The sequence below is a fragment of the Bacillus sp. MAG717A genome (assembly GCF_036884855.1).
Taxonomy (GTDB): domain Bacteria; phylum Bacillota; class Bacilli; order Bacillales; family Bacillaceae; genus Bacillus; species Bacillus safensis.
In genome coordinates this window covers 2,586,817-2,817,502 of the sequence record NZ_CP145733.1, presented here as the reverse complement: position 1 = coordinate 2,817,502, position 230,686 = coordinate 2,586,817, and the positions used below count along the sequence as shown (strand labels likewise).

The following is a 230,686-nucleotide window of genomic DNA, read 5'->3' as shown; positions in this document are numbered from 1 at the left end:
CAAGATAGCCTTCAGCGTAAGATTTAAGGTGTTGAAGAATGATTGCAGAGATTTCCTGCGGTGTATAGTTCTTGCCTTCAACTTCTACTTTATAATCTGTACCCATATGTCTTTTAACAGACATGATCGTGTTCGGGTTTGTAATTGATTGACGTTTTGCTACTTCACCAACTTGGCGCTCTCCATTTTTAAAAGCGACAACAGATGGTGTTGTACGTGCTCCTTCAGCGTTAGCAATGACTTTTGGCTCGCCGCCTTCAAGTACTGCAACACATGAGTTTGTTGTTCCTAAGTCAATCCCAATGATTTTACTCATATTCGATGACCTCCCATTATGTAGTTATTGATTTACTTTTACCATTGATGGACGAATAACTCGGTCTTTGAGTTTATAGCCCTTTTGCAATTCTTCTACAACGATATTTGAATCGTAGTTTTCATCTTCAACTTGCATGACAGCTTGATGAAGGTTTGGATCGAACTCTTTGCCGACAGCTTCAATTGGTTCAACGCCTTCATTTTTCAACGCTTCTACCAGCTGGCGGTAAACCATTTGCATTCCTTCTAACAAACTTTTCGTCTGCTCATTGTCTGGATCAATTCCAAGCGCTCTTTCAAAGTTATCAAGAGCTGGGAGAAGATCACTAACAACATGTTGAGAACGATATTTTTGCACGGTCTCCACTTCAGTTCGAGCACGGCGTTTATAGTTTTCAAAATCTGCTTGAACACGCAGAATTTTGTTTTCTTTTTCATCTAGAAGCTGCTGCAATTCATCGATTTTTTCTTGGAAGGCAGACTGTTCATCATGTGTTACTTCCTCAGTATCTGCTTGAACTGCTTCTTCTTGTGCTTCAACCTCTGCTTCTTGCTCAGGTGTCTGTTTTTCTTCTGACATTGTGTTCACCTCCCTCAAAAGATTCAAAAATACGAAGGGGCTGTGCCCCTATCTTTTATCACCCTACTCATCATACAAATTGGAAAGTGCGTTTGACAAGTCTTTTGATACATGATGCAAGAGACTAACAACCCTGCCATAATCCATACGGGTTGGACCGATGACAGCAATGGAGCCGAGTGATTTTTGATCAATCGAATAAGTGGCTGTGATTAAGCTGCAATTCTCCATCGCTTCCAAATTGTTTTCTGAACCGATTTTAATGGTGATTCCTTGCTGATTTGGATGAAACAGCTGCATGACATCATTCTTTTGCTCAATAAGCATCATGAGTGAACGAATGCGGTCAATGTCATGAAACTCTGGCTGATTCAACATATTAATCTTCCCGCCAAAGAAAAGTTTTGATTCATTTTGAGTCGATGTAAATGTATTGCCGAGTGCATCTAAAATATGATCATAATCTTTTAAATGCGTGCGAAGAAGCATCACAACTTCTTTATACATTCTGTCCTTCAGCTGATCCATCGGGACTCCGGCTAGGCGGCTGTTTAAAATATTCATCAGCTTCTCAATATCGGAGACATCGAGATGCTCAGAGAAGGTAATGGTTTTGTTTTCAACATGTCCGCTGTCTGTAATCATGATTGCCACTGCTTTGTTTGGCTGAACAGGGACAAGCTGAATTTGCTTTAATCGATTTTCACTTAGCTTTGGTCCAAGCACAATCGATGTATAGTTTGTGAGATCTGATAAAATTTCCGCCGATTTTTGAACTGTCTTTTCCAGCTCAAAAATTTTCTCCTGAAAGGCCGACTGGATGAGCACAAGCTCTTTAGACGACAGTTTTCGCGGAGAGAGCAAATGATCTACATAATAACGATATCCTTTTTCGGAAGGAATTCTTCCTGATGAAGAATGGGTCTTTTCAATAAAACCAAGTTCCTCCAAATCAGCCATTTCGTTTCTAATCGTCGCAGAGCTGAACGTAATGTCTTCTTTTTTAGAAAGAGTCCTTGATCCAACTGGCTGCGCCGAACGAATAAAGTCATTAATGATGACTTGCAGAATCAAAAGCTGACGATTTGTTAACATCATCATCACCCCTGTTAGCACTCTCTTTCAACGAGTGCTAATTGTATAAACAAAATTACCAAACTCAAATTAAAATGTCAATTATAACTCACCGAGAAACGCTTGAAATACTTCATTCCCTAACAATTTTCCTTTTCTTGTTAAACGGATCCCTATGTCATCTTTTACAATGAGGCCTTTTTCTTCTAATTCTTCAAGAACAGTGGGAAAAAGTGCTTCTGGTGCAGTACCATATTTTGTTTGGAAATCAGCGCTTTTCACTCCTTCGATCTTTCGAAGACCTAAAAACATTTCTTCTTCTATTTGCTCTGCTTTTGTGACCTGATGTGTTTCCTTATACGGGAACCCTGTTTGGTCGATCAGCTCCAAATAATGTTTCACCGGCCCTGCGTTCACATTTCGGACGCCATCTACATACCCGTGTGCGCCTGCACCAAAACCGAAGTAATCTTCATTGCTCCAATAGGTCAGGTTATGCTGGCTTTCAAAGCCAGGTTTGGCGTAATTGCTAATTTCGTACTGCTTTAATCCCTGGCGCTCCATTTCATCCATCACAAGCTCATACATTTCAGCCTCACGTTCTTGCGGCGGTAAATGAAGTTTTCCTTTTTGCATTAAGTTGTAAAAAACGGTTTTCGGCTCGACGATGAGTGAGTAAACCGAATAATGCTCTGCCCCCAGCGAGAAAGCTGTCTCAAGTGAATTCATCACATGATGCTTTTCTTGATGCGGCAAGCCAAACATGAGATCGAGGCTAATATTGTCAAATCCAACCGCTCTAGCTCGCTCAAAGGACGTAAGGACATCCTTTTTTTGATGAACTCGTCCGATTTTTTTGAGCAAATCGTCTTCAAAGGTTTGAACGCCAAAACTCAGCCGATTCACGCCAGCTGCTTTTAGCACATGCAGCTTCTCGAGTGATAATTCATCTGGGTTCGCTTCCACTGCAAATTCAATCAGGTTTTTTGTCGGCTTTAATACACGGTGAATGCTGTTCATGAGCTTGTCTAGCTGGCTGACAGTCAGTGATGTCGGGGTTCCCCCGCCAATAAAAATCGTCTTGAGTTCCTGCTCGCCCTTTTTTTCGATCGTATGCTGCATCTCTTTTTCAAGAGCCGCTAAGTATTCATCGACTGGCTGCGTTTTAATGAAAAATTTATTGAAATCACAATAGTGGCAAATGTGCTCACAAAATGGAATGTGAATGTATGCTGCTTTCATTTGATGACACCTTCTTTACAGGTAAAGAGCCGCAGTTTATCGCTGCGGCGCCTTTGTTTGTTATCGACTATAAACGTCAAGGCAGACATTGTAAAGCAAGCAGCCTTGAGGATGTTATTTTTTCGGTGTGCTGTCGTCCATCTTCAGCACGGCCATAAATGCTTCTTGCGGGACTTCAACAGAGCCCACTTGCTTCATGCGCTTTTTCCCTTCTTTTTGCTTCTCAAGAAGCTTTCTTTTCCGGGAAATGTCTCCACCATAACATTTGGCAAGTACGTTTTTACGCATTGCTTTAATGGTGGAACGAGCAACAATTTTTTGACCGATTGCTGCTTGAACTGGCACTTCAAAATGCTGGCGTGGAATTAGTTCTTTTAGCTTTTCTACGATGATCTTGCCTCGTTCATATGCATAATCGCGGTGTACGATAAAGGAAAGGGCATCGATTTTTTCGCCATTCAGCATGATATCCATCTTCACGAGTGTCGATGGACGATAGCCAATCAGCTCATAATCAAAGGACGCGTAGCCTTTTGTGTTGGACTTTAGCTGATCAAAGAATTCGTATACGATCTCTGCCAAAGGAATTTCGTACACAATGCTCACGCGGTTCGCATCAAGATACTGCATATCGATGAAATTCCCGCGCTTTCCTTGGCAAAGCTCCATCACAGAGCCTACATAATCGTTTGGCACCATCATTGTTGCTTTTACATATGGTTCTTCAATTCGCTCAATCTTTTGCGGATCAGGCAGATTGGACGGGTTATCTACGACGATTTTTTCTCCGTCTGTCATATATACATCATAAATAACACTTGGCGCTGTCGTAATCAGATCAATTTTAAATTCACGTTCAATCCGTTCTTGGATGATTTCCATATGAAGCATTCCAAGGAAGCCGCAGCGGAAACCGAAGCCAAGTGCTTGGGATGTCTCTGCCTCATATTGAAGTGAAGAATCATTTAATTCAAGCTTTTCTAACGCTTCACGTAAGTCATTGTATTTCGCTGTATCAATCGGATAAAGTCCGCAGTATACCATTGGGTTTAGCTTTCTGTATCCTGGCAGTGCTTCTTTCGCAGGGTTTTCCGCACTTGTGATCGTATCCCCTACACGTGTATCACCGACATTTTTAATTGCAGCTGTTAAGTAGCCAACATCTCCAACGGTGAGTTCATCTGTTGGCATGGCTTTTGGTGTGAATACGCCGACTTCAAGGACTTCAAATTCTTTCCCCGTCGCCATCATTTTAATTTTCTGACCAGGTCTGACGGTTCCTTCAACAATTCGTATGTACGCAATAACGCCGCGATACGCATCGTAAAGAGAATCAAAAATAAGGGCTTGAAGTGGTGCTTCTGGATCTCCAGCAGGTGCCGGCACCTTTTCAACGATTTGTTCTAAAATATCCTCGATTCCAATACCCGCCTTAGCAGAGGTGAGAACAGCTTCAGATGCATCCAACCCGATGACATCTTCAATTTCTTCTCTTACACGCTCAGGCTCTGCACTCGGCAGATCGATTTTATTGATAATCGGAAGAATTTCTAAGTTGTTATCAAGAGCTAAATAAACGTTCGCAAGTGTCTGTGCTTCAATTCCTTGTGCTGCATCTACTACGAGAATCGCACCCTCACAGGCAGCTAGGCTTCGAGATACCTCATAGGTGAAGTCGACATGCCCTGGTGTATCAATCAGGTGCATAATATATTCTTCTCCATCCTTCGCCTTATACTTCAGCTGGACAGAGTTTAATTTAATCGTTATGCCGCGTTCACGCTCTAAATCCATGGAATCAAGTAATTGTTCTTTCATTTCCCGTTGAGTAATCGCCGCTGTTTTTTCTAAAATACGGTCCGCCAATGTGGATTTCCCATGGTCAATATGGGCGATAATGGAGAAATTTCGAATTCTTGATTGCCGCTCTAATCGTTTTTCTTTATCTGTCACAATCTATCACTCCTACTATAAAACGCGGGTTGCGCTAGGTTAGATTATATCAATAGGGCTGTAAAGATTCAATCGAAATCAAGAAAAGCCGCTTATCGGTCAGCGGCTTTGATTAAAAGGGTGATATCTCATGAAATTCATTTATTTCCCATTCACCCAATCATAAAGAGAACGGGCTGCATGTGTCATACCATCAGACAGGGCTTTTCCTGCCTTGGAGAAGGCATTAAATCCTTCTATTTCCTCCAGCTGCTTTTGTTTTTCGGCAAGATCCTTTTCTGTAACAGCCGTTCCTAAGATAGAAGCTTCCTTTTCTTCATCGTCGTTCATTTGAATGGAGAAAGCTCCTTTTAATTGCGGATCATGGTAGCCCTTCATTTGCAGCATGCCATTATTCGCTTGCTGCATTCCTAAAAAGACACCAAACAGCAAGACCAATCCTAAAATAATGGTTTTTCCAATAAATGAGCCCATACCCGTCACCACCTTAAGAGCGTTTTTTCTCATCCGTTGCTTTGCCGTCCACCTTTTCCGCGTCCCAGAAAATGTCGCTGAATACATCAGCTGCCGCATTGGATGCATTTCTTAATTCTTCCATATTATTATCCACTCCGCCAAATTCTAAAAGAAGGGCTTTGTCGGATAAATCTTGATTATAGATTCCATTATCGCCAATTTCTCCTTTGGCAAACACACCGACACTAAGACCTTTATATTTTTTCTCCATCAAATGGTGGAACTCTGTCGCAAGCTTTAAGTTTTTCTCATAGCTTTGATTCTTCTTCCCTACAACAAACGCAATTCTCGCATATTTCTTCCCTTTGATTTCGACAGTCGTATCTTTCTTTCTTCTTGAGTCCCGGTGAATATCAATTAAATAATCGAGGTCATCATTTTTGGCCAAGGCTTCTTTCACGACCAATCTTGATTCATTATAAGACTGCGGATACTTTAATCCTTTTTTCAACAGTCTTTTTTCTATTTCCGTTTTGTCGACTGTATTGCCGATACCTTGCTGATCAAGTGCCTTTCCAAACATGTCGCCGACAAGCGTGACATTCACTTTTGAGTGCCGTGCATTATTTGGATTCGTTTCTCCTTTTAAGAATGGTAAATATGATTCCGTGTTATGTGTGTGATAAATGTACACAGCTTTTCGTTTTCCTGTTGACCGGTCAGGTTCTTTGGCAGGCTTTTTCGGTGTATCATCATCGAGCTTGTCCAGCTCAGCCAAATTTGCTTCTTTTTCATCTTGGATCACTTCACTCGGAGGCGGCGATTCCATTGGCATGTTGGTATAGTCTGTTCCTTCACCCGCTAAGATGATTTTTGTATCAAAATGTTCAAAACCTGGGAGTTCTCTTCCTAGGAAACTGCGCGGGTCTTCTAAATTAATACTGGTTGCAAGCTTCAGTGACAGCCCAGAGAAATGAAATCCTCTTTGAGCTTCTGGAACTGCTGAGGCGAAATATTGGTTTTCCATGCCCATTAATGTGGCAAAAAATGCGCCAGAGAGCTCATCTGCTACACCATATAACGAGGCTTGCGGTCTCAGCTCAGGTTTTAAAGATGTTAAAGCCCCTGACATTACAAACACCACAACAAGAGAGGCAATAAATAAGAAAATGCTTTTGACTACTTTCGTTCCATTAATCGCAACGACCAACTGTCGAGGACGGCGGGGTCTTTTTTTCATCATTTACTCCCTCCAGCACGCTTTCTAGTAATTACACTATGAGCGAGCTAGAGAAAGTAGAACCGATTAATGATTATATGAACCCATGTTATCTTGAGTGATTTTTTGATGAAGCGCTGTGTTTAATCCGTTGGCAAGTACGTTTGCCATATCATCAATGAATGTATCGACTTCTTTAGGCGTGACCATTAAATTTTGCCCGAGCGGCGCAAGCACTTCATGGATCAGCTGCCTTTTCTCTTCTTCAGGAAGGGTTCCTACGATGCCTAAGAATGATTGACGTGTTTCCTCATCTGGCAAGTCTTCTTCGTTGAGCACTTTTTTCTTCCCGAATGTCAAACCAGCCGGCACAAGAGAGCGGGATGGTCTATCATCTTTTAGTTCTCTACCAAAATGCTTTAAGACATAATCAATTGTGTCACTAGCAATCGTTACTGCATCCACAACTGTCGGAACGCCAATCGCAATTACTGGAATGCCCAATGTTTCTTTGCTTAATTCTTTTCGCTTATTCCCTACACCAGAACCGGGATGGATACCTGTATCAGAAATTTGAATGGTTGTATTCACTCGTTCCACCGCACGAGCAGCAAGGGCGTCAACCGCAATGACAAAATCAGGCTTAGACCGCTCAATCACACCTTGGATAATGTCACTTGTTTCAATACCAGTCAGTCCCATCACACCTGGCGACAAAGAGGAAACCGGGCGATAGCCTTCCTGAACATTTTCCGGCTGTAATTCAAAGAGATGACGGGTCACAAGCAGGTTTTCGACTGTGAGAGGACCTAGTGCATCTGGCGTGACATTCCAGTTTCCCAGTCCTACTACAAGGCAGCTCGCATCTGCCTGAATGCCTCTGTCTTTTAAAAAATGAGCAAAATGACGGGCAAAGACTTGGACGACTTTTTCTTGCATCTCAGAGTCTTTCTCCCGAATGCCTTGCGCTTCAAACGTCAAGTATGTCCCTGCCTTTTTGCCGGTCAGCTCCTCCCCTTCTTTCGTGATTTCTACAGTACGGATGCGGATGCCTTGCTCATCCTTTTCTTTTTCGACGATCCCTTGGATCCCGTCCTTTTTGACGACATTCGGATCGTTCTCTTGTTCTAGTATCTCTTTTGTTTCAACAGCCAGGTCTGTCCGGATTTGATAAACGCTTAAATCGAGTTTCTGTTTCTCCATAAAAAGACTCCTTCCACCAAGTAATTAACAGTAGTCTTTCCATCTCTTTAAAGAAACATTCGAGCACGTCATCAATGAAAAATACTTTACATTTATATTGCATTCTAAAGGTGTGTTTGATAGAATACAATTTGTTCTATTGTGAAGATTTAACCTTAAGACAATTGTGTTTAGGTTGTATCTTAGGAGGTGAAACACATGCCAAATATTAAATCAGCGATCAAACGTACAAAAACGAATAACGAACGCCGTGCACATAACGTAACAATCAAGTCTGCGATGCGTACTGCGATTAAACAAGTTGAAGTTTCTGTAGCTAACAACGATGCTGAGCAAGCAAAAGCTGCTCTTGCTTCTGCTGCAAAACGCATTGACAAAGCCGTTAAAACTGGTCTTGTACACAAAAACGCAGCTGCGCGTTACAAATCAAGACTTGCTAAACAAGTAAACGGACTTTCTGCATAATGCTTGCAACGCCTCAGTGATGAGGCACCTGTTTAACTGTACGTCCGTCCTGACCGGCCGAGCCTAAGGACAGACTGGCAATTATACATCTAAACAAAAACGACCCTCTTTTTAGAAGGTCGTTTTTTTATGTTCAAGCGCCTAACAATCGAAGCAGGAACAATTCTAACAGCAGCTGCTTGTCCTTTTTACCCGTTTTCATTTCATAATCAATCGTTGAAAGCTCTTTGACGATCTGCTTGAGCTCTTCTTCTGAAAACAGTCTTGCCTGATCCATAGCAAGTTTGACCCGGAATGGATGGACTTTTAGATTTGAAGCGATTTGTTTTTGTCCATATCCTTGCTGAGCGAAGTACTTCGTCTGCAAAATCAATCGAAATTGAGTTGAAATGAGTGCTAATATTTTAATGGGTTCCTCATTTTGCTTCAGCAGGTCATAAAACATCTGCATGGCCTCAGAGCGGCGTCTGTTTACAATTTGATTAATCAGCTCGAAAATATTTTGCTCTAAGCTTCTTGCAACGAGCTGATTGACATCCGCTAACTCAATTCCCTCCCGCTCTCCAATATATGTACTTAGCTTCCGAACCTCTTGGAATAGAGAAGATAGACTTCCGCCGCATAGCATCACAAGCTGCTCAGCCGCTTCAGATGTAATCATCTTTCCTTCTGTCTTCACCAGTGTGATGGTGAAATCAGTTGTTTCTTTTGGGTTTAATTCTTTCGCCTCAACAACAGCAGCTTTCTTTTTTAGCAATTTGGTGATTTTTTTACGCTCATCCAGCTTTTCATATGGTGCTAATAACACGAGAATGGTATAGGGCGCTGGCTTTTCTAAATAAGCTTCTAATACAGAAAGCTCATGCTCGATCTTTTCCTTTTTCTTCTCAGCTGTAAGAAAATAAGGATTCTTGATCACGACGAGACGTCGTTCTCCCATAAACGGAAATGTTTCTGCATCCGTCACAGCCTGTTCAAGCGGCACCTCTTCCATATCGAAGATGGAGTAATTAAAATCTTTCGTTTCCTCGTCTACTACAGCTTGTCTCAATTTAGCGGCGGTTTCTTGCAGTAAATATGTTTCTTTCCCATATAAGCAATAAACGGGATGGATATCCCCTCGTTTTAAATTGTTCCATACATCAAAGACCATCAATTGAATCCCTCTCTTTCACTTCCTCCTCTATCCTAAAGTGTGTGAAGACATTAGTAAAGAGGAAGCTGAAAGTGCCGCCTCCTCATTTATAGTAAACGTCCGGCGCAGGCTCCCGGGTCAGCCTGCTGTCAGACGATATTCATAAAATGATCATGAAAATGGAAAACGGTTACTTTACCTTCTAGCAATTCCAAATGAGTTCAAGTATACTAAAATTAGCCAGGAGGGATGAAAATGAATGAATTTGAAAAAAATGTTCAAAGCAAGCGGAATGATGTGACCGACTCAGCCGTTGGTTTTATCGTCACATTCGGATTTTTCGCCTCAATGTTTATTTTGGCAACTATTATACACCTCGTTGGATCTTAACTTCATGAAGGTTACATGACTGCCGTTTTGGCAGTTTTTTTATTGAGTTTGTAAGATATCATATGGAGGGTGAGTGTAAAACGTTCCTTCCTCATCGAGAAATTCATACGTCACGCTCCCGTCGGTATCTGTACGATACACCTTCATTTGGTGGTCCTTTAATTTTTTCAAGACTTCCTGATGTGGATGCTGATAACGATTGCGTTCACCTGCTGAAATGAGTGCATGTGAGGCCTTGAGATGCTGAAGCCATGCTTCGCTTGTTGACCCTTTACTCCCGTGATGTCCAACCTTTAAGATATCTGCCCGCAGATGAGGAAAGGCTTCTATAATGTCTCGCTCTCCTTCTTGTTCAAGGTCTCCAGTGAGCATAAACCGCTTCCCGCCTAGAGTAAATGTCAAAACAAGTGAATCATTATTCTTAGTTGTCACACGATCACGAGACGGATGAAGAACGTCAAATATTTGCTCTCCAATCTGAAGCTGATCTCCTCTCTCTAATTCATCAATCATAATCCCTTGATCAGCTGCTTCTTTTAACAGCTCCGCTTCCTCTGGACTCCGTGCAAAGCCTTTTGGTATAGCCAGCCGCTTTACTTTATTTCGCTTGATTAAACGAACCGCTTCTCCCATATGGTCTTGATCCGCATGCGTCAGAATAAGGACATCAAGTTTCGCTATACCTTTAGAATGTAAAAACGGGATCAGCGTTTGATCACCGATCGTAGACACTTTTCGTCTTTTTTTCCACGGTTCTTCTTCAAAAGAAAGCCTGCCTCCCGTGTCCACAAGCAGGTGCCCCTTTCGATAGGGCAGCTGAATAAACAAACTATCCCCCTGTCCTACATCCAGCATCGTCACTTCCCCTTTTTCGAAAAAATTCGGGGTGAAATAGTGTGTACTCAAGACACCAATGAGAAAAAGGAGCGGCACAGCATAGGACTTCACAGAAGTTTTGCACTCCATCATAACTAACAGAACAATTAAGGCACTCACCTCAAGAACAATATGCCACCAAGTTGACTTCATAAAAATCAAATTGAATCCATCAAAATCAGCCATATAGGCTGACAATTGATGACTAAGCTGGATCACCGAATCAAGAAGTTGAAACAATGTTTGTCCAAGCGGAAGATAAATGATCATCAAAAGAAAAAAGAGTAAGGATAGCGGCATGACGATCGTTGTATAAAAAGGAACAAATATCATGTTCAAAGGAACGCTCAGTAAAGAGAATTGATGAAAATGATATAAAAGAACAGGGAGCGAAGCTAGCTGTGCAATAAAGGAAATCAGGAATAATTGCATGACCGAACTTTTTGCTTTTGATAAAATCCTAGTCGATAACAAAATAAAAAACGTCACCACGAAGGAAAGCTGAAATCCAATATCAAATAAATAAAGAGGATGAATTGCTAATAAGAGTAAAAACGTTGCACTTAATACCACAGCAGAAGGCTGTTTCAATTCTTTTGGCAGACTAGTCATCACTAAATAGATTCCTGCCATGAGACAAGCTCTTAAAACAGATGGTGCAGCACCTGTCAAACAAGCATAAACAGGAAGAAAGCATAATAGAAGAATACGCGCTGTCTCTCTTGTCACACCCACACGAAGGAGGCACCAAAATAAACACACAAGAAGCGTTTGCACATGCAATCCTGAGATCGCTAGTAAATGAATAATACCGAGCATTTGATAATCTCTTAATGTGTCAGGTTCTATCAACTCACGATCGCCAAAAATAAGTGCCTGTACAATGCCAACAGAGTGTTTTGGCACATGGTCCTCTAAAAATTTCAAACCCTTTTGCCTCATCGCTTGAAGATAGTAGGAAGAACCGCCTTTTTTTGTACAGTTTTTGATCGACTGTGGCAGGAAAATAGCTGCAATGCCTTTTGTTTTTAAAAATTGATCGTATTGAAATCCGTTAGGAATGGTTGCGTGTTTTGCTGGGCGAACATCACCAGTCATGTGACAGCTCATACCAGGTTCTACCTCTTTTAATGCCTCCTTTTCACGCTCTGTTTGAATTGTATAAAAAGTGGCTAGTCGTTCATGGTCTGTCGATACAGTCGCTGAAAAACGATTGCCATCTGTTTTCGGAATGCTTTCAATCACAACGGAACCAGATAGGAATTTTTCTTGTATGAGTTGATCCGTTTCAAGAGACTCATGAACCATAAAAATGAGTATATAGACAGCACCGCATAGGCTGACCATTAAAAAGAGCTGAGGCATTTTTTTCAGCAGGCTGAGAAGTAATAAGATGAGAAGTAAAAGAAGGAAATACATATGAAGATGATATGCAGCCAGAGCAATTCCAACAGCTGCTGAAATTGCTCCAAACGGCAAATATTTAAACATAGGAAGTAAATAATTGATTCGCCTTCTCATGCATATCGCGAATCTCTGTTTCGCTAAGTCCTGATTCACTCAGCTTCCCAATTAAATCTGCAACAAAGGCCAATTTTTCTTGATTTTTTAAGTCGATGATCATTTCATCTAATTCAACTTGCTCTGTTTGAACACCCGCCTGCTCGAATAAATCAACGGCATATGGATGATTTTTATAATCCTTTGCATAGTACACTGTCCGTATGCCCGCTTGAATGATGGCTTTACAGCACTGTAAACAAGGAAAATGTGTGACATATATTTCAGCATCAGCTGTAGGTGCACCAAATTTGGCACATTGTAAAATAGCATTCATTTCCGCATGGATCGTGCGAACACAGTGATGATCAATGACATAGCATCCTACATCCGCACAATGAACATCACCGGCAATGGAGCCATTATACCCCCCTGCAATGATGCGCTTGTCCCTTACAATGGTCGCCCCAACAGCTAACCGCTCACAGGTGCTTCGTAAAGCAAGCAAATGGCTTTGTGCCATAAAATATTGATTCCATGAAATTCTTTCCACGAGCTGATCCCTCCAGAATGATGGTTGATATTAAGTGTACATGCCTTTCTTCTATACCGTCAATTCTACTTCACGGTCAATTGACTTTTCAGCCGTTCAATCGTCTTTTCCCCAAAACCTGAAATGTTCCGCAAGTCTTCAATTTGTTGAAAATCTCCGTGTTCCTCTCTATACGTAATAATAGCTTCGGCTTTAGCTGGTCCTATGCCGTTAATTGTTTGCAATTCGGCTGCATCGGCCTGATTGACATTTACACCCTCACTCTTTTCAACGTCCGTTGATGCGTCAGCTGATGCTGTTTGCGTCTCTCTTTCTGCTTCCCCCTGCTTTCGAACATAAATCATCATACTATCCTCTAATTTTGCTGCTTGGTTGATTTCAATCGAATCTGCTTTGCTAGTAAAGCCTCCTGCCCTTCGAATCGCTTCTTCTACCCGAGCATCAGATTGAAACGTATAAACACCTGGCTTTCTTACAGCTCCTTTGACTTCTACAAAAATCGTCGATGGCTCTTTTTCTGTCTTTTCTTGTTTGTCTTCTAATGTGACTTGTATGTCTTTATTCCCCTTCAATACATTTGCTTCTCTGCTGCCCTCCCCTTTTCCAGTGAAAAAGAAGAAACTGGTGATCATCACAACCATGAGCCCAGCTGCAATATAAAGACTGTATTTTTTTAATGGAATGAGTCGTTTCACTTACTCACGCTTCTTTCAATCATATTTTTCTACTGCTCGACATACTGTTTAGAAGATAACAGATCCTATGCGTCTAAGGAGGGAGAACGTTTGAATATAGGGTTAATCGGTACAGGAAACATGGGTACCATACTTACTGAGGCATTTATTGAATCAAAGGCAGTCAATCCCTCATCGATCACCATTACAAACCGAACCATTGAAAAAGCGTTCAATATAAAAAAGAACCATCCAGAGCTTGAAGTAACGAAACAGCTTTCAGGGGCTGTCACGAATAAAGATTTCATTTTTGTTTGTGTCAAACCACTTGATATTTATCCACTTTTAAAGGAGCTGAGCCCTCTTTTAACGGAGCAGCAAACCATTGTCATCATTACAAGTCCGGTTCATCCTGAACAGCTTCAGGATATCGTTCCTTGTCAAACAGCCAGGCTGATTCCAAGCATTACAAACCGCGCATTATCAGGCGCATCACTTTTAACTTTTGGTTCATCATGCAATGCCGTGACGAAAACAGCGTTAAGGCAGTTAGCTTCGTGCATTTCAACACCAATCGAGATCCACCATTCGATTACAAGAGCGGCTTCCGATATTGTCAGCTGCGGACCTGCTTTTATCAGTTTTCTCGTTCAGAAAATGATTGAAGCGGCTGTAGAAGAAACGGATATTTCTAAAGAAGAAGCCACCACCTTATCAGAAGATATGCTTGTTGGACTTGGCCGTTTGATTGAAAAAAGAGTCTATACCCTTCCGACACTCCAAGACAAAGTATGTGTGAAAGGCGGCGTAACTGGTGAAGGCATTAAAGCACTTGAAGCAGGTGTGCAAGATATGTTTCACCGTCTCTTTCAAAACACTCATGAAAAATTCGATGAAGACCTTGAAGCAGTTGCGCATCAATATCCACCAAGTGTGTTCACTGATGATCGCAGAAATTAATCACCTTTGCAACAAGCGAAAAAAGGGTTTTAAAAAACCATCGTTCTATTAAACGATGGTTTTTGGTTTCTTAGCTGAGATAAAATATCTTTCGGTGAATTCACCGGGAGCTTCATTTGTAAAATCAGCGGTCACTTCTATTTGTTCAAAACCAGCGGACTCAAGGAACGCTGCATATGTTTCAAATGGAAATGTGCGCTGTTCATGCGTCTCATCATAACGCTGATACATGTCTCCATCTTTTACAAAAAAGCTTAAATCATGAATGACCGAATACATGTCATCCCCTTTATCGCTCTGCCAAATATAGCTAATCTCTTCATCTTGATCTGCAAAAGTCGATCCCGGGAATACCTCTTCCATTTTATAAGGCGTATGAACATCAAAAAGTAAAACCCCATCTTCCTCTAAAAGCTGAAACATGTTTTTAAAGGTTTTTTTGACGTCATTTTCGTTTTTTAAGTAATTCAAGGAATCACAGCAAATAACGGCTGCCTGGAAGGCTTGCTCAAAGCCCGTAACCTCTCTCATATCTTGATGTAGAAATTGAATCGACTGCTTTTTCGCCTGGGCTTTTTGCTGCGCGAAGGCCAGCATTTCTTCACTGAGGTCAATTCCTGTGACCTTGTGGCCCTTTTCAGCTAACCGAAGAGAAATCTCTCCAGTTCCACAGCCTACATCGATGATGGCAGCATTCGGATTAATATACTGCTGGATCCACTGAACCCATTCATCATAAGGTGCATGTGTCATGAGCTCGTCATACACACCTGCAAACCCTTGATAAATCATGAGTTAATGCCAAGTGAAAGCGTTTCTCTCGGCGCATCTCCCCAAAGCTTTTCTAGATTGTAATATCCTCTTTCTTCTTTGTGGAACACATGGGCAATGACATCACCTAGGTCAATCAATACCCATCTTGCTTCATCAAAGCCTTCCATCTTCTTTACTTCAATTCCGCTTTCCTCTGCAAGATGTTTTACTTCTCTTGCAATGGCTTGCACTTGTTTATCAGAATTCCCGTGACAAATGAGAAAATAATCTGCAACAAGTGAGATTCCTTGCATATTAAGGGCAATAATATCCTCAGCCCGTTTATCATCGCATGCTCCTGCTGCGACGTTTAAAATTGATGATGAATCCATCCAAAATTCCTCCTTAGTTGTTCTTATGCACAAGCGAGTTGTAAGTAGCAAGCGTATCTGGAAAGACTGGCTGATTCTTTTTCATTAGAAAACTGATGGTGTTTTTTAATGATTGGATCAGTGCACGATCTAGATCATGTTCTGCTAACTCCCTTACTTCTTCGACCCCAGGGAAATGTCGTCCTGGTTCTATATAATCTGCGACATAAATGACTTTTTCAAGTAAAGTCATGTCTGGTCTGCCGGAAGTATGAAATTCAATGGCTGTTAACACATCTTGATCGTCAATTCCAGCTTCTTTTTTGACCAAATAGGCACCGACCGGAGCGTGCCAAAGCTCTGGCGAATATTCAAGCAATAAAGGGTTCATCTGTTCTTTTTGGATAATCCCCTTCATTTCTTCCTTTGGTCTAAATTTCGCATAATCATGAAAAATAGCGGCGATCTCTGCTTTTTTCACATCTGCACCGAACCGTTCCGCTAATGAAATGGCTGTTTCCATGACTCCAAGTGTATGTGTATATCTATGCTCTGTTAACTGCTCTTTGACACAATTCAATGCTTCTTCACGATTCATATAAATGATGCTCCTTTATATAACGCTCAACAGCTTTCGGAATCAAATAATCGACAGGTTTTCCCTGCTCTATTCGCTGCCTAATCAATGTCGATGATACATCAAAAGCTGGAACATCTGCAAATAAAAGAGGATATGCCGTACTTCCAACGTAACCCGGTCTTTTCATCCCAATAAAGGTGATCATTTGAAGCAAGTCATCGATCCGATGCCATTTTGGCAAATACTCGACCATGTCCGCTCCTATCATAAAAAAGAACTGATCTTCTGGATGACGCTTCTTTAGCAGATTCACTGTATCTACGGTATAAGACGGACCCTCTCGCTCCATTTCAATGAGCTCGAGCCGAAAATACGGATTTGACTGAATCGCCGCCTCCACCATGTTTATCCGGTGATGACTATCTGCTCGTTTCCGTCCTGTTTTATGAGGAGGCATATGGTTTGGGATAAACCAAATTTCATCAAGCCCTACTTGAATCCGCACCTCACTTGCCATCAGTAAATGCCCATTATGGGGAGGATCAAACGTACCGCCGAACAACCCTATTTTTTTCATATCGCATCCACCTTTACGGCAGCTTAATTTGTTTATTTTCCTTAGATTCTTTGTAAAGGACAATCACATTTCCGATCGTTTGAACGAGTTCTGCCTTTGCACCTTTTACAAGTGCTTTCGCAACTTCTGTTTTGTCCTCGTCACAATTTTGCAATACGCTGACCTTTAACAGTTCTCTTGCTTCAAGCGCCTCGGAAATTTGCTTGACCATATTGTTATTTACCCCGCCTTTTCCAACTTGAAAAATAGGTGATAAATGATGTGCTTGTGCACGTAAAAAACGTTTTTGCTTACCTTTTAACATGGTGTTCCTCCTAATTTCTCTATGACAATTGACTTCATTTTTCCGGCGTCAGGCGTCATTCCTGTCCACAGTTCAAAGGCTCTTACTGCTTGTCCAACAAACATGCCAACCCCATCCACTGTTTTCAAGCCTAAACCTGCTGCTTCACATAGCAGTTTTGTTTCTATTGGATTATACACAATATCACAAACGACCGCTGTTTTTTTTGCGTTCGCTAAAGAAATCGGGGTTTCTTCAACATTTGGATACATGCCGATCGAGGTCGTATGGATGATGACATCATATTCCCCAAGCCGCTCTTCTGCTGTATTTAATGTGATTGCTTGAGATGTGATTTTCCCCTCTGCACTTTCAATTAAAGCTTCAGCTTTTTCAATGGTGCGGTTCGTAATATCAAAGCACTTCGGTGCATACTGAGCAATTGTCGTATAAATCGCTCTTGCCGCTCCGCCAGCACCAATCAAGAGAAATGACAGCTCTGATAACGGCTGATCCAGGGCTTCAAGCAACGAATGAAGAAAGCCTTCTCCATCTGTATTGTACCCAACGAGCTGATCCCCTTCGAGCCGCACCGTATTGACGGCACCAAGGCGTTCAGCTGTGACATCAATTTTGTCAAGATACTTCATGATTTCTACCTTGTGCGGAACAGTGACGTTAATGCCGTTGATTCCTAACGCTTTTATGCCGCTAATCGCATCTTTCAGGTCATCATTTTCTACTTGAAAGCCATGATAATGTCCATCAATTCCAGCATCCTTTAATGCTGCATTATGAATATCCGGAGACATTGAGTGGCCAACAGGGTTTCCGATTACTCCGTATAAAGGTTTCAAGGTCTCTCCCCCTTTGAACATTTAAATTAACGAACGTCTCATAAACACATGTACGCCTTTTGGCGCATAGACTTTGATTTGCTTGTCCGCATCATTTGCAGTGACCCAGCCTAAACCTGAAAAGACGATGTCCATTTTTGGCTGATCAATGGTAAAGGTATGCGGAACGAGCGGCGGGAAATCTTCCATTCCCTCTTTTGATGGCGGTGACAGCAGTTCTCCTGCATGTTTTTCATATAAATCATCTGCGTTCTCCAGCTTTGTACGGTGAATGTTCAGCTCATTTGGCATATAGCAGACAAATGATGTTCTGCCGCCTTTTACGTAATCAAATCGAGCCAGTCCGCCAAAATAAAGCGTTTGTGATTCATTTAATTGGAACGTTCTTGGTTTCAATTCTTTTTTCGGCGTTAAAATCTTCAAGTCATTTTTACTGACATAGTGCGCCATTTGATGGCGGTTGATGATGCCCGGTGTATCAAATAATGCAGACCCGTCATCAAGCGGAATTTCAATCGCATCAAGTGTAGTACCTGGATATTGGGAGGTAGTAATGACATTCTCTTCTCCAGATACTTCTTTGATGATTCGATTGATAAATGTTGATTTCCCAACATTCGTACAGCCGACAACATAGACATTTCTTCCCGCGCGGTAATGATCAATCGCTTCCATCACCTCAGGTACGCCCTGGCCTCTGCTTGCACTAATTAAGAAAACATCGATAGGGTTTAATCCGTTTTCCTTTGCTTCCCGTTTCATCCAATGAATCAGACGATCTTTTTTCACGGATTTCGGTAAAATATCCACTTTGTTGCCGACAAGTAAAATCGGATTACCACCGACAATACGGCTCAGTCCATTGATCCAGCTTCCGTTAAAGTCAAAAATATCAACGACCTTCACAATGAGAGAATCTGTCTCTCCAATGCTGTGCAATATATTTAAAAAGTCGTCTTCTGTTAAAGAAACATCTTGAATTTCATTGTAGTTCTTTAACCTAAAACAGCGCTGACAGATCACATCTTCTTTCAATAGAGATGCTGCCGGCGCATATCCTAATTGATCTTTATCTTCCGTCTGAATGGCTACACCGCAGCCAATACAAACAACCTTTTCCATTATTACTCTTCCTCCCACTGAATGTGGCCCTTACGCTTTAAGGCACCTAAAATTCTGCGTTCAATCTGCCTGTTAAACTTTGTGAAAAATCCGTCCGAGGCAGCAACAGGAACGACCAAAATCGTATGGAAGCCATGACGATTCCCGCCAAGAACATCTGTCATGAGCTGATCTCCAATGACAACCACATCTTCTTTTTTCAATTGCATATCAGCAACTGCCTTGTTAAAGGCTCTTCCCATAGGCTTTCTCGCTTTATAAATAAACGGGATATGAACCGGTTCAGAAAAAAGCTTGACCCTTTTTTCATTATTGTTCGATACAATCGTCACTTGTATCCCGTGATCTTTCATTTCTTGAAACCATTCAATTAACCGCGGTGTCGCACTTGGACGGTCCCATTCTACTAGTGTGTTATCTAGATCGGTAATAATTCCTTTTACATTTCGTTCTTTTAATTTTTGCGGTGAAATGTGGAAAATACTTTTCACAAATTCATCCGGTAAGAAATACTTCTTTAGCACAATTTGCACCCTTTCTTCCATTGGTTTTCAGCGATTGTGTCGAATCAAATCACAATTTGTCTGTCTATCGAATACAATGAAAAAGTTTTCGACATATGATGAGGACCTTCAACAGGTGTGGATAATTTTACACACATTATCCACCTATATTTCATCACGCTTTCATTCAATTATAAACACTCTACCCACAAGTTATCCACTTACCCATGTGGATAACAGAACGATTGTTCTTGTTTCCCATTCATGGTAGATTAAAGGTACTTCAAAGACAGTCGATCAACCTATGATGATATGTCTTTTCCTCAAATTTTATGCCAACTTTTTCAGGGGAGGTGTTTTTCCCATCATATGGGTTTCTAGTATGAAAAAGCTGTCAGATGATTTACTTATAGAATCGTATTATAAAGCAAATGAAATGAACTTAAATCGCGACTTCATTGAATTAATTGAGACAGAAATGAAAAGACGTTCGCTCGGGCATATGCTCTCTGTTTCCTCTTAATTCCATATCACAGGAACCATGCCTCCCGAGCACTCTCCTTTTTTAAACTCAGGTGACTGATATTATATCACTTGCGCTATAGGCTTACTACTATTTTCCGTAAAAAACACCCCTTCTGATAAAAGAAGAGGTGTCTTAATGACAAGGCTGTTCATTCCAAAACCATAGCCCTCCGCCTACGACTAAAATGACCACAAGGAACACAACAAGAAAAGCGTAACCGATTCCTGCTCCTTGTGCTGGATAAGGCGAACACGCAGGGTAAGGATAAGGACATCCCCACATATCAGTTACCTCCTTCTAGGAAGATATACTGTTAGACTATGCTGGATGGATGGTCTTGTTTAGGCAGATGGCCATCATTTAAAAATGTTTGATGACATCACGCTCTTTGATTTCGTTATAAATAATTCTGGCCCCTTTTGGTGTCATATGATTGCCAGAAGGGTCGATCAAGCCTGAATGAATCAGGGCATGATCACTATCTTCACCAGCTTCTCGGATGAAAGCTTTCCAGTTGTCGACAAGCGGCACCTGCTCATCCTTCGCTACTTCTCTCGTGATGTCATTATAAGAGTTTTGCCAAGCTCTTGCCCCGCCTCTCCCGGCAAAATAAGATGACTTATATCTAGAATAATAATACAAGCCCTTTTTCCCGCCTTCTACAACAGGGACACAGGTCATGAGAATCGGGGTAATGCCTTCTTTTCTACTTTCAGAAATGAAGTAGGTTAAATTTTCTTTAAACCGTTTTTTCGTCACTCTGGGGTGTTTCCCGTCTAAAATCGCCGCATCATTCGTACCGAACATGATGAGGACGTAAGTTGGTTTCTGTTTTAAAATATCCTGCTCAAAGCGAAGTTTCGCGTCTTCAGTCGTCTGCCCGCCAATGCCTGCATTCTTCACTTGAATTTGGCCGCGCTCGACGTTTTTCATGAGATTCACCCATTTTTCAGATGTTGGATAATCTCGAAAGTCCCAGTTTGATCCTCTTGTATTGCTGTCACCAAATGCAATGACGCTTTCTTGTACTGGCTTTGAGCACCCAGCAGCAACACATAATAGGATAAAAAGGAAAACATATTTCTTCACAACATTCACCTCCAAAAGCCCTCTTCATATAGTAAACGACAAGACTTTTGGTTTCAATGAATGACTGTTTTTGACGAATGCTGCCTATTGCAGCTGAACAGGCATATATGCTTTGTCATGGTGCAGTAGTTCACTTATTTTTACAAATTCATAGCCCCTCTTCTTCAACTCAGGAATCACTTGTTTCAATGCTTCTACCGTTTGCTTGCGATTTCCCCCGCCATCATGTAGAAGGATGATATCGCCGCCTTGAATATGATCAATAATTCGGCTTGCAATTATACGTGCGCCCGGTCTTGACCAGTCCTTCGGATCTTGCGTAAATGACCACATGACCACATCGTACCCTTGCTTTGACAGAATGCGGAATGATTTCATTGTTAAACGTCCACCAGGAGGGCGAAATAATAAGGGACCGCCAGGCTGGAGTGAAGCGATATGAGCCGCTGATTCTTTTAATTCCTGCTTGATCTCCTTTGACGACAACAGGTCAAAATACGTATGATTCATCGTATGATTGCCGAGTTCATTCCCTTCGTCCACAATCCGTTCTGCGATCATCGGATTTGCATGGATTCGGCTCCCTATCACAAAAAAGCTCGCATTCACTTGATGCTTTTTCAGCACATCCAATATTTGATTTGTATACACTGGATGAGGTCCATCATCAAAGGTGATCGCAATCTTTTTCCGTTCCGCTCTCACATCCCAAAAGGCACGTCCCGTTTTTTCAAGATCGACTCGTTTTAATGTCCGTGCCTCTACTTTATTAGGAATAAAAGCACATAGCAGCCATATACACATCAAGATATGCAGCCCTCTCATTCGACCGCCTCCTCCACCGAGCATCATTACCGATAAATTGCCCGCTTTCTCATCAATTCATGCAAGCTTCATGGTGATATCCTCTTCTTTTTCAAATAAAAAAAGCCGGCCATATTGGCCCGCTCTTTGTTTCACGTTTGGTTTCTCTCTTCAACTGTCGAACGTTGCTTAGAATTCATACAGACACTCTCCTTCTTGGATTTGATTTTGAGCCCATAATAATTTCTGATAATACTGGTTGGACTTTTTGTATTGTTGAGAGGCTTCTAAGGCTGTCGCAATTTCTAGTGAGATATCCTCTATATAAGAGTATAGGCTAAGTTTTTCCAAATAATCAATGGTTTTTTGCAGTTGGTCTTCATTGATTTCCTGAACATATAAAGCATCCAGATACTCAAACATATGACAGAACAGCTGGTCTTCATGCTTCTTTGCGGCCAATTTCCCAGCTTCTAATATGCGCAGGGCATCCGCCTGTTCATTCTGTCTAAAAAGCAGCTTCGCCAGCGTATAGAGCGTATGCGGAAGCGTTGGGAGCAGCTCTTTGCGGGCAAGATCAGCGGATTCCGTTAAATATCGTTCCGCTTCCTCTCTATAGCCAAGCTCGCCATAACATTTTCCTAAATTATAGAGCGCTGAACTGTATATGCGCGGGTGATCAATTTGAGATGCGAGCTGTTTTGCCTTTTTTAAATGAGGCAGTGCCCGGTCTTTTCGTTTTAAATCTTGATAATTTCCTGAGATGACAAAGAGACATTGAATGATGCGAATGGTATACGCATCATGCTGATCGTATATTTCCAGCGCCTTTAAAATATGGTGCATGGAGACATGAGTTTGTTTCATTATATAGTAGGCTTCTGCCACTTTAAAATGAAACTCTGCCTGCTCAATATCATCAAATACCATGGACAGCTGCTTTTCTGCGACTCGATAATATTTGACGGCTTCTAAATATTCTTTTTGACTAAATTCATGCATGCCACGAAAAAATGCATGGTAATAATGCAGCATATCAGATAACTCATGATTGGAGTTTTCGATTTTATCGACTAGATTAGATACTGAGAAAGGTTGATATTTTGAAGGGTGTATATAGTCAAGCATGATTTGGTGCCGAAAACACATGAGCTGATAATAAATCAGTAAATGCTGGTCCTCTTCCATCTGTTCAATTTCCGCTTCAACTTCCGCTTTCAAGATTTCCGCATCTGGAACACTGAACTGCCGTATCATTCGATACCATTCATTAATTTTCATACCTACATGTGAAGATAGAACCTTCCCCATGTTCCGAAATTACCCCTTCCTTTTCGGTCTAATATTACATATTTTAGCACGCTTCTTGACCGCCAAGCACCGCAAAGAAACCGCAAACATAAAAAAGAGACGAACAGAAGCACGATTTTTTTGAAAAAGATGATTTTTTCATCGTACAGACACAGACAATCCCTCCTTCACATACATTTGAGGATATAGGCAGCGGCCTAAACATGGTGGAGGTGAAAATCGTGGCAGGAGTATTTACAGCGATGGGATTGATGGTCAAAGAATTGGTGTTTTTAGTGTCCTATGTCAAAAACAATGCCTTTCCACAGCCCCTTTCGGGAGATGATGAAAAAAAATACTTAGCCCTCATGGCACAGGGCGATGAACACGCAAGAAACATGCTAATTGAACATAACCTTCGGCTCGTCGCCCATATTGTAAAGAAATTTGAAAATACCGGGGAAGACGCTGAAGACCTCATCTCCATCGGGACGATCGGACTCATTAAAGCCATCGAAAGCTATTCCTCTGGAAAAGGAACAAAGCTGGCAACGTATGCGGCACGGTGTATTGAAAATGAAATTCTCATGCACTTACGCGCGCTCAAAAAAACGAAAAAAGACGTCTCCTTGCATGATCCCATCGGTCAGGATAAAGAAGGCAACGAAATTTCATTAATTGATGTCTTAAAATCCGAAAATGAAGATGTGATCGATACCATTCAGCTCAACATGGAGCTTGAAAAAGTAAAGGAGTATATCGACATTCTGGACGGCCGAGAAAAAGAAGTCATCGTCGGCCGGTTCGGCCTTGATTTAAAGAAAGAAAAAACGCAGCGGGAAATAGCCAAAGAGCTTGGCATATCGCGGAGCTATGTATCCCGTATTGAGAAACGGGCGTTGATGAAGATGTTTCATGAGTTTTACCGCGCGGAGAAGGAGAAACGGAAGCGGGAGAAGGGGAAGTGAAAATAAATTTCCTTAACTTCTAACAAAAAACAGACCTCACTAGGTCTGTTTTTTATTTCGGCAATAAGCTACTGTCTCGCTGCATTTCATTTCATAATAGCTGCCGTCTTAGCCCTCAAGAACAAAATAGCAAGATTTTGGTCATGGTCATGAACTAAGACATGAAGGAAATCAATTCATCATGCCCCACTATTTAGAGAGCTACAGGAAATGATGACAAAGCGATTTGCATATAAGTATTGTATTCAGCATTTATGCTTAAAAAATTTAAATACGAAAAAATAAAATATAATGATTCATGTATTCTTGCAAATCAATTTTAAATGTTGTTATTTGATACCTGTCAGAAAGCTTAGTATAATCAATATAGGAACAAATATTCGGGGTTAGTAATTGTAGATAAACTACCACTTACCAAAAAGAACAACTTGCTGCAAGAGACGCTATAAACGTAACAGTTTCCAAGGGCTATGTTACGAAAACAAGGTTAATAGTATGATTGGTTCTAAACTGACACCAGATCATGTACATTGTGTCGTTTAATTCAACAAGAAAATCTTTAAGAGATAGCAGTAATTAAACAAACAATTAAACTTTGGAGTGATGATAATGAATAAGTTTTTTGAGTACAACTGGCAGGTGAGAGACGAATGGATTAATTGGTGTAATCAACTAACAACAGAAGAGTTGCTACAAGACCGCATAGGTGGAGTAGGGAGTATTTTATACACTCTTTTTCACATTATGGATGTTGAATATAGTTGGATTCGTGGTATTCAGGGTAAAGAAGACGTGGTATTAGATTTTGATGATTACAAGACTATGGCTAAAGTAAAAACGCTCTCAACTACTTTACGATATGAAATAGTCGAATTTTTAAAATCTCATTTAGATGAAAAACAAGATCGAATGGTATCAGTTCCTTGGGATGAAGATGAATACACTAAAAATGAAATATTACATCATATAATTACCCACGAAATTCACCATATTGGTCAACTTTCTGTTTGGGCAAGAGAAAAAGAATTAACACCTGTATCTGCTAATTTTATCGGTAGAAAGTTAAAATCAGTACATTCTTATGAAAAGTAAGGTCAGTTAAAGATCCATTCATTTATCCCACTATGTTGTTTCCTTTTAAAAAGTGCTCAAATAATCGCTGACCTTCCTCTTCAATTTGATCATCTTCAATTGGATATTCCCCAATGAATAAGCCTAAATGGTCGTATTCCTCATAACTCTTTAAGAGATTCAACTCGTAACTTTTCTGATCAAAAAACAATAACCATCTTCCTGTTTCTAAACTCTTAAAAAAGACGCCTTCATAATCATAACCTTGTTCATAATATCCTACATGTAAATGCATACCCTCATCTAAACTATGTATTCTTTCATTTGTACACACTTTCACCTTACTCCCCTACCTTTTCACATCATGCTGAAAATGAATATTCCTCAACTCGACCCATTCAACAAGATCAGATACCTTTTTTGCCGTCACAAAATGTTGAACGATTTCAAACGCCTGATTACGATCAACATAGCTGCATGATGGCACATACAATGGTGATCCTGCTATGAAATGCTCGATCGTTTCGATCTTTTTTACCTTTTGAAAAGGGACTAAAAAATCTGGATATCTGATGATAAAGAATCCATACGGTTCAGTATAAAAGAAAACTAGACTTTCGCATTCCCAATCTTCCTCTATCTCAATGGAAGATTCCCCGTTACCTTGTTTCCAATACCCTTCCCCCTCCTGAAAGAAGATCCTTTTCATGAATTCTTCTCCCGGATTTTCTACTGGAGCTCCTGTAGGTCCGTAGTATAAAAACATCGATATCGCTCCTTCATGCCTATTTAACCAATTGTTCTATCTCCCTCAAAATCATAAAAAGCTTGTGTTTGTTGGTTTAATTTTAGCATGTGATATAGCTTTGGGTTTAGCTTTTGAAAGGTTTGAGTGCTGACCCATTTTACTTCTTCAATATCCTGATCCGGATCTAGAATGTTCATCTCTCCCCCGATCATTTCCGCAAAGAACGTAATGATCAGCGCATGATGCTTTTTATCTTGAAAGAATGCTTCTCGAACCGAATGAAGTTCATTTACTTTGACAACATACCCTGTCTCTTCTTTCACTTCACGGATGACAGCCTGCTGCAGGTGTTCACCTTTTTCCACAGCACCGCCCGGAAGTTCCCAATATCCCTTTACATTCTTGACCGTTAATAGATTTTCTTCCTCGTCATAAATAATAGCTGAAACCACGTCTACTCGTTTCAAATGAATCCCCCTTAACATTCTCCATTCACATCAATAGTCGAATAGATGGCATGAACTGTTCATTTTATACACTCTTATTGTACTGTATCCTTCATACCGATTGGAGGTCATTGCTTGTGGATGATCATCATGTTACTTATTGTCCTCACACGATTTACGGGGAATTTCGTTTCTCTTTTGAGACAAATCAAAGCACCAAACGAGAAAATCATCAAACTGTTAGAACATAAAAAAAATAAAACCTCACGCAACTAGCAGGAGGTTTTTTCCATAGGAGAAATCTTACCGTTTTTCATCAAACAACATATATTTAATTCGCCGAATATAATGGAGCGCAATATGACCGAGACATAAAATGAGCCCAATCATTGCAAGAATATAGATGGGCAGCATCAAACCAGGTACATAGTTTATAACAAATCCCAAACTAAACGCTGTCAGCATATATATGCTGATCAATCTCATCAATACCATTCGAAGCCCTCCCTTTCTAAAACACTTTAACATATTTTCCCTTTATTTTCATAATTGGCTTTAAAAAAGATGCGAATCCATTAAGACTCGCATCTTTTTTACGTATTCAATTCACCTTTTTCGCCCGTGCTTCCTTCCACTGCTCAAGCTCCGATACTGTTAGTAACTGATATCCTTGCTTCGTCAATTCATTGATGATCGTGACAGCCGCGTTTGCAGAGGTGTCATAGATGTCGTGCATTAAGACGATTTCTCCGCTAGACGCATGTGTAAGAATGTAGTTTGCGACGTATTGGCTGTTGCGATATTTCCAGTCTTCAGGATCAACGTCCCAAAGCGTGACTTTCATGTTGACAGCTTCGTTGATCTGTCCGTTTGTTCCACCATATGGCGGTCTAAAGTGAGTCGGTGTGAATCCGCTAGCTTTTTCAATAATTTGCTGCGTATCTTCTACTTGTTTGATGGCTTGTTTTAATGGCAATCTTGTGAGTAAAGGGTGGTTATAGGAATGATTTCCGATTTCATTTCCACCTTTTCTGATTTCACCTAGCATATCGGGATAATATTGAACCCTGCTTCCTAATACAAAAAATGTCGCATGTCCTTTGTTTTCTTTTAAAGCTGTTAAGATTTTTGAAGTCGTTGATGGATTTGGTCCATCATCAAATGTAAGGGCAATGGCTTTTTGATGTGGGTTAAATACTCGCTGTTTTGGCAGTTTTACGATCTTTCTTTTTGCGATCGGTTCTTTTTTCTCGTTTTTGTTCTTTTCTTTATTGATGTATTCTGGCTTTAACATTCCTTTAAGCAGTGTTTTCTTAATCGCCAGCACTTGAGGGCCCTTCTTGTCTGGTGCAATTTGCCCCGCTGGGAAGTAGAATTCAATAAAACGATCTTTGATGGCAAAATACTGATAATGCTCTGCCTCAGGAGATGTTCCTTGTTTAAGCAAATGCTTGTTTTCAGCAAGAGAGCGATCTTTTTTCAACTCCTCAAATGTCATTTGAGACAATTTTTGCAGATTTTGTTTCTTTGATAAAAATAGATCATCTATTGATAAAAACTGCTGTTTCTTGAAATCAAAATTGAATATCTTCGTTTCATGACTGCCTTTTACTCCGCCTTTTAATTCATATGTATTGAATTTGATCGCAGCAGTTTGTTTGGCATAGTGAGTAATCTCGTAATCTATGTTTAATTCGTATCGATGATCTTCATCGACATCATTTGCTTCACTAAATGATGTTTTGAATTTATCGAGCGCTGTTTCTGCAAATCTTTTCATCTCTTGATCTAGCTTTTTTTGATGAAACACAGGATAGTTCACAGCATATCTCAAGTATCTCCCGTCATTCACGAGGGTCACAATTTCAACTTCTTTATAGCTCGCATCTGGTGCTACCTTCTTCTTCTCTGTCCCGCTTGCCTGCTGATTATGATAAAACGCGGCGATTCCGATGATCATCGCAAGTCCGCATAGGACGAGACTGACTTTCCATTTAATTGACACAAAAATTCTCCTCTCGTGATGCCGTCATGCCTGAATGACGTGTGTTTGTAGGATAGACTTTGCATGCCCCCTTTTTAGTTTGCAAATCACAAAACCGTCACATTTTCGACACATTTTTAGAGAGGAATAAAAAAGGACTGATTTCTCAGTCCTTTGATTATTTTTGCATATATAGTTGAAATAATTTCGTTTCTTCATCAATGGAACGCGCTCGATCAAATGCCGCTCTCACTGTCTTTGTATTGTTCATGAGCTCGTACATCATGGTCAGCACAAAGATAAAAGCTGCATTCCCATCAATGTAATCGTCCGGCGCCGAATAAGATGTAGCTCCTGCCTCTAAAAAAGCATCTGCTAGATTTTTCTCTCCTAGTGTGCAGCCTGTAGATATGACATGAACTCCTTCTAAGGAAGCATACCGCTTGATTTCATCCGCTCCAAAAGCAGTATCCCTAGGCTCTTCATCTTCGTATACATCTTCCCCTAATTCAGGCATGATAAATGCTCCTTCTTCACCATGAAACGATAAAAGAAGGTAATCTATTTCTCCTCTATTTCTACCAGATAACACATGAATCAGGTCATTTGGTCTTCCGATCCAATGCATATCGACTTTCGCGCCGAAGTTTTCAAGTGCTGCACGCAGTGCAAAAGATTCCAGCTCACTATTGGGTCCTGCTGCTAACGTAATGCGCATGGCCTGTTGATTCACTTCTATCTCCTCCAGTCTTATGATAAAAATAAAACCATTTTTTCCTCATCTGCATATGTATCAGCCCATTTTAACGCTTTTTCTTCGACAGCGTACGACTCAAATCCAACGGAGCGATAGAGGCGCTTTGCTGAGTGATTAGTTGTCACCACTGATAAATACACTTGCTCGATGTCCTGCTGTTCTTGCGCAAAGGAAAGAGCTTTCGTCATTAAAGCATTGCCTACTCCCATTCCGCGGGCATCAGCTTTTACATACATCGCAGTCAAATTCGCTCGGTGCTTTAACTTCTGCAAGGTTTCTTGGATGAGCGTGACTGCTCCCACAAGCTGCCCTTGATGAAAAGCGCCAAAAGTCCACATAGATTGAGTCGAAGCAAAACGCGCTTTATATTTGTCCTTTGTATTGATTTGCTCTTCCTCATAGCTCATCGCAAAACCTTCTGGATTTAATCGCAGCGCTTCTAGTCTGAGTGCTGCATATTCTTCAGCATCATCTGGGGTTAATAATCGAGTATTCAGAAAATCGCCTCCAAAGAATGATGGATAATTCCAATTTTATCTTGAATGGAGATTTTGATCAAAGAATATTGGGCTCTCTGAATCGCTTCCCCACCTGTAAAACAAGGTATTTCCGATCATCTTTACGTGTTTTATTCTAGCAAAAACGATTCTTTTTTCACTTATCTTCTCACTTTTTTTATATTAATCTATAACTAATTCATGAAAAAAATGAAAAAAAAGGATTGCGATGAACTAATAGATACCTTAAGATATAATAGTAATAAAAATACAAAAAAGGGAGGAATTTGATATGACGGAAACAAAAAACGAAATCAAACTACATGTTCTTTTTGGTGCTTTAGCAGTAGGATTCCTTATGCTAGCTCTTTTTTCCTTCTCGCTACAAATGCTGCCCGTTGCTGATCTAGCAAAAGAATTTGGTATTCCAGGCAGTGTTGCAGCTGTTGTTCTGAACGTGGTTGAAGCGGGCGGGGCTGTTACAACAATTGTCTCCATTTTAACTGCTGTTGGATCAGGTGGTCTTTCTCTCATTGCAGCGGCTGGTAAAGAGACAATTCGTCAGTACCTTAAAAACGAAATTAAGAAAAAAGGCCGTAAAGCTGTTATTGCTTGGTAATTCAATTTTATGACCCAATAGAAGGAGACTTTGTTCTCCTTCTATTTAAATTTTTATGCAGGTGAGAAGATGTTATATCCGTTATTATCACTACTTCTATCAATTAGAATGAAACAACAATATTCAAATCTAGCTCAGTTTATCATACGCAGGGTTCCATTTTTTAAATCGTTTTCATCTAAACAGTACATATTATTTTCTTGTATCCTAGATACTTTATTCGGCTGCCTGATTGTATTCGTTATTTCTTCTTATCTTTACTCCCCGGTCTATCAAATAGAATGGGATAGTGCTTTTGTGATATTTTTGTTCCTTTTCTCTATTGTCAAAGGAATTGAATCTTATAGAAGAACGCATATTCTTCCTTTTGAAGAGTTGATACAGCTTGCACCTGTTTCCTCGAGACGCCTTTTTCAAACGCTTTTATTTTCAGAGTTGGTTTGGCTTCTATTTACAAGCTTGAGTACTTATTTGATCTATTTCCTTTTTCAATATTTCATTGCTCAAACACATGACTGGATATTCTGGTTGAAGCATCTCAATGTTATATTGACAGGCTTCTTACTTTTTATCGTCAGTAATAAGATATTTGGTGCTTACATCTATAACATTGTCGTAAAAAAAATTGGGATTGTTCGTGTTCTTTTTTTCGCCAGCATCTCTTTACTCTTCTTCTTATTCGGAAGGGTTCTAATATCAAACATTATTTTCCCTTTTTATCACACTTTCCGACAACTTTTTCAATCAATTTCTTCGCTTGCAGAAGATGCGTTTTGGATGACACTTTCAAACAACTTGATGTCTTTATATCAGAATAATCTTCAACAAATCCATCATGCTTTATTTTCACAGGATTCGGTATTTCTACAATTTCTTGCGCTTTTTACTTCACCTGTCACATTTTTCGTCGTGATATTAGCTGCAACACTCGTTATGAAGCTCCCTGTTCGCTGGATTCCGACTGGAAAAGAGCATGATCAAAGCTCAAAACATTTTAGAGATTTATTTTATTGGTACTTTCAAGCACTTGATAAAATTCAGAGCTCGCTGTTTCAAAAGAATATGCTGATTCAAAAAGATCTTAAGGTGCTAAAAGAAAAAAGATGGCTGCTGTCTAAAGAGTTTTTTAATTATATGTTCATGTCATATGAAGCCTTCTTCTATGTCGGGGTTATGACCGCTTTGATCTCGATTATTGATCATCATACCTTGCAAGTTCAGCTATTATTCACATTAAATGTGATGATTTTAGCTAATCAAACATATGAAATGAGAATGCTGACCCCTTCTATATTTTCTTTAAGTGCTGAAAAAAAGAATATTTGGCTTTATGGACTTTCTCAAACATCTCTTATGCAGTTTTTCTTATCAAAAATCCAGTTATTTTATTGTTTATTTTCCATACCATCACTCTTTCTATTGTTCATTAATCTAACAATCATTAGTGTATATCAACTTTTTGATGTTCAGATGCTTATTCAATTGGTGGCATTGGGAGTTGGCTTTTTCATTTTTCCATTGATTCAGCTGTATTTGTTTCCATTCATAACAAAATTTAATTTTATTCACGAGCATGAAATAGGGACAACCAATGAAGAAATAGATGTTATCGATAAAGGACAGGCCTTTGCTAGGAATTTTCTCGTGTTGCCTTTCATGTACTATATGATTTTGACCTCTTTTCTACCTATTTTGCAGCATTCTACAAGTCTCGTTAGCGTTCTGTTTGCTTTGTATTTTGTGATTGTTTCCGTGATTTGCTGGGTATTATGCCGCAAGACCATCTATAAAGGGATTGAATATGTTGAAAAAAATAAAATATTTTTTATCGGAGAATAGACTGATTCTACGCCTCGGTTACCTCTACGCTGCTATCTTTATTGCAGCAGTGCTAATTGGAAGCCTTCTTCCTTATGATCAGATTCCTTATCTTAAAAAGGATGAAGAGATGTTTTTTCTATCTATTTTCTTAAACAATTTACAAGTTGGAATGGCGATATTAGGCATCGGAGCTTTTACAGGTGGGATCATGTCTGCAGGCATTCTTTTTTACAACGGCTACATTATTGGCAAACTCGTTCAGTATCTGATTGTCAATCACGAAGCGCAGCAGCTATTCACAGGACTCCTGCCTCATGCTTTTGTAGAAGTTCTTGGATTAATTCTGTTTTCAATCGTCAGCTCTTTTCCTTTTATTTATCTTTATCGATTTATAAAAGGAGAAGCAATTGAATTAAAAAAACTGATCCTAACTGTGCTTCAATTGATTTTTGCAGCAGCCGTTCTTTTATTCATAGCATCTCTTTTAGAGCAATACGTTAGCCATGTACATCTACCATAGAAGAAAGGGGAATGTGGTTCCATGGAGCTACTTCTACGACCTAAGCAATTTTTCAATCAGAATCAATCGATTAAAACCATTATAGGTCTTGTCTTACTATCATTATTTGTGTCGACTGTCTTTTTAACATTTTTTATTATTGATTTGTTAGTAGATGAACCTTTATCCACTGGGAAACAACTTGCCAGCATTGTTTTTATCTTTTTGCTGACAATTCCGCTTTATTTCATTTTAAATTTTCTCAGTACTGTTCTAACTTCTATTTATATGTATTTTTTTCATAAAGCTTTTATTTTACGCAAAATGTATCTTGTTATTTTGGTTTATAATGCATTTCTTTTATTAGTGAATAGTGCAGCGATCTATTGTGTGATGGTGTTACAATTAGATCACTATTTTCTCTTGATTCAAATAGTTTCCTTCTTATTCAACTTATATCTTTTACGCATCCTTTATGATGGAATTATTTACTATGCTGAAGGATCAAAAAAAGCTGCCTTAGCAACTGTGATCTTGTATATGCTGGTGACGACTGCGTTTGTTATTGGAGGATTCATCAATGGCTAATCTTCAAGTGTCTCAGCTATCTTTTCACTATGAAACAACAGAAAAGACTTCTCCCCTTCTCGATCATGTGTCATTTGATCTGAAAGAAAGTGATCGAGCTTGTATTATTGGAAAGAACGGCAGCGGTAAATCGACACTTTTAAAGATCATCGCAGGTCTGCTTCCTTCAGCATCCGAAACGATTTTACTTAACGGGCAGCATCACCCTGGAACCGCTCAATATAAAAGTCTGGTAGCGTACATTCCAGATAAACCTTTAGTCTATGATGCGCTCACTGGTTTGGAGCATATGGAGCTTATCCAGTCTTTATGGAATATGAAAAAGTCGGAAAAGGTTTTATACAAAGAGACCTTTCTATCGCTTTGTGATGCATTTGATTTAACTCATGCCCTAAAAATGCCTGTCAAACAGTATTCATTGGGCATGAGATATAAACTTTTTTTTAATAGTATGGTGGCAAGATCACCAGAGCTGATTATTCTTGATGAGCCTTTTACCTCTCTTGATGAAGCCTCTCAAATACAATCGATTTCTTTATTAAAAAAAGAATTCTCACATCGATGTGTTTTATTTACAAGTCATCAGCGCTACCTTTATTCAGAATTAGGAAATCGTTTCTTCAAGCTCGATCAAGGACAATTAAATGAAATGGAACGTTAGACATACAAAAGGCATCCTATAAAAGGATGCCCCTTCATTACCACTTACAGCGCTTCACCGGACGGCAGCAAGGGTTTTTGATATCACTGCCGCAATCATATTCTTCTACAATATACTCGTTGTGAGTCGATTCAGTGACCGGATAGTAGTTTTCTATTCTTTTAATGTTTTTATTGACGTTTGTGATATGCGTTGGATGAATTTTTCTGATCGTTTGTTCATTCGTTCTTGTGTTGACAATTTGACGTGTAGGGAAAACAACCGTTTCTTCTCGGCGAGGTCCAAAGAAGAAATCATCTAATCGATTTCGGCTCATCTTAACACCCCTTCAAGTTGTCTTTCACTTACACTCTATCGTATGTTAGAGTTATCTTTCGTGATTAGATGCATGTCTATTTTTAAAGAAATCCACTTTCTATCTAGTTTTCTCTTTATTTACAAAAGGACAATTTTAACATATTATACAAATGATACATTGAGAAGATAGGACATCCATGAAAACAACACATAAGCTCTTTTTATTCACTGCATTTTTTCTACTCATCATCAAATAAGAGGTGAACGATATGATCAACACGACACAGCCATTCGAACGAAACAAGCTAGACATTGCACTAGAACTAACTCAATTACATCTGAATCAATATCAAACCAATCATCCTGATCAGCTGAGTGAAATTTACGCGAAATATTACGCGCTGCTTGAAGTGCTGGATTTGTCATCCTATGATCAATTAATTGATTTACTGCCAGATGAGCTCAAACAGACGCTTGAGTAAAAAAACCATCTATCCACATGGGATAGATGGTTTTCTTTATTTTATACACGTGCAGCCATATCCGTTTCGATTTGCTCTAAGCTTCTTCCTTTTGTCTCGACTAGCACAAAACGGGTGAATAACAGCCCGATTAAGCAGATGACTCCGAATGAGGAGAAAATGACCCCAAAGCTGAATTGATCAGCCAAAATAGGGAAAACGAGTCCAACTGCTAACGATCCGGTCCAGTTAAAGGCAGAAGAGATACCTGCTCCGATGCCTCTGACAGAAAGCGGGAAGATTTCGCCAATGATGATCCAAGTGATCGGTGCCCACGAGAAGGCATAGCACAAAATAAAGCAGCAAAGTGAAATCAATGTCACCCAGTTTAAAATTCCTTCACTGACGCCAAGTGCACCTAATGCGGCTGGAGCAAAGAAAGAAAGGGCCATGCCCGATCCCCCTACAGTGAGAATCGTTCGGCGGTCGAAGCGGTCGACAAATTGTAAAAAGATCACGGTCGTGACGACAAAAATGACACCGACAATGACTGTAAAACCTGCGGCAACCTGCGGCGCAAGACCTACATTCCGAGCGATACTCGTTGCATAATAGACAATGGAGTTCGCGCCTTGAATTTGCTGAAGGGTCGCCATTCCAACCCCAATGAAAAGAGCCATTCTGAATTTCTTTTGAAACAATTCACGAATACCCGAGCGTTCTTCTTTGGCGACTTCTAAAATTTCCTGCATTTCTGATTCGATTTCTTCACGGGAAGAACGCAGTGATCCTAATACCTCTCGTGCTTTATGAGCCATTCCGTGTTTAATCAAATATCTCGGAGATTCAGGAAGCTTCAGCATGCCAATATAAAGCACGATCGCAAATAAAGCGGCACTTCCCAGCATCCAGCGCCAGCTGTCTGGGATGGGTTCAAACACAAACGCGACAATATAGCTGAGCAAGAGTCCAGTTACAATCATGAGCTGATTGAGTCCAGATAATTTCCCGCGGATTTTAGCAGGAGCGATTTCAGACATGTAAGCCGGAACCAATGATGAGGCTGTTCCTACTGCTGTCCCTAAAAAGATACGAGCGATGGTGAGTGAAATCTCTTCTGGTGCGACAGCTGATCCGATAGCCCCGACAAAAAAGATAACGGATGAGACCAAAATGAGTTTTCTGCGGCCAAATTTATCCCCTAAGAGACCGCTTAAGATGGAGCCAATGATGGCCCCGCCCATTAATGAAGAGACAACAATTCCAAGCCATAATGGGCTGAGCTGAAATTCTTCCTGAATATGTCCTTCTGCCCCTGCAATAATACCAATATCATACCCAAATAAGATGCCTGCAAAGGACCCGAAAAAGAAGATAAATTTGCTTGACACTTTTTTCTCCAAGTGGATGACCCCCTCACTTAATTAACCGCTTTCATTTCTCCCTGTGCTTCCACTGTAAACAGTAGAAGACCTTTCACCCTTCTTCTATAAAACCACATATTCTGCATTGACAAGCTTTGCAAATTGAACAATTTGATCAACCGTTAAATTGAGAGACACGACTGTATGATGGCCTCCGCCTTGCTTAATCCATGCTTTGACGCCATCCTGAAAATTCGGTTTGATTTTCCACAATACACGCGCAACTGGTAAATGTGGTGCAGCTTCCTCCGGCTCAAAGGCTTCGACTTCTTGTATCAGCCATTTGAAATGTGTTCCAAAATCCGCTATGGAAACAACAACACCTTCGCCTGCTTTTCCATCAAATACAAGACGTGCTGGATCTTCCCGGTTTCCAATCCCAAGTGGAGACACGACAATGACGGGTTTTGTATGGGCGAGCGCTGGATCTACTTCCAGCATATGAGATTGCAGCACCGCTTCCTGTCCAGACGTCATTTCATATGTGTAGTCCTCCATAAAACCAGTGGATTGATGATGGCTCATCACTTTTAATAAGCGGTCCAGTGCGGCCGTTTTCCAATCGCCTTCCCCAGCAAAGCCGTATCCCTTTGCCATCAGCCGCTGTACCGCAAGTCCAGGCAGCTGCTTCATCCCATGTAAATCTTCAAAGTTTGTTGTAAAGGCATGATAGCCGCCTTCATCTAAGAAACGTTTGATGGCGATCTCATATCGCGCCTGCACCTTGACACTTTTTTCCCATTCTTCAACTGAATACGTTCCATAATTCACATCATATTGCGTTAAATACTCAGCAAATAATGCATCTACCTCTTCTTCCTCTACTGCATTTACATATTCGACGAGATCGCCTATTCCAAAGTAATCAACGGTCCATCCTAATTGAATCTGCGCTTCGATTTTATCGCCTTCTGTCACGGCCACATGCCGCATGTTGTCACCAAACCGGGCTACTTTGATGTGAAAGCTCTCATGATAGGCAGCCGCAACGTCCATCCAATCAGCAATTTGCTGCTGCACTTCAGGCTTTGACCAATGACCGGTCACAATTTGGTTTTGTTTATTTAAACGTGCATTGATATAGCCATATTCTCTATCTCCATGTGCGGATTGATGAAGATTCATATAGTCCATGTCGATCGTGTCCCACGGGATCTTTTCATAATATTGTGTGACAAGATGCAAAAGAGGCTTTTGCAAAAGATTGGTCCCGCGTATCCACATTTTCGCTGGTGAAAATGTATGCATCCACGTCATCACACCAATGACTTCATCGCGATAATTGACCTCTTTCATAAGCTTTGTGATTTGATCGGCGCTGACAGCCAGTTCCTGCAAAATCACTGGATAAGGAAGTAAACCGCTTTCATTTAAGGTATCTGTCATCTTTTGTGCATTTTCTTTTACTTTGTGCAGTGCTTCATCACCATATAGATGCTGTGACCCAACGATAAACCAAAATTCTTTTTTCTGACTTGTTAACATAGATATCCCTCTTTTCTTTATCTTGAAGGTTTTTGTCCGTAATACGCATGCTTTCCATGTTTTCTTAAGTAATGTTTATCTAAAATTCGCTGCGGCAATGGCTCCGCAAATTCGTTCAATTGCTTGGCAAAAAGGTTCATTTTGGCAACTTCATCTAAAATCACACTGTTTGTGACCGCACTTTTTGCATCCTTCCCCCATGTAAACGGACCATGCCCTTGAAGCAATACACCCGGCACCGCCATGACATCTAGGTTTCTTTTCTCAAACGTTTCGATGATCAGCCGGCCGGTCTCTACCTCATAACCGCGATTGACTTCTTCTTCTGTCAGAAAACGAGCGCACGGAACGGCGCCGTAAAATGTATCGGCATGTGTTGTGCCCATTGCTGGTAAATCAAGACCTGCCTGCGCCCAAACAGTTGCCCACATAGAATGGCTATGTGAAATGCCCCCTATTTCCTCAAAGTGTTTGTAAAGAACTGCATGTGTAGCTGTATCTGACGAAGGACTGAATTCTCCTTCCACCACTTCACCGTCAAAGTTCACCACGACCATATCTTTTGCTGATAGCTGGTCATACGCTATGCCGCTCGGCTTAATCACAAACAAACCACTGTCACGATCACATGCACTGACATTGCCCCATGTAAATTTCACAAGTCCGTATTTTGGCAAATCTAAATTTGCTTGATACACTTCTTCTTTTAAGCGATCTAGCATACCGTCGTCACTCCTTTCTTTGGCAGCAGATGCGCTACTGCCGCTTCTTCAATCGGAAGCCCCTTTTGATAGCGCTTTAAAAATTCATCAAAGCCTTTGACATCGAGTGGATCGGGCTCCATGAGTTCTTCTGATGTATGGGCAAATACTCGTTGGGTAAGAAATTCAGCCAATGTTTGCTGCTGATGATGGACCATATATGAAGCAAGGACCGCCATCCCAAACGCACCACCTTCTCCCGCTGTTGAAACGACTGATACAGGTGTATTCAGCGCTGCGGCAACCATTTTTTGTCCAACGAGCGGTGTTTTAAATAATCCCCCATGCCCTAGTAAGCGGTCAATCACTACATGTTCCTGTTCCTTTAACCGGTCCATGCCTATTTTCATAGCACCAAAAGCGGAGAACAAATGGGTGCGCATGAAATTAGCGAGGTTAAAGCGGCTTTCAGGAGACCTGACAAAAAGAGGTCTTCCTTCTGGCAGTCTCGTAATATTTTCACCAGAGTAATAGCCATAGCTTAAGAGACCGCCGCCATCTCGATCTGCTTCTAAAGATTGCTGCAATAACGATTCGTATAACCTTTCTGACTCCACTTGCATGCCTAGTGCTTCAAATGCCTCTCTGAATATATTCATCCAAGCGTTTAGGTCACTTGTACAGTTATTCGCATGAACCATGGCAACTGGCAGTCCATCCGGTGTCGTGACAAGATCCACTTCTGGATACATACCTTTTAGATCCTGCTCCAGGACAATCATGGCAAAAACCGATGTCCCAACAGAAATATTCCCAGTCCGTCTTTCTACACTGTTTGTTGCCACCATTCCCGTTCCAGCGTCACCTTCCGGCGGGCAAAATGGAATGCCTGGCTGCAAATGTTTTCCTTGATCCAAAATGGCTGCTCCTGCTGCCGTTAACACGCCTGCCTCTTCGCCTGCTAAATAGACACGCGGGAGAAGGTGGCGAAGCTTCCACGGGTAGCCTTTTTCTGCAATCAATGCTTCAAATTGCTGGAGCATTTCTTCATTGTAGTCCTTCGTTTCGTCATCAATTGGAAACATCCCTGACGCATCGCCAATACCAATGGCCTGCTTTCCGGTTAACAGCCAGTGAATATATCCAGACAAAGTGGTCATATATTCTAATCGGGATAGATGTTTTTCCTCTTCTAATACCGCTTGATACAAATGGGCAATGCTCCATCTTTCTGGAATATGAAATTGAAATACATCTGTCAGCTTTTGACTCGCCTCGATGGTCGTTGCATTCCGCCATGTTCGGAACGGAACGAGAACCTCTCCTGTATGATCACATGCCACATAACCATGCATCATCGCTGATACCCCGATTGAGCCAATGGTTTGAATGGTCACACCATACTTTTGCTCGGCCTGTTCTTTCATCTCTCGATAGGCCACTTGCAGACCTGTAATGATATCAATTAAGTTGTACGTCCAAATTCCATCCTGGAGAAAACTTTCCCATTCATATGCACCTTGTGCAATTGGCTGAAATTCCTCATCTATTAAAATCGCTTTAATTCGTGTTGAACCAAATTCAATGCCTAAAGATGTCCGTCCTTCTTTCAAGGCTTTGGCCGTCTCTTTATGATTCAATCTACGTTCACCCCCATTTTGATAGCGGTTTCAATTTTGTTTTTCTAGATTCATTGATTCTCTGGTACAATCACAATATAATATTTGTACGTACATATGTCAATAATAAATATAGTTGTACATACATAATGTGACAAAAACCTGCATTTTTTCTGGAGGGGTCATGACTGAAAAGGAAAGCGCCTGTTTTTGATTCGACAACCATGTTAAAATATGTCCATACAATTTCTTCTCAATCCGAGTAGATGATCAACTGAGAAAGAAGTGAAACGATGAAAAAGAAGTACCAGATCATTATTGATGATATAAAAAGCAAAATACTCACAGGGGATTATCGGATCGGGGAGCGCATTCCAACCGAATCAAGCCTGCAAGACATGTATCAAGTAAGCAGACATACAGTTCGAAAAGCCATTTTGGAATTGTCCAGCGAAGGATTTTTGCGCAGCGAAAAAGGTTCAGGCACATTTGTGACCAATCAATATCAAACAAAACCTGCGGGACATGCACATATGAAAACGATTGGGGTCATTACAACATACATATCCGATTACATTTTCCCTTCTATCATTCGAGGCATTGAAAGCCGATTAAACGAAGAGAACTATTCCTTGTTACTGGCAAGTACAAATAACGATGTTGAGCAGGAGAAAAAAGCGCTGGAGATGATGCTGTCTTTTGGGGTGGACGGACTTATTGTCGAGCCGACGAAAAGCAATTTATATAATCCAAACATTTCGTACTACTTATCCTTTAAAGAACAGGATGTACCGCTCATTATGATCAATGCCTATTATGAGCAGCTAGAGGTTCCTTTTCTCTGTTTAGATGATGTAAAATCCAGCTATTTAGCCACAAAAGAGCTGATCACCTCAGGCCATCAGCAAATTGGACTTATTTCAAAAACAGATGATTTACAGGGAAAATATCGAATGAAGGGCTATATTCAAGCGCTAGGTGAAGCGAAGCTTAATTTCCTGCCTGAGCATGTGCTCTTTTTCGATACAGAATCGAAGCAGCATTTGGGAGAGCAAATTCACACATTCCTGATGGCGCACCAGCATGAGCTGACTGCTCTTGTTTGCTATAACGATGAGGTGGGTTTAGAAGTAGCCAATGTATGCAGCGAAATCGGGCTGTCCATTCCAGATGATCTCTCGATTATTGGACAGGATAATTCGTATATTGCCCAGAAAAATGCCCATGTGAAGCTGACAACACTGACCCATCCACAGGAGCAAATGGGCCGTGATGCAGCAGACTGGATGATTAAAAAAGTACAAGGGAAAAAGAATCTCCCTGATCAAACGTTTTACGAGCCTGAATTGGTTCCAGGTGAAACGATCAAACGAATAAAATGAGCCCTTGCCTCAGGTGGCTCATTTTATTTAAGATTCCAGCATATCCATCAGATCATACGCTATACGATCGGGAGAGTCTTGCGTGATTCGATTACGGTAGTTGGATAAAACGACCACGCCTGCTTTGGAATGCGGGCGGAAGCCCATAAAGCTGGAGAATCCCGACGTCGCCCCATTATGGCAAATGAGTCCTGTGTCATCGATGACCCAGCCGAGTCCCATTGACATGTTCCTGCCCATATCCCGTCTTGGTTCATGCGTGAGTTTCCAAAAAGAATCCGCATCTGCGTGTAGATGGGCCGAGAGAAATGACAATAAATCTGTGATGGTCGAGCGAATAGCGCCAGCTCCTTGATAGTCAAGCATATGAAGCGGCGGAACCTCTTTACCATTTTCTCGATGACCTAAGATCATCTTTGATTTTATATCATCCTTGATAGCAATAAAGGTACTTGATAGATGAAGCTCATCCACGATATATTCCATCAATAGCTGTTCATATGTTTTGTGACGAGACCAGCCCATGATTAAACCAAGCAGCCCCACACCCACATTGGAATAACGAGATGGAAAGCTTTTTGGCTGATTCCACTTTTTCGAGTTTAACAGTTTCATTAATTCATCGAGTGAATATTGACAGAACATATCTCTTCTCACTTTAGGAAGGAAGCATAGCTGCAAATCTCTAAGAAGACGATGCGGAGGAAGTCCAGACGTATGAGTTGCCAGCTGCTCTATTTGAATGGGATGATTCTTTCGAATATGAGGACAATACAGTGAAATCGAATCATCGAGTTTTATCTGCCCTTTTTGCAACATGCTTGACAATATACTTGTCGTAAAGACTTTTGAAATCGAGCCAATCTCAAAAATGACATCCTCTGGCTCCACTCGCTTTTGTATAGGGTGATCCCCGAAATGAAAGACATGTGTTTCCCCTTGATGAATCAATCCGATCACAAGCAGTGCGTCCTTCTTTTTCTCTGTATAAGAGGAAGCGATTCTCTGTACTTCTTGTTTGAGCGTCATTCATTCTCATCCTTTCTCTTCGTTTTGATGTGGGATCAATTGATCAAGCTTTTCATAAATCGATGTCAATGTGGAGATCTCATCGAAGGATAATGCTGAATAATATTTTTCAATAATCGCAAGCTCTACCTTTCTCATATTCTCTAGGTACGTTATGGCCTTCTCAGAAAGTTCAACATGCAATTCCCTCCGATTATGCGGGTTAATGCTGCGGCAAATCCATTCTTTTTTTTCAAGCGTGTTTAACAATTGACTCACTGCACTTTGAGTGATACCTAATTGCTGGGCAATTTGAATAGGAGAACTTCCCCCTTTCTGCTCAATAAAATTCAGTACAATATGCTGCTTATCGGTTAACTCATCTACAAATAATTCTTCAAACTCTAATCGGAGCTTTTGATGGATGCGAGCTTCGATATTGTTTAGCTCTTGGATCATAGCTGTTTTGGATATCACTTTTATCACCTTCATAATTAATATACCTTAATTATGAAGCAAACTTTATATTAAATCAACAAAAATCCCCATCTTTTAGAAAGATAGGGAATTTGCCTATTACGCTTCTTCTTTAGGGGTAGGTACTGCGCATACGCCATTTGCACATGCCGCTTCAAATGAAGTGGCAGCCGTTTTCTCAGCTTGAGCTGCTTCCTCTTTCCAAGCTGTTTCAAGTGCACGCAGGAACGTATCGGCTGGCTGTGCACCTGCAACTGAATACTTGTCATTGATCAAGAAAAACGGAACAGCATTGATACCAAGCTGTCTCGCTTCTTGTTCGTCTTTTCGGACATGATCGGCAAATGCTTCGCCGCCCAAAACTTGCTGTACTTCCTTCTCATCAAGACCAGCTTTTTCTGCAATGTCTAAAAGAGTTTGACGGTCACCAACATGCTTTCCATCTGTAAAATACGCTTGAAACAGCTCTCCCATGACGAAATCACCTTTCCCCTTTTGACCAGCATATTGCGCCAATCGATGAGCATCAAAAGTGTTTGTCAACACGAGCGGATCGAATTGAAAATCGATTCCTTTCTCTTTACCAGCCTGCTTCACCTGCTCATTCATCGCCATGGCCTGGCTGCGGCTCATACCATATTTTTTGACAAGCATATCGTGAACGTCATGATCGACATCAACAGGTGCGTGCGGATCAAGCTCAAAGCTTTTAAACTCTATCTCTACCTGTTTCTTCTCTGGAAATTGTTCTAGCGCTGTTTCCAGCTGTTTTTTTCCTATATAACAAAAAGGACAGGCGATATCTGACCAAATTTGTACTTTCATCTTCATCTTCCTTCCGTGCTGCACTTTTTCTTCAACGATGTAACAATTATAGTTACATCAATTAGATGATGTCAAGATTCTGATCTTGATTTAAATGAAAAAGCCTCTCCTTTTAAGAAAGGAAAGGCTTTGAAAATACCTATTCTAAATTTGCATGGTGTCCGTACATTTTATGTGTGTCAAGCTCTTTTATTTCCATTAACCTTAAAATGACCGCATCGTATGTCAGAAGAAGCGACTGCTCAAATAGTGAGCCCATTGGCTGAATGGTATGATGGTTTCCTTCCTGTTGATCCTTCGGTGCACCTGACAATAAGATGAATTCATCCGATAGATCAGCTAAAGGTGACTCAGCAGAAAGCGTGAACGCTGCCACTTTTCCGCCAATTGCTTTTGCCTTTTTTGCAAGGACAAGTAAAGACTCTGTACGGCCAGATCCGCTCCCGACAATCAAAAGATCCTCTTCTGTAAAGGAAGGCGTATTCGTTTCTCCAATTACATATGCCTTGACGCCAATATGCGTAAGTCTCATCGCAAACGATTTTCCCATCAAGCCAGATCTGCCTGCACCTGTCACAAAGACTTTTTGTGCAGATAAAATACTTGTGACCAGGCACTCTGCTTGTTCGTCTTGAATGGCAGACGAATGATCAGAAAGCTCATTTAAAATGGCTTTCACATAGTCGCTGGTCTTCATGATTGTGCGATCAGCTGCTTCATTTGTGCAGCCACTTCTGCTTTATTGTCTTGGCTTGCGATACCGCCGCCGACAATGATTAAATCAGGGTTTAATTTCACGACTTCAGGTAACGTATCAAGCTTAATTCCACCTGCAATCGCTGTTTTCGCTTGCTTGACAACTTCTTTAATCGTCATAAGATCAGCAAATGAATTTTGACCAACCGCTTGCAGGTCATAGCCTGTATGCACACAAATATAATCGACTCCAAGCGCATCCAGCTCTTTTGCACGGCCTGCGATATCTTTGATGCCAATCATATCAACTAAAATTTGTTTTCCTCTTGCTTTCGCTTCTTTCACCGCTCCTTGAATGGACATGTCTTCTGCCGCTGCAAGAATGGTGACGATATCTGCTCCAGCTTCAGATGCCTGCTGCACTTCATAGCCGGCAGCATCCATAATTTTTAGATCAGCGAGTACATGTAAATTCGGAAAAGCCTTCTTGACTTCTTTTACAGCACGAAGCCCTTCGTTAATTACAACAGGTGTCCCAATTTCGACCACATCAATGGATGCTTCTACTTCTTTGATCAGCTCAATTGCCTCTGGTATATTCACTAAATCTAATGCTAATTGTAATTTCATCAACTTTCACTCCCGTTTTTCATCTCATCTTCAAGAGCTCCGCGGATGATGCATCTTGAACGATGAAATGAGTATAACAACAGGAATGACGCAATGTAAGTACGCACTTTTTTTTTACATACTATACTTTTCCGCATATGGTTACAAAAAAGATACTGTCTTTTGGCCAGTATCTCAGGGTAAAGACAAAGGGCTAAATAAAGTAATTTTAGCCCTTTGTCTACAATCGGTAGTCTTTCTATTTATCATCTTTTAAGAAATTGCTGTCGAGATATTGTTTTCCCCAATCATACATCGCCTCTAAAATCGGCATTAAGCTTTCTCCTAGTTCTGTGAGAGAATACTCAACCTTTGGCGGGACGACAGGATAAACCTCCCGGTGCACAATGTGATCTTCCTCTAATTCTCTTAGCTGATTGACAAGCATTCTTTGCGTAATCCCTGGCATTAACGACTTTAACTCACCAAAACGTTTTGTCCCTTCTCTGCCAAGGTGCCATAAAATCAGCATTTTCCACTTACCGCCGATTATATTCAGCGTCAGCTCTTTTTCGCAGTTAAACACTTTATTTTCCATTCGTGATGACAACGACATACACTCCTTTAATAACAAACCACTTAGGTTTTATCATAACTGCAACAAAATGGATTGTCGAACATATGGTCTTCGTTATTGATTTTGTTTTTTAACAAAAGCCATCACAGCCTCTGTCATTTTTTGTGCTTCTTTTGGCGCTCTGTCTGATCCAAACCATTTATTCAGGTCACTGTGGCTCAGCGTATGCACCCGAAAAACAAACCGAGAGCCTTTATCATGATTCAGTTTTTCTGCAAATCGGTACACCTCAGGATTTTCCCAGCCCGTGACCAAATAAACAGGCAGTACATTCTTTTGATTCATATAAGTGACAGGTGATGCCTTTGTCCAATTCTCCTTTTGTTTGCCAAAGACTTTTTTATACGATGGGATGGCTTGTATAAATTGATTGAGGTTTAACGGCCCGTCTAGAACAACAATGGAATTGATCGTTTTTGGCGACAGCCCTACACGTTTTAAGTAGGTCGAATCTGTGGCAACCAGCGCCGTCAAATGACCGCCCGCTGAGTGACCCATGACATTGATTTTGGATGAATCGATTTGATATTCATCCGCATGATCCTTCACCCATTTAATGGCGTTTGCCGTATCATCTGCCATCTGCTCATAGTTTGCATCAGGGTGAAGCCTGTAATTCATTGAAACAAACACATACCCTTGACCTGTAAAATAATCAGCTTTAGAAGCGACTCTATTCTTATCGCCGCCCGTCCAGCCGCCGCCATGGAGATAGATCATCACTGGATGCTTCTTCTTTTTATCTTCATCTTTGCCCTTCGGCATATACATATCGAGTGTTTGCTGTTTATTTTGTGTGTCTGCATAATGGATATTGGTTGTCGGCTTAGGCTGGTTGAAACGGAACACAAAGAATGCGCATACCAATAAACCAGCGATGACTGCTGCAAATAAGAGCCATTTCAAGATTCGATTCAATGTCATTGCACCTTTCTGTGTTGGGATGGGGAAGCATAAGTAGCAGATATGTAGATAAACTAGCACCATTCAATTCGATACTAGATTCATATGGGATGTGCAAGAGCAAAACAATTGATCAAGTCGTCATATTCATTATACTCTTTAAAGTAGTGAATTTCATTGATTTGCTTTAGATAGTTGATATCGAAATCAGGGATTTGATTCTGGATTTTTCCATCTAAAATCCATGTCATTGTTTGTCCTCCAAGACGTTATTGTATAAATGCAATGATTCGTTTTCTTGTTTCTTCATGGTATTGAACGTAGGAATGCAATAAAGGATACGATTCAAGGATATGTTGAAACGATTTGATTTGAGGGGATTGCTCTCCAAATGACTGACGTAACACGTTTAACTGTTTTTTCGGTATTCGTTTATGATCAACCACATAACTCAAACTGCCTGCAACAAGTGAAAAAAATAAATAAAAATCATCTGAGGGCATACCAGTTTCTTCTTCAAAAGAGACGATATCATCTGGATAAGCGGAATCTAATAAGTATTGATAACGCTGCTTTAAATCATCGAATAAATCTTGTTTATCACGGCTGATTTTCATGGATTTTTCCCCTTTCTCTCATTGTCTTTAAATTATCAAATTCTTCAAGTAGTACATTGTACAAGTTCCATATCCCACGAGGATGATAGCTACATTCGATCCATCTTTCTAAACTACTAAATATCACATTCACTCTCCTAACGAATCGTGTCACGGAGTTTGTAAATATTCTTCAAATGAAATAAAGTCAGCTTTTTTTCGAAATTGGCTTAAAATATTCTGATCTCCTGTAAAAATAACATCTGTCGAATCAAAAAAACCCATTTCAAACACGGCTTGAGGGATAGCTGGTGTATAATTCACGTTCCAATACCGGTCATTATCTTCAATTTGAGGAATTGAACTGATATTCAAATGATCTACATGTCGAGGCAATGCGGTCAAAACAGCGAAAATAAAAGAATAACAATAATCATTTAAGAATTTTTTGAAATGTTCACCCTTTAGAAATAAAAAATCCGTATAATCCGGCATTACTTCTGAATGGAATTCATTTTGCCGATCATGAAGCATTGTGAGTGTCACATCGCTTATGACCCAGTTATACTCTTCTACGTTTAAATTGATTTTCTTTATTAATTCATTTGCTTCGAATAAATCTTCGGCTAATACGATTCTCATATACTTTCTCCATCTCATGAAATGATAAATTTTAAAAATAGTGTACATCCCCATAAATATGTGTTACCTTCTTCAGTAAAAATCCTCACTCTAAGTCGGAATAATTAGATTGAAATCGAGAGAAATATTCATTGGATAATTTCTCTTGATTAAATAACAGTTCTAACCAATTTGCTAAAACAGGATGATCCAATGGTTTCCATTCTTCATCTAATAAAATATTTTGGAGACAATCTTTTTTTAATACCAACCCTATGATACAAATTTCCATATCTCTATCTGCCCAAATCGCCCACTGCAAAGAATGAGATAACCAGACAACTATATTCGAATTCGTGATTATATTATCCGCTATGGAACCTTTCGGGTGCATCCATAGTGCATTTACATAATCCTCACCTGAAATGTTCACACTCGCTTTCAGCCAATTGTAATAACCAAACTCCTTTAAATAGTAATCAACTGGATCTGGTTTAAGGACTGCGGTCAAAAATTCTCCATCATGTGTTAAATTGGATAACTCCTTGATTGTAGGTAAGATATCATCACTTAATGCCCAATCAAACTCTTGAAATAAAAAACAATCAAAATTCTTACGGAAGACATGTTGTGGAAGACCTTTATTTTGATCAAATACATGCTCCACTAAATTCTGATAGAACTTGAATTCTTTTTCTGAATGAATAAACAAGTGCTCAGGCTGGTTCAAGGAAAAGCCCCCTTCTCATGTGATGTCACTATTACTTTCTAAAAATAACCCATATATCATCATCTTATCAAAATATCTCCTTTTATATATAAAAAAGCATCCTAAACGGATGCTTCAATCAAATGATATTTTTTCAAAATACGATAGGTAATTTCTTTTGCTTCTAGTCCAGTGCCTTCGATATTTGTGGCGAAGATGTAGGTTTTGTTTTCATGTTTGATGAAGCCTACGTACCAGCCAATGCCTGAGCCGGAGCCTGTTTTTCCGTATAGGGTGGCATGTTTCTCTTCTTCTTGTATCATCATTCGTTTGACCGTTCTCATGACAGATAGGTCAAATGGGAGACTTTCTTCATATAGCTGTTTGAGGAAATGGACTTGTTCTACTGGAGAAATGCGCAACGAACTGCTTAACCAAAATTGATCGATTCCGCCAGATATGTCTTCATTGCCATATTGTATGGCTTTCACCCAATGGCTCATGCGTTCTTCCCCGATGTCACGCGCCATGGCTTGATAGTACCAGACGACTGAATCTCTCATGCCAGAGCCCAGTGTATGATCCTTATTCCAGTTATCAATTTCTCTTTTTACTCCGTCCCAATATTTAATGTCATATTCATCTCTCACCGCGCCGGTTTGGAGGCCGATGAGGGCATTTGCCACTTTAAATGTTGATTGTGGGGCAAAGCGCTTGTTCGCTCTTTTTTTGTTATATACCCATGGCGATTTTTCTTTTACTTCTTGTATCACAAATGTGCCTTCCCTGTCTTTCAAGAATTCATCTACTGACCAGGCTGGTGATGTTCCCTCACTTGATGACGGCTGACCGATACAAAGTGCCATCAGCATAATGGAGGAAACCAGCCATTTCATATGCTTTTTCTTCAAAAAAATCGCTCCTTTTCCCATGATTTGTATCAATTGTAGCATGCCTGAGCGATGGGACATAAGGTACGCTTGTCCTCTTTTCTACCAAATAAAAAAAGCCGGTTTCATCCGGCTTTTTGATCATATTAGCTTTCTTTTTTCTCTTCGATAGCCTGCTTCGCGATTTTTGAAATCGTCATATCATCCATTGGCGGGTTATGGAGCCCAGCCCGAATATCTCGATAGTAACGCTGAAGCGGACAGCCAAGGCTCAAGCTTTTTGCACCGACTAAACGCATGGCTTTATCGACCACCTGCAGACTATGATTGACGACTGTATGCTTCACTGCACCGAATTCATTGATTAACAGCTCTCTTTTCTCAGGCTGTTCATACAATGTTGTCGTTGAATAGATGACATGGCGTGCTTGCTTTAGTAGTAAATCAATTTCGCCAATCAGTGTTTGGACATTCGGCAGGTCACTAATCGTTCCGCTAATACTGTTCGGTGAATGGGTAATGGCATACTGAACAGCATAATCTCTTGCCGCTTGCGCAATCCCTAAATAGCAGGAAGGAATATGGGCGATCCAAGGGTTTAACGTACCGCCTCGAGGTCCTTTTTGCACTTCAACAAGCATGTCATCTGGGACTTCCACTTGGTCTAGGATTAAATCATGGCTTTCTGTTCCTCTCATGCCGACAACATCCCATGTTTCTTCTATAGAAACACCTTCTGTATCACGGTGAATTAAGAAGAATCCCATCGCTTCTTTTTCTTCAATCCATACACCGACTAAAAAGTATGTGAGAGCTGGTGACATCGTTGTGAAAATTTTACGTCCATTGATCACCCAGCGATCACCTGATTTAATCGCTGTTGTTCCAGGCTTGCCGCCTCTTGTTGGGCTGCCTGTCTGCGCCTCACTCACAGCGCGGTTGACAAGGGCGCCCTTCTTCACTTCTTCCGCAAAGAATTGCAGCTGATTCTCATTCCATAGTTTCTTTTCATAAATTTCACCTACAACTCCTTGGTGCCAGCCGATCGATAAGGCAGTTGCTCCGTCCATGCTCCCAAGCGTTTCTTGAAATAGAACCATATCTGTTACAGATTGACCTCCGCCTCCATATTCAGTAGGAAGAGACAGGGTTGTATATCCCATGTTTACTAATGATTCAATATTCTTTTTAGGAAAATAAGCGCCTTCATCATGTTTTTTTGCGTTTTGTTCAATCGTTTCACGAAGAGATTCCAGCTGATTGAGCCATGTTTTTTGAAAATCGGTATCGACAAATAATGCTTTAGACAAAACGTATCCAACTCCTCTGTTTCTCACAATCTATGATATCTCATTTATCCAATCGGAATGAATAAAACACACTTTACTTATAGGATTTAATGTGTTAAATTTTATCAATATTAAGTACATCTGTCAAAGGAACGTGATGCTTTTATGATCTCAGCTACTAATCTACATAAATCTTATGGGCAGACCCATGTGTTAAAAGGCATTGATTTTTCCGTACAAGAAGGTGAAGTGGTTGCCATTATTGGACCGAGCGGATCAGGAAAAACAACACTTCTTCGCAGTTTAAACAGCCTCGATATTCCAGACAAAGGAGAGCTGACTGTTGGAGAAGCCACGATTCAATTTGAACAATATCATAAAAAAGATCTTTTAAAACTAAGGCAGCAATCTTCCATGGTATTTCAGCATTATCACTTGTTTCAAAATAAACGAGCACTTGAAAATATTACAGAGGGATTGATTGTGTCCCAAAACATGTCTAAGAAAGAAGCAGAAAAGGTTGGAGAGCAATTTTTAACGCGGATTGGACTGCTACATAAAAAGGATGCATTTCCGAGTGAATTATCAGGCGGTCAGCAGCAGCGGATTGGAATTGCCCGCGCTCTTGCGATGAATCCTGCGGTGCTTTTGTTTGATGAACCAACGTCCGCACTGGACCCAGAGATGGTTGGAGAAATCCTTGAAATGATCAAAGATATTGCAAGCCAAGGAATGACGATGGTCATTGTGACACATGAAATTTCCTTTGCAAAGGACGTAGCGGATACGGTGATCTTTATGGCAGATGGGGAAATTGTTGAAAAAGGCTCACCAGAAGACGTCCTGATAAAGCCACAGCATGAACGAACGAAACAATTTTTATCCAGAATCCATCGCGGAATGTGGCAAGAATCGGAGGAAGACATATGAAGCAAAAGACAGCATTCATGACAGCTGGTGTCCTCCTATTTCTCCTCGCTCTGATTGGCTGCAGCAGTGTAAAAACAACAACAGATGATGGGAAACAAATTGTGAAAGTCGCACTGAGCGCAGAGGTCAATCCACCCTTTTTAGCGACAAATGACCGAAACGAACCAATTGGCTATAACATTGATTATTTAAATGAAGTAGAAAAAAGACTTCCGCACATACATTTTGATTACATCTTTGGCGAGGAAGAATCCAATTTAATTGGTGTTGGCGCAGGGAAATTTGAAATGGCAGCTAATTGGTTTTTCAGTAACCCTGAACGTGAAAAGCGGTTTCTTTACCCTAAAGTTCCGTACGGCTATTCGATGACAGGTTTAATTGTGGATGAATCAAACCAAGATATTCAATCACTTGACGATATGACATCTAAAAAGCTGGCTCCTGTCAGTCCTAGCGGCGGATTGCGTTCCATATTAAATCAATATAATGAAGAACATGATCCAGATATTTCGCTGACAACCATTGAAAGCCCTTCAAATGAACTCAACTTAAAGCGCGTTGAAAGCGGACGGTCCGATGCGGTCTTTATGAATATTTCGACCTTTGATACCATTCAACAGCATCTGAACCTGAAGGTCAAAGTGGGCGGGATCGTGTCAAAGGAGCCTATCTATCTTGTCTTACAGCCAAGCCAGAAACAGCTTACAGCAGATTTGGACCGGGTTACACAAGAGATGATTGATGATGGAACATTGCCTAAGCTTGCGAAAAAGTGGTTTGGGGTTGATTTCTTTCAAGATATTGACTACATCTCAGAGCAAGGCTATCAATATGAAGAAAGGAAGGAAGCGTCATGACGTTTACAGCTGGAGATTGGCTGCGGATCTTTTTACAGGTGCTTGAACGCCTGCCACTCACTTTTCTCATTATTGTAGTGTCATTGTTTTTCGCTATCATAATAGGACTTTTATTTGCATGCATTCGTATTAAGCAAATCCCAGTGCTGAAGCAATTGGCTGTTGTCTATTTATCTTTTACACGAAGTACGCCATTAATTGTTCAGTTATTCTTAATTTATTTTGGACTGCCTCAGCTTTTACTTGTGGCAGGAATTCAAATCAACCATTGGGATCGTGTGTTATTTGTGATGATGACGTTCTCTTTACATACGGGCGCTTATTTATCTGAAGTTTTTCGCAGTGCGTATTCATCAGTTGGAAAAGATCAGCTTGAAGCCGCCTACATTGTTGGGATGACAGATACACAGGCCTTGATCAGGATCATTATCCCACAGGCCTTTCTCATTGCCCTTCCAAACCTCGGAAATTACACCATTGATCTTGTGAAAGACACGGCGATTGCCTTTACGATCGGGCTCATCGATATTATGGGACAGGTGAAGATTATCTTAGGAAATAACTATGGAATCGGCATGTTTGAAGTGTATGTAATCATTGCGATTGTGTACTGGCTCATTTGTATGAGCATTGAACTAGTCACCATGCTGCTTGAAAAGAAATTTGTAAAAGGCCGCACCAGCCTGTCACGTTAAGGAGGCGATTTAGATGCAAACCATTGATATTCCATTTGCGATTGACCAAGTACCTCATATTCTAAAAGGCGTTCCTTTCACCTTATTAATTGCACTAGTTTCTATGGCTGTGAGTCTTGTGATCGGATCTGTTTTTGCTTTCATTCGTCTCTTTCGCATCCCTGTTCTCAGGCAGCTGGTCACGCTCTACGTCTCCTTTTTTAGAGGAACGCCTCTTATTGTTCAACTGTTCGCTTTCTTTTATGGGCTTCCTTTTGTTCTAAGTAGCATGAGCGTCTTCGGGCTAACCTTTCACCCGGATATGGTCTCCCCACTAGCTGTTGCCCTCATTACCTTCAGCCTGCATTCAGCCGCCCATTTAACAGAGGTGGTCCGAAGTGCACTTCTCGCAGTAGACAAAGGGCAGCTTGAAGCGGCAAAAATTGTAGGCATGACAACAAGGCAGGCGATGCTGCGTATTATTTTGCCGCAGGCATTTGTTGTGGCCTTACCGAACCTAGGCAATCAGCTCGTCCAGCTATTAAAAGCGACATCTCTTTCGTTTACAATTGGAGTACTCGAAATCATGGGTATTTCCCGGATCATCGCAAATGACGGCTATCAGTTTTTAGAAACTTATCTCGTCTCTGCTTTGATCTATTGGCTGCTAAGCATTTTCTTTGAATTAGCTTTTACATTATTAGAGAAACGTGTCAGCGTGTACGGAAGAACTCTCGGACGTTAAAAAGTCGATCAGGCACAAAAACCTGATCGACTTTTTTATTCACCTTTTTTTGGGGTGTTAAACAGTTCTTTTGGTGCGGGTTTGAGCTTTGGTGCTGAGCCGAATACGACAGGTGCAGAAATATATCTGAACTCTCCTTTTCCATCCATGCTGCGGCCATGTGCCCATCTGCCTTCCTTGCTTTCTTCCCCTCTTGAGAAGTTAAACAAATCATAGGATACTTGCTGTTTTTCTAGTGAACGAGGGAAGGTGGTTGGTACGACGACATCCCCTTCCCGCTCTTCTAATTCCTTAATTGCCGCAAGCCACATATTTTGATGATATGTATCACGAGCAATGAGGAAGGAAAGCATATCCTTGACACCGCGGTCATCTGTCATTTCGTAAAGCCTTGTGACCTGAAGTCTCCCCTGTGATTCTGCATTTAAATTGGCTCTGAAATCTGCCATTAAATTTCCGCTTGCAATGATATACTTGGCATTCCACGGATACCCTTGACTATCCGCTGCCATCGCCCCTAAGCCGGCAACAATTGCATGCTGCGGGTTCATTCCGCCCATAACAGCCGCAAGTGCTGGATCGCTTTGATACGCCTGTTCCTGTTCTTTTACCGGTGCTTTATCAAGCAAACGTGCGATCATCGTCGCTAGCATTTCGACATGGCCGATTTCCTCTGTCCCAATATCAAATAATAAATCCCTATATTTTTGGTCTGCCCGGCAATTAAAGCCTTGAAATAAATATTGCATCATCACACTGATTTCACCATATTGACCGCCTAACACTTCTTGCAGCTTTTTCGCGTAAAGCGGATCAGGCTTTGAGGGCTTTGCTTCATATTGCAATTCTTTGATGTGATAAAACATGATGTCATCTCCCTTATCAAAAACATCTTTTCACTTATCACTATTCGACCGCAGCTCCCTTTATGAAAATGATCTGATTACATAAAAAAAGAGAATGGCTTATGCCATCCTCTTTGTTATCTTACTTATTCAGCACTGACTAAAATTTTCACTTGATCTTTTTCATTGATTAATGCATGGAAGCCATCCTCAATCACATCGTCCAGCTTGATTTTTTTCGTGACGAGTGTGTCTGCAGAGAAATAGCCTTTTCTCATTAAGTTTAATACAGATGGGAATACGTCTCTATAGCCGATAATTCCTTTTACTGTACGTTCTTTAATGACAATGTCATTCGGCATAATTTCTGCGCCTTTTTCCCAAATACTCACAATGACTGTTTCGCCTGAAATTCTAGTTGATTGGATTGCTTGCTTCAATACAACAGGTACACCTGTCACTTCAAAAGAAACATCGACGCCACCGTTTGTACGGCGTGCGATTTCTTGAACAACATCTTCATACTGAGAAGGATCCACAATGATCGCTCCGAGCTCTTTTGCTTTCTCTTGGCGTTCTTTTGATAGTTCAACTGCATAAATATCAGTAGCACCAGCTGCTTTTAATGCTTCAATGACAAGTAAACCAATTGGTCCGCAGCCAAACACAGCCGCTGTATCCCCAGCTTGTACTTTACTAGAACGTACCGCATATAAAGCAACTGCAGAAGGCTCAACAAGCGCGCCTTGCTCATATGAGATTTCGTCTGGTAATAAATGAAGTAATTCTTCATCAACTGATACATATTCAGAGAATCCACCGCCGCCTCCGGCAAGTCCTAAAAAGCCCATGTTTTCATCTAAGTTATAAGCACCTTGATGCCCGTGAGTTGCAAAAATAGGTTCAACAACCACTCGATCGCCTACTTTGTAATTGCTCACGCCTTCTCCTACTTCAACAACTTCCCCAGAGAACTCGTGTCCCAGCGTAACTGGTGCTTTTTCTTTTGTAAGTGGATGAGGTTCATTCACAGGAATGAAGATCGGTCCGCCTAAATATTCATGTAAATCACTACCACAAATGCCGCACCATTTTACTTTCAGTTTCACTTTACCTGGAGCAACTGTTGGTTCGTCAATTTCCTCTAGTCGAATGTCCTTTTGATCGTGCCAGCGTAGTGCTTTCATTTGTAAGACTCCTTTTCTCATCAATTTAATTAACTTACTTAAATAATGATAACATAATTTTTTTAATTTTCTAAGTAGGATGCACTATTTTTTTGGCAGTCAATGGACGAAAGATGACAAAACATAGCAATAGACAGATAAGAAGCATACATATACACCCAATGATGACGGAGATTCTGATTGAAAAAGCATGAGCGAGCCCGCCGAATATTCCTGTTATGGCTATTGTCAAAATGGCTTCAATGAAAGCATAAAAGCTGGCTATCCTTCCCATCACCTCTACTGGGATATTTGTTTGATAGAACGTCATAAAACCTGTATTTGCAAAAGCTAAAAAGAAGGCTAATATAAAAAAACCACCGGCTGCTACAAATAGTGTGCTGGAAAATGCATAAATAAGATAGCCAAACGCCACAAACAAACTGCCGACTCCAAGCATCAGCGAAACTGACAGCCTTTCGACAATGACCGAATTAAGACTTGCCCCTGCGATGATGCCTGCTCCAGCTATACTAACAAGAAGGCCATATTGAGTATCAGTCAGCATCAGTACTTCTTTTGCAAAGGCTGTTTCAAGTGAGTCAATGGCCGTAGGAAGGACCGATATCGCCGCACTAAATAATAAATATACCGCTATGATCTGGCGTGACGTCAGACTAAATCGCAGAACCAGCTTTGCATCCTCTTTTAACATTGAAAGGGAAAACCCCTTTTGGCCAGCATCTGTTTTGAGCAAATTCGGTAAACACATCGTTAACAGAGCAGATATCAAAAGGCAGCTCGCATTTACATAAATTGAAAGAACAGGCGTCCCGATTAAAAAAAGCAGACCTGCTGCTGCGGGTCCAAGTAAAAATCCACCGGATTGTAATAAAGAGCGAATGGCATTAAACCGTTTTCGGTTATCGGCCGGGATGAGTCCTGTCATATACACCATCGACGCTGGATGAAACATCGCTTGTGCCATCTGTATGAAAAACACCATGACATACAGGATGAGCAAATGTCCTGAAAATAAGGCAAAAGGGATGCATGCAATGAGCAAAGCACGGGTAATATCTAAACTGATCATCACATTCCGCTGATTCAGCCTGTCAATCAAACTGCCAGACCAGCTATTTGTCAAAAGAGAAGCTGCCGGTCTTAGCAAATAAACTGCTGTTACAGCAAGTACAGAGCCCGTTTCTTGAAAAATAAGAAGATGGAGGGCAATCATATAAATCCATTCTCCTATGTTTGCGATCCCGATGGCTCCAAGCAAAATACTCATATCCCGCCAATGTTTTGTCATCATTGTCCCCCCTATTTGTCATAAAAAAAATCCCGCCCCCAAGACATTTCTGTCTTGAGGACGGGATTTACTCCGCGTTGCCACCTCAGTTCATTCATCTGTTGCCAGATGAACCTTAGCGGGTGATCATTCACCCTTCTCTGTAACGGGAGAAATTCGCTGCACCACCATCCGAGAGAATCCGGTGCAGAGCTAAGAGGCTTGGTTCCATCATGCTTCCCAGCTCCTTCTCAGCTTCACGGAGTTCTCTGTGTGGGGCAGCTATGATGTACTCTTCTCTATTTGCGCTGTGTCTTTTTTTCATCACGATCTTCAGCTGAATTGTTACATATTGTACTGCGCCTCGAGCAAAGCGTCAATGTTTTTTTCATGTTAATCCGCATAAATCATTTTTCTAGTCATGCCGCCATCAACAACCAAATCTGTGCCGGTCACAAATTGATTGTCTTCATCTGTTAAATAAAAACAAGCTTTCACAATATCCTTTGGCGTGCCGACTCGATTGGAAAGATGCTGCTGATGGTCAATTTCTCGAAGACTTTTCTCATCCTTCGTTTCAATCCACCCAGGGGAAATGCTATTCACCGTAATGTGATCCTGACTAAAAGAAACCGCCAAGGCATGAGTAAGCGCGGAAATCCCGCCTTTTGATGCAGCATAAGCTTCCGTATGAGGCTCTGACATGGTCGCACGGGTGGATGAAATGTTCACAATGGAACCGCCTTTTGGATTCTCTTTCATATAACGTGCTGCTTCTCTAGCACATAAGAAAGTCCCTCTTACGTTTGTATGCAGGACATGATCCCACTCATCGACTGTTAACTCATAAGGCGATGCTGTGCACATGACGCCTGCATTATTGATGAGAATATCAATCGTTTTGCAGCGCTCCGCTGCAAACGACATTAAGCGCTGGATATCCTTCTCCTGTTTCACATCCGTTTTGATGAAATAAACTTCATAGGACTCTTTTCTCAGCTGCTCCTCCAAACGCTTCCCCTTCTCTTCATCTATATCCGCAAGCACCACACATGCTCCTTCTTTTGCATAGCCAGAGGCGATTGATTCACCAATTCCATTGGCTGCGCCTGTGATGATGACGGTTTTTCCTTTAAAATTAAGCATTTGATTGATTCCTTTCTCCATGAGATGTTGTCGTCTATCATACCATTTTGAGGAGTAGGCATGAATAAAAAACCCCTTTATTACAATTGAGAGCAATAGAGGATTTTTTCAAAACTAAAGGGATGAAGAAAAGTGATTAATAGGATCTGATATTTTTCAAACCAATCACCATAAAAGCAATCGTAAAAGCTGCTAAAACTGTTATGTCTAATAATAAGATTGATTGGTTGACCGTACCGCTCATGATCTCACCAAAACCAGACATCATCCACGTTTGCGGTATAGCCAAAGAGATCTTCTTCATAATGTCTGGAACGATATCTAAAGGCCAATAAATACCACCCAGCATGCACGATCCTACAATGACAATTGCACTAAATACTTCAGCTTGCTTTTTTGTATGAGATAAGGTGGCGATCATAAAGCCTAAACTCACAACAAGTCCTATAACAAATGATCCGAACACTAAAATAAAAAACAGGTTGCCTAAGTATACATGAAAGAACACAGATAAGACGGTCAAAAGAACACCTAATTGTATCCACCCAAGGAGGAAATAAGCCATAAAATAGCCCAGAAGCACATATATTTTATGAATTGGACTAGAAAGCAACCTTTGCCATGTATAATCTTTATACTCCAAATGTATAGATGACACAGAGCTTGAAATCGCAAACATCATAAACATAATGGTAAACCCAAGCGGTATCAAATTTGGCTGCTGGCTTGCTTGACCATCTTGATTTTTTTCAACCAATGAAATGGTGCCAGATCCATTTAACTTGTGCAATGCATTGGTGAGAGAAACACTTTTCTGCTCTTTCACACCCTGATTGATTTGATAAATGATGGCTGCTGTCTCTTTTAAATAGGGAGATAAGACTGCATATTCCTCAGTTTTCTTATAAACTGTCACATCAAAAATCTCTTTATTTTCTTTTAGATGGGACTTTAATTGGTTTGCCACTTTCACAGATGCAACTACCTTTTCTTCAGATACTAAATCTTTTGCGTCGCTTTCAGTCGTCTTTACCCAAAGAAATTTGGTGTTTTTTTCAAGAATATGAAAAATCTCTTGATCCAGTTTACCTTGACTGGACTCTAGAATAAAAGCAACTGTCGGTTTCTTTGTATCAGATGCGGTACTTCCAAAGATAAAACTAAATACCATTGGCATAACAAATAAAAAAATGAGAGTCAATGGGGACTTTAATGTTTCTTTTAGCTTTAACGTGATAATGGCTAATATTTTATGCATAACGATGCTTCCTTTCAAAAGACATTCTTAATAAAGCAATGATGAAGAAAGCTAGTCCCATCCCACAACTAAGTAATAATCCGTTTTGAATTTCACTAAAATCAGCACCTGCCATACTTTTCAAAAACATTTGAAGTGCAAGAGAATTAGGTAAAAAATAGCTGATATCAATCACCCATTGTGGGAATAAGTATAAGGGCACCATACTCCCACCTAAAGCAGCTAACACTTGAGTTCCTAAAATCCCCACACTGTTAAACGTTTTTTCTCTATTGATAAAAGAACCAATTAGCACCCCGAAACCTGCAGCATTTAATATAAAACTACATCCGATCATAACAACAGTAAAAGGCTCTCCCCAGTTCACCTTAAAGACAAAACTAGTAAATAAAATAATGACTGCGAGTTGAATTATACTCATCAAAACAATACCCAATAACTTTCCAACGATGTAACTAGTATTGCTTAATTTAGATACAATCAACCTTTTATAAACATCTTCCTCTTTTTCCTCTATCATACTGCCAACTAGAAAAACAACAGTCATTAATAAAAAAAGCACACCCATCCCGCCTGCGTAGTATTGGAAGGATGTAATCGGCTGGCTGTTGATATGAATATTTCTCTCGTTCACTAGGTCTTTTTTCAGTTGATCAGACACGATCTCCACTTCTTTACCTTGATTCAACGGCAACAGAATACGATTCATATGATAATTTTGAAAGAATTGCAAAATCACATTTTCCAGAACCATTTCCTGTAAGTTTGAATTAGGTCCTTTCAAAATATTCAATTGCACATGATCGTGATTCAATATGCTTTTTTCAAAATTCGGCTTGATGATTATACCCATTGTAATGTCCCTACTATTTAAATCTTTCTCTAGTTGATTTTTCGAGGTGACCTTCACATCAAATATGTCACTGAGTTCACTCTTAGACAATGTTGAAAGAAACATTTTACTTGTAGCGGACTTATCTTGATCTGTTATTCCCACTCGAAATGAATTGATCCTGATTTCACTATCTTTCTTCATGTTATCTCCAAATGCTGCACCTAAAATAGCAATTAATATGATAGGCATAAAAAAAAGTGTAAAAAAGCTTTTCTTATCCCTAAAAAACAATAATAGATCTTTCAGTACAACCCAAATGCTCATATGCTCACCTCCAAACAGCCTAATCCCTCAATTTTTTACTAGTTAAATATAAAAATACATTTTCTAGGTTTGGTTCTACGATTTCTGCTGAAATAATTTGAACATTTAATGCAGTCACACCTTGAATGAGACGACTTAATAGCTGTTGAGGATGTTGATCAAATATTTTAATTTGATTTCCGTGAATCACGATTTCCTTTAACGGATCTTCATCATTTATGTATTGACACACTCGATCTATTTCGCTCTGTCCATGTTCACGTTTAATAGTAAAAATAATTTCCCTTTGATTGCCGACAAGCTCACTTAATTCATGTTGATCTCCCATTGCAATGATCGATCCGTGGTCCAAAATAGCCATTCTTTCGCATAAATATTCGACTTCTTCCATGTAATGACTAGTATATATAATTGTCATCCCTTCACTATTTAACATTTTTACTGTTTCTAGTATGTGATTTCTTGATTGTGGATCTATACCTACAGTCGGTTCATCCATGATTAATAGTTTCGGTTGATGCAAAATCGAGCATCCGATATTCACTCTTCTTTTCATTCCTCCAGAGAATACTTTCACTTTGTCATTTGCTCTATCTTCAAGACCAATTAACTTAAGTGTTTCTTGTACTCTGCTTTTTAACTCCTTTCCTTTCAGTCCGTACATTCTCCCCCAAAATATTAAATTTTCTTTTGCTGTCAAATGTAAATATAAAGCGATTTCTTGCGGGACAATACCAATCATTTGCTGGGCCTTTTTTGTTTCTTTATTTAAATCTAAACCCCCAATCGTTACAGTACCGCTTGTTGCGCGGATAAGCCCTGTCAAGATGCCAATTAATGTGGTTTTTCCAGCACCATTCGGTCCCAACAGACCAAATGATTCTCCTTTTTTTAAGTGAAAGGTTACCCCTTTTAATACCTGTTGATCCTCATAATTTTTCTTAATGTCATGTACTTTTAGCACCCTATCTCTCTCCTCTAAACTGTATATCGTTCTCTTACATAAAATCCAAAAATATTTACCATCCAATCAAATCATAATATATGATATAAAATTCTACTATATATCAATATTTCCAATATGTTCATTTTAACATGTTATGTAATGAAGAAGAATAGTACGTACTTTTATAGGTTTAAAAAGCAAAAAAACTTACAAGATATTCTTGTAAGTTCTGTAATCAATCTATGCGGATCAAATACTAATTTCAGTCATATTGCAGCAAAAGCGGGGTGTCACCCCTCACAAATATTTGATCCTTCTTTTTCCAGAAAGTTCAATCGACATTTTTACCCTTTCCTGAAAAGAGCAATCCAGTCATCTACCTCTATTGATTCTATTTGATCCTCTGTCATTTTTAATCTATAATATTGCTTTATTTTCTCGTTAGCATCTAACAAGTATTTTGTAACGATCTCTTCTTCCTTTAAAGTTTTCGTTGTTCGCTTGACCCATTCTTGAAAAGGGTAACGTTTTTTTCGTTCCATTGATTTTACTTCTTTTATTCCCTCTTTTAAAAACAATTCCCGCCATTGTTCTGTCGATAGACAGGAGACATGACTTGGGTCTCTCAATCGTTCTAGCTCATTGATAAATAGTGCAAGCTCTTCATCATTTGGCGAAATATTATCAATAAAGAAAAACAGACCATTTGACTTTAATACACGAGATGCCTCTTTGGCAAACTGTTCAGGGTGCGGGAAATGGTGTGCTGCAATTCGGCATGTGACCATATCAAATGTGCCATCTAAAAAAGGAAGGCTTTCTGCATCCGCTACTACATAAAAAATTTGTGGATACGCTTTTAAATGAAGTGATGTATGAGAAAGCATTTCTTTCGTTAAATCCGTCGCAAACACTTGTTTCACATATGGAGCCAGTGTTTTTGCGGTATGCCCGCCACCAGTTGCTATATCGAGAACGACCCAGCTTTCTTCTGGAGCTGCCCATTCAACAATGAGATCTAGGTCTGCTCCCTTTGCATGAGTTTGACTCGTCACATACTTTTCTGCATTTCTCCCAAATTGTTCTATAACTCTTCTTTTGGCTTGATCTGTATTCATCTGATTCCTCCCCTTTGAAATAGATTGGATTTTCCACAATAAAGAGCCGTCCCATTTTATTGAGCGGCTCCTTTCATGTTAAAAATTATCGAGAAAGCATCCCGTGCGGATCAATGACAAATTTCTTCGCCACACCCGAATCAAAGTCACTATATCCTTTAGGAGCTTGATCAAGGTCAATGACGGTCGCATTGACGGCTTTGGCGATCTGTGCTCTTCCGCTTAAAATGGATTTCATTAGACTGCGATGATATTGCATAACAGGGGTTTGACCTGTCACAAAGGTATGAGCTTTCGCCCAGCCAAGTCCAATTCGCACTTTCAGAGAACCGACTTTTGCATCGGCATCCACTGCTCCTGGATCTTCTGTGACGTAAAGCCCTGGAATTCCAAGCTTGCCGCCAACTTTGGTAATATCCATAATTGTATTTAAAACGGTCGCTGGTGCTTCTCCCTGATCTCCATGACCCGAAGCTTCAAAGCCGACACAATCGACAGCACAATCGACTTCTGGCTCCCCTAAAATATTCGTAATTTGTTCGCCGATTCGATCATGTTTTCGTAAATTGATCGTCTCACAGCCGAAGCTTCTTGCCTGCTCCAGTCTTTGCTCATTCAGATCTCCAACAATCACAGCAGATGCGCCAAGAAGCTGAGCCGAATGGGCTGCTGCAAGACCTACTGGGCCAGCACCTGCAATATATACGGTCGAACCAGGCTTTACTCCTGCCGTATAAGCACCATGAAAACCTGTCGGGAAAATATCGGAAAGCATTGTCAGATCAAGGATTTTTTCCATCGCTTGATCTTTGTCTGGAAATTTGAGCAGCTGAAAATCTGCATATGGAACCATGACATACTCGGATTGACCGCCAACCCATCCGCCCATATCTACATATCCATAGGCAGAGCCTGGACGGTCCGGGTTTACATTTAAGCACACATGGGTCTTTTGTTCCTTACACATGACGCAGCGTCCGCATGCAATATTAAACGGAACGGACACGAGATCTCCTTTTTGAATAAATTCCACATCTCGCCCAACTTCAACGACTTCACCTGTAATTTCATGACCAAGGACAAGTCCTTCAGGTGCAGTCGTACGCCCTCTTACCATGTGCTGATCACTTCCGCAAATATTCGTCGTCACTACTTTTAAAATGACGCCATGCTCACATTTGCGCCCCACATTGGCTTTAGGTACACCCGGGCCATCTTTTAAGACCAAATCAGGGTATCCAATATCCTCAACTGCTACTTTTCCTGCTCCTTTATAAACGACACCTTTGTTTCCCGACATGATTTCATTCCTCCCTTTTGTTTAAAAATGAAGTCTCTACAATTTTCTCTATTTCTTAAGCAATTTCCTTCTTCAAACCGCACATTATGTGAAAAAGAATGGGGTACATGTCTACGTGAGAAAGAAAAATGTGTCTTCCAGTGAAATAAAAAAGAAAATATTGAAAAAAAAGCTAAACTTTTGCAGAACGGTGTCGATATAAGAAATAAGCCAGACAGGTATCCTTAATCGACAAACAAATTCCTTATATATACTATCATTCCTTACACACCTGGCTGGCGCCTACCTTACATACAAAAGGCTCTTCTGATGAAGAGCCTTTATTTATTTTTACATTTGATTGCAGGCAAAGAGGCTCCTCCGACAAAGAGCCTCTTTTTGAGTGCTTGTTCATTACCTGGGAAATATTTTCATCATTTTAAAGCTTTGATACAGATGTATGTATCATAGTGATAAACCGAGACTTCTCTAAAGTGATATGCTGAAAACAGACGGCTGATCTCTTGTTCACTGTACGATGAAAAAGATGTTGACCGTTTTTGTTCCTTGATCAGCTCTTGCTTTTGGAAAGATAAAAATACTTCACCGTCCACTTGAAGGACGCGGTACACTTCCTTCATAACTTGCTCAATATCCTTCAAGTAATAGATCATCTGCACCGTAAATAATTTATTGAATGATCTGTCTTCAAAAGGTAATTGCTCAGCCTTGCCAAGCGTAATAACAGCTTTGTCCTGTTCCGCAAGCTTCTTATGTTTTCTTTTTGCATATTTAATCATATGACGAGAGGCATCCACTCCATATACTTTTCCGCGGTCAAGTTTTTCTGCTACCTTTGATAATGTGATGCCTCTTCCAGTCCCAATTTCTAAAATTCGGTCATTTTCTTGTATATTTAAGAGTTGAAGCGTCCATTCATTGATATTATGATGATTTTTTTCCATATAGCGGGCAACCCATTTTGAGAACAAGCCTTTTGGTTCCCTCATTTGTTTTCCAATCCAGCTTTGAATCAATGTTAACACCTGCTTTTCACCAGTAAATAAAACTATTTACAAATTTTCTACTTTTCATATCGGCTCTCACCTAACAAAAATTAAGACCTAGTCCTAATTTATTTGTCCTTTATAAGACGCTTCTTTTCAGAAAATGTTTCGCAGAAAGTGAAAATTTTTTAACCTGAATAGGCGTTTTCATTATTTGTGCTTAGATTGATTTCGTTTTCTGCATGAGCTGCATAATTTATAAATGTATCTTGATTAGATAAAGGTGGTGCTAGATTATGGGCTTTGGCGGTTATTCTGGAGGCTACTGCGGTGGCTACGGTGGCGGTTTTGCAGGCGGATTCGCATTGCTTGTTGTACTGTTCATTTTGTTGATCATCATTGGTGCAAGCTGGATTTGCTAACGTAAAAGGAGCAGGAAACCATGACGTTTCCTGCTCCTTTTCTTTAATACCAATAAGTCCGGTACTGATACATATAACGTCTGAGCATTTCCTCTTGCTCTCTTTGCATGCGGTATGGATTGCCGTACCCGTGCTTTAAGGAATGCGGAATGGATGCATATCCGTGCCCCACAGACGGGAACCTCATATATGGTGACATCGACATTTCATTGATCACCTCACAATCTCCTTTTACGGTTATCATATGTGCAGGTGATCAATGTGGAGCGTGTCTAAACCTGGTCCTTCTCCCTCGTATAACAATCAAGCATTGCAAGCATCATAAACATGTCAATCTCCTCCTTTTCACATTTTTCTTTTCCTGTTTTAGTTCATATACTTTAGTTGTTTCTGTTTCATTTCTTCATAAAATGTTTCGACTTCTTGTTCGTAAAGAACGGTCTCAATGTCCTTGTATTTACGCTTGATCGTCAAAGTAATAAAAAATAAATGGATTGTCATATACGTTCACCTCCCTTCAGTTCGCAGCACGCGAAATAGCCCGCAGATCTTCTTTATCAGTTGACCTGCGGGCACACAAAAATGCAGCTCAAAAGACAGTGTCTTCCAACCTGCACTGGATGATACGTGTGAAATCCTCGTTTACTTAAACAGTTTTGAAGCGTGCACCGTATAAGGCAAAGGAAGGACACGAACTCTTCCACAGGCTGATGACATGATGAAATTGTTGGTTGAATTGATCACAAGTAGATACGAATAACATATTCTTCAGCCTCCTTTACGTTTTTTTTAATTACTTTGTAAGTATATCCAGCAAGCACCATTTTGTAAACCTGTTTTTAGTAATATAGATGATTTTTGTGTTTTTGACTAAATTTCTACAGTTATTCTTGTCCGATTGTCCAATACAATGAAAAAAGCCCCCTCAGGCACATGAGGAGACTTTCGAATTAATCTTCATCTAATTCTTGCAGTTTCTTTTGAAAGAAAATCGCACGTTTCACACAAACAAAAGCGGCTAATAAGAAAACACAATCTATTCCCATCATCAGCATTTTTGGAGATGCTTCGATGTGCTGGTTCGGTAAGATCGTACCAATATATAAAAAGGTGCTGACAGCAAGCAAAATAAAAGCGTACTGCTTGTAATCTGTCACTAAATCACTCCACTTTTTCTTCACTTGTTTCACCTTCCAGTTATCAATGTCTATTCATAGCTTAACATAGTGAGAGAAAGCGAGGAGCATGTAAATCTATCCATTCGCCAGCGCGCTAAGTCCTTGCTTGATATCATGTAGTAAATCATCAACATCTTCAATCCCAACGGAAATACGAATTAAACCATCTGTGATGCCAAGCTCCTCCCTGCGGTCTTTTGGAATGGACGCATGGGTCATCCGGGCAGGGACAGAAATTAAGCTTTCTACTGCTCCAAGGCTTTCTGCGATCGTAAACAGCTTTAGCTGGCTCAAAAATACATCAACATGTTCTTCTTTTCCAATATCAAAAGAGATCATTCCGCCGAAGCCAGATGCTTGTGTTTTCGCAAGTTCATGGCCAGGATGAGTACCGAGACCTGGATAATAAACACGTGTGACAGCTGGATGTTGCTTTAAAAACTCCGCGATTTTCTGTGCATTTTGTTGATGTGCTTCCATTCTTAGCCCAAGCGTTTTCATCCCTCTCATGAGAAGCCATGAATCCTGCGGTCCAAGAATTCCGCCTGTCGAGTTTTGAACAAAGTGCAGTTCTTCTCCAAGCTCTTTCGTCGCTGTGACAACAAGCCCGCCTACTACATCACTATGACCGCCTAAATATTTAGTCGCACTATGCAGAACAATGTCCGCACCATATTCAATCGGCTTTTGGAAATACGGTGTGAAAAATGTATTATCGACAATCATCAAGATGTTGGCTTCCTTTGTCAATTCGCCGATCGCTTTTAGATCCGTCATTTTGAGTAAAGGATTGGTTGGTGATTCAATGTAAACGGCTTTTGTTTCAGGTAAAATGGCTTTTTTCACCGCTTCAGGATCACTTGTGTCAACAAAGGTTGCAGTAATGCCAATGCGGTTTAGCACCTTTGTGATGACGCGGTAGGTTCCGCCATATACGTCATCTGTCAGCACAATATGATCCCCGCTGTTAAACAGCATCATCACAGCCGTAATGGCTGCCATCCCTGAACCAAATGCGTAGCCGTTTGCTCCTCCTTCAAGATCACGAATGACTGTTTCCAGTGCGGTTCTTGTTGGATTTGCTGTTCTGGAGTATTCATACCCCGTATGTTCGCCTGCTTTTGGCTGCTTATACGTGCTCACTTGGTAAATAGGTACAGACACGGCGCCTGTTCTTTCATCACCCGTTGTTCCACTGTGAATCATCATTGTTTTTGGTTTCATTCTATTTTCCTCCCTCATAAATTCCTTTACTTAAATATCGCTCACTGCTATCAGGAAAAATGGTCACAATGACTGTCCCAGGTGCTGCTTTCTTTGCTTCCTCTAAAGCGGCAAATAAGGCGGCACCAGAAGAGCTGCCGATGAGAACACCTTCTTTTTCAGCTGCTTCTTTCACCATTTGAAACGCATCATCATCACTGACAGTGTAAATCTCATCGAATAAAGCCTGCTCCATATAATCTGGGATAAATTCAAGACCAATTCCTTCCGTTCTATGCGGGCCCGGATCCCCGCCATTTAAAATTGACCCTTCAGGCTCCACAACAACCGTTTTTAACGACGGATGCTGCTCTTTTAAATAGGCGGCACAACCTTGAAAAGTCCCACCAGATCCTGCTCCTGCGACGAACACATCGATATTCCCTTTTAAGTCGGACCATAATTCCGGACCGAGCGTTCTGTAGTAAGTCAATGGATTTACTTGGTTTTTAAATTGTAAAACACAATAGGCATTGTCAAGGCTTGCCTCTAGTTCAAGGGCTCGATCAATCGCACCCTTCATGCCTTCATTTCTTGGCGTATGAATAATCTCTGCACCGAGCGCCTTCATCATCTGTTGTTTTTCTTGACTAAAATGTTCTGGTACACAAAAAATGGTCTGCAATTGATGCTTTCTTGCACTTAGGGCAAGCCCAATTCCTGTGTTTCCAGCAGTTGCTTCAATAATGGTTCCGCCTGGACGCAGCTTGCCAGATGCTAATGCTTCTCTGATGAGCATATCACCTAAACGATCTTTAATACTTCCACCTGGATTCATCATCTCAAGCTTTGCATACACCTCAACGCCTTCTGGGACGCCAATCCCTGACAGCTTTAAAAGCGGTGTGCGGCCAATTAATTCGGTAATATCCTTTATGACAGCCATATAATTCCCTTCCTTTGCATGGAAAAGAAGGGGGAAACCCCTTCTTTTATTGTGTTTGCTTTATCATACGCAAGACAAGGTCGGTTGAGTGAATCGCTGCTTGCTCAAGGAATTGATCAAAGGAGATATTGGATTCTTTCCCTGCAATATCTGATAGCGCACGAACGACAACAAATGGCGTACCAAAGAGCTGGCAGACCTGTGCAACAGCTGCAGCTTCCATTTCCACCGCATATAGCTCTGGAAACTTCTCTCTTACAAACGCTACACGATCCGGATCATTCATAAATGAATCTCCTGTTGCAATTGTTCCTTTTGCCACTTGAATATGATCGATCTCTAAAGCAGATTCCTCTGCCAGCTTTACAAGCTTTTCATCTGCAATGAAAGCAGCTGGAAGTCCCGGCACTTGTCCATATTCGTAATCAAAGATGGTCACATCTACATCATGATGTCTCACATCAGTAGAGATGACAATATCACCTACATTTAATGAGTGATGGAAACCGCCAGCAGATCCTGTATTGATCACATAATCTGGCTGAAAGCGGTCAAGCAGTAATGTTGTGCTGACCGCTGCATTTACTTTTCCAATCCCTGATTTTAATAAAATCACTTCTTTATCTTCATAAACACCTGTTGTAAATTCACACCCAGCGATGTTTTCTTGTGTAGCATTCTTTAGTTGATCTCTTAATATCGTCACTTCTTCTTCCATTGCACCTATAACTGCGATTTTCAAAACAAAACATCCTTTCATTCCCTTTTCTTTGCTTCTACGATCCAAACAAAATCATTCATTTGATGAAAGGATGTGCTAAAACCCTCTTCTTCAAAGATTTGCTTTAACACATCAATGGATGGATAATATTCCGTTTCTAAATCCTCTACAAGCTGATCGAACCCTGCAGCTCTCGCTTTGTCGATTTCAGCTTGATGTGCTGCTTGATTTTGAAACATTGTATCAGCAAAGACTATTTTACCATCTGAGTGAAGGATGTTGCTATAGGTGTGAATGGCTTGTTTTTTTTCTTCATCCGTTAAATGGTGGAATGCATATGAGCTGACGATCGTATCCGGCTCAAAAGGCGGCGCTGGAAATGATAAAAAATCTCCATCATGAAATATATTTGGTATTCCTTTTTGAAGAGCTGCTTTCTTCATGGCATCTGATGGTTCAACACCAAACACGTTTTTATCAGCTGCAAGCAGGAGCGCTGTTAGATTCCCCGTACCGCTTCCAAACTCAAGAACATATTGACCTGAACGGCGGGCAATTTCTTTTAGAATAGCCGGATACCGGCGAAACACTTCTTTATACTGCTCGTCATGACCACTTACCGTGTCGTCATAAGAGTCAGCCCAATGATCAAATAAAGAAAGAAATTCACGTCCCATTTTCTTTCCCTCCACTTTATCTATTTATTCCTATGCGTATAGTATGTTTTATTCCGTCGAACAGTTCCTATCCTACCACAACTTCTGTTTCTTTCCTACTAAAAAATACTGGGAGAGGCCGAAAAATATTTGCCCTTCTGAGGGAGAGAGATTAAGATGAATGAAGAGTATAGAGAGGTGAATCAAATGGATTTTCAGCTGGATTTTTTAAAGGATAAAATTGAATTTTTTGAAGCAACATCTTTAAAAGAACTTGAACAAAAGATCCAAAAACAAATTGAACATAATCAGGCGATTCTGCTGACCGTTCATTCTGTCAGCCATCAAACGACCGTGATCGATGAGCGGATTTTGTATACAGCAGTTGTTCATTTTAAAGCGAATGTTTAAACAAAAAAGATAGCATATTTGCTATCTTTTTTTCATGTTTATCTTAATTTTTCAACCTTCACAGGTTTCCAGCCTTTTGCATCTACCCACGTAATTTCCACGCGGTAGCGTTCACCTGTTGCTTTATCACGGATGGTTCCTTTTGCATCTTGAGGACCTCCGTTATTTCCTAACCAAAGGACTGTCATTTGATCTTCTGAAATTCCTGTCGCATAGGACATGGCTTTGATCATTTCTTTCCAGTCTTTTGAGCTCGAATCATAGGTTGCTGTATGTGAACCGGATTGCTCTGTTCCTACAGGCTCCCAGTCATCGTTTTCGTATGTTTTGTCGACGTCACTTGTTTTGCCGCCGTCTGTTTCTTTGGCGTCTTTTAACGCATTTTTATTAGGTTTTTCTTCATCATCTGTCTTCTTCGTATCGTCGTCTTGATCAGATGAATCATCTTTTTTGGCATCTGAATCATCGGATGTGTCTTTCTTTGGATCTTTCACATCTTCTTCTGAGTTTTGTTTATTTTCACTTGTTGCAGGTGCCGTTTTAGATGGCTCTTTCGCTACATCTGGATCTTTCGGCTTATTAAAAATTAACAAACTCGATGCGACAACCAAAATAAGCACCACAACGATACCAATTAATATGTTAAGCACCATATTTGCCTTTCTGCGCTTATCACGATGTTCAAATCGAGAATTTCTACTCAAAATCTCTGCACTCCTTTGCCTCTGTTCCCTAAGTCGTTTACTATTCTAACATGACATGAAGGGATGTTCTATGTCTGTTTCTTTTCAATTTCATTGACCTTTTTTACAATATCATAAAACGCATCATTTGTCTTAGCCCGGCCACTTGTCTCATCAAGGTGAACAACGACAAGGGCGTATTTTGGTTTTTCTACCGGAAAGTATCCAGCAAACCACTTATGATAAAGCGGATTCCCCTTTTTGTCTTGACCGCCGGTTTGGGCAGTACCTGATTTCCCCGCTACTTTGTATGGCAAATCTTGAAACCTTCTTCCGGTTCCCTTGTCAGAGGTCACCACCTGTCTTAAGAATTTTTGCAGCTTTTGAGCTGTATAGCGGTCTATACTGGCACCTTCAGGCCGTTTGTTTTGAAAGGACAGCATCGTTGTTCCGTTTTGATACAGCACTTTTTCTGCGATTTTCACTTCTTTTCGTTCTCCTCCTCTTGCGATCGTAGCCATCATATTCGCGATTTGCAGAGGAGTCGTTTTGACATTTTTTTGTCCTATTGCGGTTTGTGCAATGGCTTTTTTGACATGCTTGTCTCTTTTATCTCCCCACACACTGCCTGTTTCTTCACGATCAAACTGTTTGAAGTGCTGCTTATGATAGACATCCCCTTCCCAGCCAGCTCGATCGATGAGTCCAAGCTTTGCAGCCGTCTTTTCGATGATTTGATTATCTGTTTGAATGAGCCTTTCAGCAAGTGTCGCAAAGGTATAATTGCAGCTCTGCGAGAAACTGTCCGTCAGATTTAGCACTTCCTGTTTTCCTTCAGGCTCTCCATATAAATTCTTTCGACAGTCATACATGGTTTGTGGCTGGTCAAGGTTTTTTTCGATTGCTGCGGCAAGCACAGCCGTTTTAAAGACAGAGCCTGGTGCAATAGCTGTCAGCATGTAATTTCTTGCCTCATGCCGGTTTTTGCTTGTGACATTTGGGGTACTCGCCATCGCCAGCACACTGCTTTTTTCAATGTCGAGCAGAACGGCACCGCCTTTTTCAACGCCTTGTTCTTTGAGCACCTTTTCCATTTCAGCCTGCATGTCTTCATCTATTGTTGTCTGTACCTGAAGTGGATAAAAGGAATGAGCTTCTGCTGTATATTTGACGTCCATACCGAACAAAGGGTTTCCCCTTCCGTCCACATGATATAACAATTTTGTGTCTTGCTCGGGTAATAGAAATTCGTCAAAGGTGCTTTCCAGTCCAAATGTGCCGATTTCAGTACGAATAGAAAGCTCTTTTTTGTCAGGATACCGCTTTCTCAATAGTTCTGGATTCTCGCTTGTGAAACCTAATGTGTGGAGGGCAAGTCTTTTTTTGTCCTTCTCTTTCATATATACGCCGTACACACCTGAATATTTCATATCATTGATGTCTTTCAGCTTTTTTTTCGTGATGTCATCTTTTAAAATGAGCGGTTTTTTCGTTTCTGTTAACTGTTTTTTGAGTTCATTCTCTTCCATCTCAAGAATAGAGGCAGTTTGCTGTAAGCGCGAAAGATCATATTGCAGGAAAGGAAATAAGATAACCGCGGGCTGTTCTTTTGTAAGAAGTGCTTGGCCGTTTCGATCTAAAAACTCACCGCGCCCGTCTGAAATGACGACTTCTTCTGTTCTTTGTTTGACACTTTCTTGTATTAAATTGATATCAAGCTTTGAAAAAGATTCTGTGAAGAATAGCTGAATTTCTGCCAGTCTCATCAGAAGACCGAGAAATAGCATAAAAATAATCGCACCTGTCCATTGAATTCTTCTTTTTTTGCGCATAAAAACACCTCGTCCCTATTGTGGACGAGGTGTTTACGTGATAAACGTGATTACGAAATTTTTACAATTTGGACGAACATTTCTCCGCCAGGTGTTTGAACGGTTACTTTGTCGTCTACTTGTTTACCTAAAAGGCTTTTTGCAATCGGTGAATCGTTTGAAATCTTGCCTTCGAACGGATCAGCTTCTGCGCTTCCAACAATTGTGTAAGATTCTTCTTCTCCGTCTGGTAATTCAACGAATGTCACCGTTTTACCAAGTGAGACAACATTTGAATTTCCTTCATCTTCGATAATTTTGGCATTACGAATCATATTATCAAGCGTTGTAATACGGCCTTCTACAAACGCCTGCTCTTCTTTAGCAGAATCATATTCCGAGTTTTCAGAGAGGTCTCCAAAACTTCTAGCGATTTTAATACGCTCTACAACCTCTTTACGTTTAACCGTTTTCAAATATTCAAGCTCTTCTTCTAATTTACGCTTTCCTTCTTCTGTCATTGGAAATACTTTCTCTTGTGCCATGAATCATTCACTCCTTCTATTAATCCTCATCATACAAACTTTCTGCACGTGAGTGACGACTGAAATATACAAGAATGAGGACATGTTCAGGCCCTCATTCCTTCTGTCCCATATTCGTAAAAGTCCATCTTACATGGCGTCCCTTTTAGATGCAACTATTATGCCTTTTATTAGACAGGACCACTTGCAGCGGTCTAAAATCGCACAAACTGTGGAAAGGCACAGGAAGCTCCTGTACCTCGTTCGGCCATTTCGATCATATGTAGAAGAATAGCTTATCCATTCTCCTGCTTTCAATACATAATATGGTCAGTGTACGATATGTCTATGCTATATTATTACAAAATTGCATTTTGATCAAGAATTGTTTGAAAATTTGTGATGATTTGTTTGTCGTTTTTTTAATATACTTTTACAAAATCGAAACAACTTCAATATTACGCTTGAAAACGGCATTTTTCTACATCTATTCCACATCATTGTTTTCCTATCATATCAAATCTTCCATTTAAGGTGTGATTTCTAAAAATCACTTAATTAACATCTATCAATGAAACATTGGGATTTTTCCCCTTTTTCAATTCGCGATGCTGAAAAGACCTTTACACTGTAAAGGTCTTTTTCTTCTCCACCATTTACTCTGCTCGGTTTTGAAGAATCGTTTGAATTTTTGTCACCATTAAGTCGATCGCCACATGGTTTTGGCCGCCTTCTGGGATGATGATATCGGCGTATCGCTTTGTCGGTTCAATGAATTGATTATGCATCGGTCTGACAACAGATACATATTGTTCAATCACAGAATCGATCGACCGGCCTCTTTCCTTCGTATCGCGTAAAATGCGGCGAATGATGCGAAGGTCTGCATCTGTATCGACATACAGTTTAATATCCATTAAGTCTCTCAAACGTTCGTCTTCGAGCGCAAAGATACCTTCAACGATAATGACATCCTTTGGCTCAACATGAACCGTCTCTTCTGAACGTGTGTTTAGTTTAAAATCATATATTGGTTTTTCAATGGATTCGTACCTTAAGAGCTGTTCCAAATGCTCAAACATCAGGTCATTGTCGAATGCAAGCGGATGATCATAGTTCGTGAGCAGGCGCTCTTCAAATGGCATATGACTTTGATTTTTGTAATATAAATCTTGCTGAAGCATGAGGATGGAATGTCCTTTAAATTTTTCATAGATTGAATTGGTGACGCTCGTTTTACCTGAACCCGAGCCGCCAGCAATACCAATGACAACTGGTTTACTCCTCATGTGGCTGTTATTTCCCCTTTCTCATCATGTTGCTAGGGTATACTTTTTGATCAAGCTTGAATTTGACGATTTGCAGCGGATGACGAGCGGCATCTAGTTCATTTCCTTTTTCATCCCAAATCGTTTCAATTTTACATGTGAAATTCTCAATTTCCGGTCCGAAGAATTCGACTTCGTCGCCAGCTTTAAAAAAGTTACGCTGCTGCAATGTCACAATTTGTTCTTTTTCATCATAATGAAGAACAAGACCTGCGAAATCAAATGTGGTTTTCTTTCCATGAATGCCAAACATTTGTTCATCCGTTCCTGGTACGCCTTCGAAAAAGGCTGGTGCTGTGTCACGGTTTGCGCATTTATCTAATTCATCTAACCATTCCTGCTGAATGACAAAATTGTCTGGATCAGCACAATACGCATCAATGACTTTACGATACACACTGACAACAGTGGCAACATAATGAATGGATTTCATCCGTCCTTCGATTTTTAAGCTGTCAATTCCCATTTCGATCATTTGAGGAATGGATTCAACAAGCTTCAAATCTTTTGGACTCATCGCAAATGGTGCATCTTCTTCACCAAATAATGGTGCTTCCTCAGAACCTTCTAGTTTATAAAGATCATAATCCCAGCGGCAGGACTGGCAGCAGCCTCCGCGGTTGGAATCTCTTGCCGTCATATGGTTACTGAGCACGCAGCGGCCAGAGTATGCGATACACATCGCACCGTGAATGAATGTTTCGATTTCAATATCGACCTTTTCCTTCATTTCTCTAATTTCTAGCGCACTTGTTTCACGTGCAAGCACCACACGCTCAAGCCCTTCTTCCTTCCAAAATTGAACAGCTTTCCAATTTGAAAGAGATTGCTGTGTGCTTAAGTGGACTTCAAGCTTCGGTGCAACTCGTTTACATGTTTCAATGATCAGTGGATCAGCTACGATAATGCCTGCTACTCCAGCGCCTTCAATCCCTTGAAGGTATTCCTCCAGCCCGTCCATGTTTTCATTGTGGGCGAAGATATTCGTTGTCACATAAATGCGTGCGCCATATTTGTTTGCAAATGCGACGCCTTCTGCCATTTCTTCAATTGAAAAGTTATCTGCATTAGAGCGAAGCCCAAATTCTTTCCCGCCAATAAAAACAGCGTCAGCTCCATAATGTACAGCAATTTTCAGCTTTTCCAAGTTTCCTGCGGGTGCAAGCAGTTCTGGTTTTTTTGTAATGACACGTTTCCCATCAATCATTTCAGAAATACCATCTTTCAATAATGCCATTTCCTCTGCCTCCTCTTATATTAATAAACCGTTTCTTTAAAGAAGAATCCTGTATCAATCGAACGATTCACTGGCTGAATTTCTTCAATCCGCTTCACCCAGTCCTCTTTCTGATCTTCATACGCGTCTTTGTCAGTCGTTAGTAAATCAATTGCTTTTCTATAAAGTGATGTCACCTCTGTCATATAAGAAAGTGACTTTAAAATTCCGTCAATTTTAAATGAGTCAATGCCTGCGTCAACAAACTCTTCTAATTCGTCAATCATACACACATCATTTGGACTCATAATATGTGTCCCGTTTGCATCCTCGAAAATAGGGTATTTGTTTTGACGCTCTTGGTCATGCAGGAATAGCCCTTCCTCCATATTTCTGCCTACGACATCCATTTGTTTGCCCTGGTATTCAAAGTAGTTGCCGATGAGCGTACGTTTTGATTGAAACATACATGTCATGCCATGGACTTGAATTTCAATCTCCACCTCAGCATTTTCTTTGATGTCGATCACACTGTCCATATTCAGCTCTTTTGCAAGAACAGCACGCGATGCGCCTTTTCTGCCCCAGTAGTTACAAGTGTAATAGTTTGTCCCAGTCGTTTCTGTACTCCAGTGAAGATTCAGGTTCACTCCTGTTTCCTTTGCAGCCATGATCACGGCTGGGTCTCCAAAGACGACACCATCCACGTTTAATGAATCGAGAAAAGTTAAATAATCTCCAAGCAGCTGGACGCGGTCATTATGAAAAATTGCATTCATCGCCACATACACTTTTTTCTGATAGGCATGTGCAACCTCAACCGTTTGTTTCACATCTTCTCTTGAAAACTCACCCGCAAGACGAATACCGTATGTTTGTTCGCCTATTAAGAATGCATCAGCTCCTGCCTCAATTAATGGCATGACGTCTGACACGCTGCTTGGCGTTACAAGCAATTCTGGTTTCTTCATGATTGGTCACCTCTTTTTGTACTAATGGCGATCCCGTCTCCAACTGGAATAATGCACGTTTGGAAATCAGGGTTTGACATGAGCCATTGATTGTATCGATCAATTTTTCCAATTAATTGTTTTTTTCGTTTATCTTCAATTTCTTCTTCATAATTCGTTGCCACTAAGCCTTTGAATAATACATTGTCTGTAATAATCATTCCGTCATGAGCGAGCATCGGTTCAAACAATTCAAAAAAACGCTTGTACTGCCCTTTTGCAGCATCAATAAAAATCACATCATAGGGCGCCATCGTTTGGACCGTTTTAGCCGATTCCATCGCATCACCAAAAAACACGTGTATTCTTTCTTTTAACTTTAATTCCTCAATGTTCCGTGTCGCTTTTTCATAGCGCTTTGCATTTCGCTCAATCGTATAAATCTCAGCATCTGGCAGAGCTGTTGCCATTCGAATGGCGGAATAGCCAATCGCTGTCCCAACCTCAAGAATTTTCTTCGGCTTTTTCATCGAAAGAAGCTGCAGTAAAAGCTCGATGCTCACCTTTTCCATAATTGGCACATGATGCTCTTTTGCATAGATCTCTAATTGAGCGATTGCATCAGGACTTGGGTGAATTAAATGTTCAATATAATCATTTATTCGATCATCTTCGATAGTCATTATCTGTCTAGCTCCTTCATGACCTGAAAAAGAAGAGTCCTGCCTGTTGCAGCTCTCTTTCTCGTCAATCTTTCGTTCATCTAAGTAAAAACAACCCGATATATTTTACCACAAAGAAGTGGTAATTGCGAACCTATAAAATGGATATTTCAACGAAAAAAACTGCAGGCAATCTCGTGTTGTCTACAGTCTTTTTCGATTCACTTGTACGTTAATTGCTGCCTGTGATGTATTTCGCTTTTGCTTTATTATGCTCATTTAACGTTTTCGTAAATACGACTTCTCCATTTTTCTTCGCAAGGAAGTAAACGTAATCCGTTTTCTCTGGATGCAGAGCTGCTTTCCAAGAGGATTCACCAGCATTTGCAATAGGTCCAGGCGGCAGCCCTTTGTTGTTATACGTGTTATAAGGAGATTTCACTTTTAGGTCTTTGTAATAAACGCGGGATTTATGCTCACCAAGTGCATAAAGAACGGTTGGGTCAGTTTGAAGCGGCATGTCCTTTTTCAACCGGTTATAAAATACACTTGAGATTTTTGCCCGATCTGTCTTTTCTGTTGCTTCCATTTCAATCAGTGATGCCATCGTTAACACATCATGTATGGACATGTTTCTCTTTTTCATGTCTTTTTCATACGTTTTCACGTATTGATCTGTTTGTTTAATCATCGTTTCAATGATCGTTTCGAGCGATTCATCCTCACGATAAAATGGATACGTAGCAGGGAATAAGTAACCCTCTAACGGATGTTTCACCTGTTTCCCATTCACCTGTGATGTGACGGTTTTCGGATATTTTTTCATTAGTGTTTGAATAAAAGCAGGATCATCCAGCTTTGCTTCAACTTCCTTTGCTGAAAAATTCGTCTGATTTGCAATAATGGCTGCAATATCAGACAGCTGTCTTCCCTCTGGAATCACAAGCTGAAAGGCGTAATCAGTCCCGCCAGATGTCAGCTTTTTGATCAGCGTGTCTGCGTCCATTGTTTGTTTTAAATGAAAATATCCCGCTTTAAAGCCGGACGCCTTTTTGTATTTTGCATAATACGTGAAAATCGTGTCATTCGAAATGAGCCCATTTTCTTTTAAAATGCCCGCAATTTCGCGGACAGATGTCCCATTTGGAATATGAATATTAATGGTTTGTTTACTTTTTTGATCGACCGGTCCGAGTGCTGATTTAACATATAAAAAGCCTGATAATGCTGCAATGATGATGACAGCAAGGACAGATAACAGGACGATCCCCATTTTTCTTTTGAAGAATGGTCGTTTCTTTTGTTCTGAAAACATGCATGGCCCTCCTCACATCTAGCTTTTATAGTACATGATTCGACGGAGTTCGGCAATTCCTTGCTCATGCATGTCATGACAAAACTTGCCACAAAACGGCTAAACCAACGCCGCCACCGCTTCCAATAGCAGCGATGACATAGCTTCCATTCGGTAAAGCGTGCGCTTCATAAAATAATCTCACCATCATAGCAGCTCCTGACGCGCTGTATGGATGCCCAAGGCATAGTGCACCGCCTCTTCTATTGATCCGGTCATATGGTATACCCAGCGTCCGAGCAATAAGTGCTGCTTTCAGCGCAAACGCTTCATTGATTTCAAATAGCGCCACTTCCTCTGCCTTGATGTTTTCTTGATGTAAAAGTTTCTTGATCGCATCAATTGGTGAAGCAGCTGGAAAATGAGGATGTATCGCTGTCACAGCACTTCCGGCATACCGTAACATCGCCTTACATCCACTTGCTTCCGCTAGCGATCTTTCCATCACAGCGACGGCAGCTGCTCCGTCTGCTTCCTTACAGCTATTGGCGGCGGTCACAGTTCCTTTACCCGGCAAAAATACAGGTTTTGCCCGGTTGATCAGTTTTGCCATCGGTCTTATTTTAGCAGCCGCTTCATCTATGCTCAGTCCGTCAATCGAAACGATTTCTTCTGCATATGTACCATGTTTGAAGGCGGCTAAACTTCTTTCCCAGCTTAAAAGGGCATAGTCATCTTGTTCTTTTCTCGTGACAGAAAATGCCGACGCGGTCAGCTCTGCTGCTTCTCCCATATGCGGATCTCCTATCCACTCCGGTGAAAAGCGGGCTCTTTCTTTCATTGGTGATCTGGAAATGCTCTCAGTCCCGCCAGCGATATACATCGATCCCTCCCCCGATTGAACCATGACGCATGCTGTTCTGATCGCTTCAAGACCAGAGGCACATTGCCTGTCAATCGTCATACCGGGAACGTGTAAAGGGAGCCCTGCTTCTAATGAAGACAGACGGGCCATATTTCCACCGCCTCCGACGACATTGCCTAATATGACGTCATCCGGTGTCATGTTCTGAGACAAATGCCGAATAAGGGGAGCGGCTAATTGCTCTGGGCGATAATTTTTCAGCATCCCATTTTTGTCACCGAAGGGTGTTCGTTTTGCTTGTACAATCACCGCTTGCATGACAATTGCTCCTCCGCCCACCTTTTCATGCTCACGCGGGCAATTTTTCCGCCGGATGTTTCAATCATTTGATCAATCACAAGCCATTTTTTTGGTACCTTGTAGGCCGCAAGCTTTTCTTTAACAGCTTGTCGAACCACCTTTATTTGCTGCACTTGCTCCAGTATGGCAACAGGGATTTCACCCCAATATGGGTCAGGAACGCCAACCACAATCGACCGCTTCACCTCTGGCTGTTCATTTAGCACGCGCTCAATTTCCTCTGGGAAAATATTCAGTCCTCCATAGACGATCATGCCATTCTCACGACCGCTCATATACAGATAACCGTCTTCATCCAGCCACCCCATATCGTAAACAGTCAGCCACTCCTGCGGTGGTTTCTCCTCATGCAAGTAGCCTGAAAAAGTCATTGGGCTCTTCACATAAATCCTCCCTATTTCATATGGTTGACAGACAGATTGATCGGGGCGCCTTACTTCTACTTGAATGGAGGAGAAAGGCCGTCCAACAGAAGAAGGTTTTTGCAGAAAGTCATTTGAAGACAAATAAGAGACAAAACTTAACTCTGAAGTACCATAAAAATCAAAAAAAGTGATATATGGATAGTTGGAGACGAGCTGTTCTTTTGAAGAGATGCTCCAATCTGCTCCCGATGACATGACAAGAAGCGGATTGTCTCCTTTAAAAGCATCGATTTGCAGTAACGTTTCTGTCATTGTTGGGACAGTATACATCACTGTGATATCACCTGTGTCTAAGGCTTGCTTCGCTTTTCCTGGCACAAATTTTTCTAAAAGCGTCACTGTGCCGCCAAAGTATAATGTACTGATGGCACCATATAAAAAATGAGAGGATAAGAGCGTACCTAATATAAGAGCATGATCTTGATGAGTGATTCCAAATGAAGCGGCGGTCATTTGAAAGCTCTCGATCCATGATTGCTGACGCCTAATAAAGGCTTTAGGTGAGCCCGTTGATCCTGACGTAAATCCCATATAAAAGACAGGGTCCTTCTCGGTATCGCAGGTGTTATAAGGACTGTTGTCTGTGAGAAGGCTGATTCTTTCCTTCCATTCAGATATAGAAAGAATCGGCATGTCCACGCTGCCCTGTTCAAATCTTTTCATAAATCGATCCTCTATAATGGCGAGATCCGCCTCACTTAACAAGAGTTTTTCTACACATTCTTCATGACTCCATCTCGGATCAAGCGGAACGGCTGTCCACCCTGCACAAGCAGCGCCCGCAAATATTTGAAGAAAAGAAGCACCATTTGATAATAAAAAAGCGATTCTTTTTTGCTGATGAGCCGTTCCTTGTAACCACTGTGCCGCTCTCTGCACACGTTCATACCAATCTTGATATGTAATACTTTCTTGCTCATCTATGATGGCAATCTGATCTCGTTTCATTTCTGCATGTACTGCATAGCTTCCCGTTATTCTGATCAAACTGCACGCCTCCCTTTAGACAGATCCCTTTTTCGATATGACATGGCCTGAATGATTCTGACCGTAAAGACAGCACACATTCCCGCTTTGATGAGATCACCTGGAAGATAAATCAAACTAAGAAAAGCGGCCTGCGAGACCTTAATATGCATCATCATGGCTTGAAAAGGAATGCCGCACATATACAAAATCACAATACTGCAAACCGCATAGATCACAAAAAGACGCAGTGCGGTTACTTTTTTCAGCCGGTTTACCCATAGGCTGATCATGAAGGCAGCAGCCGGATAGGCAAGTAGAAAACCACCACTTGGCCCAAAAAAGACCCCAATTCCGCCTCTCCCGCCTGATAAAAGAGGTGCGCCTGCTGCCACAATCAATAGAAAAAGACATAAACTGATCAATGCTTGTTTTGGCTTTAACAGCCCCCCAGCAAGCAAAAGACCTGCGGTTTGCAATGTAATCGGTACAGGTGTAAATGTCAGTAAAATCGGCGGGATCAAGCCTAACATCCCGATAACTGCTGTCATTAACGCTATTTGCATCATATCTTGAATTCTCAATATTCATGCCCCTCACTCAAATTATTGTTAAAAACAGAGTAAAAGGTACAGTTCATTATGTCAACACAAAATAAATTTAAGTTAACATAATAATCGTAAAAAAAGACCTGTGAAGAAGATCAAGAAGATCTGTTCACAGGTCTTTTTTTTGTTCTTATTCTTCGTCTTCTTGATCTAAGAACGTATTTAGCGTTTCTTCAATCATATCCCACTCTTCATCCGTTTCAATCGGCTCTAGCTCGCCATCTTCACCGTCTTCATTCGGTGTGAAGCTTGATGCATGAATTTCAATTTCCTCATTGTCTTGCTCAGAAATTGGGTAGTAAAGGACATAAGATTTGTTAAAATGGTCGCTTTCAAAAGTAAATAGTACTTCGCAAAGCTGTTCATTTCCATTATCATCAACGATTGTAATTTGCTTTTCTCCGTGTTCCATTTGATTCACCTCATTTTAATTTAAGCTGTCTAAATATCCTTGCAGGATCATGACAGCCGCCATTTTATCAATGACTTTTTTACGCTTTTGTCTGCTCACATCTGCAGAGATGAGCATTTTTTCCGCTGCCATTGTTGACAGACGCTCGTCCCAAAGCACAACAGGAACATTGTACGTGTTTTCTAGCACTTTCGCAAATGATTGGCTGGCTTCGCCTCTAGGACCGACCGTGCCGTTCATATTTTTTGGAAAGCCAAGTACAATTTTATCCGCTCCATATTCTGCAACGATCTCAGACAGGCGGCTGAGACCAAAGTTTCCGCCTGCTTCATCAATTTTAATTGTTTCAATCCCTTGAGCTGTCCATCCCATTTCATCACTGATCGCAACACCAAGGGTTTTCGTGCCTAAATCTAAGCCCAAAATTCTCATGTTTTACGCCTCTTTATGTGTCTCTAAGTACGATTTAACCAATTCCTCAATTAATTCGTCTCGTTCTAGTTTACGAATTAGGTTGCGTGCATCCTGATGTCTTGGAATATAAGCAGGGTCGCCTGACAGCAAGTATCCGACAATTTGATTGATCGGGTTGTATCCTTTTTCTTGGAGTGCGTCATGAACTGTAATGAGCACTTCATTCACATTGGTTTCAGCTGAATCATCAGAGAAGTTAAACTTCATTGTCTTATCAAATGAACTCACTGCTTCTTGCACCTCTCTTCCAACATTCTACTAGCAAGCTTTTTTTCTAACCGCTCATCTAATACCATTATTCTACACTACATTGCCTGATTATAAAACGGATTTGACAGATTCTTCGACAGTTGCCAATGCTTCTTCAAGCTTTTCTGGTTGTTTTCCGCCTGCTTGTGCCATGTCTGGACGTCCGCCTCCGCCTCCGCCGCAGATTTCAGCTGCCTGCTTCACAAGCTTCCCTGCATGCAGACCTTTTTCGATCACGTCTTTTGTCACTCCTGCTGAAATATTTACTTTTCCGTTTTGAACGGCTCCCAGGACGATGACAGCTGATCCTAATTTAGCTTTCAAGTCATCAACCATTGTTCTTAAATGGTTCATATCTTTAGCATTTACTTTTTCAGTTAGTACTTTCACTCCACCAACTTCTGTCACTTTCTCTAAAATAGAGCCTGCTTCTGCTTGGCTTAGTTTCGCAAGAAGAGATTCGTTTTCTCTTTGAACCTCTTTTAAATCTGCCTGTAATGAAGCGATTCGTTTTGGGACATCCTTCGTATTTGACTTCAGCTCACTTGCAGCCTGCTCTAAAATCGCCAGCTGCTCATTTAATTCTTCATAGGCACCTTTACCAGTCACAGCTTCAATACGGCGTGTTCCAGCACCAATACCCGACTCAGATGCAATTTTAAACAAACCGATTTCCGCAGTGTTTTGCACGTGACAGCCACCGCATAGCTCGATGCTGTAATCGCCCACTTGGACAACACGGACAATATCGCCATACTTCTCGCCAAAGAGCGCCATTGCCCCCATTTCTTTTGCTTCGGCAATTGGTTTCAGGTCAATGGCAACAGAGATGCCTTCCCAAATTTTTTCGTTGACGATTTTTTCAATTTGAGACAATTCTTCTTTCGTCACTTGTCCAAAGTGAGAGAAATCAAAGCGAAGTCTGTTTTCATTTACCAATGAACCTGCTTGGTTTACGTGGCTGCCTAATACGTCTTTTAGCGCCTGATGCAGAAGGTGTGTCGCTGTATGGTTTTTGACAATGCCTTTTCGAAGAGCTGATTTCACTTCTGCAGTGACCTCGAGACCTTTTTGAGCCGTACCGCTTACGACGACTCCTTCATGGACATGCTGACCGTTTGGCGCTTTTTTCACATCTTTGATCTCAATGATGGCTTCTGCACTTTTTAGTGTTCCTTTATCCGCCACTTGTCCGCCGCTTTCCGCATAGAAAGGTGTTTCATCTAACAAGATTTGCACCGTGTCTCCTTCATGTGCTTCAGAGACAATTTCACCATTTTGAAGCAATTCAATAATACGGGCATCTGCTGTTAGATTTTCATAGCCAACGAAGGTGCTTTCTACTTTAATATCACCTAGAGCGCCGCCTTGAACCTGCATACTGCCGACATCTTGTCTCGCATTTCTTGCCCGTTCTCGTTGCTTCTCCATTTCCGCTTGGAAGCCTTCTCGATCAACTGTCATGTTCTCATCTTCTGCGTATTCTTCTGTCAGCTCGACAGGGAATCCATACGTGTCATACAGCTTAAATACATCTTCACCTGAAATTTGTGAGCTGCCTTTGTCTCTTTCTTTCTTGATCACTTCTGACAAAATGGCTAACCCTTCGTTCAGTGTTTCGTGGAAACGTTCTTCTTCGTTTTTGATGACTTTCGCAATAAATTCTTCTTTTGCTTGTACATCTGGGTAGAAATCCTTCATGATTTCAGCAACAACTGGCACTAAATCATACATAAACGGACGGTGGATATGGATCGTTTTTGCATAACGCACAGCGCGGCGCAGCAAACGTCTTAATACATATCCGCGGCCTTCATTGGAAGGAAGTGCTCCGTCACTTACAGCAAAGGCAACTGTCCGGATGTGGTCAGCAATCACTTTGAATGCTGTATCCTTTTCCTTTGTTTCGCCATAGCTTTCTCCAGAGATCGTTTCGACTGCGCGAATAATTGGCATGAATAGGTCTGTATCGAAGTTCGTCGGCACGTTTTGAATGACAGATACCATTCGTTCAAGACCCATCCCTGTATCAATGTTTTTCTTCGGCAGTGGTGTGTATGACCCATCTGGATTATGGTTGAATTCAGAGAACACAAGATTCCATACTTCTAAATAACGCTCGTTTTCCCCGCCTGGATATAATTCTGGATCGTTCATGTCGTGACCGTATGATTCACCGCGGTCATAGAAAATTTCTGTATTCGGTCCGCTTGGGCCCTCGCCAATATCCCAGAAGTTGCCTTCAAGACGGATAATACGTTCTTCAGGCACACCAATTTTATCTCTCCAAAGGATATACGCTTCTTCGTCCTCTGGGTGGACTGTCACAGATAATAAATTCGGATCAAAACCAATCCACTCGTCACTTGTGAGGAATTCCCACGCCCATTCAATGGCCTCTTCTTTAAAGTAGTCACCAATAGAGAAGTTGCCAAGCATTTCAAAGAACGTGTGATGGCGTGCTGTCTTCCCTACATTTTCAATATCATTTGTACGAATCGATTTTTGCGCGTTGCAAATACGCGGATTTTCAGGTACGACGCGGCCATCAAAGTATTTTTTTAATGTTGCCACACCACTGTTGATCCATAAAAGTGTCGGATCGTCATGCGGTACAAGAGACGCACTCGGTTCTACAGCATGTCCTTTTTCTTTAAAAAAGTCTAAAAACATTTGACGTACTTGAGCTGAAGTTAAAGTTTTCATTCAAAAAAATCCTCCCTTATCATTCATCAATCTCCACACAAACGAAAAAACATCCCGCCCTATGCAAGCACAAAACGACTTACACAGGGACGAGATGTTCTCGCGGTACCACCCTGATTATAGACAAATTCGTCTATCACCTTCACATCCGATAACGCCGGAAGAGAGCGGCAGTGTTTATCTGCACTCGGGACTAGCTTCCGTTAAAGGTCTGATAAGGCTTTTCTCAGCAAATAAAGCCTCTCTCTGCAACAGCTTTTTAACGTACTCGGGTCCGTCATTGAATTTCAATATGTATGAATCGAAATTATTATAGACAACTCGGCTCGTCTTGTCAATGAACGCTTCGTCTCATCAGGATATATTGCACAATGATCACCCTGATAATCGCAGCTGCTGGTACGGCTAAAATCATCCCAATTAAGCCAAACAGCTCCCCTCCTGCAAGCAAGACAAGCATAATGACGACAGGATGCATATGAAGACTTCGCCCTACAATGATCGGGCTGAGAACATTGCTCTCTAAAAATTGCAGCACCGCTACTGTGATCAGCACAATGATGACCGATTTCACTGAGATGGTAAACGCAATAAAGATGGCAGGAACTGCGCCAATAATCGGTCCAAAATACGGTATCACGTTCGTTGCTCCTATCAGCATCCCAAGGACAAGCGGATACGGGATATGAAAAAGCCAGAGCACAATAGCTGCTGCACCACCAATTAAAGAACAGACAAGCAGCTGCCCTCGAATATAATCACCAAGCGATTCATCCACTGCTTTGACAAAAGCATGCCCCCTCTTCCTAAATGATGGCGGTGTTAAATACCATGCCGCCCGCTTCATCGTGTTCATGTCCTTCACCATATAAAAAACAAGAAAAGGAATGAGTGCTGCGACTAATGCGTAATCAAATAAAACCTTACAGCTAAGGATCATCCGCTCAGCACTATTGGCTGCATATGTCTCCGATTGAACAATGAAGCGGTCCAAGCGCTCGTGAAGTCCGTCAGGCCAGTGGCTAGTATGACGATGAATATGTGATAAAGCGCCATTATAAGTTTCGGCGAGGACAGGAATTTGTTCTGACAGCTCATTTAACTGTGCGATCATTACAGGCGCTCCTTTATAAACCGCAAACCCAATCCCGCCAAAAAACAGGACATAGATGAGTAAGAGACTGACTGTTCTCGGCAGCCCTCGTGCATGCAGTCTTTCCACAATCGGATAAAGCAGATAAGAAATAAAAATGGCGATGAGAAGCGGAATGAGAACCGCCTTCAGCAATAAAAAAATAGGCATCCATAACTCGTCGAGCTGCAGTAAAATGAGCAAGGATGCAAGGACAAGCAGGACCCCTGCAGCATATATCAGAAATTGGATCGGACGTTTCTTCACCTTTTTCACCTCTTTTCTTATTGTTTAACCATCTTCTGCAATTATCCACGTAAATAAAATTTGTCCTAACTTTGTTAAAAATGAATACACATGAAACATACAGCTCCATCCAAAGTCACTATTTGCTGTAAAATCTCGTCAGAAAATATTCCATTATTTACTTCTTTTTACACAAGTTATGCTAGAATCCACTTTAGCTTTAGCCAATGAAACACAAGAGGAGGTTCTTCATGATCACATTCGAAGAAGTCAACAAGCATTATGGCCACTTCCATGTACTTAAGGACATTAACCTACATATTCAAAAAGGGGAGGTTGTTGTGATCATCGGTCCTTCAGGATCTGGTAAAAGCACGATGCTCAGGTGTATCAATCGTCTTGAAAGCATTGATGCGGGAAAAGTTCTCGTCAACCAAGTGTCTGTTCAGCATCCGAAGACCAACATCAATCTTGTCAGGCAAAATATCGGAATGGTCTTTCAGCATTTTCACCTCTATCCGCATAAGACGGTGCTTGAAAACATTATGCTTGCACCGATGAAGGTCAAAAAAGTGAGCAAGGAAGAAGCAAAGGAAACAGCTGAATTTTATTTAAATAAAGTCGGCATTCCTGAAAAAGCAGATACCTATCCTTCACGACTCTCGGGCGGACAGCAGCAGCGCGTTGCCATTGCAAGAGGGCTTGCGATGAAGCCAGAGGTGATGCTTTTTGACGAACCGACATCTGCACTTGATCCAGAGATGATCGGCGAGGTTTTAGATGTGATGAAGCAGCTGGCCCGAGAAGGCATGACCATGGTTGTCGTCACACATGAGATGGGCTTTGCCCGCGAGGTGGCCGACCGCATTGTCTTTATTGATGAAGGCAGAATTCTTGAAGAATCAACACCAGCTGCATTTTATGAAAAACCGCAGGAGAAACGTGCTCAATTATTTTTAAGCCGTATTTTAAATCACTAGGGGGAATGGTTTAATGAAAAAAATGAAACGCTTTGGCCTGCTGCTCTTTATGACTTGCTGCATCGCCGCTTTGGCTGCTTGCGGATCCACTGAAAAAGGCTCAACTGATGCAAAACAAGGAAGCTCATTAGAAGCCATTAAGAAAGATAAAAAAATTATTTTCGGTGTAAAAAATGACACACGTCTATTCGGTCTAAAAAATCCGAGCAGCGGCGAGATTGAAGGATTTGATATTGATATTGCAAAAGCCATCACAAAGGAAATACTTGGCGATGAAGGGAAAGCAGAATTTAAGGAAGTGACCTCTAAAACAAGAATTCCTTTGCTTCAAAAAGGAGATATCCATGCGATTGTTGCGACCATGACAATTACAGAAGAGCGTAAAAAAGAAGTCAATTTCTCAGATGTTTACTTTGAAGCAGGACAATCACTGCTTGTGAAAAAAGGAAGCGACATTCAATCCATTGATGATCTTAAAAAAGGAACGAAGGTGCTGGCCGTGAAAGGCTCTACTTCTTCTCAAAATATCCGTGAGAAAGCACCTGAAGCATCCGTATTAGAATTCGAGAACTATCAAGAGGCTTTTACAGCTTTAAAATCAAATCAAGGGCAAGTGCTGACAACTGATAATGCGATCTTATTTGGTATGGCAGATGAGGATTCAAATTACGAAGTTGTCGGCGGCACCTTTACAGATGAACCTTATGGCATTGCTGTGAAAAAAGGGGATCAAGAATTAACAGATGCGATCAATAAAGCCTTAAAAACGTTAAAAGACAATGGAGAGTATGACAAGATTCTTAAAAAATGGATCAAAGAATAACATTTGATTCGTTAAGATCAATGCCCTCAGGGTGAGCCGATCCATGGCTCCCCTGTTGATCAGGAAGGAAGTGAACTGATTGCTGCGGTTTTCCATTCTCACTGAAAATTTTCATCTTTATTTAGAAGGCTTTAAATATACCATTGGTGCAAGTGTCATTGCTCTGATTGGAAGCTTTTTGATCGGTACACTCATTGCCATTATGAGAATTGCGCCATTTAGGCCGCTCAACTGGTTCGGAACGGCTTATGTAGAATTTATTCGGAATATTCCGTTATTATTGATCACCTTTGTTTTCTTCTTCGGTTTACCGGTGCTAGGTATTGTAGCAGATGGCTTTACTGCTGGAACGATCGCTCTTGCTATTTATACGTCTGCCTTTATTGCTGAAGCCATTCGTGCAGGGATACAAGCTGTACCGCTTGGACAAATGGAAGCAGCCCGCGCTTCAGGTCTGTCATATGGCGGGACGATGCGGTATATCATTCTACCGCAGGCGATTAAAATCGTCATTCCCCCTCTTGGGAATCAATTTATTAACCTTGTCAAAAACTCCTCGATTTTAGGTGTCATTGCAGGGTTTGATCTCATGTATCAGGGAGACCTTATTGCATCTAGAACATTTGTGACGTTTGATGTCTACATCTTTGTTGCCATGTTCTATCTGCTATTAACCATTCCGCTCAGTCTAGGTGTTGGTTATTTAGAAAGAAGATTAGCAAGAAGCCACTAGAAAGGAGGAAACATCATCATGGATTTTATAGGTGCCTACCAGCCTGATCATCTCGCCTTTTTACTTGAAGGATTTGCTGTCACCTTAAAAGTGGCTTTTATCTCCATCATTTTGAGCTTTATCATTGGATTAGTCGTCGGCACATTACGGTTCGCTCAAATTCCGATTTTATCAAAAGTGCTCGCGGTTGTTGTAGAAACTATTCGGAATCTGCCGCTTTTACTGATCATCTTTTTCACGTATTTTGCATTACCTGAAATCGGCATCAAGCTAAGCATCACAGCCTCTGCCATTGCAGCTTTAACTGTGTTTGAATCCGCGATGCTGTCAGAAATTATTCGGAGCGGCCTTAAATCAATTGATAAGGGCCAGATTGAAGCAGCCAGGTCTTCTGGTTTAACCTATATTCAAACATTAAAAATAATTATTATGCCGCAGGCACTGCGCAGAATGGTGCCGCCAATTGTCAGTCAATTCATATCTCTTTTAAAAGATACGTCGCTTGCCGTCGTCATTGCGCTTCCAGAATTATTACATCACGCTCAAATATTAAACGGTCAAAGCCAATCCTATTTACTGCCGATTTTCCTATTGGCGGCTATGATGTATTTTGTCGTCAATTTCAGCTTATCCATTCTTGCAAGACGATTAGAATACAGGCAGGCGTAACAGCTCAGCTTATAGACAAACCCTGTGCCCCGGTCTGAAAAAAATAAAGGGCTAAAATGAAGATCATTTTAGCCCTCTTGTTTACATCATTCTCATAACACGTTTTCTTAGCTTTTTCATATCCCGCTTTGATGGCATATCATATCGGCTTGCAAAGTGATATGCAAGTGCACCTGCACCAAGCGTTAATAGTGAAGAAGTCATTTTGCCCATTCGAAATTCCCCCTTAACACTTATAGTTGAATTGAACGTTCATCGTCACTAAACAGATCATCTAAGCTGCTTAGTGTCCCGTCTTCCTCCACTTGGTGTGTCGATATTTTGCCTTTTGACAGCGTCAATTCAATAAAACAGCCCCAGCAATAATATTGATTGACCCCAATTTTTCCGATGTCTTTACATTTGCAATTTGGGCAAATGAGCATAATCAGCACCTCTTTACGTTCGGTTTAGAACTAGTGCTTCCTTTTGAACGTTCATCAAGGTTCCGGCAGCCTGCAGCTGTTTCCGAATCCCTGATAATTCTGTAAAGAAGCCGTCCGAGAGTTCATATGCTACGATTGTGCCCGAATTTGAGCAAAAGTATACATCTTCCAAAATGCCTAAATTTTCACCATCTGGCGACTGCATCATTTTCTTTTTTAACTTCGAAAATAACAAGGATGGGGCAGAGGAATCCATGCCTACTCCCTCCTGGCAGCTCACATATAAACCTTTGTCTGTCAGCTGATCAAAAGCAGAGAATGGAATGAGTGCACAGTCTTTCTTTTTCCCCTCTAACACATATCCTCCGCAGCTGCCTCCGGCTAAAAAGCAAATATCTTTTATGGAACCAAGCGATTGGGACAGCTCATCTGTATAGATCGTCATTCCTTCAAGTTCTCGGCATGTTCTCAAAATGTGCTCAACCACCTTTTGCGGAACAGTCTTAGCGTGTGCGTTTGCTTCATGACTCATACGAAGAAATGGCTTCCATGAACGGAATGGGTGAAGTTCTTTTCACGCTAAAAGGCTTCCGTATGGAAGCCTCAGATTGTTGACAAAGGGCTAAAATGATCTTGATTTTAGCCCTTTGTCTTTTTTCAGCGTGATAGAAAACCTTTGCAGTCTAGGAAAGACGAGCATCGGAGCGGAGCGAATTTGACATTCGTGAGCACCGGAGCGCAGGATTGACAACGAATGCGAGGGTTTGTCTACACGCTGAGGCTTCCATATGGAAGCCTTCTACTCATGCATAAAATCAAACGGAGTGATTCCCTCCATGCCAATATTTGCGTCATGTACGCTAAATGGAAGCTCTTTTTGGAGCGCTTCAAGTTCTGCATCCATGATTTGTTCGGTTTGCACTAGCCGCATCGTTAAGGACGTTTGTCTGAGGGAATCCTCATTGTTTTTCACGCCCCACTCCAGCGCTGATTCCTCGCCGCACAGTATTAAAAACTTTTTACTGCGTGTAATGGCTGTGTACAGTAGATTCCGCCGAAGCATTCGGTAATAGCTCCTGACGACTGGCAGCACAACAATCGGGAATTCACTTCCTTGTGATTTGTGAATAGAGCAGCAATAAGCATGGGTAAATTGATGAAAATCTTTTTTTGTAAAGGTGATTTCATTTCCATCAAAGGAGATCACAGCCATGTCTTCTTTTTCTGTATTTTCTTTTGCATAAAAAATCGAGACAATTTCACCGATATCGCCGTTAAAAATGTTGTTCTCCGGCTGATTCACAAGCTGAAGCACCTTATCACCTGTCCGGTACACCACATCACCAAACGGGATTTCCCTGCCCTTTGGTTTTTTAGGATTCAAAATGTGCTGCAGCATTTTGTTGAGCTCATTGATGCCTGCTTTTCCTTTATACATCGGTGCGAGTACTTGAATGTCCTTTGCTGAAAACCCTTTTTGAGCAGCATTGCTGACGACTTTCTCAATGACTTCTTTCATTTGATCAGCTGAACATTGAATGAAGGACCGATCCTTTGAACGTGCAGTAATATCCTTTGGCAGCACACCATTTTTCATATCATGGGCAAGTTCAACAATGGTTGAGCCGTCTGCCTGCCGATAAATATCTGTCAGGGTAACAGCCGGCACAGCTTTTGAGGCAAGCAAATCCCGTAAAACTTGGCCTGGTCCGACAGAAGGCAGCTGATGTTCATCCCCTACCATAATCACTTGGATATGATCAGGAATGGCTTTAAACAAATGATTCGCCAGCCAAATATCCAGCATACTTGATTCATCAATGATGACAAGCTTTCCTTCAATCGGCTGTTCTTCATCATGCGAGAAGCCCTCCGACCCGTTCCAGCCTAATAGCCTGTGAATGGTGACAGCTGGAAGCCCTGTTGATTCTGTCATCCGTTTAGCCGCCCGGCCAGTTGGTGCCGCAAGTACAAATGGGAAGGATTCATCCTTTTTATAATCACTCGGATCAAGAGATACACCGTGAAGATCACTGTAAAGCTCGACAATTCCTTTAATGACCGTCGTCTTCCCTGTACCAGGTCCGCCTGTTAAAAGCAGCATCGGGGACATAAGTGCCTTTTGAATCGCTTCCTTTTGTGTCGGTGCATACTGGACGCCTAATCGCTCCTCCAGCTCACCAAGTGCAAGGAGGAATTCTGATTCAGGAAATTGATCTGCATATTCCGTTTGGGAGACGATTTTTTGAATGCGTTTGGCGACACTTTGCTCCGCATAAAATAAGGATGGATGATAGCAGCGGTCATCTTCAATGATCATTTCTTTTCCTTCGCCAAGTGCAATGATCTGATCGGCAACATCCATTTCCGTCACTTTGTAATCATTGCCTGTTTGGTTGAGCAGCTTGCGGGTTTCGACGATCAAATCTTTCGTTTGTATGTACGTATGACCGTCCTGAAGACTGGCTGTCTCCACTGTATATAGCAAGGCTGCGCGAATCCGCTCTGGATCATTTCCTGAAATACCTGTTCTAGCGCCGAGCTCATCCGCCTTAATAAATCCGATTCCCTCAACATCCTTAACAAGCTGATAGGGATTTTCCTCGATCTTTTGCAGCGTTTCACTCTCGTACACTTGGTAAATCTTCATACTGAGCTGCGGACCAAAGCCATATTGATTCAGGCTGATCATGATTTGTTCCAGTCCTTGATGCTCCTGAAGCGCTGCGGCCAGCTTATCCGCCTTCTTTTTTGATAAGCGCGGTACATCGTACAAAACAGCTGGGTCACGCATAATTTTATGAAGCGTCTGATTGCCAAGCTTTCCCACGATTTCTTCCGCCGTCTTTTTTCCTATCCCCTCAAATAAATCACTTGAGAGATAATGTATGATGCCTTGCTTCGTTGTCGGTACTTCCTTTTGAAAATGAGTGGCCTGAAACTGTTCACCAAATTTCGGATGGCTTGTGACTTTGCCATAAAAGGTGTAGGTTTCCTCCTCATGAAGTGCTGGGAAGTAGCCTGTGACAGATGCTGTTTTTTCCTCTAAGTTTTCCGATGTTTCAATGACTTTCACCTTTAACACCGAGTATAAATTACTTTCATTATGGAAAATAACGGCTTGAATGGTCCCCTTTAAAAACGGTTCGTCCTCAAGCTTCATTTGATCTGGATGTTCCTGCACAGGTCTTCCCTCCTTCCATCTATTCTGCCTCTTGAATCAGCTTTTGCGCATGTAGTGCGAGCATATGGTCAGGCTGCACGTCAATGGCTTTCCCCAGCATCTCAAGCGCTTCGTCTTTTTTCTCTAAGTACGCATACGCAACCCCTAAATTATAAAAGGCGTCTGCATGCTGCGGATCACGCGTGATGACTTCAGTAAAAGTTGTCACCGCTTCTTCCAGCATGTGTTCATTGGCTAAGCACATGCCAAATTGGAATCTTGCTTCATTATCTTCTTCGTTTAGTTCAACGGCACGCTGAAGATACGGCATCGCAAGCTTTGGCTGCTCTAATTTGATGAGCGTCTGCCCGAGCATATAAAACAAATCACTATTTTCCATGCCCGCTTTTAGTGCTTGTTCAAAATAATCTTTCGCTTTCATAAAGTCTTCTTTTAGTGTATACACATTTCCTGCCCCGTAATAGGCTGCAGCTGCGGTATGATCAAGTTCAATTGCTTTTTGAAAAAAGTTTAAAGCACGTTCAAATTCATTGATACTTGAAAGTAAGTTCGCAAAGTTAATATATGGAACCGGATCCTTCGGGCTTTCTTCGATCGCTTTTGTAAAAGCTTCAGCAGCTTTTTCGATATTCCCTTGATTCAAGGCTTCTATGCCGATTTCGTTATGATTCATTCGCTCTCTCATCCTTTCATTAAAAAACCTCAACAGCGACGTTGAGGTTTTGAAACATGCTACACATACGACAGCTTTTGACCATCTTTGAAGACATCGTCAATTGTACCGCCGCCAAGACATTCGTCGCCATCATAAAAAACAACCGCTTGTCCCGGGGTAACAGCACGAACAGGTTCATCAAAGATAACCATCGCTTCTTGCTCACCTGTCATTTTGACCTTCACATGGTGATCTTCTTGACGGTATCTGAATTTTGCTGTGCACGTTAATTCACCGTTTTCTCCGACAATATGAGGACGAGTCCAGCTGATATTAACGGCTGAAATGCTTTCAGAGTATAAAAGTGGATTGTGGAAGCCTTGTTCAACAAACAAGATGTTTTTCTCCAAGTCTTTCCCAACAACAAACCAAGGATCACCACTGCCGCCAATGCCAAGTCCTTGGCGCTGACCGATTGTGTAATACATCAGTCCATCATGCTCCCCTTTTACTTCTCCGTCCATTGTCTGCATCACACCAGGCTGCGCAGGCAAATATTGACTGAGGAACGTTTTAAAGTTTCTTTCTCCAATAAAGCAGATACCTGTTGAATCTTTTTTCGTTGCTGTTGCGAGTTCTGCTTCTTTTGCCAATTCACGAACCCTTTTTTTCTCTAAATCACCGATTGGGAACATGACTTTATCAAGTTGTTCCTGTGTCAGCTGATTTAAGAAATACGTTTGGTCTTTGTTTGCATCAAGACCTCGCAGCATTTTGACTTCATCACCAGTTCTATCAACACGGGCATAGTGTCCTGTTGCCAAATAATCCGCACCAAGTGACAATGCATGCTCAAGGAATGCCTTGAACTTAATTTCTTTGTTACACATGACATCTGGGTTTGGCGTTCTGCCCGCTTTATATTCATCAAGGAAATATTGAAACACTTTGTCCCAATATTGCTTCTCGAAATTTACTGCATAATATGGGATTCCAATTTGGTTACATACGCGGATGACATCCTCATAGTCTTCCGTTGCTGTGCAAACACCATTTTCATCAGTGTCATCCCAGTTCTTCATAAATATGCCGATGACATCATAGCCTTGCTCCTTTAGCATAAGAGCGGCAACTGATGAATCGACTCCTCCGGACATACCGACCACAACTCTTGTATCTTCTGGTCTTTTTGTCATCTTCATCAACTCCAATTTCAATGAAACAACATACGCGTTTCGTTCTTCAGGTGCTTCGCTGTTTCATTTTTCACACACGAACAAAAGGAAGCATTTATTTGGCTAGGCGTTTGACAACAGCTGCTATCTTATGTGCCGCCTGCTTCACATGATCCTCTTCATTCCCAAGACCGAAGCTTATTCTGACTGAGGATGTCAGCTCTTTTGCTTCTTCGCCATACATGGCGCTTAACACGTGCGAAGGAAGGACAGATCCAGCCGTACATGCCGATCCGCTTGAAACAGCAATTCCTTCCATATCTAAATTCACAAGCAGCGATTCAATGGAGACGCCCGGGAAATGAACATTTAAAATGTGCGGCAATGTCTCTTTCGGATGTCCATTGATAGAGAAATTGAGAGATTCCTCTTCGAATACTTGCAGCATAGTTTCTTTGAGCTTACCATAATGCATCGCTTTTTCTCTTCTATTTTGCTTCGTTAATTGAACAGCTTCTGCAAGCCCAACAATTCCTGCAACATTTTCAGTGCCAGCACGGCGCTTTCTTTCTTGTTCCCCTCCGAATATTTGCGGAGAAAGTTTCACGCCTTCGTTTACATATAAAAAGCCTGTTCCCATCGGACCGTTCAGCTTATGGCCAGAAGCAGATAAAAGATCAATATGGAGATCTGCTGCATCAATGGGCACTGTGCCAAACGCCTGCACTGCGTCTGTATGAAAATGAGCAGTGTGATCACGTAGAAGTTCGCCAATGGCTTTGATTGGCTGAATCACACCTGTTTCATTATTGCCGTACATGACGGTCACAAGAATTGTGTCATCTCTCAATGCTTGTTTTAATTGGTCAAGATGAATCAATCCCGTTTCGTCTACATCTAAATATGTCACTTCAAATCCCAGCTTCTCTAGGCGTTCACATGTATGCAGCACCGCATGATGCTCTGTTTTCACTGTGATGATATGTTTTCCTTCATGCTGCCTTGCCATGGCAACACCTGTAATTGCCAGGTTGTCCGCTTCGGTTCCTCCGCTTGTGAGGATGATCTCCTGCGGTTTACAGTGTAATTCTCCTGCAATGACTTCTCTTGCTTCATCGAGCCACTTTCTTGCCTCGCGCCCATATGAATGAATACTAGAGGGATTGCCAAATATCTCTGTAAAATACGGCATCATCTTGTCCACAATACGCTGATCCATCGGCGTTGTGGCTGCATGATCTAAATAGATTCGTTCCATTTCCGGTACACCTCTGATCTAAATATAGAACATATACGAGTCTTGATCCCCGTCATCTGTGTAGCTTGCCAAGTCTTCAAGAGTTGTATTGTCTAGTACGTCTTTTACTGCATCACGAATACGAATCCATAGTTCACGCTTTGCTGGTTCTTCGTTTTCGATGACTTCAACAGGACTAATTGGTCCTTCTAATACACGAATAATATCACCTGCTGTGATCTCGTTTGGTTCATGTGCAAGAACATAGCCGCCATACGCACCGCGGATACTTTTTACAAGACGGGCATTCCGGAGTGGTGATACAAGCTGCTCTAAATAATGCTCAGACAAATCATTGTTTTGAGCGATTGATTTTAATGATGTAGGGCCTTCGCCATGTTTTTTGGCTAATTCGATCATGATCGTCAGACCATATCTGCCTTTAGTTGATATTTTCAAGTTAAACACCTCTGCGTTTTCTATTCTATGTCATCAATTATTTTTCTGATTTCATATACGCTGATATATAGACCAAAAGCAATTATATCATACTTTCAGCCAACTTTCATTTACGGGTACTGAGCATAATAGAAGGACGCATCCCTTTTCTATTTGAAGAAATTTCGGTACTCTATACAAACAAGACATTGCTTTAGGAGAGATAATTATGAAACCTTTAGCGTACCGGATGCGCCCAAGTCATATTAAAGACATTATTGGGCAGGAGCATCTTGTTGGAGAAGGTCAAATTATTAGACGAATGGTCGAGGCAAAACATTTATCCTCGATGATTTTATACGGACCGCCGGGCATCGGCAAAACATCGATTGCGACCGCAATTGCTGGCAGTACTAGCATTGCTTTTCGTACATTGAATGCGGTCATTCATAACAAAAAGGATATGGAAGCTGTCGCCGCTGAAGCGAAAATGAGCGGACAGGTGATCCTTATTTTAGACGAAGTCCACCGGCTTGATAAAGGGAAGCAGGATTTTCTCCTTCCTTATTTAGAAAATGGCATGATCATTTTAATTGGCGCAACGACAGCTAATCCCTATCATGCGATCAATCCTGCCATCCGAAGCCGGACACAAATATTCGAGCTGAAGCCGCTTGAAACAGAGCAAATTAAAGCTGCGTTAACAAGAGCCTTACAGGATGAGCATCGCGGGCTTGGCGGTTATGAGGTGACCGTGGACGATGAAGCGATGAATCATTTTGCCAATGGATGCGGAGGAGACGTGCGTTCTGCTTTAAATGCACTAGAACTCGCTGTCTTGTCGACAAAAGCTGATGAGACAGGGCATATCACAATCACTCTTGCCGCAGCAGAAGAATGCTTACAAAAAAAGAGCTTCTCACATGACAAGAATGGTGATGCTCATTATGATGTCCTCTCGGCTTTTCAAAAATCCATTAGAGGATCTGATACAGATGCGGCGCTGCATTACCTTGCCAGATTGATCGAAGCAGGAGACCTTGAAAGCATTTCAAGAAGATTACTCGTGATGGCTTACGAGGACATTGGCTTAGCCAGTCCGCAGGCAGGCCCCCGCGTGTTAAGCGCAGTACAAACAGCAGAAAGAGTCGGTTTCCCAGAAGCACGAATTCCGCTGGCGAACGCAGTGATTGAACTGTGTCTTTCTCCTAAGTCCAATTCGGCATATAAGGCGATTGATGCGGCACTTGGTGACATTCGCACAGGGAAAATTGGTGAGGTTCCAACTCATTTAAAGGATGCACACTACAAAGGCGCCACAGCACTCGGAAGAGGTGTCGATTACTTATACCCACATGATTACGAGAACGGCTGGGTGAAGCAGCAATATTTACCTGATCCGCTGAAAAACAAGCAATACTATGTACCGAAGCAAACCGGAAAATTTGAAGGTGCATTGAAACAGGTCTATGAAAATTTAAAACGCCAAAAATAAAAAAAGCCCCCTGCATATTAGCAGGCGGGCTGTTTATTTATCCTTCACACGTGTAATCGGAATATCCTTTAAAAGCTTCATAATGACATGACCACCCATGATCAGTCCGGCAACAGACGGAACGAACGCATTGGATGATGGCGGCATTTGCGCCTTGCGAATCTTCGCTTCATCATTTCCAACTTCTTTTCTGACATCTTCGCGAATGACAATCGGACTTTCGTCAGAGAAAATGACTTCAATTCCTTTACGAATCCCTTCCTTACGCAGACGTGTTCTCACGACTTTTGCAATAGGATCAGTATGTGTTTTTGAAATATCATCAATTTTAAAGCGTGTCGGATCTGTTTTGTTCGCAGCTCCCATACTTGAAATGATGTTCACACCGCGTTTCAGACACTCTTTCATCAAATGAATTTTATAGTGAATGGTATCTGAGGCATCAATGACATAATCAAGCGGATACTCAAAAAATTGCTCGTATGTTTCCTCTGTATAAAACATCTTAAGCGCAACAACTTCACATTCTGGATTAATATCAGCGATTCTCGCCTGCATTAAGTCAACCTTTGGCTGGCCAACTGTTGATAGCAATGCTGGAAGCTGACGGTTTACATTTGTAATATCAATATCATCTTTATCAACAAGAACAATACGGCCAACGCCTGAACGAGCGAGTGCCTCTACTGCGAATGAACCAACGCCGCCCACACCAAGCACTGCAACTGTACTGTTTTTTAGTATATTTAAGCCTTCCTTGCCAATGGCAAGCTCGTTTCTTGAAAACTGATGTAACAAGTGCCTCACTCCACCTTTATTTAAAATGAATCGAAAGAATCATATCATATTCAGACTTCTCCGTCATCCTTCTCTAAAAGAAAAAAACACAAAAAAGTCCCGATGACGCCGCCAGCATTTCCTTCGTTTTGAACCCCGCACCATGCAGGTGGGTGCTTTCTTCCTGACTTTATAAGTCCTCTAATGAGGCATTTATGCAGAAAGGAAAGGCAAGCTCCCGTATAAAAAAATGTTCGGTCAAAACTAGGTAACCACCGTACGTATCAGGACTTTATTTATTGATTGATGAAAGCATATCATAGGCATATTTCTTTTTCAAGCGTTTACATACCTATAAACATGCGCCTATTTTACTGTTTTACTTTTGTTTTAATCGCTAAACTCAGCTCATCAAGCTGCGCCTCGCTCACATGGCCAGGGGCATCTGTGAGAACGCAGCTCGCACTTGCCGTTTTCGGGAATGCAATCGTATCTCTTAAGTTAGAGCGGCCTGCAAGCAGCATCACTAAACGGTCAAGCCCAAGCGCGATTCCGCCATGCGGAGGAACACCATGCTCAAACGCATCCAGAAGGAAGCCGAATTGTTCGTAAGCTTCATCTTTTGAAAAACCAAGTAAGCCAAACATTTTTTCTTGAATGTCCTTTTCAAAAATACGAATAGAACCTCCGCCAAGCTCGTAGCCATTCAGCACAAGATCGTAAGCCTGTGCCTTCATGTCTTCTGGGCTTGTTTCAATTAATTCAAGATCATCGCGAACTGGCATTGTGAATGGATGATGGGCAGCATAGAAGCGGCCTTCTTCTTCATCCTTTTCAAGCAGCGGCCAATCGACAACCCATAAGAAATTGAATACAGACTCATCGATTAATTCAAGCTCTTTACCAAGTTTTAAGCGAAGTGCACCAAGTGCATCATGAACAACAGACGTCTTATCTGCGACAAAGAGTAAGAGGTCGCCTTCTTCAACTTGCAGCTGTTCTTTTAATTCAGCTTGCTTTGCATCATCAAAGAATTTAGCGATAGGACCTTTTAATTCAATCCCTTCTGCTTTTAGCCAAGCTAGACCTTTTGCTCCGTAGTTCGCTGCAAATGCACCAAGTGCATCAATGTCTTTTCTTGAGTAGTTCGCTGCAGCCCCTTTTACATTGATGGCTTTCACAGCTCCACCATTTTTCACAGCTCCACTAAACACTTTGAAATCGGAGTCTTTTACCGTATCTGAAATGTTAACCAGCTTCATCTCAAAACGTGTATCTGGTTTATCAGATCCATAGGAATTCATCGCTTCATCGTATGTCATACGAGGTAATGGCAATGTAAGGTCTACACCTTTGACATCTTTCATTACCTTCGCCATCATCTCTTCAGCAAGCGTCATAATGTCCTCTTGACTCATAAAGGACATTTCAATATCGACTTGTGTGAATTCCGGCTGACGGTCAGCACGCAAGTCTTCATCTCTAAAACAGCGGGCAATTTGATAATAACGGTCCATCCCAGAAACCATCAGCAATTGTTTAAATAATTGCGGAGATTGAGGCAGTGCATAAAATTCTCCCTCGTGTACACGGCTTGGAACAAGATAGTCACGCGCACCTTCTGGGGTACTTTTCGTTAAAATTGGTGTTTCAATGTCTAGAAAGCCGTTGTCGTCTAAGAAATGGCGGAATGCTTTTGTGACTTCATGTCGCATTTTCATTGTTTCAAACATTGCAGGGCGGCGAAGATCCAGGTAACGATATTTTAAACGAACATCTTCTGATACCTCGTCTGCTTGATCTGAAATCACAAATGGAGGAGTCTTCGCTTCATTTAAAACGGTGACCGTTTCGACTTGAATTTCAATTTTGCCCGTTTTTAAATTTGGGTTGATCGTTGCTTCTTCTCTTGCGACAACCGTCCCTTTAATATCAAGGACATATTCGTTACGAATTGATTCTGCTGTCTCAAGCGCCTCTTTTGATAAGTCTGGATTGAAGACAACTTGTACAATCCCTGAACGGTCGCGCAAATCAATAAAGATTAAACCGCCTAGGTCACGCCTTTTTTGAACCCATCCTTTTAATACAACTGACTGACCGATTTGGTCTTCTGTTACTTCTCCACAATAAAAAGTTCTACCAAACACAAACATTCCACTCCTTCTTTACGCTTTCTGGTGGGCCTTCAACATTTGAATCAGCTCATCAAGCTTCACTTCAATTTGTTCACCCGTAGTTGTATCTTTCACATTCACAATTTGCTGTGCAAGTTCATCTTCACCAAGAACTGCAATAAATTTGGCTTTTAAACGATCAGCTGCTTTAAATTGTCCTTTTAGTTTCTTCCCTGTATAGTCCATTTCACTTGAGATACCTTCTTTTCTCAGACGGTTTAATAATGAAACAGAATAATCCTTCGCTTGATCTCCAAGAGCAGCAATGTATAAATCAATACCATCTTGCAGAGGAAGCTCAATTCCTTCAGCATCGATCGCTGATAGGAAACGCTCAATACTCATCGCAAATCCGATCCCTGGTGATTCAGGACCGCCAATTCCTTCAACGAGTCCATCATAACGGCCGCCGCCGGCTAATGTTGTAATCGCACCAAAGCCTTCTGCATTACTCATGATCTCAAATGCTGTGTGATTGTAGTAATCAAGACCGCGCACTAAATTTGGATCGACGACATACTCAATGCCTATATCTGATAAGTATTGTTTGACCTTTTCAAAATACGTCCGTGATTCTTCATTTAAGTAATCTTGAATGGATGGAGCTGTTGTCATCAGTTCATGATCACGATCCTTTTTACAATCAAGAATGCGCAGCGGATTTTGATGTAAACGAGTTTGACAGTCGTGACAGAATTCCTCAATTCTTGGCTCAAAGTGCTTGACCAGTGCTGTGCGGTAGTCTGCACGGCTCTCTTTGTCACCAAGGCTGTTAATGACGAGCTTTAAGTTAGAAAGACCTGCTTTCTCATATACACTCATCGCAAGTGAAATGACCTCTGCATCAATGGCAGGATCCTTGGAACCAATCGCTTCGATCCCAAATTGATAAAATTGACGATATCTTCCTGTTTGCGGACGTTCATAGCGGAACATTGGTCCGATGTAATACAGCTTAGTTGGCTGAGCCGGCTGGGCAAACAATTTATTTTCAACATAAGAACGGACGGTTGAAGCTGTTCCCTCTGGACGGAGTGTGATGCTGCGTCCTTTTTTATCTTCAAATGTGTACATCTCTTTTTGAACGATATCAGTTGATTCGCCTACTCCCCGTGCAAACAGCTCTGTATGCTCAAAAATCGGTGTGCGGATTTCTTTGTATTGAAAGGCTGCACATGTATCTCTCGCAATTTGTTCAACATACTGCCAGCGTTCTGACTCTCCAGGTAAAATATCCTGTGTGCCTCTTGGAATATTAAAACTCATTTTTCGTCCTCCTACGACCATCATTCATTTTTTATGTGGACATATAAAAAACCCCCGCCTCTACTATGTGTATAGTAGGGACGAGAGTTATACCCGTGGTGCCACCCTAGTTGGAACATGATCAAGCATGTTCCCGCTCAAATCCTTAACGCAGATTCACGTTCTCCGCCTATTGACTCATTTTTCGAGCGTTCAGCAGGAAACCTACAGAGTGTTCTTTCGTGATAAATGCCATGCGGATTCGCTTTCAGCCTAAGGCGATTCCTCTCTGCTCACGCAATTTACCCTACTATTCTCTATCATCAGTTCCACATTTTAAATTTTCAAGTGTGTTGATTTATATTATAATAAGGTCGGTGCTGCCACTCTGTCAACCCTTGCCGTGCCTCTTTTTCTTTTCCAGCTCTTCTTTTGACGTACATCCGTATTCAGATGCGGTTTCTTCAAGGAAGCCCGGCTGATCCATTTCGTCATGCTGCCAGCGGTCGATATCACGATGTCCATTATATTGCACTCGTCCTAATTTTCTGCTTAATCTCATGTTTGTACATCCTTTTATCACATTTTTATTTAGTATAAACAGATTGATTCATTTTTATTAGGGAAACTGCAAGGAATTCATCCACTACATAACGAATTAACATTCATCGGTTTTACAAGGGAGGGGAAAACACCGTTTTGAATCTGAAAAAACACAATCAAATGATGATGCTGCTTACTTGTTTTGTTCTCATCGCGAGTTCTTTGCCTATGACACATGCTACAGCACAAACAGATCAAGCTGTGGTCGCAACAGATGAAATCAATGTGAGAACGGGCCCTGGTTTAAGCTATGGAATCGCAGCTGTTGTAAAACGCGGCGAAAGTTATCCTATTCTCACTGAACAAGGAGAATGGGTGCAGATCCAATTATCAAACGGACAAAAAGGCTGGGTCGTCTCATGGCTGATCACCACATCATCCGGCGCTCAAAAAACAGAGAAACCAAAGGCGCAAGGTCAAAGCACGGCTGGAGGCAGTACCATTACATCGACAGCTTCCGACCTTCGCATCCGGACAGGCCCTGGGACTTCCTATGAAGTGATTGGTACTTTCCCGCAAGGCGCTTCCGCTAAAAAGCTAGAGACAAGCGGCGAATGGACGAAAATTTCGTATAAACAAGCAGAAGGCTGGGTTCACTCTGATTATGTTTCAGGGGGGCAGAAAACTTCTCAATCAAGCTCCGGCGGGTCTTCTCGCTCTAACCAGACAGGCACAGTTGGCGTATCGAGCTTGAATGTGAGGCAATCCGCGGCACCAAATGCACAAGTCGTCGCTTCACTTGCCCGCAACACACAGATCACCATTTTGCGAGAGCAGAACGGCTGGTATGAAATTGAGGGGAAAGGCGTAAAAGGCTGGGTTGCAAGCTATTACATTGTCACAGGCAAAGGAGCAGGCTCTGCACCTGAAAAGAGTTCATCCTCTTCGGCTTCTGAGCAAAAAGCGTACATTGTCTATGACGGCACCAACATTCGTAAAAGCGCTTCTACCTCTGCTGGGATTGCAGAAAGAGCAACAAAAGGAGCTGCCTATCACATTGTTCGGACGCAAGGTGACTGGTATGAGGTGACACTATCGAACGGCGGGACTGGCTATGTGGCGAGCTGGGTCGTTCAAACGAAGAAAAATAGCAGCGAAGCGCCAAGACCTCAGCATGATTCATCGTCTGGAACTGGTTCTTTAAAAGGAAAAACGATTGTTCTTGACCCTGGTCATGGTGGAAAAGACAGCGGCACAATTGGCGCAGACGGTGCTTTTGAAAAGAACATCACCATCAAAACCGCCAATTTATTGGCAGGCAAATTAAGAGCTTCTGGTGCAAATGTGTATTTAACAAGAAGTGATGATACCTTTATCAGCCTTCAATCAAGGGTGGCAACATCTCATTACCGAAATGCAGATGCATTTATTAGTCTTCATTATGATAGTTTTATGGACCAAAGTGTTAGAGGAAGTACAGCGTATTATTATCAAGCAGCAAAAGATCAGCAGTTAGCGACAAGCGTTCATTCCGAAGTCGCAAAACGCTCTCAAATCCCTGATAAGGGTGTCAAATTCGGAGATTACTTTGTTTTAAGAGAAAATAAACGCCCTTCCCTTTTATATGAACTCGGGTACTTAAGCAACCCTCAGGAGGAAGCGATCATTTATAGCGCCTCTTACCAAGAACGAGTCACAGAAGGAATGACTGAAGGATTAAAACAATATTTCCGTTAAAAAGAAAGAGAGGCCTCTGCGCCTCTTTTTTGTTTGACCACAAAAGAAAAAGACTCTAAACAAACTCCCGCATGAGTTCATCTACAGTCTAAAGAGAATCTATTCTTTGCTGTCCATCAAGATCGTGACTGGTCCTGAATTGGTCAATGACACGTCCATCATCGCACCAAAATGGCCAGTTTCTACATGAATGCCTTTTTCCCTAAGTGTTTTATTGAAACATTCATAAAGCGAATTGGCTGCATCCGGCTTGGCGGCTTTCATAAAATTCGGCCGTCTGCCCTTTCTCGTATCACCATAAAGGGTAAATTGAGATACAGACAGAACGCTTCCTTTCATGTCCAATAATGAACGATTCATTTTCCCATTTTCATCTTCAAAAATACGTAAATGTGCAAGCTTTTCAGCTAAGTAAAGCACATCTTCTTCTGTATCTTCGTGTGTGACACCAACGAGCACCATATAACCTTCGTTAATGGCACCTGTGATCTCTTCTTCTACCTTCACAGATGCATTTGTCACACGCTGCACAACAAGCCTCATAGACGATATACTTCCTTTCTAATTCATGAATCGGCGAACAGAGTAAATGTCTTTGATTTGTTTAATGCGTTCGACTACTTTGTGCAAATGATTAATATTTTGAATAAAGATCGCCATATGGATCGTCGCCACTTTGTTACGATCAGACTTCCCAGAAACAGAGGAGATGTTCGTTTTGGTTTCGTTAACTGCTTGAAGCACCTCATTGAGTAAGCCGCGTCTATCATATCCTAATATTTCAATTTCCACATTGTATTCTTTACGGTTTTGAGCAGGCTGCTCATGCTCCCACTCGACCGGAATTAACCGCTCCTTCGCTTCTCCTGTCTTCACGTTCGGACAGTCCTCACGGTGAACAGATACGCCACGGCCCTTCGTAATAAAACCGACAATGCTATCGCCAGGAACAGGGTTACAGCACTTAGATAAGCGGACAAGCAGGTTATCAATCCCTTTGACCCTTACGCCAGCTTCCCGTTTTTTCCCGTGATACGTCTTTGGTTCCACCGTCACTTCTTGAACGGTTTTCTCTTGCTCTTCTTGATCTCTTTGTTTTCTTTCTTTTTCCGTTAAACGATTGGCAACTTGTAGTGCAGTAATGCCGTTATATCCAACAGCTGCATACATGTCCTCTTCGTTTGAAAAATTAAATTTGTCAGCCACTTTTTGCAGGTTTTCAGCGGTCAGAATGTCTTTGACATCAAACTCAAGGTTTTTGATTTCTTTTTCTACGAGCTCTCGGCCTTTTTCGACATTTTCTTCACGGCGCTGTTTTTTGAAAAACTGTCTGATCTTGTGCTTCGCTTGGGAGGTTTGGGCAAGCTTGACCCAATCCTGACTTGGCCCGTAGCTGTGCTTTGATGTCAGAATTTCAATAATGTCACCTGTTTTTAGTTTGTGATCAAGTGTGACCATTTTACCATTGACCTTGGCACCGATCGTTTTATTCCCAATTTCCGAGTGAATTCGGTAAGAGAAGTCAATCGGAACTGAGCCCGACGGCAGTTCAATGACGTCTCCTTTTGGAGTAAACACAAACACCATATCAGAGAAGAGATCGATTTTTAACGATTCCATAAATTCTTCTGCATCTGTGGATTCGTTTTGGAATTCAAGAATTTCTCTAAACCAAGAAAGCTTCTTCTGGAAGACCGCTTCTTCCGTTGATTCTGCTGACTCTTTGCCTTCTTTATATGCCCAGTGTGCCGCAATCCCATATTCTGCAATTTCATGCATTTCCACTGTACGGATCTGAACTTCAAGCGGATCACCTTTTGGTCCAATCACCGTTGTATGAAGAGATTGGTACATGTTCGGCTTTGGCATCGCAATATAATCCTTAAACCTGCCTGGCATCGGTTTCCAGCATGTATGGATAATACCGAGCACCGCATAACAGTCTTTAATGCTGTCGACCAAAATACGAACGGCAAGCAGATCATAAATTTCATTAAACTGCTTATTTTGCAAGACCATTTTGCGATAAATGCTATAAATATGTTTTGGTCTTCCGGAAAATTCGGCCTTGATGTTCACCTCAGACACGCGGTCTTTCACTTCATTGACAACCTCGTCCAAGTATTCCTCGCGTTCCGCTCGTTTACGCTTCATCAGATTCACAATTCGGTAATATTGTTGCGGATTTAAATAGCGGAGTGCTGTATCTTCAAGCTCCCACTTAATCTTTGAAATCCCTAATCTGTGCGCAAGCGGTGCAAAGATTTCAAGTGTTTCATTTGAAATTCTCCGCTGCTTTTCCTGCGGAAGATGTTTGAGCGTTCTCATGTTATGAAGACGGTCTGCCAGCTTAATCAAGATCACGCGGATATCCTGCGCCATTGCAACAAACATTTTTCGATGGTTTTCGGCCTGCTGTTCTTCTTGTGATTTATATTTAATCTTCCCGAGCTTTGTGACACCATCAACAAGCATTGCTACTTCTTCGTTAAAATGCTCTTTTAAATCCTGTAATGTCACATCTGTATCCTCAACTACATCGTGCAGGAAACCGCCTGCAATGGTTGATGGATCCATTTCAAGGTCAACAAGAATGCCCGCCACTTGAATTGGATGGATAATATAGGGCTCACCAGATTTCCGGTATTGCTCCTTGTGTGCATTTTCAGCATATTCATATGCTCGCTCTATAAATTGAATATGTTCAGCGGACAGGTATTCTCTTGCCTTGTCAATGACCTGCTGCGCCGTTAAAACTTGTTCGTTCGCCATGGAATCACCTTTTTAAATGAAAACTGTATTGTAGTTTATTATCAAGAAAAATTCGATAGATGTAAAGAGAAGAAGTCCGCTAAAAGATTTTTGATAGGAAAAAAGCACCCTTCTTACTGAGTGCTTTTTACGAAAAACTCCATTAGTATTGCATTAACGTCATGATGTCGTAGCCGTCAAGCTTCTTTCTGCCATCCAGATACGTCAGCTCAATCAAAAATGCAATTCCTGCCACAACGCCGCCTAATTCCTCTACAAGCTTGATGGACGCTTCAATTGTTCCACCAGTTGCCAGTAAGTCATCTGTAATTAGGACACGCTGACCAGGACGAATCGCATCTTTATGAATCGTTAATACATCTTTACCGTATTCCAAGCCGTAATCGACTTTAATGACTTCACGAGGAAGCTTTCCTTCTTTACGAACCGGTGCAAAACCTACACCAAGTGCGTATGCTACAGGGCAGCCAATAATGAATCCACGCGCTTCAGGTCCAACAATAAGATCAATGTCTCTTTCCTTCGCGTATTCAACGATCTGATCCGTTGCATAACGGTACACTTCGCCTTTATCCATTAACGTTGTAATATCTTTAAATTGTACACCTTCCTTTGGGTAGTCAGGTACAACTGTCACATATTGTTTTAAATCCATCTTTTCCTTTTCCTCCTCGTACGTCAAAGCACAGGTGAGACTTCGCTCATCATGCTATTCAGCCATTCCTTCAGCTCTTTAGCTGAGGAATATGTTAGTGTTTGATCGAGTTCCATCAATCGTTGTTTTGCTGTATAGGACGCTGATGCCGTTAAATCTTTTTTAGGGGCATCAAGTACTATTGACAGCACACCATTCTCTATTTTAACAAAACCGAGTTCAAAAAACACCTTTGTCATAAAAATGATTGTATCTTTTGTCCAGCCTCTATGTTTGGCAAGCTCCATTCCTTGTTCTTTAATAGGAAAACTTCCCCGTTTAAACAAGAACCCATAAAACCATTTGAATTGGTCACGGCTTGGGAAAGAAGACATAAAATGATCTTCTTTTCTTTGAAAAACCGTATAAATTCTGGCAGGCTTTTGATTTTCTAAAAGCTGCTTCAGCAATTGCTCATCTGCGGGAACATCCACAAAGACCACATACTTTCCGTGTACATCAAACGTTGATACATTTTCTGCATGAACATGTTGAATGGGGATAGCGACATCCTGTTTTGTTGCTTCATCAAAACAGACAACCAAAGATTTTTCTGAATCAAGTGTCGAAACTTTCTTGTCCCAATCCTTTTTCCCGCGCAGATCAAACAACTGCCATTCATCAACACGTGCATCTTTTAGCATCAGCTGGGGCTTCTTCCGGTTATTCCATTCATTGACGGACATTTCTCCAATCACGGAAATGCGGCTTCCTGGAACAATTTCATCTTTTAATTTCCCTTGGTGAAAACCGACACAGTCAAGCAGCTTGTCTTCGTCCTTCAGAGACATTTTAATATGGTTGTGATTTGCCCCAATTGTTCGGATATCTTCAAGCTTCGCATCTTCAATCATAATGAACGGTTTTGGGTTTGACATACCAAATGGTGACAGCATCCCCGCTTCTTCAATCGCTTGAACCGTCAATTCGTCTACCTTGCACACAGCATCGACCCGCTGAATTGGAATAAAATCTTCTTCCGTCAATGTTTCATTTGCATATTGATTTAATCTTTCCCTTAGTAAAGCGACATCATCCGCTCGAAGTGTCATCCCTGCTGCCATCGGATGCCCGCCGAAATGCGGCAGGATATCACGGCATTTGCTTAAATGGAAAAATAGATCGAAGCCAGGAATACTCCGGGCTGATCCTTTTGCCATTTGCGTCTCTTCATCTATTCCAAGCACAATCGCCGGACGAGAAAAAGTATCCGTCAATTTAGAGGCAACAATTCCGACAACGCCCGGATTCCAGCCAGCTTTCGCTACAACGATTGCAGACTGGTCATCGCCTGCCTCTTCCACCATTTGAATGGCTTCCTCTGTAATCGTACTGACAATCTTTTGTCGTTCTTTATTCAGTTCCTGTACAAAACGAGCCAGCTCTTCTGCTTCATCCTTATCCTCAGTCATAAGAAGGTGAACAGCTGGATCTGCCTGTTCAATTCGTCCTACAGCATTCAGCCTTGGCGCAATTTGAAAGCCGACCGTTTCCTCGTTCGCTTCTTCTAAAGTGGCTCCCGCTTCTTTCAATAACGCTTTCAGCCCCGGTCTATTCGACTGACGAAGCTGCATAAGCCCTTTTTTGGCGAGCCATCTATTCTCATCATGAAGCGGTACAAGATCCGCGATTGTCCCGATTGCTGCAAGATCTAACAGCTGAACTGGCAGCTCCCCAAGAAGTGCATGCGCCACTTTAAACGCTACACCTACACCAGCAAGTTCTTTAAAGGGATACTCGCATCCCGGCTGCTTAGGATGGACAATGGCAAGTGCCTCAGGCAACTCCTCACTTGGTTCATGGTGATCTGTAATGATCAGGTCTAGCCCTATTTCTTTTGCAATACGTGCTTCATTTACAGCAGCAATGCCTGTATCAACCGTGATGACAAGCGATGCTCCTTGCTCCTTGATATATCGAAAAGCCTGTTCATTAGGCCCATAGCCTTCTTTAAACCGATCTGGAATATAAAAGTCTACTATTGCAGACCGCTCTTTTAATGTATGTAAAAGCACAGACGTACTTGTCACACCATCTGCATCATAGTCTCCGAAGATCACAATCGATTCCTGCTCTTCGATCGCTTTGTTGATGCGCTCTACTGCTGCTTTCATTCCTTTTAATAGGAATGGATCATGAAATTCGGCTTTTTGATCAAATAAAAAAGACCTCGCCTCTTCTACTTCTTCAAGTCCTCTTTTTACGAGAAGCGATGCAGTCAGCGCTGAAATATTCAGATTTTCAGAGAGTGATTTCACTTTTTCTTCGCTTGGATGTTCATATTCCCAGCGCATTTTGGATAATAACATAAATTCACCCCTCAACCACACTATTATACTAGAGTGGCCTGAGGGGTTTCAATTTTTATTTTATGAAATTGTGCTGGAAGATTATTTTTCCTTCCGGTCAAATGATGCTGGCTGTTCTTTTAAAGGCGTAACATGCGATTTTTTTTGAATATCTTTGTCTGCCTTTTTCGTGGAAGCAGCAGGTGCAGCGGCTGCACGCTCAGCTTTTAATGCCTTTAGTTCACGTTTCAGTTTCACAATTTGGAAGATCCCTGCAAATGCCACAATCAGTCCGCCCATTAAAACAGAACCGATAATGACAAGGATCAGCGGCCATTCAGCCGTTCCAAATAAGTAGTCTACCTCGACAGGTCGTACATTAATCACGGCAAATACTGAGACAATTAATACGAAAATAAATGCGAGTATGATGGTCCATTGTTGTTTGTTCATCTACAAATCCCCCAAGCTTTTTCTTTTATTCTTCCCTTTTCACTGCCTTTTTTAAACACTGAAAGAAAACAGCGGAAGAAAACCTATCAGCAGGGGCATCATCAGCTGCTAAGTTTTTCTTTAATCAGGTTCTTTAATTCTTTTCTTTCTCCAGAAATGACAAGGGTATCCCCTTCTTCGATGATGGTATCTGGTCCTGGATTTAAAATCTTCTCATGTGATTTTCTCACAATGGCGATGACTGTTACTTGATAGTTTTGGCGAACATTGAGGTCACCGATGCTTCTCTGAACAGCTGGTGCATTCTTTTCAATTTTAAACCATTCAATCACTAGTTCATCAATGGCTACCTCTACGGTTTCAAGTGCTTTCGGCTTATAGACCATGCCGCCTAAAATAGCCGCAATTTGTCTTGCTTCTTCATCGTTTAGCAGAATGCGAGAAATCGTTTCCTCGTGGTCGTCCTCCTGAAAATGATACATTTCTCTTCTGCCGTCATCATGTGTAATGATGGCAAGCTTCTCATTATTTCTTGTGATCATTTCGGCTTTATGACCGATACCTGGCAGTTCAGTTTCCCGAACCTTCATCACAGCCCCTCCAATGAATAAAGCAAAATGCCCTAAACAGACACCCGCTTTCTATACTGATCTAAACGTATGTCATTATAGCAAAAGACCATTTTAAGATCAATGAAACCCGAAATGTTTTTTCAAAGCGTCTTATTTTCGGGAAAATCAGATAGAAAAAGACTGCCTTCTCGGCAGTCTTTCTATTTAAATATCTTGATCTGTATCTATCTTAGCTGTTTTTTTCAGCTCACGGCCTTTCCACATCAGCCAAATTTGTGCCGCGATATAAAGGGATGAGTACACCCCTGTTAATAAGCCGACAAGTAAGGCGGTGGAGAAGTTTGTAATCGACGCTGATCCGAAGATAAGCAGTGCGATCACAACAATTACGACAGTGAGTACCGTATTGATAGATCTTGTAAAGGTTTGCTGTAAACTCAAGTTAACGATGTAAGATAGATCTTCTACCGTTTTTGGTTTACGTTTCTTCATTTGCTCACGAACCCTATCGAACGTTACGATCGTGTCATTGATCGAATACCCGATCACCGTGAGGATCGCCGCAATGAAGGTCACATCTACCTCTAATCGTGTGATACTAAAGAATGCCACAATGAAGAATGCATCATATAAAAGGGAAGCAATCGCTGCAATGGCCATTTTATATTCAAACCGAATGGAAACATAAATAATGATCCCAATCGATGCAATGATGATGGCATATAAAGCATTACGTGCAAGTTCTTTTCCAACCGTAGGAGACACCGTACTGACATTCGGTTCTGCTCCATACTTATCTTTAAAGTAATCTTTCACTTCTGCAATTTTTTCTTTATTTGGCACACCAACAAATCGTGCCGCTGCTTGATTTTCTTTTTGACCAGATAACACAACACTATCTGTATCAAGATCTAATTTTTGAAAGTCTTGCTCGATTTGAGCAGTTGACAGCTTATGGTCACTTTGAATGTCTACTCTTGTACCACTTGCAAAGTCAATACCCGCATTGAGTTTGAAAATCGAAAGGACGATAATCCCCGCAATGGTAATGGCTACTGAGAAAATCATGAAACCTTTTCGCTTGCTGACAAAATCCCATTTATCAAACGGTGTTTTTGGTTCAGTATTTTCTGTTGTTTCATGAATATCGATGATGTCTTTTTGACGGACACCAAACCAGCCTTTCTTTCGATCGAGCGCGCGGCTTTCCACAAGCAGACCAAGAAGGAATCTTGATAGGAATACAGCCGTAATAAAGCTTGTTAAAATGGAAAGGATCAGCATAGTCGCAAACCCTTTTACAGAACTTGTCCCGAAGAAGAAAAGGACGCCCCCTGCAATAATACTAGTTAAGTTTGCATCAAAGATGGTCGCAAATGATCGGCGGTTCCCTGACCTGAAAGCAGAACGGACAGATTTACCGAGCTTAAGCTCCTCTTTGATTCGTTCATATGTGATGATGTTGGCATCAACCGCCATCCCTACTCCAAGAATCAGCGCTGCAATTCCAGGAAGTGTCAGAACAGCACCCATCCAGTCAAACACCTGTAAGGTAATATAGATATACGTTGATAACGTAATGACAGCAATAAGACCAGGTATTCGGTAATAAAAAAGCATGAATAAGAAAATGAGGGCAATTCCCACAATCCCTGCAAAGACAGTTTCATTTAATGCCTGTTCACCGAATTGCGCACTCACTGAAGTGGAGTACTTTTCAGTTAATTTCACTGGCAATGCCCCAGCATTTAAAATACTTGCAAGGTCTTTTGCCTCTTGGACAGTAAATTTCCCTTCAATTTGTACGTCACTGCTGTTAATCTCTTGATTCACATTAGGCGCAGAAACATACTTGTGGTTTGATTTTGAAACTTCTTTTTTGAAGGAATCACCTTTGTGGTAATCAAGCCAAATGACAAGCTGATTATTTGGTGCCATCGCTGCTACTTTTCTTGTGACGTCACCAAATTTTTTCGCATCCTTTAGTTTAACCGTCACAATTGGCTCATTCGTTTGACTGAATGTTTGTTTTGCACTGTTTTCGACTAGGTCAGCCCCGTTAAGGAGTTCTTTATCATTCGTATCTCTGAAGGATAGCTGTGCTTCAGTGGAAAGAATCTCCCTAGCTCTGTTTTGATCTTTTACCCCTGCAAGCTGCACGCGGATACGGTTGTTGCCTTCAATCGAGATGTTCGGCTCACTTACACCAAGCACATTTGCTCTTCGGTTAAGAGCCTCCACTGTACTAACGAGAACACTATTTGTGATCTTGTCCTCTTTTTTCACTGGATGTACATCATACAGGACTTCAAATCCACCCTGTAAATCCAGCCCTAGCGTCATATCTTTCGCAACAGGCTTTGTCAGTAAGCCCACGCCAGTTCCGATTAACAGAACCACTAAGAAAAACGCAAGAATGCGCCCTTTTTTCATTATGTATTTCCTCCTTAAACACCTGAATCCATTAAGATGGCTTATTTCAACAGTTCATCAAGCATATTCTTGCCATCTTCACTGTCCAAAAAAGCAGACGTTTTAAACGACTGAACGGTTGCATAGTTCATAAATTCGCCTATTTTCACAGATAAGATATCTGCAACCATTTCATGAATCGGATACTCTTGTTTTTTCTTCCACTTCTTATTCTCTAAGTATGACCATAATTCCTCTAAATCTACATCTTTATAGCCCAAAACGATGAATTCTTCAAGCTTACTGAACAGAAAAGGCTTTAAATGGTCTTTGTAAATAGCAGCTGGGTGTTGTGTCATTGCGTAGCTCCCCCTTTTCAGTTTTTTATCGAGAGACTTGTCATGCTTGGACGATATACACGCATATCTTATTGTATATGATTCTATGTCGTTTGAGAAGGCAGGTGATCTGTGATTTGACGAAGCAAACGTTTTTAAAGGGGACCATTATTTTAATTTTAGCAGGTTTTATCACGAGAATATTGGGTTTTGTCAATCGAATTGTCATTGCAAGGTTCATTGGCGAAGAAGGGGTCGGGCTTTATATGATGGCTGCACCTACCTTTTTTCTAGCCGTGACGCTCACGCAATTCGGACTGCCTGTCGCCATTAGTAAGCTTGTCGCAGAAGCAGAAGCCCGGGGTGACAAACAGAAAACAAAACGTATTCTGGTCATGTCCCTTGCGATAACAGGAACACTCAGCCTGATTTTCACGCCGCTCTTCTTATGGTTTGCGCCCATCATGGCAGAAAATATGCTGACAGACCCTAGAACGGTCTATCCACTGCTTGCCATTACACCCGTCGTACCAGTCATCGCCATTTCCAGTGTGTTAAGAGGCTATTTCCAAGGCAGACAACAAATGAGTCCGCTAGCGATGTCTCAAGTTCTGGAACAGGTCGCAAGAATTTCATTAGTCGCGGTATGTACAACGGCTTTCCTTCCTTACGGGATTGAATTTGCGGCAGCAGGTGCGATGGTGTCATCTGTGATTGGAGAGATGATTTCACTTGCTTACTTACTGATCGCCTTCCGCTATAAAAAGACCATTCGGATTCGAAAACGATTTTTTAAGGCGATTCATGACGGGAAGGACACATTTAAGCAGCTGATGAGCATTGCTCTGCCAACAACAGGCAGCCGTTTTATCGGGAATATTTCGTGGTTTTTAGAGCCGATTGTTGTCGCGCAAAGTCTTGCTATTGCTGGATATGCGGCTGTTGAGGCGACAAGGCAGTACGGGGAGTTGACCGGTCTTGCCCTGACCCTTTTGACACTGCCTAGTTTTATTACGTATTCACTCTCGACTGCATTAGTTCCAGCGATCAGTGAAGGAATGGAGCAGAATAAGCGTAAAACGGTCGAATACCGGCTGAAGCAGGCGATGCGCCTTTGTTTACTCAGCGGAGGCATATCATGTATTATTCTTTTCGTTTACGCAGAAGATTTAACGCTCTTTATGTATGGTTCGTCGCATGCGGCCATATATGTGAAATTCATGGCGCCATTTTTCCTTCTATATTACTTCCAGGGGCCCCTTCAAGCCGTGCTTCAAGCACTCAATTTAGCTGGTGCGGCGATGACCAACAGCCTGATAGGTGCAATTGTGAAAACAGGGATGATTTTTGTCCTTGCTTCACAGCCAGGCTTTGGCATTATGGGCGCAGCACTTGCGATCTTAATCGGCATCATCCTTGTCACACTGCTCCATGCGGCAACTGTTGGAAAGGTGCTGCCTATTCATTTACCATTAAAGGAATATGGTCTATGTGTCCTTGTGATTATCGGTACAGGGGCTGTCAGCCTTTGGCTGAAGTCTCAAGTAAACGGACTCTTTTCTGCTCCAATTGAACTTGTAACACTCATCTTTGTTACGTGCATGCTGTATGTCATTCTATTAATCTGCCTAGGACTAGTGAAACGAGAAGAGCTGCGCCGCATCCCGTTCATTGGGAAGCTGTTTTAGCTCATCTCTCTTTGATCACTTCATCTTTCAAATCTATATAAAATGTTTTTTGATTAAAGCTGCAGTAAGAGATTTGATCGATATCATGATAACCTCTTTTAACAAGCTCATCTTTCAGCCACTGTTCATTTTGATTGATTTGCTTAAGGTGATCATGCTGCACTACACCGTCCGCAATAAGTGGAAGCTCAAGCGCTGCATGTTTGCGCTTGTTTTCTTTTTCGACAACGGCGAGCTTTCCAGACGGCTCTAAAATGGCGTAAGAGACATCCTGAATGCTGTCGATGTTATTTTCTCTTAATTGAATGAGCAGGTCATCAAAATTGTATCGCTGTTTTCTCATTGCACCCTCGTCTATTTTCCCATTGATGATGAGCAAAGCCGGTTTACCGTCAAGAAAACGCCGGACACCTTGGAATTTCAATGAGAGGTAGGCAAGTGTGATTTGAATGAAGGTTAACAGCAGGATTGGCCATACCGTATGTAACATGTGATCCTCTACTTCTTCTATGGCGAGAACCGCAATTTCTGCAATCATCATAAAAATGACTAGATCTAAAATACTCAATTCGCCAATTTCCCTTTTGCCCATTAAGCGAAAGATAAACCAAATAAGAAAATATAAAATGATGGTTCTCATGGAAATGATCAAGATTTCCTGCATGTGATGTAAACCCTCCTTCTCCAACATAGCTTGTGTCAAAACACTTTATTTATGTAGAAAAGAAACGTCTGAAACATGTCTATTTTTTCTCCACTGTGAATACATTTTAGTAAAAGACAAGCTTCGGTCAATTGGAGAGGAGACAAATCACATGCAAGAAACGAAACATATTGGAAAAGGCATTTTATCGGGATTAATTGCCATTTTTGTCGTGATGGTTGTCACAAGTTTACTTGTGTCACTCATGCTTACATTCACAAGTATGCAGGAATCATCATTTAAATGGATGATTATGATTTTGTCCTTTGTTGCCCTGTTATTAGGAGGCATCATTTCTGGAGGGAAAGCAAAGGAGCGCGGCTGGCTAATTGGTGCGATCACATCTATCATTTTTTCTCTCACTGTATTTTTATTTCAATATTTGGGGTTTGGAAAAACGTTTTCACCAGAGCAGTTCATCTATCATGGGGCATTTTTAGGCATTTGTATGCTGGGGGGAATGATTGGCGTCAATCTTCGAGGCAAATAAAAAAAGAGCGGATCATATCGCTCTTTTTTTATGGCTATGTATTGGAGGATTAGCCTTTGTCAGCTAATTCTCTAATAGCACGGCGATCGAAAGTTAAACGGTTGTTTTCGCTTGTTTTGATGACCACTTTTGATTCATCAATTGAGTCGATTTCACCGTGTAAACCACCGATTGTGACGATTTTATCGCCTTTTGATAAAGATTGCTGCATCTGACGCACAGCTTTCTGTTGCTTTTGCTGTGGACGGATTAACAAGAAGTAAAGCACAGCAAACATGACAACAATCATAATGATTGAACCCATACCACCATCCATTCTATTTCACCCCTTTCTAAAGCATTGTAAAGCCTTTCGTTTATGCGTTAAAAGTTTTTCGCATTCGGTTTGTTAAAGCCATAACGCTCAAAAAACTCTTCTTTAAAATCACCTAAACGATCCTCACGGATAGCTTCTCTCACTTGCTCCATTAATTTTAACAGAAAATGAAGATTATGATAAGTTGTTAATCGAATTCCGAACGTTTCATTTGTTCGGATGAGATGTCTAATATAGGCGCGTGTATAGTTTTTACATGTATAGCAGTCACAGTTCTCATCGATTGGTCTAAAGTCACGCTCATATTTTGCATTTTTCACAACAAGACGGCCTTCACTTGTCATTAAGGTGCCGTTTCTTGCAATTCGCGTCGGCAGTACGCAGTCAAACATATCTACACCGCGAATGGCGCCGTCAATTAAGGAATCTGGTGAGCCGACACCCATTAAGTACCTTGGTTTGTCTGCCGGTAAAAATGGTGTAGTGAACTCAAGTACACGATTCATCACATCTTTTGGTTCCCCTACAGATAAGCCTCCGATGGCGTAGCCTGGGAAATCAAGTGAAACAAGGTCTTTTGCACTTTGTTTTCGAAGCTCTTCGTATTCTCCCCCTTGGACAATCCCAAACAGCCCTTGATCCTCTGGACGCTGGTGCGCTGTTAGACAGCGCTCTGCCCATCTGCTTGTCCGCTCCACAGAACGTTTCATGTAATCGTACTCTGCAGGATACGGCGGGCATTCATCAAATGCCATCATAATATCAGAGCCGAGTGCATTTTGGATCTCCATGGCTTTTTCAGGAGATAGGAACAGCTTGTCTCCGTTTAAATGATTACGGAAGTGAACGCCTTCTTCTTCAATTTTTCTAAATTCACTCAATGAGAAAACTTGGAATCCGCCTGAATCTGTTAGAATGGCTCGATCCCAGTTCATAAATTTGTGCAGACCGCCTGCTTCTTTTACAATATCGTGACCTGGACGAAGCCATAGGTGGTACGTATTACTTAAGATGATGCCTGCATCCATTGCCTTTAATTCTTCAGGCGCCATTGTTTTGACCGTAGCCAGTGTACCTACTGGCATAAATACAGGTGTTTCAAAGGAGCCGTGCGGTGTATGAACGCGGCCAAGACGAGCACCTGTTTGTTTGCATGATTTAATGAACTCATAACGTATCGGTAATTGCGACAAAAATGAGCCCTCCTGTCTTTGTTGTATGATGTTATTGAATCAGCATGGCATCGCCAAAGCTGAAGAATCGGTATTCCTCTTTCACAGCCTCATTGTACGCTTTTAGTACGTGCTCTCGTCCAGCTAATGCGCTGACAAGCATAATTAACGAGGATTTTGGCAGATGGAAATTTGTGATCATGCCATCAATTGCCTTGAATGTGTAGCCAGGGTAAATAAAGATCGACGTCCAGCCGCTTGAGGCTTTGAACTCACCATCGTGTGCACTTGCAATGGTTTCAAGCGTTCTTGTTGACGTTGTGCCGACTGAAATAATCCGTCCGCCTTCTTTGCGAACGCGATTAAGCTCATCAGCTGTCTCTTCATTCATTTCATAAAACTCTGCGTGCATTTCGTGTTCTTCAATACGTTCTGCACTTACCGGACGAAACGTGCCAAGTCCCACGTGCAGCGTAATGAAGGCAATGTGTACACCTTTCGCTTTCAGCGCATCCAGCAGCTCGGTTGTAAAATGGAGACCGGCAGTTGGGGCAGCAGCGGAGCCAACCTCTTTTGAATAAACGGTTTGATAGCGTTCACGGTCGTCAAGCTGCTCTTTAATATATGGAGGTAGCGGCATTTCACCAAGGGATTCAAGCACTTCATAAAAAATGCCTGTATATTGAAACTCGACTTTTCTTCCGCCATGTTCCATTTCCTCTGTACATACCGCTTTGAGCCGTCCATCACCAAAAGTGATAACCGTCCCTTTTTTCACCCGTTTCGCTGGTTTTACAAGTGTTTCCCAGTTGTCTCCTTCTTCTTGTTTCAAGAGAAGCAGCTCAACTTTGGCACCTGTATCCTCTTTCATCCCAAACAATCGTGCAGGCAAAACGCGAGTATTGTTTAGAACGAGACAATCACCTTTTTGAAAATAATCGATGATTTGTGAGAATGTGTCATGTGTAATCGCACCCGTTTGTTTGTTTAAGACCATCAGTCTTGATGCATCTCTTTTTTCAAGCGGCACTTGGGCAATCAATCTTTCTGGTAAATCAAAATCAAATAGTTCTAGCTTCATTTCCTTCACCTATTCTGTAGTTAACTAGTTAACGTTATTTCATCCGTCCAAAGATATTCAGTAATATGGTTAGTACGATGCTAATGACAATGCATGTAATGACAGGAAAAAAGAACGTTACATTTCCTTTTTTCACAAAAATATCACCTGGAAGCTTACCAACCAATTGAAACACTAATCCTGCGGCAAAAAGGACACCACCTAAAATCATTAATATTTTAGGGAATTCAGTCACGAATCGGAACCTCCATTTGAAAATGTTCATACGCTTCTCTTGTGACGACCCGCCCTCTTGGTGTTCTTTGCAGGAAACCAATTTGCAGCAAGTACGGTTCGTACACATCTTCAATCGTATGTGATTCTTCTCCAATTGTCGCTGAGATCGTATCAAGCCCAACAGGACCGCCTCTAAATTTTTCGATCATACTTAAAAGCAGCTTATGGTCTATATGATCAAGGCCAAGCCTGTCGACTTGAAGACGCTCAAGGGCATCTTCCGCAATGTCCTGCGTAATAGCATGATTCCCAAGCACCTGCGCAAAATCTCTTACTCTTCTGAGCAAACGATTGGCAACCCTCGGTGTTCCCCGGGAACGTCTCGCAATCTCCTCGGCAGAGCGAATATCGATCCCAATCTCAAACAGCTCGGCTGTTCTTGCCACAATGTGAGCCAAATCTCTTTGCTCATAGTATTCCAATCTTGCATGTACCCCAAACCTATCACGAAGCGGCGCTGTTAACAGCCCGACACGGGTCGTTGCACCTACAAGCGTAAATGGCGGTAAATCAAGCCGTACAGAGCGTGCTGTATCTCCTTTTCCAATGACAATATCTAAACAAAAATCCTCCATTGCTGGGTACAGCACTTCCTCAATTGAGCGCTGCAAGCGGTGAATTTCATCAATAAACAATACATCGCCTGGCTCAAGAGATGTTAAGATGGCCGCCAAATCACCAGGACGCTCAATGGCTGGTCCTGACGTTGTACGCAGCTGAACATTCATTTCATTGGCAATGATCGACGCAAGTGTTGTTTTCCCAAGTCCAGGAGGTCCATATAAAAGGACGTGATCAAGCGTTTCCTGCCTCATGCGGGCAGCTTCAATAAATACGCTGAGATTATCCTTTACTTTTTGCTGACCGATATATTGGCTAAGTGTCTGTGGCCGCAGACTTTGCTCAATGGCTGATTCATGGTTGTCTGCTTCAGTTGAGACGAGCCGTTCATCCATGAGACATCACCCTATTTCAACATTTTTTGTAAAGCTTTTTTCACATATTGATCGGTTGTGAGATTCTTTTCTTCTTTTAATAATGGAAGAACCTTTTTAATTTCACGATCACCGTATCCAAGGACACTCAAGGCTTCAAGCGCTTCATCTAATGCAGTTTGCTGCGTTTCAACCTGAATGTGGTCCTCGTGATTAAATAAGTTGCCAATCATTTCTGGTACCACATCTGCAAGTTTTCCTTTTAGATCCAAAATGATTTGACGTGCTGTTTTTTTGCCCACACCAGGGAATTTAATCAGGAACGCTTCATCTTCACGTTCTATCGCTGAAATGACAGCGCCTGGATCACCGGAAGCAAGAATGGCGAGTGCGCCCTTTGGCCCTATTCCTGTGACATTTAACAGTTTTGTGAACAGCGCTTTTTCTTCTCGTGTTTGAAAACCGTATAACGAAAATGCGTCTTCCTTTATGTAATGATACGTATAAATCGTTTCTTGTTTGTTTACTCGATAGATAAACGGGTTTGGGGTATAGACTTGATATCCCACTCCGCCGTTTTCAATGACAACATATTGCGGGCACACATAATCAATGGTCCCTTTTACAAACTCTATCACCGTTTTCACCTCTTTGACTGTTCTTCATTGTAACATAAATCGAAGAGAAAACCGCAATAAAAGTTAACATACGTTCGCTCAGTATATTTTTATCATGAAACCACGAAAAACAGCTTGCGGTCTTCACACCAGCAAGCTGTTACACGCTTTAAAACGATATTTCATTTCGGTAAGGCTTCATGACTTCAAGCACATGCTCAAATTCATCCTTTGTTCGAAAAGGAATGCCTTGCTCAAGCTGCTTTTCCACATGACTTTCTAAACGGGACGTATCAATTTGAAAAAAGAGATGAATAGGCTCCGCCCAGCCGTCAGGCCTTCCATGAAACGTAGAAATCACACCGTCCTCTGATAATCCGATATATCCATTTGCTTTACTTAATGGAGAGATATCATCAATTTGCTTTCTAAAAAGGGCAAAATCCTCTTTTTGTTCTACCAGCGTCCAGCCTTTATACTGCGCCCAGAATGTGTCTTTGTCTTCTAATGATGCCCGGTGTCTTTCAATACTCACATCGCCGTCTAGATAGACTTTTTCAAGCTGGACGGTGATAGAGTTTGACTGCTTTTGCAAGTGTTCTTTCCCTTCCATATCCGCAGCGAAAAAAAGCACACTTGTCATGATAAGTCCTGTAACGAAACATTTCATCTTCACTTTCACTATTTACACCTCTTTAGAACATGAGATCGATGCATGACATATGTAGTTTGACCCATTTTTCTAAACATTAACCAAATCGATGATTCAAATGTATGGTAAGAGTCTTTCGTTGTATCCTTCATTCGTAAATGTTATGTTTTATACAATCCATTGCTTTATCGAGTGACACGTTTTTTCATCATTCGTTTTTCAGCCGCATAAACTGAAACCAAAGAAGGTGAAGTCAATGTCAGATGTCAAAAGATTAGCCGAATCGATTCAGTATCATGAAGAGAAACGTTTTCATAAGCTTGCCTATAAACCAGTAGAGCTTGAACTGTGCGGCAAAGGAAGAAGTGCCTATGTCTTTTTATACAAAAAAGACGGCAAGAAAATGGCACTAAAAGTCTTTTTCCCTTCTTATCAGCATATTGCCCGCAAAGAGGCTGCCATTTACGAAAAACTTTCTGGTTCGTCTTACTACCCTGAGATTTATGAGTCTGGGGATCAGTATATTTTAATGGAATATATTAAAGGCTACACATTCTATGAATGCCTTACAAAAGGAATTCCTATTAAAAAACAAATGATCAATCAAGTCGATGATGCGCTGGAGGAAGCGCGCGAGAAAGGATTGAATCCTTCTGATATCCATCTGCGCAATCTGATCTTAACAAAAGAAGGACGGATCAGAGTCATTGACGTTGCCAGATTCACGCAAACGAAAGCATGTCATCAATGGGATGATTTAAAAGCCGCTTATGCTTATTACCAAAAACCTTTTTTCCCTAAAAAAGCACCGCGTCTGTGGCTTGAAGTGATTGCTTATTTGTATAAAAAGAACTGGCTGTCCCGCGGGCAGCTTAATAATCGAAATGATTTTTCTGCATAACGAAAGCCGCTCTCTTTTGAGCGGCTTTTTGCTGTTATTCTGTTTCTACATGGATACTATTGACGTTTAATAGGTTAATGATTTCATTATTCAGCTTAAACCAATGATTGGCTTCTTCAATTTTTTTATACACATCATAGGTAGCTGGACGTTTGAGCTCGAAATCAAGCACTTCCCCATTGTTCATATGAAATGTTACCTTAAATACTTTCATCATAAGATCACCTTCCACTCTTCTTGTTCGCTGGTCAAATAGATCAGCTCTTTTCATTCATTCTCTATTCAACTCGTTTCCCCTCCTTCTTTCCATTCAAACCCAAGAAGTTTAAATTTTGTTTAAATTCACACAACATATCTATCTCTCATATCTGCAAAGAAGTATATTAGTGAAAAAGGAGGCTGCCCTTGATGAAGCAGAAAAAGAAACGAACATCTCCAGAAAGAAAAACAGTCTTTTTTCATTTAACAGATGCTCTCATTCCGAGTGTGGACATGATGGCATATGCAGCAAAGGCATTTTTTCACCTTTTGAGAAAAGCCTTTTCAGCGGTTTGATAAAACCCCGCACAGCATCGTGCGAGGTTCTTTTTTTATGGCTGATAAATTTGACTTCCTTGGCTGACAAACTCCTTCGCCTTCTTTTCCATCTCTCTTTTCACTTCTTCAGATTGATTGCGGATATCATGAGAAATTTTCATACTGCAAAACTTCGGTCCGCACATCGAGCAAAAGTGAGCGGTTTTAGCGCCTTCGGCAGGCAATGTTTCATCATGGAACGCCAAGGCTCTTTCTGGATCAAGTGACAGGTTGAATTGGTCCCGCCATCTAAATTCAAACCTCGCTTTCGATAAAGCATCATCGCGCTTTTGAGCCGCAGGATGTCCTTTTGCTAGATCAGCGGCATGTGCCGCAATTTTATAGGCGATCACACCTTCTCTCACATCTTCTTTGTTCGGCAGACCTAAATGCTCTTTCGGCGTTACATAGCACAGCATTGCTGTTCCGTACCAGCCGATCATGGCCGCACCGATCGCGGATGTAATGTGATCATACCCCGGCGCGATATCTGTTGTAAGAGGCCCTAACGTATAAAATGGTGCTTCCTTGCAAATGTCCATTTGCTTGTCCACATTCTCTTTGATTTTATCCATTGGGACATGTCCGGGCCCTTCAATCATCACCTGCACATCGTGTTTCCAAGCAATCTCTGTTAACTCACCTAACGTTTCCAGCTCTGCAAACTGCGCCTCATCATTGGCATCAGCAATCGATCCTGGTCTAAGTCCATCTCCAAGTGAAAAGGCGATATCATATTTTTTCATAATTTCACAAATGTCTTCGAAGTGAGTGTAGAGGAAATTCTCTTGATGATGAGCAAGACACCATCTTGCCATAATTGCACCGCCTCTTGAAACAATTCCAGTCACCCGATCGACCGTGAGCGGAATATATCTTAACAGTACGCCAGCATGAATCGTGAAATAGTCTACACCTTGCTCCGCTTGTTCAATTAATGTGTCCCTGTACACATCCCACGTCAAATCTTCTGCGACTCCATTCACTTTTTCAAGGGCCTGATAGATAGGAACGGTTCCCACAGGGACTGGGCAATTCCGAATGATCCATTCTCTCGTTGTATGAATATCCTTTCCAGTAGACAGATCCATCATTGTATCTGCTCCCCATCTGATCGCCCATGTCATTTTTTCAACCTCTTCATCAATGGATGACGTGACAGCCGAATTGCCAATATTCGCATTAATTTTGACATGAAAATTCCTTCCGATAATCATTGGTTCACTTTCTGGATGGTTAATATTCGAAGGAATGACGGCTCTTCCGCTCGCCACTTCCTCTCTAACGAACTCAGGGCTTAGCTCTTCTCTTATTGCGATAAACTCCATTTCAGGCGTAATGATGCCTTTTTTGGCATAATGCATTTGCGTCACACATGCACCTTGTTTCGCTCGGAGCGGCTTATGATGAAAATCAGTTTGGACAGAATGGATGGACTCCTTCTCCCTTGAACGGTATCCATTATCCTCCGGTCTTACATGACGCCCTTCATAGCTTTCTGTATCTCCTCTTTCTTCAATCCATGCTGCCCTAAGACGCTTTAACCCCTTTGTGACGTCAATATGAACGTTCTCATCAGTGTACGGTCCACTCGTATCGTATACACGGACTGGTTCATTTTTTATGTCGCCTGCCTCTGTCACAGTATGTGAGAGCGTGATCTCTCTTTTTGGTACTAAGATATCGGGTCTTGATCCTTTCTCATATACCTTATGGCTGCCGTCAAAGCTGGATAACAATGATTGGTTGGATGGGACACTTTTCTTTTCTTTCATTTGCTGTTCTCTCCTTTTCTTCTTGTCACCGGACAGGATGGAATCAGCACCAGCAAAAAACCAGGCTCTATTTAAAGAACCTGGTTTCGTCGTCAGAAATAAACATGCATATCATTGATATGATACATGCATCATCTTTAACTTCCCCACGCTGGTACGAGCCAGATCAGGTCCAAAGGGTTAAGAAGCTTATGCTTCTCTCTCAGCCCATTTACGGGCACCCCTAGTCACTTTTATTGATTTCCACATCAGTGTAGCATAGAGACATCATGAAGAAAAGAAGATTCAGGAAAATAGTTCCTTTTCCCTGCAAGCGTTATGGATCATGTTGATATACAGTCTTCTATACATCATCTGTCTCTCTCATTTCAATCAAATCTGAAATAATCATTGATCCTTTCCTCCTATTATGTATAATTAATCTAAACGGAGAATTTTTATACAATTTATTCAAAGGAAGTTCTAGTCGATTGCAAACATTTCTCACATTTATCGTCGTAGGATTCTCAATTGCTCTGCCTGTTGGAGCAATCACGGTTGAAATGACAAAACAGGGACTGAAAAACGGATTTTTTCATGGTTTAACTGTCGGAGCAGGCGGTATGACCATAGACTTATTACTCATCTTGGCTTTATATGCTGGATTTGCTCAGTTTTTATCTTTGCCGTTTGTTCAAATTCCGCTCTGGCTGATCGGAGCTGTATTTTTAATGATTCTCGCATACGATTCCATTAAAAATGCGGATCAAGATATCCATCTAGCAGGAGAAAAGGTCAATAAATCATTCGCGAAAACGTATCGAAACGGCTTGCTTGTGGCAGTATCTCCTGGAAATCTTGTGTTCTGGGTTTCTGTTTTTGGGGCTGTACTTGCGGATGCTTATACAAAAACAGATTCATCTGAATTTATGCTGGCTGCCGGCGGTATTTTGGCAGGGATTCTCCTTCATGACATTGGTCTACTCACCCTTGTATCCTTAACAAGAAAAGTGATGAATCGGACGATGATCAAGTGGACATCCATTATTGCTGGTATTTTATTATTAGGGTTTGGCTGTTATTTCTTTTACGAATTTTATATAGGCATCAAGGTTTATTTTTAAGAAAAGGCTAAAGTTCGTGATGAACTTTAGCCTTTTTGTGTCAAACTATCGGGTCATGCCTGTTTGTCCTGTTTCAAATTGCGTTCTTCTCATATCTCTAAAGCGTGTGAATGCACCTTCATCTTTCATGACTTGGACTGCTCTTCCATCCGCATAACGAGTCGCTGCTTCTTCTACTTGTGATACGCCTTCTGATGTCAGGCGACCATCTGATTTAATGGCAATATACACATTCTCATCCGTCACCATGACTTGAGAGTCTGCCACGTGATTCATTTTATTGACGCGGTTGGCAATTTTTCTTGAACGCTGGATATTCTCTTGTTTATCGTAGCCTGAGAACGACATTTGGTTATGATAGTTCATATCTCCATGACTGTAGCGTCCATCTCCACCTGCAAGAGGCATTCGATCATCAGCTTGAGGACGTGTACGGTAATCAACATTCGTTGTATTTCTCCCGTTCATTCCCTCCATGAGTTCAGAAACTGGTCCTTGATGATCCTGGTTGTTGTCGTCCGCTCGTTGATTCGAATGATAACCAACCGGCTGGCCTGATTGATTATGACGTGTATCGACACCTGCGTTATTATTTGCACCACATGCCGTTAAACCAATAGGAAGAAGCACTAATGCGATTGTTTTTTGCCATTTTTGCAAACGAAAAACCCCCTGTACAAATTCAATCTCATGAGCGCGAAACAGGCTCTGTTTTAGCATGTACAGTTAGGAAAAAAATCAAACTGTCAGTTATAAACAAAAAAAGGAACGATTGAGATCGTTCCTTCTGTCATTAATCTTCTTCTTCCTCCTCCGGCCTTGCAAATACGGATTGACCTGGATATGGCTGCATATAAGGCTGAGCTGGATAAGCTCCCATTTGGCCATAAGGAACAGGATTCGGATAATGTCCTGGCCAAGGCTGATGATGCTTCATGCCATCATCACATCCGCAGTCTTCCTTGCCGTATGCTGCATTTGAGACGTTTGGATAAAAGCCTTGATTTACGTTGGCATTTGCATTGGCGTTTGAATGCATATGGTGATGCCAGTGATGTCCGTCGTTTGCATGGTGCTCATGATTTTCCCCGTAGTAAGCAGGCGCTTGATACGCAGGATAATATGGATGAGCCGGGTATGGATATGGCATCATATGATGGTGATAATATGGCTGGATAGGATAACATAGGCCTGATCCCGGTAAAATTGGCGATGCCGGCACCATTTGCTGCGGATATGGATACATCGCCGGCATGTAATGACCATAACCAAAATAAGGATCATATGGTTCATGATGATGGTGCTGGTGATGATGCTCGTTATTTTCAGCCACACCTCCTACCGCTGCCCCTCCCACATTTGGCATTTGCGGGAAGTTAGGAAGGTTTGGGTAATTGCCATGCTCCATGTCTTTTCCCTCCTCTTTTTGATGCGGAATATGAATAAACGGGTCATATCCCTTTGCCACTTCATCTTTTAGATGACCTTTATTTTCATGATGAAAATGGTCCTTGTGATCTTTATGTTCCTTATTTTCATGATGGAAATGACCCTTGTTATCTTTATGGTCTTTATTCTCATGATGAAAATGATCTTTGTGATCTTTTTTGTCATGAACGTGATCTTTTTTCTCATAATGATCTTTTTTGGGAGGAGGCGTGAATGGCTGGTAGAGATTGGTCTGATAATAGTTCACATCGACTTGCGGAAAAACTGGCTGCTCGATCTTTGGCACTGGCGGTACATAAGGTACCGGTTCATTTGGCTTTTCCTTCGGCTTTGTATCTTGCACTTGCACGACATCTTTTGGCTTTTCTTTCACATACGGATGTTCTTTCGTTTTTGGCATTTCTTTTGCTTTGTGATGATCTGTTTTCACAGGGACACCACTAGATGGAATTTTAATCTTCATACCCGGCATGATCAAATCAGGATTACTGAGCTGAGAATTTAGTTTTTTCAATTCTTGAAAGTCGACTCCGTATTTCTTTGAAATTTTCCAAAGGGAGTCTCCTTTTTGCACAATATGAATTTTCAACGTTTTCCCCTCCTATGCAAAACGTGAACGTAACAGTTATGTCAGAAGTACAATATGTTTCAACATAAATTTATGCCTATTTACAAGCCGATATGATAAAAACTTGTTTTCTGATAGGAGGGGCTGATCATTATTTAATGGCGAGCATTTTCTCGAGTGCAAGCAAAGCGTCTTTCGTGATGTCTTCATTGACCTGTATCAACCCGACCGGCTGACCCTTTTCAATGCTTTCCAGTGACCATAGCAAATGAGGCAGATCAATCCGGTTCATCGTCAAGCATGGACACATATCTGGGTTAAGGGATTCAATTTGTTTATCTGGGTGCTGCGCTATGATCCGTTTGACTAAATTCATCTCTGTTCCAATCGCCCACTTGCTGCCTGCTGGCGCCTGTTTGATCGTATCAATAATAAATTTCGTTGAACCTGCTAGGTCAGAAGCCCTTACGACCTCATGCGTGCATTCAGGATGGACAAGAATTTGAATGTCACGATCCTTTTTTCTCATTTCTTCTATATTCCGAACGGTAAACTTCTCATGTACGGAGCAATGGCCTTTCCATAAAATCATCTTGATCCGGGAAAGCGGCTGATCGGTGATAAGCTTTTCTTCTATCTGATCCCAGACAGCCATTTCTTCTAGCGGAATACCTAAATCAAAAGCCGTATTACGCCCTAGGTGCTGATCAGGGAGAAACAGAATCCGCTCTTTTTGCGTCATCGCCCACTCGAGTACTTTTTTAGCATTTGATGAAGTAACAGTCGCCCCGCCATGCTTGCCGACAAATGCTTTAATATCTGCTGTTGAATTGACATACGTAAGCGGAAGTATTGTATCCCCAAACAGATCAGTGAGCTGCTCCCATGCTCTATCTGTTTGTTTCATATTTGCCATATCTGCCATGGAACAGCCTGCCCTCATATCTGGCAATATAACGCTCTGATTCTTGTTTGACAGCATATCTGCCGTTTCTGCCATAAAATGAACACCGCAGAATACAATGTATTCAGCCTCGTGATTGTCAGCAGCTATTTGTGCCAGCTGCAATGAATCTCCTGTTGCATCTGCAAATTCAATGACCTCATCCTTTTGATAATGGTGGCCCGGTATAAAAAGCTTTGAGCCAAAAGCCCGCTTAATTTCTAACACTCGCTGCTTCATTTCATCATCAGAGCGGTGTTTATATTCATCTGGCATCATGGCTGCATGTTGATTGGCTAATACATTAAGCATGGACATGAGTCGTTCCTCCTTTATGACTGAATTCCATATTCATACTAAAATCAAATGCTGGAGCAGAATGCGTTAGAAAACCAAGTGAAATCAGGTCGACTCCTGTCCCCCTGTAGCTTGGCAATGTCTCTAGCGTGATGCCTCCTGAAGCCTCTGTCAGAATGGACTCTGGCGTCATTTGTTTAAAACGTTTTACTTCGTCCGGAGAGCAGTTATCAAACATGATGACATCCGCTTTTGCATCAATGGCTTCCATTAGCTGCGTTTCTGATTCAATTTCCACTTCAATTTTCACCATATGACCGGCATATGCTCTTGCTTTTTCTACAGCTTCACGAATAGAACCGCATGCCGCAATATGATTATCTTTAATCATCACCCCATCTGATAAGCCAAAGCGATGATTCTTTCCACCGCCTGTCTTCACTGCGTATTTCTCTAACATACGCAAGCCGGGTGTCGTTTTTCTCGTATCACAAATCGTAATAGACGGGTCACCTAATCGCTGCACCGCCTCATGTGTTAAGGTGGCGATACCTGTCATTCGCTGCAATAGATTTAAAATGACCCGTTCTCCTTTTAATAAGTCGTTGACTGGGCCCTTTATTTTCGCCAGTACAGCGCCTGAATGAATCCAATCACCTTCTTGAAAAAACAGCTCAGTTTGAATCTGTTCATTCAACAGGCGGTACCCTATATCAATCAGTTGTGATCCTGCCAATACACCAGATTGTTTCGCAATGATAAGAGCTGTTCCTTTCTTGTCTCCAAAGATGGCATCAGCTGATACATCTCCAAAGCCAATATCCTCTGTAAAAAAATGAGTGAGCATTTGTTTTAACTGTAAACGTTCCATTTGGCACCGATCCTTTCATTTTTCATGATATGAATATGACCTTTTTCATGAACAATCTGCCTGCCCTGCCACAACGCATCGCTTCGCTCTGGATAATCCATTCGATAATGGCCGCCTCTGCTTTCTGTACGGAGTAATGCAGATTTAGCAAGGCAAACCGCTAATGCCCATTGATTGCTTAATTCGATCTGTTCATTTGTGATATCCTTCACATTAATTTGCTGAAAAGTGACATGCTGTAACGTATGAAGCAAAGACTGCAAGCCCTTTTCATCTCTCACAATGGCTGCAAATGTAGTCATCCATTGTCTCAGCTGATCCTTTGAAATCATTGGAACCATCCATATTTCTTGAATAGAAAAAGGTGGACTTGTTTCTTTCTGTTTAGGCAGCTGTTCAATTCTTTGTGCCGCTTTGCTGCCTAATACGAGACCTTCCAGAAGAGAATTACTCGCCAATCGATTCGCACCGTGTAAGCCAGTACAGGCCGCTTCTCCAATGGCAAATAGCGCTGGAACAGTCGTTTCTCCATATTCATTGACGCTGATACCGCCCATTAAAAAGTGCATACCCGGGGAAATTGGCAGCCTGCCGCTCGCCATATTGACACCTGCACGCTGACACATCGCATCTATCGCTGGAAAACGGGCTGAAAAATGCGGAATATCATGGATGTTAAGATACAATTGATGGCCTAATTGCTGCTCATGAAAAATAGCTCTAGCGACCACATCTCTAGGTGCTAAATCAGCTTGTGGGTGAATACCTTTCATGATCCGCCTGCCTGTTTCATCTTCTAAATAAGCTCCCTCTCCCCGTACTGCCTCTGAAATGAGACCAACTGCTTTTCCATCGATTGTCAAAAGAGTTGGATGGAATTGAACAAATTCTAGATCCACTAATTGCGCACCTGCTCGATAGGCCATCATCAGTCCGTCTCCTGTGACAGAAGGATCATTTGTGTTTGTCTCATATAGGGAGCCGCAGCCGCCTGTTGATAAAACAACGGCATCTGCGGTCATTGTTTGTACGTGTCCTGTCTCGTCTTTCCATACAACACCCTTGCATGTCCCTTCATGAACCAATAGATCAATGACATGATGATATTCATATAAATGAATATGTGAGCCGAGCTGACTTTTCAGATACTGTACAAGGGTTTTCCCTGTTTGATCTCCTCCTGCATGCAAGATGCGATGAGTGGTGTGTGCCCCCTCTTTGCCTAATTGCGGCTCTCCCGCTTCATCTTGATCAAATGGACAGCCATCTGCTACGAGCTGCTGCACAAGATGTTTTCCAAGTCTCACGATTTCTTGTACGGTTCTTTCATCATTGTGGTCACAGCCAGCATCTAGTGTATCTTGCACATGCCGCTCAGCTGAATCATGTGCTGAAAAGGCAGCAGCAATTCCACCTTGTGCCAGCATGGAATTACTAGATGAAAATTGTTTTTTTGTCATCATGATGACCTGGCAGTTTTTCGAGATATTTCTTGCAAAGGAAAGCGCTGCAATGCCTGATCCCACCACAATAACTTTTTTGATTGATGACACCATTGCCCCTCCTGTCATTTACACCTGTCTTGACACATATCATTACACAACACTAAAATAAATACAAGAAAAAATTTTCACACGGGAGATGGATAGGTTGGTTTATTTAGATTACGCAGCTTCTACACCTGTTTCAGAAGAAGCACTGCATGTTTTTGAGCAGCTGAGTAAAAATTTCTACGGAAATGCAAGCAGTCTTCATGATGCTGGGGGAAAAGCAAATGACATATTGACTTACAGCAGACAATCACTCGCTGCCATGATCGAGGGTGAACCAGATGGGATCTACTTTACAAGCGGTGGAACTGAATCCAATCTCCTTGCGATTCAATCGATCATCAATGGACTACCAGCACATAAACAGCATGTCATCACAACATCAGTCGAGCACCCTTCTGTTCATCATGCAGTTAGCAGCTTAGAGCGTCTTGGCGTAAAAGTCACCATCATTGAACCGAATCAGGATGGAATCATAACAGAGGACATTCTCAAAAAAGCATTATTGCCTGAAACAGGACTCGTATCTATTCAGCATGCTAATTCAGAAACAGGGATTATCCAGCCGCTCGCTGAGTTAGCACCTCTTTTAAAAGAAAGGAACATTCTTTTTCATACAGATGCTGTGCAAACATTTGGAAAGGTACGTGTGTCCATCAAAGAACTTGGAGTCGATGCCGTGTCCATCTCAAGTCATAAAGTGTATGCTCCTAAAGGCGCTGGTGCCGTTTATATGGGCACTCATGTTCCTTGGAAACCTTTATATACAGGAGCAGTTCAGGAAAATGGCTTACGTCCAGGGACAGTGAATGTTCCGTGTATCGGTGCTTTTGCTGCTGCAAGTGAACAAGCAATGCTTAAGCTGGATGAACAGCAAAAATTAGATGAACAGCTGCGTGATTATTTTCTTCAGCAGTTAAAAATCAGACAGCTGCCAGTTCGTACACTTCAGAACAATGACAATCGCCGCACGCTGCCTCATATTATTGGTTGTTTTTTTGAAGGGTTTGAAGGACAATATGTAATGTTAGCATGTAACCGGCATGGGATTTGTCTATCAACTGGAAGCGCATGTGCTTCTGGTTATCACCATCCTTCCCCTGCTGTGAAGGCATTGCGTGTATCAGATCGTGATGCCCTTCAATTTATTCGACTATCATTTGGATGGCAGTCATCAAAAGATGACATCGATCAGCTTTTGCATACATTTGAGCATTTGCAAAAGGAGAAGAAGGGAGCTTAGGACGTGGAGCAAGAGAGGAAACTCATTGGCGAAGAAAGAAGAACCGCCATTTTAGAGTGGCTGAAAGAAACAGACACACCGCTTACTGGAAGCTTTTTAGCTAAAAAAGCGGCTGTCTCTCGACAAGTCATTGTACAAGATATTTCATTATTAAAAGCAAAAAATGAACCCATTATTGCCACAAGCCAAGGCTATGTGTATATGGCAGCGCAGCATGCGCCAGAAAGAGAAATTGAACAAATCATCGCCTGTAAGCATGATCCTGCTCGCACAGAAGAGGAACTGACCTTGATTGTAGACTTTGGAGTGACGGTGAAAGATGTGATCATTGAGCACCCTGTTTATGGTGAACTAACGGCCTCCATTCGCGTCAGTACACGGAAACAAGTCGCTGATTTTGTCCATCATATTTCTAACACCGGAGCGTCCTACTTGTCAGAACTAACAGACGGCGTGCATTTGCATACTCTCTCTTCTTACAGCCAAAAGCAGCTTGACCAAGCCATTCAAGCGCTGGATGATGCTGGGTTTTTAATAAAAGACTAAAAAAATAGTGTCCTGGTTGGGACACTATTTTTCATTCGTTAATTCATATGTTTGATAGCTGCCAAGCAGCTTGACCTCACAGCCAATCGCTTCTAATTCTTGAATCGCACCTGGGACTAGGACATCATCCATTTCTTTTTCAATGTCAATAATAAATAAATAATGTCCAAGGCCTGTTTTTGTCGGACGAGATTCAATTTTTGACAAGTTAAGATTCCGCCAAGAAAAAGCAGACAGCACACGGTGCAATGCACCTGATTGGTCATCCTTAGGCAGACTGACCACAATGGTCGTTTTTGGCTTTGATGAAAAACCAGAATTCATTGGGAACGATGCGTTAGGATCTTTATGTAAAATCACAAAGCGTGTATGGTTGTGCGGATAATCATGAATGTCTTTTTTCGCAATCGTCAAACCATACGTTTTTGCGGCAATTTCATTGGCAATAGCCCCGACAGCTTCATCTGGATGCTCACTGATGTATTTTGCTGCATAGCCTGTTGATTCCACTGGCCGGTGAGGAATATGAGGGTACTGTTTTTTCAGAAATTGATGACACTGGGCAATCGCGTGAGGATGTGATTGAATGACATCTAACGTCTCCCAGCTCTCCGCTCTTGACGGGTGGACAAGCAAATGCTGCCGTATCGGTGCTGTCATCTCCCCCACAATGGACAACGCTTCTTCATGAATTAAATAATCAATCGTTAAGTTCACAGATCCTTCGAGTGCATTTTCAAGTGGAACGACCGCCAAATCGACTTCGCCCTTTGACACAGCATCCATACATTGCGGAATCGTTGCATAGGCACGCTGCACTGCATCTTTTGGAAAACAAGAGCATACGGCCAAATGAGTAAATGTTGCCTCTGGTCCAAAATAACCTACAGTTAATTGCTTCATCTGCTATGATCTCTCCTTTTACGCCCCAGAACCTAGAATTTCAACTTTTTCGACAAATTCAAGCTTTCTTAATTGATTCATGACGGTGTTAATATCATCTGCCATACCTGCCGTACTAATCGATAGGGTGACATTCGCTCTTCCTTGCAGCGGAATCGTTTGGTGAATGGATAGCACATTACAGCCAGAGTCAGCAACAATTTGAAGCAGCCTTGACAGAGCCCCAGACCGATCTTCAAGGTGGAAAAACAATGTGATGATCTGCTCTTTCACCATTGTATAAAACGGAAAAACAGCATCTCGGTATTTATAAAAAGCACTGCGGCTTAAATCCGCTTTTTGAACAGCATCGGCAACTGAATCCGCTTTTTTGCGATCGAGAAGCTTTTTGACTTCAAGCGTTTTTCGCATCGCATCTGGAAGTACATCCTCTCTTACTAAATAGAACGTTTCTTCTTTCACCTGTTTTCTCCCCTTTTAAAAACGGGAGAGCCCATGGACTGGACCCTCCTTTTAATCAATCGATAAATTCGAATTCAAATTCAAGCAGACGAATGATGTCGCCATCTTTTGCACCGCGCTCACGCAAGGCATCATCGACACCCATACCGCGCAGCTGTCTAGAGAATCGTTTAACGGATTCATCTCTCGAGAAGTCTGTCATCTTAAAGAGACGCTCAAGTGCTTTACCCGTTAAGACAAATGTGCCATCAGGATCTCTAGAGATCTCAAATGGTGCATCGCCCTCATCAAATCTATACATCACGCGGTTATCCGACAGCTCCTCTTCATTATAGAGCGGGAATTCCGGTGTTGTTTCAAGCTGATTGGCGATTTCAAATAAGAGCTCACGAAGCCCTTCTCTTGTGATCGCACTAATCGGGAACACTTTATAGTCATCCGTTAATTTTTCTTTAAATGCCGCTAGATTGTCAGCTGCATCTGGCATGTCCATTTTGTTCGCAACAATGATTTGCGGACGCTCTGTCAATCTCATATTGTACTGCTCAAGCTCTTCATTAATCGTCACGTAGTCTTCGTATGGGTCACGCCCTTCAAGTCCAGACATATCAATGACATGGACAATGACACGTGTACGCTCAATATGACGTAAAAATTGATGACCTAAGCCAACCCCTTCGTGCGCTCCTTCAATCAGTCCTGGCAGATCCGCCATAACAAAGCTTCGGTTATCGTCTGTTTCAACAACTCCGAGGTTCGGCACAAGCGTTGTAAAATGATAATCCGCAATTTTTGGTTTCGCAGAAGAGACAATTGAAAGCAGCGTTGACTTCCCGACACTTGGGAAACCAACAAGTCCAACATCTGCAAGTACTTTTAATTCTAAGATGACGTCACGTTCTTTACCTGGCTCACCGTTTTCAGAAAGCTGTGGCGCAGGGTTTGCTGGTGTTGCGAAGCGTGAATTTCCACGTCCGCCACGTCCGCCTTTGGCAATCACAGCCCGCTGCCCATGCTCTGTCAAGTCAGCTAGTACTTGTTCCGTCTCTGCATCTGTCACAACCGTACCAGGCGGAACTTTGACAATCATTTCTTCCGCATTTCGGCCATGCTGGTTTTTACTCATTCCATGCTCGCCGCGGTCAGCCTTGAAATGACGCTTATAACGAAAGTCCATTAACGTTCTAAGTCCTTCGTCTACTTCAAATACAACATCTGCACCATTTCCGCCGTCGCCGCCTGCTGGGCCGCCCTTTGGTACATATTTTTCACGACGGAACGCCACCATACCGTTTCCGCCGTCACCGCCTTTAACATACACTTTAACCTGATCTACAAACATAACTTCCTCCGTTTCTCTGCATCACATATCTCGTTCTTGCCTCAAACAAAGCTCAATCATGGACTCATGAGGCGTCACATGAAATTGCGTTATACTCATACATGGATAGTTTGCGTCATGAAACGCATTTAACGCATCCAAACTTGTTAATTTTCCTTTGAAATCAAAATATAAGATCACATCATTTTCTTCATGATCTGTTTGGAACGTGACCGTTAAATGATTTTCAGTTTTTTGGCAAACTGATTGATCGAATATCGAAAACAACTCCTGTGATACCGATAGCAGCTGTGATTCATATGCTGATAAGTCTCGGGTTTCACCAAGCACTTCATATTCTAAGGTGATAAAATGCGACTCCCAATTAAATGTTAGAAAGTAATAGGCCAATTGGGGAATTTTTAAATTTGAGAGTTTGGATTCATGCTGTGCTTCAATGACCATTTCTTCTATAATTTCAAACACGCGGTCATATTTTTCTAATGTCAAGTTGCCTTTGATCAGCTGTAATTTATTCATCCAGTCGTGTCTTGAACGACTGAGCAGATAGATCAATTCATTTGTTAATGCAACGTGAGTTAATTTTTCATTTTCTTTACTTGGTATCTCTTCCATTATCGCACTCCCAATCGTTTGGTCTCTCTTTTAGGAGTCTTATCATCAATATGTCTCCCTGAATTATAACAGAGAAGACAGCATAGAAAAACACTAGTTATGTGAGGAAAGGTTGTTTTTTCTGATCGTATAGGAGAAAATGAGGCAAAGTCAGCAAACGTTCTTTGATATTTATGGAGTGCATCTTCTTTTATCATCTTCGGTACTGCTTGTAAAAGTGAAAAAAACTCCAGTCAATGACCGGAGTTTTTAGCAATTATTGTGCCGCAGGATATACGCTCACTTTTTTACGGTCACGACCGAAACGTTCGAATTTAACCGTTCCGTCGATTTTAGCGAAAAGAGTGTCGTCGCCTCCGCGTCCAACGTTTTCACCTGGATAGATTTTCGTTCCACGTTGACGATAAAGGATAGAACCACCAGTTACGAATTGACCATCAGCACGTTTAGCGCCTAAACGTTTAGATTCAGAGTCACGTCCGTTCTTTGTAGAACCTACCCCTTTTTTAGATGCGAAAAATTGAAGATCTAATCTAAGCATGAAGTTCACCTCCTATTTTTTTGTTGATATTCTCACATAATCGTGATAATCTCGTTCAATTGTCTCTAAGGAAACGACCATGCCTTCTAAAAGCAGCTGGGCTTTTTCAAAGGATACTGGATCTGTATCAGCCGGCAGTTCAAAAGAGAAGTAGCCGCCTTCTTCACCAATATCAAGCAGTGGGTCCAATCCTGTCAGTGCAATAATTGAATTGACTGAGCCGAAAACAACAGCAGATACACCTGCACAAACGAGATCCTGACCTTTTTCAGCAAACTCGGCATGTCCAGTCATCTGAAAAGACGTAATGCTTTCATCTGCTGATGACCGAGTAATGGTTGCTTTGATCATATCACTCACACGCCTTAAGCGTTGATTTTTTCGATAACAACTTTAGTGTAAGGTTGACGATGACCTTGTTTCTTGTGGTTGTTTTTCTTCGGTTTGTACTTGAACACAGTAATTTTCTTACCGCGACCTTGTTTTTCAACTTTAGCCGTTACTGTTGCTCCAGCAACTGAAGGGTTACCCACTTTGACAGTGTCTCCGCCGACAAACAATACGTTTTCGAAAGTTACTGTTTCACCTGCTTCAGCAGCTAGTTTTTCAACATAAACAGTTTGACCTTCTTCAACTTTTACTTGTTTACCACCAGTTTCGATAATTGCGTACATCTCTGCACCTCCTAATAAACTCAGACTCGCCGAATACAGGGGGCCATAGGCTCTTTACACCTGCTCCGCGCGGTTGTAGCACGGGTGCTACATATCCATAACATTAAAAAATATATCAAACTAGACGCAAAATGTCAATGTATTTTCACCATTAGTACGGTAAAAGAAGCTCTTCCATTGAGGAGGTCGTTCTGCGATCTGAAAAATACGCATGGAGCAGTTCATTTTCATCAAGCTGACTCATCTTCACGCCATCTCTTTCAATAATAATCGGATGCTTGCAGCCCCTTTGAAATCGTGCCATCACTTCGTAAACTTTTTCCTCTGCACTTGCTCTCAGCGGAATCAGTTTTTCTACCTTTTGCTCTTTTTTACCGTAATACCGTTCTAGTAAAAAACGAACCCTGACGTAATGCCTCTGCCTGTGCTCCATCACGAGTGAATAAGCTAAAAAAGTGAGCAGCACCCAGCCATTGAATTGCAGCGGTGCAAACAATAGTAATCCTGCTGTCAATAGACCGAAAAAGACAAGTGAGCCTTTTATGGCTAGAGCATGTGCACGTTGGAAAGGGTAAAAAATAGATAAGAGCAAAAAGAATAATTTTCCGCCATCAAGCGGCCAAATGGGCAAAAGATTGACAAGAAAAATCGCCATATTATAAAAGGTAAACATCGTAAAGACGTCATGCGAAATAAGAGAAGCCTCCATGAAAAGCCAAGCCATGAGCTGGAGCGGTACATGCTGAAGCAGCCCGCACAAAATGACCGCCAGCTCCTCTTTTAGCGGACGGTTTCCATGTTCCTCTACTTCAACCGTTCCGCCAAATGGCAGTAAAAAAATCCGTCGAATGCGCCAATGATAATAGCAGGCAGCCGCTGCATGTCCAAGTTCATGGACACAGACGATCACAAGCAGACAAAGCAGCGGCTTAATTTGACCTGACAGAATCGCAAACGCCATCACAATCCACAGCAGCGGATGGATGTGAATTTTCGTCAGCATGAGCAGCCATCTATTCAAAGGTCATCACCTGAATAGGATCGATAAATTGTTCATTTTGCTTAATGGCAAAGTAATACGTGCCCTTCCCTTGATCATCAAGCGAAATCTGGCCAATTTTTTCACCTTTATCAACAAAATCGTATAAGGCCACATCGGCTTTCTTTAATTGACCGTACCAGCTATAGCTGTTATCTGCATGCTGCACCACAACGGTAAGCCCTGTGTCGCTTTTCTTTTTCACCTCGACCACATAGCCTTCCTTCATACTATCAATGGCTTCAGCGGATGTTTCAACTTTGACCCCTGCTCCATTTTGCGTAAAGGATTCTTGCACTTTACCAGAGGCAGGCACAGCTAGTTCTTGATTCGCTTGTACGTCCTTTTGGCCCTCTTTTTTCTCTGTTAAAAATGCCAGCGGATGTCCGACTGTTTTTTCTATCCAACGGTTGGCAGCAGCAAATTGAAAATCTTGCTCAAAGGTCTGAGTAATCATCGGCTTCAGCTGCTGAAACGGACCTGCCTGACCTTTAAACGAAATGGCAGCAATCAACACAAGGGACGCTGATAATAAGCATTTAAGTACAAAGGTATTCGGGTTAAATAAGGGATGACGATATTTCTTTGGCTGATGGGACGCCGGTTCATAGGAGGTCGAGCCAGAATGCTTTTCTTCCTCTGTCAGCATAACCCATGGCGGGATATCTTCTTTTTTCTTGAAAGCCGTCTTCTTAGGAGGAGCAGCTGGCTGCATCGTTTTGCGGCGCTGCGCGATTTTCTTTCGGTACTCGTCCACTCTTTTCATGAGATCACCCTTTACATACAAACAGTTTGTACATTTTATGTGACAACCTCATCTGATATGCAACAAAAAGACCGATTCTAAATCGAATCGGTCTCAGTGTGTAGACAAACCCTCGCATTCGTTGTCAGGTCTGCGCTCCGGTGCTTGTCCTTCCTAGATTGCAAAGGTTTTCTATATCGATTATGCTCTTACACCAAAAAATGCTTTCAGCTTTGCAAACATTCCCTTGTTTTCTTCTTCAAAGGATTGAAGCGGAACAGATTCGCCTAGTACGCGACGGGCAATATTGCGATAGGCAATCGATACTTTGTTTTTAGCATCCATGACAATCGGCTCACCATTGTTTGAAGCCTTAATCACATCATCATCATCTGCTACAATGCCGAGTAGATCAATCGATAAGTGATGTACAACTTCATCTACATCCATTGAATCGCCATTTTTCGCCATGTGTGTACGAATACGGTTGACAATCAAACGAGGCGGTTCGATATCTTCTTGTTCTAACAAACCGATGATTCGGTCCGCATCTCTCACAGCTGAGATTTCAGGTGTCGTCACGACAATGGCCTTGTCTGCACCGGATACAGCATTTTTAAAGCCTTGCTCAATTCCAGCAGGGCAGTCAATGACAACATAATCAAAGTCTTGCTTCAATGATTGAATTAATTCTTTGATCTGTTCCGGCTCCACAGCCGTTTTATCACTTGTTTGAGCAGCTGGTAAAAGATACAAAAGATCTTCGAAACGCTTATCTTTTACAAGCGCTTGGTGAATTTTGCATCTTCCTTCTACTACATCAACTAGATCATAAATAATGCGGTTTTCAAGCCCCATCACGACATCCAGATTCCGAAGTCCGATGTCGGTATCAACTAGACACACTTTTTTCCCTTGAATTGCTAGTGCTGTGCCTAAGTTTGCAGATGTTGTTGTTTTGCCAACGCCGCCTTTTCCTGAGGTAATCACAATAGCCTCGCCCAATTTCACATTCCTCCCTCAAGCCTTGTCAGATTAGGTCTTATATGAGCCAATTGCTGCAGGCGTTCAATGATCATATTGCCATCTATATCTAAATAAGCACATTCCATTTCATTTCCATCTTCTTTTTGGTCTGGTGCACGGTTAAAAACTTGTGCGATGCGAAGCTGTGTTGGAATCATATGAGATGCCGCAATAACAGCCTGTTTGTTGCCATTACATCCAGCATGCGCCACACCTTTTAATGCGCCAAGCACAAAAATATTTCCTCCTGCGCGAATCGTTCCGCCAGGATTGACATCTCCTATTAATAAAAGATCTCCTTCGACATACAGCACCTGTCCAGAGCGTACAATTTTTGCTACAGAAGTAATTTCAGCCTCTGCTTTTAATCGTCTCGCCTCTTCAGTTGACATGACGTCACTTTCAATGGAGTGGATAACGAGATGTTCATTTTCAGACACCGCTTCAGTCAAACGCTTCTCCTGATCCTCCGTTAAATAACGAAAACCAAGCTTAATATGCACATTGACCTTATGTCCTTCTCTTCCATCTGTATATTGCTCAAGTAAAAGAACCTCTCGCAAGCCAGAAAGAAGATCATCAAACGAACAGTCATCATTTAACTGTAATGTTAATCCGTTTTTTGTACCTTTTATCGTCACATATTGCTGTTTTTGAGTTTTCAAGATGCTCACCTCAACAACATACTCATTTCGCCGTAATTGGACAAACTCCTGCTTTTATTCGTCGATCAGTCCTTGTTTCACATTGATGAAAAAGAGCCTAAGCGGCACAACAAGTATGAGAGACGCAGCAGTATTTAAAAGAATCGTTGGAATAAAGCGTTCGATGACATACGTATTAAACGGCATAATCCCTGGTTGAATTGTCGCTTGAACGCCGTATACATAAAACTCCATGACGGAAACAGCAATAATCGACAGAAAGACGACGACTAACATATTCGTTTGCAGAACTTTAAAGGCTTTTGCTAGCAAATAGCAAAGCGCCCCAAAGCCAAACATATGAACACCAAGTATGCCTGTATATGAAATATCATATAAAAGTCCAAAGATAAATCCGTAAATCACACCATATTTTTGATTCATAAAAGCAGTCATAAATACAAGTGCAAGTAAAATGAAATGAGGAGCTAAAATTTGATTCTCTGAAACAAATGGGAGCTTCACTAAATCGACAAAAATGCTGTCAAATACGAAGATAAACAACATGACGAAAGCAAGAAGGACACGTTTCACGAGCCTTCACCCTTCGTCAATTCAGATGCATCTGCTGTACTTGTGCTGCGATTCACCACAATCACACGGTCTAAATTGTTGAGTTCAGCCGCTGGTTCTACGTAAATGATCTTTGTCAGACCGTAATGGTCTGGCTCGATTTCACTCACCTTACCAATCGTCAAGCCTTGCGGGAATACGCCCCCTGCTCCAGATGTTTCAACAAGATCTCCTTTTTTGACATCCCCATCTGCATCGGATTTTAGAATATTCATAGTCAGCATTTTTTTCTTGCTGTCATAACCGTTAATGATTCCATTGAGTTCTTCTTTGCCCTTTTTCGCAAAAATTTTCGTTGAAATTCTATTATTTTGGTCAGTAGAGCTTAGCAACCTTACAGTTGAAGAAAAATTGTTGAGCTTATCGCTTTCAATCTTCCCAATTAATGCGCCACTCTCATTTGTGACCGCCATATCTTTGTCAACGCCTTGTTTTTTCCCTTTATCAATCATCACAAAGCTATCCCAAAGAGATGGGTTTCTTGCGATAACAGTTGATAGAATTGGCGTGTAGTCACGAATAGAGTTCACATAGCCAAGCTGTTTGCGAAGTTTTTTGTTCTCATCTTCTAGTTCTTGAAGTTTCGCCTCATATTGGGTTTGTCCATCAAGTTTTTTCCGAAGACGTTCGTTTTCATCATATGTGTTCTTTAAATCTTGTACGTTCCCATAAATACCGGCAATAAATTGTGATGGTTTATGAAAGACACCTTGAAAAAAGCCTGTCGTATCCCCCACTAATTTTTCCGGCCATGAAGCACCTCTGCCGCTTTTCACTGAAAAACCAATCATGGCCACCAGTACGATGACACAGACAAGGAGCAACATTAATCTTTTATTCATAAAAAACTGCGGCATGTCTTACACCTCTTTAATTACGCCCGATTATCGATTATCTTTTGATTTTCCTTTGAACAAATGAATATGTTCTAGTGCTTTCCCTGTTCCGATCGCCACACAGTCAAGTGGATCTTCAGCAATAATGACTGGCATTTTCGTTTCATCACTAATGACTTTGTCAAGATTACGCAGTAATGCACCGCCTCCTGTTAAAACAATTCCGCGGTCCATAATATCTGCTGCCAGCTCAGGCGGGGTTTTTTCAAGAGTCATTTTCACTGCATCAACAATTGTTTCCACCGTATCGCGAAGCGCTTTTGCAATCTCTTCTGCCGTAATAGAGATTGTTTTTGGCAGACCTGTTAAAAGGTCACGTCCGCGAATGTCCATCTCATCATGTACATCAGGCTGCGCAGAACCGATTTCCATTTTAATCGCTTCTGACGTACGATCACCGATCATCAGGTTATACGTTTTACGGATGTAGCTGCTGATCGCATCATCCATTTCATCACCTGCAACACGAATTGATTGTGATGTCACAATGCCACCAAGAGAAATAATCGCTACTTCTGTTGTACCGCCGCCAATATCCACAACCATACTTCCTGTTGGCTCCCATACAGGCAGGTTAGCACCGATTGCCGCAGCAAATGGTTCTTCAATCGGGTAAGCGTCACGTGCACCAGCTTGTCTTGTTGCATCAATGACTGCACGCTCTTCTACAGCTGTAATGCCAGATGGCACACATACCATGACGTAGGGTTTACGAGCAAAAAGCCCTTTGCCTTTTAATGCTTGATTAATGTAATATTTCATCATTGTTGCTGTCGTCTCGTAATCTGCAATGACTCCGTCTTTCATTGGGCGTAGTGCCACAACATTACCAGGTGTACGGCCAATCATGTTTCTAGCATCATTTCCGACCGCCACTATAGACTTCGTATCAGTTTCCAAAGCTACGACCGAAGGTTCTCTCACAACAATGCCTTTTCCTTTAATAAAAACAAGCGTATTCGCTGTTCCAAGATCTATTCCAAGGTCTTTTGTACCAATTCCAAACATATGTATGTATCTTCCTTTCTTAAACCAAAATTCCCTTTAGGGAAAAACTCATAAACTCTATTATATCGTAAAACATTGAAAAAAAAAGTGTTACAAATACCCTTTTTCCTTCAAACTCACAAATTTTTGATCACCTATGACAAGATGATCAAGCAGCTGTATTCCAATCAGCTTTCCACATTCAAATAGTCTCTGTGTGACTTCAATATCTTCCCTGCTGGGCGTCGGATCTCCAGATGGATGGTTGTGCACACAAATAAATGAAGCAGCGGACCGTTTAAAGGCCTCTTTGAAAATTTCACGCGGGTGAACGATGGATGAGTTCAGACTTCCAATAAACACGGTATGTTTATGAAGAACTTGATTTTTTGTGTTGAGATAAAGACAAACGAAATTTTCCTGTTGTAAAAACCTCATATCTTCCATCACAAAGTTTGCCCCATCCTCTGGTGTGCGGATCACATAGCGGTTGTCCGTCGTTTGATGGTGTAATCTAGTGCCAAGTTCTAAAGCAGCTAAAAGAGAGACCGCCTTTGCCTTTCCAACTCCTCGAATCTTCGACATTTCTTCAATTGAGGCTTCTCTTATAGTGCGAAGACCGCCAAATGTTTGCAGAAGTCTTGCGGAAATTTGAAGAACTGATTCCTTTTTTGTGCCTGTCCTTAAAAGAATCGCAACAAGTTCATGGTTTGACAGACTGCCAGGACCATATTTGATCAATCGTTCTCTCGGCTTTTCATCTTGAGGAAAATGCTTTAGCAACATAGGGAAATCGTTCATGATGCCCACTCCTTTTAGATTCCTTCCTGTCATCAAAAAGGGGTGATTCCAAATGTTTCGAGCACTCTAACTGTTTTGGCAATAGGGAGACCTACAACGGAAAAATAATCACCATCTATTTTTTGAACAAACAGTGCGCCTTTTCCTTGAATGCCATAGCTTCCCGCTTTATCAAGCGGTTCTCCCGTTTCGATATAGCGGTCTATTTCATTTTGCGTAAGTGTCCAAAACGTTACTTCTGTCTGTTCATAAAATGTTTCTTTTCTATTCTCTGATTGAATTGTGACACCCGTCAAGACTTGATGTGTCTTTCCTGACAATAATTGAAGCATTGAGGCCGCTTCTTCCTTGTCTTTTGGTTTTCCAAGACATTTGCCGTCAATTGCAACAATCGTATCTGCACCAATGATCACTGCTTCGGGATATAGTGTTTGAATATCATTTGCTTTTTGTTCTGCCAACCATTGGACGTTCTCTGCAGGAGAAAAGTTTCGATTTATTTCTTCTTTTAATTGACTTGCTTGAATGTCATAAGAAAACCCTGCTAGATCAAGCAATTCTTTTCTTCTAGGTGATTGAGATGCGAGAATCAATCGGTTCATGTTTGTTCATCCTTTCAGGGTTTAGCCTAAGAAGTAAGATACCCATTCATCCTATCAAATGTACATCTTACCGACAATTTACGAAAATTCATTTTTCATGTTCCTTCATCATTATGTTGGATGCAAAAGAAAAAAACTAGTCATTTTTTGACTAGTTTGGTTTCTTAAAATATGATTTTACGTATTTAATTGATCAAGCAGTGCCTGCTGAGATTTCCACCCGTTTTCAGCAGTAGGTTCGTTTAACAGCTGGACAGCTTTTAATAAACTGCTTTTAGCTGGTGCGTCCGTTGTTTTGGCACTTTCAAGCTCAGAGATCAGCTGCGTAACCTCCTTTTGATCCACATCATCTCCTGCAATGACCTTAGAGGATAATACAGATGCCTTTTCTATTAAACTAGTCAGCTCATCTGGTACTTGAAATGAGAGCTCCTTGCCTCCCCATGCCTCAAAGTGTTGATCAATCAGCTTCTTCCCAACAGCACTTGTCATGCCCTGTTCTGTCGCAAGCCCAGCAATGACATAATAGCCATCATCCATTGAGATCTTTTTCCCCGCATACCCTGCTTCTTTTAAACTGCCAACTAATTCATCTGCTCCTTTTTCAGAGGAAAACTTTCCAGCCTGTACGACATATGTGGAAAAATGGCCAGAGGCGCTTTTTTCATCCTTATTTTCTTTTGATTCATTAGCAGTATCTGCTGGCGGCGCATCACCGCCTGCTTTCATCGATGATTGATTTCCGGATGCTGAAACGCTGATATCTCCTCCTGAAGGATTCTGAGTACCATCTTGGCTTAAGCTAAGTGCAAACACACCAAGGCCTGTCCCAAGAACCACTGCAAACACAATCGTTGTCATCACTCTCTTAAACGGGCCGCGGCTTTTACCGAACTTCTGATCAAAGGAACCTTTTTTCTTTTGATAAGGTGTGACGACCTTTGGATCAGAATGATAAATATGATCAGCTGCATCATCCCACTGGAAATCTTCTTCTTTCGGTTTAGCCGGTTCTTCCTCAGATGCAGCTGTCTCCTGTTCTGACTGCCTTTTTTCCTCCCAATTCGAAAACGTCACTTGATCATCCTCTTGCTGTTTTGGCGGCTGGTGGTCATCTTCATGAAGCATTTCTTCTTTGCCATTAATATTGACTTTTAACCCTTGTTTTTTTGCCTGCCTTTTTTTCACTGTCATTCCCCGCTTTCTGACATTGTTTGTAAGAAAGACCTTTTTGTCCAATGAATCAGCGCGAATGTACCCGTCCTTCTTTCTGTTTCACACTTTAACATAGCGGATAAAAAAAAGAACAAGACTTTTGTCGGCAGGGAAAAAAAGTGTTCGCCAATTTTTTCAACCGATCGACCCTGCGAATGGGAGCATGACATGAGCTCCATAGAGATACAGCCAAAAAGAAAAAGAGATCGCAGGAACAAAGGGAAATGGCTCATCTAACCGGAAAGAAAAAACCTTCGTATAGACGATTCCAGCGATACATGAGAGGAAAAGAATGAGAAGGAATGGCTTGAAGCCAAAGCAAAACGCAAGCACACCGAACAGCTTCATATCAGCACCGCCCATGCTATTTGGCTTGAAACGATCTAAACTATAAAACATGAGAAAGCAAAAAAGAAGCGAAGCCGCTCCTTCCCACCAAATAAAAAGTGGTTCAAGCGTGCGGTATATGACGAAAAGAGGGAAAAAGAAGAGAAACAGCTCGTTTGGCACCCTCATATAAAGAAGATCACTCACGACAGCAATCACAAATAAACTACAAAGAATCACAAGAAAAAGACCTTCAAACGAAATACCAGCGATTCTATACATGAGCAAAAAAAGACTGCCTGACAGCATCTCAACCAGTGGATATAGCAAAGACAGCCGAGTGCCGCAATGTTTACAAGTTCCCCTCAATAACACATACGAAACGAGCGGGATCATCTCGTGCAGGGAAAGCGGCTGTTTACACACTGTGCAGTGAGAACGAGGAAAAAGAATAGACCGCTTAAGTGGCAGCCTTTCACCAACTAGATGAAAGAACGACCCCATGGTGATGCCTGCAAGAAACACAAAAATGCCTATCATATATCGTGACCCCTTCCGAGAATAAGATAGACCGGATTTTATCACGATCGTATTCATTGAGCACATAGCGAAAATATGATTTTACTTTCCATCTGCATATCAAAAGAAAAAAACACAAATGGCATTGAAGCCATTTGCGTTTTTGTGTTACCCGATCATACGATTTCGTATATCTGAAATAAAATAAAGAGAGCCTGTCACAATGATCACCGCTAAAGGATCATCACTTTTTTTCTGGATGAACTCAAGCACTGTACGAGGGTCATCATCATACGACTTTGCCTCTAACTGACTGCATACATAAAGCTTTTCAGCTGATTCGGCTCTTGGAAAATCAAATGAAACAAAATGGATAGAAGAACTGACAGCTTCAAGCTTTTGAATCATTTGCTTGTACGGCTTATCTTTTAAAGCACTAAAACATATATGCACCTGTTTACTAGAAAAATGAGCTTGTACAGTTTCAATTAAACGGTCGATCCCTTCTTCATTATGAGCGCCGTCTAAATACACTGGAGGATGATCTTTGACTTTTTCAAATCTCCCAGCCCAAGCTGCCTGCCGAATGCCCTCATATATTTGCTCTTCTGTCACACTAATATAGCCTTCTTGCTCCAGCCATTCAATGAGTAAAACAGCAAGGGAAGCATTTTGCCTTTGATGCGTTCCGATTAATCCTGTTTCAAGCTGCGGATACTGCTTTTTTGATGTGCGTAACGTGAAACGTTCACCTGTTTCTGTCGGCTGCTGCTCATCAAAGCTACAAGTATCATGTAATGAAATACATTCAGCATTCTTTTCTTTGGCTGTGTTTTGAATGACAGCAAGAGCTTCAGGCTGGTGAACTGCCGTGATCATTGGAATACCCTCTTTGATAATGCCCGCTTTTTCAGCTGCAATTTGTTCAAGTGTGTCACCTAAAATGGCCATATGATCATGACCAATCGACGTAATCGCTGTTAAAATAGGCACAGCAATATTTGTAGAATCAAGCCTTCCGCCAAGCCCTGTTTCCAAGAGGACAAAGTCTACTTGGTGCACATGAGCAAAATAAGCAAATGCACATGCTGTAATGATTTCAAATTCTGTCGCTGCGCCAAGCTCTGTTTGATCTAATTCGTCAACAAAAGGCTTGATTTCATTCACCAAACTCAGCCATTCTTCATCATCTATAGGCACTCCATTCACGCTGATTCTTTCATTGAACGTTAGTATAAACGGAGAGGTGAAAGTTCCGACCGAATAGCCGGCTGCCTGCAACACAGAACGCGTAAACGCAATGGTTGATCCTTTACCATTTGTACCTGCAACATGTACTGTTTTTATACTTTGTTCCGGATTTCCTAGTCTGTTCATCAGCCATTTCATTCGTTCAAGACCAGGTTTTACGCCAAAAGCCAGTCTGCTGTGAATCCAATCAATGGCTTCATGATAGGTTGTAAACAATGTCATCTCTCATTTCATACGAAATTTTCAAAAAAGACGACTCCCTTTCATTAGGAGCCGTCTTTTTAACCTTATGCTTTCAGCTCTTCAATACGCTTTTGAACAGCTTCGCGTTTTGCGACATAATCACGTTCTTTCGCACGCTCTTCTTCTACGACACTTTCAGGCGCTTTTTTCATAAAGCCTTCGTTGCCAAGCTTTTTCTGTACTCGTTCCACTTCTTTTGTCAGCTTATCAAGCTCTTTTTGCAGACGAGCAATTTCTTCATCTAAGTTGATTAAGCCTTCAAGCGGCAGAATGAGTTCTGCTCCAGAAATAACAGCCGTCATCGCTTTATCACTAGCTGGGATATCTGTGCCAATTTCAAGAACACTTGGGTTCGTGAAGCGCTCAATATATGAACGGTTTTTCTCTAAGCGTTCCTGCACATCAGATGTAGAGGCTTTAATGTAAAGCTCTACTTGTTTGCTCATTGGTGTGTTCACTTCACTGCGAATGTTACGAACAGAGCGGATGAGTTCCACAAGCAGCTTCATATCAGCAGAAGCTTGTTCGTCGGAAAGCTCCGGCTTCACTTCAGGCCATGCTGCAACAGTAATGGACTCACCTTCATGCGGTAGATGCTGCCAGATTTCTTCTGTTAAGAACGGCATAAACGGATGTAGAAGTCTCATCGTTTGATCTAATACATACGCAAGGATCGAACGAGTCGTTTTTTTCGCTGCTTCGTCTTCTCCATAAAGCGGAAGCTTCGCCATTTCAATGTACCAATCACAGAAATCATCCCAAATGAAGTTGTATAAGTGTCTGCCCACTTCACCGAATTCATACTTGTCAGCAAGCTGTGTGACACTTTCAATTGTTTCATTTAAGCGTGTTAAAATCCATTGATCAGCAACTGATTTTTCTCCTGTTAAATCAAGCTCATCATACGTTAAACCATCCATATTCATTAAAGCAAAGCGGGATGCGTTCCAAATTTTGTTCGCAAAGTTCCAAGTGGATTCAACCTTTTCAAAGCTAAAACGAAGATCCTGACCTGGTGAGCTTCCAGTCGCTAAGAAATATCTTAATGAATCCGCACCGTACTTGTCGATGACCTCCATTGGATCAATTCCGTTGCCGAGCGACTTACTCATTTTACGCCCTTGTTCGTCGCGGATAAGCCCATGAATGAGGACATCTTTAAACGGTTTTTCTCCTGTGAATTCAAGACCTTGAAAGATCATGCGGGATACCCAGAAGAAAATGATGTCATAGCCAGTTACAAGCAGATTTGTTGGATAGTAGCGCTTGAAGTCTTCACTGTCTGCATCCGGCCAGCCCATTGTAGAAAACGGCCAAAGCGCTGAACTAAACCATGTATCAAGTACATCGTTATCCTGTTCCCAGTTCTCAATATCTTCTGGTGCTTCAAGTCCAACATATACTTCTTTCGTTTCTTTATGATACCAAGCCGGAATGCGGTGTCCCCACCATAGCTGACGAGAAATACACCAGTCACGGATATTTTCCATCCAATGTAAATATGTCTTTTCAAATCGGTCTGGAACAAATTGAACTTGGTCGTCACCTTTTTGCAGATGAATAGCTTCGTCTGCCAGCGGCTGCATTTTCACAAACCATTGTGTTGATAAATACGGTTCAACGACAGCTCCACTTCGCTCACTATGACCAACTGAATGCATGTGGTCCTCAATTTTGAACAAAATGCCTTCTTCTTGTAAATCCTTCACAAGCTGTTTGCGGCATTCGAAGCGGTCCATTCCTTTATATTGCAGGGCATTCGCATTCATTGTGCCATCTTCATTCATGACAAGAATACGCTCTAGCCCGTGGCGGTTTCCAAGCTCAAAGTCATTCGGATCATGAGCAGGTGTAATTTTCACAGCACCTGAACCAAACTCCATATCGACATAGTCATCACCGACGATTGGGATTTCGCGGCCTGTAATTGGTAAAACCACTGTTTTTCCAATCAAATGCTGATAGCGCTCGTCATCAGGGTGTACGGCTACGGCTGTATCCCCCAGCATTGTTTCAGGTCTTGTTGTCGCAATTTCAATTGAACCCGTGCCATCTGAAAGCGGATATCTCAAGTGATAAAACGCACCTTGAACATCCTTATAAATCACTTCAATATCAGAAAGTGCCGTTTTCGTTGCTGGATCCCAGTTAATGATGTACTCTCCGCGATAAATAAGCCCTTTTTCATACAATTGAACAAATACTTGGCGAACGGCTTTATTCAGACCTTCATCTAAAGTAAAACGTTCACGAGAGTAATCGAGGCCAAGGCCCATTTTCGCCCACTGGCTGCGAATAAAATCTGCATATTCTTCTTTCCACTTCCACGTTTCTTCCACAAATTTCTCTCGGCCAAGATCATACCGGCTTACGCCTTCTTTGCGGAGCTTTGCCTCGACTTTTGCTTGAGTTGCAATACCGGCATGGTCCATACCTGGAAGCCAAAGAACATCATAGCCCTGCATCCGTTTCATACGTGTCACGATGTCTTGGAGTGTAGAATCCCATGCATGCCCAAGGTGCAGTTTTCCTGTCACGTTTGGTGGAGGAATGACGACTGTATATGGATCTTTCGTTTTGTCATTTTGTGCTTCGAAGAATTTCCCTTCAAGCCAGTACGTATAGCGGTCTTTTTCAATCGCATTAGGATCGTACTTTGTTGGCATTTCTTGATTATTTGTTCCCATTTGTGTAACCTCCACATTTTTTCGGCTGATGAAACATAAAAAAAGCCTTTCCATCCTTATAAAAGGACGAAAAAGCTTTTTTCGCGGTACCACCTTTTTTCACGAGACACATACACGTGTCCCATACACTCTAAAGGATAACGGGGTTCTCCCGAATTTCTCTACTTGTTCATTCAAGAAATTAAGCTCACAGGCGACCTTCCAAACAAGTACATCCTAGGAAACCTCTCAGCTCTTGGCTTCCCTCTCTTTAGGGTCTTGCTCGTACTCTTCCTGATCCACGCTTACGATATATCACGTTCATCAGCACATACTCATCTTTTATTTATATTACTAAATGCCTTTTGTTTTCGTCAATCATCTTTTCCGCTTTTCTTCTTCTTTATACAAATTGGGCAGGCACCCTTCGCCCTTTTGCCCATATGATAATAACAAAATGAAGAAGGAGGGCGTTTGATTTGAAGAAGATCAATCCTTACACACTCCCCCCCTGGCTGAGACAAATTCGGGCAGTTGCCTCCCAAGTCGTTCTCCCGATTGCTATATTTCAAGGATTTCGTACGATCATTTTCCCTACAACATTTGACGTCCTCATTCTAGGTATTCTTATTTTTCTTGCATGTGCCTTTCATCTTGATTGGTTTTAAAACTCATGCTTATGTACCTGCCGATATAAAGCCAACGCAGCATAACCTCGTCATTCCGCTGATGACGAGGCACTTTGTTCTTCTTCAAGCCGTCTAGCCTGCTCAATCTCATGAATCTTCATAACGGTCGGCTCAGAATTTTTCATCTGCCAATACGCTCTTAACAGCTGCTGACAGCTTTCCATTTCATCCTGCCCGCCTGCTTCATAGGCTTTTACTGTATCAAACAGCCCTTGCGGATAAGCAAGGTAGCTTAGGAACAAATGCAGTTCTTCCTCCCGAAGAGGGTTTCCTTTTTGATACGTATAAAACAAAGAAGTGCATTCAGGACAAGACGTGGGATAGGTTTTGAATGTCCGAAAGTAATAGGTCAGAAGATCATAGATGGGGGCGGCTTTTTTAGACCGCTCGAAATTGGTGAAATGTCCTGTTCCTACATCATTATACAAAAAATGATGGATCGATAGCTGTCCATGATTTAGCACAACACGCGTTGTCTCTTTGTCTTTCATTTCTTCATGCCAATCTTCTAAACGCTCAAGCGCAAATTCGCTGGCAGACATCGCCTCTGAAAAATACATAGCAGCGGCCAGCTCAAATGGCGACATATACCACGTTTGTTCTGCCCGCTCTATGAATCGTTCATACATGTCTTTCTCTGTTTCCCATTTGGTCTTGATTTGGGTGTAATGCGCTTCTATCTCTTGCTCTGTGATATCCATCATGACTTCAGTCCGCTTATGAAGTCTTGCAATCTCTTGAAATAAATATTCGTGCTTATCGTCCTGCTCTTCTCTCTTTTCATTCGTCAGCCACGGCATCAGATAGTATGCATACTGGCTTTCCCGATGACTTGAGAAAAAGGAACCGCTCTTCGTCCGATAAATCGGAACAAAGGAGCGATAGCCCTTTGATTCTAGTTCAAGCATTTGTTCTGTAAATTGCATATGCCGATTGGCTTTTACTCGCTTCAGGGCAAATACACCCTGCTTTGTATATACCTTGATGACAACAGGACTGACAGGTTCAATATATTCAGCCTCAAGTCCGTATTCGTATAAGACAGATTGGATTTCATCCACGTTCACTCACCACATTTTCTCGGTCAGTCATCGCTTGCTATGCATTGCTTTTTTGATATTCAGGAATATAAAGAATCTGTCCTTCCTCAAGCTCCGCATCAATCGATAATGAGTTTGTGCGAAGAAGCTGCTGCACATTCAATTGATATCTCTCACAAATACGATCGACCGTATCTTCTTGCTGAACTATACATATTTTCATGCGAGAAAAATCTTCCTCCTCCTGCTTAGCGAACAGCTTTGTTAAATAAAGAGAGTTCTCACTGCCAGACGTTTCTCTCACGTCTTCTTCAAGCACCTCTTCTTCTTGAGCTGACTCATATATTTTAGGTGCTTCCCGTTCATATAACCGCCCGAGCTGATATTCGTCATCCTGCTCCTCTTGCTCAGGTTCCACTTGATAAGCAGGTGATTCAAATGCAGGATATGACTGTACCGTTTCTTCCTGCTCTTCGGCAGCTTCCGGATCTTTTCTCACTTCCACTTCAAAGAATGTATCATCCCTCTCCTCTTCTTCTAAAAGCTTAGGTGGTTCAAAAAATGGCGGTTCCTGCACGTGAGCTTCAGGGATGGATCGATAGCCAAGCGCCACAGCTTCTTCTTGGTTATTCGGCTGTTCCGGCTCTTCTGGTTCTTCAGGTTCTTCAGGTTCTTCAGACGCTTCCTCTACTTCCCTGTTCACCAATTCTATCTCAATTGCTTCTTCCTCTTCTTCTTGTACTTCCTGCACTTCCTGTTCCTCTTGCTCAGCACGTGTGTCATGTTGAAATATAGGCTGCTTCTCATCATCCTCATGTTCTTCGCCTTGCAGCTCTTCTTGTTCTTCTTGTTCCGGCTGCAACTGATAATCGTAAGCCATATCGCCATAATCCTCTTCAGGACGATGGACAAATTCATACGGCTCCTCTACTACAGGCGCTTGAGGCGTTTCCTCGTCTAACAAGCCCTCAATGGCTAAATCAGCCTGAATGGTAAGCAAACGATTCTCTGTCAGCTGGTAATCAAACGCATCAATAAACACAAACACATCATTTAAATGACTAATTTTGTTCTTCGGAATGGTGATATCGACTGGAAATTGATGCAGAAGCTCCGCCGTTCCGTCTTCTCTTACCTTTACCTCATCTGCTTCCCTGTATGTTGGAAAGGAACTCAATTCACCCAATAGCTCCTCTTGATTTATGTTGTATTCTCCTGTTAGCTCGAGTGAACCTCTAATGGAAACATAATCATTCACTTCTTGAACGAGAATGTCAGGGTCGAGAGAAATTGACAGCAGCTCACTGACTTCCTGTCCGCTTTTGAAATAAATGGATTCTTCTACCGAAAACTGTAATCGATTGTTTTGAGACAAGTCGGTGTCCTCCTTTCATCTAATCCTTAAAAAATAAAATTAGATGTCAATACAGTTGTATGTGGGAGGAAGTGAAAATATGATTGGTTTTCTCCAATGCAAAAAAGCCGATATGTCTCCATATCGGCTTTTTTTATCGACGTAGTTTTTGAAAAACCTTTTCCACTGTCTCAATTGTATATTCGATGTCTTCATCTGTATGAGCTGTTGATAGGAATAGTCCTTCAAATTGAGAAGGCGGGAGGAAGATACCGTGATCGGCCATTTCCTTGTAAAATTCAGCAAATAAAGCGAGATCAGCTGTTTTCGCTTTGTCATAATTGATCACTTCTTCATTTGTAAAGAAGAATCCAATCATGGAGCCCGCACGGTTAAACGTTAATGGAATTCCGTATGCTTTCGCTGCTTTTGAAATGCCTTCTTCTAAACGATCACCTTTTCGTTTAAACTCTTCATAGGACTCAGGTGTGAGCTGTTTTAGAGTTTCTAAGCCTGCTGTCATCGCAAGAGGGTTACCTGATAACGTTCCTGCTTGATAAATTGGACCACTTGGCGCAATTTGTCTCATAATATCCGCTCTTCCGCCATAAGCACCGACCGGAAGACCGCCTCCAATGACTTTACCAAGACACGTCAGATCAGGTGTGATGCCAAAATAGCCTTGCGCGCAGTGATAATCCACACGGAAGCCTGTCATGACCTCATCAAAAATGAGTAATGATCCGTATTGCTCCGTAATGTCTCTCAGTCCTTGCAAGAAACCTTCTTGCGGAGGGACAACCCCCATATTTCCTGCGACCGGCTCTACAATGACACCAGCGATATCGTCTCCAAATTCTTGGAAAGCAACTTGAATGCTTTCTAAATCATTGTACGGCACTGTGATCGTGTTGCTTGCAGTCCCTTCAGGAACACCAGGACTATCCGGGAGTCCAAGCGTTGCCACTCCAGAACCCGCTTTAATGAGCAAAGAATCACCGTGGCCATGATAGCAGCCTTCAAATTTCACAATTTTATTTCTGCCTGTAAAACCTCGAGCTAGACGAAGTGCACTCATCGTCGCCTCTGTACCAGAGCTGACCATGCGAATAACTTCGATGGAAGGAACCCGTTCTGATACAAGTTTAGCTAATTCATTTTCAACTAACGTAGAAGCACCGAAGCTTGTCCCATTTTCCGCTACTCGCTGAATGCTTTCAACGACACGATCATTCGTATGTCCTAAAATAAGCGGTCCCCATGATAAGACATAATCGATGTATTCATTTCCATCAATATCATAGATCTTGGCGCCTTTGCCTCGTTCCATAAAAATCGGGTCTGTGTTGACTGATTTAAATGCACGCACAGGGCTGTTGACACCACCAGGCATTAAATGCTGTGCTTCTTCAAATGCTTGCTTTGATTTTTCATAGCTACGTCCCATTTCAATGTCCTCCTGTCTATCCGTTCTTTATTCTGAGAGCCATTTTGCTGCATCTTTTGCATGATACGTAATGATGAGTTCTGCTCCTGCACGCTTCATACTTGTCAGCATTTCCAAAACAAGCTCTTTTTCAGAAATCCAGCCGTTTTGAGCAGCGGCTTTCACCATTGCATACTCTCCGCTCACATTGTAAGCAACAACAGGGAGTGTAAATTCATTTTTCACATCACGCATAATGTCTAAGTAAGAAAGAGATGGTTTGACAATCAAGAAGTCAGCTCCCTCTTCTACATCAGATTGCGCTTCTCTTAGAGCCTCTAAACGGTTTGCAGGGTCCATTTGATATGTTTTACGATCTCCAAACTGCGGTGTACTATGTGCTGCATCACGAAACGGACCGTAAAAAGCACTTGCATATTTCACGGCATAAGACATGACTGGTACATGAATAAAGCCTGCTTCATCAAGTGCCTCACGAATGGCGACAACAAATCCGTCCATCATATTTGAAGGCGCGATGATATCTGCACCTGCACGCGCTTGGCTGACAGCAGTTTTCGCTAATAGCTGAAGAGATTCATCATTTAAAATTTCTCCATCTTCAACGATTCCGCAATGTCCGTGATCTGTATATTGGCATAAGCAAGTGTCTGCAATCACCACGAGCTCTGGGAAATGCTTTTTGATCTCAAGCGTAGCTCTTTGAACAATGCCATGATCGTGATACGCCTCACTGCCTACATGATCTTTATGATCTGGCACACCAAATACAATGATCGATTTGATGCCAAGATCAACAAGCTCTTGGACTTCTTCTTTCACAAGATCTACAGAAATGTGATACACACCTGGCATTGAAGAGACTTCTTTTCGGACATTTTCTCCCTCTACAAAAAAGATCGGATAAATGAAATCAGATGGTCTTAAAAAGGTTTCTCTGACTAATTCTCTCATTCCTGCGCTTGTCCGCAATCTGCGGTGTCTGTTAAATTTCATCAATGGTTCAACTTCCTTTCAGATAAACGGCACATCAAATCAAGCATTCCGTCTATCGTATAAGTATCTGGGGTTTCAGAAGAAATCCCGTATTGAAGCAGTGCCTCTTTTGTCAGAGGACCGATCGTCACAAAACAGGTGTCAGATGCAGCAAGCATCGCTGCATCTGCTTCCATCACATGCATAAAAGAATGAACAGTAGATGAGCTCGTAAATGTAATAAAATCAAATGATTGCTTCGTCATTGCCGTTTTAAGAGCAGCAATTCCTTCCTCATCCTTGACTGTTTCATATAAAATCCATTCTTTTACCTCAATGCCGAGCGGAACGAGGGCCTCTTTCACCACATCTCGTGATAGATGCCCTTTTGCTACAAACACACGCTCTCCTGGGTGTACATGGTCAAGTAATGCATCTGCCAGCTCTTCCGCTATAAATCGTTCTGGCACAACATCCACCTTCAAGCCGTGCTGCTCAAGATAGGCAGAGGTTTTCTCTCCTACAGCAGCCACTTTCAAATGGGATAAACTCTTATGTAAATGATGGTCTTTTATGTAGTTCAGAAAAAAAGACGCACCATTCACACTCGTGAAAACAAGCCAGTGGCTATTTTCTAAGTCCTTTACAAAGGCCTGCGCTTTTTCTTTGGTGAGCGTAGGCTCAAACCGAATAAGAGAGGTTAAAACCGCATGGCCGTTCAGCGCTTCAATCTTTTGCTGAAACACGCCCGCTTGACGTTCATTTCGAGTGACAAGCACCGTCTGTCCGTGAAGCGATTTGCCTATGCTCATTGAGACAAATCCTTTTTCACCTTGTCGATCAAATCCTTTGCTCCCTTATCGGCCATCTGCTTCGCACACGCTGTTCCAATTGCTTCAGGGTCAGTGCCTGTGACGGTTTCGCGAATAATCGTGTGCCCATCAGCAGATGCAACAAGACCTGTTAGTTCAATTTCATTATGCTTATTCATCGTTGCATAGCCAGCGATCGGCACCTGACAGCTTCCATCCATTTGTTTGAGGAAGGCTCTTTCTGCGAGGACCGTTTTTTTCGTATATTCATTCGTAAATTGGGCGAGAAGCTTAAGCAGCTCTTCATCATCCCCGCGGCACTCAATCGACAGCGCGCCTTGTCCAACGGCTGGAAGGCACGTCTCAGGAGATAAAAATTCCGACACGACCTCTTTGCTCCATCCCATTCTGGACAGGCCGGCAGCCGCTAGAATAATGGCATCATACTCTTCATTTTTCAGCTTTTCCAATCTCGTATCAATGTTTCCTCGAATCCATTTAATCTCAAGATCTGGTCTTTCCTGAAGAAGCTGGGCGCTGCGCCGTAAGCTGCTCGTTCCCACAATTGCTCCCTTAGGCAGTTCGCTGAGACTCAGATGATCCTTCGAAATAAGGGCATCCCGTACATCTTCACGCTCAGGAATACAGCCAATGACTAAACCTTCCGGAAGAGCAGCCGGCATATCCTTCATACTGTGCACCGCCATATCGATATCATGATTTAGCATCGCCTGCTCAATCTCTTTAACAAACAGTCCTTTTCCGCCAACCTTAGATAAGGTCACATCTAGAATTTGATCACCCTTTGTTACAATTTCTTTTATTTCAAAAGAATAAGAAGGGTTTAGTTCAGACAGCTTTTGAATGACCCATTTTGTTTGTGTAATTGCCAGCTTACTTCGTCTAGAACCTACTTTAATTGTACGCAATACGTCTTCCTCCCGACAATGCCTTTAAGACTCATCATTATTGAAACCAATGAAAGGTTGATAAGCTACCAAGCAGAAAATAATTGATCATCAGCACAAGAAATGAAGCGACATTCCACAGTGCCACGATTTTGCCCTGCATATTTCTGACCAATCTGATATATAAGTAAAAGCCGTATAAAAACAGCATAATAAACGAACCAAGCACCTTTGCATCTGTCCAGTACAACGTATCATACGAAATATATGCCCAAATGATGCCAAGAATTAAACTAAGCAAGAGCATAGGCACACCAATAATATTTAATACGTACGCCATATGATCTAGCTTTGATAAGTCTTCAATTCTTAAAAGCCATTTTCCCCATTTTTTCTTTTTCAGCAAACGATATTGAAAGAGATAAAGCAGTGAAAACGCAAATGAAAGTGAAAAGGCACCGTAGGATAAAATTGCCATCGTAATATGAATCACGAGCAGTTCACTCGTCAGCTTCCCCGTTAGTTCTGCTGAATGGAGGTCAGATGGTGTAAAGGTGTGAATCGCCATCATGGAAAAACCGATCACATTTGTAAAAAAGACAATAAATTCAACGCGCAATACCTTTGTGAGGACAAGAGAAAGTGTCACAAGCACCCACGTATAAAAATATAACCCCTCTGCTACATTCAACACAGGGAATCGGTCTGTTTCCATCATAATATAGAACATGTAGACTGTTTGCAGCAGCCAGACAATAGAAAGCAACCAGAAAGCCATTTTTCCAGCCTTCCGGTTGTGTTGAAGAAAATCTATGAAATAGAACAAGACACTTAGTGCATAGATTAAGATCGTCGCTTCATTGAGTCTCGCTACAATGGATTCCATCATCGCTTAATCACTCACTAGCAACTGTAGCAAAGCCTTGTGCCATATTTGGTTTGAACAGCTGAAATGCCCCTTGCTCCACCTGTACAGGTTCGACCTTTTGCTCTTCATCTTCAACCTGTAAATCAAAGATTTCTTTAAAGAGTAAAAGCTTTTCCTCTGCATTCGGCTCCGCGGCAATTTCTTTTGCCTTTAAGATAGGATCTTTCAGCATTTGGTTGATGATGCTTTTCGTATGTTTATTTAACAGCTTCATTTCACGGTTTGTGAGGTTTGGAAGCTTCCGCTCAATACTCTGCATCGTATCGGCTTGAATTGTGAGTGCCTTTTCTCTAAGTGCAGAAATGACTGGAACAACACCTAACGTATTCAGCCATTGCTTAAATTCTACAATTTCTGCTTCAATCAGGAGCTCAACCTGCTCAGCCACTGCACGGCGCTCTTTTAAGTTAGCAGCCACGATGCCTTCAAGGTCATCAATGTCATACAAAAAAGCACCTTCTACTTCAGAAATGGCTGGATCTAAATCACGTGGTACAGCAATATCTACCATAAATAGAGGTCTGCCCTTCCGCTTTTTATTCGCGCTTTCGACCATTTCTTTTGTAATGACAAATTGTTTCGCTCCCGTTGAGCTGATTAAAATGTCCGCTTCGGATAATGTTTTTTCTAATTGGTTTAAGCTCTTAGGCTCTCCTGAAAAACGACCCGCCAATTCCTTTGCCTTCTCAAACGTTCGGTTGATGACCGTTACTTGGCCAATTCCTTGCCCTTGAAGGTTTTGAGCCGCCAGTTCGCCCATTTTGCCCGCACCAAGAATCAGGACATGCTTATCAGAAAGACGTCCAAAGATTTTTTTAGCAAGCTCAACAGCTGCATAGCTGACAGACACCGCATTAGACGCAATATCCGTTTCCGCATGAGAGCGCTTTGCAACGGTTACCGCCTGTTTAAATAAATAATTGAAAACGGTACCAATGGTCTTCTCCTCTTGAGCTACTTTAAAGCTGGAACGTACTTGACCAAGTATTTGCGTTTCACCAATCACCATGGAATCAAGTCCACAGGCCACACGGAATAAATGCTCAACCGCTCCATCATTTTCATAGAACTTCAAATATGGAGAGACATCTTCCTTTTCTAAACCGAACCAATCGGCTAAAAATCTTTTTATATAAAACCGTCCAGTATGAAGCTGATCTACCACTGCGTAGATCTCTGTTCGATTACATGTTGAGATGACGATATTCTCTAGAATGCTTTTTTCTTCTTTAAGCTTGGACATCGCTGTTCCGAGCTCACTCGGTTCAAAGCTCAGCTGTTCCCGTATCTCAACAGGGGCTGTTTTATAATCTAAACCCACAACAAGAATATGCATAACTTCAGCTTGCACCCCCAACGCCCTGTCTAATTTATAATAATTACAATATAGAATTTATTATTTATAATGATTATAACATATATTCATTTTTAACTGGATAAAAATTGTGAACAGATTTCAAAAATGTTGTGATATAGTAGAAAAATGTTCGACACCAATTATGCCATATCATCACTTCAAGCAATTTACCAGATTTGGCGCGTGCGGACAAATGATCTGCTTAAAAGAAGGTGACATCTTTGAAGAAGAAATCCATTTTGCTGCCGCTCACTTTATTGGCTGTAGCGCTATATGCCATTCTCTCAGGAGGTCAATTTGACATTTGGAAGGATCAAGAGAAATGGTATACACTTGTACTGCTTTTTGGCCTCGCGTTCTTATATCAAGGAAAAAAGGAGCAAGAAAGCGCTCATGTGTTTATCGGTATGCTCATGACAGGCCTTTCGCTACACTTTATTCTTCAGCCTAAATTGGACCACTGGCCAGACACATTTACGATGATTGTATTCATCGTAGGACTTGCACTCTTTGTGAAATCATCTCAGAAAAAAGAATATCGTATTGAAAGTGTTGTGCTGATCGCACTCGGTCTGTTCCTTTATTTCTTTCAGCAAATTACAAAACAGCTAAGTTCCCTTTCGATTCCTACTTCCGGCTTTGAATTGTACTGGCCTTATGTACTGATTGCTGTCAGTCTCCTCTTATTATTTTTAAAAAGGAAATAACTTATACAATAAAAAAGCATCTGCTCATCGCAGATGCCTTCAGCGAGAAGACAAACCCTCGCATTCGGTGTCAGTCCTGCGTGCTGGTGCTCACGAATATCAAATTCGCTCCGCGCCAGTACTCGTCCTTTCTAGACTTCAAGGGTTTTCATCTCACGCTGAAAAGAAAACAATGTAAAAAAGCATCTGCTCATCGCAGATGCTTTTTTTAGCTGTTTACTTTCGCAAGGATCGCATTCCAAGCTTCATCTTTTCCTTTTTTTGTTTCAGAAGAGAATAAGATGAGTTCATCTGATGGGTCAATGTCGAGCGTCTGTTTGACGACTTTCGCATGTTTTTCCCATTTGCCTTTTGGAATTTTATCCGCTTTTGTAGCGATGACGATCACGGGAACTCCGTAATATTTAAGGAATTCATACATGTTCACATCATCTACTGATGGCTTATGACGCAGATCCACAATTTGGACAACTGCTTTTAATTCTTCACGCATTGTAATATACGTTTCGATCATTCTACCCCAGGCTTCGCGCTCTGTTTTTGATACTTTGGCAAAGCCGTAGCCCGGAACATCCACAAAATGGAGCATATCATTAATAATGTAGAAATTAAGCGTCTGTGTCTTTCCTGGTTTAGAAGACGTACGCGCTAAATTTTTACGATTAATCAATGAGTTGATGAACGAGGACTTTCCAACATTTGATCGTCCAGCAAGCGCGATTTCAGGCAGTCCACCGCTCGGGTACTGCTCTGGTTTCACCGCACTAATGACGATATCTGATTTTGTTACTTTCATCTTCCCTCTCCTACCAACGCTTTCTCAAGCACCTCATCTAAATGTGAGACCGGAATAAAGGTTAGTCCTTCTCTCACACTTTCAGGAATATCATCAATATCCTTCTCATTGTCCTTTGGAAGAATAATGGTTTTCAATCCTGCACGATGTGCGCCCAATGCTTTTTCTTTTAGTCCGCCAATTGGAAGCACTCTTCCTCTTAACGTTATCTCTCCTGTCATACCAACCTCTTTTGACACAGGACGTCCTGTGAGTGCTGATACAAGAGCCGTCGCAATGGTGATACCAGCTGATGGCCCGTCCTTTGGAACCGCACCCTCTGGAACATGGATATGAATATCGTGCTTTTCATTAAAATTAGGATCAATGTTCAGTTCATCTGCTTTAGAACGAATATAACTGAATGCCGCCTGTGCAGATTCTCTCATGACATCACCAAGCTTACCTGTTAACAAGAGCTTGCCTTTACCAGGAGAAAGTGATACCTCAATTGATAAGGTGTCTCCTCCAACTGTCGTATACGCAAGTCCTGTGACAACCCCGACTTGGTCTGTCGTTTCAGCCTGACCATAACGGTAAAGTCTTTTTCCGAGAAATTCAGATAGGTTCTTTTCCGTCACCGTGATACGTTTGCGGTCTTCAGCCACAATCGCTCTTGCCGCTTTTCGGCAAATGGCCGCAAGCTGACGCTCTAATCCACGAACTCCTGCTTCTCTTGTGTAATAGCGAATCATATCATAAATCGCTGCTTCACGAAGCTGCAAGTTCCCTTTCTTTAATCCGTGCTCCTTTAGCTGCTTCGGCAGAAGATGATCTTTCACAATCTCTGCTTTTTCAACCTCTGTATACCCTGCAATCGTGATAATCTCCATTCTATCACGAAGTGGGCCCGGAATGGTTGCTAAATTGTTGGCAGTGGCAATAAATAACACTTGTGATAAATCAAATGTCTCTTCAATATAGTGATCGCTAAAGTTGTGATTTTGCTCTGGATCCAGCACTTCAAGCATCGCAGAAGACGGATCACCTCTAAAATCAGAGGACATCTTATCAATTTCATCTAAAAGAAACACCGGATTCATTGTGCCTGCCTTGCTCATCCCGCGAATGATACGGCCTGGCATCGCGCCTACATATGTTCTTCTATGTCCCCGAATCTCAGATTCATCACGCACACCGCCAAGAGAGATACGGATAAACTTCCGGTCAAGTGATTTAGCAATGGACTTGGCAAGTGATGTTTTCCCTACCCCAGGAGGTCCTGCTAAGCAAAGAATCGGTCCTTTTAATGAATTGGTCAGCTTCTGTACAGCAAGGTATTCAAGCACACGTTCTTTGACTTTTTCAAGCCCATGATGCTCATCATCTAAAATTTCACTTGCCAGCTTTAAATCTAGACGATCTTCTGTATAGATGCCCCATGGAAGATTGATCAGCCAATCAATATAATTTCGAATGACAGAGCTCTCCGCAGAGCTTGAAGGAATTTTTTCATAACGATTCAATTCTTTTAACGCCGTTTCACGAACAGAATCCGGCATGCTGGACTCTTCGATTTTAGACATTAATGAACTGACCTCGCCTGTTTTCCCTTCCTTGTCTCCAAGCTCCTTTTGGATGGCTTTCATTTGTTCACGCAAATAATATTCTTTTTGCGTTCGTTCCATTGAACGTTTGACACGCTGTCCAATTTTCTTTTCAATTTCCAGCACTTCTTTTTCATTGTGAATTAAACTGATGACACGATTCAGACGTTTTTTAACATCCACTGTCTCCAGTACTTCTTGTTTGTCCTTTAATTTAAGCGGCAGGTGAGAAGCAACGATATCTGCCATTCTCCCCGGTTCCTCAATATCCGTCACCGTTGCATATGTTTCAGCTGAGATTTTTTTTGAAATTTTTATGTACTGATCAAAGTGATCTAACAAAGTGCGCATAAGTGCTTCTGCTTCTGCGTCCTTTAAATCTTCTTCTGCCAATTCTTTAATATCGACGGACGTATAGTCCTCAAGCTCCACATATGATTCGATCTGCGCTCGATTTAGGCCTTCTACGAGTACACGAATCGTTCCATTCGGCAGCTTCAGCATTTGTTTGATTTTTGTGTAGGTGCCGACTTTGAAAATTTCCTCTTCACCTGGTTCATCTATTGAAATTTCCCGCTGTGTTGCTAGAAAAATCATATGATCGTTCATCATCGCCTGTTCTAATGCTTGAACAGACTTCTCGCGTCCAACGTCCAAATGCAAGACCATTGTTGGATAAACAAGCAAGCCTCGCAATGGGAGGAGCGGAACATTCTTTTTGATTTCATCTGCCATGTTGATTGACACCTCCGTCACTAGTATGAATCATTATAATATACCTGTTTCAGTCTTGTACAATGTAAAAGACTTGAGAAATGATGATCTTACCGTAGTATACCCTTTCTTTTTATCTTGAAAAAGAAAAAAAGATCTATTTCACTAAAAAATCCCCATATGTGATGGGGATTAAACAGATTTTCTTTTCATTTCCTCTTCTAGTCCATCTTTCTTCTCGTCTGGCGGGTTGACCAAACACTGATCCAGCACCTCTTGGAAGTGCTTCACAGGCACAATGGTGACGCCTTCAATCTCTTTTAAGATCGACTGCTGGTTGTCATAAGGAATAATCACGGTTGTGGCACCAGCTTGTTTCGCCGCTTTAATCTTCGGTATCACACCGCCGATCGGCTTCACCTGACCCTGCAATCCGATTTCACCTGTCATTGCTGTCAGATGATCAATCGGGATTTGATGAATGGCAGAGAAAATTGCCGCCGCCATGGCAATCCCAGCAGACGGACCATCAATCGGGGCACCGCCTGGAAAATTAATATGGATGTCATATTCATTTGTCCGAATGCCTAAGTTTCTCAGCACTGTTAATACATTTTCAACAGACCCTTTGGCCATACTTTTTCGTCTAATGGATTTAGACTGACTGCCAATGCTTTCTTCTTCTGCAATGCCTGTAATGTTGATACTGCCTTTTTCAAGCGCCTTACATATGTTCACTTCAATCTCAAGCAGGGCACCGCTGTTTGGACCGTAGACAGCGAGACCATTCACTACCCCGACTTTTGGCTTTTCCGGTACTTTTTGTTCATATCTTGGTGTCAGCTGACTTGAATGAATGACCCACTCGACATCTTCGATCGTGATGTCTTTTCGGTTTTCCGTGACGGCCATTCCAGCGGCGATCTGCACCATATTGACTGCTTCACGGCCATTTTTTACATAAGAGGTTAACAGGTTCAGCCCTTCATCACTTAATTCCTTTTGGATTTTTTGGACAGCCTTAGCAGCAACAATTTTCAGTTCATGCTGGTCAAGGTCCTTAAAGAAAATTTCCAAACACCTTGAGCGAATGGCTGGTGGAATTTCTTCAGGTGTTCTTGTCGTAGCACCAATCAACCGGAAATCAGCCGGAAGCCCATTTTGAAATATATCGTGGATGTGATTCGGAATTTGGGTGTTTTCCTCACTGTAGTAGGCACTGTCTAAAAATACTTTCCGATCTTCAAGGACTTTGAGCATTTTGTTCATTTGGATCGGATGCAGTTCACCAATTTCATCAATAAACAGAACCCCGCCATGAGCATGTGTAACGGCTCCTTGTTTTGGCTGCGGAATGCCTGCCTGTCCCATCGCTCCCGCCCCTTGGTAAATCGGGTCATGCACGGAACCAATGAGTGGGTCTGCGATGCCCCGTTCATCGAATCTTGCGGTTGTGGCATCGAGCTCCACAAATACCGCATCTTTCTTAAACGGTGAATCAGCATGACGTTTCGCTTCTTCCATGACAAGACGAGCAGCGGCTGTTTTTCCAACCCCCGGTGGGCCGTAGACAATGACATGCTGAGGATTCGGTCCGCACAGCGCTGCTTTTAGAGCACGAATCCCGTCTTCCTGCCCTACAATATCTTGAAATCCCTTTGGCCGGACTCTCTCTGATAAAGGCTCACTCAGCTTGATTGACCGCATCTTTCTGAGTGCTTCCATTTCTTTCTTTGATTCTTTGTCTATCGTCACCTTTTGTGTGCGCTGATTTCGTAGTAAGTTCCAAAAGTACAGCCCGATGACGATACCAAAGAACAGCTGTATAAATAATACGATTCCTGTCCAGCTCAATCGGTGCTCCCTCCTTCATCTATCGTATGTATTGGTTTCTGTCTGCTAGTATTTCCTAGAGCTGGACGGAATAAACACGTCTTCCACGATAAATAAAAAACTCCTGAATCAAAATGATTCAGGAGTGAGACTTCTCTTATGCAGATGTTTTTGTATCTTTGTTGACGACTGTGCCATCTTTTAACACAAGACGCGGCGGCTCACCATCAGCAACCGTTGCACCAGTGATGACACATTTTTCAATATCATCACGAGATGGAAGGTCAAACATCACATCAAGCATGATGCCTTCAATGATCGAGCGAAGACCACGAGCTCCTGTTTTACGCTCAATTGCTTTTTTCGCAATTTCGCTAAGAGCATCTTCTTCAAATTCTAGCTCAACATCGTCAAGCTCAAGCATTTTTGTATATTGCTTAACGAGCGCATTTTTAGGCTTCGTCAAGATTTCTACAAGTGCTTTTTCATCTAACGGCTCTAGGCTTGCAATAACCGGTAGACGACCGATGAATTCTGGAATTAAACCGAAGCGAAGCAGGTCTTCTGGCAGTACTTTTGATAGAAGGACTTCTTTTTCAAAATCTTCGACTTTATTTTCCGCACCGAATCCAATTACTTTTTGACCTAAGCGGCGTTTGATGATTTGCTCAATGCCGTCAAAGGCTCCACCACAAATAAAGAGGATATTTGTTGTATCAATTTGAATGAATTCTTGATGAGGATGCTTACGTCCACCTTGAGGCGGTACACTAGCAACTGTTCCTTCAAGAATTTTCAAAAGGGCTTGCTGGACACCTTCCCCAGATACATCACGAGTGATAGAAGGGTTTTCTGATTTTCTTGCTACTTTATCGATCTCATCGATGTAGATAATGCCTTTTTCTGCTTTTTCTACATCATAATCCGCTGCCTGGATCAGCTTTAGTAAAATATTCTCTACGTCTTCACCAACATAACCTGCTTCAGTTAATGATGTTGCATCTGCGATCGCAAATGGAACATTTAAAATACGAGCAAGTGTTTGAGCAAGTAATGTTTTACCGCTTCCTGTTGGTCCAATCATAGAAATATTACTTTTCGAAAGCTCAACATCATCAATCTTGCTGTTGGAATTGATCCGTTTGTAATGGTTATAAACCGCTACAGCTAAGGATTTTTTCGCATTGTCTTGTCCGATGACATATTCATCAAGAATCTCCCGAATTTCATGAGGCTTCGGAACATCCTTGAATTCAACTTCTTCCTCTGTGCCGAGCTCTTCTTCAACTATTTCCGTGCAAAGCTCGATACATTCATCACATATATATACGCCAGGTCCTGCGACCAGTTTACGCACTTGATCTTGCGTTTTTCCGCAAAACGAGCATTTTAATTGACCTTTTTCCTCGTTGAATTTAAACATTCTTTCACCCCTTATTCTTCTTCACTTGCCTGTAGCTAACAGTCAGCTACCTTTCTGGGTCCAGTATGTATGCATTTTACCATACTTTCCTAAAAGACGGTAACGATGTGTTTCTAACACTGCACATTGAGATATGTATGACAGAAAGATGCGACTTACACTATCGTTTCCAAAAGAAGCGATGATAAGTCAAAAATTGTACAAAACAAGGCACGAGTCACTCGCGCCCTGTTTTATTATTATGCACCATATTAACGGTTTTCTACAAGAAAATCAATTGCTTTACGAACTTTTAGATCTTCTTTCATTGCTTCAGTAGATCCGATCGCTTGTTTGATATTTTCAATTGGCATGTTGTATGCTTCAGCCATTTTTGAAAGTTCTTCTTCCACTTCTTCGTCAGACACTTGTAAGTTTTCTGCAGCAGCAATTGCTTCAAGTGTTAGGTTAGATTTTACGCGTTTAGCAGCATCTTCTTTCATTTGCTCTTTAAGCGCATCTTCATCTTGTCCAGAGAATTGGAAGTAAAGCTCAAGGTTCATTCCTTGCATTTGAAGACGTTGTTCGAATTCTTTCATCATGCGGTCTAGCTCTGTGTCAACCATCGCTTGTGGGATGTCAACTTCCGCATTTTCAGAAGCTTTCGCAACTAGCTCTTCACGAAGTTTTCCTTCTGCTTCGTTTTCTTTTGCTTCTTCAAGACGTTTCTTCGTTTTTTCAGTTAACTCAGCAAGTGTTTCTACTTCTTCATCAACATCTTTAGCGAACTCATCGTCAAGTGCTGGAAGTTCTTTTGCTTTGATTTCATGAATTTTCACTTTGAATACAGCTGGTTTACCTGCAAGGTCTTCAGCATGGTATTCTTCTGGGAATGTAACTTCTACGTCTTTTTCAGCGCCAGCTTCAAGACCAACTAATTGCTCTTCGAAACCAGGGATGAATGAACCAGAACCTACTTCAAGAGAGTAGTTCTCAGCTTTTCCGCCTTCGAATGCTTCTCCATCAACGAATCCTTCGAAATCAAGAACAACTGTATCGCCGTTTTCGATTGCGCCTTCTTCTTTGACAACAAGCTCAGCTTGACGGTTTTGCATGCCTTTAAGCTCTTCTTGTACATCTTCATCAGTAACAGCTGTGTCGTCTTTTTCTACGTTAAGACCTTTGTAGTCACCAAGTTTTACTTCAGGCTTCACTGTTACTTTTGCAGTGAAGATTAAGCTTTCGCCTTTTTCGATTTTCTCAACATCGATTTCAGGGCGGTCAACTGGCTCGATACCAGCTTCGTCGATTGCTTTTGGATATTCAACTGGAAGAAGAATATCTAATGCATCTTGATAAAGAGATTCTACACCAAAACGCTGCTCGAAAAGACCACGTGGTACTTTCCCTTTACGGAATCCAGGGATTGATACTTGCTTAACCACTTTCTTAAATGCATCATCAAGTGCTTTGTTAAATGTTTCAGCGTCAACTTCTACAGTTAGAACGCCTTCGTTACCTTCTTGTTTTTCCCATTTTACTGACATGTGTGTTTCCCTCCAAAAATCTATTCAGATTGTGCGTTGCTCCATTCTAAAGCATCATAAAGACTTCGTCCAATCAAAAACCACGCACTCCGCTAAGAAGCTTGCATTATGTATACAACATTTGACTTGATTATACATATCGTCTTTCAACCGTTGGAATCTGACAACTGCACTATATATGCACAAATACAACCATTATATTATAACATAACAAGTCCGTCTTTCAACTAAATCGACAAATTACAAATAAGAAATTTCTTCAATATCTTTCAGCATTGTGCAAGCTTCTCTCAGCTCTCGTTCGTTAAATTCATACAATAGATGCAATTCTTCGAGTTCAATCTCGATCCCATGCATTTCATAGCCGACTTTATGAAGTGCCGCTGCCCAAAGACTCGGATCTGTGTACTTAGGTAGAAATGGATACAGCACAAATAAGTGCCGGCGCCACAGCTCTTCCACGCCTTGGTAAAGGGTTGGGTTCTCATTGCCGAGCGTGTCGTCGAGCATACGAAGGACTTGCTGAAGAAGCGGCATCTGCTCTGGCTTTACAGCCTCAGAAGGAATAAGTGTTAAAGAATCACCGAATTTTGTCACATGAACCGGCTTTGCCACATCATGATCTGCCAGAAGCTGCAGGATCATTGATTTGACCAAAGGGTTCCCATCAGGATTTTGTAAGATTGTATTTAATAGACCCATGTGCGGTGTAATATTCCGGTCTTTCAATGAATGGATGAACTGAACCTGTTCTTCCGGCCGCTTCAGCATGTCATCTATGTTGACCTCACTTCCGGCGTCCTCATCTTCATCTAAAATCTCTTCAGGTGATTCAATCATTTTTCTACTAAATTCGAGCAGCTTGTAAAAATGCTCCGCGCTTTCTGCCGGAAGATGGTTTTCCTCGAGCACAGCCTCAATCGTCTGTTTGACTTCTTCATATTCTTTCAGCTGAATTAAGATCGTCATATACACTTGGAGCACAGTGAAATAGTGGCCATATCCTTCATGCAGCATTTTTTCACAAACACGCTTTGCATCCTGCAGCTCACCCAGCTCCAGAAAACAAATGGCCATTCCGAGGTGAATATCGGATTCTTCATCGTCATCATACGATTTTGCTTCTGAAAACAAGTGAAGCGCCTCTTGATACTGTTTATCTTTTAATGCTGCCATTCCTTTTTCAATCAGTCTTTCTTTCAGACCAGGAAACAAAATGACATTATCTTTCTTCTTGTCATGCTTCATGCTTACGTTCCTTTCGGGCGCATATTTTTTATCAGTTTACCAACGAAGATTAGTAAACACAAGTAACGAGAGGTTTTCATGCAAAAAAGAAGCCGTCACACCTCGGGCGGACAGCTTCTCGTTGCTTAAGCGCGCAGCCAGTTGCTACGCTTTTCTTCAAATGCTTGAATGTCATCTTCTAGTAGTAATGTTAATGAAATCTCATCATAACCATTTAGGAGCATTTCTCTCCAGTGAGGGTCGACTTGAAAAGGGGTGATATTCCCTTCGTGATCTTCTATTTGCTGTTTTTCAAGATCAACCGTCATCTCATACCCTTTGTTCTCATATGACGCTGCGAAGGTTTTCCACACATCATAATCAAGGCGAATCGGAAGCATCCCATTTTTAAAGCAGTTTTGATGAAATATATCTGCGAATGATGGTGCGATGACAATTTTAAAGCCATAATCATCAAGCGCCCAAGGAGCATGTTCCCTAGATGATCCGCAGCCAAAGTTTTCTCCTGCGATCAAAATCGATGCTCCTTCATAGATCGGCTGATTCAGTTCGAAATCTGGATTTGGGCTGCCATCGGCTAAATAACGCCAGTCGAAAAAGGCAAAGCGGCCATATCCTGTTCGTTCGATTCTTTTTAAAAATTGCTTCGGAATAATTTGATCTGTATCTACATTGATACGGTTAAGCACAGCGGCTTTCCCTTTATGAGTGACTAAAGGCTCCATCTATGACAACTCCTTACACGACTGTTTTCTCTTGATTAAACTTCCTGACATCGACAAATCGGCCATGTATCGCAGCCATTGCAGCCATTGCCGGGCTGACAAGATGCGTTCTCGCACCTTTCCCTTGACGCCCTTCAAAGTTACGGTTTGATGTGGACGCGCAGCGTTCGCCCTCCGGTACCACATCGTTATTCATACTAAGGCACATACTGCAGCCTGATTCTCTCCATTCAAATCCTGCTTCAAGGAAGATTTCATGAAGACCTTCTTTTTCTGCTTGCAATTTGACACTTTGAGAGCCAGGCACCACAATCGCTCTGACATGATCTGCTACTTTTTGTCCTTCAATCATAGAAGCGGCTTGGCGTAAATCAGTCATTCTTGAGTTCGTACATGAGCCGATAAAGACATGCTCAATCGTAATATCTTCTATACGCTGATGCGGATGGACTCCCATGTATTCGTAAGCACGAATCGCTTCTTTTTGATCATCTTCTTGTGCAAAGTCCTCAGGTCCTGGAATTGATGCATCCACAGGCAGTACCATTCCTGGGTTAATTCCCCACGTAACCATTGGTGAAATCTTATTTCCATCTAACACAATGGTTTTATCGTAGGTTGCACCTGGATCTGTTCTAAGTTCTTCCCATTCTTTAATAGCTGCTTCGAAATCTTCGCCCTGCGGTGCATATTTGCGGCCGCGGCAATATTCGAAGGTGACTTCATCAGGTGCAATCAATCCTGCTCTCGCGCCTGCTTCAATCGACATATTACAAACAGTCATCCGCTCATCCATCGTCATGTTTCTGAATACTTCCCCAGTGTATTCAATGACATAACCTGAACCGAACTTCACGCCGTGTGCACCAATGACGGCTAAAATGACATCTTTGGCGGTTACCCCTTTTTGCAGCTTTCCGTCTACTCTAATTTCTAGCGTTTTCGGACGCTGCTGCCAAAGTGTTTGTGTAGAAAGTACATGTTCAACCTCACTTGTACCGATCCCAAAGGCAAGTGCACCAAACGCGCCGTGAGTTGATGTATGACTATCTCCACAAACGATTGTTTTCCCCGGAAGTGTCAATCCAAGCTCCGGTCCAACGACATGGACGATCCCCTGGTCAACACTGTGGAGATCAGCAAGACGAACGCCAAATTCCGCACAGTTGCGCTCTAAGGCACTCACTTGCTTTTTAGCAATCTCATCTTTAATCACAAATCGATTCACAGTTGGGATGTTGTGATCCATCGTCGCAAACGTGTTTTGAGGTCTTCTCACCTTGCGCCCTTTTTGTCTTAATCCTTCAAATGCTTGAGGTGATGTCACTTCATGCACCAAGTGCAGATCAATATATAAAAGGTCTGGTTTCCCCTCGCCGCTTTTGACTATATGCTGATCCCATATTTTTTCGATGATTGTTCGAGGCATAACCCTTTTCCTCCCTCTATCTAATTCCACAAGATTCTATTTATACAATGGTTTGCACGCGCTGCTTGAGTGCGTCTACAACCGCATTAGTGATTTCTTCAGTCGTTTGATATGTTCCCTCTTTTGCTGCTAAATCTTTTGTTCGTTTGCCAGAGGCAAGAACAGCTTCCACAGCGTCTTCTATTGCAGCCGCTTCTTCTTCTAATGCAAAGGATGTTCTAAGCAAGCTTGCTGCTGATAAAATGGTTGCCAGAGGGTTTGCAACGTTTTGCCCCGCAATATCGGGTGCTGAACCATGAATTGGCTCATATAAATGAAGGCCTGTGCTTGATAAACTAGCAGATGGCAGCATGCCGAGTGATCCAGTAATCATCGAAGCTTCGTCACTTAAAATGTCGCCGAACATATTCTCAGTCACAATGACATCAAATTGAGCAGGCTTGTAAATCAGCTGCATGGCCGCATTGTCGACGAGCATATGCTCAAATTCAACTTCTGGATATTGAGAAGCAACTTCTTCTACTGCATCCCGCCATAGTTTACTAGAAGCAAGAACATTCGCTTTATCCACAGACGTCACTTTTTTCCGTCTCGTTAAGGCCATATCGAACGCTTCTTTTAATACGCGGACAATTTCTTCCTTTGTATAAAGGAGCGTATCAACGGCAGCTTCTTTTCCTTCATCATCTGTATAGCGTTCGCTTGGTTCACCAAAATAGAGACCGCCTGTTAATTCACGAACGATGACGAAATCGACTCCGTTAATGTGATCCTGTTTTAATGGAGATGCCTCGCTTAAGCTATCGAACACCTTTACAGGGCGGATGTTAGCAAATAAGTCCAGCTGTTTACGAATGGCGAGCAAGCCTTTTTCCGGACGAAGCTCTGGCGGGTTTTGATCCCACTTTGGTCCGCCGACTGCTCCTAATAAAATCGCATCAGCGCTTTTGCATACATCTACTGTTTCCTTTGGAAGCGGATTGTTTTTTTCATCTATTGCGATACCGCCAATGAGCGCAGTTTCAAATTCGAATTCGTGCTGAAATTGAGCCGCTGTCTCTTGAAGGACAGCGACTGCAGATGTCACGACTTCCGGTCCGATTCCATCGCCGGGCAAAAGTGCAATTTTCTTTTTCATGAGAACCTTCCTCCTTTCCTATGAGATCGCGTGATGTTTCTCAATTTCAATTAGATTTGATTTGAAGATTAAATGTCTGTTCACTGCATTGACGTAAGCTTTCGCCGATGCTTCAAGCACATCTTGCGCTACACCGCGTCCTGCTGTTTCTTTTCCTTCTATTGAAACAGTGACATATACTTCTGCTAGTGCATCTCTGCCTTTTCCATTTGATTGAATGCGGTAGTCCAGCAAATGAATTCTTTCCTCCATACAGCGCTCAAGCGTGTTGTACACAGCCTCTACACTGCCTGCACCCGTAGCTGCTTCTTGAATGACTGCCTGTGTTTCTTGGTTTTTTAGAGAAACTGTTGCTGTTGGCATTTGTTCTGTTCCATAATGCACTTGCAGACTTTCAAATTCGTAGCCAATTTTTCGATCTGCTACTTTTTCTTCTAATATAATAGAGATCAAATCATCATCTGTAATCTCTTTCTTCTTCTCTGTCAAGTTCTTGAAAGTCTCAAAGAATTTATTGATTTCATCTTCCGTTAGTTTAAAACCTAGTGTTTTCATGCGATCTTTAAACGCGTGTCTTCCGGAGTGTTTTCCAAGGACAAGCACATCTGTTGTCACACCGACAAGCTCTGGAGAAATAATTTCATAGGTTGTTTTTTCTTTGAGGAAACCATCTTGGTGAATACCTGATTCATGTGCAAAAGCGTTGTTTCCAACGACTGCTTTATTACGCGGCACAATCATTCCTGAGTATTTGCTCACTACATCACTTGTACGCTTAATTTCATTCAATTGAATCGTTGATTCGACCTGGTAAAAGTCTTTTCGAATATGAAGAGCTACTGCAATTTCTTCTAACGCGGCATTTCCAGCGCGCTCGCCAATTCCGTTGACAGCCGTTTCAATTTGATCTGCTCCATTTTCAATGGCAGCAAGTGAGTTTGCCACAGCCATTCCTAGATCATCGTGACAGTGAGCGGACAAGTTAACTCGGTCGATATTCGGAACGTGTTCCTTCATATATTTAAAGATATTCCCGTACTCTTTTGGCGCTAGGTATCCAACTGTATCTGGCAAGTTAATGACACTCGCCCCAGCGTCAATGACCTTTTCTACAATTTCTGCCAAGAAAGCAAGATCTGTACGGCACGCATCTTCTGCTGACCACTGGACAACTGGAAAACGTTCTTTCGCATATTTCACCATTGCAACAGCCTGTTCTACGACTTCTTCACGTGTTTTCTTTAGTTTATGCTTCAGGTGAATGTCAGAAGTAGCAATAAAGACATGAAGCCTTGGCTCCACTCCATCTTTTAATGCTTCCCATGCAGCATCAATGTCACCTTTCACACATCGTGCAAGACCAGCAACAGAACAGTTTTTAATCGTTCTTGCTATTTCTTGTACGCCTAAAAAATCCCCTCGGGATGAAGCGGGAAAACCCGCTTCAATGATATTAACCCCAAGGCGCTCAAGCTGCTTTGCAATGATTAGCTTTTCTTGTGCATTTAAGTTCACTCCTGGTGATTGCTCTCCATCTCGAAGTGTTGTGTCAAAAAAATTAATTTTCCGCACCGACGCTCACCGCTTCCTTTTTCTTTCCTTGTTTAACGAAAGGCATCATTTCACGAAGCTTTCTACCAACGATTTCAATTTGGTGCTCATTTTCATTTGCATTGATTGCATTGAAACGTGGACGATTCACTTGGTTTTCAACGATCCATTCTTTTGCAAAAGTTCCGTTTTGGATATCAGTCAAAACAGCTTTCATCGATTCTTTTACTTTTGCATCTACAACGCGTGGTCCTGATACGAAGTCACCCCATTGTGCTGTATCAGAGATTGAATATCTCATGCCTTCTAATCCTTCTTCATACATAAGGTCAACGATTAATTTCAGTTCATGCAGACACTCGAAGTATGCAAGCTCTGGCTGATAACCAGCTTCTGTTAACGTTTCGAAACCTGCTTTCACTAGTGAAGTAAGACCTCCACAAAGAACTGCCTGCTCACCGAAAAGATCCGTTTCTGTTTCTTCTTTAAATGTTGTTTCAAGAACGCCAGCTCTTGCTCCGCCGATCGCTTTCGCATAAGCAAGTGCTTTGTCTTTCGCTTGGCCAGATACATCTTGATAGATAGCAAATAGGGCAGGTACACCAGCGCCTTGCTCATACGTTCTTCTCACAAGATGTCCTGGACCTTTTGGAGCTACTAGATACACGTCTACGTCACTTGGAGGAACAATTTGATGGAAGTGGACGTTAAATCCGTGTGCGAATACAAGTGAGTTGCCAGCTTCTAATTGATCTTTGATTTCTTCATCATATACTTTCTTTTGCTGCTCATCTGGAAGTAGTACCATGACGACATCTGCTTGTGCTGCTGCTTCTTTAACTGTGAATACTTGATGGCCGTCTTCTTGTGCTTTTGTATAAGATCCGCCTTTTCTTACGCCGACGATCACATCTACGCCGCTTTCTTTTAAGTTCAATGCATGTGCATGACCTTGTGAACCGTAACCAATGATTGCTACCTTTTGACCATTTAATACGTTTTCTTGAATATCACCGTTATAATATACTTTTACCATTTGACTCTCTCCTTTTGTTTAGACAATTGAAATTGTTTTATTTGTTTGCGGCTTTTGCTGATTATCTCTTGCAAAGGCCGTAGTGCCAGTTCTGGCGACTTCTTTAATGCCGTATGGCTTAAGTAATTCAATGAGTGCTTCAATTTTTGAAGACTCACCTGTCACCTGAATGACGACACTTTCTCTGCTCACATCTACAATAGAAGCTCTAAAAGGTTCAATGACCCCTGTGATCTCCATTCTAGATGCCGGTGCAGATACGACTTTTATCAAAGCCAGCTCTCGCTGAACGATTGATTGGTTTGTAATGTCTGTTACTTTCAAAACATCGATTTGTTTGTTCAGCTGTTTTGTCAGCTGTTCGATGTCTTTCTCCTGGTCTACATGGACGACGAACGTGATGCGTGATACATCTTGAATCTCAGAATGGCCGACCGTAATGCTTTCAATGTTGTAGTGTCTTTTGGTAAAGAGGCCTGTGATTCTGTTCAGTACGCCTGATCGATTTAATACAGTCAACACAATAATTCTTTTCAAGGTTTCACCCCCACCATCTCATGAAGTCCTTTCCCCGGTGCTACCATCGGGAATACTTTTTCATCTCTCGCTACATTGACATCGATGAAAACAGGCTCTCTAGAGGTTAAGGCTTCTTCGAGTTTTTCTTTCGCCTCTTCGTCTGATGAGATTCTGATCCCTTTAATGCCATAAGCTTCAGATAATTTTACGAAGTCTGGCTGCTCTGAAAATTTAGAATGTGAGTAGCGTTCTTCGTAGAAAATTTCTTGCCATTGTCTTACCATTCCAAGGCTGTGATTATTGAGTACAATCACTTTGACTGGAAGGTTCAGCTCACGGATAACGGCAAGTTCTTGCAGGGTCATTTGGAAACCTCCGTCTCCTAAAATCGCTACAACGGTTGCCTCTTGATCAGCAAGCTGGGCGCCGATGGCTGCTGGTAATCCGAAGCCCATTGTGCCAAGACCTCCAGATGTGACCCACTTATCTGCATTTTCAAATGGATAGAACTGTGCCGCCCACATTTGATGCTGTCCGACATCAGTTGCGACAATGGCTTCACCTTTTGTGAATTGATGAATGTATTCAATCAGCTTTTGAGGTTTAAAACCTTCAGCTTCGTTTTCAACGTACCAGAGTGGATATTCTTCCTTCCACTGATCTAATTGATTTTTCCATTCGTCTGATTCCCCTTGCTTCCCGTCTTGCTTGATCAGCTCTTCAAGAACGAGCTTACTGTCTCCAACAACCGGGATATGGGTATGAATGTTCTTACCAATTTCCGCTGGGTCGATGTCAATATGAGCGACCTTCGCATGTTTCGCAAAATGATTGAGGTTGCCTGTTACCCTATCATCAAATCTTGCTCCGATTGAAATGAGCAGGTCACATTGATGAAGAGCCATGTTTGCTGCATATGTGCCATGCATACCAGCCATCCCTAGGAAAAGAGGATGCTTTGCCGGGAATCCGCCAAGTCCAAGCAATGTATGAGCGACTGGGATTTGCTGCTGCTCTACATACTGTCTTAATTCTTCAGATGCTTTGCCATGAAGAACGCCGGCTCCTGCTAGAATGACTGGTTTTTTCGCTCTGCTGACAGCTTCTACTAATTTGCGAATTTGCAAATAGTTCGGCTCTACTTTTGGCTGATAACCAGGTAAATCAATTGGCTGGTCATATTCAAACGTTCCTTCAATGCCTGCGACATCTTTTGGAATATCGATCAATACTGGACCAGGTCTGCCTGTTGTTGCAATATGGAATGCCTCTTTGATGACACCCGGTAATTCCTCCGGATTTCTCACCTGGTAGCTGTGCTTTGTAATTGGCATTGTGATGCCGAGTACATCTGCTTCTTGGAAAGCATCCGATCCGATGACTGACGTTGCCACCTGCCCTGTGAATACAACTAGGGGAAGTGAATCAATCATTGCATCTGCAATTCCTGTGACAAGGTTTGTCGCTCCAGGTCCTGATGTGGCAATGACCACACCCGGTTTACCAGATACTCTTGCATATCCTTCTGCTGCGTGAATCGCTCCCTGCTCATGTCTTGGCAGGACATGAAATAAACCAGAATCGTAAATTTTATCGTAGATTGGCAAAACTGCTCCGCCCGGATAGCCGAAAATGACTTCTACTTTTTCTCTTTTGAGTGCTTCAATTAACATGAGTGCACCGTTCATCGTTTGTGGTGCTTTTGATTTTTCCGTCTCCATTTGTACATTTGTCCCCATTTGATTTCCTCCTCTTTGTCTTGCTTCAGTCAAGTCCTTTCACCCTTTTCCATTCAAGATAGAGATATGAGACCATATAAAAAAGCCTTCTCACCCCACAATGACACTACTTTTCACTAGGTCAAAGGGGCGAAAAAGCTTTGTTTTTCGCGGTACCACCCTTGTTCACGGCAATCCTGCTGCCGTCTCATGGACATCTTTCGTCCATTTTGGTAACGAGTGAGCAATGTCACTCGGTCTGCCCTACTATCATTTCAAGCAGACACTCAGAGGTGAGTTCACTTTAGAAAGTAACACCGGTTTCCAGCTAGCACCGGCTCTCTGTAGATACTGACTCTAAAGCTACTAGTCCTCTTCAACGTTTATCGATATCTATTTAACTTGCATGAATGTTTTCATCTGTAAAAACGACTTTTTCTCCTTCTTCAACTACTCGCTTGCGGAATTGTTCAAGAAGTTTGTTTGTGTGGAACCCAGGTTTCCCTTCACCGATTGTACGGCCGTCAACTTTGACAACGGCGATGACTTCGGCTGCGGTTCCTGTTAGAAATACTTCTTCTGCAGTATACACATCATGTCTTGTGAAAGGTTCTTCTTTCACTTCGTAGCCTAAGTCTTCTGCAATTTCCATGATGGCATTTCTTGTGATGCCTTCAAGTGCGCCGATATAACCTGGCGGTGTATAAAGCTTGCCTTTTTTATAAATAAACACGTTGTCTGCAGAACCTTCCGCCACGTACCCTTGATCGTTCAGCATCAGCGCTTCACTCACACCGGCCATATGGGCTTCGATTCGGACAAGAATGTTATTCAAATAGTTTAATGATTTCACTTTTGGGCTAAGGACATCTGGACGATTTCGTCTTGTTGGAACCGTCACAATGTCAATACCCGTTTCATATAGGTGCTTTGGAAAAATGGCCAGCGGCTCTACAATGATCACTGTGTTGGCTCTCCCGCAGTTGTTAGGATCTAATCCAAGATCACCCGCTCCTCTTGAGACAACAAGGCGGATATAGGCATCCTTTAGGCCGTTCCTTTCAACTGTATGAATCATTTTTTCCGTGAGTTCCTCAAGTGAATATGGAATGTTCAGCATAATGGATCTGGCGGAATCATACAGGCGGTCTAAATGTTCTTTCATTCGAAAGATATTTCCGTTATACACGCGAATCCCTTCGAAAACACCGTCGCCATATAAAAAGCCATGATCGTAAACTGAAATTTTCGCATCCTCTTTTTTCACGAGTTCATCGTTTAAAAAGATCCACTGTTCCTTTTGGTCTTCCATTTTCAGTGAGCACCCTCTCTTTCAAACAAAAAGTAGTTGAATTTTCAGACACTTTATGTTGAAGTGTCAATCGCTTGCACTGCGTGTTTGTTTAGCTTTTGTTGAACCCATCTTACGCCGCTTTCCATACAGTGTCAACAGCATTTTTAAAATTATTAGACAATTTAGACTAATCAAAATTAAATGTATACGCTTACACCTTTGCTAGACAAGGAATGCAAAAACTTAAAATTTTTTGTATTTTTTCTTCAATTTATTTACTTTACATGAACGGTTTTCTTTTGAGAAAACTTTTGTGATATTTTTTCACATGATTTTTGATGAATATTGTGAGATTTCATTGACTTCGTTTTTTCTTTTGGCATGCCTTTCTAAAGCGTTTTCCTATGAATTTATGATAGAATGAGAGCATCTAATAGAAGGAGGGCAATACATGGCTAACATCAGAGGTTATATCGGTACTTATACAAAGGGAGACAGTAAAGGCGTTTATACGTTTACTTTAAATACGGACAAGCAGCAGATTGAGCAAGTAGAAGTCGCTGCTGAGCTTGAAAATCCTACATATTTAACCGTGTCAGAGGATCAAAAGTTTGTTTATGCTGTTGTGAAAAAAGGATCACAGGGCGGCCTTGCTGCGTATCAAATTGATTCAACAACAGGCAGACTTCTCTTCATCAACCAAGAGCTTGCCGATGGAGCTTCTCCTTGTCACGTCAGCGTGGACAGTCAAACGAAAACGGCGTATACAGCAAACTATCATAAAGGGACAGCAGAGATGTATGAGATCGATGCTGAAAATGGCTCAGTGATCCGCACGCTCTCACAGGCGCAGCATGAAGGAACTGGCCCTAACGAAGATCGTCAGGAAAAACCGCACACTCACTTTATGGGTCTCACGCCAGATGAACAATTTGCTGTGGCTGTTGACCTTGGAACAGATGGAATTTATACGTATAAGAAAGAAGACGGCAAACTTGAGCTTGCTCATACATTTGAAACAAAGCCAGGCAGCGGACCTCGTCATATCACATTCCACCCAACGAAACCTGTGGCATATGTCATGACAGAGCTAAGCTCAGAGGTCATTGTGCTTCGTTACTTTGAAGATGGTCATTTTGAAGAGATCCAAACAATCGCGACCATTCCAAGCGATTTTACAGAGAACAATCAAGGCAGTGCCATTCATGTCTCTTCAGACGGACAATTTGTTTATGCAGGAAATCGCGGTCATGACAGCATTGCGATTTTTAAAGCAGACGCTAACGGCCAATTAAGCCTAGTCGAGATTGCTTCTTCTGAAGGAAACTGGCCTAGAGATTTTGTGCTTGATCCAACAGAAGAATTCCTCGTCGGTTCAAACCAAGAATCTAGCAATCTCGTGTTATACAAACGCGACAAAGAAACAGGACGACTCACTGTCTTACAATCAGACATTACCGTCCCTCATCCAGTTTGCGTGAAATTTTTAGGGTAAAGAAAAAAGCCTCCAATAACGGAGGCTTCAGATTGTTGACAAAGGGCTAAAATGATTTTCATTTTAGCCCTTTGTCTTCTTTTCAGCGTGATAGAAAACCTTTGCAGTCTAGAAAGGACGAGCACCGGAGCGGAGCGAATTGAAACATTCGTGAGCACTGGAGCGCAGACCTGCGGGCGAATGCGAGGGTTTGTCTACACGCTAAAGCCTCCAATAACGGAGGCTTTTTCTTTATGCAGACGGCATACCGCCATCCTCAAGCTTTTGATCAATTAAAGACGTATCGGTTTTTTCGCCGAACCATTTTGACAGCCTGTCTTTTGCTTTCCCTTTCACATCATCATCAATGTACATTGCTACTTGCAGCAAAGCAAATGTAATGGCTCCTAAATCATCTGTATAGCCGACACCAATTAATGTATCCGGAATGAGATCAAGCGGAAGGATAAAATAGCCGAGTGCTCCAATAATCAAGGTCTTTGCTTTAACCGGCACTTCGGGTTTTTGCAATGTATAGTAAAGTAATAGCACAGCATAGACAAGAGAGACACCAGCTTTTTGTGCCGTCTTTTTTAGCTTTTCCCAAAAGGCATGATCATTAAAATGCTTCTTCGAACGCTTTAATAGTTCTTTTTTCTCAGAACGATTCATCATATCGCCTCCATCTACAGCATAGCCCTTTTCCCTCAGTTATACAAGATATCCGCTGATTCGACAAACAAAAAGCAGCAGAAAGCTGCTGCATTCTACTGCTCTTTGTAAAACTTTTCAATTGCCTTATCGATGTAAACCCATCCTTTATAAGACACATGAATCGTATCTTTAAAGAAGTATGGATCGTACTCATGCTTAGTCAAATCTGCGACTTCATACCCATTATCTCGAATTTGACGATTGATTTTTTCATAATAACCTGTACGGCCTTCTTTAGGAAAACCAGTGTAATCATACCACTTTCCGTTGACAGGAATCGTTACAAACAAAGGCTTTGCCCCTGCCTGTTTTAAAATATCCAGCATGATTTGAAAATCTTTATATTCTGGTGATTCGGCATAAGAATGACCTTCACGGGAATCCTTCATCTTCTTCATGATCGGTTTCAGTTTACGGTCAAACAGTTTTTGATTAATATAAAACGGGTTGTCCCCTGCTCTTTCCGCACCAAAAATGCTCGCTTCTTTTTCAAGCTCAGCCCATGTTTTTCCTTTGACTGAAGGAGACGGTTGAAGCTTGCGCTCATGCCCCGATCCAATCGTATAGTACATGTCTTTCTTTTGAAGCATACCATAATACATTTTCGCAATTGGAGAAATAGCGCCATAAGCGAACTTGTTTCCAGATAGCTCTGCTTTAAAAAGCTCTGTGATCACCATGTCGTTTTTGACTGCTTTAAACTTCATGATTCTTTTGATGAGCTCTTTTTTCACAGTTGGATCAATTTCTTTATTATAGGCGAGATTCAGCGCTTGAAGCGCTGAATAGTTAGGGGCAAAGTGATTCTCGTCAGATCCCCATTTCACAAACCACTGCGGGGACACGATAAATACAAGCTTCTTCCCTTTTAATTCATCCATATGCGCTGCAAAGTTCATCGCATGAATTAATGATTGCGATCCACCTTTTCCAATAAGATAAGGTGTAAACCCTTGAGGATTCTCATGAAAGAAATTCGAAGGGTGATATGGATCAAAACGTGATAGTTCAGAAGATCCATAGATCGGCAAATAAGTTGGATCTTTTAGCATTTCATCTTGTAAATAAAGCCCTTGAAACATCCCTGGATCTAATTCTGTGGCTGACTTTTGTAATTTGTCTTTTGGGATCAGGTGTGAGAGCCATGCATTTGGTACAAGAAGAACACCAATGAATAGAACAGCCGCTAAAATAAGCGGCCCAAAAAAACGCTTTTTCATTACTTCATCTCTGCCAGCTGCTCAGCAATATGATTCGGCGTATCCCACACATCACGATCGAATTCTGTAATCGGAACAGTGATTCCGAGTTGACTTTCAATTGCCATAAGCAGTTCTACTGTACCAAATGAATCAAGAAGACCTTCTTCAAAAATCGCAATCTCTGGATTTTCTTTCACAACGTCGTCCTGACAAACCTCTGCAATAATACCGTATACTTGATTTTTAAATTCCATAATTTTCTACTCCCTTAATCATTAATGATGAAATGGTTTTCCTGAAAAAATATAAAATCCGAAACAAATCACATGGAATGTAATAATGATAGACACAACCATTGTGACCTTATTATCCGGCCACCACTTGTGCTTTTTATTCCATTTCTCAAATAAATTGTAACCGGACATAACAACTGCATGATATAGTCCGTAAATAATATATTGAAGGGCAAGACCATGCCAAGCACCCATCAATAGAAAGAGGACAAAGTACCCGATATTTGATACAGCCATACGGTTCTTAATCCACTTCTTTTTGGTCATAAAGAACACAAATCTCATAAACACGTAGTCTCTGAACCAGAAGGACAGGGACATGTGCCAGCGATTCCAGAAGTCTTTAATATTTCGGCTGATAAACGGTTTATTAAAGTTCTCTGGCGACTTAATGCCCATAATATAACTCACACCTACAGCAAATGCTGTATATCCAGCAAAGTCAAAGAACAAATACATGCTGTAAGCATACATATACGTTAACTGCTGAACAAAGTGACTGCTGCTAATATGATGGATATTCATCAGAATATACGTGTGTATCAAATATCCAATAATGAACTTATATAAGAAGCCAATGAAAATTTTATGAATACCGGCATACAGAAGATCACTGTATGCTTCCTTTTCAGGCGGCGTATCCATATCCTTTTCAAATCGGCGGTAACGGTCAATCGGACCTGATGAAATCGTCGGGAAAAAGACAATGAAATAGACCAAACGGTGAATCGGAATTTTCTTCTTAATTAAGCCGTCTCTTGTCTCAATAATTAACTGAACACCTTTAAATGTTAAGTACGAGATCCCCAAAAAGCTCAGCCAGTTCATTGGCGCCGGCTGGTGCGGCTGATGAGTTAAAAAGAATGGTAAAATCTTAGACAGCACAAGCGGCAAAATAGATGCCACCACTGCTGCATAGAAAACGGATGCCTGATTCGCCTTTAACCGGTATGCAAGGTACAGGCGGATGATTAAGACTTGCCACACCGTGAACAAGAAGAGCAGCAGTGCGCCATGTGCATCCTTTGAGAAAATAAGCGCGAGTGCCACAACTGTTGCAAACATATTGTAGCCCTGCATTCTTTTGCCACGAAGACCAAGAATGATGGTCGGCAAAAGAAGAATACCCATTAGAATGAAGAAAAAGAATGAACTAAACGGAATCATAGAAGAACCTCTTTCGCGATTCTCTTACGGTCAACCTTCCCGTTTGGCGTCATGTACAGCTGCTCAAGATAGACAAACTTTCTTGGAATCATGTACGCTGGCAGTGAATCCGCCATTTCTTTCTTAATCGCGCTTGTCAGCTGATACTCTTTTTCAAATGAATGAGCTGCTGGAACAATCGCTGCAATCAAGTACTCGACATGACCGTTTGGCTGGAATGGCACAATCACACAAGCATTGACATAGGTTGTCTCGCTCACATGATATTCAATTTCTTCAAGCTCCATCCGGTATCCATGAAGCTTAATTTGATAGTCGAGACGACCGTGGCACGTAATTAATCCATCCTGCGCTACACCTGCGTCACCTGTGCGGTAAGCAGGGCGTCCTTCGTATTCAAAGAACACTTTATCTGTTAGGGCTTGTTCACCTAAGTAGCCTCTCGTGACACTTGGCCCCACGATGACAATTTCACCTTTTTCACCATCAGGAAGTGTCTTGCCTTCTTCATCTAAAATGACGATATCTGTATCAGGTTTGGCATAGCCGACTGGTAAAGAATCGTGGTGATCAAGAATCGCCTGCGTGACTTCAATCGATGTGATCGCAACAGTTGCTTCAGTTGGACCATACGTATTAAAGACCTGCGCCTTTGGAAAACGCTCCAGAAGTGCACTTGCTACAGCTACAGGAAGCGCCTCACCGCAGAACAAGAAAACTTTCAGCTCTGGTAAAAGCTCCCCTGTAAAGGAAGGGTCCATTAAGCACATTTGCACAAAGGATGGTGTTGATGTCCACACTTCAACGTCAGATTGACCAAGTGCTGCAAACATATCCTTTGGCTTGTTGACGAGATCTTTTACTAAACAGTAAAGCGTGCCGCCTGATTGAAGCGCTGGATAGATATCCATCACTGATAAGTCAAAAGAAAATGGTGCTTGATTTAAGAATGTGCGTCCCTCATCAATTGGGAAATCGCGGCACATCCACTCTGTAAAGCTTTCTAAATTATTGGCTGTTACCTGAACGCCTTTCGGTTTTCCGGTACTGCCAGACGTATAAATAATGTAGAAAACATCATCTTGTTGAACCCACTGCGTGGCTGGCGGTGCTTCTTTTTCAAGTGCTAAAAGTGATGCCGCACTTTTCACTTCAATGTGTTCTTCTACATCTAATACATTCTGCTCATTTGCACAAATCAATAAACTGGCTTTTGAGCTTTCAATGATTGAGACGATGCGCTCGACAGGTATTGAGATGTCGACCGGAATATAAGGTCTGCCTGATTTCACACTGCCTAAGAAAGAAATCAGCATCTCTGGCTCCATATGACCGTAGACAATGACAGGTTCACTGCCAGCTGCGACCGCATCAATCGCACCAGCCATTTGGTCTGATAAATGCCAAAGCTCATCATATGTGATCGACGCCTGTTGAGAAACAAATGCTGGCTGTGTTGGTTTCGTTTGCTGGTATTCATGAATCGTGTGTAATAGTTTCATAGTTTAATCTCCAATTAAAAATCGTTGTAAATGAATGATCCCGTATTTGCTGTGTGGAATCCGTAAATAAAGAACAATAATAGCAAAATAAGTAAGTAAAAGCTTGTATATCCTATCCATTTTACAGACTTATTTTCTGATAGCTTTTTGAATAGCATATTGATAACCTCTTTTCTTTTGACACTTATAGAGACGCATGACTCATTCAAAGAGTTTCATATCAAACCATAAAATTTTTAAGAAATACTAAAAAAATGTCGAACCTTGGAACGTCTCTTTTGAGCAAAGCTGTCTTATTGTAACAAAGATTTAATACATTTGAAATAAAATCCGAGCTTAAATTTGCCTTAAAATTGCTGAAAGCTGTCGTGAAGCAGCATATTCTTCTTTAGATTTATTCATTAACAGCTAAACCATTAAATAGAGTTCCATATTCATCTGAATTAAGTTACATTAAGTCATATAATCATTAATCTTCTAAATGGGGGTTCATCTATTGTCAAAAGGACTGATTCATCACATTGAACTAAATGTTTCGAATTTAAAGAATTCGATTATTTTTTGGGGGTGGTTTTTAGAGGAGTTAGGCTACGAGCCGTATCAAAACTGGGAAAGCGGTCGAAGTTGGAAATTGGGAGAAACTTATATCGTTTTCGTACAAACGGAGGAACGATTTATGGACATACCCTATCATAGACGCAGGGCAGGTCTAAACCACCTGGCTTTTCATGCCAGTTCCCGGCAACAAGTAGATGATATGACTGAAAAGTTAAAAAGCATGGGTGTTAAAATTCTTTATACCGATACACACCCCTTCGCAGGCGGCGATAAACATTACGCTGTTTATTTTGAAGATCCTGATAGAATGAAAGTTGAATTGGTGGCACCTTAATTTAGTTTGACTAGAGAAATAAAAGAACCCATGATTTCATGGGTTTCTCGTATTGCATGATTAGAAAATCCGTCACAAGACAAACTGGTTCTTCGTTTTCATCTTATACACCTTACTTTTTTTAGTGGGAGAAAGAATATTCTCTCTTTTGAACGTTTACCGCTTTACAATGCCTTTTTCATTAGGGAGGTTAATTTAAAAATGCCCTTCCAATGGAGGGCGGTGCTATTAACTATTTTCTTTTGAGTATTTCTTAATCAATGCTTCGCTAATCCTGCTTACGATATAGATCGCAACCGCTATAATCAGCATCAACGGAAACATGCTTAAACGATCGTCTGCAACATATACCATGATCCCCACAATGCTAGCCACTACGATTGCCGTTAAAAGATGCTTCACCTCCATCTCACCCCTTTGTATAAATCATATACATTTTATTACACAAAAGGTTTAATTGAAATGATTTCCATAAAATCAGTAAGTTTCATTTGTCCGCTCTTAAAGTAGATTGCTATCCTCCTTATGTTGTTCGTACAATCTCCATATGTTAAAATCAACTAAAATATCTATTTAATGGATCAATCAGGAGGTCATTAAGTGTCACAGCAAAGCACGCCATCCAAAACGTTATTAATTACTTTACCCTGCGCTATTATTGCCCTTGTGATGATCTTAGGGAAAATTGATACACCTGTAACAAATGTTTTATTTTATCTTGTGGCTTTCAGTGTGATGGGTTTGGTTGTTTCAAGCTTAGTAAAAGACTACAGAAAAAAGAAAAATTAACTCCTCAACTTGGGATCTGTCGTTTATGCAGCTCCCTTTCTTTATGTGGACGCTTAATTGCTATGAGTACTAACAGAAAATAAAGGAGAACCGAATGAAAAACCTTGATGTCTTTGAGTTGAAGAATGGAATTGACCAAACGCTGAACAAGTTGAAGCAGCAATCACATAATGTGAAGTCCCTAGAAAAACAAATCAATCAAATCATCTCCTTAGATGGTGCATTAAAGGGAGAAGCTGGACAAGCGATAAAAGATTTTTATATGGAGTGTCACATTCCCTTTTTGCAATTCTTTCAGATCGTCATTGAAGAATACAGTGGTGCACTAAAAAAGACAAAACAGGCACTTCATGCTTTTGAATCAAACCCGAATGGTTTTATCTCTCAATCATTCATTGAACACGAGCTTGACCAAGGGTTAAAAAAAGCCGAACGGACTATTTCTGATATTGTATCCGATGTGAATCAAGCCCTCAGCAGGGTCAGCCATATTGAGCATTTGCCTCATGTAGACGAATCTACTTTCCAACAAAGCTATCAAAAAGCCTGGCTTGAGACGTCCAAAACCATCGGACTACTTCATGCATTTGACAGAGAACAAACAAGTGCTATAAATGAAACAAAAAGTTCCCTTCACACAATGAAACAATACATAGATACTTTAAGCAAGATGTTCACTGGCCCGAAAATTGAAATTACTAGTTATCAAAAAGGCTCTATCTTCAAAGATGGAAAAGAAGAAAAAATCAACAGTACCATCAGTGGAATGAATAAAAATATAGACTCCTCTAAAGAAAATCCAATGACAATCATGCTGAAGAAGCTGAAAGATAAAGAGCGATCAAATGTGGATACGATTTTAAATAGGAAACCGTTTAATAAAATCAATCAAAACGCCGTGTTCGTAAATGGAAAAGTATATAATACAAATGAAAAGATTGACTTCGCAAATGCCAAAACAGTTGAAGTTATTCGAGACGGAATGCTATATCGGTTACGAATATCGGATCAAAACAAAGTGAATATTGAAAGCATCACAAAGATTTCCGACTTGAAACAAACCTCAAACATCTTAAATACAGCGGTTGAATTTACAGGAATAAATGATGCCATTCGAGTCATCACAGGAAGAGACCCTGTAACAGGTGACAAAGCCGCTGACATGGACCGTTTAGTATCAAGCTTGTACATGATACCCGGAGCTAAAATCGCTAAAGTTGGAAAATACGTATTTAAAATAATGAAAGGAGAGAAAGTAGCCAAGAAGATTGTCAAAACACCTTCCTTCGGCAAACACTCCGTACCAAAAGGTCCGTATCGTGAAGTAAATGGTTTCCCGGCAAAAGTAAAACCAGGCGCTCAAGAGAAACATATTCCTGATGCACCTAACTATAAACAGGAGATAGCTAATGGTAAAACAAAGAGTATCTTCTTTGGAGATAATAAAAAAGCACAAAAATTGCTTGATAAACATGCAGGTACTGGTGATATGTTAAAAACAAAAAATAAAGAAAGAGTGGATTTTGGTCAAGTCATAGGAAAGCATTACAATACAGAGACCAATAAGTATGAAGAGACTACAAGAGGCATTATACATTATAGTAAAAACGGCGCTCACATCGTGCCTTCACAACCATCATAAATATGAGAAAAGAGGATTGACATGGAACCTGATTCTTTATTTAAAACATTATCAAAATACAAAAATAGAGACCTTACATTGGAATATGAAAATGGATTAAGGCTAATCGGTAGAACTGATACATTTTTTGAAACTGATAACGGTCTAGAAGATGATGACATCAATTATAAAGAATATTACGCTACAGTCTTTCAAGTAAATAAGATTTTATCTCCTCCCCTTAATAATGAAAAAGACAGTTTATATACTTGGTTAATTGAGGGAAACACTTTGTTTGAGATTTCTCTTTATGAAGATACACCACGTGCAGTTTATATGGCAAACGGTCAAAAAATATGGGAATTGGCCAATGATGAATAACTAAGAAAAGCCCCTCCACGTCGGAAGGGCTTTTCTTTTACTTCTGCTTTACTTCAACATACTTTAAAGTTGCTGTAATATAATGGACTGATTTCAGCTTTTACATTTTTGCCTCATTGATTAACTATCTATCAAGCGTGAATGCTTGACCCGACTTTACTTTTTTGTGCTTTGCTGTCCAAGGAGGCTTTTGTTCCTCTTCATTCGAATAGCATTATAAGCTTACTGATTTTCCTTTGCTACTTTCTGATTTCTGCGTTTGTATAGTAGGATGTGTACTCAGCTTTACACCTCGGATACACTAGTAGACGTTGTTTGATTCCACGTCCGATCTTCATAATCCTAGAACAGTATCTAATAATAAATGTTGTTCCGCATTGATCACATGTGCATTTTTTATAATCCATTTCCAAACCCTCCATCTTCTTTAGCGGTCTTCCTACTGTGACAGGACGCACACAGTGGCTGCCAATTAGAAGAAAGCCAGAACATTTTTTTATCTCCCTTATGCGGTTTGACGGCTGTTATATCCCCAGAGTGATGATGATTCACGGTGCAGATCGTATGAAAACTTCAATGTCTTATGCTGTTTGCAATATCCTTCAAGCGTTAGTTGAGGACATTCAGGTTCATTGCATGGTTTCAGCGATTCAATTCTCCTTTTCATATAAAAATAAAAAACCTTCCTAAAAGAAAGATTTTTACTCTATAAGTTTATTATCTGGTTAATTCCATATTTAATTTCTTAGCTTTTTCTGTATATATTTTTTTAACCTCTTTATCAGTCAAAACCTTTCCTTGTTGTATTTCTTTCTTAGTTCGGCTCCATTCAGATTTTATTATCACTTGCTGAAGTTTTTTAATTTCTCTTTGATAAAGCCCTGCTTCATCTTTATCAAGCTCCGATTTTGGAAATATTTGCAGCAAAGAATTAAGTTTGACACTAAGTTCATTCGCATATTCTTCTGTTGGATTGAGTAGTAGATCAATATCAATTTTTAATTTCCTTATTGTTGTGAGATTCTTTACGAAATCGTATTCTCCATCCCAACCATCTTTATCTCTAAGATATGAACTCCTTTTTAAAGAATATGTAAAAATCAAATCATTAATTTCTACAAAATTATCCCTCATCTTGTTAACCCAATCAATTCGTTGACGACTTATAGTATCGACTATAGAAGTCCTTCTTGCATGTTTATTTTGAATTATTATTGTTATAATACCTGTCACTATAGAAACAACACCGGCAATAATTGCAGCAGTTATGATTTCATTCATTTTATGCCCTCCATCTACTCTCAAATAAGATAAAATATATTTCATCTCTTTCATTCGAAAGAAATACTTATGTGATTTTAGTTTTTGTTTCTTGAATTAATTTACTATTAATTTGCTGTTGTACTACTTTATCATAATCTACTATACACTCTTCCAATAAAACCAAGGTCGCATATAACCTTCCAATGGATTTATGCCGTTTTATATAAATACAAGTCCAAAAAACCATCAGAACCAAAAAAGGCACAGCAGCACTTATTAACACATATTGAATTACAGGTTTAAAACTAGATAGAGAGTTAAACAACTCGTTAAAATTAATCTTTTTAATATCTTGACTGTCTAAATATTTACCAAAGATATTATTCATAAGTGACATAAAACTTGATACCATTGCCATTGATGCTGACATCATAACAGTTACCATAACAAGTATTATTGAAAAAGGCTGACTGTATAAAGATTGAGTGTCTTTCTCTACTTCTATAGAAGCTTCAATTCTTTTTAACATCCTGTTTAATTCATCTTTATCATGATCTAAAATAATGTCTTTTTGTAATTTAACATCTTCGTCCAAAGTTGTTTTTAATATTTTTTTGTACTTTTTTTTATAGCGACCTTTTAAATATTTTGTAACATCTTTAGATTCTCCAAGTTTCCTAGTCATATATGATCACCTCAGATGATATATCGACCTGTCTTGTGAAAATTTTATTATTCGCAAATTTTGTCGAACGAAAAAACGACCTCTGCAATGGAAGCCGCTCTCAATTTATCACCTAATACAATCATAACCGCTCTCAGACAAAAGGCTATGCCAAAAGTGTGCCATTTTAATGCCTAAAGAATATTAAGGCCTTCTATTTCTTTAATACCTGTATGGAATCTTGGATCGGTTAATCTCTATAGTCTCCACATTAAATTTGTTTAATGTTAAAAAACTCTTTAATCCTTCTTCTGATATATCCATTTTGTTTTTCGGACCTATAGTTATTCCTTTGACATTATTCTTATTAAATTTCATTTTTATATAAGGGATGAAGGTTCCATTCGAGACTCTGCATTCATAATCGTGTTCATTCTCAGTATTTTGGATAAGCACTATTCTATACTCTTCCTCTTGTTGAAAACTCGAATTTTTAAAAAAGGAGGCAAGTAATTGCAAAGAAGTATGTACCACTTTTACTTCACTTACAAGTTCTTCGTAATTCGGTTTACTTTTACTAAATGCTGCAACGCAATAATCAGCTAATTCATTTAATGCTTCATAATGTATTTCTTCTTCATATATAACTTTTGATTTAAAAACACTTGAATTTAAAGAATCTCCTATTTCTTCAAGTGTTTCAAAATCAAATGAAATGTTATAACCATCATCTTGTGAATAATTTGACCATAATAAGTTAGAATCTTTGTTTATAGATAATGATAGAACATAAGTAGGAAATTCCGTCATGTCCAAAGCTATTGTCAAAGTATCCATTATCAAGTCTTTCATTTTATTATCTTTTAATTTCTCCTCAATCAAATTAAACAGGATTTTTTCTGTATACTTACGTTCCGTTTTATCATTTAAAAAATCTGCATTGGATACCCATAGTTCCTTATGCTTCATTATACCTTCTAAACCATAAACGTTCGTATAATGATATAAAATAGGAGAATCTTCAAGTAAATCAAGGTATTTAGTAATTATGTTCCATCTATTTGTTCTTTCCATAATATTCATTCCCTTTTTATTTTTATATCGACACTAAGTGTTTTTTATTAAAAGAAAATATTATCTTATTTCTTACAATTATTCACACAATCCACCAATTAACCATATCTATTATTGTGTCTAACTCAGGGGAATCGTTGAATCCTTTGTCCCTCTTGCTTTTCAGCCAATTCTTTAAAATGGGTTGGACATTTTCTCATTATGGTTAGTTGATGAAAAAGAGCGCAAAAAAAGACCCACCTGTCATTTAAACAGATGAGCCTATAAGCAAAAATCGTCCATTGTTCTATCCATTGTGTCTTGTGTGATCCCGATATATCTCAATGTAATATCTGGTCTTGAGTGGTTGAATATTTCTTACAGCAAAGCCAAACCCTTGAACTTCTTATAATGCCAGTATCCAAATGTTTTCCTTAATGTATGTGTACCTATGCTATCAAGCCCGACATACTCCGCTGCCTCTCTCAAAATGTTGTATGCACTGCTGCGGCTGATAGGCTTGTTTAGCCCCTCTCTACTTCTAAATACATACTCTTGATCATCACGTTCTTTAATATATTGATCTAGTGCTTTCCTAAGTGTCTTGTTTATCTTGATTTTTTTTCTTTGCCTGTCTTCTTCTCCCTTAAAGACACATATTGTTTCTTAACGTCTTTGACACGTAATTGAAGAAGATCAGATATTCTCAAGCCTAGATTGATCCCGGCCACAAAAAGCAGCAGATTTCGTTTGTTCCGCTCTTTAAGATATTTTTTAATGTAGTGATCTAGGATTAAGGAAAAGAGTGTGATAGTTGACATAATACGTTATATTACTTGTTTTCGAACGCGTTCAAATATCTAGAAATACCAACCTACTCATGAAAGTTTACTGAAACTCTTCAAATAACTCCTTCACAAGTTTATTCATTATTAAAACTTGGATTAGCAGTAAACAACATAAACATTTAAAGGGAATGTGTACAATTGGAGGGAGTTAAATGACACAAGAATCTGATGAGCGTAAGTTGCAACAAATAAAACAAATGCAACAGATGTTTCTAGAGAAAATGAAAACTCAACCTTATCCCATGTACCCTAATTACGGAAAAATCACACGCTATGAAGAAATCCCGATTAATTTACCTGAACAACGTCAACTTCGTCATCCGGGTGTAGAAGGTTTAATGGTACCACTTCCAATTATTGAAAATACAAATTACAAAGGGAGTGGTAAGTTAGCGGGAAAAGTTGCTCTTATTACAGGAGGGGATAGTGGTATTGGTGCAGCAGTAGCCATTGCCTTCGCAAAGGAAAGTGCTGACGTTGCGATTGCATACTTAGATGAACACGAAGATGCTAATAGAACAAAAGCAAGAATCGAAGAACTCGGGCAACGTTGTTTATTGATGCCAGGAGACTTGCGAGATAAAAGGCAATGTATCACCATTGTAGAGAAAACAGTAAAAACCTTCGGGCGTCTAGATGTTCTATGTAACCACGTTGGTATCCAATTTCAACAACCAGGCCTTCTTGACATTACAGACGAACAATTCGATGACACCTTTAAAGTCAACATATACTCACATTTTTACACAACCAGAGCAGCGCTTCCTTACTTAAAACCAGGCAGTTCTATTATCGGTACTTCTTCAGTCGTAACGTATGTAGGCGAGCAACAAATGATTGATTATACAGCCACAAAAGGTGCAATTGTTGGTTGGACACGTGCTTTGGCTAAAAATGTTGTAAAACAAGGAATTCGTGTAAACGCCGTTGCTCCAGGTCGAATCTGGACGCCACTCATTGCAGCAAGCTTCTCGTCAGACCAAGTGGCTGTATATGGAGCATTTAACCCAATGGAACGAGTTGCCCATCCATTTGAACTCGCACCAACATTTGTTTATCTAGCTTCTGATGATTCACGTTTTGTTACAGGTCAAGTGTTGCATGTTGACGGTGGGGAATCCACACATTCCTAATATAAGGAGGTCATTAGATTGAGATATGAATTTAATCCAGAAGTAGAGTTATTACTTGTGAACCATTCAATGGAAAAAGTCACCATGGTTTATATGGAGCATTCATGGCCAATGTCTGAAATTGGACGTAGGCCGCCTTATTATTGCTACCCAAATTATGAACTGAATTATCCAATCATTTAAATAAATCGCAGTTATTCAGGAACGGTTAGGACATACAAAAATGGATATAACTATGTCAATTTACGCCCATGTCATCGAAGAAGCTGATCAAAAATCAGCCACCCATTTTGATAGCTTCTTCGATACAAAAACAGGGAACGGAAATACTTAAAAATAAATCCACTCCCTCTTTTGAAGCGAGTTGCGAACTTATGTTCCAAAGAACAAAAAAGCCTGAAATCCTTGCTAATAAAGGGTTTCAGGCTTTTAATTTAGTACGTCCCAGGAGAGATTCGAACTCCCGACCGACGGCTTAGAAGGCCGTTGCTCTATCCTGCTGAGCTACTGGGACATGTTGTTATGTAGTGTGCTGTGGTGTATTACCTCAGCGACAAGATTTATTATATTACTATTGTTCTTTAAAGTCAACGGTTTTTCGAAAGTTTTTTCATAAGGGGCAAATGCTGCACCCTTATGAAATACCTTCCAATGTAACAGTGTTTTCGAGGTCTTGTATGACCTGACCTTCGTCGGTGAAAAACTGTACGTTTGCTTCGCTTCCATCTAGTGTCAGTATAGCATAGCTGCGCTCTTTTCGCACTCTTGGCAGGTGTACGCTGCCTGGGTTAATGAGGAGTTTTCCTCTTAGCAGTTCACTGCCCGGGATGTGCGAGTGACCAAAGCAGATAATGTCTGCGCCTAGCTCTTCTGCACGGTAGTAGACTTGAAGTAAGGATTGTTTGATGCCATGCAGATGTCCGTGAGTGAGAAATAGTTTTCCGCCTCCATCAAGTGGGAGCAGGAGCTCTTCTTCAAAATCGCCCATAAAGTCACAATTTCCTTTGACGACTTTGTATCCTTCGAGTGCTGGGTGGTTCGTTTCGAGTTCTGAATCTCCGCAGTGGATCATCATGTCGACTTCAGCCTCATGCCGTTTGGCAATGGTTTGAAGTTCATCTGTGAGTCCATGACTGTCACTAATAATGAGTATCTTCATGGCTTCATTCCCCCCTTATTCATTTGCGTCTAGCAGTGATGAAAGCTTTTGAAGCGCGACCGCTCGATGGCTGATCTTGTTTTTCTCCTCTGGTGATAACTCGGCCATCGTCTGGTCTTTGTCTTTGACAATGAAAATCGGGTCGTATCCGAAGCCATTTTCGCCGATTGGCTTTTCTGCGATGAAGCCTTCTACTGATCCTTCTACCGTTTTTGTTTCTTTTCCCGGTATGCTGACAGCAAGGGCACATCTGAATCTGGCTGTGCGGTCTTCTTTTTCAATGCCTTGAAGTTCGCTCAGCACTTTTTCCACATTCTCCGCATCGTCTTTATGCTCACCTGCGTATCTCGCTGAATACACGCCAGGTTTTCCGCCCAGATAATCAATGGACAGACCGGAATCGTCTGCAATGACCATTTCACCTGCTTTGGCTTGAATGGCCTCCGCTTTGATGATGGCATTTTCTTCGAAGGTTTGTCCTGTTTCTTCAATCTCTTCAGTAAAACCAATGTCTGCTAGTGTTTTGACCGTGAATCCTTTTGGCTCAAGAATGGCTTTGAATTCTTTCGCTTTGCCCGCATTGTGCGTTGCAATGATGGCTGTTTTCATCCTGATCAAACCCTTCTCTTTATTCGATGACTTCTCCTGTTACTGCTTTTTGCTTTTCGATTAATTCTTTGATGCCCTTTTCGGCTAAATCAAGCAGTCCGTTTAGCTGTTCTCTTGAGAATGTCGCTTCTTCACCTGTGCCTTGAAGTTCAACAAAACGGCCAGCGCCTGTCATGATGACATTCATATCTACTTCAGCAGAAGAATCTTCTTCATAGTTTAAATCTAACAGAAGACCTTGCTGAGAATCAATTCCGACGGATATCGCCGCTAAATAATCAGTAATCGGGTTTTCTTTGATGACTCCTTCAGCTCGTAGCTTTTGAATCGCGAGTGTCATGGCAACAAAAGCACCTGTGATCGACGCTGTGCGTGTACCGCCGTCTGCTTGAATGACATCACAATCAATCCAAATGGTGCGTTCGCCAAGCTTTTCTAAGTCAACGACTGCTCGGAGTGCTCGTCCAATTAAACGCTGAATCTCCATCGTACGTCCTGTGACTTTTCCTTTAGATGATTCTCTTATCGTTCTTTGTGCGGTTGCTCTTGGAAGCATGCTATATTCTGCTGTAATCCAGCCTTTTCCTTCTCCTCTTAAAAAAGGAGGTACGCGGTCTTCGATCGATGCGTTACAAATCACCTTCGTATTTCCCGCTGAGATTAAGACAGAGCCTTCTGGGTGCGTGATGTAGCCTGCCTCTATTTCAATTTTTCTCAATTCGTCATATTGTCTTTCATCTAATCTCATGTTTTACCTCCGTTACAATATACATTCCGCGCGTATGCCAGCGGGGTTCTCCTACTAACTTTGACAACCTCGGCTTGTTCTAACCGCTCGGAATAAAAAAGAGGCAGCGAATATGCATGCCTCTTTTTCTCCATTATATCAATGTGTGACGTTAAAAACTACCTGTATTCACTTGTTCTGGTCGTGAAACCGGCTTTGTAAGCTCTGCTCCTTTTTCGTTCACAAGCTCAGCCTTGCCGTTCACCTTAACAGATACGCTTTTGACGTCCGGAAGCTCGGTTAATGTGAGCACAATGCTATCAAGAACTTTTTGTGAAATCACCTTTTTCTTTTCATCCGCACTGCCAAAAATAGATTCGTTGAAATCAAGTGTCACATGGCCATCTTTTACTTTTGGTACATCATTCAGCTTCACATCTTGGTCAAAGTCTGTAAGCAGATGGCTTTTTTTGCTTGGCCCAGAGACGAGCTCATCAATCGCTGCTGTAATCGGATCATCCTCGTCTTTTGGTGCTCTTGTGGTGACCGGAACGTAGTACGTCTTTTCATCAGATTCAGCTAAATAGTAGACAGTAACAGGCTTTGTTGAAGTCATATCAGCGGCAGCCTCGTGCTGGATATTAATCCCGTCTTCTCTGCTTAAATCATCTGAGATGGGCGTACCGTTCACAGGCATTTCTTTTAGTTCATGTCCATTCATCTTCAATTTGACTTTGGCTATGGAATCAAACTGTGTTAACGTCCAAGTAACAGATTGCAGGATTCGCTGTTCGTCTTCTTTTTTATAGTTTTTAAATTCATTTGAAAAATCCACAATCGCCGTTCCATCTTTAATATCGACAGATACGCTCGTGTCCGCAGGTAACACTGCTCTGAAACCATTCGGCATTAAGTTAGAAATAGGTCCCCCGTCCACGAGATATTCAAGGGTTTGTTTGGCACTTCCTTCATTTTTCGGCAGCGGAATGGATTGAGATACGACATACCCGTTTTTATCAATTAAATATAATTCTCTCATGACTGTATCAGCCTGCTTCTCTTCTTTTCCTTCTTTGGCTGTTTGTTTGTCTTCTTTATTTTCTTTCACATATGTGACGTTTTGTGGTGGATCAATCTCTGTTTTCGCTTGGTCTGTTTGAAACAATCCGCATCCTGACAAAAGCATGGCTGACGCGATACACGTAACAGCTGCTGTAGATCCTTTTTTCAGCATACTTCACCCTCCTCTAGTAGTTTGTACTACTATGTATACGAGCTCCCTCGGAGGATTAGACCCTTTTCATAAAAAAATAACCCGCTTCAAGTAGAAGGGGTTATTGCTGGTAGATGTGTTCAAGTGACACGGTTTCGACCTTCCCTGGCAGGTAGCCAAACCAGTCACGAGCGATGTTTTGGAAATTTTGCTGCTGTCCTGTTGTGTAAAATGTATGGACAGGTGCTTCTTTAGAGGTATTTAACAGCCCTTTATATGAAAGAATCGTACTCGCTTCTCTCGCTGTCTCATCCCCTGATGAAATGATGCTGACATCACTGCCCATAAAGCGCTGAATCGGCTCTTTTAAAATCGGATAGTGTGTGCAGCCAAGAATAAGTGTATCAATTCCTGTTTCTTTCATTGGTTCAAGGGAGTCTTTCACCACTGCCTCTGCTGTCTGATCTAAAAACGTACCGCTTTCCACAAATGGGACAAGGAGCGGACACGCCAGGCTTTGAACCGTTAGACCTGCTTTTAGTGACAGCAGCGCTTCTTTGTATGCCTCACTTTTGATCGTATTGACTGTGCCAATAACGCCAATATGCTGATTGTTTGTCACCTTGATCGCTGTACGGGCGCCGGGCTGAATCACGCCAATGACCGGAATATCAAGCGTTGCTTTGATTTCGTCCAGTGCGATCGCCGTTGCTGTGTTGCACGCAATGACGAGCATTTTAATATGGTGGTGTTTTAATAAGTAGTGCGCCATTTCCCAAGTATATTGAAGAACTTCTTCTTCTTTACGAGGGCCATATGGACATCGTTTTGTATCGCCTACATAAATGATGTTTTCTTTTGGCAGTTGTCTCATGATTTCCTTTGCAACGGTTAAACCGCCGACGCCGGAATCAATGACGCCGATTGGTTGATCCAACAAAATCGCCTCATTTTCTCTTCATTTGCTGCTGTAGTTTCGTTAAGGATTGGTTGAAAACGATGGCTTCTTCTTCTGAGAAAGCCCCTAGAAGTTCATTGACGTATTCTTGGCGTTTAGCAATCACTTCTTGAATGATCCTCTCGCCTTCAGGCAATAAATGAATGCGAACCACACGGCGGTCAGATGGATCTTTCACCCGTTCGACAAGTTCACTTTTTTCCATTCTATCAATTAAATCAGTGGTTGTGCTGCAAGCCAAATACATCTTTTGTGACAGTTCACCTATTGTCATATCTCCGAATTCATAAAGCCACTGAAGCCCGATGAATTGTGGAGGTGTAATTGTATATTGATTCAGGATTTCTCTGCCTTTTTGCTTAATAATTGCAGCAATGTGGCGCAATGATTTTTCAATCTCTGCAACATGGCCAGACTCATTCGTTTCCATTTTATTGATACCTCACTATAGCATCTCACTTTGATTAAAACGTACATGTCTATTTTCCTCGTTTTTCAAAGAAAATGCAAGAAGAGACTCATGGAAACCATATAGAAATAACCGGTTCCTTCCCGATATGGAAGGAAAACCGGCTGACTTTAGAGCTCTAGCTCACCCATACGCAGAAGCTCGACTACGGCCTGTGAACGGCCTTTAACTCCTAGCTTTTGCATGGCATTCGAAATATGATTTCGAACAGTCTTTTCGCTAATAAAAAGCTCGCTTGCAATTTCTTTTGTTGTTTTATCTTGGACGAGCAATTCGAATACTTCTCTTTCTCTTTTGGTTAATAGCGGCTTGGATTGAAACTCTTTCTCCTTCAAGTATTGTAACCCTCCTTGCTAAGGTGAGAGCTCTAGTCTCTATAGAATGGGATTCTGTATAGTCGAGATATCATATGCCAGGGGCCTGAGGTAGGTGACGTTAAAATCAAGAAATCCCGCATATCAGCGTCCAATTTACTGCGCTTTCATCCACGCAAAAAAGGACGAGTCTCCTCCCGAGACATCGTCCTTTTTTACGTGGTATTTAAAAGATTGTAATGGCGCCTGTTAACAATGCAATAAGTGTTGTAAAAAGGGCAGTTAACACGGTCCATAGGAGTGCATATTTTTGTAAATCACCAATATCTTTGTTCAGCATTCCAACAAGCAGCAGCGTTGAAGCCACAAGCGGGCTCAGTAAGTGGACAGGCTGTCCTATGATAGAAGCACGCGCAATCTCCACCGGATCAATCCCGTAAGCTGCGCCGGCTTCAGCCAAGATCGGCAGCACACCGAAATAGTAAGCATCATTTGAAAGAATAAATGTAAATGGCATACTCGTCAAAGCAACAATCAGCGGGAAAAATGAGCTGTAGGAATCTGGAATCATATAAATGACCAAATTGGCAATGGCCTCAACCATCTTTGTTCCTGAAAAGATCCCAGTGAAAATTCCTGCTGCAAATACAAGTGTGATAACCGTTAATGCGTTACCTGCATGAGATAAAATTCGCTCGCGCTGATCTTCAACCTTTGGATAGTTAATCATAAGAGCGATGACAAATCCAATTAAGAAGAGTACAGGAATTGGGATGATATCCAGGACTAGTGTGACCATGACAGCAATTGTAAGGAAGAAGTTAATCCAAATCAGATTCGGCCTTTTGATATCGGCTACTCCATCCTCAATTGATGCAGCCAATTCAGGAGAAATGGACGGCTCTTCTTTGTACTGAATCTCTGCAATCCCAATCCGTTTTCTTTCTTTTTTTCCAAGTACGTAAGCAGTAAAAAGTATAAAAAGACCGCCTCCAACCATCGTTGGGAGTAATGGAATGAAAAATTCGCCTGCATCTAATCCAAGCGCCGCGATGGCACGAGTAGCTGGTCCGCCCCATGGCGTCATTCCGCTCATAATTCCTAATGATAATAATGAAATTGTTCCTAAAATTAATGGGTTCATCCCAATTCTTAAGAAAAGTGGCAGCATAGCTGATACGGTAATCATATACGTTGTTGTTCCATCACCATCTAATGCAACAAGCATAGACAAAATCGCTACCCCAAAAGCAATTTTGACAGGATCACCTTTTACAATACGTAGAATGAGTTTAATCAGAGGATCAAACAATCCAGCATCCAGCATGACACCGAAGAATAAAATCGCAAATAACAATAAAGCAGCTGATGGTGCAACAGTTTTCAGTCCATCAAGCATCATGTCCCCTAATCCTTTGTTAAAGCCACCGATCAATGCAAATATGATAGGTACAACGGTTAGAGCCACCACCGGATGCATACGTTTAGTCATAATGAGAAATGTAAATGTCAAGACCATCAAGATCCCTAAAATAGCTAGCACTTTATATCCCTCCATCCTCTTCTTCACATGATCTGCAAGCGCCCCCTTGCACTTGCGATCTATATGTTAGCGCTTTCTATTTCAAGGATATAATAGCTTTTTTTATAATGAAAATATCGATTTTTTCGTATATTCAATAAATTTATTTTATAATCAACCTTGCTGATTTCTTAAAAACTCAATGAACGCTTTCACAACAGACAAATGAAGTGAGTCTGGCTGGTACATGAGCCATGTATCTCTTAAAACAGGCTGTCCATCTTTATACGAAAGACCTTTTACAAATAACTCATCACTTGGTCTGAGGCAAATTTCTGGGACAATGGCATAGCCTAAACCATGCTTCACCATCTCTTTTGATGTATCCTGACGGTCTGTCTCCATCGTGACAAGCGGAGGCATTGTGAATGTTTCCTGCCACCATCTGTTAATCAGCCGTTTCAATGAACTGTCTGTATGATAGTCAATGAGCGGCAGATTCGGGAGATCCTTTAGCTGGATTTCTGATTTTGAAATGATGCAAAGACGCTCTTTATCGAGCAAAAAGCGCTCTCCATTCCAGTCATAATCGCCTCTTAAAATCCCTAAATGCACACTTGATGTTCCTAATAAATCCATTACCTTTGTGCTCCAGCCTGTGTTGACCATAAATTGAACATGTGGATACTGCTTAGAAAATTCTTTTAATATTTCTGGCAGTTTATACTGGGCAAAGTTACTTGAGACCCCTAACCGGATCGTTCCTTTGACCTTTTTTTGCATATTGAGCATGCCATCTTTTGTTTGCTGCAGCTGTTTGAGCATGTCATTTGCATATTTAGCCAAGTATTCGCCCTCTGATGTAAATTCAATTCCTCGTTTTCTTTTAAAGAAAAGCTTCATATCAAACTCCTCTTCAAGCTGTTTCAATCGATAGCTTAAGGCAGGCTGAGAGACAAATAATTTTTCTGCCGCTTTTGTGATGTTCTTTTCTTCATAAAGTACCTTTAAAAACCGCCAATCTTTTTCATCCATTGTTTACCCTCCTTTTTTACTAATTATAAAATATTTTTATTAATTTCTCTTAAAATAATGTATTTAACTTATTTCTTATTATACTTTACCATTTTGGTTAGATAAACAGTTTATTAAAAATTGAGGGTGAGAGTAATGAGAAAAGTTCCAATCACAATCATGCGAGGCGGTACAAGCAAAGGGGTATTCATTCACGCGAACAATGCACCATATGAACACGATGAGCTCGAAGCATTTCTATTAGACATTATGGGCAGCCCTGACCGGCTGCAGGTCGATGGAATAGGTGGCGGTAATTCTTTAACAAGCAAAGTGGCCATTATCGATAAAGCCACACGCCCGGATGTGGATGTGAACTATACATTTGCACAAGTCAGCATAAATGAGAGATATGTCGACTTTAAAGGAAACTGCGGGAACATCTCATCAGCCGTTGGGCCGTATGCCATCATTAAAGGACTTGTTCAAGCGGTTGAGCCCATTACGACTGTACGTATCCTCAATACCAATACAAATAAAGTCATTACGGCAGAGGTCGAGGTTGAAAATGGAGAAGTAAAATTTGAAGGACAGGCAGAAATTCCAGGCGTAAAAGGAACTGGGTCTCCCATTTATTTATCCTTCGAGAAACCTGAAGGCGCTGTCACAGGTAAAACCTTTCCGACTGGAAACAAAATTGATACGATTCAAACAAAGTTTGGGGAGATTCCAATCTCGATCGTTGACATTGCAAATCCAATTGCCTTTATTCGCGCGAAAGATATACAATTAAAAGGAACTGAATTGCCTGAAGAGTTTACAGACGAATTACTGGATGATTTAGAAGAAATTCGTTCCCTTGCTGCTGAAATGTGTCATTTTGCACCAAAAGAAATGGCCACATTACAGTCTCCAGCTGTTCCAAAGCTTGCGCTCATTAGTGAGCCTACTGACTATGTAGATACAAATGGCATCTTGAGACGAGCAGAAGATATGGACATTATCGTTCGTATGCTATCGATGCAACGACCGCACCAAGCACTTGCCATTACCGGCTCTGTCTGCGTGACAGCCAGCTGTTTCTTAGATGAAACGCTTCCTTCTCAGCTGTTTCAAGGAAAAGATGACACCCTTCGTATTGGGCATCCTGCTGGTATTATGCAAACTGAAATTGACATCTCTGAAAAAAGAGTCAAAGTTATTCGAACCGCAAGAGAAATTCTAGACGGAGTTGTCTTCACAAAACAAGACTATGTGGTTCAGCCTCAGATTAAAAGAGAAGCTTAAAGCAGACGAGAACATCGTCTGCTCAGATTGTTGACAAAGGGCTAAAATGATCTTGATTTTAGCCCTTTGTCTTCTTTTCAGCGTGATAGAAAACCTTTGCAGCCCTAGGAAGGACGAGCACAGAAGCGGAGCGAATGTGACATTCGTGAGCACCGGAGCGCAGACCTGCGGGCGAATGCGAGGGTTTGTCTACACGCTGAGCAGACGAGAACCTCGTCTGCTTTTTTTAATGCTGTAGCGGTGCATCTATATCTCCGGCAGAATGAGCTTTTATCTGCCCTTTTTCATCTTTTAGCTGGAGATGACCGTAACGGTTGACCCCGCAGCAAATGCCCTCTTCCCATGTTTGTTTTTCACGGTCTAACGAAATCCGCAGCGGTTTATGAAGACGATATAACCGTTTGTTGTAAAGGGCAGTGAGTGCTTCAAACCCTTCGTTCTTCCAGCGTGTATGATATTTTTCAAAAGCGGCTGCAAGTTCCTTCACAAGCTGATCGGCATTCACCTCTGTAAGCTCTGATAGGCAAATGGTTTTGTACGGAACATGCTCCGGCTTTGTCTTCACATTAATGCCAACTCCGATATAAATAGCGGTACGGTCCGCTTCAATCAATGTGCCTGATACCTTTGCTTCATTGATGAGAATATCGTTTGGCCATTTAATCGCCAGCTGATCCTCAGCCCTTATGAGAGATTTAAGTACATCGTAGATCGCTAGTGCGGTCAGCGGAGCAATCGTTGACTGGGTGGAGAGTTCTACTGGCGGCAAAACTGTCATGGTCACAGCGACATTTCCTGCAGGCGTTTCCCACGGCCTGCCCAGCCTGCCTCTTCCTGCTGTCTGCTGATGTGCATAGACAGCAAATGAAGGTTTTTCTCCTTGCTGAATGAGCCTTTTCGCTTCATTATTTGTACTATCGATGGTGTCATATTGAAAAATCTTCATGTGTTCTCCTTTTGTTTCTTCTTGATATGGTCTTTTTATTATAACAAAATGAAGCTTACACGTTGACGAGGCCTGCATACTACCCATTTCGCTGAGCTTGAAATGTCTCTTTTTCTTCCTCTGTAAATGGAACAGGAGCACCTGTTTCTTTATTAATTTGGACCATGGTGACTGAACCTGTAAAGCATGGTTCCTGCTGCTCGTTTTCTCCTAAATAATGAAGAATAAGTGAGCTTGACCCGACTTTTTCCGGCTTTACATACACACGAAGCCGCTCCCCTATCTCCACCTGTTTGATGTAATCACATTGCAGGTTTGCCACGACTGTAATCGTCTCTTTCACACGTTTCATTCGTTTATCCACAATTCCTGTTTTTTGAAAAAAGGCAATCCGTGCTTCTTCAAAATACACAAATGGGGTGACATTGTTCATATGGCCGAACATATCCGTTTCTGAAAAACGGACAGTCGTTTCGACATAAAATCGAAAGGATGCCCTCCACTCTTCAAACGGTTCCTCAATATATGACGGAAGTCTCACTTTATCATCTCCTTATTCATCAATAAACGCCTCTCCCATATTGGAAGAGGCGTTTACTCTGTGTTCCACCCAGCCTCTTGTAAACACTCATCATGATTGGCAAAGAGGACTGAATGTGCTGTTATTCTGCGTGATCGCTTCCGAAGAAGTTACGGAAAGCTTGTAATGTTGTATCTCGGTTAAGTGCTGCAATTGATGTTGTCAGCGGGATTCCTTTCGGACACGCCTGCACACAGTTTTGAGAGTTCCCGCAGTTCGCAAGACCGCCGTCACCCATAATTTCTTCTAGACGGTCTGACTTATTCATCGCACCTGTCGGATGTGCGTTAAATAGACGTACTTGCGAAAGCGGTGCAGGGCCCATAAAGGAAGACTTATCATTCACGTTTGGACAAGCTTCAAGGCAGACACCACATGTCATGCATTTTGAAAGCTCATACGCCCATTGACGTTTTTTCTCAGGCATTCTTGGTCCAGGTCCAAGATCATATGTGCCATCGATCGGCACCCATGCTTTTACTTTTTTCAAGGAGTTGAACATACGGCTTCTATCAACCTGCAAGTCTCTCACGACCGGGAATGTCTTCATCGGCTGGAGACGAATCGGCTGATCTAACTGATCAATTAGTGCTGTACATGACTGGCGCGGTGTGCCATTAATGACCATAGAACAAGCTCCGCACACCTCTTCAAGACAGTTCATATCCCAGTTGATCGCCGTGGTTTTTTCACCTTGTTTATTGACCGGGTTACGTCTAATTTCCATGAGTGCAGAAATGACGTTCATATTCGGACGGTAAGGGATTTCGAATTCCTCATCATAAGACTTTCCATCTGCTGTATCTTGACGTGTGATTATGAAATGAATTGTGTTTTTTTCACTCATCTTATTTCTCCACCTTTTTCTTCGAGTAATCTCGTTTACGAGGTGCAATTAACGATACATCGACGTCCTCATAGTGGAATGCAGGCTTTTGATTTTTCCCTTTGAACGTAGCCATCGTTGTTTTAAGGAATTCTTCATCGTTTCTTTCTGGGAATTCCGGTTTATAGTGTGCGCCTCGGCTTTCATTCCGGTTATATGCCCCGATCGTAATGACTCTTGCCAGCTGAAGCATGTTGTCAAGCTGACGCGTGAAGGCAGCGCCTTGGTTGCTCCATGATGCGGTATCGTTGATGTTGATTTTCTTGTAGCGCTCCATTAGTTCTTCGATCTTCTGATCTGTTTTTAAGAGTTTGTCATTGTAACGAACCACTGTAACGTTATCCGTCATCCATTCTCCAAGCTCTTTATGAAGCACGTATGCATTTTCTGTTCCGTCCATGCTGAGAATGTTATCCCATTTCTCCTGCTCTTTCTTCACGGCGCTGTCAAATGTTGCAGAAGATAGGTCTTCCGCAGATTTCTCAAGACCGCTAATGTACTTCACTGCATTTGGTCCAGCGACCATTCCGCCGTAAATCGCAGAAAGAAGTGAGTTTGCACCAAGTCTGTTTCCGCCGTGCATCGAGTAATCACATTCTCCGGCAGCGAATAGACCTTTGATATTCGTCATTTGATCATAATCGACCCATAATCCGCCCATTGAGTAATGAACAGCTGGGAAGATTTTCATCGGCAGCTTACGCGGGTCATCACCCATGAATTTTTCATAGATTTCAATGATTCCGCCAAGCTTAATATCAAGCTCTTTTGGATCTTTATGAGAAAGATCGAGATATACCATGTTCTCTCCGTTGATGCCAAGCTTTTGCTCGACACATACGTCAAAGATTTCACGCGTTGCGATGTCACGCGGTACAAGGTTCCCGTATGCTGGGTATTTTTCTTCAAGGAAGTACCAAGGCTTCCCGTCTTTATATGTCCAAACTCGTCCGCCCTCACCACGAGCTGATTCACTCATGAGACGAAGCTTGTCATCTCCTGGAATCGCTGTTGGGTGAATTTGAATGAATTCTCCATTTGCATAATGCGCACCTTGCTGATAGACGATGGATGCAGCAGATCCAGTGTTAATCATAGAGTTCGTTGATTTACCGAACACGATTCCAGGGCCGCCTGTTGCCATGATGACTGCATCTGAACGGAAGGATTCAATTTCCATTGTCGTCAAGTTCTGCGCGACAATCCCTCGGCATACTTCCTCGTCATCTAAAACAGCGCCAAGGAATTCCCAGCCTTCATATTTCGTGACAAGCCCTGCTACTTCATAGCGGCGAACCTGCTCATCCAGTGCGTATAATAGCTGCTGGCCTGTTGTAGCTCCAGCAAACGCTGTACGGTGGTGCTGTGTTCCCCCGAAGCGGCGGAAGTCCAATAATCCCTCTGGTGTTCTATTAAACATAACACCCATGCGATCAAGTAAGTGGATAATGGACGGCGCTGCTTCACACATTGCCTTTACTGGCGGCTGGTTGGCTAAGAAATCTCCGCCGTATACCGTGTCATCAAAATGCTCATAAGGTGAATCCCCTTCACCTTTTGTATTAACCGCTCCGTTGATTCCGCCCTGTGCACATACAGAATGCGAACGTTTCACTGGTACGATTGAAAATAGTTGAACAGCTGTTCCCGCTTCTGCTGCTTTAATAGTTGCCATGAGACCAGCTAAGCCGCCTCCGACAACGATGATGCTAGAATTACTCATTGTAGCCCCTCTCCCTCTTCTACTAATCTATTTCCTCTTAAACAAAAGCGAAAATTGCTCTTAGCCCTACATATGAAAGCGCTATAAATATACCTAATGTCACAAATGTGGAGATTCTTTGTGAGCGTGGTGAAACCGTAATTCCCCAGCTGACAGCAAATGACCACAAGCCATTAGCAAAGTGGAAAATAGTAGATAAAACGCCGACAATATAGAAGCAAAGCATAAATGGAGAGCTTAAAATATTCGCCATCATGTCATAGTTGACTTCAGCTCCAAGCTGAGCTTGAATGCGTGTTTCCCATACGTGCCAAGTGATAAAAATCAAAGTGATGATACCTGAAACCCTTTGCAGTCTGAACAGCCAGTTTCTTAAGTAACTGAAGCGAGACGTGTTGTTTTGTGCCGTAAAGGCTATGTACACCCCATAAACAGCATGATAGATCAGTGGTAAGAAAATCACGAACAGCTCAAGTGCGTACCTGAATGGCAGCTGTTCCATAAAGTGTGCAGCTTTGTTAAACGCCTCTGGTCCATCCGTCGCAAAGTGGTTAATCACTAAGTGCTGTACTAAAAATAGACCGACCGGAATGACGCCAAGCAAAGAATGCAATCTCCGATAAAAAAATTCTTTGTTCCCCGACATTACTTTACCCCCTAGTAAAAAAAGTGCAATTGCTTGAAAATTGTCTTACCCCCGCTTCTTTCAATTGTAAGCACTTTATTCAAATTTATTGACAATTTCATTTTACTCCTATGTCAAAAAAGCGTCAAGAAACCGCGTACATAAATTAAAATTTTCCGAAATTTAAAAGTTTTAAATCAAAATTCGTTTTACTACAATAAGAATTTCTTAGACTTCAGGGAAAACTCTGTCATCATATGCCCACATAAGCTATAATAAATTGTTGAAAGAGGGGAGCCGTACAATGAATAAATTCGAATCTAACTTAGAACAGCTAAAAGAAATTGAAGTCAATGGATTTGCCTACGAGCTGATACGCGAAGTTCTGCTGCCTGATATTCTTGGTCAGGACCATTCATCTATGATGTATTTTGCGGGTAAACTGCTTGCTCGTAAATTTCCTCAAGAGTCATGGGAAAAGATCCCCGAATTTTTCCATGCTGCCGGATGGGGGACTCTCACGATGGTCCATTCGAAAAAACAGGAAATTGAGTTTGAGCTCGAAGGTCCACTAGTATCAAATCGACTCACCTATCAAAAGGAGCCATGCTTTCAGATGGAAGCCGGTTTTATTGCTGAACAAATTCAGCTTCTTAATGAGCACGTAGCTGAATCCTATGAACAAGTGAAAAAGCGTGCTGAGAAAGTCATTTTAACCGTTAAATGGGATTTAAGAGACCCTAGCTAATACTCTTGATAAAAGGCGCGGACTTCAGGTCACGCCTTTTTATATGTCTTCATCTATCATAGCATACTTAATGAATGGGTTTACGCTCGTTTCAGCCAATTCCATATAGAAAAAAGAGGCGTCCCACTTTCATGAGATCACCTCTTTACCTTTTTAAGAGTGAGCAGCTGCGCTCACCTTTGATAAATCAAACGCATCATGCAGCGCTTCAACCGCTTTGACCATATCATCACGGCCGACTACTGTTGAGACTTTGATTTCAGACGTACTGACCATTTTCACTTGAATGTCTTTTTGCGCTAATACAGCAAACATTTCAGCAGCTACGCCTGGATTTGAGACCATTCCAGATCCCACAATGGATACTTTCGCTAATTTGCTTTCTGTCTCAATCTGCTCGTAGCCAAGCGCCCCTTTATATTCTTCTAATACTTCAACTGTTTTGGACAAATCATCCGTTTTCACAGAGAAAGAGATCGACGTCTGGTTGGTGCTTGTGACAGACTGAATGATGATATCAACATTGATATTCTGTTTCGCAAGCGTCGTAAAAATGGTCGATAATGTTGTTAAACCGCTTGAAAGCCCGCACACTGTCACTCGTGTAATCTGATCTTCAAACGCAATGCCTCTGACGACTAAATTTTGTTCCATGGATGATTCCTCCTCAATTAACGTACCCGATTCATTTTCAATACTAGAACGGACTTCTAGCGGGACTTGATAATTTTTCGCAAATTCAACAGCTCTTGGATGCAGGACCCCAGCTCCTAAATTAGCCAGCTCAAGCATCTCATCGTATGAAATACCCGCAAGTTTCCGCGCGGATGGTACATAACGCGGATCTGTCGTAAACACACCTGGTACATCTGTGTAAATATCACATTTATCAGCTTTTAATGCGGCAGCCAGTGCCACAGCAGTCGTATCTGATCCTCCGCGTCCAAGTGTTGTGATATGTAAGTCATCTGCAATTCCTTGGAAGCCTGCCACAACAACGACTTTCCCCGCACCTAATTCCTCTTTTATTCTTGCTTCATCAATGTCCACGATTCTTGCATTTCCGTGTACATGCTCTGTTTTCATACCAGCCTGCCAGCCTGTAAAGGAAATGGCATCATAGCCTCTTGCTTGGAGCGCCATCGTTAATAATGAAATGGTCACCTGTTCACCAGTTGCGAGCAGCATATCCATTTCTCTTTTGCTTGGATCGTCTGTAAGTTCTTTCGCTAGCTCTACTAGAACATCTGTTGATTTACCCATCGCTGATACAACCACAACCACATCATGTCCTGCCTCGCGTTCAGCGATCACTCTCTCTGCGGCATTGCGAATTTTTTCTGTTGACCCAACGGAAGTTCCGCCAAATTTTTGTACAATTAGTCCCATGTCTACCACCCTTTTTCAAAAGTTCACGTGTGAGAGAAGAGGCTGCTTTGGAGACTGTCCGCTCACTGCAAATAAAAAAGCAATGAGAGACAAATCTCCCATTGCTTTAAAATCATCATTAAACGATGCAAACAATGAGATAGCCCTCCAAGAATTGAATTCTTGACAGCCCTACATTTCTTCAATGTACAGCCAGCGAATAAAATGAGTGGATTTTATTCACTTCGGCGACGCTCCCCTTTCAGCCCTCTTCTTAGATCCCATCGATCTCCGAAGGCTTACTCTTGAAGTTCGCACCTCTATCTTCAACAAACAACACGTTCATTTATTAAATTAGTCACATCTTAACAAACTTTTGGTAAAAGTACAATCTATTTTTTTAATGCTTCCATTAAAAGTTCAGCCGTCTGTTTCGGAATGCCAGCCTCCTGAAAGTCTTGGATAGAGGCTTCTTTCATCTTTTTCACAGAGCCAAAATGTTTGAGGAGCTGCTTTTTACGCTTCTCTCCGATACCTGGTACATCGTCTAAAATAGACTGGAATGCATTTTTTCCGCGCAGCTGCCGGTGAAAGCTAATGGCGAACCGGTGCACTTCATCTTGAATGCGCTGCAACAAGTAAAAAGCCTGGCTATTTCGCTCCAGCGCAACAATTTCAAGTGTATCTCCCATCATGAGATTTGAAGTCCGGTGTTTTTCATCTTTTACAAGACCTGCGACCGGGACAGACAGATTCAATTCATTTTCAAGCACATCGATGGCTGCGTTGATCTGTCCTTTTCCTCCGTCAATTAAAATTAAATCTGGCAGCGGCAGTTCATCCTTTAACACGCGGGTATATCGTCTTCTAATGACTTCACGCATGGATGCATAATCATCTGGTCCTGAGACGGTTTTAATTTTGTATTTTCGGTATTCCTTTTTATATGGCTTCCCGTCCTGAAAGACGACCATAGCAGAAACCGGGTCTGCTCCTTGAATATTGGAGTTATCAAACGCCTCAATTCTGTACGGCATATAAATATTAAGTGCATCCCCAAGCTGCTTCACCGCACCAATTGTCCGCTCTTCATCACGCTCAATGAGCGAAAACTTTTCTTTTAAGGCGATTTTGGCATTTTGATGGGCAAGTAAAAGTAAATCCTTTTTCTTTCCTTTTTTCGGCTGGTGAACGTTTGTCTCAAGTAATTGCTCAATCATCTCTTGATCGACACTGTCCGGCACCAAAATTTCCTTCGGCAGAAAATGGTTGTTCTTTTCATAAAATTGCCCCATAAACGTGAGGAACTCCTCTTCAGGATCCTGATACATAGGAAACAGGCTGACATCACGTTCAATCAATTTCCCCTGTCTGATGAAGAAAACTTGGACACACATCCAGCCTTTATCATAGGCATAGGCGAAGACATCTCGATCTGATAAATCACTCATCGTCATTTTCTGTTTTTCCATCGTTGAGTCGATATAAGCGATTTGGTCTCTCAGTTCTTTTGCACGTTCAAACTCTAAATTTTCAGCAGCTTCCTGCATCTTTTCGGTCAGTTCTTTTTTGATTTGCTGATGTCCTCCGTTTAGAAACCTTGTGATTTCGTCCACGAGCTGCTTATTCGTTTCCTCGGAAATGTCATACACACATGGTGCAAGACATTGCCCAAGATGATAATAAAGGCAGACGCGGTCAGGAAGAGTGGCGCATTTTCTCAGTGGATATAAGCGGTCGAGCAGCTTTTTCGTTTCTCGTGCTGCTTGTACGTTTGGATATGGACCGAAATATTTCCCTTTGTCCTTTTTTACATTGCGGGTGACGATCAGCTTAGGGTGGCGTTCATTCGTAATTTTTATAAATGGATACGTCTTGTCATCCTTGAGCATGACATTGTATTTTGGGTCATATTTTTTGATTAAATTCAGCTCTAAAATGAGCGCTTCGATATTAGAAGAGGTGACAATGTATTCAAAGTCTGCAATTTCACTGACAAGCCGTTGCGTTTTGGCGTCATGTGATCCAGTGAAATAAGAGCGCACCCTGTTTTTTAACACCTTTGCCTTTCCCACGTAAATGATCGTATTTTGTCTATCTTTCATTAAGTAACAGCCTGGTTGATCCGGCAGGACTGACAGTTTTTCTTTGATTAGTTTGTTCATATTTTCATCCGTCCTTGTTTTCCTCTTTCACTCCTTCTAGTGTATCACGAACATTTGTTTTATACCATGTTGAAAGAAAAGCGGCTCTCGTCTTTACGAGAACCGCTTCAATGATTATGCCGCTTGGACATAGATCGGTTTATAGATGTTTGTTGACAAGTTCAGCAAGTGCTTCTTTTGGTTTGAAACCAACAGAAGTTTCTACAACTTCACCGTCTTTTAGAACAAGAAGTGTTGGGATACTCATAACGCCGTATTTACCAGCAGTTTCTTGGTTATCGTCTACATCAATTTTTACAATTTTCATTTTGTCGCCCATTTCTTGATCAAGTTCTTCAAGAACTGGAGCAATCATTTTACAAGGTCCACACCATGGTGCCCAAAAATCTGCAAGAACAACACCTTCTGCAGTTTCTTGTGAAAATGTTGCGTCAGTAGCTTTTACGATTGCCATTATTCATTCCTCCAATGTAAATTATGCTTTTTAGTATAGCATCTACCAATGTGACTTGCGAATGAAATGCTTACGAATCATTTTTTAGGAAATGAATTAAAAAACAAACCGTATAATCGCACCAATGACAACAATCGCACCGATGATCATGAGAATGGTTCTAAGCATATGACATGACATCCTTTCCGCTTCATTTACAATGTATGATGCCCCAACATTCTTCTCATCAAACATCGAAATATGCAATCAAGTGAGGTCGACAGTTATCATGACCACTGACATTGGCGGCAGCTCTACCGTTAATTCACCGGGATTTACAGTCATTTGCTGAAAATCTTTTGGCTGAACAGAATGAGGATCATCAAATGTATTATGCGCATTCATGCGATCAGCTGTCAGCACACGTCCGATGACTTTCGTTTGTGCATCAACCCCTTCAATGGCAAGGGATACCTCTTTTTGTTCATGCGGATTCAGGTGACAGTAGCTAATATGCATCTTACCTGATGAACGTGAGGCTGACACACTGACCTGAGGAATTTTTTCACCTTTTCGTTCATACGGCGGTGAAACGAACTCCACTTCAAGCGCTTCTTCCTCTTGATGTACTTGAAACATGTGAAATACATGATACGTAGGCGTCAGAAGCATCTTTTCGTCCTTTGTTAATACCATCGCTTGCAACACATTGACCGTCTGAGCAATATTTGCCATATGAATCCGCTCGCAATGGCGATGAAAAATATGAAAATGGAGGGCGGACACAAGGGCATCTCTTAGTGTGTTTTGCTGATATAAAAACCCAGGATTTGTCCCTGGCTCTGGGTCATACCATGTCCCCCATTCATCAATAATCATCCCAATTCGCTTGTCTGGGTCATAACGATCCATGATTTCACCATGGTCCTCGACAAGCCGTTCCATCTCATAGGCTTTTTTCAGCGTGATAAACCATTCATCCTCATCAAATTCAGTCGCTGACCCTTTCTTCTCCCATGTACCAGGTACGGTGTAATAATGTAAGCTGAGCCCATCCATCCACGGTGCAGCCCGCTCCATCAATACTTTCGTCCAATTCACGTCATTAGAATTCGCACCGCAGGCGATTTTATAAATACGCTGCCCTGCAAATTCTCTTACGTACGTTTGATAGCGTTTATATAAATCTGCATAGTATTCAGGCGTCATATTCCCGCCGCAGCCCCAGCTTTCATTGCCTACACCAACATAGGTCAGCTGCCAAGGTTCTTGTTTTCCATTTTGAATGCGCCAATCGGACATAGGTGTCCCTTTTGGAAATGTCATGTATTCGACCCAATCGGCTAATTCTTGAACAGACCCGCTTCCCACATTGCCGCAAATGTATGGCTCACATTCAAGCAGCTCACACAATGCCATAAATTCATGTGTACCAAATGCATTGGATTCAACCGTCCCACCCCAATGGGTATTTACCATCGGCTTTCGTTCACTGAGATCACCTACACCATTTGCCCAGTGATATTCGTCTGCGAAACAGCCCCCCGGCCACCTCAACACCGGAATATGTAATGCTTGAAGGGCCTTCAGCACATCGGTACGAATCCCTTCAATATGGTCAATCTCTGAGTCTTTTCCTACCCAAATCCCGTCATAAATCCCTCTTCCTAAATGCTCCTGAAAGTGCCCATAAATGTGTTTAGAAATGCGTCCGATCACGTCATTGACTTTTACTGTCCCCTTCACTTGTCAACCGCTCCTTTTCTTCTTAATTACATACAAAAAAACCCAGAATACCTAGGCATTCTGAGTGTATGAGCGTTACGAGTGGATATTCATCTTTTTTAACTCTTCATTCAAAAGCGGTACCACTTCAAACAAGTCACCGACGATTCCGTAATCGGCGATTTTGAAGATTTCTGCTTCTGGGTCTTTGTTGATGGCCACAATGACTTTACTGTTAGACATTCCCGCTAAATGCTGAATCGCTCCTGATATCCCGCATGCAATATAAAGATCAGGTGTGACGACTTTTCCCGTTTGACCAATTTGCAGGGCATAATCACAGTAATCGGCGTCACAGGCGCCACGCGAGGCTCCGACTGCTGCCCCGAGCGTCTCAGCAAGTTCATTCAGCGGTTCAAAGCCTTCCTTGCTTTTAACCCCGCGCCCTCCAGCAACAATGACCTTTGCTTCCGATAAATCTACACCCTCTGACGTTTTTTTAATGACTTCCTTCACGATCGTCCGAAGGTTCTGAATATCGACAGAAACTGGTGTGACTTCTCCGCCTCGTGACGCATCCCGCTCAAGTGGCGCCACGTTGTTTGGCCGAATGGTCGCTAGAAGCAGGCGGTCTGTTGAAATGACTTTTTCAAAGGCTTTTCCAGAGTAAATCGGTCTAGTGAAAACAAGATGTTCGCCGGTAACGCTTACATCGATCGCATCTGAAATCAAGCCAGTCTGAAGACGTGCGGCTATTTTCGGCGACAAGTCTTTTCCGATAGACGTATGGCCAAAAAGCACAGCATCTGGATCGACCTGATCTAATATAGCTTGAAGCGCCTGCGCAAAACCATCTGACGTATAATATGAAAGGTGCGGATGCTCCACAATCATGACATGATCTGCTCCATAGTAAAGCAGTTCATCCGCTAGGCCTTTGACGTCATCCCCTATTAACACGCCAATGACCTCACCGCCATCTGCCACTTTGTGAGCGGCAGCAATGGCTTCAAATGTCACATTTCTTAATTTACCGTCACGACTTTCTCCAAGTACAACAACTTTTTTACTCATCTTCAAGCTCCCCCTTGTTCTCGTGATATCGTAAAGTGGATGTTTAGATGACTTTCGCTTCATTTCTGAGTAGATCTGTCAGTTCTTTGACTTGATCCTGAAGCTCGCCGCTCAGCACCTTGCCACCCTCTTTTTTCTCCGGTAAGTAACGTTCAATTGTTTTGATTTTAAATGGTACATCGTCTTCGTCCAGATCTAAATCATCAAGTTCCAATTCTTCTAAAGGCTTTTTCTTTGCCTTCATAATGCCTGGTAATGATGGATAGCGCGGCTCATTGAGTCCTTGCTGAGCTGTGACGACAAGCGGGAGCTCGGCAGAAATGACTTCCACATCACCCTCTGCATCTCGTTCAATCGACGCAGAGCCGCCATCAATTTGAATGCTTGTTATCGTTGTCACATATGAAAAGCCGAGTAATTCAGCAAGACGCGGGGCTACCTGTCCAGAGCCGCCGTCAATTGCTACATTCCCTGCTAAGATCAAGGAAGCCTCTTTGTCTTTTAAATAGTGATAAAGAATGGTAGAAGCTGAATATTGGTCCCACTCTTCTAAGTCATCTTCCACGTTTAATAAGACGGCCCTGTCACAGCCCATAGCAAGCGCTGTTCTCAGCTGTTTCTCCGCATCTTCACCGCCAACTGTCACAACGGTCACTTCTCCCCCGTGCTCATCGCGAAGCTGAATGGCTTCTTCAATGGCATACTCGTCATAAGGATTAATAATGAACTCTGCTCCATCTTCTTGAATTGCACCAGACTGTATAGAAATTTTCTCTTCCGTGTCAAACGTACGCTTCATCAAAACAAATATATTCATTTATTTCTCCCCCTTGTGTCGTACTTATCCCTTATTCCCCTTTAAAGTTCGGTTTGCGCTTTTCGATAAAGGCCTGGATGCCTTCTTTGGCGTCATTTGATTGGAAAACCTCACCAAACTTTTTGGCTTCCAGCTTCATTCCGCCGTCATATGAATACAATTTTGTTGCGTTCAATAAATCAAGCACATACTCAAGTGATTTTGGGCTTTTCGCTGCAAATTTCCCCGCAAGTGTTTTGGCCACTGCGAGCGCTTCTTCCTCTGTTTCTGCCAGCTTTGTAACAAGTCCACAAGCAAATGCTTCTTCACCTGTAATCGGTTCAGCTGTTCCCATCATTTCAAGCGCTTTAGCAGAACCAACGTAGCGCGGGAGGCGCTGCGTGCCGCCGAATCCTGGAATAATGCCGAGGTTTAGTTCTGGAAGTCCAAGCTTCGCATCTTTTGTTGCGATTCGAATATCACAAGACATGGCAAGCTCAAGTCCTCCGCCTAATGCTGCTCCGTGAATCGAGGCAATGACTGGTTTTGGACATTGTTCAATCCGTTCAAAAACTTGCTGTCCTCTATCTGCAAGGCTTGCATAATCAGACTCTTCCTGTAAAGTGGTAAATTCTTTAATATCAGCACCTGCTGAGAAGAATCTTCCTTCTCCGTGAATCACAATCGCTCTTACTTCTTCATTCTGTTCGAGCTCATCGAACATGTCATTAAGCTCAGTGAGCAGCTGAGAGGATAAGGCATTTGCAGGTGGGTTCTGAATCGTGATGAGCGCTGTCTGTCCTTCATGATGTAAGCTGAGTATCTTTTCCATGTAATCATCCTTTTTCACAGTGTCTTTAGGATTGATGTATTCCGTTTAACAGCAGATCATGTACATTTTCTGCGAGTGCAGGCAGATCATACTTTTGATCATTCATGACCCATGTTGTTGCGGTTTCATCAATCGTCCCAAATACCATTTGTCTCGCTAAGCGAACATCTAAATTTTGTCTGAATTCTCCTGTTTTCTTTCCTTCTGTTAAAATTGAATCGAGCATATTTAAATACCCTTTTAGCACTTCATTGATTTTTTGCCGCAGCTCAAGGTTTGACTGCCTGAGTTCAAGCTGTGTCACAAGAGCCAAATGATGATTTTGCGCCAGCATGCGAAAATGCTCCTCAATCAACAGTAGAAGCTTTTCTTTGGCAGACGGCTTCTTTTGGATATCTGTTTCCATCCGTTCGATGAATTGTCCCATTTTTTCTTTGAACAATGAGATGAGAATATCCTCTTTGTTTTTGAAATAAAGATAAATGGTTCCGTCTGCGACCCCTGCTTGTTTCGCAATCTTTGAAACTTGTGATTGATGATAGCCATTCTCTGCAATCACCACAACTGCTGCATCAATAATTTGCATGTACTTCGGTCTTTTCTGCTTCAATGTGCTTCGTCCCTTTCTAAATTGAATGAGCATTCATTCATAACTTTATGTTAAAAAGAAACGGGTGATTTGTCAAGAGATCTTCTTCTTTCTTTTCAACCTTTATCATACCAGTGCAGACTATCATCATTCAAATCATCCGGTCGCTCGACCGGATGATGAAGGTCGTTATTTCTTTAATTGATCGACAGTTGTTTCAGATGATGAAGCGTGCTTTCTTTTTTCTTCTTCAATTAAAACTCTGCGCAAAATTTTTCCGACGGCCGTTTTAGGCAGTGACTCTTTAAATTCATACACGCGCGGTACTTTAAATGAAGCAATTCTCGTTCTCACAAAGCGATCGAGTTCATCCTCTGTTAAATAAGCATCCTTTTTCGGCACAACAAATGCTTTTACTGTTTCTCCTCTATAAGGATCTGGTATACCTGCGACAACAACTTCTTGTACAAGCTCATGCTCATAAAGGGCTTCTTCGACCTCTCTTGGGTAAATATTATAACCGCTCGCAATAATGACATCCTTTTTCCGGTCAACGATATAGAAAAAACCGTCTTCATCCATATACCCAATATCTCCGGTGAAAAACCATCCATCCCTTAATACAGCTGCTGTCTCCTCTGGCTGATTCCAGTATCCTTTCATAATCTGCGGTCCTTTGACGATAATTTCTCCGTGCTCATACGGCTCTTTAAGTCCACCCGTTTCCTCGCAATAAATGCCTGCGTCTGTCCCAGGCCACGGACAGCCAATGCTGCCTGTTTTGTTCGCTCCCCATAAAAAGTTAGAATGGGTCACTGGTGATGTTTCTGAAAGACCATACCCCTCCACTAAACGTCCTCCTGTTAATTTCTCAAAGCTCTGTTTGACTTCAACAGGAAGAGCCGCCGAGCCGCTTAAACATGCGGTGATGGACGACAGGTCATACTTTTCAATGTTCGGATGATGCAGCAAGGCGATATACATGGTTGGTGCACCGGGAAAGAGCGTCGGTTTCTGTTTTTCAATCGTTTTGAGGGTATCAGCTGCGTCAAATCGCGGAAGTAGAATCATTGAATGTCCTTCTTTGACAGCAAGGTTTAATACGGTCGTCATTCCGTATACATGAAAAAATGGAATGATGCCAAGGATTCGTTCTTTTCCTCTTGTCGTTTTATACATCCAAGAAGCGCACATTTCAGTATTCGCTAAAATATTTTCATGCGTAAGCATGACCCCTTTTGGTAAACCAGTCGTTCCGCCTGTATATTGCAAAACAGCGACATCCTCTTTCGGTTCAAAGGCAAGCGCCGGAATCTGGTCTACTGACGATTCTTTCATGATTTGTGAGAAGTGATGAATGGTCTCACTTTCCTCTACTTGGATGACCATTTTATTTTTTCTTTTTTGGACGATAGGAAACAGAATGTTTTTCGGAAATGGTAAATAATCCTGTAGTTTTGTGATGATCAAGTGCTCCATACTTGTCAGCGCTTTCATTTTATAGGCCTTTGGATACAATAAATCCAATGTAATCAGCACTTTTGAGCCGCTGTCCTCCATTTGATATGCCAGTTCTTTCTCCGTATAAAGCGGGTTCGTTTGAACAACGATGCCGCCTGCAATTAAAACAGCATAATAAGAAATGACGGATTGAGGACAGTTTGGCAGCATGATTGCTACTCTATCGCCTTTTTTCACGCCAATTTCCATCAGATGACCAGCTAGTTTTAATGCTTCTTCCTGGAGCTGTTCATAGGTGATGTTTTTTCCTAGAAAATGAATGGCTGTATGCTCAGGTGCAGCCTCTGCGGAGCTGAATAAGTAAGATTGTAACGTCTCATTTGGGATGGTGAGTTCGTGGGGAATTTGATTCGGGTAATGCAGAAGCCAACGTTTATCTGACTGCATAAAAACCCTCCTTCCTGAACTTTCGTACTATTTTATTATAGCAAACTTTTCCTCAAGGCAGTTTGCTTTTTTCAAATAGAGCTTGGTTCCATAACATCTTTATTTCTTCGCTGTTGTTTCGATTGATGCTCTTTTTCCTTCATGATGCCACTGTTCATATAATCCACCAATTGCACAAAATGACTCATTTACTCTCTCCACAATCTGTTGATGGATACTTGGGTCATTAGGTAAATGCGTCTGGATGTTGTCGACTTGATACTGCCTCATCATGTCGATGTAGACTGTGAGAAAGATCGTGTCTTCTAAAATCCAGTAAATGACTTCATCCGCCGCTTTTGTTCTTTTGTGCAGCATTTGGATTCCTCGTTCATATTGAATGAGAATATAGCCGCTCGGATCGATTTGAACATAAGGGCTCAAATCATCAAAAAATCCAGTCGTTTGAAATGGACGTGCAATATACGGTTCATATATGTCTCTTGGCAGGGATGTCATTTGGAGACAAGTATCAATACGTTTTATGAGTTCGTCTTTTTGCAGAATTTGCTTCATGTGATTCGCCGCCTTCGGGTGAGATAAAAGCTGCCAAGGGACCCCTGACAGCTTTCTCACTTTGTCTTCTTCATTTTACAGGAACATGTAAACGGCACCAATGACCGCAAAAGTACAGGCAACTACGATTAAAACTTTTGCTAGCTTTTCCATGTCGTCTCCTTAAATGCCGGCTGCTACTACGTAAGACAGCCCAACTGAAATAATGAGTGAAATAAACCCGACCGCTCTATTATCATTCTCAATCTCTTTATCTACTTTAAATCTTGGTGTTAAAAATTCAAAAATGAAATAGCTGACAAGCAGCATCACAAAGCCGTATACGCCCCACCCAACCATTTGTAGAAGGGAATTGTGCTGTGCGATTGAATGCTGAAACACATTCGCAATCCCAAAAATCTTTCCGCCTGTTGCCATGGCAACAGCTAAGTTTCCACGCTGGATCTCTTCCCAGTTTTTATAGGAGGTAACGAGTTCAAAAATGGTTAGAAATAAGACAAGACATAGGACGGCCACGCTGTAATAGGCGGCAATTTCCACAAGTTCATTTTCCCAAAAGGCTTTCATGCGTTTTCTCCTTTTTACTTTAATTCGACGATGGTGACGCCTGATCCTCCCTCGCCTTGTTCCCCAAAACGAGCATTTTTCACACTTCGGTGCTGTTTCAGTAATTCCTGAACCCCTTTTCTAAGGGCGCCAGTTCCTTTTCCGTGAATGATCGACACACGGGGATAACCGGCTAAGACAGCATCATCTAAATATTTCTCGACTCTGCTTAAGGCATTTTCATAACGCTCTCCTCTTAAGTCAAGCTCAAGCGATACATGATAGTCTTTTCCTTTGACTGCCGTAATGGCTTTCTCCTGCTTAAATTCAGGTGCTGATTTGATAAATTCCATGTCTTTTTCTTTTACTTTCATTTTCAGAATGCCCATTTGGACACTCCATTCTTTGTCACCTGTTTGTTCAAGCAGCGTTCCTTTTTGCCCGAAGGTGAGCACCTTCACTTCGTCGCCTGATTTTAGCTGTCTTGCTGCTTTTTTCACCGGCTCTGGCTTTTTCTTTCGGTCAAACTCAGGCACTGCTTCTTCAAGACGCTTTCTCGCATCGATGAGTTCATGCTCTTTGAATGAGCGATGCTCATTTTTTATCGACCTGAGCTCTTGAATGATGTCTTCTGCTTCTTTTGAGGCTTGTTCAATTTTTTCTGTCGCTTTTTGTTCAGCTTCTTCAAGCAGTTTGTCCTTTTGCTCATTCCATTCAAGAATTTGTCTCTGCAATTCTTTATGAAGCTTTTCTGCTTCTTTTCTATAGACTTCTGTCTCATGCAGCTCTTCTTCTGCTTGTTTCTTGCTGTCTTCTAATGAAGCAATCATTTGGTCTACTTCATTATGTTCGGCATGCATATCCGCTTTTGCCCGGTCAATGAGGTGATCTGGCAAACCAAGACGTTTAGAAATTTCAAATGCGTTACTTCGTCCAGGTACACCGATGAGCAAGCGGTACGTTGGTGATAAGGTTTCAATGTCGAACTCCACGCTCGCATTTGTGACACCTTCTCGGTTATATCCGTAAGCCTTCAGCTCAGGATAGTGAGTCGTTGCGATGACGCGTGCATTTGTCTGATGCACCTCATCTAAGATACTCATGGCTAAAGCCGCACCTTCAGCAGGGTCTGTTCCTGCCCCTAATTCATCAAATAACACGAGTGAGTTAGATGTCAAATTCTTTAAGATATCCACAATATTGACCATATGAGATGAGAACGTACTCAAGCTTTGCTCAATGGACTGTTCATCTCCAATATCAGCAAAGACTTGGTCAAATATAGCCACTTCCGAGCCTTCTTCAACTGGAATATGAAGGCCTGCCTGCGTCATAAGTGTCAAAAGACCAAGCGTTTTTAAGGTAACTGTCTTACCACCTGTATTTGGTCCAGTAATGACGATGGTTGAAAAATCTTTGCCGAGCTCAATGTCATTTGCCACAACCTGATCACGAGGCAATAAAGGATGTCTTGCCCGCTTTAAATAAATCTCCCCTTGATCATTCACAGCAGGCTTTGTGGCCTTTTCTGCCTTTGCATATTTGGCTTTAGCAAAAATAAAATCTAGCGTTTGAAGCTCCTTTACATTGTGAAGCAGTTCTTCAATGTGTTCTGACACGCTCGCTGTCAGCATTTGCAGGATCTTTTCGACCTCTTGTTTTTCTTTTAAACGGGTTTGCTGCAAGGTGTTATTTAAATCCACGACCACTTGCGGCTCGATAAAAAGGGTTGCCCCAGATGATGACTGATCGTGAACAATTCCGCCGTAATTCGAACGGTACTCCTGCTTTACCGGAATCACAAACCGGTCATTACGAATGGTAACAATCGTGTCTGACAGCATTTTTGAAGCAGATTGTGAACGAATCATGGATTCTAATTTATCTCGAACTTTTGATTCTAATGAACGTAATTGCGTACGTATTGTTCGTAGCGCCGGTGTTGCATGATCAAGCACTTCTCCATTATCACCGATACAGCTTTCTATTTCTTTTCTGACTTCAGGCAGTAATATCAGCGTCTCTGCATATGTATGAAGGCGCGGTATATCTACACCATCTTCATACAGGGACGTGAGAAAGTGCTTCATATTTTTCGCAGTGTATAATAGCGCTGCAATTTCCATGAGCTCAGATGGGCTTAATGTACTGCCGATTTCTGCTCGTTTGACCCCGCGTCTAATATCCGTCAGCCCGCCAAATGGCGCAGATCCCTTTAAGCGGATGACATCCTGTGCTTCTGCTACCTCTTCTAGCAAATGCTGAATGGTTTCGATATCCGTCAGCGGCGTTAAGTCCTGCGCTCTTTCTTTTCCTAATGAGGATGCGGTATAGGACATGACTTTTTCTTTTACTTTATGAAATTCTAATGATGCTAACACTTTTTGTTGCAGCATGGTCCAGCCTCCTAACGACTACCTGTCACGCGTTAAAAACTTTTTGATCTCGTTTAGAGAAAAAGTATTCACGACATTTGCTTTTGGTGTCCAGCCTTTTCTTGCAGCTGTTACACCAACTTCCATATGATCCAGCATGGCGATATTGTGTGCATCTGTATTGATCATGATGTTCACACCTGCTTCGTTTGCTTTCATTAAATGCTCTGTTTTTAAATCAAGCCTTGACGGGTTGCTGTTGAGTTCTAGTGCAGTTCCCGTTTTCTTCGCAAGCTCTATGAGCTGATCTATATTTAAGGCATAGCCGTCTCGTCTGCCGATCAAACGGCCTGTTGGATGTGCAATTAAATCTACATGCTGATTCCGCAGGGCATTTTCAAGGCGCTCCATGATGACTTCCTCCGGCTGAGAAAAGCTAGAATGGATAGACGCAATCACAAAATCCATGTCTGCTAAAAAGTCATCATCATAATCTAATGATCCATCCGGGAGAATATCCATTTCGACCCCTTTGAAAATGTGAAAATGCTCGAATTCTTGATTGAGCTTGTCAATTTCTTTTGCTTGCAGACGTAAACGTTCTTTTGTTAAACCGTTTGCTACTTTTAAATATTGCGAGTGATCTGTAATCGCCATGTATTCATAGCCTTTTGCAATACATGCCTCTGCCATTTCACGAATAGAAAATGCGCCGTCACTCCAAGTCGAGTGCATATGAAGGTCGCCTTTAATATCTTTTAGCTCGACAAATTGCATACTTTCTTTATACGTATCAATCTCCGCTCCGGTTTCACGAATTTCTGGTGGAATGAGCGGAAGTTGAAAATGCGCATAAAAAGCGGCCTCGTCTTCAAACGTTTTGACTTCTCCAGTTTCAATTGTTTCCACACCATATTCACTAATACGCTCTCCGCGCTCCTTCGCCAGCTGACGCATTCGAATATTGTGATCTTTTGAGCCAGTGAAATGATGCAGCGTTGTTGCAAATTGGTCTGTTGTCACAAGCCGGAAATCTACACTGATCTCAAAATCAAGGGCAAGAATGACAGATACCTTCGTATCACCGCTTGCGATGACGTCTTTGACATCTTCAAGTGCAACGAGCTGCTCTCTGACTTGTTCAGGATTGTCAGTCGCGATGATATAATCTAAATCTTTGACAGTTTCCCGTGCACGTCTTAAACTGCCAGCTCTTGAAAAACGAATAATCCCCTTCATCTGTTCAAGCGCATGATCAATCCGCTCTGCCACATCTAATGCAAAGCCAATTGGCAGTCGTTCTGGCTGTTTTCCAGCCTCCTCAAGAGCAGCGAGAATCTTTTCTTCGGTTTTTTTACCGAAGCCTGCAAGCGCTTGTACTTTTTCCGCTTCGCATGCTTCCTTTAACGACTGTGCATCATGGACACCAAGCTCTTGGTAAAGCTTAGCAATCTTCTTCCCGCCAAGTCCTTGCAACTTTAAGAGCGGGACAAGTCCTTCAGGCACTTCCTTTTTTAATTGTTCAAGCGTTTCTGATTGTCCTTTTTCAATATACTCTGTGATCACAGCAAAGGTTCCTTTTCCAATGCCGGGTAATGCTAATAGATCATCTATTTGCGAAAGGCTGCGGTCGTCTTGTTCCAGTGCCGCTGCTGCTTTACGAAAGGCAGAAATTTTAAACGGATTATCTCCTTTTAGTTCCATATATACTGCAATTGTTTCAAGAAGTTTGATAATATCTTTTTTATTCATCTCTCATCCTCCAGCCGCTTTGGCATCTTCCTATATAAATATACAAACTTTCCCTTCATCCTACAACTTTCTGTCATGGAATGAGAAAAAACTTCTCCAGGAAAGGAGAAGTTTTTAAACTCCATACGTCGACCATAGGTCTTTAACAAGACCGGATAGGTAAGGGGTGTTGTTTACGATCACATCTGCTAACATTGATTTGCTCATCATTGTTTGCAGCGCATCTACTGGTAGTAATGCAGCGACAAACAATAGAATAAACACAAATAAATAGGTTTCAAGAAATCCTAAAACACCGCCAAGCAGTTTGTTCACCTGTTTAATCACAGGTATACTTGCAATGGTTGTGAGCAATCCGCCAATGATGGCGAGCAGGATTTTGGTCAAGATAAACAGAATGATAAACGCAATGGTATTATAATAAGCTGTTTCTAGATTCCCACTAAAGAAAGCGAGCTGTGGTTGACCGCCGCTAAAATTAGGTGCCGGAATCCACGTAAGCTGTGGTGCAAGTGACTGATAAAACATGGAAGCCACTAAGATAGAAACAACAAAGCTGATCAATTTAATAAATTGAAGAATAAACCCGCGTTTTAGACCGACAAGCGTTCCCATTAGAAGCAAAAACAAAATGATGATATCGATCACGGTAATTTCATTCCTTTTCTTTTAGCTGAATCTCTAATTTTTCGTATTGCTCTTTTAATTTCAAGTAGTCGTGGACGACATTGACTGCTGTCAGTACAGCTAATTTGTTTATATCAAGGTATGGATTTTTTTCATTTATTTCTCTCATTTTATCATCAACAATTGACGCAACATGTCGCATATGCATCTTCGTTTCTTGTCCGATGATCGTATAGGACTGTCCGTAAATCTCAACTGTTGTTTTCGTTTTACCGCCGTCAGACAACGTTTCTCCTCCATTCCACGAGAATCCTAGTCTCTATCATAACATGTTTAGACATTGAATGGAAAGACGAGCCCTTCCCTGTTATGGTACACTTTAGAAATCAATGATATCAAGGTAAAAAGGAGTTATCCACTGTGCCCCAATCCGTTTTAAAAGCAACATCAGAAGACCTCAAAAAGATGAAGAGCGCGTATGCGCACCATTTAACAGACACTTTGCCGCCAGGTGCCCTCTTTCAAGCAAAAGTCCCTGGCTGTACGATTACAGCCTATCGATCTGGGAAAGTGCTCTTTCAAGGACAAAAGGCAGAAGCTGAAGCCAGTCAGTTCAGCCACTTGCAAGCAGCTGATACGAAAAGTCAAAAAGCACCTGCTGTTACAAAGTACAGTCCGCCGCCCGGCATCGCTTCCATGTCGGTCATCGGTTCAGATGAAGTAGGTACAGGTGATTATTTCGGACCGATTACAGTTTGTGCGGCTTATGTTGATGCAAGCCAGCTTGCTTTAATGAAAGAGCTTGGCGTAAAAGACTCAAAGGGATTAAAGGATCCGCAAATTATTAACATTGCCAAAGATCTCATCAAAACCATTCCGTTCAGCCTTCTCGTTCTCCGAAATGAAAAGTACAATACGATGCAGGGAAAGGGCATGAGTCAAGGAAAAATGAAGGCACTGCTTCATAACCAAGTCATTACCTCTGTGCTAGAAAAACTGGGCGGACAGCAGCCTGAGGCTATTTTGATTGATCAGTTTGCAGAACCAGGCATTTATTTCAAGCATCTGGCTGGGAAAAAAATCATTCGGGAGCGGACGTATTTTAGTACAAAAGCAGAAGGCATCCATTTGTCGGTCGCTGCGGCTTCCATTATCGCAAGGTACGCCTTTTTAATTGAAATGGACAAATTATCAAAGGCTGCAGGCTTTGACATCCCAAAAGGAGCCGGCCCTCATGTAGACAAGGCCGCCGCCAAGCTCATCAAGCTGCATGGTGAAGATGCTTTACGTCAATTTACAAAGCTGCATTTTGCCAACACACAAAAAGCGAAAAAAATGCTATAAAAAAAGCTAAGCCCATGAGGCCTTAGCTTTTTTCTTTAACCGCGTAAGACGGCTTGATACGTATCTTCTAGTGCTTTCAATACTTTTGTATGAACAGCCGTCACTTCTTCCTCGGTCAACGTTTGTTCAGGGTTTAAATATTGAAGAGAGAATGCAACAGATTTTTTGCCTTCTTCCATATGTTCCCCTTCGTACACATCAAATACAGATAGGTCTGTGAGTAGATGACCGCCTGCTTCATAAATGACACGCTCCAGCTGTCCGCTTGAAATATGCTGATCGACAACAAGTGCGATATCTCTTGTCACAGCAGGGAATCTCGGAATCGCTGTATATTTCATATCCTTCGTTTCAGATGTCATCACATCTGTTAAATCAAGCTCGAACACATACGTTTCTTTTAAATCCAATTCTTTTTCAACAACTGGATGGAGGGCGGCAACAAAGCCAATGACTTTACCATTTAAGTGAACATCTGCTGTTCGCCCTGGGTGAAGACCCTCACGCTCTGCTTGAACATATGTGATTTGGTCTGACACACCAAGCTTTTCGAACAACCCTTCAGCAATTCCTTTCGCTACATAAAAATCGACGGCTTTTTTCTCGCCCTGCCAAAGATTTTTATGCCATAAGCCTGTCAGCGCACCAGCGACGTGTTCTTTTTCCACCGGTTTTGCTCCTTCAGCTTCTGCTAAGAAAACAGATCCCGTTTCATAAAATCCAAATGAATCAGCTTGTCTTGCCAAGTTATATGCTACAGAATCAAGTAAGTTTGGCAGAAGACTTTGTCTTAGTACACTGCGTTCCTCACTCATTGGCAAAGAAAGCCTCGTTTCATAAGCTGGATGCAGGG

General features: G+C 41.5%; 242 protein-coding genes, 1 tRNA gene, 1 other RNA gene, 3 pseudogenes, 2 riboswitches and 6 other annotated features (2 of these 255 running past the window's edge). Of the genes and pseudogenes, 44 read left to right on the top strand and 203 right to left on the bottom strand.

Translation table 11 applies throughout. The features are described 5' to 3' along the window. The 8 genes from dnaK to gpr form a co-directional block, all read right to left on the bottom strand. Positions 1 to 316: the beginning of a molecular chaperone DnaK gene (dnaK, locus tag V6Z54_RS14515; protein ID WP_305960318.1), read on the bottom strand. 1,523 nt of this gene lie to the left of the window's left edge; 316 of the gene's 1,839 nt are visible here — the first part of the coding sequence; the start codon lies at positions 314 to 316; its stop codon lies beyond the left edge, outside the window. Positions 317 to 340: 24 nt separating this feature from the next. After that, positions 341 to 898 (bottom strand): nucleotide exchange factor GrpE, encoded by a 558-nt coding sequence (gene grpE, locus V6Z54_RS14510; protein WP_041086263.1) that lies wholly within the window; start codon positions 896 to 898, stop codon positions 341 to 343. 63 nt (positions 899 to 961) lie between these two features. After that, a complete protein-coding gene (gene hrcA / locus V6Z54_RS14505; RefSeq protein WP_003217350.1) occupies positions 962 to 1,993 on the bottom strand; it encodes a heat-inducible transcriptional repressor HrcA in 1,032 nt (343 codons plus the stop codon). An 81-nt stretch (positions 1,994 to 2,074) separates the two neighbouring features. Then, positions 2,075 to 3,214 (bottom strand): radical SAM family heme chaperone HemW, encoded by a 1,140-nt coding sequence (gene hemW / locus V6Z54_RS14500; RefSeq protein WP_338527446.1) that lies wholly within the window; start codon positions 3,212 to 3,214, stop codon positions 2,075 to 2,077. A 114-nt stretch (positions 3,215 to 3,328) separates the two neighbouring features. Next, the gene (lepA, locus tag V6Z54_RS14495; protein ID WP_024423038.1) at positions 3,329 to 5,167 is read right to left on the bottom strand and encodes a translation elongation factor 4; all 1,839 of its coding nucleotides are present in this window, start codon (positions 5,165 to 5,167) and stop codon (positions 3,329 to 3,331) included. A 141-nt stretch (positions 5,168 to 5,308) separates the two neighbouring features. Further along, positions 5,309 to 5,641, bottom strand: a complete 333-nt coding sequence (locus V6Z54_RS14490; RefSeq protein WP_024427951.1) for a YqxA family protein — start codon at positions 5,639 to 5,641, stop codon at positions 5,309 to 5,311. Between the two features lie 13 nt (positions 5,642 to 5,654). Then, the gene (locus tag V6Z54_RS14485) at positions 5,655 to 6,863 is read right to left on the bottom strand and encodes a stage II sporulation protein P (protein ID WP_041086852.1); all 1,209 of its coding nucleotides are present in this window, start codon (positions 6,861 to 6,863) and stop codon (positions 5,655 to 5,657) included. 66 nt (positions 6,864 to 6,929) lie between these two features. After that, on the bottom strand, positions 6,930 to 8,045 hold the full coding sequence (gpr, locus tag V6Z54_RS14480) for a GPR endopeptidase (RefSeq protein WP_041086268.1): 1,116 nt from the start codon (positions 8,043 to 8,045) through the stop codon (positions 6,930 to 6,932). A gap of 198 nt (positions 8,046 to 8,243) precedes the next feature. Between gpr and rpsT the strand changes: the two genes are divergently transcribed. Further along, the gene (gene rpsT, locus V6Z54_RS14475) at positions 8,244 to 8,510 is read left to right on the top strand and encodes a 30S ribosomal protein S20 (RefSeq protein ID WP_024423042.1); all 267 of its coding nucleotides are present in this window, start codon (positions 8,244 to 8,246) and stop codon (positions 8,508 to 8,510) included. A gap of 133 nt (positions 8,511 to 8,643) precedes the next feature. Here the strand turns inward: rpsT and holA are convergent, their stop codons facing one another. Then, the gene (holA, locus tag V6Z54_RS14470; RefSeq protein ID WP_338527445.1) at positions 8,644 to 9,663 is read right to left on the bottom strand and encodes a DNA polymerase III subunit delta; all 1,020 of its coding nucleotides are present in this window, start codon (positions 9,661 to 9,663) and stop codon (positions 8,644 to 8,646) included. A 237-nt stretch (positions 9,664 to 9,900) separates the two neighbouring features. On the opposite strand from holA, the gene V6Z54_RS14465 reads away from it, so the two are divergent. Then, positions 9,901 to 10,035 (top strand): YqzM family protein, encoded by a 135-nt coding sequence (locus V6Z54_RS14465; protein WP_012010638.1) that lies wholly within the window; start codon positions 9,901 to 9,903, stop codon positions 10,033 to 10,035. A gap of 39 nt (positions 10,036 to 10,074) precedes the next feature. Here V6Z54_RS14465 and V6Z54_RS14460 read toward each other — a convergent pair whose 3' ends face one another. The 3 genes from V6Z54_RS14460 to V6Z54_RS14450 all read right to left on the bottom strand — a co-directional run bounded on the left by V6Z54_RS14460 (position 10,075) and on the right by V6Z54_RS14450 (position 13,659). Beyond that, a complete protein-coding gene (locus tag V6Z54_RS14460; RefSeq protein WP_073979125.1) occupies positions 10,075 to 12,402 on the bottom strand; it encodes a DNA internalization-related competence protein ComEC/Rec2 in 2,328 nt (775 codons plus the stop codon). Next, positions 12,395 to 12,964 carry a ComE operon protein 2 gene (locus tag V6Z54_RS14455; RefSeq protein ID WP_039180075.1) on the bottom strand — a complete coding sequence of 190 codons (570 nt, stop codon included), beginning with the start codon at positions 12,962 to 12,964 and terminating at the stop codon, positions 12,395 to 12,397. The genes V6Z54_RS14460 and V6Z54_RS14455 overlap by 8 nt, the downstream gene beginning before the upstream one ends. A gap of 65 nt (positions 12,965 to 13,029) precedes the next feature. After that, positions 13,030 to 13,659 carry a helix-hairpin-helix domain-containing protein gene (locus V6Z54_RS14450; protein ID WP_041086274.1) on the bottom strand — a complete coding sequence of 210 codons (630 nt, stop codon included), beginning with the start codon at positions 13,657 to 13,659 and terminating at the stop codon, positions 13,030 to 13,032. Between the two features lie 90 nt (positions 13,660 to 13,749). On the opposite strand from V6Z54_RS14450, the gene comER reads away from it, so the two are divergent. Further along, positions 13,750 to 14,598, top strand: coding sequence for a late competence protein ComER (gene comER / locus V6Z54_RS14445; protein WP_058839051.1), 849 nt, complete (start codon positions 13,750 to 13,752; stop codon positions 14,596 to 14,598). A 48-nt stretch (positions 14,599 to 14,646) separates the two neighbouring features. On the opposite strand, the gene V6Z54_RS14440 is transcribed toward comER, so the two are convergent. Genes V6Z54_RS14440 through V6Z54_RS14405 form a run of 8 tightly spaced genes read right to left on the bottom strand, consistent with a single transcriptional unit; the run spans position 14,647 to position 19,665 of the window. After that, on the bottom strand, positions 14,647 to 15,390 hold the full coding sequence (locus V6Z54_RS14440) for a class I SAM-dependent methyltransferase (RefSeq protein ID WP_073979127.1): 744 nt from the start codon (positions 15,388 to 15,390) through the stop codon (positions 14,647 to 14,649). Continuing rightward, entirely contained in the window at positions 15,387 to 15,743 is a 357-nt protein-coding gene (gene rsfS / locus V6Z54_RS14435; RefSeq protein WP_003217467.1) for a ribosome silencing factor, read from the bottom strand. Before rsfS ends, V6Z54_RS14440 begins: the two co-directional genes overlap by 4 nt. Positions 15,744 to 15,756: 13 nt before the next feature. Continuing rightward, positions 15,757 to 16,320: a bis(5'-nucleosyl)-tetraphosphatase (symmetrical) YqeK gene (yqeK, locus tag V6Z54_RS14430; protein WP_034280084.1), complete on the bottom strand. Its 564-nt coding sequence runs from the start codon at positions 16,318 to 16,320 to the stop codon at positions 15,757 to 15,759. After that, on the bottom strand, positions 16,310 to 16,879 hold the full coding sequence (locus V6Z54_RS14425; protein ID WP_041086283.1) for a nicotinate-nucleotide adenylyltransferase: 570 nt from the start codon (positions 16,877 to 16,879) through the stop codon (positions 16,310 to 16,312). The genes yqeK and V6Z54_RS14425 overlap by 11 nt, the downstream gene beginning before the upstream one ends. Before the next feature lie 13 nt (positions 16,880 to 16,892). Next, complete coding sequence (gene yhbY, locus V6Z54_RS14420) at positions 16,893 to 17,183, bottom strand: ribosome assembly RNA-binding protein YhbY (protein WP_041086285.1); 291 nt, start codon at positions 17,181 to 17,183, stop codon at positions 16,893 to 16,895. Further along, on the bottom strand, positions 17,177 to 18,019 hold the full coding sequence (gene aroE, locus V6Z54_RS14415; protein WP_338527444.1) for a shikimate dehydrogenase: 843 nt from the start codon (positions 18,017 to 18,019) through the stop codon (positions 17,177 to 17,179). Before aroE ends, yhbY begins: the two co-directional genes overlap by 7 nt. 21 nt (positions 18,020 to 18,040) lie before the next feature. Then, positions 18,041 to 19,141: a ribosome biogenesis GTPase YqeH gene (gene yqeH, locus V6Z54_RS14410; protein WP_338527443.1), complete on the bottom strand. Its 1,101-nt coding sequence runs from the start codon at positions 19,139 to 19,141 to the stop codon at positions 18,041 to 18,043. A 2-nt stretch (positions 19,142 to 19,143) separates the two neighbouring features. After that, positions 19,144 to 19,665, bottom strand: coding sequence for a YqeG family HAD IIIA-type phosphatase (locus V6Z54_RS14405; RefSeq protein ID WP_008356191.1), 522 nt, complete (start codon positions 19,663 to 19,665; stop codon positions 19,144 to 19,146). 361 nt (positions 19,666 to 20,026) lie between these two features. Here V6Z54_RS14405 and V6Z54_RS14400 point away from each other — a divergent pair, with 361 nt between their 5' ends. Continuing rightward, the gene (locus tag V6Z54_RS14400) at positions 20,027 to 20,167 is read left to right on the top strand and encodes a sporulation histidine kinase inhibitor Sda (protein ID WP_003217327.1); all 141 of its coding nucleotides are present in this window, start codon (positions 20,027 to 20,029) and stop codon (positions 20,165 to 20,167) included. Between the two features lie 135 nt (positions 20,168 to 20,302). Here V6Z54_RS14400 and V6Z54_RS14395 read toward each other — a convergent pair whose 3' ends face one another. The 4 genes from V6Z54_RS14395 to V6Z54_RS14380 form a co-directional block, all read right to left on the bottom strand. After that, the gene (locus V6Z54_RS14395) at positions 20,303 to 20,452 is read right to left on the bottom strand and encodes a hypothetical protein (RefSeq protein WP_175297127.1); all 150 of its coding nucleotides are present in this window, start codon (positions 20,450 to 20,452) and stop codon (positions 20,303 to 20,305) included. A 78-nt stretch (positions 20,453 to 20,530) separates the two neighbouring features. After that, positions 20,531 to 21,259, bottom strand: a complete 729-nt coding sequence (locus tag V6Z54_RS14390) for a GDSL-type esterase/lipase family protein (protein WP_338527442.1) — start codon at positions 21,257 to 21,259, stop codon at positions 20,531 to 20,533. 84 nt (positions 21,260 to 21,343) lie between these two features. Beyond that, positions 21,344 to 22,084, bottom strand: coding sequence for a polysaccharide deacetylase family protein (locus V6Z54_RS14385; protein ID WP_073979129.1), 741 nt, complete (start codon positions 22,082 to 22,084; stop codon positions 21,344 to 21,346). Positions 22,085 to 22,252: 168 nt separating this feature from the next. Continuing rightward, on the bottom strand, positions 22,253 to 23,374 hold the full coding sequence (locus tag V6Z54_RS14380; RefSeq protein ID WP_041086294.1) for a tetratricopeptide repeat protein: 1,122 nt from the start codon (positions 23,372 to 23,374) through the stop codon (positions 22,253 to 22,255). 218 nt (positions 23,375 to 23,592) lie between these two features. On the opposite strand from V6Z54_RS14380, the gene sigK reads away from it, so the two are divergent. After that, positions 23,593 to 24,321 carry an RNA polymerase sporulation sigma factor SigK gene (gene sigK / locus V6Z54_RS14375; RefSeq protein WP_034738387.1) on the top strand — a complete coding sequence of 243 codons (729 nt, stop codon included), beginning with the start codon at positions 23,593 to 23,595 and terminating at the stop codon, positions 24,319 to 24,321. 609 nt (positions 24,322 to 24,930) lie between these two features. Continuing rightward, positions 24,931 to 25,413 carry a DinB family protein gene (locus V6Z54_RS14370; RefSeq protein ID WP_041086297.1) on the top strand — a complete coding sequence of 161 codons (483 nt, stop codon included), beginning with the start codon at positions 24,931 to 24,933 and terminating at the stop codon, positions 25,411 to 25,413. Between the two features lie 22 nt (positions 25,414 to 25,435). On the opposite strand, the gene V6Z54_RS14365 is transcribed toward V6Z54_RS14370, so the two are convergent. From V6Z54_RS14365 to V6Z54_RS14335, 7 genes are all read right to left on the bottom strand, one after another. Next, the gene (locus V6Z54_RS14365) at positions 25,436 to 25,732 is read right to left on the bottom strand and encodes a DUF3986 family protein (protein ID WP_241768907.1); all 297 of its coding nucleotides are present in this window, start codon (positions 25,730 to 25,732) and stop codon (positions 25,436 to 25,438) included. A gap of 9 nt (positions 25,733 to 25,741) precedes the next feature. Continuing rightward, positions 25,742 to 26,158, bottom strand: a complete 417-nt coding sequence (locus V6Z54_RS14360) for a hypothetical protein (protein WP_041086298.1) — start codon at positions 26,156 to 26,158, stop codon at positions 25,742 to 25,744. Positions 26,159 to 26,181: 23 nt separating this feature from the next. Continuing rightward, positions 26,182 to 26,607 carry an NUDIX hydrolase gene (locus tag V6Z54_RS14355; RefSeq protein WP_041086300.1) on the bottom strand — a complete coding sequence of 142 codons (426 nt, stop codon included), beginning with the start codon at positions 26,605 to 26,607 and terminating at the stop codon, positions 26,182 to 26,184. A 282-nt stretch (positions 26,608 to 26,889) separates the two neighbouring features. Next, positions 26,890 to 27,081 (bottom strand): hypothetical protein, encoded by a 192-nt coding sequence (locus tag V6Z54_RS14350; protein ID WP_041086302.1) that lies wholly within the window; start codon positions 27,079 to 27,081, stop codon positions 26,890 to 26,892. 106 nt (positions 27,082 to 27,187) lie between these two features. Next, the gene (locus V6Z54_RS14345) at positions 27,188 to 28,591 is read right to left on the bottom strand and encodes a polysaccharide deacetylase family protein (RefSeq protein ID WP_041086304.1); all 1,404 of its coding nucleotides are present in this window, start codon (positions 28,589 to 28,591) and stop codon (positions 27,188 to 27,190) included. Between the two features lie 157 nt (positions 28,592 to 28,748). Then, positions 28,749 to 29,303, bottom strand: coding sequence for a hypothetical protein (locus V6Z54_RS14340; protein WP_041086306.1), 555 nt, complete (start codon positions 29,301 to 29,303; stop codon positions 28,749 to 28,751). 17 nt (positions 29,304 to 29,320) lie between these two features. Further along, entirely contained in the window at positions 29,321 to 29,824 is a 504-nt protein-coding gene (locus V6Z54_RS14335; RefSeq protein ID WP_041086308.1) for an N-acetyltransferase, read from the bottom strand. Positions 29,825 to 30,116: 292 nt separating this feature from the next. On the opposite strand from V6Z54_RS14335, the gene V6Z54_RS14330 reads away from it, so the two are divergent. The 5 genes from V6Z54_RS14330 (at position 30,117) to V6Z54_RS14310 (ending at position 34,012) form a co-directional block, all read left to right on the top strand. Then, the gene (locus tag V6Z54_RS14330; protein ID WP_024423066.1) at positions 30,117 to 30,443 is read left to right on the top strand and encodes an uberolysin/carnocyclin family circular bacteriocin; all 327 of its coding nucleotides are present in this window, start codon (positions 30,117 to 30,119) and stop codon (positions 30,441 to 30,443) included. A 777-nt stretch (positions 30,444 to 31,220) separates the two neighbouring features. Then, positions 31,221 to 32,282, top strand: coding sequence for a hypothetical protein (locus tag V6Z54_RS14325; protein WP_241768908.1), 1,062 nt, complete (start codon positions 31,221 to 31,223; stop codon positions 32,280 to 32,282). Further along, positions 32,245 to 32,784, top strand: coding sequence for a stage II sporulation protein M (locus tag V6Z54_RS14320; RefSeq protein ID WP_241768909.1), 540 nt, complete (start codon positions 32,245 to 32,247; stop codon positions 32,782 to 32,784). The genes V6Z54_RS14325 and V6Z54_RS14320 overlap by 38 nt, the downstream gene beginning before the upstream one ends. Before the next feature lie 21 nt (positions 32,785 to 32,805). Continuing rightward, a complete protein-coding gene (locus tag V6Z54_RS14315; RefSeq protein WP_041086311.1) occupies positions 32,806 to 33,351 on the top strand; it encodes a hypothetical protein in 546 nt (181 codons plus the stop codon). Continuing rightward, complete coding sequence (locus V6Z54_RS14310) at positions 33,344 to 34,012, top strand: ABC transporter ATP-binding protein (RefSeq protein WP_338527441.1); 669 nt, start codon at positions 33,344 to 33,346, stop codon at positions 34,010 to 34,012. Before V6Z54_RS14315 ends, V6Z54_RS14310 begins: the two co-directional genes overlap by 8 nt. A 37-nt stretch (positions 34,013 to 34,049) precedes the next feature. Here the strand turns inward: V6Z54_RS14310 and V6Z54_RS14305 are convergent, their stop codons facing one another. After that, positions 34,050 to 34,328, bottom strand: coding sequence for a spore coat protein (locus V6Z54_RS14305; protein WP_039180101.1), 279 nt, complete (start codon positions 34,326 to 34,328; stop codon positions 34,050 to 34,052). A gap of 250 nt (positions 34,329 to 34,578) precedes the next feature. Here V6Z54_RS14305 and V6Z54_RS14300 point away from each other — a divergent pair, with 250 nt between their 5' ends. Next, complete coding sequence (locus V6Z54_RS14300; RefSeq protein WP_024423072.1) at positions 34,579 to 34,791, top strand: hypothetical protein; 213 nt, start codon at positions 34,579 to 34,581, stop codon at positions 34,789 to 34,791. A 41-nt stretch (positions 34,792 to 34,832) separates the two neighbouring features. Here the strand turns inward: V6Z54_RS14300 and V6Z54_RS14295 are convergent, their stop codons facing one another. From V6Z54_RS14295 to V6Z54_RS14280, 4 genes are all read right to left on the bottom strand, one after another. Further along, positions 34,833 to 36,173: a sugar porter family MFS transporter gene (locus tag V6Z54_RS14295; protein WP_034280034.1), complete on the bottom strand. Its 1,341-nt coding sequence runs from the start codon at positions 36,171 to 36,173 to the stop codon at positions 34,833 to 34,835. Between the two features lie 84 nt (positions 36,174 to 36,257). Next, positions 36,258 to 37,679 (bottom strand): L-arabinose isomerase, encoded by a 1,422-nt coding sequence (gene araA, locus V6Z54_RS14290; RefSeq protein WP_041086317.1) that lies wholly within the window; start codon positions 37,677 to 37,679, stop codon positions 36,258 to 36,260. Positions 37,680 to 37,696: 17 nt separating this feature from the next. After that, complete coding sequence (locus tag V6Z54_RS14285) at positions 37,697 to 38,401, bottom strand: L-ribulose-5-phosphate 4-epimerase (RefSeq protein ID WP_039180113.1); 705 nt, start codon at positions 38,399 to 38,401, stop codon at positions 37,697 to 37,699. Then, positions 38,395 to 40,020 (bottom strand): FGGY-family carbohydrate kinase, encoded by a 1,626-nt coding sequence (locus V6Z54_RS14280; RefSeq protein WP_075611674.1) that lies wholly within the window; start codon positions 40,018 to 40,020, stop codon positions 38,395 to 38,397. Before V6Z54_RS14280 ends, V6Z54_RS14285 begins: the two co-directional genes overlap by 7 nt. A 272-nt stretch (positions 40,021 to 40,292) precedes the next feature. Between V6Z54_RS14280 and V6Z54_RS14275 the strand changes: the two genes are divergently transcribed. Next, the gene (locus tag V6Z54_RS14275) at positions 40,293 to 41,381 is read left to right on the top strand and encodes a GntR family transcriptional regulator (RefSeq protein ID WP_024423077.1); all 1,089 of its coding nucleotides are present in this window, start codon (positions 40,293 to 40,295) and stop codon (positions 41,379 to 41,381) included. Positions 41,382 to 41,408: 27 nt separating this feature from the next. Here the strand turns inward: V6Z54_RS14275 and V6Z54_RS14270 are convergent, their stop codons facing one another. The 13 genes from V6Z54_RS14270 to V6Z54_RS14210 all read right to left on the bottom strand — a co-directional run bounded on the left by V6Z54_RS14270 (position 41,409) and on the right by V6Z54_RS14210 (position 50,662). Then, complete coding sequence (locus tag V6Z54_RS14270) at positions 41,409 to 42,410, bottom strand: serine hydrolase (RefSeq protein ID WP_338527440.1); 1,002 nt, start codon at positions 42,408 to 42,410, stop codon at positions 41,409 to 41,411. Positions 42,411 to 42,416: 6 nt separating this feature from the next. Further along, positions 42,417 to 42,881, bottom strand: coding sequence for a MarR family transcriptional regulator (locus V6Z54_RS14265; protein WP_241768910.1), 465 nt, complete (start codon positions 42,879 to 42,881; stop codon positions 42,417 to 42,419). Between the two features lie 84 nt (positions 42,882 to 42,965). Then, the gene (locus V6Z54_RS14260) at positions 42,966 to 43,691 is read right to left on the bottom strand and encodes a DsbA family oxidoreductase (protein ID WP_075611675.1); all 726 of its coding nucleotides are present in this window, start codon (positions 43,689 to 43,691) and stop codon (positions 42,966 to 42,968) included. Positions 43,692 to 43,830: 139 nt separating this feature from the next. Beyond that, positions 43,831 to 44,388 carry a 6-phospho-3-hexuloisomerase gene (hxlB, locus tag V6Z54_RS14255; protein ID WP_338527439.1) on the bottom strand — a complete coding sequence of 186 codons (558 nt, stop codon included), beginning with the start codon at positions 44,386 to 44,388 and terminating at the stop codon, positions 43,831 to 43,833. After that, positions 44,385 to 45,017, bottom strand: a complete 633-nt coding sequence (gene hxlA, locus V6Z54_RS14250; protein WP_073979770.1) for a 3-hexulose-6-phosphate synthase — start codon at positions 45,015 to 45,017, stop codon at positions 44,385 to 44,387. The genes hxlB and hxlA overlap by 4 nt, the downstream gene beginning before the upstream one ends. A gap of 238 nt (positions 45,018 to 45,255) precedes the next feature. Continuing rightward, on the bottom strand, positions 45,256 to 45,612 hold the full coding sequence (locus V6Z54_RS14245) for a winged helix-turn-helix transcriptional regulator (RefSeq protein ID WP_012010675.1): 357 nt from the start codon (positions 45,610 to 45,612) through the stop codon (positions 45,256 to 45,258). 75 nt (positions 45,613 to 45,687) lie between these two features. Next, a complete protein-coding gene (locus V6Z54_RS14240) occupies positions 45,688 to 46,557 on the bottom strand; it encodes an alpha/beta hydrolase (protein ID WP_041086329.1) in 870 nt (289 codons plus the stop codon). 80 nt (positions 46,558 to 46,637) lie between these two features. Further along, complete coding sequence (locus V6Z54_RS14235) at positions 46,638 to 46,787, bottom strand: hypothetical protein (protein WP_175297152.1); 150 nt, start codon at positions 46,785 to 46,787, stop codon at positions 46,638 to 46,640. A gap of 18 nt (positions 46,788 to 46,805) precedes the next feature. Beyond that, positions 46,806 to 47,153: a YxiJ family protein gene (locus V6Z54_RS14230; RefSeq protein ID WP_041086332.1), complete on the bottom strand. Its 348-nt coding sequence runs from the start codon at positions 47,151 to 47,153 to the stop codon at positions 46,806 to 46,808. Positions 47,154 to 47,303: 150 nt separating this feature from the next. Beyond that, entirely contained in the window at positions 47,304 to 47,774 is a 471-nt protein-coding gene (locus V6Z54_RS14225; protein WP_041086334.1) for a hypothetical protein, read from the bottom strand. Between the two features lie 85 nt (positions 47,775 to 47,859). Further along, the gene (locus tag V6Z54_RS14220) at positions 47,860 to 48,483 is read right to left on the bottom strand and encodes a hypothetical protein (RefSeq protein ID WP_269103242.1); all 624 of its coding nucleotides are present in this window, start codon (positions 48,481 to 48,483) and stop codon (positions 47,860 to 47,862) included. Between the two features lie 101 nt (positions 48,484 to 48,584). Beyond that, positions 48,585 to 49,373 (bottom strand): BPU family class D beta-lactamase, encoded by a 789-nt coding sequence (gene blaBPU, locus V6Z54_RS14215; protein WP_269103241.1) that lies wholly within the window; start codon positions 49,371 to 49,373, stop codon positions 48,585 to 48,587. Positions 49,374 to 49,498: 125 nt separating this feature from the next. Further along, complete coding sequence (locus V6Z54_RS14210; RefSeq protein WP_073979773.1) at positions 49,499 to 50,662, bottom strand: acyl-CoA dehydrogenase family protein; 1,164 nt, start codon at positions 50,660 to 50,662, stop codon at positions 49,499 to 49,501. Between the two features lie 144 nt (positions 50,663 to 50,806). On the opposite strand from V6Z54_RS14210, the gene V6Z54_RS14205 reads away from it, so the two are divergent. Genes V6Z54_RS14205 through V6Z54_RS14190 form a run of 4 tightly spaced genes read left to right on the top strand, consistent with a single transcriptional unit; the run spans position 50,807 to position 53,847 of the window. Beyond that, positions 50,807 to 51,571, top strand: a complete 765-nt coding sequence (locus tag V6Z54_RS14205) for an amino acid ABC transporter ATP-binding protein (protein ID WP_041086341.1) — start codon at positions 50,807 to 50,809, stop codon at positions 51,569 to 51,571. Next, positions 51,568 to 52,428, top strand: coding sequence for an amino acid ABC transporter substrate-binding protein (locus V6Z54_RS14200; RefSeq protein WP_073979775.1), 861 nt, complete (start codon positions 51,568 to 51,570; stop codon positions 52,426 to 52,428). The genes V6Z54_RS14205 and V6Z54_RS14200 overlap by 4 nt, the downstream gene beginning before the upstream one ends. After that, positions 52,425 to 53,123, top strand: a complete 699-nt coding sequence (locus tag V6Z54_RS14195; RefSeq protein WP_041086347.1) for an amino acid ABC transporter permease — start codon at positions 52,425 to 52,427, stop codon at positions 53,121 to 53,123. Before V6Z54_RS14200 ends, V6Z54_RS14195 begins: the two co-directional genes overlap by 4 nt. Positions 53,124 to 53,136: 13 nt before the next feature. Next, the gene (locus V6Z54_RS14190) at positions 53,137 to 53,847 is read left to right on the top strand and encodes an amino acid ABC transporter permease (RefSeq protein WP_073979776.1); all 711 of its coding nucleotides are present in this window, start codon (positions 53,137 to 53,139) and stop codon (positions 53,845 to 53,847) included. 35 nt (positions 53,848 to 53,882) lie between these two features. On the opposite strand, the gene V6Z54_RS14185 is transcribed toward V6Z54_RS14190, so the two are convergent. From V6Z54_RS14185 to V6Z54_RS14140, 10 genes are all read right to left on the bottom strand, one after another. Further along, entirely contained in the window at positions 53,883 to 54,713 is an 831-nt protein-coding gene (locus V6Z54_RS14185) for a manganese catalase family protein (protein WP_041086351.1), read from the bottom strand. A 125-nt stretch (positions 54,714 to 54,838) separates the two neighbouring features. Next, on the bottom strand, positions 54,839 to 55,879 hold the full coding sequence (locus V6Z54_RS14180; RefSeq protein WP_041086353.1) for a 2,3-butanediol dehydrogenase: 1,041 nt from the start codon (positions 55,877 to 55,879) through the stop codon (positions 54,839 to 54,841). Between the two features lie 70 nt (positions 55,880 to 55,949). After that, positions 55,950 to 57,170 carry an MFS transporter gene (locus V6Z54_RS14175; RefSeq protein WP_338527438.1) on the bottom strand — a complete coding sequence of 407 codons (1,221 nt, stop codon included), beginning with the start codon at positions 57,168 to 57,170 and terminating at the stop codon, positions 55,950 to 55,952. 53 nt (positions 57,171 to 57,223) lie between these two features. Then, positions 57,224 to 57,464, bottom strand: a binding site (T-box leader). A gap of 78 nt (positions 57,465 to 57,542) precedes the next feature. After that, entirely contained in the window at positions 57,543 to 58,295 is a 753-nt protein-coding gene (locus V6Z54_RS14170; protein WP_338527437.1) for a glucose 1-dehydrogenase, read from the bottom strand. 136 nt (positions 58,296 to 58,431) lie between these two features. Then, the gene (locus V6Z54_RS14165; protein ID WP_041086359.1) at positions 58,432 to 59,553 is read right to left on the bottom strand and encodes an ABC transporter permease; all 1,122 of its coding nucleotides are present in this window, start codon (positions 59,551 to 59,553) and stop codon (positions 58,432 to 58,434) included. Then, a complete protein-coding gene (locus tag V6Z54_RS14160; protein ID WP_041086361.1) occupies positions 59,546 to 60,712 on the bottom strand; it encodes an ABC transporter permease in 1,167 nt (388 codons plus the stop codon). The genes V6Z54_RS14165 and V6Z54_RS14160 overlap by 8 nt, the downstream gene beginning before the upstream one ends. 19 nt (positions 60,713 to 60,731) lie before the next feature. After that, the gene (locus V6Z54_RS14155; RefSeq protein ID WP_041086364.1) at positions 60,732 to 61,676 is read right to left on the bottom strand and encodes an ABC transporter ATP-binding protein; all 945 of its coding nucleotides are present in this window, start codon (positions 61,674 to 61,676) and stop codon (positions 60,732 to 60,734) included. A 326-nt stretch (positions 61,677 to 62,002) separates the two neighbouring features. Further along, positions 62,003 to 62,776: a class I SAM-dependent methyltransferase gene (locus V6Z54_RS14150; RefSeq protein ID WP_041086366.1), complete on the bottom strand. Its 774-nt coding sequence runs from the start codon at positions 62,774 to 62,776 to the stop codon at positions 62,003 to 62,005. Between the two features lie 85 nt (positions 62,777 to 62,861). Further along, positions 62,862 to 64,076 (bottom strand): formaldehyde dehydrogenase, glutathione-independent, encoded by a 1,215-nt coding sequence (gene fdhA / locus V6Z54_RS14145; RefSeq protein WP_024423097.1) that lies wholly within the window; start codon positions 64,074 to 64,076, stop codon positions 62,862 to 62,864. A gap of 413 nt (positions 64,077 to 64,489) precedes the next feature. Next, positions 64,490 to 65,092, bottom strand: a complete 603-nt coding sequence (locus V6Z54_RS14140; protein WP_338527977.1) for a class I SAM-dependent methyltransferase — start codon at positions 65,090 to 65,092, stop codon at positions 64,490 to 64,492. Between the two features lie 317 nt (positions 65,093 to 65,409). On the opposite strand from V6Z54_RS14140, the pseudogene V6Z54_RS14135 reads away from it, so the two are divergent. Further along, a pseudogene (locus V6Z54_RS14135) lies at positions 65,410 to 65,484 on the top strand (YjcZ family sporulation protein); the annotation flags it as partial. Positions 65,485 to 65,527: 43 nt separating this feature from the next. Here the strand turns inward: V6Z54_RS14135 and V6Z54_RS14130 are convergent. The 7 genes from V6Z54_RS14130 to V6Z54_RS14100 form a co-directional block, all read right to left on the bottom strand. Then, a complete protein-coding gene (locus tag V6Z54_RS14130; protein ID WP_223251019.1) occupies positions 65,528 to 65,683 on the bottom strand; it encodes a hypothetical protein in 156 nt (51 codons plus the stop codon). Positions 65,684 to 65,850: 167 nt separating this feature from the next. Further along, positions 65,851 to 65,985: a YrzI family small protein gene (locus V6Z54_RS14125; protein WP_064497892.1), complete on the bottom strand. Its 135-nt coding sequence runs from the start codon at positions 65,983 to 65,985 to the stop codon at positions 65,851 to 65,853. A 449-nt stretch (positions 65,986 to 66,434) separates the two neighbouring features. Then, a complete protein-coding gene (locus tag V6Z54_RS14120; protein ID WP_034279976.1) occupies positions 66,435 to 66,665 on the bottom strand; it encodes a YrhC family protein in 231 nt (76 codons plus the stop codon). 72 nt (positions 66,666 to 66,737) lie between these two features. Continuing rightward, the gene (locus V6Z54_RS14115; RefSeq protein ID WP_039180222.1) at positions 66,738 to 67,886 is read right to left on the bottom strand and encodes a bifunctional cystathionine gamma-lyase/homocysteine desulfhydrase; all 1,149 of its coding nucleotides are present in this window, start codon (positions 67,884 to 67,886) and stop codon (positions 66,738 to 66,740) included. A gap of 1 nt (position 67,887) precedes the next feature. After that, entirely contained in the window at positions 67,888 to 68,811 is a 924-nt protein-coding gene (locus V6Z54_RS14110) for a cysteine synthase family protein (RefSeq protein ID WP_269103237.1), read from the bottom strand. Positions 68,812 to 68,857: 46 nt separating this feature from the next. Beyond that, positions 68,858 to 69,553 carry a 5'-methylthioadenosine/S-adenosylhomocysteine nucleosidase gene (gene mtnN / locus V6Z54_RS14105; RefSeq protein ID WP_024423101.1) on the bottom strand — a complete coding sequence of 232 codons (696 nt, stop codon included), beginning with the start codon at positions 69,551 to 69,553 and terminating at the stop codon, positions 68,858 to 68,860. A 14-nt stretch (positions 69,554 to 69,567) separates the two neighbouring features. Continuing rightward, complete coding sequence (locus V6Z54_RS14100; protein ID WP_269103236.1) at positions 69,568 to 70,209, bottom strand: class I SAM-dependent methyltransferase; 642 nt, start codon at positions 70,207 to 70,209, stop codon at positions 69,568 to 69,570. Between the two features lie 186 nt (positions 70,210 to 70,395). Between V6Z54_RS14100 and V6Z54_RS14095 the strand changes: the two genes are divergently transcribed. Continuing rightward, positions 70,396 to 70,599, top strand: a complete 204-nt coding sequence (locus V6Z54_RS14095; protein ID WP_024423103.1) for a YrzA family protein — start codon at positions 70,396 to 70,398, stop codon at positions 70,597 to 70,599. A gap of 38 nt (positions 70,600 to 70,637) precedes the next feature. Here V6Z54_RS14095 and V6Z54_RS14090 read toward each other — a convergent pair whose 3' ends face one another. The 16 genes from V6Z54_RS14090 to V6Z54_RS14015 all read right to left on the bottom strand — a co-directional run bounded on the left by V6Z54_RS14090 (position 70,638) and on the right by V6Z54_RS14015 (position 87,531). Then, entirely contained in the window at positions 70,638 to 71,303 is a 666-nt protein-coding gene (locus V6Z54_RS14090) for a YrrS family protein (RefSeq protein ID WP_073979780.1), read from the bottom strand. 68 nt (positions 71,304 to 71,371) lie between these two features. Beyond that, entirely contained in the window at positions 71,372 to 73,114 is a 1,743-nt protein-coding gene (locus V6Z54_RS14085; RefSeq protein ID WP_338527436.1) for a penicillin-binding protein 2, read from the bottom strand. A gap of 50 nt (positions 73,115 to 73,164) precedes the next feature. After that, on the bottom strand, positions 73,165 to 73,638 hold the full coding sequence (gene greA, locus V6Z54_RS14080; RefSeq protein WP_008358505.1) for a transcription elongation factor GreA: 474 nt from the start codon (positions 73,636 to 73,638) through the stop codon (positions 73,165 to 73,167). 635 nt (positions 73,639 to 74,273) lie between these two features. After that, complete coding sequence (gene udk, locus V6Z54_RS14075; protein WP_024423106.1) at positions 74,274 to 74,906, bottom strand: uridine kinase; 633 nt, start codon at positions 74,904 to 74,906, stop codon at positions 74,274 to 74,276. A gap of 7 nt (positions 74,907 to 74,913) precedes the next feature. Then, complete coding sequence (locus tag V6Z54_RS14070) at positions 74,914 to 76,182, bottom strand: U32 family peptidase (protein WP_034661487.1); 1,269 nt, start codon at positions 76,180 to 76,182, stop codon at positions 74,914 to 74,916. A gap of 20 nt (positions 76,183 to 76,202) precedes the next feature. Then, positions 76,203 to 77,132 carry a peptidase U32 family protein gene (locus V6Z54_RS14065; RefSeq protein WP_338527435.1) on the bottom strand — a complete coding sequence of 310 codons (930 nt, stop codon included), beginning with the start codon at positions 77,130 to 77,132 and terminating at the stop codon, positions 76,203 to 76,205. Beyond that, positions 77,129 to 77,794, bottom strand: a complete 666-nt coding sequence (locus V6Z54_RS14060; protein WP_338527434.1) for an O-methyltransferase — start codon at positions 77,792 to 77,794, stop codon at positions 77,129 to 77,131. The genes V6Z54_RS14065 and V6Z54_RS14060 overlap by 4 nt, the downstream gene beginning before the upstream one ends. Positions 77,795 to 78,005: 211 nt before the next feature. Continuing rightward, positions 78,006 to 79,088, bottom strand: a complete 1,083-nt coding sequence (mltG, locus tag V6Z54_RS14055; RefSeq protein ID WP_025092416.1) for an endolytic transglycosylase MltG — start codon at positions 79,086 to 79,088, stop codon at positions 78,006 to 78,008. Between the two features lie 73 nt (positions 79,089 to 79,161). Beyond that, positions 79,162 to 80,250 carry an acetyl-CoA C-acyltransferase gene (locus tag V6Z54_RS14050; RefSeq protein ID WP_073979783.1) on the bottom strand — a complete coding sequence of 363 codons (1,089 nt, stop codon included), beginning with the start codon at positions 80,248 to 80,250 and terminating at the stop codon, positions 79,162 to 79,164. Next, entirely contained in the window at positions 80,238 to 81,701 is a 1,464-nt protein-coding gene (locus V6Z54_RS14045) for an acyl-CoA synthetase (RefSeq protein ID WP_338527976.1), read from the bottom strand. Before V6Z54_RS14045 ends, V6Z54_RS14050 begins: the two co-directional genes overlap by 13 nt. Further along, positions 81,701 to 82,267 carry a biotin transporter BioY gene (locus tag V6Z54_RS14040; protein WP_073979784.1) on the bottom strand — a complete coding sequence of 189 codons (567 nt, stop codon included), beginning with the start codon at positions 82,265 to 82,267 and terminating at the stop codon, positions 81,701 to 81,703. Before V6Z54_RS14040 ends, V6Z54_RS14045 begins: the two co-directional genes overlap by 1 nt. Before the next feature lie 154 nt (positions 82,268 to 82,421). Continuing rightward, positions 82,422 to 82,703 carry a DUF1292 domain-containing protein gene (locus V6Z54_RS14035; protein ID WP_024423112.1) on the bottom strand — a complete coding sequence of 94 codons (282 nt, stop codon included), beginning with the start codon at positions 82,701 to 82,703 and terminating at the stop codon, positions 82,422 to 82,424. Positions 82,704 to 82,718: 15 nt separating this feature from the next. Then, on the bottom strand, positions 82,719 to 83,135 hold the full coding sequence (ruvX, locus tag V6Z54_RS14030) for a Holliday junction resolvase RuvX (protein WP_041086389.1): 417 nt from the start codon (positions 83,133 to 83,135) through the stop codon (positions 82,719 to 82,721). A gap of 3 nt (positions 83,136 to 83,138) precedes the next feature. Further along, positions 83,139 to 83,405: an IreB family regulatory phosphoprotein gene (locus V6Z54_RS14025; RefSeq protein ID WP_008358522.1), complete on the bottom strand. Its 267-nt coding sequence runs from the start codon at positions 83,403 to 83,405 to the stop codon at positions 83,139 to 83,141. A 90-nt stretch (positions 83,406 to 83,495) separates the two neighbouring features. Further along, the gene (gene alaS / locus V6Z54_RS14020; protein WP_338527433.1) at positions 83,496 to 86,132 is read right to left on the bottom strand and encodes an alanine--tRNA ligase; all 2,637 of its coding nucleotides are present in this window, start codon (positions 86,130 to 86,132) and stop codon (positions 83,496 to 83,498) included. 82 nt (positions 86,133 to 86,214) lie between these two features. Further along, positions 86,215 to 86,422 (bottom strand) — a binding site (T-box leader). A gap of 44 nt (positions 86,423 to 86,466) precedes the next feature. Then, on the bottom strand, positions 86,467 to 87,531 hold the full coding sequence (locus V6Z54_RS14015) for an AI-2E family transporter (protein WP_041086393.1): 1,065 nt from the start codon (positions 87,529 to 87,531) through the stop codon (positions 86,467 to 86,469). A gap of 230 nt (positions 87,532 to 87,761) precedes the next feature. Between V6Z54_RS14015 and V6Z54_RS14010 the strand changes: the two genes are divergently transcribed. The 4 genes from V6Z54_RS14010 (at position 87,762) to V6Z54_RS13995 (ending at position 90,715) form a co-directional block, all read left to right on the top strand. After that, entirely contained in the window at positions 87,762 to 88,490 is a 729-nt protein-coding gene (locus V6Z54_RS14010) for an amino acid ABC transporter ATP-binding protein (RefSeq protein WP_041086396.1), read from the top strand. Between the two features lie 13 nt (positions 88,491 to 88,503). Next, complete coding sequence (locus V6Z54_RS14005) at positions 88,504 to 89,313, top strand: transporter substrate-binding domain-containing protein (protein WP_041086398.1); 810 nt, start codon at positions 88,504 to 88,506, stop codon at positions 89,311 to 89,313. 79 nt (positions 89,314 to 89,392) lie between these two features. Then, on the top strand, positions 89,393 to 90,046 hold the full coding sequence (locus tag V6Z54_RS14000) for an amino acid ABC transporter permease (RefSeq protein WP_039180271.1): 654 nt from the start codon (positions 89,393 to 89,395) through the stop codon (positions 90,044 to 90,046). 18 nt (positions 90,047 to 90,064) lie between these two features. After that, entirely contained in the window at positions 90,065 to 90,715 is a 651-nt protein-coding gene (locus V6Z54_RS13995) for an amino acid ABC transporter permease (protein ID WP_073979786.1), read from the top strand. 81 nt (positions 90,716 to 90,796) lie between these two features. Here the strand turns inward: V6Z54_RS13995 and V6Z54_RS13990 are convergent, their stop codons facing one another. The 8 genes from V6Z54_RS13990 to V6Z54_RS13955 all read right to left on the bottom strand — a co-directional run bounded on the left by V6Z54_RS13990 (position 90,797) and on the right by V6Z54_RS13955 (position 97,850). After that, positions 90,797 to 90,928, bottom strand: coding sequence for a YrzQ family protein (locus V6Z54_RS13990; RefSeq protein ID WP_003216198.1), 132 nt, complete (start codon positions 90,926 to 90,928; stop codon positions 90,797 to 90,799). Between the two features lie 20 nt (positions 90,929 to 90,948). Next, a complete protein-coding gene (locus tag V6Z54_RS13985; protein ID WP_003216308.1) occupies positions 90,949 to 91,140 on the bottom strand; it encodes a hypothetical protein in 192 nt (63 codons plus the stop codon). Positions 91,141 to 91,153: 13 nt separating this feature from the next. Further along, complete coding sequence (locus tag V6Z54_RS13980; RefSeq protein ID WP_052468237.1) at positions 91,154 to 91,672, bottom strand: PRC-barrel domain-containing protein; 519 nt, start codon at positions 91,670 to 91,672, stop codon at positions 91,154 to 91,156. Between the two features lie 267 nt (positions 91,673 to 91,939). Further along, the gene (locus V6Z54_RS13975; RefSeq protein ID WP_073979787.1) at positions 91,940 to 94,324 is read right to left on the bottom strand and encodes an ATP-dependent RecD-like DNA helicase; all 2,385 of its coding nucleotides are present in this window, start codon (positions 94,322 to 94,324) and stop codon (positions 91,940 to 91,942) included. 19 nt (positions 94,325 to 94,343) lie between these two features. Continuing rightward, on the bottom strand, positions 94,344 to 94,997 hold the full coding sequence (locus V6Z54_RS13970) for a tetratricopeptide repeat protein (protein ID WP_025092425.1): 654 nt from the start codon (positions 94,995 to 94,997) through the stop codon (positions 94,344 to 94,346). Positions 94,998 to 95,056: 59 nt separating this feature from the next. Continuing rightward, complete coding sequence (gene mnmA / locus V6Z54_RS13965; protein ID WP_039180282.1) at positions 95,057 to 96,175, bottom strand: tRNA 2-thiouridine(34) synthase MnmA; 1,119 nt, start codon at positions 96,173 to 96,175, stop codon at positions 95,057 to 95,059. 94 nt (positions 96,176 to 96,269) lie between these two features. After that, the gene (locus V6Z54_RS13960) at positions 96,270 to 97,412 is read right to left on the bottom strand and encodes a cysteine desulfurase family protein (protein ID WP_046311904.1); all 1,143 of its coding nucleotides are present in this window, start codon (positions 97,410 to 97,412) and stop codon (positions 96,270 to 96,272) included. An 18-nt stretch (positions 97,413 to 97,430) separates the two neighbouring features. After that, positions 97,431 to 97,850 (bottom strand): Rrf2 family transcriptional regulator, encoded by a 420-nt coding sequence (locus tag V6Z54_RS13955; protein WP_024423125.1) that lies wholly within the window; start codon positions 97,848 to 97,850, stop codon positions 97,431 to 97,433. A 208-nt stretch (positions 97,851 to 98,058) separates the two neighbouring features. Between V6Z54_RS13955 and V6Z54_RS13950 the strand changes: the two genes are divergently transcribed. Continuing rightward, entirely contained in the window at positions 98,059 to 99,324 is a 1,266-nt protein-coding gene (locus V6Z54_RS13950) for a replication-associated recombination protein A (RefSeq protein WP_338527432.1), read from the top strand. Positions 99,325 to 99,357: 33 nt separating this feature from the next. On the opposite strand, the gene V6Z54_RS13945 is transcribed toward V6Z54_RS13950, so the two are convergent. The 5 genes from V6Z54_RS13945 to V6Z54_RS13925 all read right to left on the bottom strand — a co-directional run bounded on the left by V6Z54_RS13945 (position 99,358) and on the right by V6Z54_RS13925 (position 104,085). Then, the gene (locus V6Z54_RS13945; RefSeq protein ID WP_024423127.1) at positions 99,358 to 100,122 is read right to left on the bottom strand and encodes a tRNA threonylcarbamoyladenosine dehydratase; all 765 of its coding nucleotides are present in this window, start codon (positions 100,120 to 100,122) and stop codon (positions 99,358 to 99,360) included. 92 nt (positions 100,123 to 100,214) lie between these two features. Continuing rightward, positions 100,215 to 100,395: non-coding RNA, 6S RNA (gene ssrS / locus V6Z54_RS13940), on the bottom strand. 77 nt (positions 100,396 to 100,472) lie between these two features. Next, the gene (aspS, locus tag V6Z54_RS13935) at positions 100,473 to 102,251 is read right to left on the bottom strand and encodes an aspartate--tRNA ligase (protein WP_305960343.1); all 1,779 of its coding nucleotides are present in this window, start codon (positions 102,249 to 102,251) and stop codon (positions 100,473 to 100,475) included. Between the two features lie 18 nt (positions 102,252 to 102,269). Further along, complete coding sequence (gene hisS / locus V6Z54_RS13930) at positions 102,270 to 103,544, bottom strand: histidine--tRNA ligase (protein ID WP_041086406.1); 1,275 nt, start codon at positions 103,542 to 103,544, stop codon at positions 102,270 to 102,272. Positions 103,545 to 103,617: 73 nt separating this feature from the next. Then, positions 103,618 to 103,856, bottom strand: a binding site (T-box leader). A 58-nt stretch (positions 103,857 to 103,914) separates the two neighbouring features. Beyond that, a complete protein-coding gene (locus V6Z54_RS13925; RefSeq protein WP_003216250.1) occupies positions 103,915 to 104,085 on the bottom strand; it encodes a YrzK family protein in 171 nt (56 codons plus the stop codon). A gap of 137 nt (positions 104,086 to 104,222) precedes the next feature. On the opposite strand from V6Z54_RS13925, the gene V6Z54_RS13920 reads away from it, so the two are divergent. Continuing rightward, positions 104,223 to 105,803 (top strand): SH3 domain-containing protein, encoded by a 1,581-nt coding sequence (locus tag V6Z54_RS13920; RefSeq protein ID WP_338527431.1) that lies wholly within the window; start codon positions 104,223 to 104,225, stop codon positions 105,801 to 105,803. 99 nt (positions 105,804 to 105,902) lie between these two features. On the opposite strand, the gene dtd is transcribed toward V6Z54_RS13920, so the two are convergent. The 8 genes from dtd to V6Z54_RS13880 form a co-directional block, all read right to left on the bottom strand. Then, a complete protein-coding gene (dtd, locus tag V6Z54_RS13915; protein ID WP_338527430.1) occupies positions 105,903 to 106,346 on the bottom strand; it encodes a D-aminoacyl-tRNA deacylase in 444 nt (147 codons plus the stop codon). Between the two features lie 18 nt (positions 106,347 to 106,364). Beyond that, positions 106,365 to 108,575 (bottom strand): bifunctional (p)ppGpp synthetase/guanosine-3',5'-bis(diphosphate) 3'-pyrophosphohydrolase, encoded by a 2,211-nt coding sequence (locus V6Z54_RS13910; protein WP_269103227.1) that lies wholly within the window; start codon positions 108,573 to 108,575, stop codon positions 106,365 to 106,367. A gap of 142 nt (positions 108,576 to 108,717) precedes the next feature. Continuing rightward, positions 108,718 to 109,230: an adenine phosphoribosyltransferase gene (locus tag V6Z54_RS13905; RefSeq protein WP_024423133.1), complete on the bottom strand. Its 513-nt coding sequence runs from the start codon at positions 109,228 to 109,230 to the stop codon at positions 108,718 to 108,720. Positions 109,231 to 109,253: 23 nt separating this feature from the next. After that, a complete protein-coding gene (gene recJ / locus V6Z54_RS13900) occupies positions 109,254 to 111,578 on the bottom strand; it encodes a single-stranded-DNA-specific exonuclease RecJ (protein ID WP_338527429.1) in 2,325 nt (774 codons plus the stop codon). Positions 111,579 to 111,659: 81 nt separating this feature from the next. After that, on the bottom strand, positions 111,660 to 112,010 hold the full coding sequence (locus tag V6Z54_RS13895) for a lipopolysaccharide assembly protein LapA domain-containing protein (RefSeq protein ID WP_041086415.1): 351 nt from the start codon (positions 112,008 to 112,010) through the stop codon (positions 111,660 to 111,662). 101 nt (positions 112,011 to 112,111) lie between these two features. Further along, a complete protein-coding gene (locus tag V6Z54_RS13890) occupies positions 112,112 to 112,600 on the bottom strand; it encodes a cation:proton antiporter regulatory subunit (protein ID WP_073979791.1) in 489 nt (162 codons plus the stop codon). Between the two features lie 186 nt (positions 112,601 to 112,786). Beyond that, complete coding sequence (gene secDF / locus V6Z54_RS13885; protein ID WP_041086419.1) at positions 112,787 to 115,015, bottom strand: protein translocase subunit SecDF; 2,229 nt, start codon at positions 115,013 to 115,015, stop codon at positions 112,787 to 112,789. A 41-nt stretch (positions 115,016 to 115,056) separates the two neighbouring features. Further along, positions 115,057 to 115,353, bottom strand: coding sequence for a post-transcriptional regulator (locus V6Z54_RS13880; protein ID WP_003216788.1), 297 nt, complete (start codon positions 115,351 to 115,353; stop codon positions 115,057 to 115,059). 116 nt (positions 115,354 to 115,469) lie between these two features. Here V6Z54_RS13880 and spoVB point away from each other — a divergent pair, with 116 nt between their 5' ends. Beyond that, the gene (gene spoVB, locus V6Z54_RS13875; protein ID WP_047203350.1) at positions 115,470 to 117,020 is read left to right on the top strand and encodes a stage V sporulation protein B; all 1,551 of its coding nucleotides are present in this window, start codon (positions 115,470 to 115,472) and stop codon (positions 117,018 to 117,020) included. A gap of 1 nt (position 117,021) precedes the next feature. Here spoVB and V6Z54_RS13870 read toward each other — a convergent pair whose 3' ends face one another. Next, positions 117,022 to 117,684 carry a DUF421 domain-containing protein gene (locus V6Z54_RS13870; RefSeq protein ID WP_041086423.1) on the bottom strand — a complete coding sequence of 221 codons (663 nt, stop codon included), beginning with the start codon at positions 117,682 to 117,684 and terminating at the stop codon, positions 117,022 to 117,024. A gap of 151 nt (positions 117,685 to 117,835) precedes the next feature. On the opposite strand from V6Z54_RS13870, the gene V6Z54_RS13865 reads away from it, so the two are divergent. Beyond that, the gene (locus V6Z54_RS13865; RefSeq protein ID WP_039180321.1) at positions 117,836 to 118,213 is read left to right on the top strand and encodes a TIGR04086 family membrane protein; all 378 of its coding nucleotides are present in this window, start codon (positions 117,836 to 117,838) and stop codon (positions 118,211 to 118,213) included. Positions 118,214 to 118,262: 49 nt separating this feature from the next. On the opposite strand, the gene yajC is transcribed toward V6Z54_RS13865, so the two are convergent. The 7 genes from yajC to V6Z54_RS13830 form a co-directional block, all read right to left on the bottom strand. Beyond that, on the bottom strand, positions 118,263 to 118,529 hold the full coding sequence (yajC, locus tag V6Z54_RS13860; protein WP_008360993.1) for a preprotein translocase subunit YajC: 267 nt from the start codon (positions 118,527 to 118,529) through the stop codon (positions 118,263 to 118,265). Positions 118,530 to 118,576: 47 nt separating this feature from the next. Beyond that, positions 118,577 to 119,722 (bottom strand): tRNA guanosine(34) transglycosylase Tgt, encoded by a 1,146-nt coding sequence (gene tgt, locus V6Z54_RS13855; protein ID WP_034321314.1) that lies wholly within the window; start codon positions 119,720 to 119,722, stop codon positions 118,577 to 118,579. A gap of 31 nt (positions 119,723 to 119,753) precedes the next feature. Further along, a complete protein-coding gene (gene queA, locus V6Z54_RS13850; RefSeq protein WP_064497874.1) occupies positions 119,754 to 120,782 on the bottom strand; it encodes a tRNA preQ1(34) S-adenosylmethionine ribosyltransferase-isomerase QueA in 1,029 nt (342 codons plus the stop codon). Between the two features lie 34 nt (positions 120,783 to 120,816). Then, on the bottom strand, positions 120,817 to 121,017 hold the full coding sequence (locus V6Z54_RS13845; RefSeq protein WP_012010741.1) for a DUF2905 domain-containing protein: 201 nt from the start codon (positions 121,015 to 121,017) through the stop codon (positions 120,817 to 120,819). Next, positions 121,010 to 122,014 carry a Holliday junction branch migration DNA helicase RuvB gene (ruvB, locus tag V6Z54_RS13840; protein WP_024423143.1) on the bottom strand — a complete coding sequence of 335 codons (1,005 nt, stop codon included), beginning with the start codon at positions 122,012 to 122,014 and terminating at the stop codon, positions 121,010 to 121,012. Before ruvB ends, V6Z54_RS13845 begins: the two co-directional genes overlap by 8 nt. 11 nt (positions 122,015 to 122,025) lie before the next feature. After that, positions 122,026 to 122,631, bottom strand: a complete 606-nt coding sequence (gene ruvA / locus V6Z54_RS13835; RefSeq protein WP_024423144.1) for a Holliday junction branch migration protein RuvA — start codon at positions 122,629 to 122,631, stop codon at positions 122,026 to 122,028. 148 nt (positions 122,632 to 122,779) lie between these two features. Next, positions 122,780 to 123,280, bottom strand: a complete 501-nt coding sequence (locus V6Z54_RS13830) for an intercompartmental signaling factor BofC (protein ID WP_073979823.1) — start codon at positions 123,278 to 123,280, stop codon at positions 122,780 to 122,782. 238 nt (positions 123,281 to 123,518) lie between these two features. On the opposite strand from V6Z54_RS13830, the gene V6Z54_RS13825 reads away from it, so the two are divergent. Further along, the gene (locus V6Z54_RS13825) at positions 123,519 to 124,163 is read left to right on the top strand and encodes a serine/threonine protein kinase (RefSeq protein WP_039180336.1); all 645 of its coding nucleotides are present in this window, start codon (positions 123,519 to 123,521) and stop codon (positions 124,161 to 124,163) included. A gap of 34 nt (positions 124,164 to 124,197) precedes the next feature. On the opposite strand, the gene V6Z54_RS13820 is transcribed toward V6Z54_RS13825, so the two are convergent. Further along, positions 124,198 to 124,380, bottom strand: coding sequence for a hypothetical protein (locus V6Z54_RS13820; RefSeq protein ID WP_008342761.1), 183 nt, complete (start codon positions 124,378 to 124,380; stop codon positions 124,198 to 124,200). Between the two features lie 191 nt (positions 124,381 to 124,571). On the opposite strand from V6Z54_RS13820, the gene V6Z54_RS13815 reads away from it, so the two are divergent. After that, positions 124,572 to 124,718, top strand: coding sequence for a hypothetical protein (locus V6Z54_RS13815; RefSeq protein WP_167364625.1), 147 nt, complete (start codon positions 124,572 to 124,574; stop codon positions 124,716 to 124,718). 35 nt (positions 124,719 to 124,753) lie between these two features. Here V6Z54_RS13815 and thiC read toward each other — a convergent pair whose 3' ends face one another. Continuing rightward, a complete protein-coding gene (gene thiC / locus V6Z54_RS13810; RefSeq protein WP_041086435.1) occupies positions 124,754 to 126,514 on the bottom strand; it encodes a phosphomethylpyrimidine synthase ThiC in 1,761 nt (586 codons plus the stop codon). Positions 126,515 to 126,640: 126 nt separating this feature from the next. Then, positions 126,641 to 126,749, bottom strand: a riboswitch (TPP riboswitch). A gap of 235 nt (positions 126,750 to 126,984) precedes the next feature. Between thiC and V6Z54_RS13805 the strand changes: the two genes are divergently transcribed. Beyond that, complete coding sequence (locus V6Z54_RS13805; protein WP_024423148.1) at positions 126,985 to 127,617, top strand: LysE family transporter; 633 nt, start codon at positions 126,985 to 126,987, stop codon at positions 127,615 to 127,617. A gap of 45 nt (positions 127,618 to 127,662) precedes the next feature. On the opposite strand, the gene V6Z54_RS13800 is transcribed toward V6Z54_RS13805, so the two are convergent. The 5 genes from V6Z54_RS13800 to nadB form a co-directional block, all read right to left on the bottom strand. Further along, positions 127,663 to 128,277 carry a YhcN/YlaJ family sporulation lipoprotein gene (locus V6Z54_RS13800; protein WP_075611711.1) on the bottom strand — a complete coding sequence of 205 codons (615 nt, stop codon included), beginning with the start codon at positions 128,275 to 128,277 and terminating at the stop codon, positions 127,663 to 127,665. A 133-nt stretch (positions 128,278 to 128,410) separates the two neighbouring features. Next, positions 128,411 to 129,655 carry a SafA/ExsA family spore coat assembly protein gene (safA, locus tag V6Z54_RS13795; RefSeq protein ID WP_073979794.1) on the bottom strand — a complete coding sequence of 415 codons (1,245 nt, stop codon included), beginning with the start codon at positions 129,653 to 129,655 and terminating at the stop codon, positions 128,411 to 128,413. Between the two features lie 130 nt (positions 129,656 to 129,785). After that, positions 129,786 to 130,895: a quinolinate synthase NadA gene (gene nadA / locus V6Z54_RS13790; protein ID WP_338527428.1), complete on the bottom strand. Its 1,110-nt coding sequence runs from the start codon at positions 130,893 to 130,895 to the stop codon at positions 129,786 to 129,788. Beyond that, positions 130,882 to 131,745, bottom strand: a complete 864-nt coding sequence (gene nadC / locus V6Z54_RS13785) for a carboxylating nicotinate-nucleotide diphosphorylase (protein WP_041086443.1) — start codon at positions 131,743 to 131,745, stop codon at positions 130,882 to 130,884. Before nadC ends, nadA begins: the two co-directional genes overlap by 14 nt. Beyond that, the gene (nadB, locus tag V6Z54_RS13780) at positions 131,727 to 133,301 is read right to left on the bottom strand and encodes an L-aspartate oxidase (RefSeq protein WP_338527427.1); all 1,575 of its coding nucleotides are present in this window, start codon (positions 133,299 to 133,301) and stop codon (positions 131,727 to 131,729) included. Before nadB ends, nadC begins: the two co-directional genes overlap by 19 nt. Before the next feature lie 85 nt (positions 133,302 to 133,386). Between nadB and V6Z54_RS13775 the strand changes: the two genes are divergently transcribed. Both V6Z54_RS13775 and V6Z54_RS13770 read left to right on the top strand, forming a co-directional pair. Further along, complete coding sequence (locus V6Z54_RS13775) at positions 133,387 to 134,538, top strand: IscS subfamily cysteine desulfurase (protein WP_338527426.1); 1,152 nt, start codon at positions 133,387 to 133,389, stop codon at positions 134,536 to 134,538. A gap of 3 nt (positions 134,539 to 134,541) precedes the next feature. Then, on the top strand, positions 134,542 to 135,084 hold the full coding sequence (locus tag V6Z54_RS13770; RefSeq protein WP_039180361.1) for a transcription repressor NadR: 543 nt from the start codon (positions 134,542 to 134,544) through the stop codon (positions 135,082 to 135,084). Positions 135,085 to 135,108: 24 nt separating this feature from the next. Here the strand turns inward: V6Z54_RS13770 and pheA are convergent, their stop codons facing one another. From pheA to V6Z54_RS13670, 20 genes are all read right to left on the bottom strand, one after another. Continuing rightward, positions 135,109 to 135,987, bottom strand: a complete 879-nt coding sequence (gene pheA / locus V6Z54_RS13765; RefSeq protein WP_024423155.1) for a prephenate dehydratase — start codon at positions 135,985 to 135,987, stop codon at positions 135,109 to 135,111. Positions 135,988 to 136,005: 18 nt separating this feature from the next. After that, complete coding sequence (locus V6Z54_RS13760; RefSeq protein WP_008342790.1) at positions 136,006 to 136,449, bottom strand: ACT domain-containing protein; 444 nt, start codon at positions 136,447 to 136,449, stop codon at positions 136,006 to 136,008. 55 nt (positions 136,450 to 136,504) lie between these two features. Continuing rightward, positions 136,505 to 137,791 carry a GTPase ObgE gene (gene obgE / locus V6Z54_RS13755; RefSeq protein ID WP_039180364.1) on the bottom strand — a complete coding sequence of 429 codons (1,287 nt, stop codon included), beginning with the start codon at positions 137,789 to 137,791 and terminating at the stop codon, positions 136,505 to 136,507. Between the two features lie 21 nt (positions 137,792 to 137,812). Further along, positions 137,813 to 138,406, bottom strand: a complete 594-nt coding sequence (locus V6Z54_RS13750) for a sporulation initiation phosphotransferase B (protein ID WP_073979799.1) — start codon at positions 138,404 to 138,406, stop codon at positions 137,813 to 137,815. Between the two features lie 256 nt (positions 138,407 to 138,662). Continuing rightward, positions 138,663 to 138,947, bottom strand: a complete 285-nt coding sequence (gene rpmA / locus V6Z54_RS13745) for a 50S ribosomal protein L27 (protein WP_003216586.1) — start codon at positions 138,945 to 138,947, stop codon at positions 138,663 to 138,665. Between the two features lie 12 nt (positions 138,948 to 138,959). After that, positions 138,960 to 139,298, bottom strand: coding sequence for a ribosomal-processing cysteine protease Prp (locus V6Z54_RS13740; protein WP_034279847.1), 339 nt, complete (start codon positions 139,296 to 139,298; stop codon positions 138,960 to 138,962). Between the two features lie 14 nt (positions 139,299 to 139,312). Beyond that, positions 139,313 to 139,621: a 50S ribosomal protein L21 gene (gene rplU, locus V6Z54_RS13735; RefSeq protein WP_003216781.1), complete on the bottom strand. Its 309-nt coding sequence runs from the start codon at positions 139,619 to 139,621 to the stop codon at positions 139,313 to 139,315. A gap of 12 nt (positions 139,622 to 139,633) precedes the next feature. Further along, positions 139,634 to 139,706: a sequence feature (ribosomal protein L21 leader region), on the bottom strand. Positions 139,707 to 139,772: 66 nt separating this feature from the next. Continuing rightward, positions 139,773 to 140,642, bottom strand: a complete 870-nt coding sequence (locus tag V6Z54_RS13730; protein WP_041086455.1) for a M50 family metallopeptidase — start codon at positions 140,640 to 140,642, stop codon at positions 139,773 to 139,775. Then, positions 140,635 to 141,426: a M23 family metallopeptidase gene (locus V6Z54_RS13725; protein ID WP_041086457.1), complete on the bottom strand. Its 792-nt coding sequence runs from the start codon at positions 141,424 to 141,426 to the stop codon at positions 140,635 to 140,637. Before V6Z54_RS13725 ends, V6Z54_RS13730 begins: the two co-directional genes overlap by 8 nt. 180 nt (positions 141,427 to 141,606) lie before the next feature. Further along, the gene (minD, locus tag V6Z54_RS13720; RefSeq protein ID WP_017358134.1) at positions 141,607 to 142,410 is read right to left on the bottom strand and encodes a septum site-determining protein MinD; all 804 of its coding nucleotides are present in this window, start codon (positions 142,408 to 142,410) and stop codon (positions 141,607 to 141,609) included. Positions 142,411 to 142,412: 2 nt separating this feature from the next. Next, positions 142,413 to 143,096 carry a septum site-determining protein MinC gene (gene minC / locus V6Z54_RS13715; protein WP_041086462.1) on the bottom strand — a complete coding sequence of 228 codons (684 nt, stop codon included), beginning with the start codon at positions 143,094 to 143,096 and terminating at the stop codon, positions 142,413 to 142,415. 54 nt (positions 143,097 to 143,150) lie between these two features. Further along, complete coding sequence (mreD, locus tag V6Z54_RS13710) at positions 143,151 to 143,669, bottom strand: rod shape-determining protein MreD (RefSeq protein ID WP_041086464.1); 519 nt, start codon at positions 143,667 to 143,669, stop codon at positions 143,151 to 143,153. Next, a complete protein-coding gene (mreC, locus tag V6Z54_RS13705; RefSeq protein WP_041086466.1) occupies positions 143,666 to 144,565 on the bottom strand; it encodes a rod shape-determining protein MreC in 900 nt (299 codons plus the stop codon). Before mreC ends, mreD begins: the two co-directional genes overlap by 4 nt. 27 nt (positions 144,566 to 144,592) lie before the next feature. Then, on the bottom strand, positions 144,593 to 145,612 hold the full coding sequence (locus V6Z54_RS13700; RefSeq protein ID WP_007501538.1) for a rod shape-determining protein: 1,020 nt from the start codon (positions 145,610 to 145,612) through the stop codon (positions 144,593 to 144,595). A 90-nt stretch (positions 145,613 to 145,702) separates the two neighbouring features. After that, positions 145,703 to 146,377, bottom strand: coding sequence for a DNA repair protein RadC (gene radC / locus V6Z54_RS13695; protein WP_029706175.1), 675 nt, complete (start codon positions 146,375 to 146,377; stop codon positions 145,703 to 145,705). Between the two features lie 47 nt (positions 146,378 to 146,424). Then, positions 146,425 to 146,994, bottom strand: coding sequence for a Maf family protein (locus V6Z54_RS13690; RefSeq protein ID WP_041086469.1), 570 nt, complete (start codon positions 146,992 to 146,994; stop codon positions 146,425 to 146,427). A gap of 177 nt (positions 146,995 to 147,171) precedes the next feature. Then, a complete protein-coding gene (locus V6Z54_RS13685) occupies positions 147,172 to 148,188 on the bottom strand; it encodes an SPOR domain-containing protein (protein WP_041086874.1) in 1,017 nt (338 codons plus the stop codon). Between the two features lie 156 nt (positions 148,189 to 148,344). Then, positions 148,345 to 149,076, bottom strand: coding sequence for a prepilin peptidase (locus tag V6Z54_RS13680; protein WP_338527425.1), 732 nt, complete (start codon positions 149,074 to 149,076; stop codon positions 148,345 to 148,347). 147 nt (positions 149,077 to 149,223) lie between these two features. Continuing rightward, positions 149,224 to 150,528 carry a folylpolyglutamate synthase/dihydrofolate synthase family protein gene (locus V6Z54_RS13675; RefSeq protein WP_338527424.1) on the bottom strand — a complete coding sequence of 435 codons (1,305 nt, stop codon included), beginning with the start codon at positions 150,526 to 150,528 and terminating at the stop codon, positions 149,224 to 149,226. A 65-nt stretch (positions 150,529 to 150,593) separates the two neighbouring features. Then, entirely contained in the window at positions 150,594 to 153,236 is a 2,643-nt protein-coding gene (locus V6Z54_RS13670) for a valine--tRNA ligase (protein WP_338527423.1), read from the bottom strand. Between the two features lie 59 nt (positions 153,237 to 153,295). Then, positions 153,296 to 153,526: a binding site (T-box leader), on the bottom strand. Between the two features lie 168 nt (positions 153,527 to 153,694). Here V6Z54_RS13670 and V6Z54_RS13665 point away from each other — a divergent pair. Continuing rightward, a complete protein-coding gene (locus V6Z54_RS13665) occupies positions 153,695 to 153,883 on the top strand; it encodes a hypothetical protein (RefSeq protein ID WP_003216497.1) in 189 nt (62 codons plus the stop codon). 50 nt (positions 153,884 to 153,933) lie between these two features. Here V6Z54_RS13665 and ysxE read toward each other — a convergent pair whose 3' ends face one another. The 8 genes from ysxE to hemA form a co-directional block, all read right to left on the bottom strand. Next, positions 153,934 to 154,965, bottom strand: a complete 1,032-nt coding sequence (gene ysxE / locus V6Z54_RS13660; protein ID WP_075611719.1) for a spore coat protein YsxE — start codon at positions 154,963 to 154,965, stop codon at positions 153,934 to 153,936. Between the two features lie 37 nt (positions 154,966 to 155,002). Then, complete coding sequence (locus V6Z54_RS13655; RefSeq protein WP_338527422.1) at positions 155,003 to 156,319, bottom strand: LysM peptidoglycan-binding domain-containing protein; 1,317 nt, start codon at positions 156,317 to 156,319, stop codon at positions 155,003 to 155,005. A 133-nt stretch (positions 156,320 to 156,452) separates the two neighbouring features. After that, positions 156,453 to 157,745, bottom strand: a complete 1,293-nt coding sequence (gene hemL / locus V6Z54_RS13650; protein ID WP_039180405.1) for a glutamate-1-semialdehyde 2,1-aminomutase — start codon at positions 157,743 to 157,745, stop codon at positions 156,453 to 156,455. A gap of 27 nt (positions 157,746 to 157,772) precedes the next feature. After that, the gene (gene hemB, locus V6Z54_RS13645) at positions 157,773 to 158,741 is read right to left on the bottom strand and encodes a porphobilinogen synthase (protein WP_029706177.1); all 969 of its coding nucleotides are present in this window, start codon (positions 158,739 to 158,741) and stop codon (positions 157,773 to 157,775) included. Then, positions 158,741 to 159,532 carry a uroporphyrinogen-III synthase gene (locus V6Z54_RS13640; RefSeq protein WP_041086481.1) on the bottom strand — a complete coding sequence of 264 codons (792 nt, stop codon included), beginning with the start codon at positions 159,530 to 159,532 and terminating at the stop codon, positions 158,741 to 158,743. The genes hemB and V6Z54_RS13640 overlap by 1 nt, the downstream gene beginning before the upstream one ends. Continuing rightward, positions 159,529 to 160,461 (bottom strand): hydroxymethylbilane synthase, encoded by a 933-nt coding sequence (gene hemC / locus V6Z54_RS13635; RefSeq protein WP_338527421.1) that lies wholly within the window; start codon positions 160,459 to 160,461, stop codon positions 159,529 to 159,531. Before hemC ends, V6Z54_RS13640 begins: the two co-directional genes overlap by 4 nt. 37 nt (positions 160,462 to 160,498) lie before the next feature. Next, positions 160,499 to 161,329: a cytochrome c biogenesis protein gene (locus V6Z54_RS13630; protein WP_024423174.1), complete on the bottom strand. Its 831-nt coding sequence runs from the start codon at positions 161,327 to 161,329 to the stop codon at positions 160,499 to 160,501. Between the two features lie 7 nt (positions 161,330 to 161,336). Further along, positions 161,337 to 162,704 (bottom strand): glutamyl-tRNA reductase, encoded by a 1,368-nt coding sequence (gene hemA / locus V6Z54_RS13625; protein ID WP_039180415.1) that lies wholly within the window; start codon positions 162,702 to 162,704, stop codon positions 161,337 to 161,339. Positions 162,705 to 162,946: 242 nt separating this feature from the next. On the opposite strand from hemA, the gene V6Z54_RS13620 reads away from it, so the two are divergent. Continuing rightward, positions 162,947 to 163,432 carry a hypothetical protein gene (locus V6Z54_RS13620; RefSeq protein WP_034279808.1) on the top strand — a complete coding sequence of 162 codons (486 nt, stop codon included), beginning with the start codon at positions 162,947 to 162,949 and terminating at the stop codon, positions 163,430 to 163,432. 208 nt (positions 163,433 to 163,640) lie between these two features. On the opposite strand, the gene yihA is transcribed toward V6Z54_RS13620, so the two are convergent. The 14 genes from yihA to ilvE form a co-directional block, all read right to left on the bottom strand. Then, on the bottom strand, positions 163,641 to 164,228 hold the full coding sequence (yihA, locus tag V6Z54_RS13615; protein ID WP_056768031.1) for a ribosome biogenesis GTP-binding protein YihA/YsxC: 588 nt from the start codon (positions 164,226 to 164,228) through the stop codon (positions 163,641 to 163,643). Then, positions 164,225 to 166,549, bottom strand: a complete 2,325-nt coding sequence (gene lon / locus V6Z54_RS13610; RefSeq protein WP_039180421.1) for an endopeptidase La — start codon at positions 166,547 to 166,549, stop codon at positions 164,225 to 164,227. The genes yihA and lon overlap by 4 nt, the downstream gene beginning before the upstream one ends. Before the next feature lie 171 nt (positions 166,550 to 166,720). Then, the gene (gene lonB / locus V6Z54_RS13605; RefSeq protein ID WP_041086484.1) at positions 166,721 to 168,382 is read right to left on the bottom strand and encodes an ATP-dependent protease LonB; all 1,662 of its coding nucleotides are present in this window, start codon (positions 168,380 to 168,382) and stop codon (positions 166,721 to 166,723) included. Positions 168,383 to 168,518: 136 nt separating this feature from the next. Next, on the bottom strand, positions 168,519 to 169,784 hold the full coding sequence (gene clpX, locus V6Z54_RS13600) for an ATP-dependent protease ATP-binding subunit ClpX (protein ID WP_338527420.1): 1,266 nt from the start codon (positions 169,782 to 169,784) through the stop codon (positions 168,519 to 168,521). Between the two features lie 251 nt (positions 169,785 to 170,035). After that, positions 170,036 to 171,310: a trigger factor gene (gene tig, locus V6Z54_RS13595; protein ID WP_034279803.1), complete on the bottom strand. Its 1,275-nt coding sequence runs from the start codon at positions 171,308 to 171,310 to the stop codon at positions 170,036 to 170,038. A 240-nt stretch (positions 171,311 to 171,550) separates the two neighbouring features. Beyond that, positions 171,551 to 172,558: a DNA damage checkpoint antagonist DdcA gene (gene ddcA, locus V6Z54_RS13590; RefSeq protein WP_041107110.1), complete on the bottom strand. Its 1,008-nt coding sequence runs from the start codon at positions 172,556 to 172,558 to the stop codon at positions 171,551 to 171,553. Positions 172,559 to 172,683: 125 nt separating this feature from the next. Continuing rightward, entirely contained in the window at positions 172,684 to 173,283 is a 600-nt protein-coding gene (gene leuD / locus V6Z54_RS13585) for a 3-isopropylmalate dehydratase small subunit (protein WP_047202464.1), read from the bottom strand. 13 nt (positions 173,284 to 173,296) lie between these two features. Continuing rightward, positions 173,297 to 174,712: a 3-isopropylmalate dehydratase large subunit gene (gene leuC, locus V6Z54_RS13580; RefSeq protein ID WP_039180431.1), complete on the bottom strand. Its 1,416-nt coding sequence runs from the start codon at positions 174,710 to 174,712 to the stop codon at positions 173,297 to 173,299. A 40-nt stretch (positions 174,713 to 174,752) separates the two neighbouring features. Then, entirely contained in the window at positions 174,753 to 175,850 is a 1,098-nt protein-coding gene (leuB, locus tag V6Z54_RS13575; RefSeq protein WP_041086488.1) for a 3-isopropylmalate dehydrogenase, read from the bottom strand. 18 nt (positions 175,851 to 175,868) lie between these two features. Then, positions 175,869 to 177,422 (bottom strand): 2-isopropylmalate synthase, encoded by a 1,554-nt coding sequence (locus V6Z54_RS13570; protein ID WP_039180437.1) that lies wholly within the window; start codon positions 177,420 to 177,422, stop codon positions 175,869 to 175,871. Further along, positions 177,409 to 178,437, bottom strand: coding sequence for a ketol-acid reductoisomerase (ilvC, locus tag V6Z54_RS13565; RefSeq protein ID WP_024423187.1), 1,029 nt, complete (start codon positions 178,435 to 178,437; stop codon positions 177,409 to 177,411). Before ilvC ends, V6Z54_RS13570 begins: the two co-directional genes overlap by 14 nt. An 18-nt stretch (positions 178,438 to 178,455) precedes the next feature. Then, positions 178,456 to 178,974 (bottom strand): acetolactate synthase small subunit, encoded by a 519-nt coding sequence (gene ilvN / locus V6Z54_RS13560; protein WP_007501584.1) that lies wholly within the window; start codon positions 178,972 to 178,974, stop codon positions 178,456 to 178,458. Then, positions 178,971 to 180,695 (bottom strand): acetolactate synthase large subunit, encoded by a 1,725-nt coding sequence (gene ilvB, locus V6Z54_RS13555; RefSeq protein WP_025092480.1) that lies wholly within the window; start codon positions 180,693 to 180,695, stop codon positions 178,971 to 178,973. Before ilvB ends, ilvN begins: the two co-directional genes overlap by 4 nt. A 122-nt stretch (positions 180,696 to 180,817) precedes the next feature. Continuing rightward, positions 180,818 to 181,063 (bottom strand) — a binding site (T-box leader). Between the two features lie 8 nt (positions 181,064 to 181,071). After that, on the bottom strand, positions 181,072 to 181,986 hold the full coding sequence (gene ilvE / locus V6Z54_RS13550; protein WP_039180440.1) for a branched-chain-amino-acid transaminase: 915 nt from the start codon (positions 181,984 to 181,986) through the stop codon (positions 181,072 to 181,074). A gap of 433 nt (positions 181,987 to 182,419) precedes the next feature. Here ilvE and V6Z54_RS13545 point away from each other — a divergent pair, with 433 nt between their 5' ends. After that, a complete protein-coding gene (locus tag V6Z54_RS13545) occupies positions 182,420 to 183,463 on the top strand; it encodes a lactonase family protein (protein ID WP_041086492.1) in 1,044 nt (347 codons plus the stop codon). Between the two features lie 231 nt (positions 183,464 to 183,694). Here the strand turns inward: V6Z54_RS13545 and V6Z54_RS13540 are convergent, their stop codons facing one another. From V6Z54_RS13540 to V6Z54_RS13515, 6 genes are all read right to left on the bottom strand, one after another. Next, the gene (locus V6Z54_RS13540; RefSeq protein ID WP_034279788.1) at positions 183,695 to 184,114 is read right to left on the bottom strand and encodes a YkvA family protein; all 420 of its coding nucleotides are present in this window, start codon (positions 184,112 to 184,114) and stop codon (positions 183,695 to 183,697) included. Between the two features lie 95 nt (positions 184,115 to 184,209). Further along, positions 184,210 to 185,376, bottom strand: a complete 1,167-nt coding sequence (gene dltD, locus V6Z54_RS13535) for a D-alanyl-lipoteichoic acid biosynthesis protein DltD (protein WP_039180447.1) — start codon at positions 185,374 to 185,376, stop codon at positions 184,210 to 184,212. Next, complete coding sequence (dltC, locus tag V6Z54_RS13530) at positions 185,376 to 185,612, bottom strand: D-alanine--poly(phosphoribitol) ligase subunit 2 (RefSeq protein WP_024423191.1); 237 nt, start codon at positions 185,610 to 185,612, stop codon at positions 185,376 to 185,378. Before dltC ends, dltD begins: the two co-directional genes overlap by 1 nt. Positions 185,613 to 185,633: 21 nt before the next feature. Next, positions 185,634 to 186,818 (bottom strand): D-alanyl-lipoteichoic acid biosynthesis protein DltB, encoded by a 1,185-nt coding sequence (gene dltB / locus V6Z54_RS13525; protein ID WP_338527419.1) that lies wholly within the window; start codon positions 186,816 to 186,818, stop codon positions 185,634 to 185,636. Then, a complete protein-coding gene (gene dltA, locus V6Z54_RS13520) occupies positions 186,815 to 188,320 on the bottom strand; it encodes a D-alanine--poly(phosphoribitol) ligase subunit DltA (RefSeq protein WP_338527418.1) in 1,506 nt (501 codons plus the stop codon). The genes dltB and dltA overlap by 4 nt, the downstream gene beginning before the upstream one ends. 14 nt (positions 188,321 to 188,334) lie before the next feature. Next, positions 188,335 to 188,484, bottom strand: coding sequence for a teichoic acid D-Ala incorporation-associated protein DltX (locus V6Z54_RS13515; protein ID WP_024427820.1), 150 nt, complete (start codon positions 188,482 to 188,484; stop codon positions 188,335 to 188,337). Between the two features lie 332 nt (positions 188,485 to 188,816). Here V6Z54_RS13515 and V6Z54_RS13510 point away from each other — a divergent pair, with 332 nt between their 5' ends. Next, positions 188,817 to 189,212: a VOC family protein gene (locus V6Z54_RS13510; RefSeq protein ID WP_338527417.1), complete on the top strand. Its 396-nt coding sequence runs from the start codon at positions 188,817 to 188,819 to the stop codon at positions 189,210 to 189,212. Between the two features lie 228 nt (positions 189,213 to 189,440). Here V6Z54_RS13510 and V6Z54_RS13505 read toward each other — a convergent pair whose 3' ends face one another. After that, positions 189,441 to 189,620, bottom strand: coding sequence for a hypothetical protein (locus V6Z54_RS13505; RefSeq protein ID WP_338527416.1), 180 nt, complete (start codon positions 189,618 to 189,620; stop codon positions 189,441 to 189,443). A gap of 192 nt (positions 189,621 to 189,812) precedes the next feature. Here V6Z54_RS13505 and V6Z54_RS13500 point away from each other — a divergent pair, with 192 nt between their 5' ends. The 3 genes from V6Z54_RS13500 to V6Z54_RS13490 all read left to right on the top strand — a co-directional run bounded on the left by V6Z54_RS13500 (position 189,813) and on the right by V6Z54_RS13490 (position 192,003). Further along, entirely contained in the window at positions 189,813 to 190,001 is a 189-nt protein-coding gene (locus tag V6Z54_RS13500) for a hypothetical protein (RefSeq protein WP_087977650.1), read from the top strand. 94 nt (positions 190,002 to 190,095) lie between these two features. After that, on the top strand, positions 190,096 to 191,643 hold the full coding sequence (locus V6Z54_RS13495; RefSeq protein WP_338527415.1) for a T7SS effector LXG polymorphic toxin: 1,548 nt from the start codon (positions 190,096 to 190,098) through the stop codon (positions 191,641 to 191,643). Positions 191,644 to 191,664: 21 nt separating this feature from the next. Beyond that, positions 191,665 to 192,003, top strand: coding sequence for a hypothetical protein (locus tag V6Z54_RS13490; RefSeq protein WP_338527414.1), 339 nt, complete (start codon positions 191,665 to 191,667; stop codon positions 192,001 to 192,003). A gap of 396 nt (positions 192,004 to 192,399) precedes the next feature. Here V6Z54_RS13490 and V6Z54_RS13485 read toward each other — a convergent pair. The 5 genes and pseudogenes from V6Z54_RS13485 to V6Z54_RS13465 all read right to left on the bottom strand — a co-directional run bounded on the left by V6Z54_RS13485 (position 192,400) and on the right by V6Z54_RS13465 (position 195,804). After that, positions 192,400 to 192,670 (bottom strand): annotated as a pseudogene (locus tag V6Z54_RS13485) (hypothetical protein). 50 nt (positions 192,671 to 192,720) lie between these two features. Continuing rightward, the gene (locus V6Z54_RS13480) at positions 192,721 to 193,284 is read right to left on the bottom strand and encodes a hypothetical protein (protein ID WP_056768059.1); all 564 of its coding nucleotides are present in this window, start codon (positions 193,282 to 193,284) and stop codon (positions 192,721 to 192,723) included. Positions 193,285 to 193,351: 67 nt separating this feature from the next. Next, entirely contained in the window at positions 193,352 to 193,951 is a 600-nt protein-coding gene (locus V6Z54_RS13475) for a hypothetical protein (RefSeq protein WP_056768062.1), read from the bottom strand. 201 nt (positions 193,952 to 194,152) lie between these two features. After that, complete coding sequence (locus V6Z54_RS13470; protein WP_056768065.1) at positions 194,153 to 195,004, bottom strand: DUF2971 domain-containing protein; 852 nt, start codon at positions 195,002 to 195,004, stop codon at positions 194,153 to 194,155. 261 nt (positions 195,005 to 195,265) lie between these two features. After that, a pseudogene (locus V6Z54_RS13465) lies at positions 195,266 to 195,804 on the bottom strand (tyrosine-type recombinase/integrase). 179 nt (positions 195,805 to 195,983) lie between these two features. On the opposite strand from V6Z54_RS13465, the gene V6Z54_RS13460 reads away from it, so the two are divergent. Then, the gene (locus V6Z54_RS13460) at positions 195,984 to 196,964 is read left to right on the top strand and encodes an SDR family oxidoreductase (protein ID WP_305960875.1); all 981 of its coding nucleotides are present in this window, start codon (positions 195,984 to 195,986) and stop codon (positions 196,962 to 196,964) included. A gap of 18 nt (positions 196,965 to 196,982) precedes the next feature. Next, entirely contained in the window at positions 196,983 to 197,147 is a 165-nt protein-coding gene (locus V6Z54_RS13455; protein ID WP_305960876.1) for a hypothetical protein, read from the top strand. A gap of 257 nt (positions 197,148 to 197,404) precedes the next feature. On the opposite strand, the gene V6Z54_RS13450 is transcribed toward V6Z54_RS13455, so the two are convergent. The 10 genes from V6Z54_RS13450 to V6Z54_RS13405 form a co-directional block, all read right to left on the bottom strand. Next, positions 197,405 to 197,478, bottom strand: a tRNA-Arg gene (locus V6Z54_RS13450). 120 nt (positions 197,479 to 197,598) lie between these two features. Then, positions 197,599 to 198,123: a metallophosphoesterase gene (locus tag V6Z54_RS13445; protein WP_039180464.1), complete on the bottom strand. Its 525-nt coding sequence runs from the start codon at positions 198,121 to 198,123 to the stop codon at positions 197,599 to 197,601. Positions 198,124 to 198,138: 15 nt separating this feature from the next. Beyond that, a complete protein-coding gene (locus tag V6Z54_RS13440) occupies positions 198,139 to 198,741 on the bottom strand; it encodes an XTP/dITP diphosphatase (protein ID WP_162860205.1) in 603 nt (200 codons plus the stop codon). Positions 198,742 to 198,751: 10 nt separating this feature from the next. Continuing rightward, a complete protein-coding gene (gene rph / locus V6Z54_RS13435; RefSeq protein ID WP_024427165.1) occupies positions 198,752 to 199,480 on the bottom strand; it encodes a ribonuclease PH in 729 nt (242 codons plus the stop codon). 151 nt (positions 199,481 to 199,631) lie between these two features. Continuing rightward, on the bottom strand, positions 199,632 to 200,693 hold the full coding sequence (locus V6Z54_RS13430) for a GerMN domain-containing protein (RefSeq protein WP_075611734.1): 1,062 nt from the start codon (positions 200,691 to 200,693) through the stop codon (positions 199,632 to 199,634). A gap of 100 nt (positions 200,694 to 200,793) precedes the next feature. Continuing rightward, positions 200,794 to 201,612: a glutamate racemase gene (racE, locus tag V6Z54_RS13425; RefSeq protein WP_126681500.1), complete on the bottom strand. Its 819-nt coding sequence runs from the start codon at positions 201,610 to 201,612 to the stop codon at positions 200,794 to 200,796. Positions 201,613 to 201,619: 7 nt separating this feature from the next. Next, a complete protein-coding gene (locus V6Z54_RS13420) occupies positions 201,620 to 202,060 on the bottom strand; it encodes a MarR family transcriptional regulator (protein ID WP_338527413.1) in 441 nt (146 codons plus the stop codon). Between the two features lie 149 nt (positions 202,061 to 202,209). Next, entirely contained in the window at positions 202,210 to 202,434 is a 225-nt protein-coding gene (gerE, locus tag V6Z54_RS13415) for a spore germination transcription factor GerE (RefSeq protein WP_003184172.1), read from the bottom strand. A 205-nt stretch (positions 202,435 to 202,639) separates the two neighbouring features. Beyond that, the gene (locus tag V6Z54_RS13410; RefSeq protein ID WP_039183245.1) at positions 202,640 to 203,956 is read right to left on the bottom strand and encodes a citrate:proton symporter; all 1,317 of its coding nucleotides are present in this window, start codon (positions 203,954 to 203,956) and stop codon (positions 202,640 to 202,642) included. Positions 203,957 to 204,109: 153 nt separating this feature from the next. Then, on the bottom strand, positions 204,110 to 204,970 hold the full coding sequence (locus V6Z54_RS13405) for a LysR family transcriptional regulator (RefSeq protein WP_024423208.1): 861 nt from the start codon (positions 204,968 to 204,970) through the stop codon (positions 204,110 to 204,112). 135 nt (positions 204,971 to 205,105) lie between these two features. Between V6Z54_RS13405 and V6Z54_RS13400 the strand changes: the two genes are divergently transcribed. Further along, a complete protein-coding gene (locus V6Z54_RS13400; protein ID WP_269103199.1) occupies positions 205,106 to 206,236 on the top strand; it encodes a PrpF domain-containing protein in 1,131 nt (376 codons plus the stop codon). A gap of 226 nt (positions 206,237 to 206,462) precedes the next feature. Here the strand turns inward: V6Z54_RS13400 and V6Z54_RS13395 are convergent, their stop codons facing one another. From V6Z54_RS13395 to V6Z54_RS13375, 5 genes are all read right to left on the bottom strand, one after another. Further along, entirely contained in the window at positions 206,463 to 207,182 is a 720-nt protein-coding gene (locus V6Z54_RS13395; RefSeq protein ID WP_338527412.1) for a biotin--[acetyl-CoA-carboxylase] ligase, read from the bottom strand. Positions 207,183 to 207,261: 79 nt separating this feature from the next. After that, a complete protein-coding gene (locus V6Z54_RS13390) occupies positions 207,262 to 207,723 on the bottom strand; it encodes a thioesterase family protein (protein WP_039180479.1) in 462 nt (153 codons plus the stop codon). A 121-nt stretch (positions 207,724 to 207,844) separates the two neighbouring features. Further along, entirely contained in the window at positions 207,845 to 208,609 is a 765-nt protein-coding gene (gene sdhB, locus V6Z54_RS13385) for a succinate dehydrogenase iron-sulfur subunit (protein ID WP_111292405.1), read from the bottom strand. Position 208,610: 1 nt separating this feature from the next. Next, positions 208,611 to 210,371 carry a succinate dehydrogenase flavoprotein subunit gene (gene sdhA / locus V6Z54_RS13380; protein WP_048239041.1) on the bottom strand — a complete coding sequence of 587 codons (1,761 nt, stop codon included), beginning with the start codon at positions 210,369 to 210,371 and terminating at the stop codon, positions 208,611 to 208,613. A 37-nt stretch (positions 210,372 to 210,408) separates the two neighbouring features. Further along, positions 210,409 to 211,017, bottom strand: coding sequence for a succinate dehydrogenase cytochrome b558 subunit (locus V6Z54_RS13375; protein ID WP_269103197.1), 609 nt, complete (start codon positions 211,015 to 211,017; stop codon positions 210,409 to 210,411). A gap of 283 nt (positions 211,018 to 211,300) precedes the next feature. On the opposite strand from V6Z54_RS13375, the gene V6Z54_RS13370 reads away from it, so the two are divergent. Beyond that, complete coding sequence (locus V6Z54_RS13370; RefSeq protein ID WP_041086524.1) at positions 211,301 to 211,744, top strand: YslB family protein; 444 nt, start codon at positions 211,301 to 211,303, stop codon at positions 211,742 to 211,744. Between the two features lie 153 nt (positions 211,745 to 211,897). Here the strand turns inward: V6Z54_RS13370 and V6Z54_RS13365 are convergent, their stop codons facing one another. The 15 genes from V6Z54_RS13365 to zapA all read right to left on the bottom strand — a co-directional run bounded on the left by V6Z54_RS13365 (position 211,898) and on the right by zapA (position 228,775). After that, positions 211,898 to 213,133, bottom strand: a complete 1,236-nt coding sequence (locus V6Z54_RS13365) for an aspartate kinase (RefSeq protein ID WP_041086526.1) — start codon at positions 213,131 to 213,133, stop codon at positions 211,898 to 211,900. 132 nt (positions 213,134 to 213,265) lie between these two features. Further along, positions 213,266 to 213,443: riboswitch (Lysine riboswitch) on the bottom strand. Between the two features lie 61 nt (positions 213,444 to 213,504). Continuing rightward, the gene (uvrC, locus tag V6Z54_RS13360) at positions 213,505 to 215,277 is read right to left on the bottom strand and encodes an excinuclease ABC subunit UvrC (RefSeq protein WP_041086528.1); all 1,773 of its coding nucleotides are present in this window, start codon (positions 215,275 to 215,277) and stop codon (positions 213,505 to 213,507) included. Positions 215,278 to 215,416: 139 nt separating this feature from the next. Further along, positions 215,417 to 215,731, bottom strand: a complete 315-nt coding sequence (trxA, locus tag V6Z54_RS13355; protein WP_007501629.1) for a thioredoxin — start codon at positions 215,729 to 215,731, stop codon at positions 215,417 to 215,419. Positions 215,732 to 215,977: 246 nt separating this feature from the next. Then, on the bottom strand, positions 215,978 to 217,456 hold the full coding sequence (locus tag V6Z54_RS13350; protein WP_073978760.1) for an alpha-N-arabinofuranosidase: 1,479 nt from the start codon (positions 217,454 to 217,456) through the stop codon (positions 215,978 to 215,980). Between the two features lie 75 nt (positions 217,457 to 217,531). Beyond that, positions 217,532 to 218,509, bottom strand: a complete 978-nt coding sequence (locus V6Z54_RS13345) for an electron transfer flavoprotein subunit alpha/FixB family protein (RefSeq protein WP_024427172.1) — start codon at positions 218,507 to 218,509, stop codon at positions 217,532 to 217,534. A gap of 43 nt (positions 218,510 to 218,552) precedes the next feature. Then, entirely contained in the window at positions 218,553 to 219,326 is a 774-nt protein-coding gene (locus tag V6Z54_RS13340; RefSeq protein ID WP_073978758.1) for an electron transfer flavoprotein subunit beta/FixA family protein, read from the bottom strand. Between the two features lie 31 nt (positions 219,327 to 219,357). Beyond that, complete coding sequence (locus V6Z54_RS13335; RefSeq protein WP_041086537.1) at positions 219,358 to 220,137, bottom strand: enoyl-CoA hydratase; 780 nt, start codon at positions 220,135 to 220,137, stop codon at positions 219,358 to 219,360. Positions 220,138 to 220,162: 25 nt separating this feature from the next. Further along, positions 220,163 to 220,747 carry a TetR/AcrR family transcriptional regulator gene (locus V6Z54_RS13330; protein ID WP_060697564.1) on the bottom strand — a complete coding sequence of 195 codons (585 nt, stop codon included), beginning with the start codon at positions 220,745 to 220,747 and terminating at the stop codon, positions 220,163 to 220,165. A gap of 168 nt (positions 220,748 to 220,915) precedes the next feature. Continuing rightward, the gene (locus V6Z54_RS13325) at positions 220,916 to 222,634 is read right to left on the bottom strand and encodes an AMP-binding protein (protein ID WP_073978757.1); all 1,719 of its coding nucleotides are present in this window, start codon (positions 222,632 to 222,634) and stop codon (positions 220,916 to 220,918) included. 99 nt (positions 222,635 to 222,733) lie between these two features. Next, on the bottom strand, positions 222,734 to 223,189 hold the full coding sequence (locus tag V6Z54_RS13320) for an immunity 63 family protein (RefSeq protein WP_041086876.1): 456 nt from the start codon (positions 223,187 to 223,189) through the stop codon (positions 222,734 to 222,736). A 162-nt stretch (positions 223,190 to 223,351) separates the two neighbouring features. After that, the gene (locus V6Z54_RS13315; RefSeq protein ID WP_007501637.1) at positions 223,352 to 223,756 is read right to left on the bottom strand and encodes a DUF350 domain-containing protein; all 405 of its coding nucleotides are present in this window, start codon (positions 223,754 to 223,756) and stop codon (positions 223,352 to 223,354) included. 14 nt (positions 223,757 to 223,770) lie between these two features. Next, complete coding sequence (locus V6Z54_RS13310) at positions 223,771 to 226,128, bottom strand: endonuclease MutS2 (protein WP_305960901.1); 2,358 nt, start codon at positions 226,126 to 226,128, stop codon at positions 223,771 to 223,773. Positions 226,129 to 226,149: 21 nt separating this feature from the next. Then, positions 226,150 to 227,862 (bottom strand): DNA polymerase/3'-5' exonuclease PolX, encoded by a 1,713-nt coding sequence (gene polX, locus V6Z54_RS13305; protein ID WP_073978756.1) that lies wholly within the window; start codon positions 227,860 to 227,862, stop codon positions 226,150 to 226,152. A gap of 114 nt (positions 227,863 to 227,976) precedes the next feature. Further along, positions 227,977 to 228,510 carry a CvpA family protein gene (locus V6Z54_RS13300; RefSeq protein ID WP_024423226.1) on the bottom strand — a complete coding sequence of 178 codons (534 nt, stop codon included), beginning with the start codon at positions 228,508 to 228,510 and terminating at the stop codon, positions 227,977 to 227,979. 7 nt (positions 228,511 to 228,517) lie between these two features. After that, positions 228,518 to 228,775 carry a cell division protein ZapA gene (gene zapA, locus V6Z54_RS13295; protein ID WP_012010831.1) on the bottom strand — a complete coding sequence of 86 codons (258 nt, stop codon included), beginning with the start codon at positions 228,773 to 228,775 and terminating at the stop codon, positions 228,518 to 228,520. A 134-nt stretch (positions 228,776 to 228,909) separates the two neighbouring features. Here zapA and rnhC point away from each other — a divergent pair, with 134 nt between their 5' ends. Next, entirely contained in the window at positions 228,910 to 229,833 is a 924-nt protein-coding gene (gene rnhC, locus V6Z54_RS13290) for a ribonuclease HIII (RefSeq protein WP_073978755.1), read from the top strand. Positions 229,834 to 229,868: 35 nt separating this feature from the next. On the opposite strand, the gene pheT is transcribed toward rnhC, so the two are convergent. Continuing rightward, on the bottom strand, positions 229,869 to 230,686 hold the end of the coding sequence (pheT, locus tag V6Z54_RS13285) for a phenylalanine--tRNA ligase subunit beta (protein ID WP_338527411.1). 1,597 nt of this gene lie beyond the right edge of the window; only the last 818 of its 2,415 coding nucleotides appear in the window; its start codon lies off the right edge, out of view; it ends in the stop codon at positions 229,869 to 229,871.

Excerpts from the sequence above, each read along its gene's own strand:
- V6Z54_RS13470 (WP_056768065.1), bottom strand. The coding sequence starts at position 195,004 with ATGGAAAGAACAAATAGATGGAACATAATTACTAAATACCTTGATTTA.
- V6Z54_RS14150 (WP_041086366.1), bottom strand. The coding sequence starts at position 62,776 with ATGAATACAGATCAAGCCAAAAGAAGAGTTATAGAACAATTTGGGAGA.
- V6Z54_RS14050 (WP_073979783.1), bottom strand. The coding sequence starts at position 80,250 with ATGCAAGCGGTGATTGTACAAGCAAAACGAACACCCTTCGGTGACAAA.
- rph (WP_024427165.1), bottom strand. The coding sequence starts at position 199,480 with ATGAGATTAGATGAAAGACAATATGACGAATTGAGAAAAATTGAAATA.
- V6Z54_RS14380 (WP_041086294.1), bottom strand. The coding sequence starts at position 23,374 with ATGGGGAAGGTTCTATCTTCACATGTAGGTATGAAAATTAATGAATGG.
- V6Z54_RS14200 (WP_073979775.1), top strand. The coding sequence starts at position 51,568 with ATGAAGCAAAAGACAGCATTCATGACAGCTGGTGTCCTCCTATTTCTC.
- V6Z54_RS14160 (WP_041086361.1), bottom strand. The coding sequence starts at position 60,712 with ATGAGCATTTGGGTTGTACTGAAAGATCTATTATTGTTTTTTAGGGAT.
- V6Z54_RS14395 (WP_175297127.1), bottom strand. The coding sequence starts at position 20,452 with ATGTGGGGATGTCCTTATCCTTACCCTGCGTGTTCGCCTTATCCAGCA.
- V6Z54_RS13890 (WP_073979791.1), bottom strand. The coding sequence starts at position 112,600 with ATGAAGGTTCGGGAAACTGAACTGCCAGGTATCGGTCATAAAGCCGAA.
- V6Z54_RS13420 (WP_338527413.1), bottom strand. The coding sequence starts at position 202,060 with ATGGAAACGAATGAGTCTGGCCATGTTGCAGAGATTGAAAAATCATTG.
- V6Z54_RS13405 (WP_024423208.1), bottom strand. The coding sequence starts at position 204,970 with ATGGATGAAAAAGATTGGCGGTTTTTAAAGGTACTTTATGAAGAAAAG.
- V6Z54_RS14485 (WP_041086852.1), bottom strand. The coding sequence starts at position 6,863 with ATGAAAAAAAGACCCCGCCGTCCTCGACAGTTGGTCGTTGCGATTAAT.
- V6Z54_RS13340 (WP_073978758.1), bottom strand. The coding sequence starts at position 219,326 with ATGAATATATTTGTTTTGATGAAGCGTACGTTTGACACGGAAGAGAAA.
- V6Z54_RS14060 (WP_338527434.1), bottom strand. The coding sequence starts at position 77,794 with ATGACTATCGAAGATGATCGAATAAATGATTATATTGAACATTTAATT.
- V6Z54_RS13725 (WP_041086457.1), bottom strand. The coding sequence starts at position 141,426 with ATGAAAAGAGTGGACGAGTACCGAAAGAAAATCGCGCAGCGCCGCAAA.
- yqeK (WP_034280084.1), bottom strand. The coding sequence starts at position 16,320 with ATGAATCGTGAAGAAGCATTGAATTGTGTCAAAGAGCAGTTAACAGAG.
- hemW (WP_338527446.1), bottom strand. The coding sequence starts at position 3,214 with ATGAAAGCAGCATACATTCACATTCCATTTTGTGAGCACATTTGCCAC.
- V6Z54_RS13995 (WP_073979786.1), top strand. The coding sequence starts at position 90,065 with ATGGATTTTATAGGTGCCTACCAGCCTGATCATCTCGCCTTTTTACTT.
- polX (WP_073978756.1), bottom strand. The coding sequence starts at position 227,862 with ATGAATAAAAAAGATATTATCAAACTTCTTGAAACAATTGCAGTATAT.
- rpmA (WP_003216586.1), bottom strand. The coding sequence starts at position 138,947 with ATGCTTAGATTAGATCTTCAATTTTTCGCATCTAAAAAAGGGGTAGGT.
- hxlB (WP_338527439.1), bottom strand. The coding sequence starts at position 44,388 with ATGAAGACCAGCGACTATGTGAAAGCCATTTTAAATGAGCTTTCTGAT.
- ruvB (WP_024423143.1), bottom strand. The coding sequence starts at position 122,014 with ATGGATGAACGGCTCGTCTCAACTGAAGCAGACAACCATGAATCAGCC.
- V6Z54_RS14195 (WP_041086347.1), top strand. The coding sequence starts at position 52,425 with ATGACGTTTACAGCTGGAGATTGGCTGCGGATCTTTTTACAGGTGCTT.
- V6Z54_RS13490 (WP_338527414.1), top strand. The coding sequence starts at position 191,665 with ATGGAACCTGATTCTTTATTTAAAACATTATCAAAATACAAAAATAGA.
- V6Z54_RS13400 (WP_269103199.1), top strand. The coding sequence starts at position 205,106 with ATGAGAAAAGTTCCAATCACAATCATGCGAGGCGGTACAAGCAAAGGG.
- V6Z54_RS14010 (WP_041086396.1), top strand. The coding sequence starts at position 87,762 with ATGATCACATTCGAAGAAGTCAACAAGCATTATGGCCACTTCCATGTA.
- V6Z54_RS13870 (WP_041086423.1), bottom strand. The coding sequence starts at position 117,684 with ATGCAGGAAATCTTGATCATTTCCATGAGAACCATCATTTTATATTTT.
- V6Z54_RS14035 (WP_024423112.1), bottom strand. The coding sequence starts at position 82,703 with ATGGAACACGGAGAAAAGCAAATTACAATCGTTGATGATAATGGAAAT.
- dltD (WP_039180447.1), bottom strand. The coding sequence starts at position 185,376 with ATGAAAAAGCGTTTTTTTGGGCCGCTTATTTTAGCGGCTGTTCTATTC.
- V6Z54_RS13990 (WP_003216198.1), bottom strand. The coding sequence starts at position 90,928 with ATGGGCAAAATGACTTCTTCACTATTAACGCTTGGTGCAGGTGCACTT.
- V6Z54_RS14130 (WP_223251019.1), bottom strand. The coding sequence starts at position 65,683 with ATGTCACCATATATGAGGTTCCCGTCTGTGGGGCACGGATATGCATCC.
- pheA (WP_024423155.1), bottom strand. The coding sequence starts at position 135,987 with ATGAAGCAATTAACTGTAGGTTATTTTGGACCAGAGGCAACATTTACT.
- V6Z54_RS14175 (WP_338527438.1), bottom strand. The coding sequence starts at position 57,170 with ATGACAAAACATTGGCGGGATATGAGTATTTTGCTTGGAGCCATCGGG.
- yajC (WP_008360993.1), bottom strand. The coding sequence starts at position 118,529 with ATGGATGGTGGTATGGGTTCAATCATTATGATTGTTGTCATGTTTGCT.
- V6Z54_RS13460 (WP_305960875.1), top strand. The coding sequence starts at position 195,984 with ATGACACAAGAATCTGATGAGCGTAAGTTGCAACAAATAAAACAAATG.
- araA (WP_041086317.1), bottom strand. The coding sequence starts at position 37,679 with ATGTTAACAAGTCAGAAAAAAGAATTTTGGTTTATCGTTGGGTCACAG.
- dltA (WP_338527418.1), bottom strand. The coding sequence starts at position 188,320 with ATGAAACTATTACACACGATTCATGAATACCAGCAAACGAAACCAACA.
- V6Z54_RS14440 (WP_073979127.1), bottom strand. The coding sequence starts at position 15,390 with ATGATTTATCAAGGGTTTGCAGGTGTGTATGACGAGCTCATGACACAT.
- secDF (WP_041086419.1), bottom strand. The coding sequence starts at position 115,015 with ATGAAAAAAGGGCGCATTCTTGCGTTTTTCTTAGTGGTTCTGTTAATC.
- ilvE (WP_039180440.1), bottom strand. The coding sequence starts at position 181,986 with ATGGAAGACCAAAAGGAACAGTGGATCTTTTTAAACGATGAACTCGTG.
- V6Z54_RS13545 (WP_041086492.1), top strand. The coding sequence starts at position 182,420 with ATGGCTAACATCAGAGGTTATATCGGTACTTATACAAAGGGAGACAGT.
- thiC (WP_041086435.1), bottom strand. The coding sequence starts at position 126,514 with ATGAAAGAAAAGAAAAGTGTCCCATCCAACCAATCATTGTTATCCAGC.
- hrcA (WP_003217350.1), bottom strand. The coding sequence starts at position 1,993 with ATGTTAACAAATCGTCAGCTTTTGATTCTGCAAGTCATCATTAATGAC.
- V6Z54_RS14170 (WP_338527437.1), bottom strand. The coding sequence starts at position 58,295 with ATGCTTAATTTTAAAGGAAAAACCGTCATCATCACAGGCGCAGCCAAT.
- hemA (WP_039180415.1), bottom strand. The coding sequence starts at position 162,704 with ATGCATATTCTTGTTGTGGGTTTAGATTATAAAACAGCCCCTGTTGAG.
- V6Z54_RS14275 (WP_024423077.1), top strand. The coding sequence starts at position 40,293 with ATGAAAAAGAAGTACCAGATCATTATTGATGATATAAAAAGCAAAATA.
- nadA (WP_338527428.1), bottom strand. The coding sequence starts at position 130,895 with ATGTCCATGCTTAATGTATTAGCCAATCAACATGCAGCCATGATGCCA.
- tig (WP_034279803.1), bottom strand. The coding sequence starts at position 171,310 with ATGTCAGTAAAATGGGAAAAACAAGAAGGTAACGAAGGCGTTCTAACT.
- V6Z54_RS13950 (WP_338527432.1), top strand. The coding sequence starts at position 98,059 with ATGAAACCTTTAGCGTACCGGATGCGCCCAAGTCATATTAAAGACATT.
- leuC (WP_039180431.1), bottom strand. The coding sequence starts at position 174,712 with ATGCCTCGAACAATCATCGAAAAAATATGGGATCAGCATATAGTCAAA.
- V6Z54_RS14305 (WP_039180101.1), bottom strand. The coding sequence starts at position 34,328 with ATGAGCCGAAATCGATTAGATGATTTCTTCTTTGGACCTCGCCGAGAA.
- V6Z54_RS13445 (WP_039180464.1), bottom strand. The coding sequence starts at position 198,123 with ATGAAGATACTCATTATTAGTGACAGTCATGGACTCACAGATGAACTT.
- V6Z54_RS14460 (WP_073979125.1), bottom strand. The coding sequence starts at position 12,402 with ATGTTTAAATATTTGCCGTTTGGAGCAATTTCAGCAGCTGTTGGAATT.
- V6Z54_RS14320 (WP_241768909.1), top strand. The coding sequence starts at position 32,245 with ATGTTGAAAAAAATAAAATATTTTTTATCGGAGAATAGACTGATTCTA.
- greA (WP_008358505.1), bottom strand. The coding sequence starts at position 73,638 with ATGGCACAAGAGAAAGTATTTCCAATGACAGAAGAAGGAAAGCGTAAA.
- V6Z54_RS13480 (WP_056768059.1), bottom strand. The coding sequence starts at position 193,284 with ATGAATGAAATCATAACTGCTGCAATTATTGCCGGTGTTGTTTCTATA.
- hisS (WP_041086406.1), bottom strand. The coding sequence starts at position 103,544 with ATGAGTTTTAATATTCCAAGAGGCACACAGGATATTTTACCTGGAGAG.
- V6Z54_RS14235 (WP_175297152.1), bottom strand. The coding sequence starts at position 46,787 with ATGACATGGATTTTAGATGGAAAAATCCAGAATCAAATCCCTGATTTC.
- V6Z54_RS13325 (WP_073978757.1), bottom strand. The coding sequence starts at position 222,634 with ATGCAGTCAGATAAACGTTGGCTTCTGCATTACCCGAATCAAATTCCC.
- V6Z54_RS13925 (WP_003216250.1), bottom strand. The coding sequence starts at position 104,085 with ATGAGATTAAGCAGAAAATTAGGACGAGTGCAATATAATGGACATCGT.
- V6Z54_RS14100 (WP_269103236.1), bottom strand. The coding sequence starts at position 70,209 with ATGGGACGTGAATTTCTTTCTTTATTTGATCATTGGGCTGACTCTTAT.
- uvrC (WP_041086528.1), bottom strand. The coding sequence starts at position 215,277 with ATGAACAAACTAATCAAAGAAAAACTGTCAGTCCTGCCGGATCAACCA.
- V6Z54_RS13980 (WP_052468237.1), bottom strand. The coding sequence starts at position 91,672 with ATGAGTCATGAAGCAAACGCACACGCTAAGACTGTTCCGCAAAAGGTG.
- V6Z54_RS13675 (WP_338527424.1), bottom strand. The coding sequence starts at position 150,528 with ATGACATTGTTTACAACCTATCATGAAGCCATTGATTGGATTCACAGC.
- V6Z54_RS14300 (WP_024423072.1), top strand. The coding sequence starts at position 34,579 with ATGATCAACACGACACAGCCATTCGAACGAAACAAGCTAGACATTGCA.
- V6Z54_RS13825 (WP_039180336.1), top strand. The coding sequence starts at position 123,519 with ATGTCAGATGTCAAAAGATTAGCCGAATCGATTCAGTATCATGAAGAG.
- V6Z54_RS14165 (WP_041086359.1), bottom strand. The coding sequence starts at position 59,553 with ATGCATAAAATATTAGCCATTATCACGTTAAAGCTAAAAGAAACATTA.
- V6Z54_RS14065 (WP_338527435.1), bottom strand. The coding sequence starts at position 77,132 with ATGAAGAAACCAGAATTGCTTGTAACGCCAAGCAGCGTGTCAGACGTC.
- fdhA (WP_024423097.1), bottom strand. The coding sequence starts at position 64,076 with ATGTCGGGAAACAAAGGTGTCGTTTATAAAGGAGCAGGAAAAGTAGCA.
- V6Z54_RS14400 (WP_003217327.1), top strand. The coding sequence starts at position 20,027 with ATGAAAAAGCTGTCAGATGATTTACTTATAGAATCGTATTATAAAGCA.
- V6Z54_RS14225 (WP_041086334.1), bottom strand. The coding sequence starts at position 47,774 with ATGAGAATCGTATTAGCCGAAGATTTATTCGAAGCAAATGAATTAATA.
- V6Z54_RS14370 (WP_041086297.1), top strand. The coding sequence starts at position 24,931 with ATGAATAAGTTTTTTGAGTACAACTGGCAGGTGAGAGACGAATGGATT.
- udk (WP_024423106.1), bottom strand. The coding sequence starts at position 74,906 with ATGAGGAGTAAACCAGTTGTCATTGGTATTGCTGGCGGCTCGGGTTCA.
- yhbY (WP_041086285.1), bottom strand. The coding sequence starts at position 17,183 with ATGTTAAAAGGTAAGCAAAAACGTTTTTTACGTGCACAAGCACATCAT.
- ddcA (WP_041107110.1), bottom strand. The coding sequence starts at position 172,558 with ATGAAGCATGACAAGAAGAAAGATAATGTCATTTTGTTTCCTGGTCTG.
- V6Z54_RS13865 (WP_039180321.1), top strand. The coding sequence starts at position 117,836 with ATGCAAGAAACGAAACATATTGGAAAAGGCATTTTATCGGGATTAATT.
- leuD (WP_047202464.1), bottom strand. The coding sequence starts at position 173,283 with ATGGAGCCTTTAGTCACTCATAAAGGGAAAGCCGCTGTGCTTAACCGT.
- V6Z54_RS14240 (WP_041086329.1), bottom strand. The coding sequence starts at position 46,557 with ATGACATTGAATCGAATCTTGAAATGGCTCTTATTTGCAGCAGTCATC.
- V6Z54_RS14350 (WP_041086302.1), bottom strand. The coding sequence starts at position 27,081 with ATGGTATTGATGAGATTGATCAGCATATATATGCTGACAGCGTTTAGT.
- dltC (WP_024423191.1), bottom strand. The coding sequence starts at position 185,612 with ATGGAATTTAAAAATCAAGTATACGGTATTATTGCAGAGGTTTGTCAG.
- V6Z54_RS13820 (WP_008342761.1), bottom strand. The coding sequence starts at position 124,380 with ATGATGAAAGTATTTAAGGTAACATTTCATATGAACAATGGGGAAGTG.
- V6Z54_RS13370 (WP_041086524.1), top strand. The coding sequence starts at position 211,301 with ATGAATAAATTCGAATCTAACTTAGAACAGCTAAAAGAAATTGAAGTC.
- V6Z54_RS14085 (WP_338527436.1), bottom strand. The coding sequence starts at position 73,114 with ATGCGCAAAAAAAGAAGAATTCAATGGACAGGTGCGATTATTTTTATG.
- V6Z54_RS13985 (WP_003216308.1), bottom strand. The coding sequence starts at position 91,140 with ATGCTCATTTGCCCAAATTGCAAATGTAAAGACATCGGAAAAATTGGG.
- V6Z54_RS13880 (WP_003216788.1), bottom strand. The coding sequence starts at position 115,353 with ATGACACAACACCCAGCTGCTATTTACAAAGACCATTTAAAGCCTTTT.
- V6Z54_RS14425 (WP_041086283.1), bottom strand. The coding sequence starts at position 16,879 with ATGAAAAAAATAGGGTTGTTCGGCGGTACGTTTGATCCTCCCCATAAT.
- rpsT (WP_024423042.1), top strand. The coding sequence starts at position 8,244 with ATGCCAAATATTAAATCAGCGATCAAACGTACAAAAACGAATAACGAA.
- V6Z54_RS13320 (WP_041086876.1), bottom strand. The coding sequence starts at position 223,189 with ATGAAGCAAATTCTGCAAAAAGACGAACTCATAAAACGTATTGATACT.
- rsfS (WP_003217467.1), bottom strand. The coding sequence starts at position 15,743 with ATGGATTCATCATCAATTTTAAACGTCGCAGCAGGAGCATGCGATGAT.
- grpE (WP_041086263.1), bottom strand. The coding sequence starts at position 898 with ATGTCAGAAGAAAAACAGACACCTGAGCAAGAAGCAGAGGTTGAAGCA.
- V6Z54_RS13315 (WP_007501637.1), bottom strand. The coding sequence starts at position 223,756 with ATGAAAGCCTTTTGGGAAAATGAACTTGTGGAAATTGCCGCCTATTAC.
- hemL (WP_039180405.1), bottom strand. The coding sequence starts at position 157,745 with ATGGGACGTAGCTATGAAAAATCAAAGCAAGCATTTGAAGAAGCACAG.
- V6Z54_RS14465 (WP_012010638.1), top strand. The coding sequence starts at position 9,901 with ATGAATGAATTTGAAAAAAATGTTCAAAGCAAGCGGAATGATGTGACC.
- V6Z54_RS14360 (WP_041086298.1), bottom strand. The coding sequence starts at position 26,158 with ATGTTTTTATACTACGGACCTACAGGAGCTCCAGTAGAAAATCCGGGA.
- V6Z54_RS14230 (WP_041086332.1), bottom strand. The coding sequence starts at position 47,153 with ATGAAAATCAGCCGTGATAAACAAGATTTATTCGATGATTTAAAGCAG.
- V6Z54_RS13970 (WP_025092425.1), bottom strand. The coding sequence starts at position 94,997 with ATGAATCATAACGAAATCGGCATAGAAGCCTTGAATCAAGGGAATATC.
- V6Z54_RS13335 (WP_041086537.1), bottom strand. The coding sequence starts at position 220,137 with ATGGAAAAGATACTCAGCTTACATCATGAAGGACAGACAGCGCTCATC.
- V6Z54_RS13775 (WP_338527426.1), top strand. The coding sequence starts at position 133,387 with ATGGATAGGTTGGTTTATTTAGATTACGCAGCTTCTACACCTGTTTCA.
- nadC (WP_041086443.1), bottom strand. The coding sequence starts at position 131,745 with ATGGAACGTTTACAGTTAAAACAAATGCTCACTCATTTTTTTACAGAG.
- V6Z54_RS13505 (WP_338527416.1), bottom strand. The coding sequence starts at position 189,620 with ATGGAGGTGAAGCATCTTTTAACGGCAATCGTAGTGGCTAGCATTGTG.
- V6Z54_RS13345 (WP_024427172.1), bottom strand. The coding sequence starts at position 218,509 with ATGAGTAAAAAAGTTGTTGTACTTGGAGAAAGTCGTGACGGTAAATTA.
- V6Z54_RS14205 (WP_041086341.1), top strand. The coding sequence starts at position 50,807 with ATGATCTCAGCTACTAATCTACATAAATCTTATGGGCAGACCCATGTG.
- V6Z54_RS13640 (WP_041086481.1), bottom strand. The coding sequence starts at position 159,532 with ATGAGCATAGGCAAATCGCTTCACGGACAGACGGTGCTTGTCACTCGA.
- ilvC (WP_024423187.1), bottom strand. The coding sequence starts at position 178,437 with ATGGTAAAAGTATATTATAACGGTGATATTCAAGAAAACGTATTAAAT.
- V6Z54_RS13670 (WP_338527423.1), bottom strand. The coding sequence starts at position 153,236 with ATGGGAACAAATAATCAAGAAATGCCAACAAAGTACGATCCTAATGCG.
- V6Z54_RS14330 (WP_024423066.1), top strand. The coding sequence starts at position 30,117 with ATGACGGAAACAAAAAACGAAATCAAACTACATGTTCTTTTTGGTGCT.
- alaS (WP_338527433.1), bottom strand. The coding sequence starts at position 86,132 with ATGAAAACTTTAACTTCAGCTCAAGTACGTCAAATGTTTTTAGACTTT.
- V6Z54_RS13475 (WP_056768062.1), bottom strand. The coding sequence starts at position 193,951 with ATGACTAGGAAACTTGGAGAATCTAAAGATGTTACAAAATATTTAAAA.
- V6Z54_RS13680 (WP_338527425.1), bottom strand. The coding sequence starts at position 149,076 with ATGATAGGCATTTTTGTGTTTCTTGCAGGCATCACCATGGGGTCGTTC.
- V6Z54_RS13430 (WP_075611734.1), bottom strand. The coding sequence starts at position 200,693 with ATGCTGAAAAAAGGATCTACAGCAGCTGTTACGTGTATCGCGTCAGCC.
- V6Z54_RS13905 (WP_024423133.1), bottom strand. The coding sequence starts at position 109,230 with ATGGATTTAAAACAATATGTGACAGTTGTACCTGACTACCCAAAGGAA.
- lon (WP_039180421.1), bottom strand. The coding sequence starts at position 166,549 with ATGGCAGATGAAATCAAAAAGAATGTTCCGCTCCTCCCATTGCGAGGC.
- hemB (WP_029706177.1), bottom strand. The coding sequence starts at position 158,741 with ATGAAATTTAACAGACACCGCAGATTGCGGACAAGCGCAGGAATGAGA.
- V6Z54_RS13830 (WP_073979823.1), bottom strand. The coding sequence starts at position 123,280 with ATGAAATGTTTCGTTACAGGACTTATCATGACAAGTGTGCTTTTTTTC.
- V6Z54_RS13815 (WP_167364625.1), top strand. The coding sequence starts at position 124,572 with ATGAAGCAGAAAAAGAAACGAACATCTCCAGAAAGAAAAACAGTCTTT.
- V6Z54_RS14245 (WP_012010675.1), bottom strand. The coding sequence starts at position 45,612 with ATGTCGTTGTCATCACGAATGGAAAATAAAGTGTTTAACTGCGAAAAA.
- V6Z54_RS14115 (WP_039180222.1), bottom strand. The coding sequence starts at position 67,886 with ATGAAACCAAAAACAATGATGATTCACAGTGGAACAACGGGTGATGAA.
- dltB (WP_338527419.1), bottom strand. The coding sequence starts at position 186,818 with ATGATTCCGTTTAGTTCATTCTTTTTCTTCATTCTAATGGGTATTCTT.
- V6Z54_RS14185 (WP_041086351.1), bottom strand. The coding sequence starts at position 54,713 with ATGTTTTATCACATCAAAGAATTGCAATATGAAGCAAAGCCCTCAAAG.
- holA (WP_338527445.1), bottom strand. The coding sequence starts at position 9,663 with ATGGTCTTTGATGTATGGAACAATTTAAAACGAGGGGATATCCATCCC.
- nadB (WP_338527427.1), bottom strand. The coding sequence starts at position 133,301 with ATGGTGTCATCAATCAAAAAAGTTATTGTGGTGGGATCAGGCATTGCA.
- V6Z54_RS14285 (WP_039180113.1), bottom strand. The coding sequence starts at position 38,401 with ATGCTAGATCGCTTAAAAGAAGAAGTGTATCAAGCAAATTTAGATTTG.
- V6Z54_RS14315 (WP_041086311.1), top strand. The coding sequence starts at position 32,806 with ATGGAGCTACTTCTACGACCTAAGCAATTTTTCAATCAGAATCAATCG.
- mnmA (WP_039180282.1), bottom strand. The coding sequence starts at position 96,175 with ATGACAAAAAGACCAGAAGATACAAGAGTTGTGGTCGGTATGTCCGGA.
- V6Z54_RS14310 (WP_338527441.1), top strand. The coding sequence starts at position 33,344 with ATGGCTAATCTTCAAGTGTCTCAGCTATCTTTTCACTATGAAACAACA.
- V6Z54_RS14180 (WP_041086353.1), bottom strand. The coding sequence starts at position 55,879 with ATGAAAGCACTACGCTGGCACGATCAAAAGGACATTCGACTAGAGGAA.
- dtd (WP_338527430.1), bottom strand. The coding sequence starts at position 106,346 with ATGAGGCTTGTTGTGCAGCGTGTGACAAATGCATCTGTGAAGGTAGAA.
- sdhA (WP_048239041.1), bottom strand. The coding sequence starts at position 210,371 with ATGAGTAATTCTAGCATCATCGTTGTCGGAGGCGGCTTAGCTGGTCTC.
- clpX (WP_338527420.1), bottom strand. The coding sequence starts at position 169,784 with ATGTTTAAATTCAACGAGGAAAAAGGTCAATTAAAATGCTCGTTTTGC.
- V6Z54_RS14260 (WP_075611675.1), bottom strand. The coding sequence starts at position 43,691 with ATGAAAGTACAAATTTGGTCAGATATCGCCTGTCCTTTTTGTTATATA.
- V6Z54_RS13685 (WP_041086874.1), bottom strand. The coding sequence starts at position 148,188 with ATGACAGTGAAAAAAAGGCAGGCAAAAAAACAAGGGTTAAAAGTCAAT.
- V6Z54_RS13960 (WP_046311904.1), bottom strand. The coding sequence starts at position 97,412 with ATGGAACGAATCTATTTAGATCATGCAGCCACAACGCCGATGGATCAG.
- hxlA (WP_073979770.1), bottom strand. The coding sequence starts at position 45,017 with ATGAAATTACAATTAGCATTAGATTTAGTGAATATACCAGAGGCAATT.
- yqeH (WP_338527443.1), bottom strand. The coding sequence starts at position 19,141 with ATGGAAAAGGTTGTTTGTATTGGCTGCGGTGTAGCCATTCAGACGGAA.
- sdhB (WP_111292405.1), bottom strand. The coding sequence starts at position 208,609 with ATGAGTGAAAAAAACACAATTCATTTCATAATCACACGTCAAGATACA.
- V6Z54_RS14125 (WP_064497892.1), bottom strand. The coding sequence starts at position 65,985 with ATGACAATCCATTTATTTTTTATTACTTTGACGATCAAGCGTAAATAC.
- mltG (WP_025092416.1), bottom strand. The coding sequence starts at position 79,088 with ATGTTTTCAGAACAAAAGAAACGACCATTCTTCAAAAGAAAAATGGGG.
- V6Z54_RS14325 (WP_241768908.1), top strand. The coding sequence starts at position 31,221 with ATGACACTTTCAAACAACTTGATGTCTTTATATCAGAATAATCTTCAA.
- V6Z54_RS14190 (WP_073979776.1), top strand. The coding sequence starts at position 53,137 with ATGCAAACCATTGATATTCCATTTGCGATTGACCAAGTACCTCATATT.
- queA (WP_064497874.1), bottom strand. The coding sequence starts at position 120,782 with ATGAAGCTAGAACTATTTGATTTTGATTTACCAGAAAGATTGATTGCC.
- trxA (WP_007501629.1), bottom strand. The coding sequence starts at position 215,731 with ATGGCAATCGTAAAAGCTACTGACGCAACATTTTCACAAGAAACTGCA.
- rplU (WP_003216781.1), bottom strand. The coding sequence starts at position 139,621 with ATGTACGCAATTATCGAAACTGGTGGTAAACAAGTAAAAGTTGAAGAA.
- yihA (WP_056768031.1), bottom strand. The coding sequence starts at position 164,228 with ATGAAAGTAACAAAATCAGATATCGTCATTAGTGCGGTGAAACCAGAG.
- V6Z54_RS14270 (WP_338527440.1), bottom strand. The coding sequence starts at position 42,410 with ATGACGCTCAAACAAGAAGTACAGAGAATCGCTTCCTCTTATACAGAG.
- V6Z54_RS13740 (WP_034279847.1), bottom strand. The coding sequence starts at position 139,298 with ATGATCAAAGCAACCATTACTCGGTCATCAGCAGATGAAAGCATTACG.
- V6Z54_RS13910 (WP_269103227.1), bottom strand. The coding sequence starts at position 108,575 with ATGGCGAACGAACAAGTTTTAACGGCGCAGCAGGTCATTGACAAGGCA.
- V6Z54_RS14490 (WP_024427951.1), bottom strand. The coding sequence starts at position 5,641 with ATGGGCTCATTTATTGGAAAAACCATTATTTTAGGATTGGTCTTGCTG.
- V6Z54_RS13540 (WP_034279788.1), bottom strand. The coding sequence starts at position 184,114 with ATGAATCGTTCTGAGAAAAAAGAACTATTAAAGCGTTCGAAGAAGCAT.
- obgE (WP_039180364.1), bottom strand. The coding sequence starts at position 137,791 with ATGTTTGTAGATCAGGTTAAAGTGTATGTTAAAGGCGGTGACGGCGGA.
- V6Z54_RS13690 (WP_041086469.1), bottom strand. The coding sequence starts at position 146,994 with ATGAACCGATTGATTCTCGCATCTCAATCACCTAGAAGAAAAGAATTG.
- V6Z54_RS14070 (WP_034661487.1), bottom strand. The coding sequence starts at position 76,182 with ATGGCATTATTGAAAGATGGTATTTCTGAAATGATTGATGGGAAACGT.
- V6Z54_RS13700 (WP_007501538.1), bottom strand. The coding sequence starts at position 145,612 with ATGTTTGGAATTGGTACAAAAGACCTTGGAATAGATCTTGGAACAGCG.
- V6Z54_RS13630 (WP_024423174.1), bottom strand. The coding sequence starts at position 161,329 with ATGATGGAATCCATTGTAGCGAGACTCAATGAAGCGACGATCTTAATC.
- gpr (WP_041086268.1), bottom strand. The coding sequence starts at position 8,045 with ATGGAGAAACAGAAACTCGATTTAAGCGTTTATCAAATCCGGACAGAC.
- recJ (WP_338527429.1), bottom strand. The coding sequence starts at position 111,578 with ATGTTATTATCCAAAATGCGCTGGGAATATGAACATCCAAGCGAAGAA.
- V6Z54_RS13750 (WP_073979799.1), bottom strand. The coding sequence starts at position 138,406 with ATGGAAGAGATACCAAGTAAAGAAAATGAAAAATTAACTCACGTTGCA.
- ruvX (WP_041086389.1), bottom strand. The coding sequence starts at position 83,135 with ATGAGAATTTTGGGCTTAGATTTAGGCACGAAAACCCTTGGTGTTGCG.
- V6Z54_RS13895 (WP_041086415.1), bottom strand. The coding sequence starts at position 112,010 with ATGAACAAACAACAATGGACCATCATACTCGCATTTATTTTCGTATTA.
- ilvB (WP_025092480.1), bottom strand. The coding sequence starts at position 180,695 with ATGGGGACAAATGTACAAATGGAGACGGAAAAATCAAAAGCACCACAA.
- V6Z54_RS13365 (WP_041086526.1), bottom strand. The coding sequence starts at position 213,133 with ATGGGACTAATTGTACAAAAATTTGGCGGAACTTCCGTTGGGTCAACA.
- V6Z54_RS14265 (WP_241768910.1), bottom strand. The coding sequence starts at position 42,881 with ATGAAGGTGATAAAAGTGATATCCAAAACAGCTATGATCCAAGAGCTA.
- V6Z54_RS14095 (WP_024423103.1), top strand. The coding sequence starts at position 70,396 with ATGGATTTTCAGCTGGATTTTTTAAAGGATAAAATTGAATTTTTTGAA.
- V6Z54_RS13395 (WP_338527412.1), bottom strand. The coding sequence starts at position 207,182 with ATGAAGATTTTTCAATATGACACCATCGATAGTACAAATAATGAAGCG.
- mreC (WP_041086466.1), bottom strand. The coding sequence starts at position 144,565 with ATGCCGCAGTTTTTTATGAATAAAAGATTAATGTTGCTCCTTGTCTGT.
- V6Z54_RS14385 (WP_073979129.1), bottom strand. The coding sequence starts at position 22,084 with ATGAGAGGGCTGCATATCTTGATGTGTATATGGCTGCTATGTGCTTTT.
- V6Z54_RS14005 (WP_041086398.1), top strand. The coding sequence starts at position 88,504 with ATGAAAAAAATGAAACGCTTTGGCCTGCTGCTCTTTATGACTTGCTGC.
- V6Z54_RS13375 (WP_269103197.1), bottom strand. The coding sequence starts at position 211,017 with ATGTCGGGGAACAAAGAATTTTTTTATCGGAGATTGCATTCTTTGCTT.
- V6Z54_RS13495 (WP_338527415.1), top strand. The coding sequence starts at position 190,096 with ATGAAAAACCTTGATGTCTTTGAGTTGAAGAATGGAATTGACCAAACG.
- radC (WP_029706175.1), bottom strand. The coding sequence starts at position 146,377 with ATGTTGCTAAAGCATTTTCCTCAAGATGAAAAGCCGAGAGAACGATTG.
- V6Z54_RS14110 (WP_269103237.1), bottom strand. The coding sequence starts at position 68,811 with ATGGCTGTCATAAAGGATATTACCGAATTAATTGGCCGCACACCGCTT.
- leuB (WP_041086488.1), bottom strand. The coding sequence starts at position 175,850 with ATGAAAAAGAAAATTGCACTTTTGCCCGGCGATGGAATCGGACCGGAA.